Annotated in this window: 164 protein-coding genes and 2 tRNA genes (1 of these 166 running past the window's edge); 79 read left to right on the top strand and 87 right to left on the bottom strand. The window is 64.0% G+C overall.

Annotated elements, in window-relative coordinates:
• Window positions 1-196 (bottom strand): PAS domain S-box protein (locus C7G41_RS19395; protein ID WP_146159778.1); only part of this gene is annotated, 196 nt, incomplete at its 3' end.
• Between the two features lie 491 nt (window positions 197-687).
• Here C7G41_RS19395 and C7G41_RS19390 point away from each other — a divergent pair.
• Entirely contained in the window at window positions 688-1,659 is a 972-nt protein-coding gene (locus C7G41_RS19390; protein ID WP_106944044.1) for an AraC family transcriptional regulator, read from the top strand.
• Between the two features lie 89 nt (window positions 1,660-1,748).
• Here the strand turns inward: C7G41_RS19390 and C7G41_RS19385 are convergent, their stop codons facing one another.
• Window positions 1,749-2,630 carry a CoA ester lyase gene (locus tag C7G41_RS19385; RefSeq protein ID WP_106944043.1) on the bottom strand — a complete coding sequence of 294 codons (882 nt, stop codon included), beginning with the start codon at window positions 2,628-2,630 and terminating at the stop codon, window positions 1,749-1,751.
• Between the two features lie 110 nt (window positions 2,631-2,740).
• On the opposite strand from C7G41_RS19385, the gene C7G41_RS19380 reads away from it, so the two are divergent.
• The 5 genes from C7G41_RS19380 (at window position 2,741) to C7G41_RS19360 (ending at window position 11,763) form a co-directional block, all read left to right on the top strand.
• Complete coding sequence (locus C7G41_RS19380) at window positions 2,741-3,379, top strand: carbonic anhydrase (protein ID WP_106944042.1); 639 nt, start codon at window positions 2,741-2,743, stop codon at window positions 3,377-3,379.
• A 200-nt stretch (window positions 3,380-3,579) separates the two neighbouring features.
• Window positions 3,580-6,726 carry a double-strand break repair protein AddB gene (gene addB, locus C7G41_RS19375; protein WP_106944041.1) on the top strand — a complete coding sequence of 1,049 codons (3,147 nt, stop codon included), beginning with the start codon at window positions 3,580-3,582 and terminating at the stop codon, window positions 6,724-6,726.
• Window positions 6,720-10,229 carry a double-strand break repair helicase AddA gene (addA, locus tag C7G41_RS19370; RefSeq protein WP_199198475.1) on the top strand — a complete coding sequence of 1,170 codons (3,510 nt, stop codon included), beginning with the start codon at window positions 6,720-6,722 and terminating at the stop codon, window positions 10,227-10,229. The genes addB and addA overlap by 7 nt, the downstream gene beginning before the upstream one ends.
• 63 nt (window positions 10,230-10,292) lie before the next feature.
• Window positions 10,293-10,613, top strand: coding sequence for a thioredoxin (gene trxA, locus C7G41_RS19365; RefSeq protein ID WP_106944039.1), 321 nt, complete (start codon window positions 10,293-10,295; stop codon window positions 10,611-10,613).
• A 142-nt stretch (window positions 10,614-10,755) separates the two neighbouring features.
• Window positions 10,756-11,763 carry an ATP-dependent DNA ligase gene (locus C7G41_RS19360; protein WP_106944038.1) on the top strand — a complete coding sequence of 336 codons (1,008 nt, stop codon included), beginning with the start codon at window positions 10,756-10,758 and terminating at the stop codon, window positions 11,761-11,763.
• Window positions 11,764-11,898: 135 nt separating this feature from the next.
• Here the strand turns inward: C7G41_RS19360 and C7G41_RS19355 are convergent, their stop codons facing one another.
• The 12 genes from C7G41_RS19355 to aroA form a co-directional block, all read right to left on the bottom strand.
• A complete protein-coding gene (locus C7G41_RS19355) occupies window positions 11,899-12,639 on the bottom strand; it encodes a metallophosphoesterase (RefSeq protein WP_199198481.1) in 741 nt (246 codons plus the stop codon).
• Between the two features lie 149 nt (window positions 12,640-12,788).
• On the bottom strand, window positions 12,789-14,132 hold the full coding sequence (locus C7G41_RS19350) for a folylpolyglutamate synthase/dihydrofolate synthase family protein (protein ID WP_106944036.1): 1,344 nt from the start codon (window positions 14,130-14,132) through the stop codon (window positions 12,789-12,791).
• On the bottom strand, window positions 14,129-15,070 hold the full coding sequence (gene accD / locus C7G41_RS19345) for an acetyl-CoA carboxylase, carboxyltransferase subunit beta (protein WP_106944035.1): 942 nt from the start codon (window positions 15,068-15,070) through the stop codon (window positions 14,129-14,131). Before accD ends, C7G41_RS19350 begins: the two co-directional genes overlap by 4 nt.
• Before the next feature lie 137 nt (window positions 15,071-15,207).
• Window positions 15,208-16,044 carry a tryptophan synthase subunit alpha gene (trpA, locus tag C7G41_RS19340; protein WP_106944034.1) on the bottom strand — a complete coding sequence of 279 codons (837 nt, stop codon included), beginning with the start codon at window positions 16,042-16,044 and terminating at the stop codon, window positions 15,208-15,210.
• A complete protein-coding gene (gene trpB / locus C7G41_RS19335; RefSeq protein ID WP_106944033.1) occupies window positions 16,041-17,258 on the bottom strand; it encodes a tryptophan synthase subunit beta in 1,218 nt (405 codons plus the stop codon). Before trpB ends, trpA begins: the two co-directional genes overlap by 4 nt.
• Window positions 17,255-17,926, bottom strand: coding sequence for a phosphoribosylanthranilate isomerase (locus C7G41_RS19330; RefSeq protein ID WP_106944032.1), 672 nt, complete (start codon window positions 17,924-17,926; stop codon window positions 17,255-17,257). The genes trpB and C7G41_RS19330 overlap by 4 nt, the downstream gene beginning before the upstream one ends.
• Window positions 17,927-18,007: 81 nt before the next feature.
• Window positions 18,008-18,400: a lipopolysaccharide assembly protein LapA domain-containing protein gene (locus C7G41_RS19325; RefSeq protein ID WP_106944080.1), complete on the bottom strand. Its 393-nt coding sequence runs from the start codon at window positions 18,398-18,400 to the stop codon at window positions 18,008-18,010.
• Window positions 18,401-18,470: 70 nt separating this feature from the next.
• On the bottom strand, window positions 18,471-18,776 hold the full coding sequence (locus C7G41_RS19320; protein WP_007598410.1) for an integration host factor subunit beta: 306 nt from the start codon (window positions 18,774-18,776) through the stop codon (window positions 18,471-18,473).
• A 172-nt stretch (window positions 18,777-18,948) separates the two neighbouring features.
• Window positions 18,949-19,929 carry a signal peptide peptidase SppA gene (gene sppA, locus C7G41_RS19315; RefSeq protein WP_106944079.1) on the bottom strand — a complete coding sequence of 327 codons (981 nt, stop codon included), beginning with the start codon at window positions 19,927-19,929 and terminating at the stop codon, window positions 18,949-18,951.
• 331 nt (window positions 19,930-20,260) lie between these two features.
• A complete protein-coding gene (rpsA, locus tag C7G41_RS19310) occupies window positions 20,261-21,967 on the bottom strand; it encodes a 30S ribosomal protein S1 (RefSeq protein ID WP_106944031.1) in 1,707 nt (568 codons plus the stop codon).
• Between the two features lie 266 nt (window positions 21,968-22,233).
• Window positions 22,234-22,872 carry a (d)CMP kinase gene (gene cmk / locus C7G41_RS19305; protein ID WP_027514724.1) on the bottom strand — a complete coding sequence of 213 codons (639 nt, stop codon included), beginning with the start codon at window positions 22,870-22,872 and terminating at the stop codon, window positions 22,234-22,236.
• The gene (aroA, locus tag C7G41_RS19300; RefSeq protein ID WP_373681132.1) at window positions 22,869-24,266 is read right to left on the bottom strand and encodes a 3-phosphoshikimate 1-carboxyvinyltransferase; all 1,398 of its coding nucleotides are present in this window, start codon (window positions 24,264-24,266) and stop codon (window positions 22,869-22,871) included. The genes cmk and aroA overlap by 4 nt, the downstream gene beginning before the upstream one ends.
• A 112-nt stretch (window positions 24,267-24,378) precedes the next feature.
• On the opposite strand from aroA, the gene C7G41_RS19295 reads away from it, so the two are divergent.
• From C7G41_RS19295 to C7G41_RS19285, 3 genes are all read left to right on the top strand, one after another.
• Window positions 24,379-24,789 (top strand): TIGR02300 family protein, encoded by a 411-nt coding sequence (locus C7G41_RS19295; RefSeq protein WP_106944029.1) that lies wholly within the window; start codon window positions 24,379-24,381, stop codon window positions 24,787-24,789.
• A 66-nt stretch (window positions 24,790-24,855) separates the two neighbouring features.
• Window positions 24,856-24,931 (top strand) — tRNA-Ala (locus C7G41_RS19290).
• A 160-nt stretch (window positions 24,932-25,091) separates the two neighbouring features.
• Window positions 25,092-25,328, top strand: coding sequence for a GIY-YIG nuclease family protein (locus C7G41_RS19285; RefSeq protein ID WP_106944028.1), 237 nt, complete (start codon window positions 25,092-25,094; stop codon window positions 25,326-25,328).
• 2 nt (window positions 25,329-25,330) lie between these two features.
• Here C7G41_RS19285 and C7G41_RS19280 read toward each other — a convergent pair whose 3' ends face one another.
• The gene (locus tag C7G41_RS19280) at window positions 25,331-25,792 is read right to left on the bottom strand and encodes a MarR family winged helix-turn-helix transcriptional regulator (RefSeq protein WP_106944027.1); all 462 of its coding nucleotides are present in this window, start codon (window positions 25,790-25,792) and stop codon (window positions 25,331-25,333) included.
• Window positions 25,793-25,945: 153 nt separating this feature from the next.
• On the opposite strand from C7G41_RS19280, the gene C7G41_RS19275 reads away from it, so the two are divergent.
• The 8 genes from C7G41_RS19275 to C7G41_RS19235 all read left to right on the top strand — a co-directional run bounded on the left by C7G41_RS19275 (window position 25,946) and on the right by C7G41_RS19235 (window position 33,406).
• Window positions 25,946-26,371 carry an organic hydroperoxide resistance protein gene (locus tag C7G41_RS19275; protein ID WP_007598424.1) on the top strand — a complete coding sequence of 142 codons (426 nt, stop codon included), beginning with the start codon at window positions 25,946-25,948 and terminating at the stop codon, window positions 26,369-26,371.
• A gap of 175 nt (window positions 26,372-26,546) precedes the next feature.
• Window positions 26,547-27,764 carry a CaiB/BaiF CoA-transferase family protein gene (locus tag C7G41_RS19270; RefSeq protein WP_106944026.1) on the top strand — a complete coding sequence of 406 codons (1,218 nt, stop codon included), beginning with the start codon at window positions 26,547-26,549 and terminating at the stop codon, window positions 27,762-27,764.
• A 409-nt stretch (window positions 27,765-28,173) separates the two neighbouring features.
• Window positions 28,174-29,490, top strand: a complete 1,317-nt coding sequence (gene ugpB / locus C7G41_RS19260; protein ID WP_106944025.1) for a sn-glycerol-3-phosphate ABC transporter substrate-binding protein UgpB — start codon at window positions 28,174-28,176, stop codon at window positions 29,488-29,490.
• 47 nt (window positions 29,491-29,537) lie between these two features.
• Entirely contained in the window at window positions 29,538-30,419 is an 882-nt protein-coding gene (gene ugpA, locus C7G41_RS19255; protein WP_106944024.1) for a sn-glycerol-3-phosphate ABC transporter permease UgpA, read from the top strand.
• The gene (ugpE, locus tag C7G41_RS19250; RefSeq protein WP_063992189.1) at window positions 30,419-31,267 is read left to right on the top strand and encodes a sn-glycerol-3-phosphate ABC transporter permease UgpE; all 849 of its coding nucleotides are present in this window, start codon (window positions 30,419-30,421) and stop codon (window positions 31,265-31,267) included. Before ugpA ends, ugpE begins: the two co-directional genes overlap by 1 nt.
• A 5-nt stretch (window positions 31,268-31,272) precedes the next feature.
• Window positions 31,273-32,361, top strand: coding sequence for a sn-glycerol-3-phosphate import ATP-binding protein UgpC (locus tag C7G41_RS19245; protein WP_106944023.1), 1,089 nt, complete (start codon window positions 31,273-31,275; stop codon window positions 32,359-32,361).
• Between the two features lie 295 nt (window positions 32,362-32,656).
• Complete coding sequence (locus C7G41_RS19240) at window positions 32,657-33,082, top strand: Hsp20 family protein (RefSeq protein ID WP_007598583.1); 426 nt, start codon at window positions 32,657-32,659, stop codon at window positions 33,080-33,082.
• Window positions 33,083-33,133: 51 nt separating this feature from the next.
• A complete protein-coding gene (locus C7G41_RS19235) occupies window positions 33,134-33,406 on the top strand; it encodes a DUF1150 domain-containing protein (RefSeq protein WP_007598581.1) in 273 nt (90 codons plus the stop codon).
• A 236-nt stretch (window positions 33,407-33,642) separates the two neighbouring features.
• On the opposite strand, the gene C7G41_RS19225 is transcribed toward C7G41_RS19235, so the two are convergent.
• The 10 genes from C7G41_RS19225 to C7G41_RS19180 form a co-directional block, all read right to left on the bottom strand.
• Window positions 33,643-34,755 carry a tetratricopeptide repeat protein gene (locus C7G41_RS19225; RefSeq protein ID WP_106944021.1) on the bottom strand — a complete coding sequence of 371 codons (1,113 nt, stop codon included), beginning with the start codon at window positions 34,753-34,755 and terminating at the stop codon, window positions 33,643-33,645.
• 103 nt (window positions 34,756-34,858) lie between these two features.
• Window positions 34,859-35,320 (bottom strand): PTS IIA-like nitrogen regulatory protein PtsN, encoded by a 462-nt coding sequence (gene ptsN, locus C7G41_RS19220; RefSeq protein WP_007598573.1) that lies wholly within the window; start codon window positions 35,318-35,320, stop codon window positions 34,859-34,861.
• 237 nt (window positions 35,321-35,557) lie between these two features.
• Window positions 35,558-36,175 (bottom strand): ribosome hibernation-promoting factor, HPF/YfiA family, encoded by a 618-nt coding sequence (gene hpf / locus C7G41_RS19215; RefSeq protein WP_106944020.1) that lies wholly within the window; start codon window positions 36,173-36,175, stop codon window positions 35,558-35,560.
• Between the two features lie 80 nt (window positions 36,176-36,255).
• Window positions 36,256-37,869, bottom strand: a complete 1,614-nt coding sequence (gene rpoN / locus C7G41_RS19210; protein WP_106944019.1) for an RNA polymerase factor sigma-54 — start codon at window positions 37,867-37,869, stop codon at window positions 36,256-36,258.
• A 91-nt stretch (window positions 37,870-37,960) separates the two neighbouring features.
• The gene (gene lptB, locus C7G41_RS19205; protein ID WP_106944018.1) at window positions 37,961-38,971 is read right to left on the bottom strand and encodes an LPS export ABC transporter ATP-binding protein; all 1,011 of its coding nucleotides are present in this window, start codon (window positions 38,969-38,971) and stop codon (window positions 37,961-37,963) included.
• Between the two features lie 236 nt (window positions 38,972-39,207).
• The gene (locus C7G41_RS19200) at window positions 39,208-39,918 is read right to left on the bottom strand and encodes an LptA/OstA family protein (protein WP_199198474.1); all 711 of its coding nucleotides are present in this window, start codon (window positions 39,916-39,918) and stop codon (window positions 39,208-39,210) included.
• A 5-nt stretch (window positions 39,919-39,923) separates the two neighbouring features.
• Window positions 39,924-40,652 (bottom strand): LPS export ABC transporter periplasmic protein LptC, encoded by a 729-nt coding sequence (gene lptC, locus C7G41_RS19195; protein ID WP_106944016.1) that lies wholly within the window; start codon window positions 40,650-40,652, stop codon window positions 39,924-39,926.
• A gap of 144 nt (window positions 40,653-40,796) precedes the next feature.
• Window positions 40,797-41,411: a ribonuclease D gene (locus C7G41_RS19190; protein ID WP_007598566.1), complete on the bottom strand. Its 615-nt coding sequence runs from the start codon at window positions 41,409-41,411 to the stop codon at window positions 40,797-40,799.
• Between the two features lie 119 nt (window positions 41,412-41,530).
• Window positions 41,531-43,051, bottom strand: coding sequence for a 4-amino-4-deoxy-L-arabinose transferase (locus C7G41_RS19185; RefSeq protein ID WP_106944015.1), 1,521 nt, complete (start codon window positions 43,049-43,051; stop codon window positions 41,531-41,533).
• Window positions 43,048-44,571, bottom strand: a complete 1,524-nt coding sequence (locus C7G41_RS19180) for a hypothetical protein (protein WP_106944014.1) — start codon at window positions 44,569-44,571, stop codon at window positions 43,048-43,050. The genes C7G41_RS19185 and C7G41_RS19180 overlap by 4 nt, the downstream gene beginning before the upstream one ends.
• A gap of 684 nt (window positions 44,572-45,255) precedes the next feature.
• Here C7G41_RS19180 and C7G41_RS19170 point away from each other — a divergent pair.
• The 6 genes from C7G41_RS19170 to C7G41_RS19145 all read left to right on the top strand — a co-directional run bounded on the left by C7G41_RS19170 (window position 45,256) and on the right by C7G41_RS19145 (window position 52,216).
• Complete coding sequence (locus C7G41_RS19170) at window positions 45,256-45,741, top strand: lysozyme inhibitor LprI family protein (protein WP_106944013.1); 486 nt, start codon at window positions 45,256-45,258, stop codon at window positions 45,739-45,741.
• A gap of 1,169 nt (window positions 45,742-46,910) precedes the next feature.
• Window positions 46,911-48,107, top strand: a complete 1,197-nt coding sequence (locus C7G41_RS19165) for a DUF3644 domain-containing protein (RefSeq protein ID WP_106944012.1) — start codon at window positions 46,911-46,913, stop codon at window positions 48,105-48,107.
• Window positions 48,108-48,451: 344 nt separating this feature from the next.
• Window positions 48,452-49,144: a recombinase family protein gene (locus tag C7G41_RS19160; RefSeq protein ID WP_106944011.1), complete on the top strand. Its 693-nt coding sequence runs from the start codon at window positions 48,452-48,454 to the stop codon at window positions 49,142-49,144.
• Window positions 49,145-49,300: 156 nt separating this feature from the next.
• Window positions 49,301-50,056 (top strand): hypothetical protein, encoded by a 756-nt coding sequence (locus tag C7G41_RS19155; protein WP_106944010.1) that lies wholly within the window; start codon window positions 49,301-49,303, stop codon window positions 50,054-50,056.
• A gap of 208 nt (window positions 50,057-50,264) precedes the next feature.
• Window positions 50,265-50,795 carry a hypothetical protein gene (locus C7G41_RS19150; RefSeq protein ID WP_245446580.1) on the top strand — a complete coding sequence of 177 codons (531 nt, stop codon included), beginning with the start codon at window positions 50,265-50,267 and terminating at the stop codon, window positions 50,793-50,795.
• Window positions 50,796-50,935: 140 nt separating this feature from the next.
• The gene (locus C7G41_RS19145) at window positions 50,936-52,216 is read left to right on the top strand and encodes a hypothetical protein (protein WP_106944009.1); all 1,281 of its coding nucleotides are present in this window, start codon (window positions 50,936-50,938) and stop codon (window positions 52,214-52,216) included.
• A 561-nt stretch (window positions 52,217-52,777) separates the two neighbouring features.
• Here C7G41_RS19145 and C7G41_RS19140 read toward each other — a convergent pair.
• The gene (locus tag C7G41_RS19140; protein ID WP_106944008.1) at window positions 52,778-53,020 is read right to left on the bottom strand and encodes a helix-turn-helix domain-containing protein; all 243 of its coding nucleotides are present in this window, start codon (window positions 53,018-53,020) and stop codon (window positions 52,778-52,780) included.
• A gap of 117 nt (window positions 53,021-53,137) precedes the next feature.
• On the opposite strand from C7G41_RS19140, the gene C7G41_RS19135 reads away from it, so the two are divergent.
• Window positions 53,138-53,563, top strand: a complete 426-nt coding sequence (locus C7G41_RS19135; RefSeq protein WP_106944007.1) for a hypothetical protein — start codon at window positions 53,138-53,140, stop codon at window positions 53,561-53,563.
• 144 nt (window positions 53,564-53,707) lie between these two features.
• Here the strand turns inward: C7G41_RS19135 and C7G41_RS19130 are convergent, their stop codons facing one another.
• The gene (locus C7G41_RS19130) at window positions 53,708-54,475 is read right to left on the bottom strand and encodes a Crp/Fnr family transcriptional regulator (RefSeq protein ID WP_106944006.1); all 768 of its coding nucleotides are present in this window, start codon (window positions 54,473-54,475) and stop codon (window positions 53,708-53,710) included.
• A 214-nt stretch (window positions 54,476-54,689) separates the two neighbouring features.
• On the opposite strand from C7G41_RS19130, the gene C7G41_RS19125 reads away from it, so the two are divergent.
• Window positions 54,690-54,929, top strand: coding sequence for a hypothetical protein (locus C7G41_RS19125; protein ID WP_106944005.1), 240 nt, complete (start codon window positions 54,690-54,692; stop codon window positions 54,927-54,929).
• Between the two features lie 127 nt (window positions 54,930-55,056).
• Here C7G41_RS19125 and C7G41_RS19120 read toward each other — a convergent pair whose 3' ends face one another.
• From C7G41_RS19120 to C7G41_RS19100, 5 genes are all read right to left on the bottom strand, one after another.
• The gene (locus tag C7G41_RS19120; protein ID WP_245446578.1) at window positions 55,057-56,715 is read right to left on the bottom strand and encodes a tyrosine-type recombinase/integrase; all 1,659 of its coding nucleotides are present in this window, start codon (window positions 56,713-56,715) and stop codon (window positions 55,057-55,059) included.
• Between the two features lie 225 nt (window positions 56,716-56,940).
• Window positions 56,941-57,588 (bottom strand): Eco29kI family restriction endonuclease, encoded by a 648-nt coding sequence (locus tag C7G41_RS19115; RefSeq protein WP_106944003.1) that lies wholly within the window; start codon window positions 57,586-57,588, stop codon window positions 56,941-56,943.
• Window positions 57,585-58,799: a DNA cytosine methyltransferase gene (locus C7G41_RS19110; protein ID WP_106944002.1), complete on the bottom strand. Its 1,215-nt coding sequence runs from the start codon at window positions 58,797-58,799 to the stop codon at window positions 57,585-57,587. The genes C7G41_RS19115 and C7G41_RS19110 overlap by 4 nt, the downstream gene beginning before the upstream one ends.
• Window positions 58,800-58,814: 15 nt before the next feature.
• Window positions 58,815-59,219, bottom strand: coding sequence for a very short patch repair endonuclease (locus C7G41_RS19105; RefSeq protein ID WP_106944001.1), 405 nt, complete (start codon window positions 59,217-59,219; stop codon window positions 58,815-58,817).
• An 80-nt stretch (window positions 59,220-59,299) separates the two neighbouring features.
• Entirely contained in the window at window positions 59,300-59,887 is a 588-nt protein-coding gene (locus C7G41_RS19100) for a GIY-YIG nuclease family protein (RefSeq protein WP_106944077.1), read from the bottom strand.
• A 305-nt stretch (window positions 59,888-60,192) separates the two neighbouring features.
• On the opposite strand from C7G41_RS19100, the gene C7G41_RS19095 reads away from it, so the two are divergent.
• From C7G41_RS19095 to C7G41_RS19085, 3 genes are all read left to right on the top strand, one after another.
• The gene (locus C7G41_RS19095; RefSeq protein WP_158268018.1) at window positions 60,193-60,945 is read left to right on the top strand and encodes a ParB/RepB/Spo0J family partition protein; all 753 of its coding nucleotides are present in this window, start codon (window positions 60,193-60,195) and stop codon (window positions 60,943-60,945) included.
• A 485-nt stretch (window positions 60,946-61,430) separates the two neighbouring features.
• A complete protein-coding gene (locus tag C7G41_RS19090) occupies window positions 61,431-62,072 on the top strand; it encodes a recombinase family protein (RefSeq protein WP_106943999.1) in 642 nt (213 codons plus the stop codon).
• A 126-nt stretch (window positions 62,073-62,198) separates the two neighbouring features.
• Entirely contained in the window at window positions 62,199-63,290 is a 1,092-nt protein-coding gene (locus C7G41_RS19085) for a hypothetical protein (RefSeq protein ID WP_106943998.1), read from the top strand.
• A gap of 71 nt (window positions 63,291-63,361) precedes the next feature.
• On the opposite strand, the gene C7G41_RS19080 is transcribed toward C7G41_RS19085, so the two are convergent.
• Together C7G41_RS19080 and C7G41_RS19075 are read right to left on the bottom strand one after the other, a co-directional pair.
• Entirely contained in the window at window positions 63,362-64,909 is a 1,548-nt protein-coding gene (locus tag C7G41_RS19080; RefSeq protein ID WP_306768042.1) for a DUF6538 domain-containing protein, read from the bottom strand.
• Window positions 64,910-65,009: 100 nt separating this feature from the next.
• Window positions 65,010-65,096: transfer RNA gene (locus tag C7G41_RS19075), tRNA-Leu, on the bottom strand.
• 161 nt (window positions 65,097-65,257) lie between these two features.
• On the opposite strand from C7G41_RS19075, the gene C7G41_RS19070 reads away from it, so the two are divergent.
• Complete coding sequence (locus tag C7G41_RS19070; protein ID WP_106944076.1) at window positions 65,258-66,223, top strand: complex I NDUFA9 subunit family protein; 966 nt, start codon at window positions 65,258-65,260, stop codon at window positions 66,221-66,223.
• A 196-nt stretch (window positions 66,224-66,419) separates the two neighbouring features.
• On the opposite strand, the gene C7G41_RS19065 is transcribed toward C7G41_RS19070, so the two are convergent.
• Window positions 66,420-67,226 (bottom strand): undecaprenyl-diphosphate phosphatase, encoded by an 807-nt coding sequence (locus tag C7G41_RS19065; protein WP_027566187.1) that lies wholly within the window; start codon window positions 67,224-67,226, stop codon window positions 66,420-66,422.
• Window positions 67,227-67,395: 169 nt separating this feature from the next.
• Between C7G41_RS19065 and C7G41_RS19060 the strand changes: the two genes are divergently transcribed.
• Entirely contained in the window at window positions 67,396-68,088 is a 693-nt protein-coding gene (locus tag C7G41_RS19060; RefSeq protein WP_007598553.1) for a glutathione S-transferase family protein, read from the top strand.
• Window positions 68,037-69,212 carry a tRNA epoxyqueuosine(34) reductase QueG gene (gene queG, locus C7G41_RS19055; protein WP_106943996.1) on the top strand — a complete coding sequence of 392 codons (1,176 nt, stop codon included), beginning with the start codon at window positions 68,037-68,039 and terminating at the stop codon, window positions 69,210-69,212. Before C7G41_RS19060 ends, queG begins: the two co-directional genes overlap by 52 nt.
• On the opposite strand, the gene C7G41_RS37400 is transcribed toward queG, so the two are convergent.
• Entirely contained in the window at window positions 69,209-69,406 is a 198-nt protein-coding gene (locus tag C7G41_RS37400; RefSeq protein WP_158268016.1) for a hypothetical protein, read from the bottom strand. The two genes, queG and C7G41_RS37400, sit on opposite strands and share 4 nt — an antisense overlap.
• Between C7G41_RS37400 and C7G41_RS19045 the strand changes: the two genes are divergently transcribed.
• The gene (locus C7G41_RS19045) at window positions 69,396-70,193 is read left to right on the top strand and encodes an acyl-CoA thioesterase domain-containing protein (protein WP_106943994.1); all 798 of its coding nucleotides are present in this window, start codon (window positions 69,396-69,398) and stop codon (window positions 70,191-70,193) included. The genes C7G41_RS37400 and C7G41_RS19045 overlap by 11 nt on opposite strands.
• Window positions 70,194-70,211: 18 nt before the next feature.
• Here the strand turns inward: C7G41_RS19045 and C7G41_RS19040 are convergent, their stop codons facing one another.
• Together C7G41_RS19040 and C7G41_RS19035 are read right to left on the bottom strand one after the other, a co-directional pair.
• Entirely contained in the window at window positions 70,212-70,679 is a 468-nt protein-coding gene (locus C7G41_RS19040; protein ID WP_106943993.1) for a nuclear transport factor 2 family protein, read from the bottom strand.
• A 149-nt stretch (window positions 70,680-70,828) separates the two neighbouring features.
• Window positions 70,829-71,665, bottom strand: coding sequence for a carboxylesterase (locus C7G41_RS19035; RefSeq protein WP_106943992.1), 837 nt, complete (start codon window positions 71,663-71,665; stop codon window positions 70,829-70,831).
• Between the two features lie 247 nt (window positions 71,666-71,912).
• Between C7G41_RS19035 and infC the strand changes: the two genes are divergently transcribed.
• A complete protein-coding gene (gene infC, locus C7G41_RS19030; RefSeq protein ID WP_085349942.1) occupies window positions 71,913-72,452 on the top strand; it encodes a translation initiation factor IF-3 in 540 nt (179 codons plus the stop codon).
• Between the two features lie 115 nt (window positions 72,453-72,567).
• Here the strand turns inward: infC and C7G41_RS19025 are convergent, their stop codons facing one another.
• Window positions 72,568-72,972 (bottom strand): hypothetical protein, encoded by a 405-nt coding sequence (locus tag C7G41_RS19025; protein ID WP_199198472.1) that lies wholly within the window; start codon window positions 72,970-72,972, stop codon window positions 72,568-72,570.
• 270 nt (window positions 72,973-73,242) lie between these two features.
• Between C7G41_RS19025 and rpmI the strand changes: the two genes are divergently transcribed.
• Window positions 73,243-73,443 (top strand): 50S ribosomal protein L35, encoded by a 201-nt coding sequence (gene rpmI, locus C7G41_RS19020; protein WP_007598540.1) that lies wholly within the window; start codon window positions 73,243-73,245, stop codon window positions 73,441-73,443.
• An 81-nt stretch (window positions 73,444-73,524) separates the two neighbouring features.
• On the top strand, window positions 73,525-73,884 hold the full coding sequence (rplT, locus tag C7G41_RS19015) for a 50S ribosomal protein L20 (RefSeq protein ID WP_007598538.1): 360 nt from the start codon (window positions 73,525-73,527) through the stop codon (window positions 73,882-73,884).
• A gap of 1 nt (window position 73,885) precedes the next feature.
• On the opposite strand, the gene C7G41_RS19010 is transcribed toward rplT, so the two are convergent.
• Window positions 73,886-74,206 carry a hypothetical protein gene (locus C7G41_RS19010; protein ID WP_373681130.1) on the bottom strand — a complete coding sequence of 107 codons (321 nt, stop codon included), beginning with the start codon at window positions 74,204-74,206 and terminating at the stop codon, window positions 73,886-73,888.
• Window positions 74,207-74,447: 241 nt separating this feature from the next.
• Here C7G41_RS19010 and pheS point away from each other — a divergent pair, with 241 nt between their 5' ends.
• The 4 genes from pheS (at window position 74,448) to C7G41_RS18990 (ending at window position 79,312) form a co-directional block, all read left to right on the top strand.
• Window positions 74,448-75,530 (top strand): phenylalanine--tRNA ligase subunit alpha, encoded by a 1,083-nt coding sequence (gene pheS / locus C7G41_RS19005; RefSeq protein ID WP_106944075.1) that lies wholly within the window; start codon window positions 74,448-74,450, stop codon window positions 75,528-75,530.
• Between the two features lie 104 nt (window positions 75,531-75,634).
• Window positions 75,635-76,081, top strand: a complete 447-nt coding sequence (locus tag C7G41_RS19000) for an endonuclease domain-containing protein (protein ID WP_106944074.1) — start codon at window positions 75,635-75,637, stop codon at window positions 76,079-76,081.
• Complete coding sequence (gene pheT / locus C7G41_RS18995; RefSeq protein ID WP_106943989.1) at window positions 76,078-78,486, top strand: phenylalanine--tRNA ligase subunit beta; 2,409 nt, start codon at window positions 76,078-76,080, stop codon at window positions 78,484-78,486. Before C7G41_RS19000 ends, pheT begins: the two co-directional genes overlap by 4 nt.
• 55 nt (window positions 78,487-78,541) lie before the next feature.
• Window positions 78,542-79,312, top strand: coding sequence for a sulfite exporter TauE/SafE family protein (locus C7G41_RS18990; RefSeq protein WP_106943988.1), 771 nt, complete (start codon window positions 78,542-78,544; stop codon window positions 79,310-79,312).
• A gap of 163 nt (window positions 79,313-79,475) precedes the next feature.
• Here C7G41_RS18990 and C7G41_RS18985 read toward each other — a convergent pair whose 3' ends face one another.
• A complete protein-coding gene (locus C7G41_RS18985) occupies window positions 79,476-80,861 on the bottom strand; it encodes an FAD-dependent oxidoreductase (protein ID WP_106943987.1) in 1,386 nt (461 codons plus the stop codon).
• Between the two features lie 192 nt (window positions 80,862-81,053).
• Between C7G41_RS18985 and C7G41_RS18980 the strand changes: the two genes are divergently transcribed.
• On the top strand, window positions 81,054-82,022 hold the full coding sequence (locus tag C7G41_RS18980; RefSeq protein ID WP_106943986.1) for a YiiX/YebB-like N1pC/P60 family cysteine hydrolase: 969 nt from the start codon (window positions 81,054-81,056) through the stop codon (window positions 82,020-82,022).
• A 205-nt stretch (window positions 82,023-82,227) separates the two neighbouring features.
• Here C7G41_RS18980 and C7G41_RS18970 read toward each other — a convergent pair whose 3' ends face one another.
• Window positions 82,228-82,503: a metal-sensitive transcriptional regulator gene (locus C7G41_RS18970; RefSeq protein WP_007598521.1), complete on the bottom strand. Its 276-nt coding sequence runs from the start codon at window positions 82,501-82,503 to the stop codon at window positions 82,228-82,230.
• Between the two features lie 50 nt (window positions 82,504-82,553).
• Between C7G41_RS18970 and C7G41_RS18965 the strand changes: the two genes are divergently transcribed.
• Window positions 82,554-84,983 carry a heavy metal translocating P-type ATPase gene (locus C7G41_RS18965; protein ID WP_199198471.1) on the top strand — a complete coding sequence of 810 codons (2,430 nt, stop codon included), beginning with the start codon at window positions 82,554-82,556 and terminating at the stop codon, window positions 84,981-84,983.
• 170 nt (window positions 84,984-85,153) lie between these two features.
• Complete coding sequence (nikR, locus tag C7G41_RS18960; RefSeq protein ID WP_106943984.1) at window positions 85,154-85,600, top strand: nickel-responsive transcriptional regulator NikR; 447 nt, start codon at window positions 85,154-85,156, stop codon at window positions 85,598-85,600.
• A 194-nt stretch (window positions 85,601-85,794) separates the two neighbouring features.
• On the opposite strand, the gene C7G41_RS18955 is transcribed toward nikR, so the two are convergent.
• The gene (locus C7G41_RS18955; protein WP_106943983.1) at window positions 85,795-86,742 is read right to left on the bottom strand and encodes a hydroxymethylglutaryl-CoA lyase; all 948 of its coding nucleotides are present in this window, start codon (window positions 86,740-86,742) and stop codon (window positions 85,795-85,797) included.
• Complete coding sequence (locus C7G41_RS18950) at window positions 86,739-87,932, bottom strand: CoA transferase (protein WP_199198480.1); 1,194 nt, start codon at window positions 87,930-87,932, stop codon at window positions 86,739-86,741. The genes C7G41_RS18955 and C7G41_RS18950 overlap by 4 nt, the downstream gene beginning before the upstream one ends.
• A gap of 291 nt (window positions 87,933-88,223) precedes the next feature.
• On the opposite strand from C7G41_RS18950, the gene C7G41_RS18945 reads away from it, so the two are divergent.
• The gene (locus tag C7G41_RS18945) at window positions 88,224-88,964 is read left to right on the top strand and encodes a sulfate transporter family protein (protein WP_106943982.1); all 741 of its coding nucleotides are present in this window, start codon (window positions 88,224-88,226) and stop codon (window positions 88,962-88,964) included.
• Between the two features lie 172 nt (window positions 88,965-89,136).
• Here C7G41_RS18945 and C7G41_RS18940 read toward each other — a convergent pair whose 3' ends face one another.
• The 3 genes from C7G41_RS18940 to nth all read right to left on the bottom strand — a co-directional run bounded on the left by C7G41_RS18940 (window position 89,137) and on the right by nth (window position 92,765).
• Window positions 89,137-90,765 carry an MFS transporter gene (locus C7G41_RS18940; RefSeq protein ID WP_106943981.1) on the bottom strand — a complete coding sequence of 543 codons (1,629 nt, stop codon included), beginning with the start codon at window positions 90,763-90,765 and terminating at the stop codon, window positions 89,137-89,139.
• Window positions 90,752-91,888 (bottom strand): HlyD family secretion protein, encoded by a 1,137-nt coding sequence (locus C7G41_RS18935; protein ID WP_106943980.1) that lies wholly within the window; start codon window positions 91,886-91,888, stop codon window positions 90,752-90,754. Before C7G41_RS18935 ends, C7G41_RS18940 begins: the two co-directional genes overlap by 14 nt.
• 124 nt (window positions 91,889-92,012) lie before the next feature.
• Entirely contained in the window at window positions 92,013-92,765 is a 753-nt protein-coding gene (nth, locus tag C7G41_RS18930; protein WP_199198470.1) for an endonuclease III, read from the bottom strand.
• A gap of 22 nt (window positions 92,766-92,787) precedes the next feature.
• Here nth and C7G41_RS18925 point away from each other — a divergent pair, with 22 nt between their 5' ends.
• Window positions 92,788-93,321 (top strand): DUF2244 domain-containing protein, encoded by a 534-nt coding sequence (locus C7G41_RS18925; RefSeq protein ID WP_007598508.1) that lies wholly within the window; start codon window positions 92,788-92,790, stop codon window positions 93,319-93,321.
• A 56-nt stretch (window positions 93,322-93,377) separates the two neighbouring features.
• Window positions 93,378-94,274: a bifunctional helix-turn-helix domain-containing protein/methylated-DNA--[protein]-cysteine S-methyltransferase gene (locus C7G41_RS18920; protein WP_106944072.1), complete on the top strand. Its 897-nt coding sequence runs from the start codon at window positions 93,378-93,380 to the stop codon at window positions 94,272-94,274.
• 209 nt (window positions 94,275-94,483) lie between these two features.
• On the opposite strand, the gene C7G41_RS18915 is transcribed toward C7G41_RS18920, so the two are convergent.
• The 8 genes from C7G41_RS18915 to dnaK all read right to left on the bottom strand — a co-directional run bounded on the left by C7G41_RS18915 (window position 94,484) and on the right by dnaK (window position 102,003).
• Complete coding sequence (locus C7G41_RS18915; protein ID WP_106943978.1) at window positions 94,484-95,107, bottom strand: 2,3-bisphosphoglycerate-dependent phosphoglycerate mutase; 624 nt, start codon at window positions 95,105-95,107, stop codon at window positions 94,484-94,486.
• Between the two features lie 80 nt (window positions 95,108-95,187).
• A complete protein-coding gene (gene dapB, locus C7G41_RS18910) occupies window positions 95,188-96,003 on the bottom strand; it encodes a 4-hydroxy-tetrahydrodipicolinate reductase (RefSeq protein ID WP_106943977.1) in 816 nt (271 codons plus the stop codon).
• Window positions 96,004-96,268: 265 nt separating this feature from the next.
• A complete protein-coding gene (locus tag C7G41_RS18905; RefSeq protein WP_027566211.1) occupies window positions 96,269-96,580 on the bottom strand; it encodes a DUF1330 domain-containing protein in 312 nt (103 codons plus the stop codon).
• A 74-nt stretch (window positions 96,581-96,654) separates the two neighbouring features.
• A complete protein-coding gene (gene pyrF, locus C7G41_RS18900) occupies window positions 96,655-97,368 on the bottom strand; it encodes an orotidine-5'-phosphate decarboxylase (protein WP_106943976.1) in 714 nt (237 codons plus the stop codon).
• Between the two features lie 6 nt (window positions 97,369-97,374).
• Window positions 97,375-97,953 (bottom strand): NADPH-dependent FMN reductase, encoded by a 579-nt coding sequence (locus tag C7G41_RS18895; protein ID WP_106944071.1) that lies wholly within the window; start codon window positions 97,951-97,953, stop codon window positions 97,375-97,377.
• Between the two features lie 57 nt (window positions 97,954-98,010).
• Window positions 98,011-98,610, bottom strand: a complete 600-nt coding sequence (locus tag C7G41_RS18890; RefSeq protein ID WP_007598495.1) for a class I SAM-dependent methyltransferase — start codon at window positions 98,608-98,610, stop codon at window positions 98,011-98,013.
• Between the two features lie 88 nt (window positions 98,611-98,698).
• On the bottom strand, window positions 98,699-99,829 hold the full coding sequence (gene dnaJ / locus C7G41_RS18885; RefSeq protein ID WP_106943975.1) for a molecular chaperone DnaJ: 1,131 nt from the start codon (window positions 99,827-99,829) through the stop codon (window positions 98,699-98,701).
• A gap of 272 nt (window positions 99,830-100,101) precedes the next feature.
• A complete protein-coding gene (gene dnaK, locus C7G41_RS18875; RefSeq protein WP_106943974.1) occupies window positions 100,102-102,003 on the bottom strand; it encodes a molecular chaperone DnaK in 1,902 nt (633 codons plus the stop codon).
• Between the two features lie 396 nt (window positions 102,004-102,399).
• Here dnaK and C7G41_RS18870 point away from each other — a divergent pair, with 396 nt between their 5' ends.
• Both C7G41_RS18870 and pncA read left to right on the top strand, forming a co-directional pair.
• Complete coding sequence (locus C7G41_RS18870; RefSeq protein WP_199198469.1) at window positions 102,400-103,341, top strand: hypothetical protein; 942 nt, start codon at window positions 102,400-102,402, stop codon at window positions 103,339-103,341.
• 259 nt (window positions 103,342-103,600) lie between these two features.
• Window positions 103,601-104,323 (top strand): bifunctional nicotinamidase/pyrazinamidase, encoded by a 723-nt coding sequence (gene pncA, locus C7G41_RS18865; protein WP_106944069.1) that lies wholly within the window; start codon window positions 103,601-103,603, stop codon window positions 104,321-104,323.
• A gap of 74 nt (window positions 104,324-104,397) precedes the next feature.
• Here pncA and grpE read toward each other — a convergent pair whose 3' ends face one another.
• Window positions 104,398-105,012 (bottom strand): nucleotide exchange factor GrpE, encoded by a 615-nt coding sequence (gene grpE / locus C7G41_RS18860; protein WP_106943972.1) that lies wholly within the window; start codon window positions 105,010-105,012, stop codon window positions 104,398-104,400.
• 96 nt (window positions 105,013-105,108) lie between these two features.
• Entirely contained in the window at window positions 105,109-106,197 is a 1,089-nt protein-coding gene (hrcA, locus tag C7G41_RS18855) for a heat-inducible transcriptional repressor HrcA (RefSeq protein WP_007598483.1), read from the bottom strand.
• Between the two features lie 180 nt (window positions 106,198-106,377).
• On the opposite strand from hrcA, the gene rph reads away from it, so the two are divergent.
• Genes rph through hemW form a run of 3 tightly spaced genes read left to right on the top strand, consistent with a single transcriptional unit; the run spans window position 106,378 to window position 108,879 of the window.
• Window positions 106,378-107,091, top strand: coding sequence for a ribonuclease PH (rph, locus tag C7G41_RS18850; RefSeq protein ID WP_007598482.1), 714 nt, complete (start codon window positions 106,378-106,380; stop codon window positions 107,089-107,091).
• A gap of 11 nt (window positions 107,092-107,102) precedes the next feature.
• Complete coding sequence (gene rdgB, locus C7G41_RS18845; protein WP_106943971.1) at window positions 107,103-107,738, top strand: RdgB/HAM1 family non-canonical purine NTP pyrophosphatase; 636 nt, start codon at window positions 107,103-107,105, stop codon at window positions 107,736-107,738.
• Window positions 107,725-108,879 (top strand): radical SAM family heme chaperone HemW, encoded by a 1,155-nt coding sequence (gene hemW, locus C7G41_RS18840; RefSeq protein ID WP_106943970.1) that lies wholly within the window; start codon window positions 107,725-107,727, stop codon window positions 108,877-108,879. Before rdgB ends, hemW begins: the two co-directional genes overlap by 14 nt.
• 101 nt (window positions 108,880-108,980) lie before the next feature.
• On the opposite strand, the gene C7G41_RS18835 is transcribed toward hemW, so the two are convergent.
• Window positions 108,981-110,234, bottom strand: a complete 1,254-nt coding sequence (locus C7G41_RS18835; RefSeq protein ID WP_199198468.1) for a penicillin-binding protein activator — start codon at window positions 110,232-110,234, stop codon at window positions 108,981-108,983.
• Between the two features lie 353 nt (window positions 110,235-110,587).
• Here C7G41_RS18835 and rsmI point away from each other — a divergent pair, with 353 nt between their 5' ends.
• From rsmI to C7G41_RS18800, 7 genes are all read left to right on the top strand, one after another.
• Complete coding sequence (gene rsmI, locus C7G41_RS18830; protein ID WP_106943969.1) at window positions 110,588-111,538, top strand: 16S rRNA (cytidine(1402)-2'-O)-methyltransferase; 951 nt, start codon at window positions 110,588-110,590, stop codon at window positions 111,536-111,538.
• Window positions 111,525-111,926, top strand: a complete 402-nt coding sequence (locus C7G41_RS18825) for a YraN family protein (protein ID WP_106943968.1) — start codon at window positions 111,525-111,527, stop codon at window positions 111,924-111,926. Before rsmI ends, C7G41_RS18825 begins: the two co-directional genes overlap by 14 nt.
• Before the next feature lie 10 nt (window positions 111,927-111,936).
• On the top strand, window positions 111,937-112,881 hold the full coding sequence (gshB, locus tag C7G41_RS18820) for a glutathione synthase (protein WP_106943967.1): 945 nt from the start codon (window positions 111,937-111,939) through the stop codon (window positions 112,879-112,881).
• A gap of 378 nt (window positions 112,882-113,259) precedes the next feature.
• Window positions 113,260-114,063: a Flp pilus assembly protein CpaB gene (cpaB, locus tag C7G41_RS18815; protein ID WP_106943966.1), complete on the top strand. Its 804-nt coding sequence runs from the start codon at window positions 113,260-113,262 to the stop codon at window positions 114,061-114,063.
• A gap of 10 nt (window positions 114,064-114,073) precedes the next feature.
• Window positions 114,074-115,591 (top strand): type II and III secretion system protein family protein, encoded by a 1,518-nt coding sequence (locus tag C7G41_RS18810; RefSeq protein WP_106944067.1) that lies wholly within the window; start codon window positions 114,074-114,076, stop codon window positions 115,589-115,591.
• A 53-nt stretch (window positions 115,592-115,644) separates the two neighbouring features.
• Window positions 115,645-116,379 carry a CpaD family pilus assembly protein gene (locus tag C7G41_RS18805; RefSeq protein ID WP_106943965.1) on the top strand — a complete coding sequence of 245 codons (735 nt, stop codon included), beginning with the start codon at window positions 115,645-115,647 and terminating at the stop codon, window positions 116,377-116,379.
• Window positions 116,376-117,665 (top strand): AAA family ATPase, encoded by a 1,290-nt coding sequence (locus C7G41_RS18800; RefSeq protein ID WP_106943964.1) that lies wholly within the window; start codon window positions 116,376-116,378, stop codon window positions 117,663-117,665. The genes C7G41_RS18805 and C7G41_RS18800 overlap by 4 nt, the downstream gene beginning before the upstream one ends.
• A gap of 223 nt (window positions 117,666-117,888) precedes the next feature.
• Here the strand turns inward: C7G41_RS18800 and C7G41_RS18795 are convergent, their stop codons facing one another.
• Both C7G41_RS18795 and C7G41_RS18790 read right to left on the bottom strand, forming a co-directional pair.
• Window positions 117,889-118,674: a tetratricopeptide repeat protein gene (locus C7G41_RS18795; RefSeq protein ID WP_106943963.1), complete on the bottom strand. Its 786-nt coding sequence runs from the start codon at window positions 118,672-118,674 to the stop codon at window positions 117,889-117,891.
• A gap of 79 nt (window positions 118,675-118,753) precedes the next feature.
• Window positions 118,754-118,999 carry a PilZ domain-containing protein gene (locus C7G41_RS18790; protein ID WP_007598461.1) on the bottom strand — a complete coding sequence of 82 codons (246 nt, stop codon included), beginning with the start codon at window positions 118,997-118,999 and terminating at the stop codon, window positions 118,754-118,756.
• Window positions 119,000-119,227: 228 nt separating this feature from the next.
• Between C7G41_RS18790 and C7G41_RS18785 the strand changes: the two genes are divergently transcribed.
• The 5 genes from C7G41_RS18785 to C7G41_RS18765 all read left to right on the top strand — a co-directional run bounded on the left by C7G41_RS18785 (window position 119,228) and on the right by C7G41_RS18765 (window position 125,528).
• Window positions 119,228-120,766 carry a YifB family Mg chelatase-like AAA ATPase gene (locus C7G41_RS18785; protein WP_106943962.1) on the top strand — a complete coding sequence of 513 codons (1,539 nt, stop codon included), beginning with the start codon at window positions 119,228-119,230 and terminating at the stop codon, window positions 120,764-120,766.
• 98 nt (window positions 120,767-120,864) lie between these two features.
• Entirely contained in the window at window positions 120,865-121,332 is a 468-nt protein-coding gene (locus tag C7G41_RS18780; protein WP_106943961.1) for a hypothetical protein, read from the top strand.
• Window positions 121,333-121,457: 125 nt separating this feature from the next.
• Window positions 121,458-123,683 carry an ATP-binding protein gene (locus tag C7G41_RS18775; protein WP_199198479.1) on the top strand — a complete coding sequence of 742 codons (2,226 nt, stop codon included), beginning with the start codon at window positions 121,458-121,460 and terminating at the stop codon, window positions 123,681-123,683.
• Window positions 123,684-123,784: 101 nt separating this feature from the next.
• The gene (locus tag C7G41_RS18770) at window positions 123,785-124,414 is read left to right on the top strand and encodes a histidine phosphatase family protein (protein ID WP_106943959.1); all 630 of its coding nucleotides are present in this window, start codon (window positions 123,785-123,787) and stop codon (window positions 124,412-124,414) included.
• 55 nt (window positions 124,415-124,469) lie between these two features.
• The gene (locus tag C7G41_RS18765; RefSeq protein ID WP_106943958.1) at window positions 124,470-125,528 is read left to right on the top strand and encodes an AI-2E family transporter; all 1,059 of its coding nucleotides are present in this window, start codon (window positions 124,470-124,472) and stop codon (window positions 125,526-125,528) included.
• 13 nt (window positions 125,529-125,541) lie between these two features.
• Here the strand turns inward: C7G41_RS18765 and C7G41_RS18760 are convergent, their stop codons facing one another.
• The 8 genes from C7G41_RS18760 to hisB all read right to left on the bottom strand — a co-directional run bounded on the left by C7G41_RS18760 (window position 125,542) and on the right by hisB (window position 130,690).
• The gene (locus C7G41_RS18760; RefSeq protein ID WP_106943957.1) at window positions 125,542-125,829 is read right to left on the bottom strand and encodes a hypothetical protein; all 288 of its coding nucleotides are present in this window, start codon (window positions 125,827-125,829) and stop codon (window positions 125,542-125,544) included.
• A gap of 99 nt (window positions 125,830-125,928) precedes the next feature.
• Complete coding sequence (gene coaA / locus C7G41_RS18755; RefSeq protein ID WP_007598451.1) at window positions 125,929-126,885, bottom strand: type I pantothenate kinase; 957 nt, start codon at window positions 126,883-126,885, stop codon at window positions 125,929-125,931.
• 20 nt (window positions 126,886-126,905) lie between these two features.
• Window positions 126,906-127,232 (bottom strand): phosphoribosyl-ATP diphosphatase, encoded by a 327-nt coding sequence (locus tag C7G41_RS18750; RefSeq protein ID WP_007598445.1) that lies wholly within the window; start codon window positions 127,230-127,232, stop codon window positions 126,906-126,908.
• 101 nt (window positions 127,233-127,333) lie between these two features.
• The gene (gene hisF / locus C7G41_RS18745) at window positions 127,334-128,110 is read right to left on the bottom strand and encodes an imidazole glycerol phosphate synthase subunit HisF (protein ID WP_106943956.1); all 777 of its coding nucleotides are present in this window, start codon (window positions 128,108-128,110) and stop codon (window positions 127,334-127,336) included.
• A 10-nt stretch (window positions 128,111-128,120) separates the two neighbouring features.
• Window positions 128,121-128,867 carry a 1-(5-phosphoribosyl)-5-[(5-phosphoribosylamino)methylideneamino]imidazole-4-carboxamide isomerase gene (gene hisA, locus C7G41_RS18740; RefSeq protein ID WP_199198467.1) on the bottom strand — a complete coding sequence of 249 codons (747 nt, stop codon included), beginning with the start codon at window positions 128,865-128,867 and terminating at the stop codon, window positions 128,121-128,123.
• The gene (gene hisH, locus C7G41_RS18735) at window positions 128,855-129,505 is read right to left on the bottom strand and encodes an imidazole glycerol phosphate synthase subunit HisH (protein ID WP_106943955.1); all 651 of its coding nucleotides are present in this window, start codon (window positions 129,503-129,505) and stop codon (window positions 128,855-128,857) included. The genes hisA and hisH overlap by 13 nt, the downstream gene beginning before the upstream one ends.
• The gene (locus C7G41_RS18730; RefSeq protein WP_106943954.1) at window positions 129,502-130,032 is read right to left on the bottom strand and encodes a DUF2628 domain-containing protein; all 531 of its coding nucleotides are present in this window, start codon (window positions 130,030-130,032) and stop codon (window positions 129,502-129,504) included. Before C7G41_RS18730 ends, hisH begins: the two co-directional genes overlap by 4 nt.
• Before the next feature lie 64 nt (window positions 130,033-130,096).
• Entirely contained in the window at window positions 130,097-130,690 is a 594-nt protein-coding gene (gene hisB / locus C7G41_RS18725; RefSeq protein WP_106943953.1) for an imidazoleglycerol-phosphate dehydratase HisB, read from the bottom strand.
• Between the two features lie 191 nt (window positions 130,691-130,881).
• On the opposite strand from hisB, the gene hslV reads away from it, so the two are divergent.
• The 5 genes from hslV to C7G41_RS18700 all read left to right on the top strand — a co-directional run bounded on the left by hslV (window position 130,882) and on the right by C7G41_RS18700 (window position 135,386).
• A complete protein-coding gene (gene hslV / locus C7G41_RS18720; protein ID WP_106943952.1) occupies window positions 130,882-131,442 on the top strand; it encodes an ATP-dependent protease subunit HslV in 561 nt (186 codons plus the stop codon).
• A 182-nt stretch (window positions 131,443-131,624) separates the two neighbouring features.
• On the top strand, window positions 131,625-132,110 hold the full coding sequence (locus C7G41_RS18715; protein WP_106943951.1) for a GNAT family N-acetyltransferase: 486 nt from the start codon (window positions 131,625-131,627) through the stop codon (window positions 132,108-132,110).
• Complete coding sequence (locus C7G41_RS18710) at window positions 132,107-132,724, top strand: DUF2585 domain-containing protein (RefSeq protein WP_106943950.1); 618 nt, start codon at window positions 132,107-132,109, stop codon at window positions 132,722-132,724. Before C7G41_RS18715 ends, C7G41_RS18710 begins: the two co-directional genes overlap by 4 nt.
• Window positions 132,725-132,777: 53 nt before the next feature.
• Complete coding sequence (hslU, locus tag C7G41_RS18705; RefSeq protein WP_106943949.1) at window positions 132,778-134,082, top strand: ATP-dependent protease ATPase subunit HslU; 1,305 nt, start codon at window positions 132,778-132,780, stop codon at window positions 134,080-134,082.
• 179 nt (window positions 134,083-134,261) lie between these two features.
• Window positions 134,262-135,386 carry a hypothetical protein gene (locus tag C7G41_RS18700; protein WP_106944065.1) on the top strand — a complete coding sequence of 375 codons (1,125 nt, stop codon included), beginning with the start codon at window positions 134,262-134,264 and terminating at the stop codon, window positions 135,384-135,386.
• A gap of 94 nt (window positions 135,387-135,480) precedes the next feature.
• Here the strand turns inward: C7G41_RS18700 and C7G41_RS18695 are convergent, their stop codons facing one another.
• From C7G41_RS18695 to C7G41_RS18685, 3 genes are read right to left on the bottom strand one after another with little or no spacing between them, the layout of a single operon-like run.
• Window positions 135,481-136,071 carry a Smr/MutS family protein gene (locus C7G41_RS18695; protein WP_106943948.1) on the bottom strand — a complete coding sequence of 197 codons (591 nt, stop codon included), beginning with the start codon at window positions 136,069-136,071 and terminating at the stop codon, window positions 135,481-135,483.
• On the bottom strand, window positions 136,068-137,615 hold the full coding sequence (locus C7G41_RS18690) for a murein transglycosylase A (RefSeq protein ID WP_199198466.1): 1,548 nt from the start codon (window positions 137,613-137,615) through the stop codon (window positions 136,068-136,070). The genes C7G41_RS18695 and C7G41_RS18690 overlap by 4 nt, the downstream gene beginning before the upstream one ends.
• Entirely contained in the window at window positions 137,593-138,288 is a 696-nt protein-coding gene (locus C7G41_RS18685) for a Tim44/TimA family putative adaptor protein (protein ID WP_106943947.1), read from the bottom strand. Before C7G41_RS18685 ends, C7G41_RS18690 begins: the two co-directional genes overlap by 23 nt.
• A gap of 415 nt (window positions 138,289-138,703) precedes the next feature.
• Here C7G41_RS18685 and secB point away from each other — a divergent pair, with 415 nt between their 5' ends.
• Window positions 138,704-139,186 carry a protein-export chaperone SecB gene (gene secB / locus C7G41_RS18680; RefSeq protein ID WP_007598595.1) on the top strand — a complete coding sequence of 161 codons (483 nt, stop codon included), beginning with the start codon at window positions 138,704-138,706 and terminating at the stop codon, window positions 139,184-139,186.
• Here the strand turns inward: secB and dnaQ are convergent.
• Genes dnaQ through C7G41_RS18660 form a run of 4 tightly spaced genes read right to left on the bottom strand, consistent with a single transcriptional unit; the run spans window position 139,183 to window position 142,030 of the window.
• On the bottom strand, window positions 139,183-139,899 hold the full coding sequence (gene dnaQ, locus C7G41_RS18675) for a DNA polymerase III subunit epsilon (protein WP_106943946.1): 717 nt from the start codon (window positions 139,897-139,899) through the stop codon (window positions 139,183-139,185). The two genes, secB and dnaQ, sit on opposite strands and share 4 nt — an antisense overlap.
• Window positions 139,900-139,927: 28 nt before the next feature.
• Entirely contained in the window at window positions 139,928-140,527 is a 600-nt protein-coding gene (gene coaE / locus C7G41_RS18670) for a dephospho-CoA kinase (protein ID WP_106943945.1), read from the bottom strand.
• Between the two features lie 23 nt (window positions 140,528-140,550).
• On the bottom strand, window positions 140,551-141,159 hold the full coding sequence (locus tag C7G41_RS18665; RefSeq protein ID WP_106943944.1) for a Maf family nucleotide pyrophosphatase: 609 nt from the start codon (window positions 141,157-141,159) through the stop codon (window positions 140,551-140,553).
• A 31-nt stretch (window positions 141,160-141,190) separates the two neighbouring features.
• On the bottom strand, window positions 141,191-142,030 hold the full coding sequence (locus tag C7G41_RS18660; RefSeq protein WP_106943943.1) for a pyruvate, water dikinase regulatory protein: 840 nt from the start codon (window positions 142,028-142,030) through the stop codon (window positions 141,191-141,193).
• A 459-nt stretch (window positions 142,031-142,489) separates the two neighbouring features.
• Between C7G41_RS18660 and hemJ the strand changes: the two genes are divergently transcribed.
• The 7 genes from hemJ (at window position 142,490) to C7G41_RS18620 (ending at window position 151,179) form a co-directional block, all read left to right on the top strand.
• Window positions 142,490-142,924 carry a protoporphyrinogen oxidase HemJ gene (gene hemJ / locus C7G41_RS18650; protein WP_106943942.1) on the top strand — a complete coding sequence of 145 codons (435 nt, stop codon included), beginning with the start codon at window positions 142,490-142,492 and terminating at the stop codon, window positions 142,922-142,924.
• Window positions 142,925-143,171: 247 nt separating this feature from the next.
• A complete protein-coding gene (gene rho, locus C7G41_RS18645) occupies window positions 143,172-144,437 on the top strand; it encodes a transcription termination factor Rho (protein ID WP_007598612.1) in 1,266 nt (421 codons plus the stop codon).
• Window positions 144,438-144,745: 308 nt separating this feature from the next.
• Complete coding sequence (gene mnmE / locus C7G41_RS18640; protein ID WP_106943941.1) at window positions 144,746-146,104, top strand: tRNA uridine-5-carboxymethylaminomethyl(34) synthesis GTPase MnmE; 1,359 nt, start codon at window positions 144,746-144,748, stop codon at window positions 146,102-146,104.
• 469 nt (window positions 146,105-146,573) lie between these two features.
• Window positions 146,574-148,454, top strand: a complete 1,881-nt coding sequence (mnmG, locus tag C7G41_RS18635; protein ID WP_106943940.1) for a tRNA uridine-5-carboxymethylaminomethyl(34) synthesis enzyme MnmG — start codon at window positions 146,574-146,576, stop codon at window positions 148,452-148,454.
• A 9-nt stretch (window positions 148,455-148,463) separates the two neighbouring features.
• Entirely contained in the window at window positions 148,464-149,237 is a 774-nt protein-coding gene (gene rsmG, locus C7G41_RS18630; protein WP_106943939.1) for a 16S rRNA (guanine(527)-N(7))-methyltransferase RsmG, read from the top strand.
• Between the two features lie 29 nt (window positions 149,238-149,266).
• A complete protein-coding gene (locus tag C7G41_RS18625; protein ID WP_106943938.1) occupies window positions 149,267-150,121 on the top strand; it encodes a ParA family protein in 855 nt (284 codons plus the stop codon).
• A gap of 173 nt (window positions 150,122-150,294) precedes the next feature.
• Window positions 150,295-151,179: a ParB/RepB/Spo0J family partition protein gene (locus tag C7G41_RS18620; RefSeq protein ID WP_199198465.1), complete on the top strand. Its 885-nt coding sequence runs from the start codon at window positions 150,295-150,297 to the stop codon at window positions 151,177-151,179.
• A 119-nt stretch (window positions 151,180-151,298) separates the two neighbouring features.
• Here C7G41_RS18620 and holA read toward each other — a convergent pair whose 3' ends face one another.
• Genes holA through leuS form a run of 3 tightly spaced genes read right to left on the bottom strand, consistent with a single transcriptional unit; the run spans window position 151,299 to window position 155,538 of the window.
• Window positions 151,299-152,327 (bottom strand): DNA polymerase III subunit delta, encoded by a 1,029-nt coding sequence (holA, locus tag C7G41_RS18615; RefSeq protein WP_106943936.1) that lies wholly within the window; start codon window positions 152,325-152,327, stop codon window positions 151,299-151,301.
• A 48-nt stretch (window positions 152,328-152,375) separates the two neighbouring features.
• Window positions 152,376-152,927 (bottom strand): LPS assembly lipoprotein LptE, encoded by a 552-nt coding sequence (lptE, locus tag C7G41_RS18610; protein WP_106943935.1) that lies wholly within the window; start codon window positions 152,925-152,927, stop codon window positions 152,376-152,378.
• On the bottom strand, window positions 152,914-155,538 hold the full coding sequence (gene leuS / locus C7G41_RS18605) for a leucine--tRNA ligase (protein ID WP_106943934.1): 2,625 nt from the start codon (window positions 155,536-155,538) through the stop codon (window positions 152,914-152,916). The genes lptE and leuS overlap by 14 nt, the downstream gene beginning before the upstream one ends.
• Before the next feature lie 192 nt (window positions 155,539-155,730).
• On the opposite strand from leuS, the gene C7G41_RS18600 reads away from it, so the two are divergent.
• Window positions 155,731-156,777, top strand: a complete 1,047-nt coding sequence (locus C7G41_RS18600; RefSeq protein ID WP_199198464.1) for a GGDEF domain-containing protein — start codon at window positions 155,731-155,733, stop codon at window positions 156,775-156,777.
• 3 nt (window positions 156,778-156,780) lie between these two features.
• On the opposite strand, the gene C7G41_RS18595 is transcribed toward C7G41_RS18600, so the two are convergent.
• Complete coding sequence (locus C7G41_RS18595) at window positions 156,781-158,478, bottom strand: diguanylate cyclase domain-containing protein (protein ID WP_106943933.1); 1,698 nt, start codon at window positions 158,476-158,478, stop codon at window positions 156,781-156,783.
• A gap of 107 nt (window positions 158,479-158,585) precedes the next feature.
• Between C7G41_RS18595 and C7G41_RS18590 the strand changes: the two genes are divergently transcribed.
• The gene (locus C7G41_RS18590) at window positions 158,586-159,275 is read left to right on the top strand and encodes a YggS family pyridoxal phosphate-dependent enzyme (RefSeq protein ID WP_106943932.1); all 690 of its coding nucleotides are present in this window, start codon (window positions 158,586-158,588) and stop codon (window positions 159,273-159,275) included.
• A gap of 139 nt (window positions 159,276-159,414) precedes the next feature.
• On the opposite strand, the gene C7G41_RS18585 is transcribed toward C7G41_RS18590, so the two are convergent.
• Both C7G41_RS18585 and C7G41_RS18580 read right to left on the bottom strand, forming a co-directional pair.
• Complete coding sequence (locus tag C7G41_RS18585; RefSeq protein ID WP_106943931.1) at window positions 159,415-160,188, bottom strand: 2-keto-4-pentenoate hydratase; 774 nt, start codon at window positions 160,186-160,188, stop codon at window positions 159,415-159,417.
• A 6-nt stretch (window positions 160,189-160,194) separates the two neighbouring features.
• Window positions 160,195-160,764 carry a L,D-transpeptidase gene (locus tag C7G41_RS18580; RefSeq protein WP_199198463.1) on the bottom strand — a complete coding sequence of 190 codons (570 nt, stop codon included), beginning with the start codon at window positions 160,762-160,764 and terminating at the stop codon, window positions 160,195-160,197.
• Window positions 160,765-160,966: 202 nt separating this feature from the next.
• Here C7G41_RS18580 and C7G41_RS18575 point away from each other — a divergent pair, with 202 nt between their 5' ends.
• Window positions 160,967-161,653, top strand: coding sequence for a response regulator transcription factor (locus C7G41_RS18575; protein ID WP_007598630.1), 687 nt, complete (start codon window positions 160,967-160,969; stop codon window positions 161,651-161,653).
• Between the two features lie 58 nt (window positions 161,654-161,711).
• Window positions 161,712-162,155, top strand: coding sequence for a cyclic nucleotide-binding domain-containing protein (locus tag C7G41_RS18570; RefSeq protein ID WP_007598631.1), 444 nt, complete (start codon window positions 161,712-161,714; stop codon window positions 162,153-162,155).
• A 106-nt stretch (window positions 162,156-162,261) separates the two neighbouring features.
• Here C7G41_RS18570 and xth read toward each other — a convergent pair whose 3' ends face one another.
• The 6 genes from xth to C7G41_RS18540 form a co-directional block, all read right to left on the bottom strand.
• The gene (xth, locus tag C7G41_RS18565; protein ID WP_106943929.1) at window positions 162,262-163,077 is read right to left on the bottom strand and encodes an exodeoxyribonuclease III; all 816 of its coding nucleotides are present in this window, start codon (window positions 163,075-163,077) and stop codon (window positions 162,262-162,264) included.
• Between the two features lie 205 nt (window positions 163,078-163,282).
• Window positions 163,283-164,038, bottom strand: coding sequence for an outer membrane lipoprotein carrier protein LolA (locus C7G41_RS18560; RefSeq protein ID WP_027566264.1), 756 nt, complete (start codon window positions 164,036-164,038; stop codon window positions 163,283-163,285).
• Window positions 164,039-164,190: 152 nt separating this feature from the next.
• The gene (locus C7G41_RS18555; RefSeq protein ID WP_106943928.1) at window positions 164,191-166,665 is read right to left on the bottom strand and encodes a DNA translocase FtsK; all 2,475 of its coding nucleotides are present in this window, start codon (window positions 166,663-166,665) and stop codon (window positions 164,191-164,193) included.
• A gap of 9 nt (window positions 166,666-166,674) precedes the next feature.
• The gene (locus C7G41_RS18550) at window positions 166,675-167,889 is read right to left on the bottom strand and encodes an aminotransferase class I/II-fold pyridoxal phosphate-dependent enzyme (RefSeq protein ID WP_199198462.1); all 1,215 of its coding nucleotides are present in this window, start codon (window positions 167,887-167,889) and stop codon (window positions 166,675-166,677) included.
• Window positions 167,890-168,212: 323 nt separating this feature from the next.
• On the bottom strand, window positions 168,213-168,617 hold the full coding sequence (locus tag C7G41_RS18545; protein ID WP_106943927.1) for a GFA family protein: 405 nt from the start codon (window positions 168,615-168,617) through the stop codon (window positions 168,213-168,215).
• A 207-nt stretch (window positions 168,618-168,824) separates the two neighbouring features.
• Window positions 168,825-169,660, bottom strand: partial view of an ammonium transporter gene (locus C7G41_RS18540; RefSeq protein WP_106943926.1) — the 3' portion only. It continues 613 nt past the right edge of the window; the window shows 836 of its 1,449 coding nt (coding positions 614-1,449); its start codon lies beyond the right edge, outside the window; it ends in the stop codon at window positions 168,825-168,827.

Here is a 169,660-nt window from a genome sequence, read left to right as displayed (position 1 = left end):
TGTCGCACTGGTCGGCCGGAACGAACATGGAATGATGCTTGCCCTGGATTTCATCGAGCCGATAGCCGAGGGCGTCGAGAAAATTCTTGTTAGCCGCGATGATCGTCCCGTCAAGATTGAATTCGATCATGGCCTGCGAGCGGCCGATTGCCTCAATCTTAGCTTGTGCATCGACGCGGGATTTACGACCGAACATTTCATCGCTCCAAAATTGATGGCTCGTTTGCGGCGCGTGGGCTTGCAAGCGATTGCAGCATTCATGGTCTCGTGAGGACCGACCGTTCGTCGGCTCCGCGAGCCCAGCACATGAAGGAGCTAAACGAATCGAATTATCAGAGTATTTGTCCGATCGAAGACACAATGGCCGGATTTCGCCAACGCGATTAGCCGAACAGAAACTTCCCGACCTTTGCTGACCAGCCGAGGAGGCCATCGGCTTTGAATTGCGAAGAAAGGCCTAAGATCGTTATCGCTATTCGGCAAATCGGCCGGCAACGATCGATCACGAGTCCGTGGATCCGAGGATCAGGTATGCATATGGGGCATCGGGCAATTCGTCGCAGCCGCCATGAGCGCGTTCATGCCTCCCTTGAGTGATCCAGTCACGTCCGACAGCCGTTGCATTCAATCTCGGATTGGTAGCGCCGGGGAGGCGATACGCTAATCTGTGCGGTGAGGAATTCTGATTTGGGCGCCGTTTCTTATCTCGACCAGTATCCTTTGCTTCAGTCCCGCGATAGCGAGTTCGCGCGGGACCGCCTGTTCGCTGAATATGGCGCCGACCGCTTCGACAAGCACGACCGTGAGTTCGGTATCCAGGCCAATTTTGCGCGCTTGCAATCGATCGGCCTCGCCTTCTGCGGCTACGAAGGTGCGGCGTCGCTCTCCTTTCCCGAATCGCAAGTTCTCCGACAGTTCTTCTCCATCCAGGGAGCTGCGAGCTTCAGGACCAATGGGAGCAGCGAGCCAATTGGGGCCTGCAGTCCGATCATCTCCGGAGACGCCAGGTTGGATCTCGAGTTTGCGCCGGGCTATCGCCAATTGGTGCTGAGGATCGATACCGGCGCAATCGAGCGGTTGCTAAAGACAATCCTGGGCGATGACAGCGACATGGAGCTGCGTTTCGTCCCGGGCGAAGCTGATCCGGCGGTGATGACTTATATTCGTCAGGACGTCTTCAGATTTGCGGAGGAGTTGGACAGGTTCGGACAGGATTACTCACCCATAGCCATCGGCGAACTTGAGCGGGCGTTGATGGTTCGAATCCTTCTGGCGCACCAGCACAATTTCACCGATCGGCTTCAGGGCCCGGCGCCGGGCGCCAACCGGTCCGTCATCGACATCGTCGAATCCTACATCGAGGCTCATTGGGACGAACCAATCGATCTGGAGAAAATTGCGGCAATCGCCAACGTAAGTGTGCGGACGATTTATCGGGAATTCTCCGTGGCGGGGCGGGGATCACCGGGCCAGTGCGCGCGGCGCTTCCGGCTCCAGCGGGCGACGGAGCTCTTACGACATCCCGATGAGCAGACCAGCGTCGTTGCCGTCGCGTTCAAATGCGGCTTTCAAAATCTCGGCCGCTTTGCATCGGAATATCGGCGAGCGGTCGGTGAGCTGCCATCCGAAACCTTGAAGAATGCGAGACGGAGGCAGTGACGCGACGACGCAGGTCCTGAATTCACAGCAAGGCGCTGTCGTAGGCCGCGAGCGTCTTGTCGAGGTCAGCAGCGGACAGGTGAAACCCCTCAGCCCCTGCCCATCGCCGCAATCGCATCCGCGATTTCGATCGTGCGCCGGGCCATGTCGGCGTGCAGGCGCTCCACCATCGCACCATCCAGCCGGATCGCGCCGCGCGAGACGTTCTCCGGCAGCTCGAACGCAGCGATGATCTTTCGCGCGCGCGCGACTTCCACTTCGGGCGGGGTGAAGATCGCATTGCAGGCTTCGATCTGCGAGGGGTGAATCAGCGTCTTGCCGTCAAAACCGAGATCGCGGCCTTGCGCGCATTCGGTCGCGAAACCGTCGGAGTTGGCGATGTCGCTGTAGGGACCGTCGAGGATTTCGAGGCCGTGGGCGCGCGTTGCCAGGATGCAATGGGTGATCATCGGGATCATCGCAGCGCGGCCCGGCAGCATCTTGATGCGCGTCTCGCGCGAAATGTCGTTCGGGCCGAACACGAAGCCTGACAGGCGCCGCGCTGGATCGCGCCCGGCGGCAGCGAGTTCCTCTGCATGCAGCACCGCGCGTGCGGTCTCGATCATGGCCCAGACTTTCACGGTCGGCGCCGCGCCGAGCTCGGCGAGACGACGACCGATCGTGTCGAGGTCCTCCACACTTGAAACCTTTGGAACCAGGATGCCGTCCGGCGAGGCCTTGGCGGCCATCGCGACGTCGTCGGCCCACCAGGGCGTGTCGAGGCCGTTGGTCCGGATCAGGATCTCGCGCTTGCCGAACCCTTTGGCCGCGATCGCGGCGGCGATGCCGTCGCGCGCCAGCGCCTTGGCATCGGGCGCGACGGAGTCCTCCAGATCGAGGATCAGACCGTCGGCGGCAAGATTGCGCGCCTTTTCCAGCGCGCGGGGGTTGGAGCCGGGCATGAACAGATGGCTGCGGCGCGGGCGGGTCATGCAAGCGTTCCTTCCGTTTCCTCGTCTCACTTCCGACCGCAGCCGATAGCATCTGGCCTGCCTATTCGAAAGGCTTGTTCGTCCCAGCGGTATATGATTAGGCATAGGCCATGAACACATTCCCAGAGCATTTGCTGGAAGGCTACAAGGCCTTCGCCACCCAGCGGCTGCCGACCGAGCAGACCCGTTACCGCGAGCTGTCGGTGAAGGGGCAGTTCCCTGAAGTGATGGTGATCGGCTGTTGCGATAGCCGCGTCTCACCCGAAGTGATCTTCGACGTCGGGCCGGGCGAACTCTTCGTCGTCCGCAACATCGCCAATCTGGTGCCGGTGTATCAGCCCGACGGCAACGCGCATGGCGTCTCGGCGGCGCTGGAATATGCCGTGACGGTGCTGAAGGTGAAGCACATCGTGGTGCTCGGGCACGCGCAGTGCGGCGGTATCCGCGCCTTCGTCGACAAGATCGAGCCGCTCACGCCGGGCGACTTCATCGGCAAATGGATGCAGATGTTCATCAAGCCGGGCGAGGTGGTCGAGCAGCGCGACCACGAGACCATGGCGCAATTCGTCGAGCGGATCGAGAAGGCCGCGGTGTTCCGCAGCCTGGAAAACCTGATGACCTTCCCGTTCGTGCGGAAGGCGGTCGACGCCGGCCAGATGCAGACCCACGGCGCCTATTTCGGCGTCGCGGAGGGATCGCTGTTCGTGCTGGACAAGGGCGCCAAGGAATTCAGGAACGCGCGCGAATAGCGAGCTCTTTTAGAGTGGGCAAAGCGTAGGCGTGCCCGCCAATCAAGCTGATACCCGGATGCGAGATGGCGGGCACGGCGCAAGTGCGTCCTTGCCCGCCTTACGGCGTTCGGCGAACAGCGGGGACTATCCCACCTCCGCCCATGACCATTTGAGTGCGCCTCCCTATATTGGCGCCTGATTCCCGAATCAGGCAGCTCATGCGCGTTTTCAGCGTTCCAGTCTCAGTTCCGTTCCTGCGCACCGTCGTCGCGAGCCTGCTCGACGGCCGGCTGGTCGACGGCTTTGAGGCGCGCAAGGAGCCTGCACGGCTGGCGGACGCCACGCTGTACCTGCCGACACGGCGCGCCATGCGCGTCGTCCGCGAGATCTTCCTCGACGAGATGAAGGCGGATGCTGTCGTGCTGCCGCGCATCGTCGCGCTCGGCGACATCGACGAGGATGAGCTCGCATTCGCCGATGAAGGCGAACAGTTTTCCGGCGCAACGCCGCTCGACATTCCGCCGCGGCTCGGCGAGCTCGAACGGCGGCTGACGCTGGCGCAACTCGTCGCGGCCTGGGCGAAGGGCCCGGTGCTGTCTCCGCTGGTCGTCGGCGGACCCGCATCGACGCTGGCGCTGGCGTCCGACCTCGCGCGCCTGATCGACGACATGGTCACGCGCGGCGTCGACTGGAGCGCGCTCGATGGCCTGGTGCCTGATCTGCTCGACCGGTACTGGCAGCACTCGCTCGAATTCCTGCGCATCGCGCGCATCGCCTGGCCCGGTCATCTCGCCGAAATCAAACGCATCGAGCCCGCTGCCCGCCGCGATCTCCTGATCGATGCCGAAGCCAGGCGGCTGACCGCGCATCCCCATGGCCCCGTGATCGCGGCCGGTTCGACCGGCTCGATGCCGGCCACGGCAAGATTTCTCCACGCAGTCGCCTCGCTGCCGCATGGCGCCGTGGTGCTGCCCGGGCTCGACACTGATCTCGACGACGACGCCTGGCGCAGCATCGGCGGCGTACGCGACTCGCTCGGCAAGTTCGCGGAGCATCCGGTCTCGAACCATCCGCAATATGCCATGCACGCGCTGCTGGATCGCTTTGGCATCAAGCGCAGCGACGTCGACATTCTCCAGCCACCGGCGGAAGGCGGTCGCGATCTCCTGGCGTCGGAATCGATGCGGCCCTCGGCCAAGACCGAGATCTGGCACGACCGGCTGAAGCAGCCGGATGTGGCCGTAAAGATCACCGGCGGCATGAAGAACCTCGCGGTGGTCGAAGCTCCCAACCCTGAAATGGAAGCGCTCGCCATCGCGATTGCGATGCGCGAGGCCCGGCATCTCGACAAATCAGCGGCGCTTGTCACGCCCGATCGCGCACTGGCGCGGCGGGTGATGGCTGCGCTGACACGGTGGGATCTCGCTTACGACGATTCCGGCGGCGACGTCCTGATGGAAACGTCCGCCGGCGTCTTTGCGCGACTCACCGCGGAGGCCGCGACCAGGGGATTGGAGCCGCCGACGCTGCTCGCAATGCTGAAGCATCCGCTCTGCCGGCTCGGCCGGGCGTCTGGCGGATGGAAAGCTGCGATCGAAGGCCTGGAGCTCGCTTTGTTACGCGGCACGCGCCCGCCTGCGGGCACCGCCGGCCTGTTGCGTGAGTTCAATCGCTTTCGCGAGGAGCTGGCAAAGCTGTGGCGCAGCGAAGTCTCCGCGCTCCATAAGGCGGAACCGCGCGCACGTCTCAAGGCGGAAGACCTCGATCGCATTCAGGCGCTGATCGATGGCTTGCGACAAGCCATGGCGCCGATCGAGAGTCTTGTATCACCAAAACCGTATGACTTCGCCGAGCTCGCGCATCGGCATCGCGAGATCATGATCGAGCTGTCGCGCGACGAGCACGGCATTCCGCTGGCGTTCGAGGAGCGCGAAGGCCTCGCGCTTGCGAGCGCCTTCGACGATCTCCTGCGCGGCGGCACCACCAGCGGATTGATGGTCACGCTGCCCGACTACGCAGACGTGTTCCAGACCGCATTCAGCGACCGCGCGGTGCGGCGGCGGGACAGGCCGGGCGCGCAGCTCCAGATCTACGGCCCGCTGGAATCACGCCTGATGCAGGCCGACCGCATCATCGTCGGCGGGCTGATCGAGGGGGTCTGGCCACCGGCGCCGCGCATCGATCCGTGGCTGAGCCGGCCGATGCGGCACCAGCTGGGCCTCGATCTGCCGGAACGCCGTATCGGCCTCTCCGCGCATGATTTTGCGCAACTGCTCGGTGGCGACGAGGTCATCCTCACCCACTCCGCCAAGGCTGGCGGTGCGCCGGCGGTCGCCTCGCGCTTCCTCCACCGGTTGGAGGCCGTCGCAGGCGATGCGCACTGGAAGGCCGCCATTCGCGCGGGCGAGAAATACGTGCAGTTCGCAGCCGCGCTGGACCAGCCCGACCAGGTCAGACCGATCAAGCAGCCCGAGCCGCGACCGCCACGCGCGACCCGGCCGCTCTGGATGTCGGTGACTGGGATCGAGGACTGGCTGCGCGATCCCTATACGATCTACGCCAAACACATTTTGCGGCTCGACGCGCTCGATCCCGTCGACATGCCACTGTCGGCCGCCGACCGCGGCTCGGCGATCCACGATGCACTCGGCGAGTTCACGGAACGCTACGCCACCGACCTGCCCGATGATCCCGCGCGCGTGCTGCGCGCGATCGGCGAAAAACACTTTGCGCCGTTGATGGAGCGGCCCGAGGCGCGGGCGCTGTGGTGGCCGCGCTTCCAGCGCATCGCGCGCTGGTTCGGCGAATGGGAGACGGCGCGGCGCGGCGTGATCGAGACAATCGCCGCGGAAACCCGCGGCGAGATCTCGATCCCGCTCGACCATGGGCGCAGCTTCCGTCTTTCCGCCCGCGCCGACCGCATCGAGCGGCGGCAGGGCGGCGGCTACGCCATCCTCGACTACAAGACCGGCCAGCCACCGACCGGCAAGCAGGTCCGCATGGGCCTGTCACCGCAGCTCACGCTGGAAGCCGCGATCCTGCGCGAGGGCGGTTTTCCCGACATCGATGCGGGTGCATCCGTGAGCCAGCTCGTCTATGTCCGCCTGAGCGGCAACAATCCGCCGGGCGAGGAGCGCATTCTCGAACTCAAGTTCAAGCAGAGCGACGAGCCGCAGCCGCCTGATAGGGCCGCTGCCGAAGCACGGGCCAAGCTGGAGGCGCTGATCCGCGCCTTTGAGGACGAAAACCAGCCCTACACCTCGTTGAACCTGCCGATGTGGACCAACCGCTACGGCGCCTATGACGATCTCGCCCGGATCAAGGAATGGTCCGCGGCCGGTGGATTGGGGATCGAGGAATGGTGAAGGCACCGCGCCCCATCCCGGACGAGGTGCGCGCCAGGCAAGCGCGCGCATCGGACCCGACCGCGTCGGCCTTCGTGTCGGCCAATGCCGGCTCGGGCAAGACCCACGTGCTGGTCCAGCGGGTGATCCGCCTGCTGCTCTCGGGCGTGCCGCCGGAAAAGATCCTCTGCATCACCTTCACCAAGGCGGCTGCGGCCAACATGGCCGAACGCGTATTCACCACGCTCGGGCATTGGGTGACGCTCGACGACACCGCACTCGATGCGGCGATCCGCGCGGTCGGCATCCCGCACCCCACTGCAAAATTGCGGCGCGACGCACGGAAGCTGTTCGCCTGTGCGCTGGAGACGCCGGGCGGGCTGAAGGTGCAGACCATCCACGCGCTGTGCACCCGCCTGCTCCAGCAGTTTCCGTTCGAGGCCAACGTTCCCGCGCGCTTCGCCGTCATCGACGAGCGCGACCAGACCGACATGATGGAACGCGCCAATCTGAAGGTACTGCTGGAGGCCGCGCGCGACCCCGACAGCGTCACCGGCCGCGCGCTGCTGACCGCGATGGCGAGCGCCGCCGACGTTACCTTCAAGGAGGTGGTGCGCGAGGCCTGCCTGAGCCGCGATCACTTCATGGCCTGGACCGATGAAGCCGGCAGCGCGGAGCTGGCTGCCGTCCAGATGGCAGCCGCCCTGGGCGTGGACGCGAGCGACCGGATCGAGGACGTCGAGACCGAGATTGTCGACGGTCCGTTCCTGCCGCGATCGCGCTGGGACGACATCGCCTTTGCGCTGGAGGACGGCAGCAAGTCCGACAACGACCAGGCCAGCCGGCTTCGCGAAGCAAAGGTCTTTTCCGGCAGCGCGCAGGTCGACGCCTATCTCAGCGTTTTCCTCACCGACGACAAGCTGCCGCGCAAGGCGGTGCTGACCAAGAAGTTTTGCGATCACAACCCATCCGTCGCCCGCCTGTTCGAGAACGAGGCCCAGCGCGTCGGCGGATTGGTCGAGACGCGCCGGGCGGTGACCATGCGCGACCGCACCGCGGCCCTGCTGCATATCGCGACCGCGGCTGCCGCCAACTACCGTCGCGAGAAGCAGGAGCGCGGGCTGCTCGACTATGACGACCTCATCGACAAGACGCTGGCGATGCTGGATCGCGTTTCCTCGGGCTGGGTGCATTACAAGCTCGACCGCGGCGTCGATCACGTGCTGATCGACGAAGCCCAGGACACCAGTCCGCGGCAATGGGACATCGTCGCGCACATCATCTCGGAGTTCACCGCCGGCGAGGGCGCACGCGAAGGGCTGAACCGCACGGTCTTCGCTGTCGGCGACGAGAAGCAGTCGATTTTCTCCTTTCAGGGTGCTCAGCCCCGAGAATTCGACGCACGCCGGCGCGAACTCCACAGCAAGTTCACGGCGGCCGGACTGAAATTCGATCCGGTCGCCTTCACCTATTCGTTCCGCTCCGGCGCCGCGATCCTGCACTCGGTGGACCACGTCTTCCGCGAGCCCGCGATCTACAAGAGCATCCATTCGATCGAGACCGGTCATCCCCTGCACAATGCACTCGGCGATGCAGGTCCCAGCGTGATCGAGCTGTGGGACCTTGCGGAAGCCGACGACAGGCAGGAGATCGAGGGCTGGCGCGCGCCGTTCGACGGCGTCGCCGCCACCAGCCCCGAGGTGAAGCTCGCGCGCCGAATCCAGACCGAGATCAAGCGGCTGGTCGAGAGCGGCACGCTGACCGGGCACGAGGGCGAACGGCGTCCCCTACGCTATGGCGACATGCTGATCCTGGTGCGCCGGCGCGGCAATGCGTTCGACGCGGTGATCCAGGCGCTGAAGCACGCCAACGTTCCGGTCGCCGGCGCCGATCGGCTCAAGCTCACCGAGCACATCGGAATCATCGACCTGATGAACCTTGCGGACGCGCTGCTGCTGCCGCAGGACGATCTCGCGCTCGCGGTGGCGCTGAAGAGCCCGCTGTTCGGGCTCGACGATGACGATCTGTTCCAGTTGGCCTGGGATCGCAAGGGATCGCTGCGCCGCGCGCTTGGCGAGCATGCAGGCACAAGCGAGAAATTCACTGCGGCGTTGCGACGCCTCGAAGCCTGCGAAACGCGCGCCCGCGAGGAGACGCCGTTTGCCTTTTACGCCTGGCTGCTCGGGGGCGACGGCGGACGCGCACGCATGCTGCGTCGGCTCGGTCATGAGGCCAATGACGCGCTCGATGAGTTCCTGGAGCTGGCGCTGAATTACGAGCGCAAGGTGCCGGCCTCGCTGCAGGGTTTCATGGCCTGGCTGCGCTCGGCCGATACCGAGGTAAAGCGCGACATGGAGATCTCGCGCGACGAGGTACGGGTAATGACCGTGCACGGCGCCAAGGGCCTGGAGGCCTCGGTCGTGTTCATGGTCGACACCACTTCGTCGCCTGCGGATTCGCAGCGGTTGCGGCTGATCCACGTCCCGCGCGGCAATGGCGGCGAGGTGGTGGTCTGGGCCGGACGCAAGGCGGATGATCCCAAACCCGTCGCCGACGCCCGCAAGGCGATGCTCGAGGAGACCGAGGACGAATATCGCCGCCTGCTCTACGTCGCGATGACGCGCGCCGCCGATCGGCTCATCGTCGGCGGCTGCATGCCCGGCAACATGAAGACGGTCCGCAAGCTGAGCTGGTACGATCTGGTCGACACCGGGCTCGCCGGCTCGGGCCTGACGAAAGAGACAATCGAGACACCGCTGGGAAAGGCGACGCGCTTCTCCCGACCGGAGGATGTCGTGGCGCTAGGCACGCCCGCGGCCTCGTTGGATCAGGCGACCGCGCTCCCGGACTGGCTGCGGACGCCCGCACCTCGCGAGACCATCGACGACGATCCGGTACGGCCCTCCGTCCAGTCGTCCGGGGACGGCCGCGCGGTGCTGTCAGGCGAATCAGTGCAGTCCCGCGCGCTGGCGCTGCAACGCGGCACGCTGGTGCACCGGCTGCTGCAATCGCTCCCCGACATCGCCACTGAGCGCCGGCGGGAGGCCGCGCTCGGCTTCATGAGGCGCAATGCCGCGGACTGGGCGGAGGCCGACCGGGTCACGCTGGCGGACAAGGTGCTCGCCTTGATCGCCGAACCACGGTTTGCGCCGGTCTTCGCCGCCGGCAGCCGGGCAGAGGTCGCGATCGTCGGCCGGCTGGAGCGGCCGGGCCGCACCCCGGCGCTGGTGTCGGGCCAGATCGACCGGCTGGTCGTTCGTCCGGATGAGATTTTGATCATCGATTTCAAGACCAACCAGGCGGCTCCCAGGAGCGCCGCTGAAGCGCCCGCGGTCTATGTCCGGCAGCTTGCGCTGTACCGGGCGGTGCTATCGAGGCTTTATCCCCAAAAGCCTGTCCGCGCCGTCCTGCTCTGGACCGAGGCCCTTGAATATATGGAGATTTCGGCTCCCGCGCTGGACGCGGCGCTGGCATCCCTTCATCTCGGTGTGAGCGTCCTTGACCCGGCAAGGAGCCGTTCATAGGTTGACGCCATGATCTCGGGCGCGATTCCCGTCGCGCCCTTCTCTCAGGTACGAGGTACTCCCATGGCCGTTGGTAAGGTTTCTGACACCGATTTCGAAGCCGAAGTGCTCAAGGCAACCGGCCCCGTGGTCGTTGATTTCTGGGCCGAGTGGTGCGGCCCCTGCCGCATGATCGCACCTGCGCTCGACGAGATCGCCGGTGCGATGGGCGACAAGGTCAAGATCGTGAAGCTCAACGTCGACGAGAGCCCGAAGACCGCGTCGAAATATGGCGTGATGTCGATCCCGACCCTGATGATCTTCAAGGGTGGCGAGATGGCCTCCCGCCAGGTCGGCGCGGCGCCGAAGGCAAAGCTGCAGCAGTGGATCACATCCGCGGTCTGATCCGCCTTGCGGAAGAATATTTTTGGAAACGGCCGGCGAAAGCCGGCCGTTTTGCGTTGATGGGACAGTTCCAGCGTAAGACGAGTCCCAGCCTTTGCCTCCTCCCGCAAGACGCGTGCGAAAATCGACTTCTCTCGTGGCGATGGAGGCGCGCTCGGTCGACGCGATCCCGCGCGGCAAGGAGTGGCAATACGAGCCGAAATGGGATGGCTTCCGCTGCCTGCTGTCGCGCAACGGCGACAGCATCGATCTGCGCTCGAAATCCGGCGAAGACCTCGCGCGCTATTTCCCCGAAATCGTCGCCGCAGCACTGAGGCTGAAGGCGGATCGCTTCACGCTCGACGGCGAGATCGTCGTGCCACACGGCAAGGGGTTTTCTTTCGACGCGCTGCTGCAACGTATTCACCCGGCGGCGAGCCGCGTGAACAAGCTCTCGGAGGAGACGCCGGCGCTCTATCTCGCCTTCGATCTGCTTGCGACGGCCAAGGAGAGGCAGCTTGCCGGGCAGCCGCTGAGTGAGCGACGACCGGCGCTGGAAGGGTTTGCCAAAGCCAATCTGAAAAGCAGTCTCTTCCGCCTCTCCCCGGCGACGACGAGCTACGCCATTGCGAAGAAATGGCTGGCGCAATCCGGCGGCGGCTCGGACGGCGTCATCGCCAAGCGCATCGACCTGCCCTACCAGGCGAGAAATCGCGACGGCATGCAGAAGATCAAGAAATTCCGCAGCGCCGATTGCGTGGTCGGCGGCTTCCGCTATGCCACCAACAAGCTCGCCGGCCGGAAGGTGGTGGGGTCGCTGCTGCTCGGACTCTACGATGACGAAGGTCGCCTGCATCATGTCGGCTTCACCTCGGCGATCAAGGCGACGGAAAAGCCTGACCTGACCGATCGGCTGGAGGCACTGATCGGCGAGCCCGGCTTCACCGGCAACGCGCCGGGCGGGCCGAGCCGCTGGTCCACCGAGCGGTCGGCCAAATGGTGTCCGCTCAAGCCGAAGCTCGTGATCGAGGTCTGCTACGACCATTTCAGCGGCGAGCGCTTTCGCCACGGCACCTCGATCCTGCGCTGGCGTCCCGACAAGGCCCCGCGGCAATGCAGCTTCGAGCAGCTGAAGCAGAAGGCGGTGGATCCGATGAAGCTGCTTGGATGACATTCGCTTTCGTGCCCCGGACGCAGCGCAGCGCTTCTTCAGCGGTGCGCTGCAGAGCCGGGGCCCAAAGCCCGCTGGGTCCCGGCTCTGCGTCGCGTCATTTCATGCCGCGCCGCGTCCGGGACATGAGCGGGGCTATCCAATCCATCCCGTCGCCAGCGCGTTCGCCAACTCCGGCTGGCCATTGCGGCGAGCGAGCGCCGCCATCGCCTCGTGATCGTAGACGACATGGCGGAACGTGACCTGCCAGGCACCATCGGCCAGCTCGAGGATCGCATAGCGCGCGTGCGGCGTTCCAGCTTCCACCACATGCGGGAACGGATGCTTGTCCCGATAGCCCGGGCCGCCGACGCTGCCGGGATTGACGATCAGCCTTCCGTCGCGAGTTCGCACGGCACGCGCGAGATGGGTGTGGGCGCACAGGATCAGCGATTGCGCGATGCCTTGCGCAAACTGCTCGATGCGATCGAGCGGCGACAGCGCCACCGCGCCGTCGGGATGCACGGTATCGAGCCAGTAGACTTCGTCATTCTCGGGCGTCGCGTGACACATGAAAACCTGCTCGCGAAACACGCGCGTCATCGGCTGCGCGCGCAGCCAGTCGAGTTGCGCGGCATTGAGCGCTGCATGGGCCGGGCGATCCCACGAGCCCATCTTCTCCGGCGGACGATCGAGCAGATAGCGGTCGTGATTGCCGAGCACGTGCACGGCGTCGAGCTTCATCAGGATCTCGATGGTGCGGCGCGCATCGAGCGGGCCGCTGAGCATGTCGCCGAGATTGACGATGTCAGAGACGCCTTGCGCGCGGATATCGGCGAGCACAGCTTCCAGCGCGAGGTAATTTCCGTGAACGTCGGCAATCGCGGCAAAACGCATGGGCATTTCTCACTCTATCATGCCCCCGGACGCAGCGCAGCGCTTCTTCAGCGGTGCGCTGCAGAGCCGGGGCCCATGTTGCGGCATTCTGGGTCCCGGCTCTGCGTGGCGTCATTTCATGCCGCGCCGCGTCCGGGACATGAGACCCTCTATGCAGGTGGCGTGCCGTTGATGGCAAGCACGTGGCCGGCGAGATAGAGCGAGCCGGTGATCAGGATGCGCGGCGGCACTTCGTAGGCGAGCTTCGCCAAGGTGCGCAGTGCGGCCTCGATGCCGGGCGCGGGCTCGACGCGCATGCCGAGGCTGCGGGCGGCATCCGTGAGGCGGTCGACCGGCATCGCGTTGTCGGTGTCGGGAATCGGTACCGCGACGATGTGACGGGTCAAACCGGCGAAATTGGCGAGAAAAGCCTGCGCGTCCTTGTTGGCCATCATGCCGACGATCACGACCAGCGGCCGCGACACCCGCTCTTCCAGATCGCCGAGCGCGGCCGCCGCAACGCGGCCGCCTTCCGCATTATGGCCGCCGTCGAGCCAGATCTCCGAGCCCTGCGGGCCGAGAGCGAGCAGCTCGCCCGAAGCGATGCGCTGCATCCGCGCCGGCCATTCCGCACCGACGATCCCGGCCTCGAACGCCGCCTGGTTGATCTTGAAAGCGTTGGTGGCTCGCAACGTCGCGATCGCGAGACCGGCATTGTCAAACTGGTGGCGGCCGAACAGACGCGGCGCCGTGAGATCCATCAGGCCGCGCTCGTCGGAATAGACCAGCCGCCCGTGCTCGACATTGACATGCCAGCTCTCGCCCGCGGCAAACAACGGGGCGCGCATGCGCTTGGCCTGCGCCTCGATCACGGCCATCGCCTCAGCCGACTGCTCGGCGCAAACCACGGGCACGCCGCGCTTGATGATCGCGGCCTTTTCGCCCGCGATCGACGTCAAGGTGTCGCCGAGGAAATCCATGTGGTCCATGCTGACAGGCGTGATCACGCAGGCCGCCGGCGCATCGACGACGTTGGTTGAATCGAGCCGGCCGCCAAGGCCCACCTCCAGCAGAACCACATCGGCCGGGTTCTGCGCGAACAGATGAAATGCAGCCGCCGTCTTGAGCTCGAACACGGTGGCCGGCTCGCCGGCATTGACGCGCTCGACCTCTTCCAGCGCCGCGCGCAACTCGTCGTCACCGACCAGCACGCCGCCCCCGACGCGGCCGAGCCGGAAGCATTCGTTGATGCGAACGAGATAGGGCGACGTGTAGGCGTGGACGCGCAGGTTAGCTGCCTCCAGCGTCGCGCGCAGATAAGCGAGCGTCGAGCCCTTGCCGTTGGTACCGGCGATGTGGATCACCGGCGGCAGCTTGCGCTCGGGATGACCGAGCCGCTCGAGCAGGCGGTGCATCCGCTCCAGCCCGAGATCGATGCGTTTCTGATGCAGGGCCGACAGCCGCCCGATCAATTCGTCGAGCGGCGGCTTTGCGCGGTCAGAGGAAGCGTTCACGCGTGCGGCGCGGCCGGCGCCGTTTCGGGAGCCGATACGATCTGCGCCGGGCTCACGACCGGCTGCACCGGCTTTGACGCTGTCTCAAGCGCCGGCGCCCTGGTCAACAGTCGGCAGAGCCGCGCCAGGGTCGGGCGTAGTTCGTGGCGATGCACGACCATGTCGACCATGCCGTGCTCCTTGAGGTATTCGGCGCGCTGAAAACCCTCGGGGAGTTTTTCGCGAATGGTCTGCTCGATCACGCGCGCGCCGGCAAAACCGATCAGCGCACCGGGCTCGGCGATCTGCACGTCGCCGAGCATCGCATAGGACGCGGTGACGCCACCGGTGGTCGGGTTGGTCAGCACGACGATGTAGGGCTGTTTTGCTTCACGCAGCATCTGCACCGCGACCGTGGTGCGCGGCATCTGCATCAGCGACAAGATGCCTTCCTGCATGCGCGCGCCGCCTGAGGCGGCGAACACGATGAAGGGTGACTTCTTCTCGACCGCGAGCTCGAGGCCGCGCACGATGGCTTCGCCCGCGGCCATGCCGAGCGAGCCGCCCATGAAGTCGAAATCCTGCACGGCGACGACGACAGCGGCGCCTTCGAGCTTGCCGTAGCCGACCTTGATCGCGTCGTTCAGATTGGTGCGCGCGCGGGCATCCTTGATGCGGTCGACGTATTTCTTCTCGTCGCGGAACTTGAGCGGATCGGGCGTGACGTCGGGCAGCGCGACGTCGTACCAGGTCTCGTTGTCGAAGATCGACTTCAAACGCGCCACCGCGCTCATGCGCATGTGGTAGTTCGAGCCGGGGATGACGAACTGGTTGGCCTCGACGTCCTTGTAGAACACGAGCTGTCCGGAATCCGGGCACTTGATCCAAAGATTCTCCGGCGTCTCCCGCCGCAGCATGTTGCGGATCTTCGGCCGGACCACATTGGTAAGCCAGTTCATGGTTTGCTCCGATGTGCGATCCCGCCTGGGGACCGCCTGAAGGGATATATGGCGGCCGGGACCCGGCCCGGCAAGCCGCCGTATTGTCCGCCTTGCTCGTCGGACTTGCTCGTCCGACTTGGCAGCGGAATTAAGGCCTATTCCGCCGCCTGTTGCGCGCCTTTGACGCCTTGGGCCAGTGCCGCCGTCAGCTCAGTGACGGCGTTGACGGTTTTCCCGGTGGCGTGCCCGTCCGCGTCGAGGCTGTTCTTGAGAGCATCGACCAGCGCGGTGCCGACCACGGCGCCGTTCGCATGCGAGGCGATGGAGCGGGCGGTCTCCGGTGTACGGATGCCAAAGCCGACGCAGACCGGCAGTTTTGTGTGCCGCTTGATGCGGGCAACCGCCTCGCCGACGGCCGTGGAGTCCGCGGCCGCAGCGCCGGTGATGCCGGTGATCGAAACGTAGTAGACGAAGCCTGAGGTGTTGGCGAGCACCGCCGGCAGACGCTTGTCATCGGTGGTCGGCGTTGCAAGCCGAATGAAGTTGAGGCCGGCCTTCATCGCAGGCAGGCAAAGCTCGTCGTCCTCTTCCGGCGGCAGGTCGACGATGATGAGGCCGTCGATGCCAGCACTCTTCGCATCGACTAGGAATTTGTCGACGCCATAGATGTAGATCGGGTTGTAGTAGCCCATCAGCACGATCGGCGTCGTGTTGTCGTCCTTGCGGAAGCCGCGCACGAGCTCGAGCGTCTTCTTCAGCGTCATGCCGGCCTTGAGCGCGCGCAGGCCTGCCGCCTGGATCGACGGACCGTCGGCCATCGGATCGGTGAAGGGCATGCCGAGCTCGATCACGTCGGCGCCCGCTTTCGGCAGCGCCTTGATGATCTCGAGCGAGGTCGCCGGATCGGGATCGCCGGCCATCACGAAGGTGACGAAGGCCGCGCGGCCGGCTTTCTTCAGCTCGGCGAAACGGGTGTCGATACGCGTGGTCACTTGCTCTTGCCCCTCAGGATGTCGCCGACCTGCGGGACGTCCTTGTCGCCGCGGCCGGAGAGGTTGACGACCATCAGGTGATCTTTGGTCCGCTTCGGCGCGAGCTCCATCACTTTGGCGATGGCATGTGCCGGTTCGAGCGCGGGGATGATGCCTTCCAGCTTTGACAGCAACTGGAACGCTGCGAGCGCCTCGTCGTCGGTCGCGGAGAGATAGTTCACGCGGCCGATCTCGTGCAGCCAGGAGTGCTCGGGGCCGATGCCGGGATAGTCGAGGCCGGCGGAGATCGAATGCGCGTCCGTGATCTGCCCGTCCGCGTCCATCAGCAGATAAGTGCGGTTGCCGTGCAGCACGCCGGGACGGCCGCCCGCGATCGATGCCGCATGCAGTTGTGTGAGCCCGTGGCCGGCGGCTTCGACGCCGAAGATCTCGACGGTGGAATCATCGAGGAACGGATGAAACAGGCCCATCGCGTTGGAGCCGCCGCCGATGCAGGCGACCAGCGAATCCGGGAGGCGGCCTTCGATCTCCTGCATCTGCGCCTTGGTCTCGTTGCCGATGATCGACTGGAAGTCGCGCACCAGCGTCGGATAGGGATGCGGACCCGCGACCGTGCCGATGCAGTAGAACGTGTTGTGCACGTTGGTGACCCAGTCGCGCAGCGCCTCGTTCATGGCGTCCTTCAGCGTGCGCGTGCCCGACTGCACCGGGACCACCGTTGCGCCCAGCATTTCCATGCGGATGACGTTGGGCTGCTGCCGCTCGACGTCGACGGCGCCCATGTAGACGATGCATTCCAGGCCAAAGCGCGCGCACAGCGTCGCGGTGGCGACACCGTGCTGGCCGGCGCCGGTCTCCGCGATGATGCGCTTCTTGCCCATGCGCCGCGCCAGCATGATCTGGCCGAGCACGTTGTTCACCTTGTGCGAACCGGTGTGATTGAGCTCTTCGCGCTTCAGGTAAATCTTGGCGCCGCCGAGATGCTCGGTGAGGCGCTCGGCGAAATAGAGCGGCGAGGGCCGGCCGACATAATTCTTGAGATAGCCGTTCATCTCGATCTGGAAGGCTGGATCGGCCTTGGCCTCGGTGTAGGCTTTCTCCAGGTCGAGGATCAGCGGCATCAGGGTTTCGGCGACGAAGCGTCCGCCGAAAATGCCGAAATGGCCGCGCTCGTCGGGGCCGCTGCGATAGGAATTGGGTTTTACAACATTCATCGGACGCTCAACTCTTGATTTGCATCTTGGCTTGCGCGCGCGGCGCGAATGAAGGCCTTGATCATCTCGGGGTCCTTCACGCCCGGGGCGTTCTCGACACCGGAGGAAACATCGACGCCGCCGGCGCGGGTCACGCGAACGGCTTCGGCGACGTTGTCTGCATTCAGACCGCCCGAAACCATATACGGCACGTTCAGCTCCAGGTTTCCGAGCAGATGCCAATCGAACGGTGCACCGAGGCCGCCTGGCCGCGTCGCGTCCTTCGGAGCGCGCGCGTCGAACAGGATGCGTTCGGCCACCTCTGCGTAACCGGGCAGCCCGGCGAGATCGGCTGACGTTGCGACCGGCACGACCTTCATCACCGGGCGACCGAACCGTTGCCTGATGTCGCGCAGCCGGGCCACGCTCTCCGTGCCATGAAGCTGGAAAATGTCCGGCGACAGCGCGTCCATGATGTTGTCGAGCGTGGCATCGTCGGCATCGACGGTGAGCGCGACCTTGAGTGCGCGCCGCTTCACCTGCCGGCCGAGCTCCCGTCCGGCTTCCAGCGACAAATGCCGCGGCGACGGCGGGAAGAACACGAACCCCACCATGTCGGCACCCGCCTCGAGCGCCGTTTCGAGCGTCTCGGGCGTGGACAGGCCGCAGATTTTGACGAGCAGGGACATGTTCTCGACGGATAAGGGCTCAAAGCACAGGGAGGCCACGGGTCCGCGGCCAGAAAACGGGCTTTTCGGTTGCGGCCGCTTCTACAACGTCGCGCGCTGCTTGTCTCGCCCGACGGGCCCGTAAAGCCCCACCCCGGAGGGAACGGGGAGGCGCTGGGCCTCGGGCCTTGCTGCGGCCGCCTGGGCCCGCAGATCGGCCAGTTCGCCGCGCGCGGCCCTGGCATCGGCGTCGTGCCGGCGCGCCGCACGCCGCCAGTGCCGCTGGCCGAACCAGACGGCACAACCGCCCGCGAGGACCCCGAGCGCAGCCACCACGATCAGGAGCAGAAACAGCGGCAGCGTGACCGAGAATGACGGGTCGTTGGAAACGAACGGATCGAACGAGACCGTGACGAAATGCCGGTTGGCGACGGCAAAGACCATCAGGATCAGGCCCAGCGGAATCACGACCAGCGCGGTCAGGAATTTTCGCATCTCGGCTCGCTCGCCTTGAATCAAGGTTGCGGCCGCATCGCTCGCGACCGCGGGAAACCTGAGGTGGACCTCAGTCTGGCGCGCCTGGATCCGGGTGGTCGCGATTCAACCGTTCGCGCATTTCCTTGCCGGTCTTGAAGAACGGAACGCTCTTCTGATCGACAGGTACATGGGCGCCGGTGCGCGGATTGCGCCCTGCGCGCGCAGGGCGATGCTTGACCGAGAAGGCACCGAAGCCGCGCAACTCGACGCGATCACCGCGCGCGAGAGCCGCTACGATCTCTTCGAGAATCGCATTCACAATGTTCTCGACATCCCGCTGGTACAGATGCGGGTTGTGCTCGGCGATACGCTGAACAAGTTCGGATTTGATCATCGAGAGATAGGACCCGGGAGCGTGCGGACAACCATTTCCGTGAAAATACCGTGATCTGTCAAGACGCTAAATGAAGGTTGAGCGTCGTGAAAATACGTGACAAATGCCAAAAAAGCGGGCTGGCCCTGCACGCGCCGAACGGGAAAAACCTCTGGGGCTCGCCCGGCGCCGGTCAGTTCGATGCCGCCGGCTGCCACAAAGCCAGCATTCCATCCATTCCGAGCCGATCGACCGCCTGCACGACGCCGGTTTGCCCGATTTGATGCGCAATCGAGCCTAAACCCAGTGCTTCCAGCGTCACTGCGGCCGCCGTCTTGAGGAACGGCAGATCGCTGAAGCGCGGTTGCAGCTTGTAATCGCGCACGGAGAGTCCCTTCTTGACGCCCTTCTGCTCGACCAGCCAAGTCACGGCGGTCTTCTCGTCGCCGATCTGGTCGATCAGCTTGAGATCGATTGCCTGGCGTCCGGTGAAGACACGGCCATCAACCACTTTCTCGAGCTGCGTGTCATCCATGCCACGCCGTTCCTTCACCAATCCCTTGAACCAGGCATAGGAATCCTTCACCAGCGCATCGAGCGCTGCCCGTGCCTCGGGGCTGGTCGGCTCGAAACCGTTGGGCGCGGCCTTCAGCGGCGTGGACTTCACCTCTTCGACCTTGACGCCGACGGTCTTCAACAGCTCCGAGACGTTCGGAAACTGGAACAGCACGCCGATCGAGCCGACCAGTGAGCTCTGCTGGGCGATGATGTGATCGCTGGCGATCGCGGTGATGTAGCCGCCGGAGGCGGCGAGGCCTTCGACGACCACGACGAGCGGCTTCTTTGCTTTCAGCCGTACAAGCGAATCATAGAGCTGCTCGGAGCCGGCGGTGGTGCCGCCCGGCGAGTTGACGTGAACGATGACGGCGGCAGCCTGCGAATTCTCCAGCCGCTCCAGCGCCTGCGTGCGATCGGAGTCGCTGCGGATCAGGCCGTCGATCTGGACCCGCGCGATCGAGCCGGCGGACGCGAACGTGCCACGTGCACCCGGTGTCGCGACCAGCGCGAAGCCTGCGATCGCCGCGATCGCGATCAGCGCGGCCAATACGCGCCAGAACGTCAGCTTGCGGCGGATCCTGCGGCGATCGACGATGATGTCCGAATCGAGCGACATCTCAATATCTCCAAATGAAAGGCCAAGCGCGTTGTGCCGTCGCAGCGTCACCATTGGCTTATCTGGATACATCAATTGCGGCGCAATTAGAAGAAAACAAGGCCGGTAGCGGCATGGGCCACGACGTAGCGACACACTCATTGTCGTCCCGGCGAAGGCCGGGACCCATAACCACAGGGAGTAGTTTGGCGAAGACCCGCGGCCTAGTACTCCCACCGCCCATCATCGATGGATTCCGCGGTATGGGTCCCGGCCTTCGCCGGGACGACCAAGCCAACAAAAAAGCCCCGGCTCGCGCCGGGGCTTTGATGCAGTGAAACCTGCGTTTCGCTTACTTGGTGTCGCGGTTCTTGAGCGCGGTGCCGAGGATGTCGCCGAGCGTCGCCCCCGAATCGGAGGAGCCATACTGCGCGATGGCTTCCTTCTCTTCGGCGACTTCGAGCGCCTTGATCGACACCTGGACCTTGCGGGCCTTCTTGTCGAACTGGATCACGCGGGCATCGACCTTCTCGCCGACGGCGAAGCGTTCGGCGCGCTGATCGTTGCGGTCACGGGCGAGCTCCGAGCGCTTCACGAACGTGGTGAAGTCGGTACCGGTGATCTTCACCTCGATGCCGCTCTCCTTCACTTCGATCACTTCGCAGGTCACGACCGCGCCCTTCTTGACATCGCCCGGCTCGGCGAAGGGGTCGCCTTCAAGCTGTTTGATTCCAAGAGAAATGCGCTCTTTCTCGACGTCCACATCGAGCACCACGGCCTTCACCATGTCGCCCTTCTTGTAGTTGTCGATCACCTGCTCGCCCGGCTGCTTCCAGTCGAGGTCGGAGAGATGGACCATGCCGTCGACGTCGCCCTCGAGGCCCAGGAACAGACCGAACTCGGTCTTGTTCTTGACTTCGCCCTCGACGGTCGAACCGGTCGGGTGACCTTCGACGAAGACCTCCCACGGGTTGCGCATGGTCTGCTTGAGACCGAGCGAGATGCGGCGCTTGACGGAATCGACTTCGAGCACCTGCACTTCGACTTCCTGCGAGGTCGAAACGATCTTGCCGGGGTGCATGTTCTTCTTGGTCCACGACATCTCGGAGACGTGGATCAGGCCTTCGATGCCCGGCTCGAGCTCGACGAACGCGCCGTAGTCGGTGATGTTGGTGACGCGACCGGTGAAGCGGGCACCCAGCGGGTACTTGGCTTCGATGCCCTGCCACGGATCGTCCAACAGCTGCTTCATGCCCAGCGAGATGCGGTGCGTCTCGTGGTTGATCTTGATGATCTTGACCTTCACGGTCTGGCCGATCGAGAGCACCTCGGTCGGATGGTTGACGCGGCGCCACGCGATATCGGTGACGTGCAGCAGACCGTCGATGCCGCCGAGATCAACGAACGCACCGTAATCGGTGATGTTCTTGACGACGCCGTCGATGACCTGACCCTCTTCGAGATTCTGCACCAGCTCCTGACGCTGCTCGGCGCGGGTCTCTTCGAGGACCGTGCGGCGGGACACGACGATGTTGCCGCGGCGGCGGTCCATCTTGAGGATCTGGAACGGCTGCGAGTTGTTCATCAGCGGCGCAACGTCGCGGATCGGACGGATGTCGACCTGCGAACGCGGCAGGAAGGCCACGGCACCGTCGAGGTCGACGGTGAAGCCGCCCTTGACCTGGTTGAAGATGACGCCGTTGACCTTCTCGTTGTTCTGGAAGGCCTTCTCGAGCTTGCCCCAGCTCTCTTCGCGGCGCGCCTTGTCGCGCGACAGCACGGCTTCGCCGAGGGCGTTCTCGATCCGATCGAGGAACACTTCCACCTCGTCGCCGACCTTGAGCTCGCTCTCGCGGCCGGGGCCGGAAAATTCGCGGAGGGCAACGCGGCCCTCGGTCTTCAGGCCGACGTCGATGACGGCCATGTCCTTTTCGATTGCAACAACCTTGCCCTTGATGACTGAGCTTTCCTGCAGGTTGCCGCCTGCGAAGGACTCGTCGAGCATCGCGGCGAAATCGTCGCGCGACGGGCTATAGGTATCAGCAGAAGTCGAAGCCATTTGTTCTCCAGTTGCGGATGTCGTGCCGGCCGTTGGGTTCTTGGGCGCATCGTACGCGCAGTGTCGGAAGGTCCGCAGAACCTTCGAGCGACCGCTCGCTGCTCCGACCTGGAGGCGGAACAGCGGAAGCGGGCCGGCTGAGGCCCGCGCGTTCAATACGTGGAAATCTTTTGTCCGGAGCCTGGATCGCGTCGGCCCCGAGCAGGGACCGAGAGTATCGACCTCAAAGAGCGGGAGCGGGCGCTTCCTCCAATGACGGCAGCGGCTTAACCCCGCGACCGGCCCGCTCGGACGGCCTCGATAATGTCGATGGCGGCCCGGACGCCGCCTTCTATATCCAGTTGGGAGTTATCTAGCAAGTAAGCATCCGCGGCCGGCTTCAGGGGGGCGATCGCCCGGTTCTTGTCGCGTTCGTCGCGCTGGATGATGTCGGCGAGCACGGCCGCCTCGTCGGCCTCCTCGCCCCGCGCCTTGGCCTCCATGGTCCGGCGGCGGGCGCGCACCTTGGGGTCGGCGACGACGAAGATCTTCACGTCGGCATGGGGGCAGATCACGGTTCCAATATCCCGCCCATCGAGCACGGCGCCCGGTGGATCGGCGGCGAATTGCCGCTGAAAACTGACCAGGGCCTCTCGCACCCGGGGGATCGCCGAGACGATGGAGGCGCCCTCGCCGGCCTTCTGGGTCTTCAGGGCCGGATTGCCGAACTTTTCGGGATCGAGTTCCAGCGCCGCAGCCACCGCCGCCGCCTCGTCCCGGAGATCATGACCAGACTGCATCAGGGAATAGGCCACCGCGCGATAGATCACGCCGGTATCAAGATGACGGTAGCCGTAATGGTGGGCAAGGCGCTTGCCGAGCGTGCCCTTGCCCGACGCCGCGGGCCCGTCGATGGCGATGATCATGAAAACTCGGCCCCAAGCGAACGCATCATCGGGATGAAATCCGGAAAACTGGTGGCGATGAAGGCGGTGTCATCGACGGTCACCGGCTGGTCCGACGCGCAGCCCATCACCAGCGCGGACATCGCGATGCGATGATCCATGTGGGTGGCCACGACGCCGCCGCCGGGAACGTGGCCGCGGCCTTCGACGATCAAATCGTCGCCGGAGACCTCGACCTTGACGCCGTTGACGCGGAGCATGGCGGCGGTGGCTTCGAGACGGTCGGATTCCTTGACGCGCAGCTCCTGGAGCCCGCGCATGATGGTCGTGCCCTCGGCGAAGGCCGCCGCCACCGCCAGCACCAGATATTCGTCGATCATCGACGGTGCGCGCTCCGGCGGCACTTCGACACCGCGCAATTTCGAGGCGCGTACACGCAGCTTTGCCATCGGCTCGCCGGCGTCGCCGCGAAGTTCGCTTTCCTCGATCGAGGCGCCCATCTCGCGCAGCGTGGTGAAAAGACCGGTCCGCAGCGGATTGGTCATGACATCGGACAGGACGATTTCGGAGCCTTCGACGATCAGCGCAGCAACGATGGGGAAGGCCGCCGACGAGGGATCGGCGGGCACGATGACATTGGCGCCATGCAGCTCAGGCTGCCCCACGAGCGTGATACGGCGGCCGTGCTGACCTTCCTGCACCGAGGTGATCTCGGCGCCGAAATGCTTGAGCATCAGCTCGGTGTGGTCGCGACTGGCCTCGGTCTCGATGACCGTGGTGATGCCCGGCGCGGCCAGGCCCGCGAGCAGGACGGCGGATTTGATCTGGGCCGAAGCGACCGGCGTCTTGTAGGTGATCGGCAGCGGATCGCGCGCACCCTGGATGGTGAGCGGCAGACGGCCGCCTTCGCCGCTGGTGACGACCTTCGCGCCCATCTTTTCCAGCGGGTCCAGAATCCGGCGCATCGGCCGGCTGCGCAGTGAGGCATCGCCGTCGAAAATCGCAGAGATCGGGCAGCCCGCGACGGCACCCATGACGAGCCGGCAGCCGGTGCCGGAGTTGCCGAAATCCAGCGGTGCTTTGGGCTCCGCGAAGCCCGCGACACCCACGCCGTTCACCTTCCAGGCGAAATCTCCGGTGCGCTCGACCCTGGCGCCAAGCGCCTGCATGGATTTGGCGGTGTTAAGGACGTCCTCGCCCTCCAGGAGGCCAGAAATCCGCGTCTCTCCAACCGCGAGCGCACCAAGGATGAGGGCGCGGTGGGAGATCGACTTGTCTCCGGGCACCCGTACTTTCCCGGTCAGGGGACCGCTGGCGCGCGACTGGAGCGGCGTCGGCTTGTCGGAATCGGTCAAGTTTGTGTCCTTGGATAGGCCCGAAACGTCCCTGCGGGACTCGCGGGGCAGGTACCACATGGCCTCCCCGCCGTCACGGGCATGTCGTTCTCCCGTAATGCGCTATTGACAGCGGGCCGCCAACTAGCCAAGTGAAGCACCGCTTTTCAGACATTCCCAGGATTCCTCTGCCGTGGCCAAGTCCGAACTCGGAACTAAACGTATTTGCCCGACCACGGGCAAAAAGTTCTATGACCTCAACAAGAATCCGGTGATCTCGCCTTATACCGGAGAAGTCGTGCCGATCGCGCCCATCGCGCCGGCTCGCGCCCCCCGCGGCGCCGAAGCCCGGCACGCAGCCGCTGCCGCCGACACCACGCCGGAGCCGGCGGAGGTCGAGGAGGTCTCGCTCGAGGAGGCCGATGCCGAGGAGAACACCGGCAAGGTCAAGGCTGTCGTGCCCGAATCCGAGGACGACATCGAAGTCGATGAGACCATCGAGGACGATGACGACGACGATTCGACCTTTATCGCCGACGACGAAGAAGGCGATGAGGACGTCACCGACATCATTGGTGATGTCGGCGGTGACGAAGAGACTTGAGATAATCCCAGAACTGTGGTTCTGGGTCTTTCCCGACGCGTCGCCCAAGGCGCGTCGGACGGTTAAGGGGCCATAGCTCAGCTGGGAGAGCGCTTGCATGGCATGCAAGAGGTCGGCGGTTCGATCCCGCCTGGCTCCACCAGCCTTCGCTCGCTTCGCGAGCTTCGGCTCGGCAAGCCAGCTCCGCTCCATCGTAGCGAAGCTAGCGAAGGCTGCCGCGGCGTAGCCCGCAGGGCGAAGCCGGGCTTCAGCAATCGAAAGCGGATATATTAAGCTCTCCCTCGACAGCCGGGGAGCGTGCCGTGAAGTACGTCTACATCCTTGAGAGCCTCGATTCCCTCCACTTTTATGTCGGGATTACCGACGATCTGCGCGCCCGACTGACAAAGCACAATGCTGGCGAGGTGCCCCACACCTCGAAATACGGGCCTTGGCGTCTCAAGACTTACGTTGCGTTCAGCAACGAGAAGCAAGCTGTGGCATTCGAGAGGTATCTGAAGTCAGCGTCCGGTCGCGCCTTCGCCAAGAAACGGCTCTAACCCTACTCCCCGATCACCGCATTCAACCGGTCGCGTAGCGCCACAATCTCATCCTTCATCGCGACCAGTTCCGAGACCGAGCAGTCCGACGCCGCCAGGATCGATTGCGGCACGGCGCGCGCCTTGTCCTTCAAGGCGTGGCCCTGCGGGGTCAACGCGATCAGCACCTGACGTTCGTCCTCGCGCGAGCGCGTGCGCTTGACGAGGTGGGCCGCCTCGAGCCGCTTGAGCAGAGGCGTCAGCGTGCCCGAATCCAGGAACAGCTTTTCCCCGATGTCCCTGACCGGCACGTCGTCACGCTCCCACAGCACCAACATCACCAGATATTGCGGATAGGTCAGGCCGAGCCGGTCCAGCAGCGGCTTGTAGACGCGGTTGAAGGCATGCGCGGCCGAATAGACCGCGAAGCAGATCTGGTTGTCGAGACGAAGCGGCGCGTCCGCTGCCGAATGTTTCCGGGGCATCGAGAATCTCACAGGACTTGCTCCATTCTGGGGCCGGGCGGCTGCACATTCAATTGCGAACAATTAAATGTGAGACGCCATGATTTCAATTGCGCGCAATCTAATTGTTTGCGATAAAGATCGTACCCCACCCGAAAGCACAGGGAGACGAAAATGTCCGTGAACGTCCTCTACAAGACCAGCGCAAAAGCCACCGGCGGCCGCGACGGCCATGCCGCGACCCTCGACGGCGCGCTCGACGTCAAGCTCACCACGCCGAAGGAGCTCGGCGGCGGTGGCGGCGCCGGCAACAATCCCGAGCAGCTGTTTGCGGCGGGCTATGCCGCCTGCTTCATCGGCGCGATGAAGTTCGTGTCCTCACAGGGCGGCCCGAAGGTTCCGGCCGACGCCTCCGTGACCTCGACCGTCGGCATCGGTCCGCGCGCGGCCGGCGGCTTCGGTCTCGACATCGACCTTGCCGTCTCGCTGCCGGGCCTCGCCCGCGCGGAAGCCGAGGCGCTGGTCGAGAAGGCGCACCAGGTGTGCCCGTATTCCAACGCGACGCGCGGCAATGTCGACGTTCGCCTGACGGTCGTCTGATCGGTTACGTGAAGCGGCTGGCCCGGGATCCCCCTCGGGCCGGCCGCTTTCGCTTGATTTGCCATCCCGCGGGATTGCGGCGAGCGGCCTGCATGAGGCCCTACGGGAAGCCATTGCCGGTTCGAACGAACCTCGTTAGGCCTGTGATCCATATCGACACAGGGGACGCGAAGGGATGACTGAAGCCGCCAGTTCTGGAGCCGCCACGGGTGCAATGAGCGGCCTGCGCGTCATCGATCTCACGCGCGTGCTCGGCGGTCCCTATTGCACCCAGATCCTCGCCGACCACGGCGCCGACGTGATCAAGGTCGAGCCGCCCGCAGGCGACGAGGTGCGCGACTGGGGCCCTCCCTTCCACGAGGAGGACGCGGCCTATTTCATCGGCATCAACCGCAACAAGCGCTCGATCGGCCTCGACCTCGCCTCCGAGGGCGGCCGGACCGTGCTGCTCAAGATGCTGGAGAGCGCCGACGTCCTGATCGAGAACTTCAAGCCAGGCACGCTGGAGAAATGGGGCATCGGCAACGAGGTGTTGCGCGAAAAATTTCCGCGCCTCGTGCATTGCCGGATCTGCGGCTTCGGCGCCGACGGACCGCGCGGCGGCAATCCCGGCTATGACGCCATCATCCAGGCCATGACCGGCATGATCGCGGCGACCGGCTCGCCCGAGAGCGGGCCGATGCGGATCGGCGTGCCGCTGGTGGACATCGGCACCGGCCTCTATGCGGCGATCGGCATCTTGATGGCGTTGTCGGAGCGGCAGCGCTCGGGCCAGGGCCAGTTCCTGGAGACCACGCTGTACGAGACCGGTCTCGCCATCATGCATCCGCACACCGCGAATTATTTCATGCATGGTAAGCCGCCGTCGCTGACCGGCAACGAGCATCCCAACCTCGTGCCCTATGCGATCTTCCCGACCAAGACCGACGACATCTTCATCGGCGTCGGCAATGACGGCACCTTCCGCAAGCTCGCCAAGGAGATCGGCAAGCCCGAGCTCGGCACCGATCCGCGCTTTGCCCGCAACAAGGATCGCATCGCCAATCGCGAAGCGCTGCGGGCCGAGCTCGCCGCCGTGTTCAGCCAGCACGAGGCCGAGCCGCTGTGCAATCGCCTGCTCGCCGCGGGCCTGCCCGCAGGGCCCGTGCAGAAGATCGACCAGGCGTTGACCAACCCGCACACGATCGCCCGCGGCGATATTATCGAGAAGGACTGGTACAAGGGCGTGGCATCGCCGATCCGACTCGACCGCAGCAAGCCGAGCCTGCGTCGCCTGCCGCCGAAATTCAGCCAACATGCAGCCGAGGTGCTGGGCGAATTCGGCTACTCCAGGTCCGAGATCGACGCGATGGTGGAGCAGGGCACGGTCTGCGGACCCGAGCGCAAGCGTTGAGATAAGACGAACATCGAGCCTCACCGTAGGTGCGCTCCCTCGCCCGCTTGCGGGAGAGGGTTGGGGAGAGGGTATCTCCGCAACGGGACAATCCCCAAGCGGAAAGAGCCCTCACCCGCGCCTTCGGCGCGACCTCTCCCGCAAGCGGGAGAGGTTTGGGAGCCCGCGGGCCGATCGTCTGCCTCACTATTCTGCTGAAGACGTAGCGACCAACCCATCACTCCCGAATGCTGCACCGCGAACGGAGAACGCTGCGCGCGCGGCATTCGCCTATTTGACAGCTTCCCTTTTGCAGCGCTTGCCGCTTTCGTTTCGGCCGCTTACACAGTCATGTGAACGTCATATGGCGCTGCTAGCGCAAGCGATCATTTTTGACGGCCTAAGAGAACGGCCAAGGGAGGTTTACTTGATGGCTCTTCGACACTTTGGAGCGGCTGCCGCTATTGCATTCACGGTTGGATTATCGGCCTCGCCGGCCTCGGCCGCGACCGAAATCCAGTGGTGGCACGCGATGACAGGCGCCAACAACGACGTCATCGTCAAGCTCGCCACCGACTTCAACGCGTCGCAGAGCGACTACAAGGTGATCCCGACCTACAAGGGCAACTATCCCGATACGATGAACGCGGGCATCGCGGCGTTCCGCGCCGGCAACGCCCCGCACATCATGCAGGTGTTCGAAGTCGGCACCGCGACCATGATGGCCGCGACCGGCGCCGTGAAGCCCGTCTACAAGCTGATGACTGAGGCCGGCGAGAAGTTCGACCCCAAGATCTACCTGCCCGCCATCACCGGCTACTATTCGACGTCGAAGGGCGAAATGCTGTCCTTCCCCTTCAACTCGTCCTCGACCGTGATGTGGGTGAACCTCGACGAGCTGAAGAAGGCGAATGTCGAGATCCCGAAGACCTGGCCCGAAACGTTCGAGGCCGCCAAGAAGCTAAAGGCTGCCGGTCACGACACTTGCGGCTTCTCCGGTTCCTGGGTCACCTGGGTCAATCTCGAGCAGCTCTCGGCCTGGCACAACGTGCCGCTCGCCAGCAAGGCCAACGGCCTCGACGGCTTCGACACCGTGCTGGAGTTCAACGGACCGCTTCAGGTCAAGCATCTCGAAACCCTGGTCGAGCTGCAGAAGACAAAGACCTATGACTACGCCGGCCGCACCAACACCGGCGAAGGCCGCTTCACCTCCGGCGAATGCCCGATCTACCTGACCTCGTCGGCGTTCTTCGGCAACGTCAAGGCGCAGGCCAAGTTCGCCTTCACCGCCGTGCCGATGCCGTATTATCCGGACGTCAAGGGCGCACCGCAGAACTCGATCATCGGCGGCGCTTCGCTGTGGGTGATGGGCGGCAAGTCGGCCGAGGAATACAAGGGGGTCGCGAAGTTCCTGACCTTCCTCTCGGACACCGATCGCCAGGTCTATATCCACAAGGCCTCGGGCTATCTGCCGATCACCAAGGCGGCCTACGCCAAGGCGAAGGAAGAGGGCTTCTACAAGGATCAGCCCTATCTCGAGACGCCGCTGCTCGAGCTGACCAACAAGGAGCCGACCGAGAATTCGCGCGGTCTGCGCCTCGGCAACATGGTTCAGCTGCGTGACGTGTGGTCGGAAGAGATCGAGCAGGCGCTGGCCGGCAAGAAGACCGCCAAGCAGGCGCTGGATGCCGCCGTCGAGCGCGGCAACACGATGCTGCGGCAGTTCGAAAAGACCGCCGTCAAGTGAGGCAATGAGCGGCAGGCCGCGACCCGGCCTGCCGCTCTGCTGGCATCATGCAAAAGCAAGCGATTTTCCAGTCAAGGCTGTTACCGTACGCGCTGGTTGCGCCGCAGCTCGCGATCGTCCTGATTTTCTTCTATTGGCCGGCCCTGCAGGCGGTGGTCCAGTCCTTCCTGCTCCAGGATGCGTTCGGTCTGTCGACCACGTTTGTCTGGTTCGAGAATTACATCGACCTGTTCAAGGACGCAGCCTATTTCGAGGCGATCGTCCGAACCTTCTTGTTCTCGTTCGCCATCGCCGTCTCGTCGCTGTCCTTCGCGCTGCTGCTCGCCGTGATGGCGGACAAGCCGCTGCGTGGCTCGATGCTCTACCGCACGCTGCTGATCTGGCCCTATGCGGTGGCGCCGCCCGTGGTCGGCGTGCTCTGGATCTTCATGCTGCATCCCTCGCTCGGCGTGCTCTCGCGTTATCTGCGCAACATGGGCATCGACTGGAATCCGCTGCTCGACGGCGACCAGGCCGCCGCGCTGATCATCCTCGCCGCCGCGTGGAAGCAGATCTCCTATAATTTCCTGTTCTTTCTCGCCGGCCTGCAAGCGATCCCGAAGAGCGTGTTCGAGGCCGCCGCGATCGACGGCGCCCGTCCGATGCGGCGGTTCTGGACCGTGACGTTCCCGCTGCTGTCGCCGACCATCTTCTTCCTGCTGGTGGTCAACATCGTCTACGCCTTCTTCGACACGTTCGGCATCATCGACACGATGACCCGCGGCGGTCCGGGAACGTCGACGGTGACGCTGGTCTACAAGGTCTATTCCGACGGACTGCTCGGCGGCAATCTCGGCAGCTCGGCCGCGCAGTCGGTCATCCTGATGGTCATGGTCATCGTGCTGACGGGAATCCAGTTCCGCTTCGTCGAACGCAAGGTGACCTACTGATGGTCGAGGAAGAGGGCTTCCGGCGCTACATCGCCCACATCATCCTCTGGATCGGGATCGCGATCGTCGCGTTCCCCGTCTACATCGCGTTCGTCGCCTCGACCCAGGACAACGCGCTGATCGCCAACGGGCAGATGTCGCTGCTGCCGGGCGGTCATTTCTTCGAGGTCTACTACCAGACCATTTTCGTCGGCACGAGCGGCTCGACCCGCGAGCCCGTCGGCAACATGATGCTGAACTCGCTGGTGATGGCGCTGCTGATCGCGGTCGGCAAGATCGCGATCTCGATCATCTCCGCCTATGCGATCGTCTATTTCCGCTTTCCGTTCCGGATGCCGATCTTCTGGATCATCTTCATCACCCTGATGCTGCCGGTCGAGGTGCGCATCTATCCGACCTACAAGATCGTCGCAGATCTGCACATGCTGGACAGCTATGCGGGCCTGGCGCTGCCGCTGATCGCCTCGGCCACCGCGACGCTGCTGTTCCGCCAGTTCTTCATGACCGTGCCGGACGAGCTGCTGGAGGCCTCGCGCATCGACGGCGCCGGTCCCCTGCGCTTCTTCTGGGACACGCTGCTGCCGCTGTCGCGCACCAACATGGCGGCGCTGTTCGTGATCCTTTTCATCCTCGGCTGGAATCAATATCTCTGGCCGCTGCTGATCACCACCCGCGACGACATGCAGACCATCCAGGTCGGCATCCGCAAGATGATCACCACCACCGACGCGCTGACCGAATGGCCGATCGTGATGGCGACCGCCGTGCTCGCGATGCTGCCACCGGTGTTCGTCGTCGTCGTGATGCAGAAACTGTTCGTGCGCGGACTCGTGGAGACGGAAAAGTAGATCCCATGGCTAACGTCACCCTGCGCAACGTCCGCAAGACCTATCCCGGCGGCTTCGAGGCCATCAAGGGCGTCAACGTCGATGTGGGCGACGGCCAGTTCTGCGTGCTGGTCGGCCCATCCGGCTGCGGCAAGTCGACATTGCTGCGCATGGTCGCAGGGCTCGAAACCGTCACCGGCGGCGAGATCGACATCGGCGGCCGCATCGTCAACCAGATCGAGCCCGCCGATCGCGACATCGCGATGGTGTTCCAGAACTACGCGCTCTATCCGCATATGAGCGTCTTCAACAACATGGCCTACGGCCTGCGCAACCGCGGCATGAAGGAGGCCGAGGTCAAGACCCGCGTCGACGAAGCCGCGCGCGTGCTCGAGCTCACCTCGATGCTGGAGCGCAAGCCGCGCCAGCTCTCAGGCGGCCAGCGCCAGCGCGTCGCCATGGGCCGCGCCATCGTGCGCCAGCCGAAAGTGTTCCTGTTCGACGAGCCGCTGTCCAACCTCGACGCCAAGCTCCGCATCGCGATGCGGGTCGAGATCCGCAAATTGCAGCGCCGGCTCAACACCACGTCGATCTACGTCACCCACGACCAGCTGGAGGCGATGACGCTCGCCGACATTCTCGTGGTCATGAATGGCGGCCAGGTCGAACAGGTCGGCAATCCGCTCGCGATCTACGAGAAGCCGGCCACGACCTTCGTCGCCTCCTTCATCGGCGCGCCGCCGATGAATCTGATGTCGACGCGGCCCGAGGAGATCCGGTCGCAGCTCGCCGGCAGCGGCGCGGCTGACGCCGGAATCCTCGGCATCCGTCCGGAGGATTTCGTCATCACCGACCAGACCCCCGCCGACGGCGTCGTATTGCCGCTCACCGTGGAAGCGATCGAGCGTGTCGGCGCCGAAACCTTCATCTACGGCACGCGGGCTCAGGACGAGCAGCGCATCGCGGCCAATCCCGGCGAGCTGCCGCCCGGCGAGGTCATCGTCCGCATCCCCGGCTCGGAGGCGCCGCCGATCGGCGAGAGGATTCGCGTCGCGGCGGTGCGGGCGAAGCTGCATCTGTTCAGCGGCGACGGCCGGACGCGGATCGAGGCCTGACCGGTTCCGCAGGTCGATCGGTCAAAACCGCGAAAACAACCCCATGCACAGTAGAAGGGTGTTTGTTTTCGTTGAGAAAAATCGACCCGCAAATTCGTCGGACGCAGGGCTAGTCGCAGGCGTTTCGCGCCATGACGACAAGTCAGCCTTTGTGCATGGCAGAGTGGGTGAGCTGCCAATCCACAGCCCCCGCTACGTCCTTGAACCGACACGCGGATATGCCCATATTGCTGATCAAGGGGTGCCTGTACGGGCCCTGATGCACCAAAGTCGCTTCGAGAGGACTTTGTAAACTATGTCTCGTGTTCCCACGCTTTCCAGTCCGTTCCTTCTGGGCTTCGACGAGATCGAGCGCGTGCTCGATCGGGTCGTCAAAGGTGCCGACGGTTACCCTCCCTACAATATCGAGAGGTGCGACCGATCGGAGGGCCAGCCCGAGCGGCTGCGGATCACGCTGGCGGTCGCCGGATTTACCCGCGACCAACTCGATGTAACCATTGAGGAAAACCAGCTCGTCATTCGCGGGCGGCAGCAGGACGACAAGACCCGGCAATACATCCATCGCGGCATCGCCGCGCGCCACTTCCAGCGCACCTTCGTGCTGGCGGAGGGGATGCTGGTGCTGGGTGCGGATCTGAAGAACGGATTGCTGGCGATCGATCTTGCCCGGCCGGAACCGGAGAGGATCGTTAAGACAATCGCTATCAATGAGCACGAATAATGGAACGAGTAGCGGACTCGACCGCTTAGTTTCTGTGAAGGAGTCGAGACCATGAGTGAAGGTCACGTTGCGTTCGAATACGAAGCCAAGAACGTCTCGCCGGAGACGCTGGCAACCCTCGGCGAAGGCCATATCGCCTATGTGAAGCAGATCCGCTCCGAGGATGTGCCGGGCCTGTTTCCCGAAGCGCCGAAGATCGCGCCGGGCCTCAAGCTCTTCGCGCTCCACGCCGCCGACGGCACGCCGATCATGCTGACCGACAGCCGCGAAGCCGCGATCGCCAACGCCTGGAGCAACGAGCTGCAAGCGGTGAGCGTGCACTGAGCACGCGCACGTCGCACGAATAGGGTTTCAAGCGGGCATGCCTTCGAAGGAAGGCGTGCCCGTTTCTATTTCGGCTGATGAAGTTTCCACGTCGTCTCTGCGAGCGCAGCGAAGCAATCCAGAATCTTTCCGCGGAGGCAGCCTGGATTGCTTCGTCGCAAGGGCTCCTCGCAATGACGGTGTCGAGAGACCCGCGCTCGCGATGACGGAGCGTAAGGCTGCGCTCTATCCGCGCATCACTTCACAAAGCCAAGTCCTTCGCGCGCCGTGTCCACGGCCCATTTGTCGCTCAGTGGCAGCGCGAGCACACTGTTGAAATCCGCGCGCGCATGTTTGGCGTCGGACATCATCATGTAGAGGAGAGCGCGGTTGACCAGGGCGAGCTGGCTTTTCGGATCGAGCCGGATCGCCTCGTTGTAGTCGGCGAGCGCGCGATCGTGCTGTCCGATGTCCCGAAACAGACCGGCGCGACTGTTGTAGGCCTCCCAATTCCCCGGCTGCAGTCGGATCAGTTCGTCGAAATCGGCAAGGGCGCGTTTGTCGTCGCCCTTCCCGTGCAGGACGACGCCGCGAACGAGATAGGCCTTCTCGAAAGACGGCGTAATCCTAGTAACGTCATCCAGCTCCCGGATAGTGCTGTCGGCATCGTCCTTCTTCAGGAACACCATGGCCCGGCAATAGTGGCCGCCGGCCCTTCCGGGCTCCAGGCGGACGGCGCTGTCGCAGTCGTCCAGAGCCGCATCGATCTCGCCCTTGTGGAGACGAATGGTGCTGCGCAGCTCGTAGGGCCAGGCGGCGGCCGGATTGCGCTGCATCGCCTCGCTGTAATCGGCGACGGCGTGATCGGTGTCGTCCTTCGCCGCATACACCTCCCCTCGCATGACGAGCGCACGGTAAGCCTGCTTGGGGCTGCGTTCGATGGCCTCGGTGAAGCCGGCGATCGCGCCGTCGAAATCGCCCCTGTTGAAATACGCCTCCGCGCGCGAGGTGTAGGCCGGCCCATAATTTGGGTCGAGGCGAATGGCCTCGTTGTAGTCGATCATGGCGTGATCGCGATCGCCTTTGGCAGAATAGGCGCGACCGCGGCAGTTATAGGCCCGCCCGAAATTCGGATCGATCCGGATCGCGGCGCTGCAATCCTCGAAGGCGCGATTCCAGTCGTGCTTGATGTAGTAGGCTTCGCCGCGCAGCTCGTAAGCGACTGCATTGGTTGCATCGGCTGCAATGATCTCGGTCTTCTCCGCGATGACGCGGTCGTTGGACGCCTCGTCGGCGCGGGCCACGGTGGTGGCGACAATGGTGACGGAGCAAAGCAGACCGAAAGCCCGCCCGATCGAACCGCAAATCATCTTGCAAAATCCCCGCGCCGAAACCGTGCCGGAGACGAAATATCGCAGCGCCCGGCTGCACAATATGTCGCAGACGACGCTGTGTCGGTTCGAGGGAGGAGGGTTACGCCGCAGTCGCCGGCGGCAGTGCCAGCACCGAATAGATCGCTTGCGCATCGCGCGAGGCGCGGAGCTTTTTGGCGATGTCCTGGTCGCGGAGGAGACGGGCGATGCGGGCCAGCGCCTTGAGGTGATCGGCGCCGGCGCCTTCGGGGGCGAGCAGCAGGAAGACGAGATCGACCGGCTGGCCGTCCATCGATTCGAAATCGATCGGACGATCGAGACGCGCGAACAGGCCGAAGATCTTTTCCAGCTTGGGCAGCTTGCCGTGGGGAATGGCGACGCCGTAGCCGACCGCGGTGGTGCCGAGCTTCTCGCGCTGCAGGAGCACCTCGAACACGGAACGCTCGTTCTGCCCGGTCAGCTCGGCGGCCCTGGCCGCGAGTTCCTGAAGCGCCTGCTTCTTGCTGTTGACCTTCAATGCCGGGAGAATCGCCTCGGGCGCGACCAGATCGGTAATCGGCATGGAAGTCTTCCGAGGTGAATGAAAATGTCGGGTTCCGAATTGGCCAGCCTGGACAAAGAACCTGGGCGGGCCGACGTCGAGAAGTTGAAGCAGGAAGCGGACTTAGCTCGCCCCTGATGTGGGGGGCTTCTACTCCAACGCAATCCCGGTGCCAACTCCCGCGTGCAGCTTTGCCCCGGTCATTGTTAAGGCGGAAAGGGGCCCCCGGCGCGGGTTCCCGGAGGTCGCGCGGCGGCCTCAGGCCTTGCCGTCCGCCTTGACCTCAGCCTTGGCCCCAGGGGGGTCGATCCAGCCGACATTGCCGTCGGCCCGGCGGTAAATGATGTTCACCCGGCCCGAGGAACCGTGCTGAAAGACCAGGCAGGGCGCTCCGCTGAGGTCGAGTTCCATGACCGCTTCGCTGACGGAGAGCGGCTTCAGCGCGGTGGTGGCCTCGGCGATGATCACGGGGCTGTAGCCGGTGACCTCGTCCTCGTCCTCACCCTCGCCCGGCGCCTCCAGCACGTAGCTCGTGGCATCCATGGCGGCCAGCGCCGCGGAGGCGACATGGGCCTTGCGGGCGGAGCGGTCCTTGAGCCGGCTCTTGTAGCGCTTGAGCCGCTTCTCGATCATCACCAGCGCCTGGTCGGCACTCGCATAGGCATCCGGTGCGTTCGAATCGGCCTCGAGCGTGATTCCCGAATCAAGATGCAGCGCACAGTCGGTGCGGAAGCCGAAGCCATCCTTGCTCAGCGTGATGTGGCCCGAATAATTGCCATCGAAGTATTTGCGCAGGACCTCTTCAGTCCGGTCGGTGACGCGGCCGCGCAGGGCCTCGCCGACGTTGACGCTCTTTCCCGAGATGCGGAGAGTCATGTGAACCTCGCTTGGTTCGTGCCTGGCCAGGATCGGGCCCGATAGCAGATTGACAGTAGCGCGATTTGGCGCCGGTGCAATCAGGCCGGTTCGGGATTGCGGGAGCGATCGGCCATGGCGGTGGAGAGGACGTTACCAAGAGCGCTCTGCTTGTCGCGACGGCGTTGCACCGAGGACGGAATGCGCATGGCTTCGCGGTATTTCGCGACCGTGCGGCGGGCAATATCAATGCCCGAGCCGCGCAAGCGTTCCACGATGGTGTCGTCGGACAGGATAGCGGACGGCGCCTCCGCATCGATCAGCAGCTTGATGTGGTGACGCACGGCTTCGGCCGAATGCGCCTCGCCGCCATCGGCCGAGGCGATCGAGGCCGTGAAGAAATATTTCAGCTCGAACGTGCCGCGATTGGTCGCCATGTATTTGTTGGCGGTGACGCGCGACACCGTGGATTCATGCATCTGGATGGCGTCGGCGACGGCCTTCAGATTCAGCGGTCGCAGATGCGCCACGCCATGGGTGAAGAAGCCGTCCTGCTGGCGCACGATCTCGGTTGCGACTTTGAGGATGGTGCGGGCGCGCTGGTCGAGCGCGCGCACCAGCCAGGTCGCGTTCTGAAGCGCGTCGGTGAAATAGGATTTGTCGCCGTCCTTGCCGATCTTCTTCGAGAGCTGCGAATAGTAGGTCTGGTTGACCAGCACGCGCGGCAAGGTGTCGCTGTTGAGTTCGACGTGCCAGCCGCCATCGGGACCAGGGCGGACATAGACATCAGGCACCATGGTCTGGAGCCGGGCCGTGCCGAACTTTATGCCGGGCTTGGGATTGAGCCGGCGGATCTCGCCGATCATGTCGGCGATGTCCTCGTCGTCGACGCCGCAGACCTTGCGCAAGGCTCCGATGTCGCGCTTGGCGAGGAGATCGAGATGCTCGACCAGGGCCTGCATCGCGGGATCGTAGCGGTCGAGCTCGCGGAGCTGGATCGCCAGGCATTCGCTCAAATTGCGCGCGCAGACGCCGGGCGGATCGAATTTCTGCAGCACGGCAAGAACGTTCTCGACGTCCTGTTGCGATGCGCCCAGCCGTTCGGCGGCCTGGCCGAGATCCGGTGGCAGATAGCCGGCCTCGTCGACGAGGTCGATCAAATACTGGCCGATCATGCGCTGCGCGGCCCCGGCGAAGGCAACCGAGAGCTGCTCGGCGAGATGGTCGCCGAGCGTGGTCTCCGCGGCGACGAAGGCTTCGAGATTGTAGTCCTCGTCGCCGGAGGCGCCGCCGCCCCATTCGGTGTAGGTGGTCGGCGCCGCATCCTGGGCGTTGCGGGCGGCCGCCTCGGCCGGTTCCTCGGAGAAGACGTTGTCCAGCCCGGTGTCCATGGTCTGCTCGATCTCGGCGCGGGTGCCGAGATCCTTGCTCATCCACTCTTCCTGGCCGGGCTCGAAGGCTTCGCCCGGGCCGCCACCCGGCTCGTCGTTGTGGCCGCCGTCGCTATCGTTGAACTGGCCGGTCTCGGCCGGGCCCTCGCCCGCAGGGGGCTCGTCGTTGGCCCGCTCCAGCAGCGGGTTACGCTCGAGTTCCTCTTCCACGAACGTCGTGAGATCGAGATTGGACAATTGCAGCAGCTTGATCGCCTGCATCAACTGCGGCGTCATGACCAGCGACTGCGATTGCCGGAACTCTAATCTCTGCGAAAGCGCCATGGAGCAAGAACCGATCCCAAAAAGTTGGTCCGATTTTTGCTTATCCTAGTCCAAGCCCGATGTACACGTCTTGACGAATTGGAAAAACGGGCTAGAGGCGGAATTCCTCGCCAAGGTAAAGGCGGCGCACGTCCGGATCGGCGACGATCTCATCCGGGCTCCCCTCGGTCAGGATTTCACCGGCATAGACGATGTAGGCGCGATCGGTGAGGCCGAGCGTCTCGCGCACATTGTGGTCGGTGATCAGCACGCCGATGCCGCGGTTGGTGAGATGGCGGACGAGGTCCTGGATGTCGCCGACCGCGATCGGATCGATGCCGGCAAAGGGCTCGTCGAGCAGCATGTAGTTCGGACGCGTCGCCAGCGCGCGCGCGATCTCGACGCGGCGCCGCTCACCGCCGGACAGCGCGATCGACGGCGATTTCCGCAGGCGCGTAATGTTGAATTCGTCGAGCAGCGAGTCGAGCTGCTGCTCGCGCTTCTTGCGCGAGGGCTCGACCACTTCGAGCACGGCACGGATGTTCTGCTCGACGGTGAGACCGCGGAAGATCGAGGCTTCCTGCGGCAAATAGCCGATGCCGAGCCGCGCACGCTGATACATCGGCAGCTTGGTGACGTCGTGGCCGTCGAGCTCGATCGCGCCGCGATCGGCCTTGATCAGGCCGGTGATCATGTAGAACACGGTGGTCTTGCCGGCGCCGTTGGGGCCGAGCAGGCCGACCGCTTCGCCGCGGCGCACATAGATGCTGACGCCGCGCACGACCTGGCGGCTGCCAAAGCTCTTTTCCACGCTATGCACAGCCAGGAAGCCCGGCCGCTTCAAGAGCTGAGGTGCGCCGGACCCGTTGGGCCTGCCGGCAGCCCTGACGGGGTGAACCGCCTGGGCCCGGGGCGGCTCGGCCTGATAGTCGCCTTGATAGTCCCCTTGGAACTGATCGGGTGCATGCACCGGCTGGTTACGGGCGATCGGCGGCGCGTCCCTGACCGGGCTGGCCACGAGACCGCCGACGCTGTCACCGAGCGCGGTGATGTCCTGGCGCGCAAATCCTGGCCGGCCGCGTTTGGCGGGGCGCCGACGGAACATGCTGAAGAGATCGACCATCCCCGCCTTCTAGCCTTTCGCGACGATCCTGCGCGATATTCGCGCGATCTGCAGCGCCGGCCTCAGGATTCGCCGACGCAGCATGAATGAAGGGATGTCTCATGCCCAGTGAAACACGCCCGAAAAGCGGCGAACCCCGCTTCGAAAGCCCTTCGCGCTAGATACAGTCTCGGCGGGCAAGCTTCAACCTCGGATCGGCAGCGCTCGACCCAAGCGTCTGAAATCATTCTTCAAATTTACTTTGGCTTAGTTGCGCCAGGCAATTGCAAAGGTCCCGCGCCGGGCTTGGCCGGGCCGCCGGATCCGCAATCATTGCCGCCGCCCTGCGGCAGCAGCGCCTGCACCCGGCCGCTGTCGGATTCCACACGCGACACGCCCGTGGTCATGTCGACCGCCAGCCGGTCGCCGCGCAGCACGTTCTTGCACTGCGTCAAGACGACGCCGCCAAGCATGGTGATGAGGTTGGTGCGGGTGTCGAACACGGCGGTCTCGCCCGTCACCACCTGGTCCTTCTGGGTGACGACGACGTTGCCGCGCGCCTCCAGCCGCTTGATCGAGGAGTTCCCCCCCGGCCCCGGCGTCGCCGACTGCATCGGCGCCCCCTTTGCCGCCTTCGCCGCAGGCTGTGGCGCGGCCGGCTTGTCGCCGCCCGAATCGTAAAACACCACCAACGTCTTTGAGGTCATGGTGGTGTCGCCTTGGATGACCTTCACATTGCCGGAGAAAGTCGCTTCCTTCTTCTTGTCGCGCATTTCGAGCGAGGCGGCTTCGATCTGGATCGGCTGATCGCGGTTCTGCGAGAAGCCCTGCATCGCGTTGGGCACGCCTTGCATCGTGCTCTGCGCGCTTGCCGCACCCGTTGCGATCAGCGCGATGCCGACGGCGAGCGAGGCCGCACCGAGGATGACGCACCGCTTGTCTTCGTTGCGCGGGAAAAACCTGATCATGAAAATCACTTTGAATTGGCGGACTTGTTCTGGGGCGTACGTGTCTTCGCCGCCGGCGCAGGCTCGGATGGCGCAGGCTGAGCGGCGGCAGGGTCGTCCAGCTTGTCGAGGTGCATCACCACATTGCCTTCGAAGCGGATGACATCGCCGCCCTCCGTGATCCGCAGCCGATCGGCGGTCAGCGTTCCGTTGGTCAGCTTGACGTCGACATGCTCATCCGAGGAGACCGTGCCCTTGCCCATGTCGACGAAGGCCGAATTCAGCCGCGCCTCGTAGCCGGTCGAGGTGCGCAGGAAGATGTCCTTGTGCAGGTCGAGCTGCTGCTGCTTGTTGTCGAACCTTCCGGTGCGGGCATCGAGGAACAGAGTCGATTGGTCTTCCATCAGAACTTTCGCGCGCAGATCATGAAGATCGACATGATCGGGATCGGTGATGTCCTGGGTCGCGGTCTTGGCCCAGAGCTCATAGGGCCGCTGGTCCGGGGTGAAGCCGGACATATGCGGCGATTCCATCGTGATCTTGGTGCCTGTCACCACGAGATTTCCGGAGTCGAGCTTCACGGGGATCTGGAATGGGTTGAAGATGGTCGAGATGAGGACGAGCAGACCCATTGCCGCAGCCACTGTCGCCGGCACCGCGATGCGCAGAATCCGCACCAGGCGGCTGTGGCGCGCCGCGCTGGCGAACTTCGCCGCAAGCGCGGCGTCGTAGGTGACATTATGGGCCGAATTCACCTGGGCTCCTGAGGTGTCGCTCGCCTTGTCCGGTTGGCGGGCGCCCCATTGTAGCCGGCAACGCCAGAATATGCAGCCTGCGACAGGCCGTTACGAAAGTGTCTGAAACGGGGCGACCGCCCCACCCGCCCGTCCAGCGAACCGCTAGGAATGCGCGAAAATGTCCTCTTCGGCCCAGCCCTGGAGATCGAGCAAAGCGCGGGTCGGCAGGAAGTCGAAACAGGCTTTGGCCAGCGCGGTGCGGCCTTCCCGCGCCAGCATGGCATCGAGCCGCTCGCGCAAGCCGTGCAGATGCAGCACGTCGGAGGCGGCGTAGGCGAGCTGCGGCTCGGTCAGGCTGTCGGAACCCCAATCGCTCGATTGCTGCTGCTTGGAGAGATCGACATTGAGCACCTCGCGCACGAGGTCCTTGAGGCCATGGCGGTCGGTATAGGTGCGGATCAGACGGGAGGCGATCTTGGTGCAGTAGATCGGCCCGGTCATGACACCAAACGTCTGGTACAGCACCGCGACGTCGAACCGCGCAAAGTGGAAGATTTTCGTGTTCGCGGGATTGGCCAGCAGGGCCTTCAGGTTCGGCGCGTCGGTATGCCCCTTGGGGATCTGCACCACGTCCGCGCTGCCGTCGCCGGGCGAGAGCTGCACCACGCAGAGGCGGTCGCGATGCGGGTTCAGGCCCATGGTCTCGGTGTCGATCGCCACCGCTCCGGTGTAGCGGGACAGATCGGGCAGGTCGCCGCGGTGCAGGCGTACGGTCATGGCGTTTCAAACCTCAATCGAATCGGTGCGCCTTGGCAGGCTAATCCCCGGGACAGACGCTGGCGAGGGCCGGCCGCGATGTATCCGCTGGCAGCCGCCGGCGCAAGCATCGGGCGCGGCTAGTAATTCAGGCGCATGAGCACGTCGTTGACGCCGAAGGGGCTTAAGGGCGCATCACAAGCGCCGCGCCGCGCGAAGACGCAGGCCGGCTTGTCATCGCTCATCATCGCGCAACTTCGTCGCGAGAAATCCGCCGGCAATTCGCTGGCCAGGCTCGCCGGGCCGATGATGCGGTTGAACGCGGCCTGGTGCGTCTTCACCAGAGCCGGAAGTCGTCCCTTGGCTAGGGGGTCGTCCCGATAAAAGGAATAGATCGGCTTGCGGGCCGCGAGCTGCCCACGTCCGGGCACAAAGGGATAGTTGATCGCGTACAGGGCCAGACCGCAGGCTTCGGGATCGGCCTCGAGCTCCGCCATCAACTGGGCGACGCCGATGCCGCGCATCCAGTTGTCACGCATGATGAGCGTTGCGCCCGACAGACCGAGCGAGAGCAGCAGCCAGCCGCCACATACGACGGCAAGTGCCCGGGAGCGCCACGCGCTTCGCCGGCGCATCATCCGGACCCAATCGGCGGAGCCAAGTGCCGCAGCGATGATCAGCAGGACGATCGACAGGAAAATGAAACGGTATTCCTTGTGCACGATCATGCTGTGAAACGCGACGTTCACGACGGCCGCGACGATCAGCAGGGGGGCATGTCGCCAGCCGCGCCAGAGCGCCAGCAGCATCAGCAGCGTCGTGCCCGACCACAGAATTGAAGCCTGGAGAACGTAAGCGGCCGCCGGCGCGTCACCGAATTCCGATGCGCGGTCATGCAGGAGGTTTTGCTGAATATTCTGGACGAGCCACGCAAACGGCGCTGAGCCGTGGGCCAGGTCGAGGGCGCCGGACAGCACCAGGACAACGCATCCGCCCGCGACAAGGGCGATCGCGTTTCGCACGTCGCGCCAGCACGCCGCCAACGCAAACACCGCGCAAGCCGGCACATATTGAAAGCGCCAGACACAGCCGAGAGCAAGCAGTGCGCCTGCAGTGAAGAGCCGGTTTCGCGCCAGTTCGCCCGTCAGCAGATAGGCCGCCGGCAGGATCGCGGCCGTCGCCAGCGGTTCGCTCAACGTGTGGGGCGCGTAGTAGACCAGCTCGAACCAGACCGCGGCGGCGAAGGCCGCGACGACGGCATGCGACCTGGAGATGCGTTCGCCGAAATGCCAGGCCGTCACGACGATCGACAGCGAGGCGAGCCCGACCACAAGGCGAGGCACGACGAAGGCGCCCCACCCGCCCGGCGCAAGCCAGTCTCCGAGAGCGACCGGCCCTGCGAACAAGGTCGGCAGAAACCAGCTCCGGATGCCGTCGCGCCATTCCCAGGTGACGACCCCGTGGTGGCCAAGCAGGCGCCAGGCCGGCTCCAGATATTGATACAGCTCGTCGACGTGAACGATGTTCGGCCAGAAGGCGAGCGGCAGCCGGACTGCCGCAGCCAGCAGCAGCAATGCGCACAAGGCGCCGTACCGCGTCGCAAAGCTTTCGGCTTTGCCGGCGGGTGCGATGGCGGGCAGGGCTGCGGCGCTGGTCGTCATTGTCTTTTGGCTTCGCCGGCCAAACCGGATTGGGGCCTGACGTAAACGGTCTCGTAAGCGCCGGTGTATTGCTCGCGCCAGCCTCGCCGCTCCACCAGAAACTGACGCAGCTGTTCGTGCGCCTTGACCCACAGCACGGCGTCGATCCGGTATTTGTCGAGCACCATGTCCCACGCGGCTTCGTCGATCTCCCAGCTCACCAGCTTGAAATAGTCGCGTAGCAAATCGTCGGGATAGGCGGTCGCGGCGCGGCCGTCGACGAACAGGGGGACGGTGCCGTGCGTCCCGAAAATCAGGTAGCCGCCGACATTCCAATTGTTCAGGACCCGCTTGCCTTCAAGATGCTTTTGCAGATAGCCCGCATCTTCGCTCGACAGCATCGGCGGAAGCGCGAGCGCCGGCGCAACGCGCAAATAGGCCATCGGCAGGGTGCACAGACCGACGAGGCCCGCGGCCAGCAACGGTCCGCGCACGTCGAGAGCGGTGAGGCGCCGAGGCAGCAAGCGGCTGAGGTGAAGCGCCATCGGCGCGGTCGAGAAGATGAAGAAGAAAGCGATGTACCTGAACTGATACAGCCCCAGGATCAGGAACAGCCAGGACATCAATCTCGGCTCGAGCGGGATGGGTCTGGAGTTTCTGTAGCGAAGCTCGAGCGCGACAAAGGCCAGCATATACAGGATGCCGGGAATGCTGCCCGGCATTTCCATGTTGTGATAGTAGGACAGCCATTCGCCGATATTGCCCTGGACGAAGTGCCCCATCGTCGCGGCGGCACCGGCATAGATATTCCAACCGAGCGGATTGACAAAGGTCGCGGCAAGGCACGCGATCCCCGCGAGAGCAAGAATCCTGAGCTCGGCCCAGGCGCCTCTGAGCACGGCGGCGCCGCAGAAGACGCCAATCACGAAAAAGCCGAGCAGAAAGCCGCCGTGCAGATTGGCCCAGAGCGCCATCAACACGGGAAGCACGAACCATCGGGTTCGTCGCAGGCATTCGCGATAGAAGACGACGCTAAACAACATCGTGCATGTATTCGGCGAGACCGCGAGATACATGTTCGGCGAAGCTTCGTAAGCGGGATAGAGCAGGCAGGCCAAGAAGACCGAAACGCAAACCGCGATCGCCGACGCGCCGTAGCCGAGAGAGATCGCAGTCAGGATGCCGACGATCGCTGCACCACAGGCCACCGTCGACAGGACGAGGCCGCCGAAGCCTGCGTATTGAAACGTCGCACTGGCAAGCACGTCCCAGAGCCAGGACAGATTGAGCCATGGCTTGTCGCCGTGGGTGAACGACCAGGGATCGTGGAGCGGGATGGCGTTGCGTTCCCGGATGAGATCTCCGGCTGCCAGATGCCAGCCCAGATCGTAATGACCGAGCAAAAGCGGCGCGTTCAAAACGTAGAACAGGCAGATGAACGAGATCAGGAACAGGTAGATTCCCGATCTCAGGAAGAACGGGCTGATCGCGTTCGCAACCCTGTCGAATGCCGGCTCGTGCCAGACCTGGTGCTGATCCACCGCTTCCCTCACGACAAAGCGAGCCCGATGGCTCCGCGCTCGCCGACGGCCGGATGCGAGCCTGCCCGCTGACTTAGGGCCAAGTTGTCTAAAGTGGGGTAAATTCGGACGGTGCAATCAGGGGGATTGGCGGAATGAAATTTGGCTCGAAGGCGGGCTTCCGAGGCCTCCAAGCAGCTGGTTAGACTTGGAAATTTCAGCGCCCAGAGAGGCTAGGCTGGCCTCCTTGGACGCTTTGATTGCACGCGGACTCGCCGACGCAGGCCGGACTAGGCCAGGCTCAGACGTGTTCGATCGGCTCGAAGCCAGACTGGCGGTCCAGACGGACGGCAAGTGATCCTCACCGTCACCGCTGAGGCAGAGCCCGTGCGTGCCTTAAACGTCCCGCCGTCATTATTCGTTAGCGTAGCTCTTATTCCACATTCAGGTGAACCAACGCTGGGCCTTCGATCACCAAAGTTGCATGTATCACCTATTGGTCGAAAATCTCGTAAGTCAGGTCAAGGCGCATTCAAAGGCATTGACTGAAGAGGGCGTAGCCGAAGCCGCATACCCCCTCGTTTTCCCTTCCCGCTCGCCGTCCGGCCCTTCCGCCGCACCCGCCGGTCTACCGTCTCGCTGAGCTTCGCGCGCTCGCAGTGGTATTGTGTTCCAGATTTTCGATACGCCGAACGGAGACCTCCAATGAAGCTCAAACTTGCCGCCGCGATGCTCGCCGCAAGCCTCCCGCTCGCATCGATGGCTTTCGCCGAAGGCACCGCGCCAGCCGACCTTGCAGTGATCGATACCTGCCTGAAGACCGCGGAGAAAACCGGCGGTTTCGGCGGCGCGTGCGTCGGGCTCGTCGCCGACCCCTGCATCAAAGCGGCAAAGGGCGCGAATGACGACGTCGCCAAATGGAAAGCCTGCGCGGCGCGCGAACTCGCCATTTGGACGCAGAAAACCAGTGAGGCGCTAAAGAAGGTTCAGGCCGGCGGGTTCGCCGACGTGATCCAAGCGGTCAATGACTCGCAGAAAACTTTCGCCGCGTCGCGTGATCGCTTCTGCGCGGTCTTCGACAAAGTCGAGCCCGGCATGTACCCGGGCGACGCGAGCTACTGCCGCCTGCGCGAGACCGCGAACCGCTCGCTGAGCCTGATCAAGCTCGGCGCTGCGGTCAACGAGCACTGAGACCTCTTAGGCGCTTGGGGTCATCAGCTTTACCGACCTTTTCCCACATCGCGACGACGGCTTCGGCCGCGAGCGCGGTGGACGTCGTTCATAGCTCACCTAGCATCCGGGCAACGGCTGTCGGCGCGTAGCGCTTGCCTGAGCGACTGAAGCCAGCCGCCTCCAGATCGCCTGCGATCCGGCCCGACCCGACGAGCGATGTAGGCCATTCGGTACGCCACGAGCGCCGTGCCTCGGTTTTGTGTACCGGTCAGCAGCTCAAATTCCCTGCAAAAGCGATTTCAATCGCTTGAGTAGGAGGTGGTGCCCAGGAAAGGATTCGCTGGCCTAGCTTACACCCTATTGATTTTGCTAATATTTTTCAAGCCCTCGATTGGCTTGTTACACAGTGCTGTATTGCACTCGATGATCCCTCCGGTTGGGTCTCGACTTGGAAAGAACTTTTTCCAAAGTTGTCCAACGATCATTCGATGGTTGATGCGGTTGCGATACAAACCGTATTGTAGGCTTCTGCGTTGTTGCATACGCTGCAACTCGCGGGATGCGGATGAATCTCGATTCGAAAAACAAACGGCCCGAAGAGATTTCTCCCAACGAGCCGTTTGAATGGTCCAGTAGCTCCTGTTCGAGGCACTTGGATCGCCAGTGGGGCGGGGCCACATCAACCTTGGCAGAGAGATTGGCCCTGCCGCCACATACGAATCAGCTAGCCGACTCGCAGGAGCATGGTGGTGCCTCGTGTTCCGAGAGTCCACGCCGGCTGGCCGGATTCCTGTGGCCATCCCGCTTTTCCCCAATGCATGCGGATAGATAGACTGCCAGCCAATCTATCGAGCCCAAGCGAAATACTGATCCGCGCGGCTCCCCATTTGAGTGAGGTGGCGGACATTCGCCTGCAATTACCCGCGCCGTAAACCCTCCCCGCACCTTCGCCCAAAAATCCCATCCAGAGTGTAGGCCGCGAAGGCGGTTTCCAGCGCTACCGGCGACTTTAGCTTAGCCACCGCTCAGTCGCCCTTGACGCTACCTAGTCATCACAGGGGTTCGCTCGCGCTTTAGCTCGTGCCGCCTCTAGTAAGACCCCGGTGTCTTCCGGAAGACTACAATCCTACGGCGAACGTATACTGGCTGGCCGTCGCGAATCTGCTTACTGAAGCTGGGGGGAAGATATGGCCATCCGCAAGCGGGGCAATCGGCTGGAGAGGTGGGAAGTCGCTTTGATTAAGGCGATGCTCGTAAAAGCCGGCTCGAACGATCAAGACATACTGGCATACTTCACCCGCCCGACGCGTTCGATCAACCATCGCGCAATTGGCGAGATCAGAACGGAGAAAAAGCACAAGCTGGTAAAAGCAGCGAGCGAGGCGGAGCTAGAGGAATTTATAGCGACATGGCCTGACATCGACCCGCAGACGGGATTGAGTTTGAGAGGCGACGAGTTGCTGATCAAAGCTCGCGAGGCGATGATTGCTGCGGTTCATATCTTCAACAGCGCCGGGCTTACTTTTCGCGCCGAGCTCTTCATCGTAACCAGCATCATTGCATGGACCTATCTTTTGCATGCGTGGTTTCGCCGGGAGAGAATTGACTATCGCTATATTGAGGCGGACGGCACGGTAAAGAAGACCAAGCAGGGAGAAGATTGCTATTGGGAGCTGGGGAAGTGTCTGCGTCACGCGCGATGTCCCGTGCCCAAGGGAGCGATTGCTAATCTAGAGTTTCTGCTATCGCTTCGTCACGAGATCGAACATCGATCCACCAACCGAATAGACGACGCCGTCAGCGCGAAGCTTCAGGCTTGCTGCATCAACTTTAACGAATCTATGAAATCGCTGTTTGGAGCTCAATTTGGATTAGAGCGGCGGCTACCTATAGCACTCCAATTTGTCACCTTCAGTGCCGACCAGCGCTCAATCCTCAAGAAGGCGAGCGATCTGCCCCAGCACATTGAGACCATGATGGATGCGTTTCATCAGACCCTAACGGAAGAACAGCAGGCTGACCCGCGATTTGCATATCGCGTTGCCTTCATCCCGAAGACAGGCAATCGTGCATCTAAAGCTGATGTGGCAGTCGAATTCGTTAGGCCTGACTCCGCAGAGGGCCGAAAGATCAATAGCGTGCTGCTTAAAGAAGTGGACAAGCGCCGCTTTACCGCGTCGCAGATCGTCAAAATGATGCGCGACGAAGGTTTTCAGAAATTTGGACAGCACGCCCATACGGTTCTTTGGCAGGAGTTAGACGCCAAGAATCCCGCAAAGGGATTTGGAAGAACGGGTGATTACCCCAATACATGGGTTTGGTTTGACTCTTGGCTCACCCGCGTTAGGGCTCATTGCCAAGAGCACAAAGACCGCTACGTATGATGATCACGGCCCCGATCCGTTGGCCGTTCGGTCCCCGGTCGCTTTCGGTTTGGGGTCCCAAATTTAAGACTTGACCTCGTGGCGACGGCTGCGAACTTTCCCCCCCATGGTCCCCTTCAATTTCTGAAGTATCGTTCAGCCCTGTGTCCACGGTCCGACGGTTCTGCGCCTCGTGCGGCCAGCATCACGCTCCCCGCCTGCAAAACCGCGCGCCATCCCTCCCGAATCGCCTGAGTCCATTTGACTCATGCGCCCCCTCTTGCGGGACGATTCCTCCGAAAAATATGGTGACAACGCTCGTTGACTAAGTTTTTCGCGGGCCACCATTGAGAGGGAAAAAAACCGTGAAGCGCAAGTTCGTAGCCTATTATCGCGTATCGACCCCGAAGCAGGGCCGCTCCGGCTTGGGTCTCGATGCACAGAGAGCCGCCGTGGCGAAGGCAGTAGGTGATGGGCCCACCAGCATCATCGCTGAGTTCACCGAGGTGGAGAGCGGTAAGCGCAACAATAGGCCGGCCCTAGACGAGGCGCTCACCTCAGCACGACTGCACCGGGCAACCCTTGTGGTCGCAAAGGTTGACCGCCTGACACGCTCGGTGGGCTTCTTGGAGCGGTTGCTAGATGCAGGGGTTGACGTGCGCTTCGCTGACCTCCCGGCTATTGAGGGGCCCACCGGGCGCTTCATGCTTCAACAGATGGCCGCAGTGGCGGAGCTAGAGGCAGGGCTGATCTCTGCACGCACGAAGGCAGCCCTTGCGGCAGCGAAGGCACGGGGGCAACGGCTTGGGGGACACCGAGGGGGGAGCCTGTCCAGTGACGCACAGGCGAGAGGAAGAGAGGAGCAATCCCGGCTTGCTGACAGACGAGCAGCGGACATCGCCCCATTGCTGATGAAGCTCCGGTCTAAGGGCATCACGTCACCCACCGAGATTGCACGAACACTGACCGAGCACAGCATCCCCACGGCAAGGGGTGGAGCCAAGTGGTCAGCACCACAGGTCACGCTGATCGAAGCACGGCTCGCAAGGAGGCCATAGTCGCGAACGAAAACGAGTCTGCCTCTCGAATAATTTTCGTGCTCGATTTGGAGTTTTCCATGGGCGAATTCTCGCAAACTAGGCCGCGAATTCCTACATGAAGCGGGGCGTATTCTCATGAGAGGAACGCCGCATCATGACTTGTGGAATGAGGAAATGACCAACCAACACGTAGCACCGGACAAGCACGACGAACGAATTGCGGAAGCTCTTAGCGTTTGTCTGACCTATCTCGATCAAGAGGAGGCATTTGTGCAAGGCAACCGAGAAACCTTGCCCGATGTCACTCCCCTGCTCGCCGCCCGTTTTCCATCCAGCACCCTTCTCGAGGCAGCATATGCGCACGGCGTAGATGGCATCGAGTCGCCGACAGTATCAGTCCTTATCGAGGATTCGAAGGCAGAGAATCCTCGTCACTTTGACCCTTGGTATTTCGTTGTGTTGCTGTTGCTGGAGTTGTCGGGCGGGCGCATCGTCCTAGACCGCTCGAATATGGGCGAGTGGTTTTACGCAGCCTTCGCAGGCTCCAACAAGCGGCAGAACATCAATCTGCATCGCATGATTGCCAACACGCCGATCTGGGGGGATACGAAGCACTATGACAATGCTCACCATGATTGCCGCCGCATCCGGCTCTACTGGGTGGGCAAGAACCTTATCCGCAAGCGCGGCCAAAAAACGCGAGATGTCTCCAAGGGCCGCGAGGATATCATTCAGTTCGCGCTAGGCATCTTCAGGCGAGAATTGGAGAGGCAATACGGCTCCCAGCTTCAGGACGATTCCGTACTGCCATCGACCGACCTGACGTTGGTGGATTACGAGATGCTCTTGCGAGTCGCGCTCCAACTGGCAGATTCGGTGCATGAGAAGTACCGGGTGCAAAGCCAAGGTGCGTCCAGTGCTGCAGCCTAGCGGCAAGCGGGCGAAACGGCGGGCGGCCCTGAAGGAGAACATCCGGTTGGGGCCGCTCGCAGCATCAGCCAAATGCGCTATTCCCGGCTGCGGGCGTCAGACCATGAAGGCAGCCCGTCAAGGCCTCGCCCCTCACCACTGTAGGCGCCACGTTGAGCACCGGCAGCGTCATGGGTCCTATTGGCGGCCGAGCTTCAAGGCATCCGAGTTGCGGCCATTCATCACGGCAGCAACCGCGTACGTAGGCCTTCGGGCAGCCAACGATAAGTTCATCGCCGCCGCGATTGCGGACATGGGGCGGGCCCTAGAGGATGCCGGCCCGGTGGAGCTCGCGACGCGTCTCAAAGGGATGTCCGCCACGAAGCGAGCCAAGATCGGACTGGCGCGGCTCCGCGTTGAAGGCGTGCCTCCGCAGCGCATCGTCTCCATCGTCCTCGCTGTCTCTGCCCTGACTAGGACCGACACGACGGCCCCCCGGACGAGGGAGTTTCGGACCGTTCAGATCGCAAAGGCTATTCAGAGACTGGCCTCAGGAACACACCGTATCTGGGAGGTCGAAGATCATCAGGGCCGAAAGCGGCGGACGGAAATGCACGTCTATCCAAAGAGCACCGGGCGTGTCTTGCGGGAGATGGGCCGAATGTTGGAGCCCCCAAGCCTTGAACTGGTCGTGGAGAAGCATGTCGCGGGCGTCCTGGCCCATCGGCAGCGCTACGGGCGGCCCCGCGCGGCGAGCTGATACATGCCCGGAGGAAATCGCAAGGCGCAGCATTCGCACGAGCTATCTGATCGGAATGAAGCAGTGCGTGCATGTCGAGGGTTCGGGGAGGTCATTTTCAACACGCGCCTCACGCCCCCATGACGAAAAGACCCAACATAATGTGGTTCGATCCACTGCTCCGGGCCAAGACGACCGAGCTTTCCGGTGCGGTTCAACGTTTGCGCGATGCGCTGTTGCTGCACGAGGCCAATACCGGGCCGAGGAAGCGAGCGCGAAAAGAGGCGGACATGGAGAAGTTCGGCCTCGCCGTCGAAGCGCTGGCCTGCAACCTAATCCTACTCAGCGCGATCGAGTCCGGCCCCAAACTCGCGGTGCCCCGGTCGCACGGCTTTCTTTGGCGGGGCGATGGTGGCGCCGACCCGGTATACGGCCAACACTTCCTATCCGCATTAGATGGGCTCGCATCGCTTGGCCTGATCACAGAGGAGCAAAGGGGATATAAGCTGTCCGCTAGAATGCGGGTGCCGTCGCTCATTCGACCAAGCGCAACGCTCGCTCAGCATCTTCCGCTGGCACCACCCGAGTGGCGAAGCGTTGAGCAAATCGACGCCCGCGCTCTGATCATATTGAAGGAAGGCAAGGACGATGACGGGCGAGCGGCCACGATTGCCTTCGCGGAGACAGCCAAGACCCGCCAGCTTGCGGTGCAGATGCGGCGCATCAATGAGTTTTTGCGCAGCGCGGATATCGAGGTGACCGGTCAAAACACCGGCCTTTCTTTAGGGAGGGATGGCCAAGTCATCGCGCCCTATCGCCGCTCTCTTCGGCGTATCTTCAATAACGACAATTGGCAGCACGGAGGCAGGCTCGCTGGCGGTTTCTGGATGGGCATGGAACGAGCCGAGCGGTTTGAGCGCATTCGGATTAATGGCGAGCGAATTGCCGATGTCGATTACAGGCAGCTCTTTCCGCGCCTCGCATACGTAAGGGCGGGACAGCCGCAGCCGGAAGGTGACATATATGATGTAGCCGGTGACGGCTCCGGGCGTGATGGCTGGAAACGGCTGATGAACGCGATGTTGTTTTCGGACGGTCCGTTGCGGAACTGGCCGGAGGACACGCTTCAGCACTTTCCCTCGGGCACGAAGCTCCGGCACGCAATCAAGATGTTAGCCGCGCGCCATGCGTCTATCGCTCATTTGTTCGGCACCGGGCTGGGCTTTCAGTTGATGCGCATCGAAAGCGACATGCTGATCGGGATCATCACGCATCTCGCGAGCATTGGGGTCACCGCTCTTCCGCTCCATGACGCGGTGCTGGTCGCGGAATCGAAGGCCTACGTTGCGGAGGACGCGATGCAGGCTGCTTTCACCACGGCTACGGGATCTTCCTGCGCGATTGTCTCCATAGATTTTTTGCCCGCGATACCAGATACTTAGAGCAAAATTAACCCTTATGCCTCCGCTAATGGAGGAGGAAGCTATGGGGGGGAAACTCGGAGGGTTAGAGCTTAGAGGGTCCGTCTCAGGGGGCCTGTAAGGGCTGCCTTCAAGTTGGGGGAGTGATACCACCCCTCCTCCATTGTCACCCCTAGTGCGGCCTCTAAGGGTCACCCTTCACCAACCCTGAAGGGTCACCTCCAAGCTCGGGTGAGTGACCACCACCCCTCCTACATGGCCCCCTCAAAGGACAGCCCCTAAGACTAACCGTTTGGTCTCCTCCATAGGGCCGAACCATGTGCGCGGACCAAGGCGGTCTCAGTTTAACCCCTGACGCAGCTTCCTGATGATCGCGCGGAGGTCATCGATATACTCCTCGATGATGCGTCGAGCCTCCTCCATGCGCGTCGGCTTGGGCGTCGAACGTTTCTCGGGCTCAGGCTCACTCATGCCAAAGGCTTGGCAAGAGGACGACAGCGGTCATTGAGCTAAATCAACGGTCCTGTTCGGACTAACCTGAGGTCCGGTGCTAAAAGTGACCTGCCTGTCACCGGACGAGATTCAGGCCTGACCCCGGGTCCTCTTGTGGGGGACAAGCAACCGGTCAGGGGTCGTCTTCAAGGCACGAGCCAGGCGGGCCAGGACGATGATGGTGCAGTTACGGGTGCCCCGCTCCACCTGACTGACGTAGGTCCGATCAAGCCCCGCCTCTAGGGCCAAATCCTCTTGGGACAGCCCCAGTCCCTTACGAGCCTTCCGCACGGCCGCCGCCACCACGTCAACGATGCCTGTCTCGTCGTCCATCCGTGGGAGAAGGCCGTCATGATGACTCCCGGTCTACGGACTATGAGTCCCATTTTTCCGTTGAGACGTGATGACTATCGTCTACTATTGCGACCGCCTTTCAGGAGGGAATGCAGTATGGCCAACACAGAAGCCGCCGCATCTCGCACCCGCGAGTCCGAGCCCATCAGGGACCTATTTGACATCCTTAGCATCGGTGCGACGCTATGGGGCTTTGTCGCGCTGAGCGTCTGGGCCGAATACGAGGGGATGACAGCGCTGGGTGTCCCGGAGACGCCTCGGATATCCCTCGCGGGCGTCAGCGCCATCGCCCTATTCATCTACGCGGGGGAGCGCCTCAAGAAGGACCCGCGAGTGCAGCGATTCGTTGAGCGAATTCGTTATGTTGTGATCTTAGCTGCCGCCGCCCTGCTCGGGGCCTATCTTCACGCGAACCACAAAGACGAATCATATGAGAGTGCCCTGCGTGATGGCGCTGTGCTAGCTTGCTCAAAGATGGCGGCTTGCAAGGCGGCAGCAACCGAATATGCGAACACTCGCTAGCTAAATTGTCTGGTTGCGCAAGGCGGGACGTCTCGGGAGATCGCCTGTGGACCCGGGCCATGCAGACGAGAGAAGATCAGTTTGCGGGACAATCGGGGCAAGCGCCGCGTCAACGGATAAAACCGAAACCGACGTGCCTATCGCCTACGCCATGGCTGACTGGTCGGAGATGCCTTTCGAGCGCCCGTGTAATGGACCTGCGACTTTAAACGCATGGAGATAATCCGGGCTGAAGTCGGCCACCGTTTCGAGCTCCTTTCGTCGAAGCAGCGACACCGTGTGGCCCCGCCATTCAATGAGGTTCATCCGCCTCAACTCTTGGATTGTCCGATTGATGTGAACGGTCGAGAGACCACAGGCCTCAGCGAAGTCCTGTTGCGTGAACGGGAGACGAAAGCTGCCATCTTCCAGTAAACCCACCACCTCGAGACGGGTGGCAAGCTCGCATAAAAGATGGGCGACTCTCGGAAGTGCTCTCCTCGAGCCGAGATTTTCGACCCATTCGCGGTGGATCGCTGCATGGACAAGAGTCTCGCGCCACAAGGCATTGGTTAGGCCCGGAAAGTCGATGAGCATCGGCCGGAGGTGCGAATGCGGTATGAATGCCAGGGTGGAGGTGCCCACGCTGCAAAGCTCGTGATCCATAACAGGCAGATGCAAGGTGTGAAGATCAGGCATATCGCCGGGAAGGTAGAAGGACGATATCTGGTTGCGCTCGCGCACAACCCTTTGACGTATCAGGCAGCCGCTCATCACCACGGCGCATTGAACAGGCGTGTCCCCTTGCCGAAGGACGATATCCCGGTTTTTGAACGTCCGACTCGTATGAGGCATGCTTCGGAGCCTCGCCTGATCCTGCTCGGTCAAGCCGGCACCGGCCAGCAAACGCGCAATTAGCACTTGGTGCGGCATCGACCGCTCCCTTCCTTTGCAGGCGGGAGCGCAACGGGTCTCTCTGCCACCGGCGCCTACGGGCTAAGCCTCGGCCGGTGATGTGGTATCAACGCAGAAAGCGGCACTAGTTTCAACGTAAAACACCGCTGGAAGGTTCATCGCCTTTCCCCGAGCGGATTTAGGAACTTGGTCGTAACGACATTGGTTGCCTCCGCTGCCCGGAGGTTCTGTCATGGCCCGCTACTACTTCGATACCCGCGACAATGACGACTTCATCCCTGACGTTGAGGGGGTGGAAATCGCCACCTTTGAACAGGTCAAGATTGCGGCGTCCGAAGCCATGGCAGATTTCGCCAAGGACGTGTTACCGGGTTCGGTGGTCCGTATCTTGATGATTGAAGTCCGAGACGACTTGCGCTCTATTCTCCGCGTAGTGCTTCGCTTCGAGATTGAACACGTTGCCGCGCATTGAGGCGTCCTCGCTGGCAGTCTCCGCACTCCTTCTTATGAAGTGGCGTCGGTCCGAATTTCCGATTTGGGGCGGGGTTGCGGTCCCACTCGTGTTCGCAGGCCCTTATGGCTTGTCAGACAGCGATGACTTATGAGACATCGATGGACGGGAACTTTGCGATGGCGTTCGCCTTTGCCTTAATGGTGACGTCCCCATAGCCCTCCGAGACATTACGCGGAGCATGCCCCTGAATGGCATCCAGAACGCGCATCTCGACGCCCTGATCAATGCCCACAGTCTTGAAGCGATGGCGCCAGCCGTGGCTTGGATCAACGTTCTTGTCCTTCACCACCTCACGCACGAACTCATTGACCTTGTTACGCGCCGTCTTCACCGCGTTGCGCACGCCTAACTCGCCGGCCTTGGGGTCAATGAACAGATAGCCGCCCTTCACCTTCTCAAAGAACGCCAAGAAGCCTTCCTCGATGACTTGCCGATGGAGCACGACATCACGCGCTTCGTCCGTTTTCACCGGCCCGGCCTCGGGCGTCACATGCAGCACCCAGAGCTTCCCCTCGCGCCGAACGTCCTCCTTGCGAAGCTGGATCATCTCGCCCACGCGGGCGCCCGTGAAGGCGCATAGCCACGGCACCCACCGCTTGGCCGCTGCCAGCTTAGGGGCTTCCCGGCCGGGCACGAACTCGCGGGCATGCTTCAGGATTGCAATAGCCTCGGAATCATAGAACCCTTTTGGCCTGAGCTTGCGCGACTTGCCGACCTTGATGGTGATCCCTTCGGCCGGATTGCTGGACAGCCGGCGATTGACCACGGCCCAGCCAAACACGGTCTTCATCCCCGCAAGGTCACTGTCCTTCACGGTCTTGGGGCTCACGCCGCTCTGCACGCGGTAGTCCTTGAAGCGAACGATGTCCTCGGGCGTCACCCGGCTCGCCGTGTCGTGCTTCAGGAATGTCACCAGTCGCGCCATCGAGTTGCGATAGCTTTCATAGGTGCTCTGCTTGCGACCGGCCCGCTTGGCTTCCTTCCACCAGTCCTCGACCAGCCCGGTGAGGGAATGCTTGGGGGTTCCGCGCTTCAGCTTCTCTTTTGGCGCACCTTCAGGCGGCTGCCAGTCCGGGAAGCGGGCGGCCTTGGGGTCCGACGAATAATCCCCTCCCGCATTGCGCTGACGGCTCATGAAGGCGTCTCGCAGAGCCATCCAAAAAGCGACAAGCAACATGGCGCGCGATTCGCTGTCCACGCGGCGAATGCCCTTGGTCAGCAAGAGGCGGTCCACAATAGGGCCAAGCGGCTTCTCCAAGTGCTTGGGGTCGCCATCCTTGCCGACCTTCTCCCACATCGCGACAACGGCCGCCCATTGCACTTCCTGCTCGTCCTGGCTGTCGGTATCCGGCGCCCAGCCAACTCCGGGCGTGTGCACCATGGCGACACTCCGGGCGCGGCTCTCGCTGTCCGCCCAAACGCGATAGAGTTCGCCCGCCAAGGCCGTCGCCTGTCGGTGGCTCAGATGCACGGGGGCATCATTGCGGAGAGCTTGCCAGACGCCCTCCAGATAGGCCGCCGCAATGGCGTTAAGCGTCTTGGCCTCACTGGGATCGGCAGTGCGGAGGGAGAAACGAATGGCTTGGGTGCTCTCGCTGGGCGTCACGAAAACGAAGCTATCGCCCAGCGGGATTGCGAGTTCGACACCGATTACTTTGCGGCGGACATCAGCGGGGATGCGCTGAGCGAACCACTTGTTTTGAGACCCGTCCCGGCGCATCGGCCGAACAACCCTGAACAGCAATGTTACACCCCATTGTTACACAGTCGGGGCCAACGCAACACTCTGATCGGGCTTATCTATCTGGATTTGTTTGGCATGCAGAAAAGTATGGTGCCCAGGAAAGGATTGGACCTGGACACAGGTTGATCGTTGAAATCGCTTGGGATTTCTCGCCGTCAATGAGCGGTTGTGTACCAGTCGTGTGTCCGACCCGCAATGGCGGTTGTGGTACGAAGACTGGGGAGTTCAATCGTCTCCGGCGAGCAGTTTTGGAGGTGTCGGAGGGACGACCGAACGCAGGTACGCCTCCACCTCGTCTGCGATCTGCTGGGCGTTTTCGGCCCTCGGCTGTAACTGGTCGAAGCCCGGCCGCCCGGGGTGCAGCACGTCCCAACGCGGCTTCATGCCAGCATGTCGCCCCTTGCCCGGCGGATGGTTGCCAAACCCGTCAACCAGCGTGTTCCAGACAGGCGAGAACTTGGCGATAAGCAGCGCCTCCGCGAGCCCGATCCACTGTTCTTCAACTACCAACAAGCGACAGGCGAAGTGCTCGATGTTCAAGTTGTCTACGCCTCGGACGCTCCTCGCATGTTCGCGCACCCTTTTGCAGAGTGCTTCGCCAGGCTCGCTGTCCAGCCCGCCACCCCCCTTCCGGCCGCCAGCAGGATCGGCCTTCCCGATGTAGATCGGCACCGTCAACTCACCCTTTGAATTGGCGGCGGCAATCGCTGCGTAGGCTAGGAAATCGCCGAAATAGTAGATCGCGTAGATGCCAGCCCCATCGAACCTCGGAACATCGCCGAGTGGACGAGGCTTGCGCTCTAAAAGCGCCTCCGCGACGCTTGCGGCGAGATTTCGCTTGTCCAGTGGATTGTAAGGGGTGAACTCGCTCACGCCCGGCCCGCCGCTCTGACCTGTCTGAGCATGTCGGCCTGCAACAGCTTTTCAGCGACGCTAGCGGCCACTATTCGAGCCAGAGCCACTGGGACCGCGTTACCCAGTTGCCGCATGATCTCGCTCCACGCACCATGAAACACGTAACCATCGGGAAACGTTTGCAGTCGTGCGGCCTCTCGGGCGGTGAAGTAGCGCACCGTCCCGTCGTCCCTTACCATCATGTTCTCGCCGCCCGGCACACCGTGAACGCCGGACTTCAGAGTTTTCGCAGGCAAATCGAGAGGGCTGCCTGTGTGACCGGGATACGAGCGTGCTCCCGACTGGTAGCGATGGTTGTGGTAGCGCGCTTCTCCTCGAAGACGCTCCGGGTCGGGCAAGCCCTGAATGGCATCGCGCACGGTGACCCAAGGAGCGCGTACCACATTGGCGCGTAGGTTTAGCTGTCGCTGCTCCTCGATCCGTCCAGCAAGCGACGGCGGCATGGGGGGCCGGGCTTTGCGGCCAATGCGATGACGCTCCCAGTAGTCCTGGGTCACCCATTGATCGACCATCAGCGCATCAGCCGAGTGCGTTTCTTTGGGAAAGGACCATTTGACATCTTGGTCCTCGCGAAATCCGACGATGAACACGCGCTCTCGTCGCTGGGGCACTCCGAAGTTCGCGGCGTTCGCGAGCGTCGCAACGACGTTGTAGCTCAGTCCGGTCCGCCGGCCCGAGGTCTTCTGTCGCTGCAGGCGCTTCAGGTGATCGGCCCACTCTTCGTCGCGCTTCCGGGCGACCTCGGGGAACTCGAACTGAAGAAGGATGTACTGAAAATAATTGGCGAATGTGGGCCGGGTCAGGCCCTTCACATTCTCGACTATGAACGCTCGGGGCTGCAGTCTCCGAACAACATCCACCATCGTGGGGAACATGTCCCGATCGTCATCGTGTGCGCGATGCTTGCCGCCCATTGAGAACGGCTGACAGGGAGGTCCGCCAGCAACCAGATCAATGCCGACCGGGAGAGTGCCGAGATCAAATGACCGCACATCGCCAGCGAAGAGCGGCCAACCCTTCACAAGGGGGTAGCCGCGTTGACCGTTCTCCCTAATCGTGTCGCAAGCCCAGCGGTCCCATTCCACCACGGCCAGCGCCTCGAACCCCGCCAACGCGATGCCCATTCCGAGCCCGCCTGCGCCAGCGAACAGTTCAACCGCCTTGAGCATGCTTCCCCCCACCCCTCAAGCAAGGAAGGCATGGATACGTCCGGCGAGCTTTTCTTCGTCACGAAGTTCGCACTCCCAGATCACCATCGCCTCCCAATTCAACTTCTTCAAATCACACTGCACTTGCCGGTCTCTCTCCCGGTTCCTCTCCAGCTTGGGTTGCCAGAACTCCAGCCGAGACTTCGGCATCCGGGCCAGCTTGCAGGCCGAATGCATGTGCCAAAAACAACCATGCACGAAGATCACCTTCCGGCGCGACGCGAAGACCAAATCGGGCTTACCTGGCAAGTTCGTCCGATGAAGCCGGTAGCGATACCCGAGCCCGTGAATGAGCCGCCTGACGCGCCACTCCACGGCGGTATTCTTGTTCTTGACGCGCGACATGCGCTCGCTGCGCCCTGCCGGTGTCAGTGTGTCCATGCCTCACCAACCGCAAATCACCCTACGAGGATACAGGAGCACCATCGGGCTGCAAAGCCTTGTGGACTGCTGTACCCAGCTCAACGGACCTGAGCGACGTGGCGGCCCTTGCCGAGCTTGTCCATTCGCTTCAGTCGGCCCTCCTGCATCAGCAAGCCGAGTACGCTCCAGCTCAGATAGTCCTTGCTTCCTCCCCCGTAGTTACTGTGCAAACCCAGCGCGTGGCATGCTTCGGAATTGGTGATCCCCTTGGAGTTTGCTTGAGCAAGTTCCAGAACTGCACCCTTGAGGAGCGTCAGTCCAAGCTGAGCCTTTTCAGGCGCTCCCATTGGCACCGTAAGGTTTGGCCTGCTCTTTCCGTTCCGCCCCGAAGGCAGAACAGAATTGGTTAGCAGCCCGCCAGAGGCTTCCGTTCCGAGCGCCGCAATCAGCTCCGCTTCGATCCGAAGCGCCTGCGTCTCTGACAAATCCTCGCTGATCAACGTCACCAAGACATCTTGATCGGCCCCCTTGATCTCCGCGACGCGCCTCCCTTTGAGCGTGTCATCTGGATACAGCAGATGGTCCCAGGCACGGGTGCCAACGCCCTTGCCGACGTAGAACGGCTTGGCCGGTGACGTTCGCGGGTCCTTCAACATGTACACGTAGTACGCCCCCGAAATCGACATCGCGGTATTCCCCCTGTCACTGGCGCTCTGACATTTACCGAATGACGACGCGCCCCGGGCAACCTGGAGTACCCGGCAGCAAGTCGCAATCGCCATCACGCCGGATGCTGACCCACAAGATGTTGACGTCTCCGATTAGGTTGCACTTCTCCCCCTAGAACGCCTCGTCGCACCACTATTAGTGCCACGGGTGGGCTGGTGGGTCCCCCCTCAGAGGTCTTCGTTGGCTGCTCTCACAGGCCGCCGTTCGGGACGGGGTCTCTGGGTGGGGCTCTGCATCCCCGAACATGCGAGAACAGAACGACATGAACATCATCATTCGCGAGCCTGTCGCGTCTCCGCAGGCAAATCGAGTTCGCACCCTGGCGATCCGGGACATCCTGGCGCGTAAGCACTGGCAGGTGCGCACCAAGTTAGATCAGGCGACGGTGAGCCGGTACGTGACCATCTTCCGCTCCGGTGGCCAAATGCCCCCGATCACGGTCGCGAACGTCGGAGGCACTCTTCTGCTTGTAGATGGCTGGCACAGGCTGCAAGCCTTGAAGGGCATCGGCGCTGCGACGGTCGAAGCCGAAGTCTTCGAGGCAACCGAGGACGAAGCGCAATGGGCGGCGGCGCGAGCGAACCTAATGCACGGGCTTCCCCTCAAAAAATCGGAGTTACTGAACGTCTTCCGTGCCTACATCAGCTCTAACCTTCACAGGAAACGCCGAGGCTACAAGTCGTATCGCGAGATTGCAGAGGACCTTGAGAACTCAGTGGCACACACGACCATTAGAAACTGGATGCGCGTACACTACCCCGCAATCTACCGAGCTATGGGCGATGGCCCCGACCCAGCTAACTGCAAGAACAACAACGGCCCTCATTGGGGATACGGTCAAACGCCTCTGGAACACGCAAAGGAAAGCCTGGATACGGCCCTCAACGAAGCGCGATCAATGCGGCCAGAGGACCGGTCACGACTGCTCGTCCATGCACGAGCGGTGCTGGCGAAGATGGAACAGACAGGCCCATGGAGCGCCCTTGAGCAAGAACAAGAAAACACTGACTTCTGAAGGAGTTAGCGTGAGTTCTGTTCAGATTGAACACTCCATTGAACAATCTACACGCCATCCCCTTTGCAGCGCAGCGTTTTTGGGTGCGGACCCCTGGTCTCGGGGAGCCGGAGCCGTCGATTGGGAGGTGGTTCGGGCTGCGTTCCGACCCTGGCGTCCGGTTGCGGTCTTCAGAACAGCACGCTCGAAAGCCCCGGATTTTTAGCAGAAAACTGTGAAGGCCACATCGAGCGGCTTTCTGTGGCCCAGTTCCCCCGTGCCGGGCTCGACTTGACGCTCACCCGTGCTGGAAGGAACTGGACGGGTCGCTCGAATGGGCGACGCCCGCGCTCGTTTCAGCAGATAGAAGGGGCACGTTGGTGTCCGCATGGGTATGCCCGTGCGGACAATTCCAGAGCACCTAAAAATGTGTCCGCTAGGGTTGACTTCGGTCAACGGACATGAGAGGCAACGGACGACACCCTAGCGGACAACAGAGGCGATCCATGGCTACGATCTTCTACGCGCGAGTTTCCACCACCGACCAGACCGTCGAGCATCAGCGGATCGGAGCGGAGGCGGCGGGCTTCAAGATCGACCGCGTCGTCGCGGACCATGGCGTCTCGGGGGTCAGCACTCGCCTCGCAGAACGTCCTGAGGGCAAGCGCCTTTTCGACATTCTCCGCAGCGGAGACACTCTCGTCGTGCGCTGGATCGACCGCCTCGGGCGCAACTACGGTGACGTTTGCGACGCCATCAGGGAGTTCATGCGGCGCGGCGTTGTGATCCGCACGGTGATCAACGGGCTCACCTTCGACGGCGCAACCAAGGACCCGATGCAGCAAGCCGTCCGAGACGCGCTCATTGCGTTCATGGCTGCCACCGCACAGGCCAATGCCGAAGCCATCAAAGAAGCGCAGCGCGGGGGCATCGCACTCGCCAAGGCAACGGCGGGCGAGATGAAGTATCGAGGGCGGAAGCCAACCTTCGACAAGGATCAGCTCGAAGTGGTCCGCAACATGTTGGAGCAGTCGGCAGGCGTCGGGCAGATCGCCGCAGCGACAGGATTGAGCCGACAGACGATCTACCGCATCAAGGAAGACCCGGCCGGAGCCGAGGGGGCATTGGCAAGCTGGGCCCGGACCTGAGCCGGCTGTAACGGTCACTATGATCGCGTTCTTCCGGCACAATCAGTGTTTTTCGGTGCATCCCGAACTCCCTCGGATAGCCCCCACCCGGAGGCAGAGGTATGGTTGCACAATCGGGGGCACCGAATGACGGATGAATTGGTTGGCCAGTGGGTTGGCGACCTGCGAGGCACGGACATCGGCAACGTCTACGTAGTCGTGCTCGATGACGCAGGAAGCAAACAGATCGACGCCACGGTCAACGTGGCTGGGCAGATCACCAAACTGACGGGACACATCAAGACCGAGAACGGGATCGTTCAAGCGGAACTCAAGCAGCAGCCAACAAGGCAAGATGAAGACCAGGAACTCGGGACAGGCAAGATCATCTTCGACACCATTAGCTCGAACTCGTTGACTGGCCGTTGGTCCACCTCGAATGGCCATGCTGGACCGATCAGGCTTGGACGCTGGGACGCAGGGCAGTCCGCCGCGTCACCAGAACCCCCGGCAGCAACACCGCCAGAGGTGCAAGCAATCAAGCCGATCGAGATCGTGGCGCGAGAGGGACGCCTTCCTAACCTTTCGATCTACCGTTCCGAGCTGGAGATCATTGTCACCAAGATGAAGGCACTCGTTGGAGGGCCTAATGACGTGGTGGTGGCGGCGATGGTGGATGGTCGACAGATACGTCAATTCTCGAAGGACTTCTTCGCGAGAAGCGACCTTCCCCAGTTCATTACGAACATCAACCTGAGCCTCAACGACGGTCGGCAGCCCATCACGAGCGTCATGATCGTGAACCTCACAGACAAGATCGACAGCACCTTTTTCGTCCAGTCGGACAACGCGATTTGGGTGAGTGGCAGCTTTTCGGAGCTGGAGGACCTGTTTCGCCGTTACACCAATCCCGCCTTCGTAGCAGTGCAGCGCCATGGATTGAATGCCAACAACATCGTTCTGTTGGCCGCAATCGCACTACTTCCGGACTTGCCCTTGATCTCGCGCTTTGTTGTCCTTGGCGTCACCTTCTTGTTGGTGAGCGGCATCGCCTATCTTCACCGATGGCTTACATCCACTAAAATCTACCTTGATACGGAACTGGCACGGGGGTTTCTGTCGAAGGTCGCGCCATCCCTGGCCTCCGCCCTCTCTGCAGCAACCATTCTTGGGCTCATTGCTTGGGTGTACAACACCGCTACGCTACCCAACCTGCAACGCCTTCTCGGCCTCCATTGACGCAAGTGCCGCTCTGGCGCGAGCCAACTGACCGCATCATCCCAGCAACGATTTCACGCCGCCTTCGGTCGTCAAGCGGACAGTTCGTAACACGGCAGCTTGCAGATCTCGGCGTACAGGCCGGCCGGATCGCCATACACACGTTCGTCAACGCCCTCGCCAGCGTGGCCCGTGATCATCCGCCGCTTCTCGGGGTCCAGTCGATAGCTCCGACACTGCGTAATGAAACGGTGCCGCCAGCCATGGTTTGGCGCGACGCGCTCGTCAGGGACAATGGCCCGCGCGAACTCCGCAAGCCGGTTCTTCAATGCCCGCAGCTTGCCCCGTACTTCCGTCTCCTTGGTTACAGTCAGGAACAGATAGCCCTTGGCAGAGGACGTGACGAACTCGATGAAGCCCAGCTCGATGAGATGGGGATGCAGCGGCACCTCGCGCGTTTCCTTGTTCTTCACCGGGCCAGCCTCAGGCGTGATCATTGCCACGTAGTGTTCGCCCTCGCGGCGAATGTCGTCGCGCCGGAGCTGCGCCATCTCGCCGATCCGGGCCCCACTGTAAGCGCACAGCCAAGGGAGCCATCGCTTCGCCGAGACCGTCTTTGCGTGCTCTTGTGCGGCCCCGCTGTAGCCTAGAGCGGCCTTCAGGATTGCCCTGGCCTCATCGTCCGTGAACCCTTTGCCTCGCTCGCGGACCTTCTTCCCGATCTTCAGGGTGACGCCATGAGCCGGATTGCTTGGCAGCTTGTGGTTTCGGACGCCCCAGCCAAACACCGACTTCATGGCCGAAAGGTCTACGTCCTTCACAGTCTTCGGGGAGCGACCATCCACAAGCCGCTTATCCTTCCAAGCGACGACATCGTGAGGGGTAATCCGGGCGGCGTCATCGTGCCCCACGAAGGCGGCGAAGCGCGTGAGCACGGACTTGTACTCGCTAATGGTCTTCTCGGTGACGCCAGCCGCCCGGCTCTCCAACTCCCAACCAGCAAACAGCGTGGCCACCGCCAACCGTCCCTGACCACTCGGAGCGGCGTTGGCTTTCCATTCAGGAAACCTCGCTTCGACGAGGTCCGGCCCGTAGTCGCCTCTGCCTCTGCGCTCCAACAGCGCAGTAGCGTCCTTGAACGCCCCATGCAGGGCAGTAGACAACCGGGCCCAACTGTCATCGTCGATGTGCAGGGCCTTCCGCTGGAGCAGCTCGGCAACGTAGGGGGCCATCTCACGTTTCGCCGTGTCAGCGTCCCACTTGAGGGCTGCTCGGTGGAGCATGTTCCAGAGCGTTGCCCGGCCGGGATCGTTCTCCCAAGTCTTCTTGGCGTGGCGGTAGGCCTCGCCCGCCAGTGCAACGACCTCTCGATGAGTAAGGCGGCGAGGGGCCTCGCGCATCGAGCGCCAGACATCATCAAGGTAGGCAAGTGCCTTGGCCTGCCGTGCCTTGGCCTCCCGAGGGTCGTGGGTGCGCAGCGACACCTTGACCTTGCAGTCCGGGCCAACCCGAACTGTAGCGGTCTTGTCTCCAACGGGGATGCGCAGCACCAAGCCCATCGCCTTATCAGTCAGATCGGCGGGGACGCGCTTTCGGAGGTAATGAACGGAGGAGCCGTCGCGGCGGATAGGAGAGGCCATTCGCAGAAGCATGTGTGTACCGTCTCTGTGTACCAGTAGAGACGGTCGATCACCCTTGAGTATCAGGGACTTCAGCGAAATCAACCACATCGCGGAGCGATGGTGCCCAGGAAAGGACTCGAACCTTCACGGCCGTTAAGCCACTGGCACCTGAAGCCAGCGCGTCTACCAATTCCACCACCTGGGCATGCCGGTTAGGCACGGAGGTGGTTACTACGGTTCGGTGACGCGGTTGTCAATTCATGCTTGAACCCTGCTTCGGGATGCGGATTGCGCATCGCAAACCGGCTCGATACAAGCCTGATAACACGCACTCTCCCGCAGGAATGGACCCCAGGAATGGATCCCATGGCATCGAATCTGGAAACGCTCGTCACGGTTTTCGGCGGATCGGGGTTTTTGGGCCGGAATGTGGTCCGCGCGCTGTGCCGGCGGGATTACCGGGTCCGCGTCGCGGTGCGGCGGCCGGAGTTGGCCGGATACCTCCAGCCCTCCGGCAAGGTCGGGCAGGTCCACATTGTGCAGGCCAATCTGCGCTATCCGGCCTCGGTCGAGGCGGCACTGCGTGATTCGGATGTCGTGATCAATCTGGTCGGTATCCTCACCGAGGGCGGCGCCCAGAGCTTCGACGCCGTCCAGGCCAAAGGCGCCGAGATCGTCGCCAAGGCGGCCGCGGCCGCGGGGGCACGCCTGATCCATGTCTCGGCGATCGGCGCCGACGCGGAATCGCCCTCGCGCTACGCCCGGGCCAAAGCGGCCGGCGAAGCCGCGGTCCTAGCCGCGGTGCCGTCGGCGACGATCTTCCGCCCCTCCGTGATGTTCGGCCCCGAGGACCAGTTCACCAACCGCTTTGCCGCGCTGGCGCGGATGTCGCCGGTGCTGCCGCTGATCGGCGCCGAAACGAAGATGCAGCCGGTCTATGTCGGCGACGTCGCCACCGCGATCGCGGATGCCGTCGACGGCAAGGCCAAGGCGGGCGCGACCTACGAGCTGGGCGGGCCGGAAGTGCTGACCATGCGCGAGATCATCGAGGCCATCGTCGAGATCGCCGACCGCAAGCCGATGCTGGTGCCGCTGCCGTTCGGCCTTGCCCGCTTCCAGGCCAATTTCCTGCAATTCGCGCCGGGCGCGCTGAAGCTGACGCCGGACCAGGTGACGCTGCTCGCGCGCGACAATGTCGTGTCGGATGCGGCGAAGGCTGCCGGCCTGACGCTGGAAGGCCTCGGCATCACGCCCGACTCGCTTGAAGCGATCGCTCCGCAATATCTCTGGCGTTTCCGTGCCGCCGGGCAGTTCCAGCGCAAGAGCGTGTAAGCGTTTCGAGCCCCGCTTAAGCCGCGGGCTCGGTCAACCTCGCCCGCTTGCGGGAGAGGTCGGCGCGTAGCGCCGGGTGAGGGCTTTCTCCTCTTGGGGAGTCTCTCTGCGGAGACACCCCCACCCCAACCCTCCCCCGCAAGCGGGAGAGGGGGCGCAGCATTGCCGGAGTAGGCTTCAAAACTTCAGCAGCGCACTACCGCCCCAGCGCCAGCGCGATCAGGCCGAGCGTGCCGACGATTACGCGCCACCAGGCGAACACCACGAAGCCGTGGCGGGTGACGTATTCCAGGAACGTCTTCACCACGATGATCGCGGTGACGAACGACACCACGAAGCCGATCGCGACGATGCCCATGTGGTCCATCGTCATCTCGGAGCGGTTCTTGTAGAAATCGTAGGCGAACGCGCCGATCATGGTGGGGATGGCGAGGAAGAACGAGAACTCCGCCGCCGCGCGCTTGTCGGCCCCCAGGAACATCGCCGCGACGATGCTGGCACCGGAGCGCGACACGCCCGGGATCATCGCGATGCACTGCGCGATGCCGATATAAAGATACATCAGTAGCGGAAACCGGGTGGCGTCGTGCTCGCGCGCCTTGAGATCGAGCTTGTCGACCCAGAGCAGGATGGCGCCGCCGACGATCAGCGAGAAGCACACCACCCACGGATTGAACAGCATGCTCTTGATGTACTTGCCGGCGACGAGACCGACGACGACAGCGGGCAGGAACGCCACCAGCACGCCGATCACGAAGCGTCGCGCATAGGCGTCGCCCGTGAACATGCCGATCGCGACATCCCACAATTTCTTGAAGTACAACACGACGATCGCGAGGATCGCGCCGAGCTGGATCAGGACCGTAAACGAATCCCAGAACGCGCCCTCGCCGAGATGGAAGAAGCGCTCCGCAAGCAGCAAATGGCCGGTCGAGGACACGGGAAGGAACTCGGTCACACCCTCGATGATGCCGAGGATCACTGCCCGGATTGCATCTGACATATTTACGGTCCATTTCGGCTGGAAAAGCGGGGCTCTTCTCGCCCATCCGCTCCCGTGCTGCAATCGCAAAATGCGGCCTCGCGCCCTTGCTTCGCGGTTTTGAATGACTAGTGTGGCGCCGCACAAACATTGATGGATTCTTAAGCACCATCACATAGTCAAAGGCTTCATGTTTACGCTGTTTCATCATCCGTTCTGCCCGCATTCGCGGTTCATCCGCCTGATCGCGGGAGAATACGGGCTTGAGCTGAAGCTGATCGAAGAGCGCAGCTGGGAGCGGCGCGAAGCATTTCTGCTGCTCAATGCGGCGGGCACGACGCCCGTCCTGGTGGACGACGAGCAGCCGCCGATCCCGGGCGCGGCGATCGTCGCCGAATATGTCGACGAAGCCTATGGCTCCGAGATGGGACTGAAGCGCCTGATGCCGGACACGATCGGCGAGCGCGTCGAGGTCCGCCGGCTGATGGCCTGGTTCAACGAAAAGTTCTTCGAGGAAGTCTCCCACCCGCTCGTCACCGAGCGCATCTACAAGCGCTTCATGAGCGAGGACAACGGCGGCGGCCCGCCGTCGGCCGACGTGATGCGCGCCGCCAAGGCCAACGTGCGCTATCATCTGGCCTATATCGGCTGGCTGGCGCAGACGCGTAATTTCCTCGCGGGCGACCGGCTCAGCTACGCGGATCTCGCCGCCGCGGCGCACCTCTCGGCGATCGACTATCTGGGCGACGTGCCATGGAGCGAGGACGACGCGGCAAAGGCGTGGTACGCGCGGGTGAAATCCCGCCCGTCGTTCCGTCCGCTCTTGAGCGAATGGCTGGCGGGCGTGCCGGCGTCGCGGACCTACGTGGACCTCGACTTCTGAACTCCGATCCGACCGAACTGAAGACGGCGCTGGCAAACGAGGCACGCGCGCTCGGCTTCGACTGCATCGGCATCACAGAGCCCGGCACGATCGAAAGCGCCGGAAAGCATTTTCTCGAATTCATCGCATCCGGCGGTCATGGCGACATGGACTGGCTCGCCGCGCAGCCGGAGCGCCGGGTCGATCCGCGCGGGCTGTGGCAGGACGTGCGCAGCGTCATCATGCTCGGCGTCAATTACGGCCCCGACCAGGATCCGCTCGCGATCCTCGAGCAGCGCACGCGCGCGGCGATCTCGGTCTATGCGCAGGGCGACGACTATCACGACCTCATCAAGAAGCGCCTGAAGACGCTGGCGCGATGGCTGGTCGCGACCGTGCCGTCCGAGGTGAAAGTGTTCGTCGACACGGCGGCGGTGATGGAAAAGCCCCTGGCGCAAGCCGCGCATCTGGGCTGGCAGGGCAAGCACACCAATCTGGTCTCGCGCGAATTCGGCTCATGGCTGTTTCTCGGCGCGATCTACACCACGCTGGAGCTGCCGCGCGACGATTCCGAGATCGATCATTGCGGCTCGTGCCGGGCGTGTCTCGACATCTGTCCGACCGGGGCCTTCCCCGCGCCCTACAAGCTCGATGCGCGGCGCTGCATCTCGTACCTCACCATCGAGAACAAGGGACCGATCCCGCGCGAATTCCGCAAAAGCATCGGCAACCGCATCTATGGCTGCGATGATTGCCTCGCCGTCTGTCCCTGGAACAAGTTCGCGCAGGAGGGCCGCGAGGCCAAGCTCGCCGCACGTGACGCTTTGCGCGCGCCAGGTCTCGCCGAGCTAGCACGGCTCGACGACGCTTCGTTTCGCGCGCTGTTCACGAAATCGCCGGTCAAGCGCATCGGTCGCGAACGCTTTTTGCGCAACGTGCTGATCGCGATCGGCAACTCCGGTGATATCGCACTGGCGGACGAGGCGCGGCGATTGCTGGAGGATGAGAACGCGCTGGTGCGCGGGGCTGCGGTGTGGGCACTGAGGCAGTTGCTGTCGCGGGATGAGTTCGAGGCGATCAAGATGGATGCGATTGCTGGCGAGCGCGACGAAAGCGTGCGTCAGGAGTGGCGCACCGCCTCCTAATCCTCCGCTGTCATGCTCCGCGAAAGCGGGGCATCCAGTACGCCGCGGCCCATCGATTCAATCACTGCTGTCACGGCGTACTGGATCGCCCGGTCAAGCCGGGCGATGACACCGTTGTTGTGGCGACCGCGCACGCTTTCACCACCCTTGATTTCCCCACACGTTCCTTCAATCTCGCGCGTCATGACAAACATGCCTTTCTTCACCCGCGACGGCGATAGATTCCATCCGACGGAAGTCGCCAACGGCCCATGGGATCCGAAATCGCTGCACGGACGCGTCATCATCGGCCTGCTCGGCTTCGCCATCGAGGAGCGGCATTCCGGCCCTGAATTCGTGCCGGCGCGGCTGACCGTCGACATGTTTCGGTTGCCCACCATCGACAAGCCGATCGAGGTGACGACACGGCTGGTGCGCGACGGGATGCGCATCCGCGTCGTGGAAGCGGAGTTTGTCTCCGGCGGCGTCGGCATGGCGCGCGCCTCGTGCCAGCTGTTGCGGCGGACGCAGAATCCGGACGGCAACGTCTGGTCGCCGCCGAACTGGGACGTGCCGAAACCGGCCGACATTCCCAAGCCGACCGATCCCAGGCTCGGCATGAACGGCAAATGGACCACGCGACCGATCGTCGGCCATATGGGCTCGCTCGGGCCACGAAAACTCTGGATGAGCGAGGTGCGCGAGCTGGTCGCGGGCGTGCCGATGACGCCGTTCGTCCATGTCGCCACCGGCGCGGACTTCGCCAGTCCGTTCGCGAACGCCGGCGACAAGGGGCTCGGCTACATCAACAGTGACGTCACGATCTATCTGCACCGCCTGCCGGTGACGAACTGGATCGGCTTCGACGTGGTGAACCACCAGGCCACCGATGGTGTAGCGATCGGCGAATGCTGGCTCTACGACGAGCAGGGTCCGATCGGCACCGCCACGGTCGCGGCGCTGGCGCAGCGCAAGCCGATGATAAATCCGTCGAAGCGGTAATGGACGCAAGAATGACGGCTAACCCAAGTGCCGCTTCATTTCCGGCCGCGCCTTGAGCTCCGCGCCCTGCCTGGCGACGATCTTCGTGATCCGTTCCGGCGCAAACTGCAAATCGACAAACGCCGGCGCGGTGTTCGCGACCTCGTGATAGCTGACGATCCTGCCGTCGCGAAGTGTCATGATCGCCACGCCCTCGAACATCGCCCGCGCGCCATTCGCCTCCGGCAAGGTCGAGCGATAGCTGAACGTGTAGCGCGCATAGAGCGTGGTGCCGTTCGACACCGGTTCGTGCATGTCCCAGCGGAAGTCGGTCGCCGTACGATAGAACCAGTCGTCGATCATCGCTGCGATCTTCTCGCGGCCGGCGAAGGCGCCGTAGAACACGTCGTGATAGACGCCGTCCTCGGTGAAGAGATCAGCGAAGGCTTTTCCGTTGCGTTGTTCGACGGCATCGCAGAAGGCGCGCAGCATGGCGGTGGTGGTCATCGGCGTTTCTCCTTCCCCGTTTTCTGTCATGCCCCGGCTCGACCGGGGCATCCAGTACGCCGCGGCTTCTCGGCTTGAGCACGACCGCCTCTGGAATACTGGATCGCCCGATCAAGTCGGGCGATGACACCGAGTGCCGGGTGGCGATTTCACCCGATCTCGGCCACGGCGGCAAGAATGCGGGCGATGTCCTGCGGGCGCGAGAGGCGGTGATCGCCGTCCTGGATCATGGTCAGCACGACGTCGTCGGCTGGCAGGCGATGGGTCAGCGCGAACGCATGCTGCCAGGGCACGTCAGGATCCTGCGCGCCTTGCAGGATGCGAACGGGACAGCCGAGATCGATGGCGCTGCCGAGCACGAGATGGTTGCGCCCCTCCTCGATCAGATTCCGCGTGATCGGATAGGGCGAGCCGTCGCCATAGTCTGATGGTCTCAGCCAGACGCCTTTGGTCTCGATCTCTTTCTTCACCGCGGCCGGAAAATTCTTCCACATCAGCTCCTCGGTGAAGTCGGGCGCCGGCGCGATCAGCACCACGCCCGCCAGTGAGGCTTTGGCTTGCGGTTTCTCTTGCCGCTTTTTGATTTCGCGCGCGAGCAGGAGCGCCATCCAGCCGCCCATCGACGAGCCGATCAGGACTTGCGGGCCGTCGCAGAATCGCTCGAACACCGCGACGCTTTCCTCAAGCCAGCGCCCGATGGTTCCGTCGGCGAAGTCGCCGCCGGATTCGCCGTGGCCGGAATAATCGAACCGCACCGCGGCGCGGCCGTGATCCCGGGCCCAGTCGTCCAGTGCGACAGCCTTGCTGCCCTGCATGTCCGATTTGAACCCGCCGAGCCAGACCAGTCCCGGCCCTCGACCAGATTGTTGAGTAGATTCTTGACCAAATTCATGGGCCGCGCGGCGGCGCACCGCGATCCGGCGTGCGGACGGGCCCTCGCCCACATCGATGAAGTCGAGCAGGGCATCGGGAATTGCAGGGGTCATGGAACGTTTACTCTGGCTGTGCAGTTTGAGCTGTCCGGACGTGCTCCGCAGCAGCCGGACGTCGGCATTTGCCCTTTGGGACGCTTGCGGAACAGAAGCAAGGTGTCTATGTCGGTCTGCGTGCCCCGCCGTGGCCAAAATGCCTCGCATTTGAGGCTTTTTCGACCACCGCACGAGCGATTGCTTGCCGGCAACCGTATCTTCCTGCAAAATAGCCGCCTCTTTTCATAACTTTGGAGAACCACCCATTCGCCGTCCCAATAAAGCCCCGCCCACTGCCGCCAAAGACGGGCCGCGCATCAATGACGATATTCGCAATGCGCAGATCCAGCTGATCGATCAGACCGGTGACAACAAGGGCACCATCGAGACCGTCGCGGCTATCCGCCTGGCCCAGGAAGCCGGCATGGATCTGGTCGAGATCTCGCCGAACGTCAGCCCTCCCGTCTGCAAGATCATGGACTACGGGAAGTATAAGTATTCCGCGCAGAAAAAAGCCGCCGAAGCCCGCAAGCGGCAGAAGATCGTCGAGATCAAGGAGATCAAGCTCCGCCCGATGATCGACGACCACGATTACGAAGTGAAGATGCGCGCCATGCAGCGGTTCTTCGAAGAGGGCGACAAGGTCAAGATCACCCTGCGCTATCGCGGCCGCGAAATGGCGCACCAGGAGATCGGCACCAAACTGCTCGACAAGATCAAGACCGACGTCGCCGAGCTCGCCAAGGTGGAGCAGGACGCGCGGTTCGAGGGCCGTCAGGTCGTCATGGTTCTGGCGCCGCGCTGACGCCGGTTCTTTAGGCTGAAGAATTCAACGGCCCGTCCGGATCTCCGGCGGGCCGTTTTGTTTTCTTGCCTCTCCGGCTTGCGGGAGAGGCAGCGCAGCGTTCTCTTGGCGACAGTTACGTCCTTGTCGCCTGCCAGCTGCCGCTGCAGCGGTCGCCGGAGATGATGCCGTGCCAGGAGCCGGTCCCGTTCACGCCAGCGAGCCGGCCGCCGCCGCTGGCATGGGACGCCCCGACCGAAACCTGGACCGCGACGGCACCGCTGCGATTGACCTTGCCGGAGACCCGGCCACCGCCCGCGGACGACACCCGACTGCCGGCGACGGTGAAGGGAACGCTGTAGCCGGAGCTGCAATTGCCGCGGGTCGTGGCGAAGGTGACGTTCCAGACGCCGTCATAGCCGCGGATGCGGGCATCGGCAGTCGACGGACACGCGGCAACGGCAAGCACGGCCAACAGCGCCAGGCGGCGCGGACGAGCGAAATCCGTCAAAGACGAAAGCAATTGCGAAAATTGGGGCATTTTGGTCCTGTTCCGGGCGACACGGCTCGGACGCGAGGTTAGCAATTCCGGATAGTCGCCGGCTAGGTTCCACCGGTTCATCGTTGCCAATTCGCCCGTCCTCTGTCATAAGCCCAGCCTTCATTGCCCGGCTGATTAAGGGCTGCCGTGGCGGTGTCCGTGCGGGTTTCGCGCTAGTTCGTAAAACCTGAGCACAATCAACGCTCTAACGAGCATTTTGACGGCCAGCCGCCTTCGCGGGCGGATTTCTATGGCCATTAGGAGAGCCAAATGCCCAAGCTGAAGACCAAATCGGGCGCTAAAAAGCGCTTCAAGGTGACTGCCACCGGCAAAGTGATGTTCGCGCATCGTAGCAAGCGTCACGGCATGATCAAGCGGACGAAGAAGCAGATCCGCCAGCTGCGCGGCACCGCCGTGCTGTTCAAGACCGACGGCGACAACGTCAAGAAGTACTTCTTGCCGAACGCCTGATCGCGTCCACGATCATTGCCACCCGCGCCGCAGCTTTCGCGGCGATCCGAACATCAAGTCATCTTTCGAAGGATTTTTGTCATGGCTCGCGTCAAACGCGGTGTGACCGCCCACGCCAAGCACAAGAAAGTCTACAAGGCCGCCAAGGGTTTCCGTGGCCGCCGCAAGAACACGATCCGCACCGCCAAGCCGGCGGTCGAGAAGGCTCTCGTGTATGCCTTCCGTGATCGCAAGCGCAAGAAGCGGACATTCCGCGCACTCTGGATCCAGCGCATCAACGCTGCCGTGCGTCCGTTCGGCCTGACTTACAGCCGCTTTATCGACGGCATGGCCAAGTCCGGGATCACCGTGGACCGCAAGGTGTTGTCGGATCTCGCGATCAACGAGCCGGCGTCGTTCCAGGCGATCGCCGAGAAGGCCAAGGCCGCTCTGGCGGCCTGAGCTAACGGCCGGCTCCGCCGGCCTTCAGCGCGCGTTGCGAGTAGCGCTGGGCGATCTCCGCCCGGCAGAATGCCGTGAACGACAGATACATGGTGCCGGATTTATTCCGGTACTTCCGGTCGCACACGCGCATCTCGCGTTGGTAAGCCTGTTTCCGCGCCGTGCTGAGGCCGGGCATGAAGTCAGCCTCGCATTTCTTCTCGACGGCGGCGCCGAGCTGAACATCGCCGCTCGCGGTCAATTGGCAATCCTGAAACACCTTCATCGCGCTTTCGCAGCCCTTCTGGGCACCGATGGTGTCGACGACCTCGTCCAGCGTCATGGATTTCTCCATGCAGACCATGGCGCGCGCCGGGGTGCTCGCGATCAAGAGAACGATGGCGAGAGCAGCCAGACCGGATCTTGAGAGCATTGCGAAAGCCTCCTCGTATCCCCCTTGGTGCCAGGCCCCCGCGCGAGGTTCAACCCAGCCGTTCGTCAGCCCAAACTGACCGGCTTTTCGCTTGACGTTACGGCCTTCGGGCGGCGACAACCCAGCCGAATTTGGCAGCAGGGATTTGACCGTGTCCGACCTCGCAACGCTCGAAACATCCATCCTCGACCAGATCGCCGCCGCCGGCGACGAGGCCGCCCTCGAAGCGGTGCGCGTCGCAGCCCTCGGCAAGAAGGGTTCGATCTCGGCGCTTCTTGCCACGCTCGGAAAAATGTCGCCGGACGAACGCAAGACCCAAGGCGCTGCGATCAACCAGGCCAAGGACAAGGTCACCGAGGCGCTGGCCGCGCGGCGCGACGTCTTGAAATCGGCGGCGCTCGACGCGCGGCTTGCGTCGGAAACCATCGACGTCACCCTGCCGCTGCGCGATGCGCCGGCTGAGGCCGGCCGCATCCATCCGCTGAGCCAGGTCTGGGACGAGCTGACCACGATCTTCGCCGACATGGGATTCTCGGTCGCCGAAGGCCCCGATATCGAGACCGACGACTACAACTTCACCAAGCTGAATTTCCCCGAGGGCCATCCCGCGCGCGAGATGCACGACACCTTCTTCTTCCATCCGAAGGAGGACGGCTCCCGCATGCTGTTGCGCACCCACACCTCGCCGGTGCAGGTGCGCACCATGCTGAGCCAGAAGCCGCCGATCCGCGTGATCTGCCCGGGCCGCACCTATCGCATCGATTCGGATGCGACCCACACGCCGCAATTCCACCAGGTCGAAGGCCTCGTCATCGACAAGCACTCCCATCTCGGCCACCTCAAATGGATCCTGCATGAGTTCTGCAAGGCGTTCTTCGAGGTCGATCACATTAACATGCGCTTCCGGCCCTCGTTCTTCCCGTTCACCGAACCGTCGCTGGAAGTCGACATCCAGTGCCGCCGCGACAAGGGCGAGATCCGCTTCGGCGAGGGCGAGGACTGGCTCGAGATTCTCGGCTGCGGCATGGTGCATCCGAACGTGCTGCGTGCTTGCGGCATCGATCCCGACGAGTACCAGGGTTTTGCCTGGGGCATGGGCATCGACCGCATCGCCATGCTGAAATACGGCATCGCCGATCTACGCCAGCTGTTCGACAGCGACGTCCGCTGGCTATCCCATTACGGCTTCAAGCCGCTCGAAGTACCGACCCTCGCGGGAGGGCTGAGCTCGTGATCGCTTGCTGGGAACCGATTGCTCCAGCGACGAAGACGCTCGGACTCCCTCCCCCGCTTGCGGGGGAGGGTTGGGGTGAGGGTTTCTCCGCAATGGGGCTGCCGATGGTCGATCCCAAGCATCCGGACTGGAAAGTACCGGCCAAGCTACGAACCAACGCTCGCGCACTCAGACGCAACTCGACCGACGCGGAGCGCATTCTTTGGTCGGAGCTACGCGGCGGCCACTTGAATGGCGCGGTTTTTCGTCGCCAAGCACCTGTCGATAACTACGTCGCCGATTTCATCTGCCACGCGACTAAGCTCGTCATCGAGCTCGATGGCGGCCAACACTTCTCGGATGAAGGCGAGCGCGCCGACGCGCGGCGATCTGCCGTGATCGAAGCGAAGGGCTTCAAGGTGCTCCGCTTCAGCAATCTCGACGTCATGACCAATCGTGCCGGCGTTCTCGAAACAATTGCCACCACCATTGCGGAGAGAGCCCCCACCCCAACCCTCCCCCGCAAGCGGGAGAGGGAGCAGACCGTTCCCGTGGAGAAAAAGCAGCCATGAAATTCACTCTCTCCTGGCTGAAGGAACATCTCGACACCGACGAGCCGCTGGACAAGCTCGCCGAGAAGCTCACCATGATCGGGCTCGAGGTCGAGAATATCGAGGACAAGGCGAAGGCGCTGAAGCCTTTCACCATCGCGAAGGTGATATCCGCCGAGCAGCATCCGAATGCGGATCGGCTGCGCGTGTGCATGGTCGACACCGGCGACGGTGGCGCGCCGGTGCAGGTGGTGTGCGGCGCGCCGAATGCGCGGGCGGGTCTCGTCAGCGTGTTCTCGCCGCCCGGCACCTACATTCCCGGCAAGGACATCACGCTGGGTGTCGGCACCATCCGCGGCGTCGAGAGCCGCGGCATGCTGTGCTCGGCGGCCGAACTGCAGATTTCCAACGACCACGACGGCATCATGGAATTGCCCGCGGATGCGCCGATCGGCGCTGCTTACGCCGCATGGGCCGGCCTCGGCGATCCCGTGGTCGAGATCAACCTGACACCGAACCGGCAGGACTGCACCGGCGTGCACGGCATCGCGCGCGATCTTGCCGCCGCCGACATGGGCAAGTTCAAAGACCCCACCATCAAGCCGATCAAGGGCGAATTCCCGTGCCCGGTGAAGGTCACGGTCGAGGACGCCGCGCTGTGCCCGGGCTTCGCGCTCCGCCTCGTGCGCGGCGTCAAGAACGGCCCGTCGCCGGAATGGCTGCAGAAGCGGCTGACCGCGATCGGGCTGCGTCCGATCAACGCGCTGGTCGACATCACCAACTTCATGACATACGACCGCGCGCGGCCGCTGCACGTGTTCGACGCCAAGAAGGTGAAGGGTAATCTCGTGGTGCGCCGCGCCCGTGACGGCGAGACGCTGCTCGCGCTCGATGGCCGCAGCTACAATCTCGATCCCGCGATTTGCGTGATCGCGGACGAGCACGGCGTCGAATCGCTCGCCGGCATCATGGGCGGCGAGGCCTCGGGCTGCGACGAGAACACCACCGACGTGCTGATCGAATCGGCGCTGTGGAACGAGATCAACATCGCCCAGACCGGCCGCAAGCTCGGCATCAATTCGGATGCGCGTTATCGTTTCGAGCGCGGCGTCGATCCCGCCTTCATGGTGCCCGGGCTAGAGCTCGCGACGAAACTCGTGCTGGAGATGTGCGGCGGTACGCCGTCCGAGAACGTCGTGGTCGGCAAGACCTTCGGCGACGACCGCGTGATCGATTTTCCGATCACCGAGGTCAAGCGACTCTCGGGCATCGAGGTGCCGATGCCGGAGGTGAAGCGCATCCTGACCCATCTCGGCTTCATGATGGCGGGCCCGGGACCCGTCGTGAAGGTCGCGGTGCCGTCGTGGCGTACCGATGTGCACGGCAAGGCCGACATCGTCGAGGAAGTCATCCGCATCTACGGCGTCGACAAGGTGCCGATGACGCCGTTCGAGCGCGGCGAGGGCGCTCGCAAATCCGTGCTGACCCCGCTCCAGCTCCGCACCCGCCGCGCCAGGCGCGCGCTGGCGAGCCGCGGCGTCATCGAAGCGGTGACCTGGTCCTTCATCACCAAGTCTGCGGCAAAGCTGTTCGGCGGCGGCCAGCGCGAGCTCGAGGTCGCCAACCCGATCGCGTCGGATTTGTCCGACATGCGCCCGACCTTGTTGGCCGGCCTGATCGCGGCGGCGCAGGCCAATGCCGATCGTGGCTTTGGCGATGTCGCGCTGTTCGAGGTCGGGCAGGTGTTCAAGGGCGACCGTCCGCAGGATCAGTTCATGGCGGCAAGCGGCGTCCGCCGCGGCTTTGCGTCGTCGCAAGGTCTCGGCCGCCACTGGTCGGGTTCGGCGCAGGCTGACTTGTTCGACGCCAAGGCCGATGCGTTCGCCGTGCTCGCCGCTGCCGGCGCGCCGATGCAGGCACTTCAGATCGTCGCGGGCGGCCCGTCCTGGCTGCATCCCGGGCGCTCCGGCACGATCCAGATCGGGCCGCAGAACGTGCTCGGCTATTTCGGCGAGATGCATCCGCGCGCGCTCGAGGCGCTCGGCGCCGGCGGCCCGCTGATGGTGTTCGAGGTGATTCTCGACCGCATCCCCGAGGCGAAGAAGAGGCCGACCCGTGCCAAGCCCGTGATCGAGCTGTCGGCCTTCCAGCCTGTGTCGCGTGACTTTGCCTTCATCGTCGACCGCAGCGTGAAGGGTGGCGACATCGTGCGCGCCGCTCAGAGCGTAGACAAGAAGCTGATCACCGCCGTGAACGTGTTCGACGTCTACGAAGGCAAGGGCATCGACGACGGCAAGAAATCGATCGCAATCGCGGTTACGATCCAGCCACGCGAAAAGACCCTGACCGACCAGGAGATCGAGGCCGTTGCCGCGAAGATCGTGGCGGAGGTGACGAAGAAAACCGGCGGCACTTTGCGGGCATGATGCCGAAAAATGTGACGCGGTTTCGGACACCATCATGCTCGAGAAATCATAGAGCATGAGTCTCACTGACTTTCTTCCGAAGGACGTCAGCCTCACTGTTGCGATGGCGCTCTGCGCCGTCGCTTTCGTTTCGGGCACCGCGCGCGGCTTTTCCGGCTTCGGTTCGGCGCTGATCTTCATGCCGCTGGCGAGCAGCATCGCGGCGCCGCGTCTGGTTGCCGCGCTGCTTCTCGTGATCGATTTCGTCGCGGCCGCGCCGCTGCTGCCCGACGCCTGGCGCAAGGCCGACCGCAAGGCCACCGCCGTGATCGTGCTGGGCGCGCTGGTCGGCGTCCCCGTCGGCACCTATTTCCTCAGCGTGCTCGATCCCGTTACGACGCGATGGATCATCTCCTGCTTCGTCGCCGCGCTCTTGCTTCTATTGCTGTCGGGCTGGCGCTATCGCGGCAAGGACCACGCCTGGCTCTCGGTCGGCATCGGCAGCCTCTCCGGCTTCTGCAGCGGCCTCGCGCAGACCGGCGGCCCGCCGATCGTCGGCTACTGGCTCGGCCGCCCCATCGCCCCGATCGTGGCGCGCGCCAACATCCTGCTCTTCTTCGGTGCGTCGGATTTCTTCTCGATGGTCAGCTACGCGGCCACCGGCCTGATCTCGCGCGAATCGCTGGTGCTCTCGCTCATCGTCGGCCCGGTCTATGCGATCGGCGTCGCCTTCGGCGCGTCGCTGTTCGGCCGAGCCAGCGAGAAAGTGTTTCGCGCGATCTGCTACGGGCTGATCGCGCTGGCCGTGATCGCGGGGCTGCCGGTGCTGGATGGGGTTTTGCGGTAACTTGCCTCCGCGAGTCGTCCCGGCGAAGGCCGGGACCCATAGCCCCAGGGAGTAGTTGGCGCGCAACCATGTAACACCGAGCCTTCGCCAAACCAGGTCCTGTGGTTATGGGTCCCGGCCTTCGCCGGGACGACAAGAAAAATACTGTCTCTTAATTCTCCGTCTACGGCCTTGCCCGCCGCTTCTTCGTCGACTGCGTCGGCACGTCGGCCGGCTCGTCCTTCAGCGCACCGATCTTGCGTAGCGCCGCATCGGCGGCGCGCTCGCCGCTTTCCCAGGCGCCGTCGACGGTGCCCCAGAGCGTCTCGTGCGTGGCTTCGCCGGCGAGGAACATGTTGCCGATCGGCTCGGTCAGGATTTTTCGCGAGAGCTGACCGCCCGGGGAGGCCGCCGACATCGCACCCATCACGAAAGGCGAGGCGTTCCAGCGGGTCGCGCTGGCTTTCTGTACGGCGGCAGCCACCTCGCTGCCGAACAGCTTGGTGATCCATTCTCTGGCGAAGGCTGTCATCGCCTTCTCGCCCTGCCCGGACAGATCGCGGCCGAACGAGCCACCGACATCGATCGAGCACAGCGAGGAGCCGCCGATATTGGCAAACATCAGCGCCGTGCGGGTCGAGTTGCTCTGCTCGATCAGGATGTCATCGCGCGAGAGACCCAGCGGATTGCCCGGCAGTTGCAGCACGATGTGATCGTAGCTTCCAAGCGTGAGCTTTGACGCGGCATCGAGCGTGCGCTTGGGAATGTCAGGCCCGAACTTGATCGCGCCCGAAATCAGCACATTGGTCGAGACCGTGATGATGGCGGCGCGGGCAGCGATCCTGCCGGCCTGTGTCTCCACGCTGACGTCGCGATTGCTCCAGACGATCCGGCTCGCCGGCGTCGACAGCGCGACCGGCGCCTGCTCACCGAGTTTGGTGATCAGGGTCCCCAGGCCCTGGCGGCAGGCGATCGCGGCGTTGCGATCCTGAGCACGTGCCTTGTCGATCGCAGACAGCTCCTTCAGGTCCTTGCCGGCGAAGCTCGCGCCCAGCATGAACTCGGCCGCGCCGGCCCAGTCGCCGAGATCCTTCGGCAGCACCGAGGCGCAGGCGGTATCGAGCTTGCCGCGCGCGGCCTCGTCGATGGCGCGGTTGGCGCGCACCAGCGCTGCCAGGAATTCCTCGGTCTCGCCGGCCCGTGCATTGCGGCGACCGATGCGCATCTTCTGGCCTGACGGCGCCGGCAGAACGTCGAGCCCGGCGCTGCGCGCCAGCCGGATCATCGGATTGGTGTCGGGATTGTGCATCCAGCGTGCACCGCGATCGAACGGCGTGTCGAAGGTCGTCCTGTCCGTGATGCAGCGCCCGCCGATCTCGCCCGCAGCTTCCACCACCACGACCTTGCGATTGGCCGCCATGATACGCCGCGCCGCGGCAATTCCGGCCGCGCCCGCACCGATCACGACGATGTCAGCCTCGCGCGGCAGGGTCGCGGCGGTTGCGCGCAGGACCGGCATCGCGGCAAGGCCCGCCGACGCCGATAGGAAGCTGCGGCGCGTGATTGTCATGGCATGGTTTCCGGGGACTTGCAGCAAACGGGAACAGCTAGCGAACCTTGCCGTATCTGATGTTGCGCGGCAACCATCATGGTGAATCAATCGTGCTTGATCTCACAGAACGATGAACCGAATTGCAACACGTTCAGACCATGATAGAGAAGAGAAAAAGACGGCCGGAAAAGGCCGTGGGGGAGTTTTGAAATGGGGACGGTCCTGGATTCAGTCGGCAAGCTGATTGCCGCGTACCTCTCGAAGGAGGTGCCGGGCTATGAGCCGTTCACGCCGAGCGACCCGGAGCATCTGCGCGGCGTCATCGAGCCCGGCGACGTGCTGCTCGTCGAGGGCAACAACCGCATCTCCGGCATCATCAAATATCTGACGCAGTCGACCTGGTCCCACGGCGCACTCTATGTCGGCCCGATCGAGGGTGCGGAAGAGCCCGACGGCGAGCCCCACGTGCTGATCGAGGCCAATATCGGCGAAGGCGTCACCTCCGCGCCGCTGTCGAAATATTTCCCCTATCACACCCGCCTCTGTCGCCCGGTCGGGTTGTCCTATGAGGACCGCACCACGGTCTGCCGCTATGCGATCAACCGCATCGGCTTCGGCTACGACACCAAGAACATCGTCGACCTGATGCGATTTCTGTTTCCGCTGCCGATCCCGCAGCGCTGGCGGCGCCGCATGATCTCGATCGGCTCTGGCGACCCAACCAAGATCATCTGCTCGGCCCTGATCGCGCAGGCGTTCGACGCCGTGCGCTATCCGATCCTGCCAAAGATCACCAAGGCCGGCAGCCGCGCCGCCCGCCGCGAGATCCTTCACATCCGCGATTCCTCGCTCTACATGCCCCGCGACTTCGACATCTCGCCCTATTTCGAAGTCGTCAAACCCACCATCGTGCACGGCTTCGACTACACCGCCTTGCATTGGGCCGACAAGCAGAAGCCGCTCGAGGAGGTAGCCGGCACCTTCGGTGTGTTTCCAGAAACGTTCCGTGCGCCGCCGCTCGTTCCTGAAGCGATTGACGAAGAGGCGGCGGTTCCGGCTGAAGAAGTGATGCGTGAGGCGGCTGCGGAGATGAGCGTCGCCTTCTCCGAGCATTTTGTGCTGCTGAACGATCTCGCAAAGTACCGCGCGCAGGGACACGCGCTGGAGATGGCGGCGTAACTCCGCCGTCGTCCTGGCGAAAGCCAGGACCCATTATCCCAGGCAGAAGTTTGGCGAAGATTCGTCGTTCGGTACAGCTACCGGGCACATTCGATGGACTCCGCGGTATGGGTCCTGGCTTTCGCCAGGACGACGCCAGAGGAAATATCGCGCATCCCTCTCCACCATCGTGCGAGCGTCGCAAGGAAGCGACGAAAGTACGAATCTACCGCTCCGCGCGCCCAATCACCGCCATCAGCTCCGCGATCTTCTCGCGCTGGTCGGCCTTGTCGCCGCTCGCGATCGCATGCTCGACGCAATGGGCGACGTGATCTTTCAGAACCTCTTCCTCGACCCGGCGCAGCGCGGCACGCACCGCCGAGATCTGCGTGACGATGTCGATGCAATAGCGGTCTTCCTCGACCATTTTCGAGAGGCCGCGAACCTGACCCTCGATCCGGCCAAGACGTTTTCCGACCGATGCCTTGATGTCCTTGCGCATGGGGTCTATATACCCCCCTAGGGTATAATTTGCAAGGCCGGAGCGTGGCAATGAACGAGCCCGAACATGGACATCATCACGAGGCGGAGACGCATTCCGGATGCGGCTGTGCCAGCAAAGCTCCGCCGGTCGCGAAGCCGGTAGCCTCCTCCTGCTGCGGCAATCATGCCCACGACCACAGCGCCGTCGCGACAAAGGTCCACGATCCCGTCTGCGGCATGACGGTTGATCCCGCGACCTCAAAACACCGATTCGACCACGACGGCGAGACCTTCCATTTCTGCTCGGCCGGCTGCCGCGCCAAATTCACCGCCGACCCCGCAAAGTATCTCGCAAAGGGCAAGACGCCCGAGCCCGAGATGCCCGCGGGCACGATCTACACCTGCCCGATGCATCCGCAGATCCGCCAGGTCGGGCCCGGCACCTGCCCGATCTGCGGCATGGCGCTGGAGCCGGAAGTGGCGAGCCTGGAGACCGGGCCCAACCCTGAGCTCGCCGACATGACGCGGCGGTTCTGGATCGGCGGCGCGCTGGCCTTGCCGGCCGTCGTGCTGGAGATGGGCGGCCATCTCGCAGGCCCGCACAACTGGATCGATGCGACGCTGTCGAACTGGATCCAGCTCGTCTTCGCCACACCGGTGGTGCTGTGGGCCGGCTGGCCGTTCTTCGTTCGCGGCTGGCAGTCGCTGCTGACGCGCAACCTCAACATGTTCACGCTGATCGCGATGGGCACGGGCGTCGCCTATGTCTACAGCCTGATCGGCACCATCGCGCCGCAGATCTTTCCGGCCACCTTCCGCGGCCACGAAGGTGCGGTCGCGGTCTATTTCGAGGCGGCGGCCGTCATCACCGTGCTGGTGCTGCTCGGTCAGGTGCTGGAGCTGCGCGCCCGCGATGCGACGTCGGGTGCGATCAAGGCGTTGCTGCAGCTCGCCCCCAAGACCGCGCGGCGTATCGATGGCGATGGCAACGAGCACGAGGTCGAGATCGACGCACTTCATGCCGGCGACCGCTTGCGCGTGCGTCCCGGTGAAAAGGTGCCGGTCGACGGCGTCATTCTGGAAGGCCGCTCGTCGCTCGACGAATCCCTCGTGACGGGCGAATCCATGCCGGTCACCAAGGAGACGGACGCGAAGGTGATCGCGGGCACGCTCAACCAGTCCGGCAGCTTTATCATGCGAGCCGACAAGGTCGGGCGCGAGACGCTGCTGTCGCAGATCGTGCAGATGGTCGCGGACGCGCAGCGCTCGCGTGCGCCGATCCAGCGTCTCGCCGACCAGGTCGCGGGCTGGTTCGTGCCGACCGTGATCGCCGTTGCGGTCGTTGCCTTCGCGGCCTGGGCCTGGTTCGGGCCGGAGCCGCGGCTGGCCTTCGGGCTCGTCGCCGCCGTCAGCGTGCTGATCATCGCCTGCCCCTGTGCGCTTGGCCTGGCGACCCCGATGTCGATCATGGTCGGCGTCGGCCGCGGCGCGCAGGCGGGAGTCCTGATCAAGAACGCCGAGGCGCTGGAGCGGATGGAGAAGATCGACACACTGGTGGTCGACAAGACCGGCACGCTGACGGAGGGCAAGCCGAAGGTGGTCGCGATCGTGCCGGCGGCCGGTTTTGCGGAAGATGACATCCTCCGCATGGCCGCCAGCGTCGAGCGCGCCAGCGAGCATCCTCTGGCCGATGCGATCATGCGCGCGGCGGAGGAGAAGCAGCTCGCGCTGGGCCAGGTCGAACAATTCGATTCGCCGACCGGCAAGGGCGCGACCGGCAAGGTCGACGGCAAGACCATCGTGCTCGGCAATGCCAAATATCTGACCTCGATCGGCATCGACACCAAAGCGCTCGATACGGAGGCCGAACGCCTGCGCGGCGACGGCGCGACCGTGATCAACATGGCTGTCGACGGCCGGCTTGCCGGCCTGTTCGCGATCGCCGATCCGGTCAAGGCCTCGACCCCGGAGGCCCTGAAGGCACTCGCGGCCGAAGGCATCAAGGTCATCATGCTGACCGGCGACAACCGCACCACGGCGGAGGCCGTGGCGCGCAGGCTCGGCATCGCCGATGTCGAGGCCGAGGTGCTGCCGGATCAGAAGAGCGCGGTGGTGACAAAGCTGCAGAAGGCAGGCCGCAGCGTCGCGATGGCCGGTGACGGCGTCAACGACGCGCCGGCGCTGGCCGCTGCCGAAGTCGGCATCGCCATGGGCACCGGCACGGACGTGGCGATGGAGAGCGCCGGCGTCACCCTGCTCAAGGGCGATCTCACCGGCATCGTCCGTGCGCGAAAACTGTCGCAGGCGACGATGAGCAACATCCGGCAGAACCTGTTCTTCGCCTTCATCTACAACGCCGCAGGCATTCCGATCGCGGCCGGCATCCTCTATCCGACCTTCGGCGTGCTGCTGTCGCCGATCATCGCCGCGGCCGCGATGGCGCTATCCTCGGTCAGCGTGGTCGGGAATGCGCTGCGGCTGCGGGCGACGCGGCTGTGAGCGAGCGCCTTCTCTCTCGCACCGTTCACGAAACGCGGTAAGATGCGCGTAGCCCGGATGAAGCAGAGCGAAATCCGGGGTCTGTCCACGCATCGAAACTGTCCCGGATTGCGCTTCGCTCCATCCGGGCTACGGAGTACGCACCAAGCGGTACGCACGGAGAGGACTTGATGCAGCGAATTACGATCACGATCGAGGACGATCTCCTGGCGGAGATCGACGCGGCAGCGGAAGCCCGCGGCTACCAGAATCGCTCCGAGATCATCCGCGACCTCGCCCGTGCCGGGTTGCAACAGAGCAGCGAGGACACCGCGCAGACCGGCTCTTGCGTCGCCGGCCTCGTCTATGTCTACGACCACGCCGCCCGCGATCTCTCAAAACGCCTGGTGCAGGAATTCCATGGCCACCACGACCTCGCGCTGGCGACGCTGCATGTCCATCTCGACGACAACAATTGCATGGAGATGACGGCACTGCGCGGCGATGCCGCCGAGGTCAGACATTTCGCCGACCACATCATCGCCGAACGCGGCGTCCGCTACGGCCGCGTGGTGATGATCCCGACGGGTGAAGCGAAGCCGACGAAAGCGCGGAAGCACGCGCACCGGCATGAGTAGCGCGACTTTTGTCACGGCATAGTCGCTGTGTGTCCCTCTCCCCTTGTGGGAAAGGGTGGCTCGCCGCGAAGCGGCGAGACGAGTGAGGGGTCTCTCTCCGCCCAGAAGAATCTCACGATCTGAGTGCGCGGACAGAGACCCCTCATCCGGCGCTTCGCGCCACCTTCTCCCGCAAGGGGAGAAGGGAGGAAGGATCACGCCGCCTTCGCCGCGGTCCCACCCGGCAATCCCGCCCGCGCGAGGCCGCCATAGAGCTGCTCGTTCGGCATTTCCTCCAGCAAGATCTTCCGGACGGCGATCAGTCTGTCGAGATCGATCCCGGTCGTAAAGCCCTTGCTCTCGCACAGGAACACGAGATCCTCGAACACGACATTGCCGGTCGCGCCGGGTGCGAAGGGGCAGCCACCGAGGCCGCCGAGCGAGCCATCGAGAATACGCGCGCCTTCGTCGAGCGCGGCGGCCGCGTTCGCGATGCCCATGCCGCGGGTGTCGTGGAGATGGATGCAGATCGGCTTTGACCCCGCGAGCTTCACCGCGGCGCGCGTCAGCTCCGCCACCTGCTTCGGCCCGGCATAGCCGACGGTGTCGGCGATGCCGACGAAATCGACTCCAGCCTCGAGGCACTTGTCGACCAGCCGCAGCACCTCTGCAGGGTCAACCGCCCCGGTGATCGAGCAGCCCAGCGCCATCGAGATCGCAGCGTTGACGAGCGGCTTGTGGCGGGTGGCATCGCGCAGCTCGCACAGACGCTTCACATTGGCGATCGCGGATTCGCGCGAGCGGTGCGCGTTGGCCTGGCTGTGCTCTTCAGTTGCCGAGACCACCGAGGCGATCTCGCCGACGCCGGATTCCAGCGCCTCGTTCACGCCGCGCTCGTTGAGCGCAAGCGCGATGCCATGCGCGCCGGGCAATGAAGCGACGGTCGCGACGACGTCACGAACATCGACGAATTGCGGAAAAGTCTTTGCCGGCAGGAACGAGCCAACCTCGAAATGCCGCACGCCGGCGGCATATTCCTCGCGCACCCAGCGCTGCTTCGCGTCGGTCGACGGAATTTTCTTCACGAGCTGGAGCCCGTCGCGCAGGCCGACTTCGCGCAGGCTGACGCGCTCTGCGGGGTAAATCTCCTGAATCCGGCTCATGCGCGCCTCCCTGTTGTTTTTGACGTGACGTCTTCATTTTCATTGTCGATCTCGGCACGAACGGCCGCGGTGTCGGCGCCGAGCGGCGCGACCTTCAGGCCTTCACCGATATGGCTGCCGTTCCATTCGATCGGCAGCGCCGGCACCCGGAACGGCTTGCCGTCGGCAGTGATATTGTTGACGAGCCCGCCCGGCCGCAGCACATGCGGATCGGTGAAGAGATCCTCGGGCCGGTTGATCGGCGAGAAGCAGATGTTGAGCGCATCGAGCCTCTGCGACAGCTTTGCCACGTCCCACTGCCTGATGATATCAGCGGCGCGCGGAATGATCCGTCCACGCGCCAGGATGCGATCGGTCGTGGTGCGCAAGGCGGGATCATCGAGGAATTCAGTCAGGCCGAATTCGCGGCAAAAGCTCTGCCAATGGCCTTCGGTGACGACGCCGATGAAGATGCGCTCGCCGCCGGCGGTTTCGAAGATGTCGTAGATCGGCCAGGCATGCTCGCGCTCCGGCATCGAGCGCGGCTTGTTGCCGGTCATCTCGTATTCGACCATGTGCTGGGCGACCAGGAACAGGCAGTTCTCGAACAGGCCGATGCGAATGTCGGCGCCGTCGCGCTTTCCCCCGCGCTTCTGATAGAGCGCCGCGAGGATTGCGATCACGCCGAACATGCCGCCCATGATGTCGTTGGCGGACGAGCCGACGCGCTGGGGCTTTTCGCTGGTGCCGGTCATGGCGGCAAGGCCCGCCATCATCTGCACGACCTCGTCGAGCGCGGGGCGGTGCTCGTAAGGACCGGAAAGGAAACCCTTGTGGCCGGCGATGATCAGCTCCGGATGCCGTCGGCGCAATTCGTCCGCGCCAAGCCCCTGCTTCGCGAGCTGGCCGTCGCGAAAATTCTCCAGGAATACGTCGGCCGACGCCAGCAGCCGGTGCATGGTGTCGCGATCCTCGGGCTTCTCGAAGTCCAGCACGACGCTGCGCTTGCCGCGGTTGAACAACGGGAAGAAGGCGGTGCCCATTCCTCCGAGGCTCCGGGTCTTGTCGCCCGCAGGCGGCTCGACCTTGATCACGTCGGCGCCGAGCTGCGCCAGGATCATGCCGCAGGTCGGGCCCATGACCATGTGGGTCATCTCGACGACGCGCACGCCTGCAAGCGGCAATCCGGCCGCCGATTCTTCCATCTCCATATGCGCCTGTTCCTTTGCCCGGCTGGTTCCGCTTGCCCGCCAGCCTAGGCCTTCACAGACCTTCTGAAAATATATCTCGCCGAACATGATGTGACCCTCCCCCCGTCGGAACGGGAAGAGGGGGAGCGCCACCTGCATCACGCCGCCGGAAAATTCTGCAACGCCGCACCATCGGGAACGCCGAGTCAATCCGGCCATCAGCGATGCCGCCGCGCCGGTGCCGCCGATCTCCCTTGCCGAACGGGCCTCCTGTGTCTACCTCTCGCGGGTGATTTCGTGAGAGGAACTCCCATGCTGGATGCCGCCGTCAAGGCGTTGTCGCAAATGATCTCGCCGCCGATGCGCTCGATCCTGTGGCGGTCGATCGGCGTCGCACTGGTGCTGATCATCGTACTGGCGATCGGCTTGCAGCGGCTCCTGAGCTGGTTTGCGACCTATGGCGAGGCCTGGCTGGAGGGCCTGCTCGGTCCGGGCTGGCACTCGTCGCTCGAGGTGTTGTCCTGGATCATTTCGATCGCCGCGGGCCTCGGCGTCGTGTTCGGGGCTGTGTTCCTGATGCCCGCGATCACCTCGCTGGTGGCGAGCCTGTTCGTCGACGACGTCGCCGACATGGTCGAGCGCGAGCACTATCCGGCCGAGCGGCCCGGCGTCGCGCTGCCGCTCACCCAGGCGATCTACGAGGGCGTCAAGACCGCGCTGCTGACGATCCTGGTCTATCTGGTCGCGTTGCCGCTGGTGCTGTTCGCCGGCGCCGGTTTCCTGGTCTTCTTCCTCGCCACGGCATGGCTGCTCGGCCGCGAATATTTCGAGCTCGCGGCGATGCGGTTTCGCTCGCCGGAGGAAGCCAAGGCGATGCGGCGCGACAATGCCGCCACCGTCTTCACCGCGGGCCTCTTCATCGCAGCCTTCGTCTCGATCCCGATCGTCAATCTGGCGACGCCGATCTTCGCCATGGCCTTCATGGTCCACATGCATAAGCGGCTCTCAGGCCCGCGGCCCGAGCTGATCGAGCCGGCGCGGCAGATGCGGTGACGGGACGCACCCTCTCCCGCTTGCGGGAGAGGGTCGGGGAGAGGGTGTCTCCGCAATGGGACAATCCCCCAGAGGAGAGAACCCTCACCCGGCACTTCGTGCCGACCTCTCCCGCAAGCGGGAGAGGTGACCAATCCCGTCGCGCGATTGGACGAACCAACCATCATCGCATTCAGGCGACCTTCACTCCGCACTTGCGCAACAGCATCCTGGCGAAGCCGAACGGCGCCGGCGTGAACGGGCCCGGCGGGGCGCGGGTGACCAGGGCGACGACGCCGAGTGCGGCCATCGCGACCCAGAAGCACAGCCAGAAGCCGTCGATATAGGCGAGCACATTGGCCTCGCGCTGGACCAAGTCCGCGAGCGTACCGACCGCGCGGGCCTGGGCCGAGCCCGCACCATGGGCCGCAAAATGGTCGGCGAGCTGTTTCAGCATGCGGACCACGTCGACGTCGCCGACGCCGAGATTCTGGCCGAGATAGAAGGAATGGATCTGCTCGCGGACGCGCAGCCACGTCCCCATCACCGCCACGCCGATCTCCGCGCCGCCGAGCCGCATGATCTGGATATAGGCGGCAAACGAGGTGGCGCGGCTCGGATCGGAGTTGGACAGCAGCGTGATGATCAGCGGCAGCAAGGTCAGCGACTGCCCGATCGCCTGGAGCAGCACGATGCCGGCGAAATCCTCGCGCGCCCAATCATGGCTGAGCTGCGTGCCCCAGAGATTGGCGGCGGCGAAGCAGGCAAATCCCACGACCACCACCGTCCGCGTATCGAAATGCCGCAGCAGCCAGATCGAGAGCGGCACCAGCACGAACATCGGCAACGCGCCATAGATGAGCAGCAGGAGGCCACTCTGCTCCGGCCTGAGCAGGGCGATGGTGGCGAGGAAATTCGGCACCAGCGACGCATTGGAGAGACTGGTCAGCGTGTAGAGCAGGATCAGGACCAGCCCCAGGCCGATATTGCGCGAGAACAGCACGTTGATATGTGCCCATGGCTGTCGCACCAGGGCCTCGTTGACGAGGAAGCCCGCGCACAGCACTGCGCCGGCAATGATCAACGCCATCACCGTCCCCGACCCCAGCCAGTCCAGCCGATTGCCCTGGTCGAGCCCGGCATAGATCATCGAGACGCCGGCGCCGAGCAGCAGCATGCCGCCCCAATCGGCCTCGCGCAGCAAAGCGCGATTGACCGGCTCGTTCGGCGTGCCCCAATAAACCATCAGGCCCATCAGGGGCGCGATCACGACGCTCTGCCAGTACAGCCATTGCCAGCCGAGATGGTCGACATAGAAGCCGACCAGCGAGCTCGAGGTATCAAGCGCGAAGCCGACCCGGATCGAATAGATCGAGATCGCCGGGAGCCACCAGCGGATCGGCAGATTGCGGAATATGATCATCAGCGTCGCCGGCACGAAGGTGCCGAGCAAGAGGCCATGCACGACGCTGAGCGCGAGCAATGTCGGATAGTCGTGCACGAACGGGATGATCAGCGAGATCGCGGCATAGACGAGGCTGGGGATGCCGAGCACGCGGCGCAGGCCGAACACGGTGGCAAGCCAGGCCACCGCGGGCGCGATGAATATCTGCGAGCCGATGCCTGCGGTAGAGAGCCACGCGCCCTCGTCGAACGAGAGCGAGAACGCGCCGCGCAGATCCGGCAGGCCAATCGTGGTCAGGCGGCTGTCGAAATTGGCGAGGAACGAGCCGAGCAGCACCGCCGCCACCGCAAACAAGGGCTGCGGGGCGACGCCGCCGCGCGAGAGCGGCCCGCGACTGGAATCGTCATTTTCCGCCATTGCCGGCCCTGGTGTCGATGCTGGTGACGACCGACATGCCCGGCACCAGCCGCGCCAGCAGTGGCTGGTTGTCTTCGAACTTGATGCGCACGGGAATGCGCTGCACGACCTTGGTGAAGTTGCCGGTTGCGTTGTCCGGCGGCAGCAGCGCGACCTGCGCGCCGGTCGCGGGCGCAATGCGCTCGACCCGGCCGCGCAGCTTCTCACGCGGGAATCCGTCGACGGTGATCTCGACCGGCTGACCCGGTGCGACGTGCGTAAGCTGGGTCTCCTTGTAGTTCGCGATCACATAAACCTTCGGCAACGGCACGACGTTGATGAGGTTGGTGCCGATGTTGACGTAGTCGCCGGGCTGGACCTGCCGCTCGCCGACGACGCCGTCGAACGGCGCCGATATCTTGGTGTAGCCGAGCTTGAGCTTCGCACTCGCCAGCGTCGCCTTGGTCGCTTCGAGATCGGCGGCGCGCTGCTTCCTGGTGCCTTGCAGGACTTCGAGCTGGTGCTGCTGGGCCGCGATCACGGCACGGCTCGCGCGCACATCGGCCTGCGCCTTGGCGTAGCCTGCGACCGCCTGCTCGAACCGCTGCCGCGTGCCGGATTCGGTCTGCGTCAGCGACTGCTGACGCTCCTGCTCCTGCCGAGCCTCGACCTCCATGGCTTCGGCCGAGAGCCGCGCGGCTTGCGCCTGCGCGATCGTCGCATATTGCAGCTCGATCTGGTTGGCCAGATTGTCGAGCACGGCTTGCGCGGCGGCGACCGCCGCTTCGGACTGCGCAACTTGCGCCTGATAATCGGCAGGATCGATCTGGATCAGGAGATCGCCGGCCTTGACGCGCTGGAAGTCGGTGACCCCGACGGTCAACACTTCGCCGGAGACCCGACTGGCAAGCCGCGTCAGTTCGGCGCGCACATAGGCGTCGTTGGTGGTCTGGACCACCGCGTTGCCGACCCATTCGTCGAAGCGCTGCGTGGCCAGCACGACGAAGCCGAGCGCGACGATCACCGCGAACAGCGGAATCGCGAGCCGGCTCCAGAGTGGGGTCGCCGGTGGCTGGGTGGGCTTGGGTTGCGGAGCAGGCGCTGCGGTGGGAGGCGATGACGGAACTTGTTCTTGTGGACTCACGACATCACTCCAAAAGCGCGCTCTCTCATCCTCGCCATTCCGGGGCGATGCGCTGCATCGAACCCGGAATCTCGAGATTCCGGGCCCGGTCCTACGGACCGTCCCGGAATGACGGACATTGCCATCAGACCGTCTTTTCCGGCCACCTACAGAGATCGTTGATCAGGCATACCTCGCAGCGCGGCTTGCGCGCGAGGCAAGTATAGCGGCCGTGCAGGATCAGCCAATGATGGGCGTGCAGCATGAATTCGGCCGGGATCACCTTTTCGAGACCGAGCTCGACCTCCAGCGGCGTCTTGCCGGGCGCAAGTCCGGTCCGGTTGCCGACGCGGAAGACATGCGTGTCGACCGCCATGGTGTGCTCGCCGAAGGCCATGTTGAGCACGACGTTGGCGGTCTTGCGCCCGGCGCCGGGCAGCGACTCGATCCCGGCGCGCGTGCGCGGGACCTCGCCGCCGAACTCGCTGAGCACCTTTGCAGACAGCGCAATGACATTCTTGGCCTTGGTGCGGTAGAGGCCGATGGTCTTGATGTACTCGCGCAGGCGTTCCTCGCCGAGGTCGAGCATCTTCTGCGGTGTGTCGGCGATCGCAAACAGCGCGCGCGTCGCCTTGTTGACGCCGGCGTCGGTCGCCTGCGCCGACAGCACCACGGCGACCAGCAGCGTGAACGGATTGACGTGCTCGAGCTCGCCTTTCGGCTCCGGATTGGCCTTGCGGAAACGGCTGAAGACCTCGTGGACCTCGGCCGGCGTCCAGGGTTTCATGGCCTTAAGTGATTTCTTCGCGGGCGCCTTTGGCTTTGCCGCGACCGGCTTTGCCTTTTTCTTCGGCACGGGCGCTTTGCGCGGGGCCGTCTTGCGGGTGATTTTCGCCATGATCGGGATATACTGAGGGACGATGAGCACAGGCAACGAAATTGCGCGCGAACGATCTGGGAGCGAGGCCGAGCCTCAGATCTTTTCCGCGCGGCTGACGCCGCACCGCTCGCTGAACCGCACCGGCTTCCTCGCCGTGATGCTGTTCCTGAGCGCCGTCAGCTTCGTCACCGGCCTCGTCTTCCTGATGATGGGAGCGTGGCCGGTGTTCGGCTTCTTCGGCCTCGACGTGCTGGTGATCTGGTGGGCCTTCAAGGCCAATTTCCGCGCGGCGCGAGCCAGCGAGGAGATCGTGGTCACGCCATCTGAATTGCGCGTGCGGCGCGTCAGCCAGCACGGCCAGATCGTCGAGTGGACCTTCAATCCGCTCTGGGTCCGGCTCGACATGGAAATCGACGAGGATTTTGGCATCGAGCACCTCTATCTGATTTCGCGAGGTCACCAGATCCAGATCGCCCGCTTTCTGGGACCGGACGAAAAGGCAAGTTTTTACAAAGGTTTGGTTGAGGCCTTGAATGCCGCCAGGCGCGGTCCAACCTACAATCCGGTCACCTGATTGGCGGATCGGAAATCGGGTGGTTTCGCACCCTGCCCTCTCCTACATTTGTGGTCATGATGACACTCGCGATACATGACCAGCGCCTGGCCGGGCCGGGCTCCCAGAACGCCGCGTTGCGCGACTATGATTCCGTGCGCCGGGCGATCGCCTTCATTTCGGAAAAATGGCGGACACAGCCGACCATCGAGGCGATGGCGGATGCGGCCGGCGTCACGCCGGACGAGCTGCACCATCTGTTCCGCCGCTGGGCTTCGATCACGCCGAAGGCTTTCATGCAGGCGCTGACGCTCGATCACGCCAAGGGCTTGCTGCGGGACTCCGCAAGCATCCTCGACGCCGCGCTGGACTCCGGTCTGTCGGGTCCGGGCCGGCTGCATGATCTGTTCGTCACGCACGAAGCGATGTCGCCGGGCGAATGGAAGAACGGCGGCGCGGGTCTCATTTTGCGTTACGGCTTCCATCACTCGCCGTTCGGCACCGCGATCGTGATCGCGACCGATCGCGGACTGTCGGGGCTCGCTTTCGCCGATCACGGTGAGGAACAGGTGGCGCTTGCCGACATGACACGGCGGTGGCGGAACGCAACTTACGTCGAGGATCACGAAGGCACCGCACCGCTGGCGCAACGCATCTTCGACACGAAACTGTGGCGGCCGGATCAGCCGCTGCGCGTGGTGATGATCGGCACCGATTTCGAGGTGCGAGTGTGGGAGACGTTGCTGAAGATCCCGATGGGCCGCGCGGTGTCCTATTCGGACATCGCCTGCAACATCAACAGCCCGAAAGCTTCACGCGCCGTCGGCGCTGCCGTCGGCAAGAACCCGGTCTCGTTCGTCGTGCCCTGCCACCGCGCGCTCGGCAAGAGCGGCACGCTCACCGGCTACCACTGGGGCATCACCCGCAAGCAGGCGATGCTGGGCTGGGAGGCCGGGCAGTTGGGGATGCAGTAAAATTGTCGTCCCGGCCTAGTGCGCAATTGCGCACGGGGGGCCGGGACCCATACCGCGTGATCTATCGAGGGCAAGTGGTGTCAGTCCCACGCGAAGACACGACAACGACAAGCCTTCGCCAAACCACTCCCTGTGGTTATGGGTCCCGGCCTTCGCCGGGACGACACTGAATATTTGGCGCGGCCGCGCCGCATCTCACGCAATCCGGCTCAGCCCGCCAGATCCAGCTTCGACGCCACTGTCGAATCCGCATTGAGGCGGTAGATGATCGGCACACCCGTCGCGAGCTCGCGCTTCAGGATGCCTTCGGGCGAGAGCTTTTCCAGCACCATGATCAATGCACGAAGCGAATTGCCGTGGGCGGCGACCAGCGTGCGCTTGCCGTTGAGCACGCCGGGCAGGATCTCCTGAACGTAATACGGCAGTGCTCGCGCGAGGGTGTCCTTCAGGCTTTCACCGCCGGGCGGCGGCACGTCGTAGGAGCGGCGCCAGGTCAGCACCTGGTCCTCGCCCCATTTCTTGCGGGCGTCATCCTTGTTGAGGCCGGAGAGATCGCCATAGTCACGCTCGTTCAGCGCGAGGTTCTTCGTCGTCGGCAGGCCCTTCTGGTCGAGCTCGCCGAGAATAAGATCGAGCGTGTGCTGTGCGCGCGTCAACACCGAGGTGTAGGCGACGTCGAACACGAGGCCCTGCGCCTTCAGCTTGCGGCCGGCTTCCGAGGCTTCCTTCACGCCGAGCTCGGTGAGGTCAGGATCCTTCCAGCCCGTGAACAGGTTCTTCAGATTCCATTCGCTCTGGCCGTGCCGCACTAGCACGAGAAGACGTTCGCTCATTGACTGCTTTCCGTTTCGTTCGTTGTTTAAGAATGATCTTGTCGGAAAACCGCTTCATACTTTTCCCGATCACGCTTCGTTCAGATGTCAGACAGGCCGAGCACGTCGGCCATGGAGTAGTGCCCCGGCTTCTTGCCATGCGCCCAGAGCGCGGCCTTCAGCGCGCCGTGGGCGAACAGCATGCGATCCTCCGCGTGATGCGACAGCGTCAGGCGCTCGAACGGGCCGAGGAAGCTCACGCTGTGATCGCCGGCCGCGGTGCCGCCGCGCAACGACGCAAAGCCGATATCGCCGGGCTTGCGCGCGCCGGTGATGCCATCGCGGCCGCGATCTGCATGCTCGTCGAGCGCGATGCCGCGGCCGCTAGCGGCCGCCTGGCCCAGCATCAGCGCCGTGCCCGAGGGCGCGTCGATCTTCATGCGATGATGGGTCTCGACGATCTCGATGTCGAAGCTCGCATCGAGCGCCTTGGCGACGCGGTTGACCACGGCGGCGAGCAGATTGACACCCAGGCTCATATTGCCGGACTGCACCACCACCGCGCGGTTGGTGACGCTCTTGATCACGGCGTTGTCGGAGCCCGACAGCCCGGTCGTTCCGATGACGTGCACGAGGCCGCGCTCGGCGGCAATCGCGACATTGGCGAGTGTCGCCGCTGGCACGGTGAAATCCAGAATGCCGTCGGCGTCCTTCGACAACGCCCAGAGATCTCCGGAGAGTTTGATGCCGTTGGCCGGCAGGCCTGCGAGCACGCCGGCATCCTTGCCGAGCAGCTCCGAGCCCGGCGCCTCCAGCGCTCCGGCCAGCACCGCGCCTTTGGTCTCGGCAATCGCCCGCGTCAGCGCCCGGCCCATCCGGCCGCCGGCTCCAGCAACAATCAAGCGCATGTCGGACATGGTGTGATCCTCTCACGGCCGTTGTAGCGGGGGGAGGCAGTTCCGGCAACCAAGGGGGGGATCGGGCAGGCGGGCTTCCACCCTCCCCTGGAGCGCCGGTCGCTTGCGGCCATCCTTCGAGACGCCCGCCTATGGCGGGCCCTCAGGATGAGGTCGGAATCCGTGGCAACAAATTCGACGGGCGGCGCCGATACTGCTTAGCCTCATCCTGAGGAGACCGCGGAGCGGTCGTCTCGAAGGACGAGGCGTGCGCGCAGACCCAGCCTCAGCCGTCGGACGGCTGCGGGCCGTCATAGCCCTCGATGATGATGAGGTCGGCGACGGAGTGCGGCTGGCGGACCTTGATGTTTGCCTGGTATTCCGGCGAGTTGTAGCAGGCGATCGCGGTCTCGTAGTCCGGGAATTCGATCACGACGTTGCGGGTGCGGCTGGCGCCTTCGACCGTGGTGAACTTGCCGGCGCGGACGACGAAGCGGCCACCCCATTTCTTGAAGATCGGACCATTGGCGACGGCATAGGGCTTGTAGCCCTCGTCACTGCTCACATCGACGCGTCCGATCCAGTAGCCTTTTGCCATTGTTCTTCTCCCTGTGTTGTTGGGTTTCTATTTGAGCATGATCCGATCGGAAAACCGCTGCACACGTTTCCGGATCATGCTCCGAGTGCCTCCGCGATCTCAGCCTGAATAGCTTCAGCGATCGCCTTGGGGTCAGCGGCTTCCACCACCGGCCGCCCGACGACGAGATAGTCCGCGCCAGCCGCAATCGCGCGGCCCGGCGTCATGATGCGCTTCTGGTCGCCGCTCGCCGCGCCGGCCGGCCGGATGCCGGGGGTGACGAGGCTCATCTGGTGGCCGACGATCTTGCGCAAGGCTCCGACTTCCTCGGGCGACGATACCAGCCCGTCGATGCCGAGCACCTGCGCCTGCTGCGCGCGCGCTTCGACGAGCTCGGAGACGCCGAGCCGGAAGCCTGCCGCGTGCAGATCGTCCTCGTTGTAGGAGGTCAGAACAGTGACGGCGAGGATCTTGAGGTTCGAGCTGCCGCGACCTTCGACGGCACCCTTCATGGTCTGCGGATAGGCGTGCACGGTGAGGAAGGTCGCACCGAGCCTGGTGATGCTGTCGACGCCTTGCGCCACGGTATTGCCGATGTCGTGCAGCTTGAGATCGAGAAAGACCTTCTTGCCCTGGTCGGCGAGCTTGGCGACGAGCGGCAAGCCACCGGCATAAGCGAGCCGATAACCGATCTTGTAGAAGGTGACGCTGTCGCCGAGCCGGTTAACCATCGCTTCCGCGGCATCAACGCTGGGCAGATCGAGCGCGACGATCAGGCGGTCTTTCGGGGCAATCTCGGCTGGCGTCATGTCACCTCACATCATGCGTTGGGAAATGTCGATCAACTGCCGCACCAGTTCCTGCAACGCGGCGATATCGCCCTCGTGCTTCAGCCTGTCCATATCGTCATAGGCCTGGTCGGCAAAGGCGAGCGTCAGCTGGCTGGCAATCACATTGGCGTGGCAGGAGGTCAGGATCAGCCGCAACGCCTGCAGCGCGCGAGCCGCGCCGAGCCGGCTCTGCGAGGCGCCGGCGAGCGCGAAGACGCGGTTGCGGAACACCTCGCCGCGCGGCTCGTGCAGCTCATGCACGCGGCTGACCCAGTCGATCGCGTTCTTCAGCAACGGCGGCACCGAGGCATTGTATTCGGGCGACACGATCAGCACGCCATGATGCGCGCCGATCATGCGCTTGAGATTGATGGCGTGCTTGGGCACACCGGACTTGGCCTGCAGGTCGCCGTCATAGATCGGCAGCGGAAAATCGGCGAGTGAGATGCGGGTGACGTCGACACCGGCCTGGTCGAATGCATAAGCGGCGACCGCTGCCAGCTTCGCATTGTGCGAGCCGGTGCGCAGAGAGCCGGGAATGATCAGGATTTTCGGTGCGGACATCCGCTTCCATGCGTTCGGCGAAACGAGCCCGCCACGCAAACAGGAATGCCGGCGGAATTAGTCCTTGCGATACACCCAGACGCGGGCCGGCGGAAGGTTCATCCAGATCCGTTCCGAAGCCTCTGTGGACACGCCGGGCAGCGATTTCGGAATCGGCGGCACCACCGCATAGGTGAACTGGACGAAGGGCGCTCCGGGCGCCAGCGCCGTGAAGGCGTCGCGGATGAGCCGCAGCCGCGTCAGCATCGGTTTTGTGACCAGCGGCAGGCCGGAGACGACTGCGGAGGCCGGCGCGCTCAAGACGTTCCACAGCGTATCACGCAGGCGATAGGCATCGCCCTGCACCACCTTGGCCTGCGGATAGCGGTCGCGCAGCAGGGCGCAGAAGCCTGGATTGTATTCGACAAGGACGAGACGCTTCTGGTCGACGCCGCGCTCGACCAGGGCCGAGGTGATGGCGCCGGTACCGGGTCCGAGCTCGACCACCGGTGCGTCCGAATTGACGTCGACGTAATGGGCCATGGTCCGGGCCAGCAGCTTGCCCGACGGCATCACCGCGCCCATGTGGAGGGGCTTTTCAATCCATGACCGGAGAAAACGCACCTCGTCATCGAGACGGGGCTTCTTCAACGCACGCGCGGACGATGGCAATGGCATGTCGGGACCGGCCGGGACCGCGTGACCGCGGCGTGTCAGAAAATGGTCATAAAGACGTATAGGCCGAAGGCGGCACGGTCAAGACGCGTCAACTCGCGCGATTACCGAAGAAATCCTTGACCTTGGTGAAGAAACCCTCGGATTCCGGCTGGGTGTTGCCGGAGGAGAGTTTTTCGAACTCGGCCAGCAACTCCTGCTGCTTCTTGGTGAGATTTTGCGGGGTTTCGACCACGACCTGAACGTACATGTCGCCCATCTGGCGCGAGCGCAGCACCGGCATGCCTTTTGATGCAATGCGGAATCGGCGGCTGGACTGGGTCCCCGCGGGGACCTTCACCTTGGTCTTGCCCTTCTCGATGGTCGGCACCTCGAATTCGCCGCCAAGCGCGGCCGTCACCATCGAGATCGGCACACGACAATGCAGATCGGCGCCGTCGCGCTGGAAGAACTGGTGCTGGGCCAGCGACAGGAAGATGTAGAGGTCGCCGGGCGGGCCGCCGCGGACCCCGGCCTCGCCCTCGCCGGCGAGCCTGATCCTGGTGCCGTCCTCGACGCCCGGGGGAATGTTGACCGACAGCGTCCGCTCGCGGGTGACGCGCCCCTGACCCGAGCAGGACGGGCAGGCGTCCTCGATCATCTGGCCGCGCCCCTGGCAGCCCGGACAGGTGCGCTCCAGCGTGAAGAAGCCCTGCGACTGACGTACGCGTCCAGCGCCGCCGCAGGTCGAGCAGGTCTTCGGCTTGGTGCCGGCCTTGGCCCCGATGCCCGAACAGGCCTCGCAGGTGACCGAGACCGGAATCTCGATCTGCGCGGTCTTGCCGCCAAAAGCTTCCTCGAGCGTGATTTCCATATTGTAGCGCAGGTCGGCGCCGCGCTCGCGACCGCCACGGCCGCCGCGCTGTCCGGCCATGCCGAACAAATCTTCGAAAATGTCGGAAAAGGAGGAGGCGAAGCCCGCGCCGAAACCGGCACCGCCGCCGCCCTGCTCGAAGGCGGCATGGCCGTAACGGTCGTAGGCGGCGCGCTTGTCCTTGTCTTTCAGGACCTCGTAGGCCTCGTTAATTTCCTTGAACTTGACTTCGCTGGTGTCGTCCCCGGGATTGCGGTCGGGGTGAAACTTCATCGCCAGCTTGCGGAACGACGATTTCAGGACGGAATCGTCGGCATCGCGTTCGACTTCGAGGGTTTCGTAATAGCAGCGCTTGGTGGACGTGGACATGATGAGCTCAGTCTATCCGATCGCGATTCAAGTCGGAGCGAAGCAACGTCGCCATGCAACGATATAGGCAGCCTTCCGCCTCGCGGCAGAGGATTGCACGGCAGCATTCAGAATAACGGCTGGGAATTGATCGATCGTAACGAGGCCGATCTCAACAGAGCCTTCTTGAGAATCCTGGCCCGTCGAGCCCGACACGATGGCCTCCCCCGCGAGGGAGGAGGCCGTTGGCGCGTGTGGGGTCCAAGCCGTCCGCATCATCACCCTCGCGGGGTTCAGGCGGACTTCTTGTTGTTCTTGTCGTCGTCGACTTCGGTGAATTCCGCATCGACGACGTCGTCCTTGGCCGCATCCTTCTTGGCGTCGGCCTCGGCCTGCTGCTTGTACATGGCCTCGCCGAGCTTCATCGATGCCTGGGCCAGCGTCTGGGTCTTGGCCTTGATTGCCTCGGCATCGTCGCCCTTCAGCGCTTCCTTGAGGTCGCTGACGGCATCCTCGATGGCGCGTCGCTCGGTCTCGGCGACCTTCGAACCGTGCTCGGCCAATGCCTTCTCGGTCGAATGCACCAGTCCGTCCGCGTCGTTCTTGGCCGTCACGGCCTCGCGGCGCTTCTTGTCCGCCTCGGCATTGGCCTCGGCGTCCTTGACCATCTTCTCGATGTCGGCTTCCGACAGACCGCCGGAGGCCTGGATGCGGATCTGCTGCTCCTTGGCCGTGGCCTTGTCCTTGGCCGAGACGTTGACGATGCCGTTGGCGTCGATGTCGAAGGTCACCTCGATCTGCGGCATGCCGCGCGGGGCCGGCGGAATGCCCATCAGATCGAACTGGCCGAGCATCTTGTTGTCGGCCGCCATTTCACGCTCGCCCTGGAAGACGCGGATGGTAACCGCGTTCTGGCTGTCCTCGGCGGTCGAGAACACCTGGCTCTTCTTGGTCGGGATCGTGGTGTTGCGGTCGATGATGCGGGTGAACACGCCGCCCAGCGTCTCGATGCCCAGCGACAGCGGGGTCACGTCGAGCAGCAGCACATCCTTGACGTCGCCCTGAAGCACGCCGGCCTGGATCGCGGCACCGATCGCCACGACTTCGTCCGGGTTGACGCCCTTGTGCGGCTCCTTGCCGAACAGCTGCTTCACCACTTCCTGGACCTTCGGCATGCGCGACATGCCGCCGACCAGCACCACTTCGCCGATCTCGGCGGCGGTGAGGCCTGCATCCTTCAGCGCCTTGCGGCAGGGCTCGACGGTCTTCTGGACGAGGTCATCGACCAGCGCCTCGAACTTGGCGCGGGTGAGCTTCATCGTCAGATGCTTCGGGCCGGTCTGGTCCGCAGTGATGAAGGGCAGGTTGATCTCGGTCTGCGTCGTCGACGACAGCTCGATCTTGGCCTTTTCGGCGGCTTCCTTCAGGCGCTGCAACGCGAGCTTGTCGTTGCGCAGGTTGATGCCCTGCTCCTTCTGGAATTCGTCGGCCAGATAGCCGACCAGGCGCATGTCGAAGTCTTCGCCGCCGAGGAAAGTGTCGCCGTTGGTCGACTTCACCTCGAACACGCCGTCGCCGATTTCGAGAATAGAGATATCGAACGTGCCGCCGCCGAGATCGTACACGGCGATCGTGCCGGTCTTGGTCTTGTCGAGGCCGTAAGCGAGCGCGGCCGCAGTCGGCTCGTTGATGATGCGCAACACTTCAAGGCCCGCGATCTTGCCGGCGTCCTTGGTCGCCTGGCGCTGGGCGTCGTTGAAGTAGGCGGGCACGGTGATGACGGCCTGGTCGACCTTCTGGCCCAGATGGGCTTCCGCGGTCTCCTTCATCTTCTGCAAGATGAACGCCGAGACCTGCGAGGGCGAGTAGGTCTGGCCGTCGGCTTCGACCCAGGCGTCGCCGTTGGAAGCCTTCACGATCTTGTACGGAACGAGCTTCTTGTCCTTCTCGACCATCGGGTCGTCGTAGCGGCGGCCGATCAGGCGCTTCACTGCGAAGAACGTACGCTCTGGATTGGTGACGGCCTGGCGCTTGGCAGGCTGGCCGACGAGGCGCTCACCGTCGTCCGTCACGGCGACGATCGAAGGCGTCGTGCGCATGCCTTCGGAATTCTCGATGACTTTGGCGTTCTTGCCATCCATTACGGCGACGCACGAATTCGTGGTGCCGAGGTCGATCCCGATGACCTTTCCCATGGTCCTGTATCCTTGTTTTTGCGGCAGGTTGGCTGGGCCCAGAAGGCACCCGAACCGAAACCCCCTAAGATCAAACATTCGCGATATTGCGATGGTTGACGCTCATATAGGAGGGGGGGAGGGGCCCGCAAGGACCGAACGCAAGTTTCGGCCGTGAAAACATTGGGTTTTGGAAGAACATATCCGGGCTGAACCCGCCTTGCGGGTGAGGAATTATTAACAGGTCCCGCGATCGGCCCGCATCCGCTACCGCGTTCCGCCCCGCCCTGTTGCGGCAAGACCAAACCCGCTAAAAGGCGGGCGGCCGAGCGGGCTCGTCATCGGGCTGCGTCGCGCGACAAAGCGGCCCGGTGGCCGACCATCGAACGGCCTCAATGTGAACCAATCAGAGTGCCCATGAAGCTGATCCGCCCCCTTGCTGCGCTCGCCCTCCTCGTCGCCTCTGCGCTTCCGGCTCCGGCTGCCGACGCCGTTTTCCCACCTGGCTTGCGCCTCGGCATGGTGCCATTGGTCGGTCTCAACACGGCCAAGACCTTTCCCGGCTTCGAGAGCGAGGACGGCAGCGTCAAGGTACTGATCACAGAGCTGCCGCCGGCGGCCTATGGCGAGGTCGTGAGCGCGTTCAATTCCAATCCGGCCGGGACCAACGGCGTCAAGCAGGACAAGGTCGAGACGCCCGCGGGCCTCGCCTATTTTACCACCGAGAGCGGCAAGGCCGGCGAGACCCCGGTGCGGCGCTATTCGATGATCGTGCCGGGCGCCGGCTTCTCCGGTTATGTCGCGGTGCAGATTCCGGAGAATGCGGTCAAGATCTACACCGACGAGGCTGTGCGGCAGATGTTCGCGAGCGTCGTCACCCGCAAGCAGGTCTCGGCCGACGAGCAGATCGCGCTGATGCCGTTCAAGATCACCGATCTTGCCGACTTCAAGGACGTTCGCACGCTGGCGCCGGGCTCGAGCATCATCCTGGCCGACGGCGACGAGAGCTCCGGCTATGAATCGAAGCCGTTCATCATCCTCGGCGTGATTGGCGCTACCCCGCAAGCCGCCGACGACCGCGCCCGCTTCGCCCAGGAGGCGGCGCTCCAGATTCCCGGCGTGCGCGAGTCGCGCGTCACCATGTCCGAGCCGATCCGCATCAGCGGTCAGCAGGGTTTCGAGACCCGGATCGACGGCGTCAGCGGCAAGGACAAGACGCCGGTGACCGTGGTGCAGTGGATCCGCTTCAGCAGCGGCGGCGCCTCGCTGCGCATCATCGCCAGCGCCCCGCGCGAGCAATGGCCGGCCGCCTTCACCCGCTTCCGCGCGGTCCGCGACGGCATCCAGCCGAAGGGCTAGCCCGACACTCAGCGTCGTCCCGGCGAAGGCCGGGACCCATACCGGGTGATCTCGCGATTATATTCGGTCGCAGTACCAACGAAGAGTCTTCGTCAAACTGCTCCCTGTGGTTATAGGTCCCGGCCTACGCCGGGACGACGATGATATCCGGTCAGCAGCCCGACCCCTCGCCAGAACCGGCTGCATTTTCGGGCTTCTGTTCGTGCACGAGCGGAACTAGGCTTGACCTCCGTTGGATCATCCTGAGGGGAGGCGAATGATGCTGGATCGGCGACACATCTTGGCGGCGCTTGGGACGACTACACTCGCGACCCTCGCACCGACCGCGCTCTTGGCAGCGGCATCGATCAAGCCGGACGATGCATCCGCCCTGCTCGTGATCGACGTGCAGAACTGCTTCCTGCCCGGCGGCAGCCTTGCGGTGAAGGAAGGCGAGCAGGTGGTGCCCGTCATCAACAAGATCTCGAAAGCGTTTTCGAACGTGGTGATGACGCAGGACTGGCACACGCAGGGCCATATTTCCTTCGCGTCAGTCCACTCCGGCAAGAAGCCGTTCGAGACCGTCGATCTTCCCTACGGCAAGCAGGTGCTGTGGCCCGACCATTGCGTGCAGGGCACCGACGGCGCCGCGCTGTCGAAAGACCTGGCGATCCCGCACGCCGAGCTCATCATCCGCAAGGGTTTTCACAAGGACGTCGACAGCTATTCGGCCTTCCTCGAAGCCGACGGCAAGACCTCGACCGGCCTTGCCGGCTATCTGAAGGCGCGCAAGATCAAGCGCGTCTTCGTCGCGGGGCTGGCGACGGATTTCTGCGTCGCCTGGACCGCGCTCGACGCGCGCAAGGCGGGCTTCGAGGTCTATGTGGTGGAAGACGCCTGCCGCGGCATCGACAATCAGGGTTCGCTCGCAAAAGCCTGGGCCGATATGGCCAAGGCCGGCGTGAAGCGGATCCAGTCTGCGGATATCGCGGCGAGCGCGTAGGCAACGCCGAGAGCTGCCAATCCCTCATCCTGAGGAGCGCGCATTTTCGCGCGTCTCCCCGCCGTGAGGATCAACTAGTTGGCAGCGCCGTTCGGCTCGTTGCTGTTGGCGGGCGCGGCCTTGGCGCCGCCCTTGGCGACACCGACCAAGGCGGGACGCAGCACGCGCTCGCCGATGGTGTAGCCGGCCTGCATGACCTGGACGACGGTGCCGGCGGGCACCGACGCATCAGGCACCTCGAACATCGCCTGCTGGAAGTTCGGGTCGAACTTCTGGCCCAAGGGGTCGAACTTCTTCACGCCGTGTTTTTCCAGCGCGCTGAGCAGCGAGCGCTCGGTCAGCTCGACGCCCTCGATCAGCGAGGCGAGGCCCGCATCGGCCGTCGCACGGGCTTCGGCCGGAACGGCATCGAGCGCGCGCTGGAGGTTGTCGGCGATGTCGAGCACGTCGCGGGCAAAGCCCGTGACGCCGTAGAGCTTGGCGTCAGCGACCTCCTTGGCGGTGCGCTTGCGCAAATTCTCCATCTCGGCCAGCGTCCGCAGCATGCGGTCGCGCGCCTCGGCGACTTCCTTCTGCAGAAGCTCGACCGAGCCGGGCTCCGGATCGTCGGGCATGATGTAGGGTTTTGACACCACGGGCTCGCCGGCCGCAGCACTCGTGTCTTCGGGTTGCCGGTCTCGATCGGTCATCGGCTCTCTTTTCGCATTCGTCTCAGGGGTTTTCTGGCCCGGATATCGTGCTTCGGGCGCCGAAAATCAAGCGCCCGTGAACGGGGGAGACCCCAGTCAGCCGCCCAGGAGCCGGCTGACGATGCGGGCAGCATAGTCCACGGTCGGGATCACGCGGGCATAATTCAGCCGCGTCGGCCCGATCACGCCCAAAACGCCGACGATATGGCCGGCGGCATCCCGATAGGGCGAGATGATGGTGGACGAGCCCGACAGCGAGAACAGCTTGTTCTCACTGCCGATGAAAATCCGCACGCCTTCCGCGGTCTCGGCCCGGCCGAGCAGGTCGATCACGCCGCGCTTGGTCTCGAGATCGTCGAACAGCAGGCGAACGCGCTCGAGATCCTCCAGCGCATGCAAATCCTCGAGCAGATTGGCGTGGCCGCGGACGATCAGCTGGCGGTCCTCGTTCTCGCCGCCGGACCAGCTGGCGATGCCGGCCGAGATCACCTTGTGGGTCAGCTGATCGAGCTCGGTGCGCGCCTCTCCGAGCGCGGTCTCGAGCTCCAGCCGCGCCTCGGCCAGGGTCCGGCCCCGGATTCGCGCATTGAGGAAGTTGCCGGCTTCGGTCAACGCCGAGGACGGAACCCCCGGCGGCAGCGTCAGCACGCGGTTTTCGACCTGCCCGTCCTCGCCAACCAGGATCACCAATGCCTTTTCCGGTTCCAACCGGACGAATTCGATATGTTTCAGCCGCGCATTGGATTTCGGCGTCAGCACGACGGCGGCCGCACGGGTCAGGCCGGAAAGCCGCGTCAATGCCTCCTCGAGGGCGGCCTCGACCGATTGCGCGTGGCCCACGGAGGTCAACTGGCTCTGGATCGCCTGCCGTTCACTGTCATTGAGGTCGCCGACCTGCATCAGGGCATCGACGAAGAAGCGCAGGCCGAGTTCCGTCGGCAGCCGGCCGGCGGAGGTGTGCGGGGCGTAGATCAGGCCGAGCTGTTCCAAATCGGCCATGACGTTGCGGACCGAGGCGGGCGACAGCGGCATGGCGATCAGGCGCGAAATATTGCGCGAGCCCACCGGCTCCCCGGTCGCGAGATAGCTTTCGACGATTTGACGAAAGATGTCGCGGGAACGCTCGTTGAGCTGGGCGAGGCCCGCGCGCGGCGCGATCAGATGGATCGGATCGTGATGGGCCACAGACGGTAACTCCTCTCGGCTGCATGTAATTTGTCTATCCGGGAGGCTTCTGACAAGCGTTGCGTTCGCGGATTGAAAATCGGGGGTCAATAAGGCCTCGATCTTCCCCCTTGCCGCCCACCCTCGCCCCACCTACAAGCACCGCCAACAGCCCTTTTCCGAGAGTTTTGGAGGATTCCCATGCGGCCAAGCCGCCGTGCGCCCGACGAATTGCGCCCCGTGACGCTGGAGCGCGGCGTGGTCAAATATGCGGAAGGCTCGTGCCTGGTGAAATTCGGCGACACCCATGTGCTGGTCACCGCCACGCTGGAAGACCGCCTGCCGCCATGGCTGAAGGGCCAGGGCCGCGGCTGGGTCACCGCCGAATACGGCATGCTGCCGCGCGCGACCTCGGAACGCACCCGCCGCGAGGCCTCCGCTGGAAAGCAGAGCGGCCGCACCGTTGAAATTCAGCGCCTGATCGGCCGCTCGCTTCGCACCATCATCAATCTCGAAGCGCTCGGTGAGCGCCAGATCACGGTCGATTGCGACGTGCTCCAGGCCGACGGCGGCACCCGCACGGCCTCGATCACCGGTGCCTGGGTCGCGCTCGCCGATTGCGTCAGCTGGATGAAGGCGCGCAACATGGTCAAGGCCAACGTGTTGCGCGACAACGTCGCCGCGATCTCCTGCGGCATCTACAAGGGCACGCCCGTGCTCGACCTCGACTATGCCGAGGACTCCGAAGCCGATACCGACGCCAATTTCGTCATGACGGGCGATGGCCGCATCATCGAAGTCCAGGGCACCGCGGAACGCGAGCCGTTCACGGAAGCCGAGTTCCTGGCGCTGATGGCGCTGGCGCGCAAGGGCGTCGCGCGTCTCGTGGACTTGCAGAAACTGGCGGTAGCGTAGTCAATAAGCCGATGCATCGCCGAATCACCGGAAAGCTGGTCATTGCGACCCATAATCCCGGCAAGCTCGCCGAGATGAAGGAGCTGCTCGCGCCTTACGGCATCGATGCGGTGTCGGCCGGCGAGCTCGGCCTTCCCGAGCCGGAAGAGACCGGCAACGATTTCCGCAGCAATGCCGCGATCAAGGCGATTGCGGCAGCGCAGGCGACCAAGCTGCCGTCTTTCGCCGATGATTCCGGCATCGTGGTCGACGCACTCGACGGCGCGCCCGGCATCTACTCGGCGCGCTGGGCCGGTCCGAACAAGGATTTTGCCGCGGCGATGGCGCAGATCGAACGGCTGTTGCAGGAGCGCGGCGCGACCACGCCCGCCAAGCGCAAGGCGCACTTCGTGTCCGCGCTCTGCGTTGCATGGCCCGACGATCACCTCGAAGAGGTCGAGGCGCGCGTCGACGGCACGCTGGTGTGGCCGCCGCGCGGCACCGCCGGCTTCGGCTACGACCCGATGTTTTTGCCCGACGGCCATAGCCGCACCTTCGGCGAGATGGAGAGCATCGAGAAGCACGGCCTGCCGCCGCTCGGTCTCGGCCTGTCGCACCGTGCCCGCGCCTTCGTGAAACTGGCGGAGATCTGCCTTGAGCCGCGCTAAGGAAGCATTCGGCGTCTACGTGCACTGGCCGTTCTGCCTGTCGAAGTGCCCCTATTGCGACTTCAACAGCCATGTCCGCCACACCGCGATCGACGAGCCGCGCTTCGCGTCGGCTTTCGCGCGCGAGATCGCTGCGACCGCCGAGCGCGCGCCCGGCCGCGAAGTCACCGCGATCTTTCTCGGCGGCGGTACGCCCTCGCTGATGCAGCCTGCAACCGTCGGCGCTGTGCTCGACGCCATCGGCAAGCACTGGACGGTGGCGAAAGACGTCGAAGTCACGCTGGAGGCTAACCCGACCAGCGTCGAAGCCACGCGCTTTGCCGGTTATCGCACCGCCGGCGTCAACCGCGTCTCGCTCGGCGTGCAGGCGCTCGACGACGCCTCGCTGAAAGCGCTGGGCCGCATGCACAGCGCGCGCGAGGCGCTCGACGCGGTCGCCATCGCGCGCCGCTCGTTCGATCGTTATTCGTTCGACCTGATCTACGCCCGTCCCGACCAGACGCCGGCGATGTGGGCAGATGAATTGCATCTCGCGATCGAGGAGGCGGCCGAGCATCTGTCGCTCTATCAATTGACGATAGAAGAGGGCACGCCGTTCTTCGGCCTGCATCAGGCCGGCAAGCTGAAGACGCCGGATGAAGCGATCGCACGCGCGCTCTACGACGTCACGCAGGAGACCTGCGACAAGCTCGGCCTGCCCGCCTACGAGATTTCAAATCACGCGCGGCGCGGCGCCGAGTGCCGGCACAATCTGGTCTACTGGCGCGGCGAGGAATATGCCGGCATCGGCCCCGGTGCCCATGGCCGGCTCGACATCGACGGTATCAGGCACGCGACCGCCACCGAGAAGCGTCCCGAAGCCTGGCTGATGCGGGTCGAGACCAACGGGCACGGCGTCGTCACCGACGATCTCCTCAACAGCGAGGAGCGCGCCGACGAATTCTTGCTGATGGGGTTGCGCCTCGTCGAGGGCATCGACCCCGAGCGCTACCGTGCGTTGTCAGGCCGCTCGCTCGATCCCAAGCGCATCACGCTGCTGCGCGAAGAGGGCGCGATCACGGTGGATGCAACGGGACGGCTGCGCGTGACCAGCAGCGGTTTTCCGGTGCTGGACGCGGTGGTTGCGGATCTGGCGGCGTAGCGAGATCTCGTAGCCCGGATGGAGCAGAGCGCAATCCGGGTTCTGTCCGCGTGGTGAGACCGTCCCGGATTGCGCTGCGCTCCATCCGGGCTACGAAGCGATCAAGCCCCAAAACTCTTCGGCGAGCCCGCCACGGCCACGCCGCCGCCGGTCGTCACCTTCATCACCGCCAAGCCCCGCTCGTTCGTGCCGTCGGCGCGGAAGCGGAACAGGCCGTCGATGCCGGCGAAGCCGGAAGGATTGGTGAGCACGTCCGGCGAGAAGCGCGTGGTGCCTTGCGTACGCGCCAGCGCCGCGACCAGAGCAACCGCATCATAGGCGAGCGTGGCCGTGCGGATCGGCTCGGCGCCGTATTTGGTGCGATAGCGGCCGGAAAAGGCGCGGAAGCCGGCCGGATCCGGCGCGGCGTAGAGACCGCCTTGCAAGCTTGAGCTGGCATAGACGCGCGGACTGTCCCACAGGCCGGTGCCGAGCAGCTGGATATTGCGCAGGTTCGCACCCGCCGCGCTCATCGCATCGGCGACCGCGACGACGGCATCGCCATCGTCGGCGATGAACAGCGCATCGGCGCTGCCGAGCTGCTGCGCCACGGTCCGGGCCGGCGTGGCGCGATCAGAGCCGTATTTCTCGAACGCGACGATGCGCCCGCCGCGGCGCGGCACCGCCGCCTTCACCGCAGCCTCGACCACGTTGCCATAGGCATTGTCGGGCACGAGCACGGCGACGGAACGCTTTCCGATGCTGGCGGAATATTCGACGATGCGGTTGACGTCGGACTCCGGCAGGAAGCTCAGCAGATAGACACCGCGCCCGGCGATGCTGGAATCGGTCGAGAATGCCATCACCGGGATGCCGCGCGTGCGCGCGATCTGCGCCACCGCCGGCACTGATTGCGCGAACAGCGGCCCCAGGATGATCTCGGCGCCCTCGTCGACCGCCTGCTGCGCACTCGCCTGCGCGCCCTGCGGGCTGCCATTGTCGTCCTTGATCAGAAGCTGGATGTTGGGATTCTGGAACTCGGCCAGCGCCATCTCGGCGGCGTTGCGCATCGACTGCGCGGCGAGGCCGGCATTGCCCGATGCCGAGAGCGGCAGGATCACGGCAACCTTCACCCCGCCGGTGCCGGCGGTCGTCGCCTGTTGCGGCGGGCCGGCCGGCTGGGCCGGGGGCGGAGAGGAACTGCTGAACGGATTGGAGAACTGGCTCAGGCTCTGCTGCACGCCGGCGCAGGCCGACAGCAGCGGCGCGCCGAGCAACAGGCCGAGCGCGCTTCGCCGGGTCGCCCCTGAGTACCGGGGCCCCTGAACGGGAGACTCCTCCGAAACGGAAGATCTGGGATCACGCGGGCCGAGCATGGCAGCTTCTCTTCTGACCGACCGTCGCCAGCCGCTCACGATATTCTTTCCACGACACCAGCCGTGGATTCAGGCATATTGTCGGCAAATAGTTAACTCAAACAAAAGGATAATGCCCGCTTAACGCGGCTTCCCCTCAAGTTCTGGTTAGCTGTCCGCCGTCCGTCACCCAACATCAAGGCGGCGTTTCCGCCGCGAATATGGCGCTGACGCTACATTCCCTCGGGAAATGTGATGCCGCATGGATCACATTCCAGTCCTCTTCGCCTCTTGCCTCGCCCCTTACCCCAGGCACGATCTTTTTCCGGGGACCGGTTCCCAGTCCCGGGGATCATGCCTAAGTTCGTTTGATTATGCGCGCAAAGCCCTCCCCGATAAATACACCTGAGACGACGGAGCCCGCCTCGCGCGGCTTCTCCATCGACGCCCATCGGCTTGCGGCGCCGAAGGCCGCACCGGGCCTGCACCTGGTCGCGACCCCCATCGGCAATCTCGGCGACATCACGCTGCGGGCGCTGCAGACCCTCGCCGGGGTCGATGTCATCGCCTGCGAGGACACCCGCATTACGCGGCGCCTGACCGAGCGCTACGACATCTCCGCGCAGCTCAAGCAATACCACGAGCACAACGCGGAAGCGGCCCGTCCAAAGATCCTGGAGCGGCTATCGCAGGGCGGCTCGATCGCGCTGGTGTCGGACGCCGGCACGCCGCTGATCTCCGATCCCGGCTACAAGCTGGTGCGCGAGGTCTGCGCCGCCGGCCACGCGGTCTACGCGCTGCCTGGCCCGTCCTCCGTGCTGGCAGCGCTGTCGGTCGCAGCACTCCCGACCGACCGCTTCTTCTTCGAAGGCTTCCTGCCGGCCAAATCGGCGGCGCGGCGATCGCGCCTGACCGAGCTTGCGCGCATCGATGCGACGCTGGTGATGTTCGATTCCGGCAACCGCGTGCAGGACACGCTGGCCGAGCTCGCCGAGATCATGGGGACTCGCGAAGCCGCGATCTGTCGCGAGTTGACGAAACTGCACGAGCAAATTTCGCGCGCGACGCTGCGTGAGCTGGCGCGCGATGCCGACACGCTGGAGACGCGCGGCGAATTCGTGCTGGTGATCGCTCCGCCTGCGGCGGATGCCGAGATGCTGACATCGGATGCGCTCGACGACGTCCTGCGCGAGCAGCTCGCCGCGCACAGCGTCAAGGATGCGGTGGCGCATGCGGTCGCGCTGTCGGGGCGGCCGCGCCGCGAGGTCTATGCCCGCGCGCTCGAGCTTGCCAAAGATCTGCGGGGCGGCGATGGCGAAAACTGAGGCTCCGGCGGAACCGAAAATCGCCTCTCCAGAGCGCGTCGCCGCGTTTCGCACCGGCATCTCCGCGGAAAGCCGCGCCGCGGCCTATCTCATGGCCAAGGGCTACCGCATCCTCGCCAAACGCTTCCGCACGCCGCATGGCGAGATCGACATCGTGGCGCGCCGCCGCAATCTGATCGCCTTCGTCGAGGTCAAGGCGCGCGCGACGCTGGACGACGCCGCCTTCGCCGTGACGCCGCGCCAGCAGCAGCGCATCATCGACGCCGCGCAAGGCTGGCTGGTCGCGCATCCCGAGCATGCCGAATTCGAATTGCGATTCGACGCCATGCTGATTGCGCCGAAACGACTTCCACGCCATGTGTTGGCGGCATTCGACGCCTCGACCTGAAAGGCAGACCATGAAACTGAACGTCGCCGTCCAGATGGACCCCATCGCCCGCATCAACATCAAGGGCGATTCCACCTTTGCGCTGCTCCTGGAGGCGCAGAAGCGCGGCCACGGCCTGTCCTATTACACGCCCGACAAGCTCTCGATGGTCGGCGAGGAGATCGTCGCTCCCGTTCAGCTGCTCACCGTGCGCGACGAGCCCGGCGATCATTTCACCCTGGGCGAACCCAGGCGCGAGGCGCTCAACGGCTTCGACGTGGTGCTGCTGCGCCAGGATCCGCCGTTCGACCTCGCCTACATCACCTCGACGCACCTTCTCGAGCGCATCCATCCGAAGACGCTCGTCGTCAACGATCCCGCCTCCGTGCGCAACGCGCCGGAGAAGCTGTTCGTGATGAACTTTCCGCAGCTGATGCCGCCGACGCTGATCTCGCGCGACCTCGACGAGATCAACGCGTTTCGCGACAGGCATGGCGCCGTCGTCATGAAGCCGCTGCACGGCCACGGCGGCGCGGCCGTGTTCCGCGTGATGCCGCAGGACATGAATTTCGGCTCGCTGTTCGACATGTTCTCGGTGACCTTCAGGGAGCCCTGGGTGATCCAGCAGTTCATCCCCGAGGTAAAGCACGGCGACAAGCGCATCATCCTGATCAACGGCGAGTTCGCCGGCGCAGTGAATCGCGTGCCCGCCGCCGACGACCTCCGCTCCAACATGGTGCGTGGCGGCGCAGCGCAGGAGACCGAGCTCACGCCGCGCGAGCGCGAGATCTGCGCCACCGTCGGCCCGGCGCTGCGCGAGCGCGGGCTGTTGTTCGTCGGCATCGACGTCATCAACGGCAACCTCACCGAGATCAACGTGACCTCGCCGACCGGCATCCGCGCCATCGCACGACTCGGCGGACCGGACGTTGCCGCAAAGCTCTGGGACGTGATCGAGCAGAAGCGGGCGAAGTAATCGCCGGCTGTAGCCCGTAGCCCGTAGCCCGGATGGAGCGCAGCGAAATCCGGGATGCCACACCACATTCAGCAGTCCCGGATTGCGCTTCGCTCCATCCGGGCTACGCGATGCATGCGCGGCATCACCTCACACATCACTAACCACACATTCACCATGACGCGGCGCGCATCGTTCGAACGCACGGGCCGCGACTGCGTGAAACTACGGGGCCAGTGGCCGACCGGCTAACGCGACGTTCACCATCTGCCGAAAGACCACAGCGCGGCCGGCGATCACATTCGGCCTCGCAACACCCCTTATACTTTTACTGCCTACTCATCGACGTTGGGGAACCCGCCAGGTGCGGTTCGAGTGCCCCGCGTAGAGTAGAAGCGTATGAACACCGCACGCATTGTCGTTCTCGTCATCGCGCTGGGCGCCGGCGGCGTCGCCGCGTATCTGGCGAGCGGCTATGACAACAAGCCCGCGCCCGTTCTCCCCGTCGCCGAAAAGCTGCCGACGGTCGAGGTCCTGGTCGCCAAGAACGATATCCAGCTCGGTCAAGCCGTGAAGCCCGAGGACCTGCAATGGCAGGTCTGGCCGTCAGCGACCGCGAGCAGCGCCTTCATCCGCCGCGACAACAGGCCCGAGGCCCAGACCCAGATCGCAGGCTCGATCGCGCGCGTGCCGTTGATGCAGGGCGAACCGATTCGCGAGCAGAAGCTCGTCAAGGCCGACGGCTCCGGCTTCATGGCCGCGATCCTGCCGTCGGGCATGCGCGCCGTCTCCACCGAGATTTCAGCCGAGACTGCCGCCGGCGGCTTCATCCTGCCGAACGACCGCGTCGACATCGTGCTGACCCGCCGCCTGAAGAATCCTGACGGGGCCGGCGGTAACGACCTCATCCTGTCCGAGGCGATCCTGACCAATATCCGCGTGCTCGCGATCGACCAGGCGCCGAAGGAAAAGGACGGCCAGAACGCCGTCGTCGGCAGGACCGTCACGCTCGAGCTCAAGCCCGACCAGGTCGGCACGCTATCGGCGGCGCGCCAGGGCGGCACGCTGACACTCGCGCTGCGCAGCATCGTCGATGCCAACTCGGTCGACAGCGCGCCCGAGGACCAGGCGAGCAAGCGGAGCGGCGGGGTCAACGTGATCCGCTACGGCGTACAGGCGCGGCAACTGACGTCACAGAAGTGATGGGGACATGATGAACTTTGGGGATGATCGGACGGGCATGCGCATTCGGGGGAACCGCGCGCGCTCGGTCTGGACGGGGACGATGCTGATACTGGGGCTCCTCGCAGTCCCCGCTGTCGTCAGCGCCGCGGATGCGCCGGTCGGCGACCAGGCGCCGATGCAGGCAGCGGATCTCGATGTATCGCCGGTCGGGACGATCGCGCCGGCGAAGACGCGCTTCCTGTCGCTCGGCGTCGGCAAGTCCGCCGTGATCGACCTGCCGCGCGACGTCAAGGACGTGCTGGTCGCCGATCCCAAGATCGCCAATGCCGTGATCCGCTCGGCCCAACGCGCCTATATCATCGGCGGACAGGTCGGCCAGACCAACGTCGTGTTCTTCGCCGCCGACGGCCAGCAGGTCGCCGCCTACGACATCGCGGTGAAGCGCGATCTCAACGGCATGCGCACGGCGCTGCGCCAGTCGCTGCCGGGCGTGCAGATCGAAGGCGTCGGCGACAGCGTGATGCTGACCGGCTCGGTGTCGAGCCCGGTCGAGGCCCAGCAGGCCGGCGACGTCGCCGCCAAACTGGTCGGCGGCTCCGAGAAGGTGGTCAACAACATCGTCGTGCGCGGCCGCGACCAGGTGATGCTCAAGGTCGTGGTCGGCGAAGTGCGCCGCGATATCGTCAAGCAGTTGGGCGTCGATCTCAGCGCCAGCCTGAACGCCGGCACCGCGGTGGTGAACTTCAACAATTCGAACCCGTTCTCGGTGAGCGGCGGACCGATCGTCAGCAACAACGGATTAGGTGTGGCCGGCCTCACCAAGGGCTTCGCGACCGTCAGCGCCACGATGCGCGCGATGGAAAGTGCCGGTGTCATGCGCACGCTCGCCGAGCCGAGCCTGACCGCGATCTCCGGCGAATCCGCGACCTTCATCGCCGGCGGCGAATTCCCCATTCCGTCGGGCTATGCCTGCGATCCCGTCACCCACGTTTGCACCACCCAGATCACCTACAAGAAGTTCGGCATCTCCCTGAACTTCACTCCGGTCGTGCTGAGCGAGGGTCGGATCAGCCTGCGCGTGATGACCGAGGTGTCCGAGCTGTCGAACCAGAGCGCCATCACGGTTACCCAGGCGCTGTCCTCGAATTCGACCAACTCGATCACCATCCCCTCGATCCAGACCCGCCGCGCCGAAACGACGCTGGAAATTCCCTCGGGCGGCTCGATGGCGATGGCCGGCCTGATCCAGCAGCAGACCAAACAAGCGATCAACGGCCTGCCCGGCGTCGACCAGGTGCCGATCATCGGCGCGCTGTTCCGCAGCCAGGACTTCGTCAACAACGAGACCGAGCTGATGGTGATCGTGACCCCCTATGTGGTGCGCGCGGTGGCTCAGAAGGAACTGTCCCGGCCCGACGACGGCTTCGCGCCGGCGTCTGACGCCCAGACGGCGCTGCTCGGCCGCATGAACCGCCTCTATGGCATCGCGCGCCGCGTCGACCCGATCGCGGGCACGCCCGGTGATTTCGGCTTCATCATCGACTGATGACGAACGGACGGCTTGGGAAGGCGAGAGACGGGGCACGAGGGGATGAAGCGATGACGAAGACCATGGCCGATCGACGTCGCAAGTTGAGCGTCGCGCTGGCACTGACGGGGCTCTCCGTCGTGCTGGGCGCCTGCAACACCACCGGCGAGATCGTCACCCAGACGGTCCCGACCGACTATCGCCAACGTCACCCGATCGCGGTCGAGGAAGCCAAGAAGTCGATCGTGATCTTCGTCGGCAAGGCTCGCGGCGGCCTCTCGGCCGCGCAGCACGCGGACGTCGCCGGCATTGCCCGGGACTGGGTGCGCGAAGGCACCGGCTCGGTCGTCGTCGACGTCCCCGTCAACGCCGCGAATTCGCGCGCGGCGGCAGCGACCTATCACGAAATCCGTTCATTGCTCGCATCCGGCGGCGTGCCCTCCCGTGCCATCGTCCAGCACCCCTATCGGCCCGAGGATCCCGGACTGCTGCCCACCATCCGCCTGAGCTATTCCCGGATCGCCGCGGTCGCGGGCCCCTGCGGGCTGTGGCCGGAAGATATCGGCCCCTCCATCCTCGACCCCGGCTACAACGAGAACCGGCCCTATTTCAATCTGGGCTGCGCCACCCAGCGCAACCTCGCGGCAATGATCGACAATCCGGCCGACCTCGAGCAGCCGCGGTCCGAGACGCCGGCCTACAACGCACGGCGTGACATGGCGTTCGAGCGCTATCGCAAGGGCACGCCGATCGCGACCATGAATCCAGACGCCGACAAGGCCAAACTCAGCGACACAGGCAGATGACACGCGTCCACGACGAAGAAGCGGACGATCCGCAACACCCCGAGGAACACATTGCGCCGGTTCCTCGCATCTCCGTGCAGGCCTTTTGCGAGACCGAGCAGACGCTCGCCGCGGTGACCGCGGCCGGGCAGGATCGCCGTCTCGCCAAGGCGCATCTTACCGCCAAGGACGGTGGCTTAGCTGCGGCAATCGAAGTCTATGAAACGATGCCGACGCCGAACGTCATCGTGATCGAATCCGACGGCACGCGCGACATCCTTGAGGGCCTCGACGACCTCGCCGGCGTCTGCGATCCCGGCACCCGTGTGGTCGTGATCGGCAATCCCAACGACACCGCGCCCTATCGCGAGCTGGTCCGCCGCGGCGTCAACGACTATGTGGTGGGACCGGTCGAGACGCTCGACGTCGTTCGCTCGATCTGCAGCCTGTTCTCGGCGTCGGAAACCATCATCACCGGCCGCGTCATCGCGGTGGTCGGCGCCAAGGGCGGTGTCGGCGCCTCCACCGTCGCGCACAATGTGGCCTGGACCATCGCCCGCGACCTCGCGCTCGATTCCGTCGTGATCGATCTCGACCTCGCCTTCGGCACCGCGGGTCTCGACTACAACCAGGACCCGGTGCAGGGCATCGCCAATGCGGTGCTGTCGCAGGATCGGCCGGACACGGCCCTGATGGAGCGTCTGCTCTCGAAATGCACCGAGCGGCTCAGCCTCCTTGCTGCGCCAGCTACCCTTGACCGCGTCTACGATTTTGGCGCGGAGGCCTTCGACGCGGTGTTCGACACGCTGCGCATGACCACGCCCTGCATCGTGCTCGACGTCCCCCATCAATGGTCGGGCTGGACGCGGCGTGCGCTGGTCAACGCGGACGACATCGTGATCGTGGCCGAGCCCGATCTTGCGAACCTGCGCAACACCAAGAACATGCTGAACGTGTTGAAGGCGGCGCGGCCGAACGACCGGCCACCGCTCTACTGCATCAACCAGGTCGGCATGCCCAAGCGGGCAGAGATCGAGGTCAAGGCCTTCGCCAAGACCATGGAGAGCCAGCCGATCGCGGTGATCCCGTTCGATTCGAAGCTGTTCTCGACCGCGGCCAACAACGGCCAGATGATCGCGGAGGTCTCGAAGAGCCACCGCACCACCGAGCTGTTCCAGAACATGGCGAACCGCCTCGCCGGGCGCGGCGAGGTGAAGAAGCCGAAGCGCTCGCTGCTCGGGCCGCTGCTGAAGAAGCTGAAGGGCCGGTCGGGGCGCGGGTCAGCCCCGCATCGCAAGGCGTCGTAGGGACGAGAGCTGAACTCTCTCCGTTCCCTCCCCCCTTGTGGGGCAGGGAGGGGGGTGCCACACGGGGACTCTTTCCCTCGCGCACCCACTCGATGCATCGTCACCAATTAGCACGTTTTCCTGGGCTACCCCTCTCCCTAGCCCTCCCCCACAAGGGGGGAGGGAACGCACCTCCTCGGTGCGTTCGGCGAGGCTCAATCTATCGAGCTAAGGAACGAGCCGGTTACTTCTCCGCCCGCTGCTGCTTCTTCACCAGCAACTGCCGCAGCGCCGTGACCTTTGCCGCCGCCTGATCCGGCGGCAGGTCGGCCTTCACGATGGTTTCGGCCTCGGCCTGCTTTCCTTCCAGTCCCAGCACGAGCGCGAGATTGGCGCGCACGCGGAGATCGGCGGGATTGCGCGCGTGCGCCCGGCGCATCGTTTCCTCCGCCCGCGGCAGGTTGTTCTGCAGCATGTAGGACAGTCCGAGATTGGACAGCACCGACGGCTCGTCCGGCACGATCTTCAGCGCGGCGGCGTAGTATTGCTGCGCCTCCTCGTTGCGGCCGAGTTGATCGAGCGCGGCGCCCTGCGCCGACAGGATATGCCAGTCGGGATCCTCGGGCGAATGCGCGCGGCCGAGGACGTCGAACGCCTGCTGGAAACTGCCGCTGTCGGCGAGCGCGCGGCCATAGCCGGCGAGCAGCGCCTTGTTGTTGGAATGGGCGAGCACGGCCTGCTCAAGCACCGCGAGCGCCTGCGCGCGCTGGCCGGTCTGGCGCAACGCCTTGCCGTATTCGAGCGCGATGTTGGGATCGCCAGGCTTGGCGCGATAGCGCTCGCGCAGCGCGTCCATGTCCGGCCTCACGTCGGGCTTGGTATCGGACTTGCCAGCCGTTTCCGACTTTCCGCCGAGCGCGCCGGTGATGTCCTCGATTCCGGTGGTCTGACAGCCGCCGAGGGCCAGGATCAGAAGCGCGGAAAACAGATATCTCGCCGGAAGAGAGGCGACGGACAAACGCTTGGACATACTCTGATCACTCGGCGACTGATCAGAGATGCTTACCGATTAACGCTAAAGTCCCGTTAAGGCGGTGGCTTCCGGTAGCTCAGTCGGTGAATTCAGCGCCGAACTCGCAGCCGATGCGCCAGCGCAGGCGGCACTGGCGGGAATAGTCGGGCGCGAAGATGATGGTGAATTGCGGCGGCACTTCCAGAAATTCCGCCACCACTTTCACGCCGCCATCGGAAATATCCGTGATCGTGCAGTCCCGCGGCAGCGAACCCGCGCCAAAATGAATCTTGGCGAGCCGCGTGCACATCCGTCGTTCGCTTCTCCGGCGATTTGCAAGCATTTGAATTGTTCACCCGTTAGACCACGGCCCATCCCGCACCCTAGGAGTAGCGGACATTCGTTGGGATGTGCTGAGCGGAGCAGCTGGCATTCGAGGCGTAGTGTCTTCGTCGTGTTTACAATCGGTTAGGGCCTTGCAGGCCCTCTCAACATGTTCCCGTATTGTTCTTGCCAGGGCTGGCCCGCTCTGCTACCCCTAATTGTGCAAGAGGGGCAGGCTGGTTCGGGCATGGTTCAGCGGGTTTCTACCGTCGCCTTTGAGGGGATCGAGGCCCGCGCGGTCGACGTGCAGGTGCAGGTCGCGCCCGGTCTGCCGGCCTTCGCGATCGTAGGTCTCCCGGACAAGGCGGTGTCGGAGGCGCGCGAGCGGGTCCGCTCGGCGCTGATCGCCTCGGGGCTGGCGCTGCCGGCGCGGCGGATCACCGTCAATCTCGCGCCCGCCGATCTGCCCAAGGAGGGCAGCCATTACGACCTGCCGATCGCGCTCGGGCTGATGGGGGCGATCGGCGCGATTCCCCCGGATGCGCTGACCGGCTTCACCGTTCTGGGCGAGCTTGGCCTCGACGGATCGATCGCGCCGGTGGCCGGTGTTCTGCCCGCCGCGATCGGCGCCAATGTCCGCGAGGAGGGGCTGATCTGTCCGGCGGCTTGCGGCTCGGAAGCGGCATGGGCGAGCCCGGACATCCAGATCATCGCCGCAAGTTCGCTCATCCAAATCGCCAACCATTTCAAGGGAACGCAGGTGCTGTCGCGGCCCGTGCCGAAGGTGCATGAAGCAGCAAGCTCGCCGCTCGACCTGCGCGACATCAAGGGCCAGGAGAGCGCCAAGCGGGCGCTGGAGATCGCGGCCGCCGGCGGCCATCACCTGCTCATGATCGGCGCGCCGGGCGCGGGCAAATCGATGCTGGCGGCACGCCTGCCCTCGATCCTGCCACCGCTGTCACCGGGCGAGTTGCTCGAGGTCTCGATGATCGCCTCCGTCGCCGGCGAGATCGAGGGCGGCGCGCTGACGGCGCGGCGGCCGTTTCGCTCCCCGCATCATTCCGCCAGCATGGCCGCGCTCACCGGCGGCGGCATGCGCGCACGGCCCGGCGAGATCTCTCTCGCGCATCAGGGCGTGCTGTTCCTCGACGAGCTCCCGGAATTCGATCCGCGCGTGCTGGATTCGCTGCGCCAGCCGCTGGAGAACGGCGAGGTCTCGGTGTCCCGCGCCAATCACCGCGTCACCTATCCCGCACGCTTCATGCTGGTCGCGGCGATGAATCCCTGCCGCTGCGGCAACGCGTTCGAGCCTGGCTATGCCTGCAAGCGCGGCCGCATCGATCGCTGCACCGGCGAATATCAGGCCCGCATCTCGGGACCGCTGATGGACCGCATCGATTTGCGCATCGAGGTTCCCGCAGTGACCGCGGCCGATCTGATCCTGCCGCCGCCGGCAGAGGGCTCGGCCGAGGTTGCGGCGCGCGTGGCCGCCGCGCGCGACATCCAGCTCGCGCGCTACGCGGCTGCCGGCCTGCCGAAGGTTCGCACCAATGCGGAAGCACCCGCCTCGGTGCTGGAGGAGATCGCGAAGCCCGATGCGCAAGGCCAGAAGCTGCTGCGCGATGCCGCCGAGACCATGCGGCTGTCGGCGCGCGGCTATCACCGCGTGCTGCGGGTGGCGCGCACGCTCGCCGATCTCGACGGCGCCGACAGGATCGGCCGGCTGCATCTGGCCGAGGCGCTGTCCTACCGCGCACTCGCGGAGGATGTGCGCCAGCTGGCGTGATCATCCCGCGCATCAACCCGGCGGTAACGAGTTTCCTTTACGCTCTGCAAACCATAAGGCCCATCAGTTCCCGTACAGGGCCCGGCGAGTAGCGTGTCATGTTGCGTTTCAAGATCCTGGCCTCGGTTATTCCCGTGTTGGCGGCCGCGGTGTTTGCCCGCAGTGAGATCGGATCGGTCTCGCATCCCTGCATCGCCCTCGGCGACACCTCGGTCGAGCTGACGTCGCTGTTCTGGACCGCCGGCGTGCATGTCGCCTTCACCGATGATCCCGCGCGCGCCACGGTGCGGGTCCAGATCACCGAGGATGCGGACGCCGCCGACTTCGCCGTCGTCGACGACGGCCTCGGTTCGGAATCGGAATCCTGCCAGGCCACCCCTTCGACTCGCCTGATCTCGATTGCTGCGCAGCCCGTCGACGGCGGTCAGGTGATCTATCTCTCCACCGAGGGGCCGGCGGATTACCGCGTCTATGTGCGCTCGAAGACCTTCTCGCAGCGCGAGGCGGCGGCGCTGATCGTCGGCGCCCGCGGCGGCCACCGTCATCTCCAGGCCGCCTCGCTCTGAGTCGTTAACGTCCCGTCAACCCTGTTAGGAGGCGGTCGCAGCGCTTCAAACTGTTCGCAAGGTCGACGGCACATCGTCGTTTACAGCGAGCACAGCGTTTTAAGAAAAGAGTCGGGTCGGTGGCGATGGATCGGACGTTCCGGATCAAGGTGCGCATGCGCCGCTTCAGGCGACAGTACCCCAGAATCGCCTTCGCGATCCGCTCCATCATGATCTTCTCGGCGACCTTCGGCGGCGCCTACGGGTTTGTCTCCGGCAGTCGATCCGAGACGTCCGGCTACGATCCCAATGCGTTTGCGATCGGCGTCAGTTTCCTGTTCGCGCTCGCCTGCCTCGGCCTCGCCACGCTCAGCATGCGCCTGCGCTTCGTCAACAAGCGGATGCGTGCGCTGGCGGCCCACAACGAAACGCTGATCGACCGCAATTGGGAGCTGAAGGAGGCCGAGGAGCGCGCGCGCAGCCTGTTCGAACAGCAGGGCGATCTGATCGTGCTGCGCGACACAAGCGGCCGCATCACCTTCGCCAACGACGCCTATTGCGCGCTCGCCGGACAGGCGCGCGGCGCACTGGTCGGCACGCGCTTTGATTTCGCGGTGCTGGAGCAGGGCGACAGCGCCCGCGAGAGCAACGGTACGCGCATTCACGACCAGAAGATCGCATCCCCGCTCGGCGCGCGTTGGATCGCCTGGCGCGAAGGTTATGTCCGCCTCGACGCCGGCCAGCCTGCCGAATTGCAGAGTGTCGGACGCGATGTCACCGACCGCACCGAGACCGAGCGTGCGCTGTCCGACGCCCGCGATCAGGCCGATGCCGCCAACCGGGCCAAATCGCGCTTCCTGGCCATGGCCTCGCACGAGATCCGCACGCCGCTCAACGGCATCATCGGCATGGGCGGGCTGCTGCTCGACACCACGCTGACGCCGGAGCAGTCGACCTACGCCAAGGCCGTGAAGACCTCCGGCGAAGCGCTGATGGCGCTGATCGAGGAGTTGCTCGACTATTCCAAGATCGAAGCCGGCAAGCTCGATCTCGAGCAGCGTCCCTTCGCGCTCTCGGCCCTGATCGAGGACATCACCGAACTGCTCGCGCCTCGCGCGCAGGCAAAGAAGCTCGAGATCGCCGCCTATGTCGACGAGCGGCTGCCGCTCGAGGTGGTCGGCGATGCCGCGCGGCTGCGCCAGGTGCTGCTCAACCTCGCCGGCAACGCCATCAAGTTCACCGCGAGCGGCGGCGTTGCGCTGATCGTCGAGCCCAGCATCTGGCCGAACGAGATCAGTTTTCTGGTGCGCGACACCGGCATCGGCATCGCAGCCGACGCGCAACAGCGCATCTTCCGCGAATTCGAGCAGGCCGACGAACGCGTCGCCCGCACCTATGGCGGCACGGGGCTGGGCCTCGCGATCAGCGAGCGCATCGTCAAGCGCATGGGCGGCCGCATCACGCTCACGAGCGAGCCGGGCAAGGGTTCGACCTTCGAGGTCGCAGTCCCGCTGGCGCCATCTCCCGCCGGCGCGGAACAGACGGCATTCCCGAGTCCCGATCTCGCGGGCAAGTCGATCCTGCTGATCGCCGACGGCATCGAGGCCTCGCTGATCGCGCGGCGGCTGGAGCGCTGGGGCGGCCAGACCTGCATGGTGACGGACGCGGCGGTGGCGGAAGCACTGCTGCCGGAACGTTCATGGCATTCGGTGCTGATCGATCGCGCACTCGGCGCTGCCCTCGCCGACCGCCTCGGCGAAGCCGCACGCAGCCATGCGACGCAACGCCTCGTGCTGCTGACATCAGGCTCGCGCCACGAGAAACTCTCGCCGGCCTTCACCGGCTTCCTGGTGAAGCCGCTGCGCGCCGCCTCACTCGCCGCACGCCTCGCGCTGCCCCCTGAGGTCGCCTCGCCCGATCTCGCGCCGGAGCCATCGATCCCATCCGCCGGCGCGGTACCGGTGAAAGGCCTGTCGATTCTCGTCGCCGAGGACAACGAGATCAACGCGCTGTTGATGCGCTCGCTGCTGACGAAACTCGGCCACCGCGTCGTCATCGCCGTCCATGGCGAGGCCGCGCTGGAATCCTGGCTCGGCGCGACATCGGCCGGCACGCCCTATGATCTCGTGCTGATGGATATCCAGATGCCGCAGCTCGACGGCATCGAGACGACAAAACGAATCCGTGCGCATGAGGCCGCCAAAGGCGGCCATCACACGCCGATCCTCGCGCTCACCGCCAATACGCTGGTGGAAGATCGCTACGCCTGCTTTGAAGCGGGCATGAACGGGTTTCTGATCAAGCCGCTCGATCGCGAGAAGCTGGAAGAGGCGCTGGCCGGACTGGCGGCGGCGCGGCAGCTCGCGGTTTGACCCGGATTTCATAGGAACCCGATCTCGGCCGGCAATCGACAATTGAAATCGACCGCGGCGCGCGTCACCATCCTCTGGGGCATTTAAGCAGAGGATTTCGCATGAACATGCTTTGCCGCCTCGCCTTCGTGATCCTTCTCTGGGGTTCCACTCAAGCCACCGCGGCAGATAGCCCGCACCTGATCGCCTCGCTGAAGCAAGGCGGCTACGTGCTGGTGTTTCGCCACACCGCCACCGACGACAGCCAAAAGGATGTCTACCCTTTCAAGTTCGACGACATGAGCGCCCAGCGTCAGCTCAGTGAGAAGGGCCGCGACATGGCGCGCCAGATCGGGACGGCCATCAAGGAACGCGCGATCCCGATCGGCGATATCTACACCAGCCGGCTGAACCGCGCGATCGAGGCAGGCAGACTGATCTCCGGCCGCGAGGTGAAGCCAGTCGATGCATTGACGGACAGCAGCAACGCGAGTGCGTCGGGCATGGCAAATCCGACCGGTGCAAATGCAAAGGCAGGCCAGGCCGTGCGGCAGCTCGTCGATGCACCGCCCAAGGCCGGCACCAACACCTTCCTGGTCACCCACAAGACCAACATCGCGGATGCCTTCGGCAAGGACGCCGGGGACGTGCAGGAAGGCGAAGCTTTCGTCTACAAGGCCAGCAGCTCGGGTCCCGCAACCTTTGCAGGACGCATCAAGCTCGCCGACTGGACCGCGAAAGCGGACAAGTGACGGCCCGGACTTCAGGTCCGGATCATACTCTGGCAACAGAAGGGCTGGCGAACACGTGAGAACCTCGGAAGACCGCTCATTCCTCATCCTGCTTGCCGCGATCACCCTTGCGTTCGGGTGGGTGCTTTGGCCGTTCTCCGGCGCGTTGTTGTGGGCCACGCTTCTGGCGATCATCTTCGCGCCACTCTATCGACGCGCCCTGGAAACGCTTCCGGGGCGGCGCAACCTTGCCGCATCGTTCACCGTCGTCGCCGTGATCGTCATGGTCCTCATCCCCGTGGCGATCGTGATCGCCTCGCTCATCGACCAGGGTGGGGAGCTGTATCAGCGCGCTCAGAGTGGGGAGATCAGTTTCGCTCATCCCCTGGAGCAGGTGAAATCCGCGTTGCCCGCTTGGGCTGCATCGCTGTCGGATCGCTTGGCCAGCATTGATTTTTCGGCCCTGAAAGAACGTCTCTCGGGTCTGGTCGTCCCTGCCGGCCAACAGCTGGCGGGCCACGCCATCAACATCGGTCAGTTGACGCTGGAGTTCGTCGCAAGCCTGCTCGTGATGTTGTACCTGCTGTTCTTTCTGCTCCGCGATGGTGACGAGCTCAACGCACGGATTCGCGACGCGCTTCCGCTGCGGCCGAGCCACACCACCGAGATTCTGAAGGCGTTCACCCTGGCGGTTCGCGGGACGATCAAAGGGATCGTTCTCGTTGCCCTGATTCAGGGGGCGCTTGGCGGGCTGATTTTCTGGCTGCTCGGCTTGACGGCGCCGCTGCTCGCGGGCGCCCTCATGGCGTTGCTCTCGCTCCTGCCCGTGCTCGGCTCCGCCCTGGTTTGGGTTCCGGTCGCACTCTATTTGCTGGTGGCAGGCTCAGTCACGAAAGGGATCATCCTGCTCGCTTTCGGGACCTTCGTGATCGGTCTTGCGGACAATTTTCTCCGCCCGATTCTGGTCGGCCAGTCGATCCAAATGCCGAGCTATGTCGTGCTGCTCGCCACCCTGGGCGGCCTTGCGGCTTTCGGAGCGAACGGGTTCGTCATAGGCCCACTCGTCGCCGCGATGTTTCTCACGGCGTGGCACATCTTCATCGGCTCGAAAGCGCGACAGGAGGTCCGGAAATGATCGTCATGTCGAGTCACGACCCGGCGGTCAGCCGAGTGCCGAATCCGGCCGGCCCCGAACGGTATGCGGCATAAGCCATAAACCGCGGCGCGGACAGCTTGTCACGCGCCGCCTGGCCTCCCGTGAACATGGTGTCTGCCTTGGCCGCGCGCTTGCAATGCGGGCATACGAAAAGATGCGCGATGATCGGGGTCGGCTCATCCGCCAGCAGCTCGGAACGGAACCACTTCATCTCGATATGGCAGTCCGGGCAGATCGGAGCTTCCAGCTGCTCGGCAGCGCTTCTGAGACGATCAACCATGGTGCCCTCGCGTTTACGAAGGTCATAGCCGAATACCCTTTGTCGGTCTGCAACAAAAGACACTCTGCGCGCGCGGGCTAGGCCCGTCGACCGCCGCGATTACAGCCGCCTGAGCGCCACGCTCGCCACCGTGTGGTCTGCGCCCTTCTTCAGGATCAGGGTCGCGCGGGGGCGGGTCGGCAGGATGTTATCCTCGAGATTGGCGAGGTTGGTGCGTTCCCAGATCGCGATCGCGGTGGCGGTGGCCTCCTCGTCCGACAACAGCGCATAGCGATTGAAGTAGGATTTCGGATTGGTGAACGCGGTGTCGCGCAACGACAGGAAGCGCCTGATGTACCACTGCCGCAGCGCGGCCTCGTCGGCGTCGATATAGACCGAGAAATCGAAGAAGTCGGACACCACGGGCACGGCCTTGCCGTCACGCGGCAGCTTGCCGGTCTGCAGCACGTTGACGCCCTCGACGATCAGGATGTCGGGCTGGTCGATCTCGGCCCACTGGTTCGGCACGATGTCGTAAGTCAAATGCGAATAGACCGGCGCGCGCACATGGCGGCGGCCGGCCTTGATGTCGGAGAGGAAGCTGAGCAGCAGCGGCAGGTCGTAGCTCTCCGGAAATCCCTTCTTCTGCATGATGCCCTGCCGTTCCAGCACGGCGTTGGGATACAGAAATCCGTCGGTGGTGATCAGCTCGACCTTGGGACGCGGCGACCAGCGCGCCAGCAGCGCCTGAAGCACGCGGGCCGTGGTGGATTTTCCAACCGCGACCGAACCGGCGACGCCGATGATGTAGGGCATCTTGCGGTCGCGGATATTGAGAAACTGGCGCTCCGCGTAATAGAGCCGCTGCATCGCATCGACATAGATCGACAGCAGGCGCGACAGTGGCAGGTAGATGTCCTCAACCTCCTGCAAGTCGAGGCGGTCGTGCAGCGAGCGCAGCCGGTCGAACTCGCCCGGCTCCAGCGTCATCGGCGTGTCGTCGCGGAGTCGCGACCACTCCTCGCGCGTATAGACGCGGTACGGATTATACTGCTGCTCGGGTGCGCGGATATCCATGACGCGACTCTCCACCTCGGCTAGCTGCCGCCCTTGCGCGACGCCTTTTCTTCCAACCCTGACATATTGGTCCGCTTGTCCAATGCGGCCTCGACCTCTTCCAGCTTTACGCCGCGGGCCTTGAGCAGCACAAGGAAATGATAGAGCAGGTCGGCGCCTTCCGCGATCAGATGCGCGCGATCGTTTTCGACTGCTGCGATTACGGTTTCGACTGCTTCCTCACCGAACTTCTTGGCGCAATGTTCGGCGCCCTTGTCGAGGAGCTTGCGGGTATAGGACGCCTCGCCACCCGCTGCCGCGCGGGCGTCGATTGTCTCGGCCAGATCGTGGATCGTGAAACGCGGCATACAGATACCCGGAAAACGCGCCTTGGCCGATGATTGGCCGGTTACCTGGCGGGATAAGCCGGTCCCCGCCGATCATGTAGCATTTTTATGGACGGGAGTCGTCAGGCATCGAGGCGCATGGGCAGCCCGCGCCGGGACATATGCTCCTTGGCTTCGCGGATGGTGAATTCCCCGAAGTGGAAGATCGAGGCGGCCAGCACGGCGGTGGCGTGGCCGTCGCGGATGCCGTCGACGAGGTGGTCGAGATTGCCGACGCCGCCGGAGGCGATCACGGGAACGGGAATGCTGTCGGCGACCGCCCGGGTCAGCGGGATGTCGAAACCCTGCCGCGTGCCGTCGCGGTCCATCGAGGTGAGCAGGATTTCACCGGCGCCGAGCGAGACCACTTCCTGGGCATATTCGATGGCGTCGATGCCGGTCGAGTTGCGGCCGCCATGGGTGAATATCTCCCAGCGCTCTCCGCCACCGGCGCGCTTGACCCGCTTCGCGTCGATCGCGACCACCACGCATTGCCCGCCGAATTTCTCGGCGGCTTCCTTGACGAACTCACGTCGCGACACCGCGGCGCTGTTGATCGAGACCTTGTCGGCGCCCGCGCGCAGCAGCGTCTTGATGTCGTCGACCTCACGCACGCCGCCGCCGACGGTGAGGGGCATGAAGCAGGCCTCCGCGGTGCGCCGGACCACGTCCAGCATGGTGCCGCGGTTCTCATGGGTCGCGGTGATGTCGAGAAACGTAAGTTCGTCGGCGCCGGCAGCGTCATAGGCAATCGCCGCTTCGACGGGATCGCCGGCATCGCGCAGATCAACGAAGTTGACGCCCTTGACGACGCGGCCGTCCTTGACGTCGAGGCATGGGATCACGCGCACCTTGAACATCGGAGGTCTCCTAGGCAGCGCGTGCGTTGCGGATCAGGGCAAGGGCGGCGGCCGGCTCGAGACGGCCGTCATAGAGTGCGCGGCCGGCGATCGCGCCGGCGAGCTTTTTCGCGCGCGGCGTCAGCATCGCCTTGACGTCCTCGATCGAGGCGAGGCCGCCGGAGGCGATCACCGGAATCGAGATGGCATCCGCCAGCGCAATGGTCGCGTCGAGGTTCAGGCCCTTGAGCAGGCCGTCGCGCGCAATGTCGGTGAAAATGATGGCGGCGACGCCGGCATCCTCGAAACGCCGTGCAATCTCCAGCACCGTCACCTGCGAGGTCTCGGCCCAGCCTTCGACCGCGACCTTGCCGTCACGGGCATCAAGCCCGACCGCGACGCGGCCGGGGAATTTCCTGGCGGCAGCCTTCACCAGTTCGGGGTCGCGCACCGCGGCGGTGCCGATGATGACACGGGTGATGCCCTTGTCGAGCCAGGCCTCGACAGTCGCGAGATCGCGAATGCCGCCACCGAGCTGCACCGGAATCGTGATCGTCTTCAGCATCGCCTCGACGGCCTGCGCATTCACCGGCTTGCCGGCAAACGCGCCATCGAGATCGACGACGTGGAGATATTCAAAGCCCTGCGCGACGAAGCTCGCCGCCTGGGCGGCGGGATTGAGGTTGAACACGGTCGCGCGCGCCATGTCGCCCTGTTCGAGGCGCACGCATTGGCCGTTCTTGAGGTCGATCGCGGGAAAGAGAATCACGGTTTCCATCGCAAAAAGTTCGAGATCAGGGCCAAACCAAAGCGCTGGCTCTTCTCGGGGTGAAACTGCGTCCCGATGGCGGTGTCCTTGCCGACGATCGCTGTCACCGGCCCGCCGTAATCGGCGCGCGCGAGCACGTCCGCCTCGTTGGCGGCATTGAGGTGATAGGAGTGCACGAAATAAGCGTGCTGGCCCTTGGGGCCGAGCGGCAGCCCGTCCAGCACCGGATGCTCGCGCAGCACATCGAGCGTATTCCAGCCCATGTGCGGGATCTTGAGGCTCTCGTCGCGCGGCGTGATCTTCTCGACGTCGCCGCCGATCCAGTTCAGGCCTTGCGTGATGACATGCTCCTTGCCGCGGGTGGCGAACAGCTGCATGCCGACACAGATGCCGAACATCGGCCGCGCCTTGACGCGCACCGCCTCGGTGATCGCCTCGACCATGCCGTTGACGGCATCGAGCCCGCGCCGGCAATCGGCAAAGGCGCCGACGCCCGGCAGCACCAGACGGTCGGCGCTGTAGGCCTGGTCCGGATCGCTGGTGACGAACACCTTTTGCGGGTTGTCCATGCTGCGCGCGGCGCGCTCGAACGCCTTGGCGGCCGAATGCAGATTGCCGGAACCGTAATCGATGATGGCGACGCTCATCTTGACCCTCCCGGTTCTGGAAACAAACCAATGATGCCACCCGCCGGCATCGGCGGCGGGTTGGAGAATTGCTGACCCGGGACGTTGCGGGTCGGCGGCGGGCCGCCGCGATCGACGGCCCATTGATCGTTGACGATGCCGCGCTGCTTCTGGCTCCAGCGCTCGAAGAAGCGTCGCTCGGCAGTGTCCTCGTCGTCGGAGATCACCACGTCGAGCTGTCGCCATTTCCCGCGCGACAGCGTCCAGCGGCGCAGGCTGGAGGCCTCGAATCCCATCAGCAGCGCGACGATGACGTCGGCGAAGAAGATCGACGAACGGCCGACGCCGAGGCTGGACAGCCCGACATTGAACGCGGCAACGAAGATCACCCAGCCGATCAGCGCCAGCCACAGCCGATTCCACAGCAGCCAGAGCGGGCCGAAGATCATCGCCCAGAAATGGAAGCCGTCGCGCACGAAGACGAATTTGTCAGTCGCGCGCAGATCGGCTCCTGCAGGGGAGGGAGCATGAACTGTGTAGACGGACATGGCGATGCCCTGTTCCTAGGAATTCAGTGATACCGCAAACGGCGCGCGCCGCCGGCCCGAGATGTCAGCCGCCGAGCGAGCCCTTGGTGGACGGGATCTCGCCCACCGCCTTCGGATCGATCGCGACGGCGGTGCGCAGCGCCCGTGCCAGACCCTTGAAGCAGGACTCGGCGATATGGTGGCTGTTATCGCCATATAGGGTCTCGACGTGAAGAGTCACGCCCGCGTTCATGGCGAAGGCCTGGAACCACTCGCGCACCAGCTCGGTGTCGAACTCGCCGATCTTGTCGCGGGGGAAGTCGACCTTGAACACCAGGACCGGGCGGCCCGAGATGTCGATGACCACGCGCGACAGAGTCTCGTCCATGGGCATGTGCACCCCGGCATAGCGGGTGATGCCCGCCATGTTGCCGAGCGCCTGCTTGAGGGCCTGGCCGAGCGCGATGCCGGTGTCTTCGGTGGTATGGTGATGATCGATGTGCAAATCGCCGACCGCCTTGACCGTGAGGTCGATGCGGGAATGGCGGGCGAGGAGATCGAGCATATGGTCGAAAAAGCCGATGCCGGTCGCGATATTGGACACGCCGGTGCCATCGAGGTTCACGGTGACCTCGATGTCGGTTTCCTTGGTCTTGCGCTTGATCGTCGCGGTGCGCATCAAAACTAGCTTTCATCCTCGTTCGGGGCCGAAAACGCCGGTCTTTTAACAGCCAAATGACGCCTTCGCTACTGCGGCAACGGCTGGCCGGGCCTCTACTTCTGCCTATGGTGAGCGAAATTGGGCCCGGAGCGGCCCGTTGTGCCCCCGCTCCCGACCGCCTAAATCAGCCCGGACAACGAGGATCATTCATGCAGGACTCCCCAAACAGCTCCCCGGGTTGGCACGGCACCACGATTCTGACGGTCCGCAAGGGCGGCACGGTGGTGGTCGGCGGCGACGGCCAGGTCTCGATCGGCCAGACCGTGATCAAGCACAACGCCAAGAAGGTCCGGAAACTCGGCAAGGGCGACGTCATCGGCGGCTTTGCCGGCGCCACGGCCGACGCCTTCACGCTGTTCGAGCGTCTGGAAGCCAAACTCGAGCAATATCCGGGGCAATTGACCCGGGCCGCCGTCGAGCTCGCCAAGGACTGGCGCACCGACCGTTATTTGCGGCGGCTGGAGGCCATGATGATCGTGGCGGACAAGGACGTTTCCCTGGTGCTGACAGGTACCGGCGACGTGCTGGAGCCCGAAGCCGGCGTCATGGCGATCGGCTCGGGCGGGAATTACGCGCTGGCGGCCGCCCGCGCTTTGCTCGACACCGACAAGGACGCCGAGACCATCGTCCGCCGCTCCCTCGACATCGCCGCCGACATCTGCGTCTACACCAACCGCAATGTCACCGTCGAAGCGCTGTCGGCCGGGTAGGACTTGTGGCTGGACAGCGGACCTCCGGACCAGCTGTAACCTCTCCCGCTTGCGGGAGAGGTCGCGCCGAAGGCGCGGGTGAGGGTTCTGTCCTCTTGGGCGCTGTCCCATTGCCGACGCACCCTCTCCCCAACCCTCTCCCGCAGGCGGGAGAGGGAGTGCACCACCGCCGTAGCCGCTAGATGACCCTCGCCTACACTTTCCGCCCGATGACCGTGACCGACCTGCCGCTGATCCGGCGATGGCTGGGCGAAGCACATGTGCGGGAATGGTGGGGCGATCCGGACGAGCAGTTCGCGCTCGTCAGTGGCGATCTCGATGACCCCGCTATGGATCAGTTCATCGTGTTGGCCGGCGACAAGCCGTTCGGCTATCTTCAATGCTACCGCCTGACCGCCTGGAATACGGGTCTTGGGCCGCAACCGGAGGCCACCCGTGGCATCGATCAGTTCATTGGCGAAAGCGACATGATCGCGCGCGGGCACGGTTCGGCCTTCATCCGCCAATTCGCCGACGCGCAGTTGCGAGACGGTCTGCCGCGCATCGTCACTGATCCTGATCCGCTCAACGCGCGGGCCGTGCGTGCCTATGAGAAGGCCGGCTTTGTCCGGGAACGTATGGTCGAGACACCGGACGGGCCGGCACTTCTGATGGTGCGCGAGCGATGACGCTGACAACCGCGCACGAGAGCAAGGCTGCGTTTCCACCGCTCGCCTGGGTCGGCATCGCGCTGCTTCTGCTGGCGATGCAGGCCTCGATCCTGTTCGCGATGGGCCGGGTGCCGATCTGCACCTGCGGCTATGTCAAGCTGTGGCATGGCGTGGTGAACAGCTCGGAGAATTCGCAGCACATCGCCGACTGGTACACCTTCTCGCACATCCTGCACGGCTTCCTGTTCTACGGACTGACCTGGCTGCTGTTCGCGCGGCTGCCGTTCGTGTCCCTGTCCTGGCCCGCGCGCCTGATCATCGCCATGCTGATCGAGGGCGCCTGGGAGATCGTCGAGAACTCGCCGTTCATCATCGAACGCTACCGCGCCGGCACGATCTCGCTGGATTATTTCGGCGACAGCATCGTCAATTCGGTCTCTGACAATCTGTCCATGATGCTGGGCTTCCTCGCTGCGCGCCTGCTGCCTGTATCAGTGACCGTTCTGCTCGGGCTCGCCTTCGAAATCATGCTGGCGCTCCATATTCGCGACAATCTGACCCTCAATATCCTGATGCTAATCCATCCGATCGAGGCCGTGAAACAATGGCAATCGGGTCCGCCGATCATCTGACGGCCAAAAAAAGCGGCTTGTCCCGCCCCGCATCTGATCCTAGCTAAGGTCCCATGACAGACTTCTCCCCCCGCGAAATCGTTTCCGAACTCGACCGTTTCATCGTCGGCCAGGCCGATGCCAAGCGCGCCGTCTCGATCGCGCTACGCAACCGCTGGCGGCGGCAGCAGCTCACCGGCTCCTTGCGCGAAGAGGTGCTGCCGAAGAACATCCTGATGATCGGCCCCACCGGCGTCGGCAAGACCGAGATCGCGCGGCGGCTCGCCAAGCTTGCCAACGCGCCGTTCCTGAAGGTGGAGGCGACGAAATTCACCGAGGTCGGCTATGTCGGCCGCGACGTCGAGCAGATCGTGCGCGATCTCGTCGAGGTCGCGATCGCCCAGGTCCGCGAGCGCAAGCGCAAAGACGTGCATGCACGCGCGCAGCTCGCCGCCGAAGAGCGCGTGCTCGACGCCCTGGTCGGCGCCAATTCCAGCGCGGCGACGCGGGACTCCTTCCGCAAGAAGCTGCGCGCGGGCGAGCTCAACGACAAGGAAATCGAGATCGAGACGCAAGGCGGCGGCAGCGGCTTTCCGATGTTCGAGATCCCGGGCATGCCTGGCGCGCAGATGGGCGCGGTGTCGATCGGCGACATCTTCGGCAAGCTGGGCGGACGCAGCAAGACGCGACGGCTGACGGTGGAGAGCTCACACGAGATCCTCGTCAACGAGGAATCCGACAAGCTGCTCGACAGCGATCAGTTGACAATGGAAGCGATCAGCGCAGTCGAGAACAACGGCATCGTGTTCCTGGACGAGATCGACAAGATCTGCGCCCGCGAAGGCCGCGCCGGCGGCGACGTCTCGCGCGAGGGCGTGCAGCGCGACCTGCTGCCGCTGATCGAGGGCACCACGGTCTCGACCAAGCATGGCGCGGTGAAGACCGACCACATCCTGTTCATTGCCTCAGGTGCCTTCCACGTCGCCAAGCCGTCCGATTTGTTGCCGGAACTGCAGGGCCGCCTGCCGATCCGCGTCGAGCTGCAGGCGCTGACCCGCGACGACATGCGCCGTATCCTGACCGAGCCCGAAGCCTCGCTGATCAAGCAATATGTCGCCTTGATGCAGACCGAGGGCGTCACGCTCGACATCACCGACAACGCCATCGACGCGCTTGCCGACGTCGCGGTGGCCGTGAATTCCACCGTCGAGAACATCGGCGCGCGGCGGCTGCAGACCGTGATGGAGCGGGTGCTGGACGAGATCTCCTTCACCGCCCCCGACCGCAGCGGCGAGACCGTCAGGGTCGACGCCGATTTCGTGCAGAAGCACGTCGGCGACCTCGCCAAGAACGCGGATCTGAGCCGGTTCATTTTGTAATTCCGGGCGGCCACGCTATCAACTGGCCGTCGTCCCGGCGAAAGCCGGGACTCATAACCACCGGCAGTGATCGTTGGAAAAGATAGCGGCCCCAGTATTGGATCAAAACGAACATTCGTGGCTATGGGTCCCGGCTTTCGCCGGGACGACAGCGGAGGGTGCCGCGCGTCGAGTGCCATATGCTCGCTGACCTTCAAAAAAATCCCTGGCGTCTCCTGCTCGCGATCAACGCGGTGGTCATCGTCGGCGTCTTCGTTCACAAGATCCAGCTGCCGCCTTACGTCCCCTATATCCACCTCCTCGTCGACTACCATTTCGGCTTCATCAAGCGCGCGCTGATCGGGGCAATCGTCGCGCTGTTCACCGACAAGGTGCCGCTATGGCTAGTGTTCGCGCTCGGCGGCGCGACATGGCTGGTGACGCTCGGGCTTTACGCAAGACTGTTCCAGAAGACGTTCGGCTTCACCGCCAAGACATTGCCGACGTTCGTCTTCATCGCGGGCTCGCCGTTCTTCCTCAAGAACTTCATGCACACGCTCGGCCATTTCGACATCTATGGCTGCGCGCTGGCGATCATCCTGCTGCTGGTGCCGGCCGGCTCGCTGCTGTTCGTGGCGCTGGCTGCGCTGTTCTCGATCGTTCTCGTCCTGATCCACCACATCCATCTCCTGATGTATGTGCCGACCATCATCACCATCGTCGTGATCAGGCACTATCTGACGCAGGGCTGCGATCGCACCAATGTCGCGTTCGGCGTCGTTGCCCTGCTGGCCGTCTCCACGCTGTTCTTCGCCGCGCAGTTTTGGGGAACGATGCCGATCCCGGAGGCGGATTTCGTTGCCTACCTGAAGAGCCGGATGGCCGATCCATCGCGGACCGACCTGCTGCAGTTTGCCTACATCTGGTATCAGCCGCTCACGCAGGAGGTTTCCGACACCTGGGGCCGCCTGCCCCACAACATCCTCGGCGTGCCCGTATTCGTGCTGCTGATCTGGCTGCACACACCGCTGTGGCGCTATTTTGCCAACCTGATCGGCGCGCTCGCAAGCGACACGCATCGCCGTCTCGTAATCGCGGCGCTCGCCGGCGTCAGCCTCGCCTGTCTCGTGATGTTCGCGATGGTGTTCGACTATTCGCGCTGGATCTCGAACTGGGCGGTCTGCATGTTCCTGATCCTGCACGCCGTGAAGATGCTGCCCGCCGCACGCGAGACACCGCTGATTCCGGCAGAAGATCAGAAGACGAATATCTTCGCCCTGATCCTCACACTGATCCCGCGCGTCGGAATCGTGCGGCCGTTTTAGGCGGTGTGCCCCCTCTCCCGCCTGCGGGAGAGGGTTGGGGAGAGGGCTTTCTCCGCAAAGGGATTCCCCAAGAGGAGAGATCCCTCACCTGCGGTTAAAACCTCGCTCGCCTGATCCGCACGTAAAGCGCGCCCTCGCCGCCATGGCCGATAGCGGCCTCTTCAAACCCCACGACGAAGGCGCGGAATTCCGGCAGGCTCAGCCATTCCGGCACCTGGCGGCGGAGCACGCCGCTTTCGCCGCCGCTTCGGCCCTTGCCGGTGATGACGAGCACGAAGGTCAGGCCGTCATGATGGGCGCGGTGCAGGAAGCCGGTCAACGCGCGATGGGCGCGCATCTGGGTCATGCCGTGCAGATCGAGCCGCGCCTCGATCTCGCTGCGCCCGCGCGACAGTTTTGTACGCTCACGCTTGCCGAGCGGCGCCAGCGGCGGGACCGCCGGCTTCGCTGCACGCGGTGCCGGGGCAGCGGCAATCGGACGTGGCGAGGGCGCAGGCCGCGTGGCGGGCGCTGCAGGTGAAGGCTCGGTGCGCGGTGTGGCCTGCACCTTGGCGCCCCGATGCTTCCTCAGCGGCTTGACGTGCTTTGCGATGGTATCCCACAGCGCGCGCTCTTCCTCGCTCAGCGCGCGACGGCGCGGCGAGGGACGAGGCTCCAGCACGGGCGGACGGGACGATCGCTTCATTGCTGTCGATGGGAACGATTCTTGACCGGCCGTCGGGGCTCTTGAACGGGCTCGATCACAGGACGCGGTACTGGCAACGGGATTGGGTCGGCGACAGCGACAGTCTCGCCTTTACCTTGCGCGACCGCAGCCGGAGCCGGCTTGGCAGTATCCTTGGCCGGATCCTTCGCGGGCTCCGTTTGCGGAAACAGCTTTGCGATCTTCTCCGAGGGCCTGGGGTCGGGCACCGGGAGCCGCGCGGCGCGCGGCGTGGGATCGAGGCCTTTCGGCACCAGCATCACAAAATGCATGGCATGGCGCAGCCGCCCGGAGACCCGGCCGGCATCCGCGCCCGCGCCGAAATAGAGATCTGCGCGCGCAGGACCGATGATGGCCGAGCCGGTGTCCTGCGCGATCATCAGCCGATGGAACGGCGTCTTCGCGCGTTCGGAATCGATCGGCAGCTCGCCTTCGATGAAAAACGGCGTGCCGTAGACATGAAGCGATTTGTCCACCGCGATCGAGCGGCCGGCTGTCAGAGGGATACCTTGCGCGCCGACCGCCTCCTCCTTGTCGGACAGATTGACCTCGCGGAAGAAGATGTAGGAGCGGTTCTGGCGCCGCAGCTCCCTGGCACCGTCCGGGGTCTGCGCCATCCACTCCCTGATCTTTTGCATCGACATCTCTTCCTTCGGAATGATGCCGCGCTCGATCAGGATGCGACCGACCGCCGTATAAGGGTAGCCGTTATAGGCGTCGTAATTGAGCCGGACCGTGCCGCCGTCGTCGAACTTGATCCGCGCCGAACCCTGGATCTGGGCGAACAGCAGATCGGTCGGGTCCTTCAGCCAGGCGATCTCGAGTCCGCGGCCGGCGATCTTGCCGTCCTCGATCTCGGCGCGATCGTAATAGGGCACGAGCTTGCGGCGGCCGATCTTGCGATAGACCGGGCCCTTGTTGGGCAGGCTGACCGAATCCTGCTTGTAGCCGCGCACGAAAAGATTCGAGGGGCGGCGATAGACCGGGACGTTGTAGACGTCGGTCTGGGTGCGCGATCCCTCCAGCACCGGCTCGTAATAGCCGGTGACGAAACCATCGGGCTCGCCGAGGCGCGAGATCCGCAACGGCGCAAAATTCTCCTCGAAGAAGGTTTTGGCGCTGGCGTCGTCGGTGAGCTCGAGCGATTTGGCGACTCGGCAGGGCTCGCCCAGCGAGGCGCCCAATGCCTTCGGTTCGGCAGTGCCGGTGTGTGCGCTGATCGGACGGCAGCTCGCGCGAAAGGTCTTGTAGGCGGCAAGATGATTGTCGTCGCTCCAGCCCGTCACGTCGGCCCAGGCCAGCGGCAGATATTGCGCACCGGGAATCTCGAACGGCAGGGGAAGCTGCGGATACGGCAAGGCGCGCGCCGGCGCGGCAGGCAATTCCGGAAGATGATGGTGATGGCTGCGATAGTGGCGCCGCGCCGCCTCGGCGCCGAGTGAAAACGACGACAGCGCGACGGCACCTGCGCAAAGCGCCGTCGCGCTGGTCTTCAGGAAAACCCTAATTCGCGCTTCCGGTGCCAACCAGCTTCCAGTTCGGATCGCGAGAGGTGATGTCGCGGGCGAAAGTCCAGATGTCGGTGATGTCGGCGACGGTGTCGGCGCTGCCGTCGACGATGTTGCCGGCCTTGTCTCGCGTGGCCGAGATCATCTGCGAGACGAAGCGGATCGTGAGCTGGGCGGTGCGGTCGCGCAGCTCGGCGCCGACGAGCTCGGCCTTGTCGATCGAGACAAAGCGCGTCTCAGTCTTCTGCTCGTTCTTCTCGCGCTCCTTGATGGCGGCATCGAAGCTGTCATAGACCTCCGACGACAACAGGTCTTTTAGCGAACGGCGGTCGCCATTGGCAAAGGCCAGCACGATCATCTCATAGGCGCCGCGAGCGCCGGAGATGAAATGGCGCGGATCGAAGGTGGAATCCTTTTCGACGATGGAGTCGAGACCCTGGGCGAGCACGGTGCCCGGCTCTGTCAGGCCCTTCCAGCGGTCGGAGGGCGGGGTCGGCTCGGCCGTCGGCGCCAAGGGGGCCTGGTCGATGACCTTGCCTGGCATGGTGACGACGTTCTTTTCCTGGGCACCCTGGAGCGCGTTGCGGTCGAACGGCGGTCGCTCGTTACCGGTGCGCTGCCCCAGCACGCTGCGCAGCCTCAGAAAGATGAAGACCGCCAGCGCCAGGAAGATGATGGTGTAGATGTCCACGTCGTATTCGCTTTCTGGTCGTCTGTAGAAGGGGCCGTCTCGAAGGGGTCGTGCCGGGAAAATCGATCCGGCCAGTAGACCGTTCCATACCGGAACGGCAAGTCTACATCACCATTTCGGGTCCGCGCGTCAGGTCCGTGGGATGTAGGCACGAAATCTTGCCCGGCCAATGGCGCCTTTTGGCACAGCAGCGAGTGTAGCGCGTTTTATGCTTAAGGGGAAACCCGATCCTGCCCGGAAATCGCGCATCTTCAATCGTTTAAGGCGCGGTTTCGCTGGATCGGCGGGATGAACGCCACAGTTGCGGGCGTGGCCGGAATTCCCCATCCGGGACCGTTCGTCCTTGTGGAACGAGGTAGCCCTATGTTAGCCAACCGCCGCGAAATTCAGCCCAATCGGGTAAGGAGACACTCTTATGACCAACGGTAACGGCACCCCTCCCGAGGCGGCCCAGGCTCCCCAGCTCAACGTCTTGGCGCAATATACCAAGGACCTCTCGTTCGAAAATCCGAATGCGCCCAGCTCGCTCCAGCAGCAGAGCCAGCCGCCCCAGATCAACATCCAGATCAATGTCAGCGCCAACAACCTGAGCGAACAGGAGTTCGAGGTGACGCTGTCGGTCGAGGGCAAGGCCGAGACCGCCGGCAAGATCATGTTCTCGTTCGAGCTCGCTTATGCCGGCGTGTTCCGCATCTCCAACGTGCCGAAGGACAATTTGCATCCGCTGGTCATGATCGAATGCCCGCGCCTGCTGTTCCCGTTCGCCCGTGAGATCATCGCCACTGCCGTGCGCGACGGCGGTTTCCCGCCTTTGATGCTGGATCCGGTCGATTTCGTCGGCCTCTATCGTCAGAACATGGAGCGGCAAATGGCCGCTCAGCCGAGCGGCCAGGCTTAACCAGCCAAAGGGGCAGCTGGAGCGGGCAAGAACTCGTTCCAGATCGCCTTGTCGCCGAGCGTTGCGATGAAGGCCCGGTGGGCTTCGCGCTCGGCGTCTGAAATCCGCGGTGTGAGCGGCGCCGGCCGCTGCCGCCGCGGCGCATCGGCAGCCCCATTGGCGCGAGTCTCCTCGGATTCCGAAGCCAGCAGCAGCTGCGATTGCCGCGCCCCGACCAGATCCACATAGACTTCCGCAAGCAACTCGGCGTCGAGCAACGCGCCGTGTTTGGTCCGGCGTGAATTGTCGATCGCATAGCGCGAGCAGAGATCGTCGAGCCGGTTCGACACGCCGGGATGCTTGCGCCGTGCCAGCAGCAGCGTATCGACCAGCCGCTCGCGCGGGATCGCCGTGCGCTTGATCCGGTCGAGCTCGGCATTGATGAAGCTGATGTCGAACGAGGCGTTGTGGATCACCAGCGGCGCGTCGCCGATGAACTCCAGAAAATCGTCAACGACCTCGTGAAACAGCTGCTTCGTCGCCAGAAACTCGGCCGACAGCCCGTGCACCGCAAAGGCTTCTGCCGGCATGTCCCTTTCGGGATTGATGTAGACGTGGAAACTCTGCCCCGTCGGCATGCGATTGAGCATCTCGACGCAGCCGATTTCGACCAGGCGGTCCCCCCGCAGCGGGTCGAGGCCGGTGGTTTCGGTGTCGAGAACGATTTCGCGCATGATCCAAGAAGCCGTGTCAGGCGGCGAATCAGGCTCGCCGCTGCGGCATCTTAACAACCTCGGCCAGGATGTGCGCGATTTGGGCGCGCACTGGGTCGAGTCCGTGCGACGTATCCACCACGAAATCGGCACGCTTGCGCTTTTCCGCGTCGGGTGTCTGCTTGGCGATGATGGCGTCGAGCTTGGCCTCGTCCATCGTACCGCGCGCCAGCACCCGCTCGCGCTGCAGTTCCGGAGACGTCGTCACGACGACCACGGCATCGACCCGCGTCTCGCCACCCGTCTCGAACAGCAGCGGAATGTCCAGCACCACGACCGGCGCGTTGGCGGCTTCGGCGTCGGCGAAGAATTTTTTCCGGGAAGCGCCGAGCATCGGATGAACGACCTGCTCAAGCTGCTTGATGGCGGCAGCATCGTGCACCACGCGCGCCGACAGTTTTGGCCGATCGACCTTGCCGTTCGCGGTGGTGCCGGGGAAGGCGGCCTCGATCGCGGGCGCAGCCTCGCCCTCATAGAGCTGATGGACGGCCGCATCGGCGTCGTAGACGGGCACGCCAGCCTCCGCGAATAATTTCGCGGTGGTGGATTTGCCCATCCCGATCGAGCCGGTCAGTCCCAGGATCCGCATCAGCACCCAGCCCTATCTGCCAATCACACCGCAACTAGCCGCTCGCGCCGCAGGAACGCAAGCAGCGGCAGCAGCGGCAAGCCGAGAATGGTGAAGTGATCACCCTCGATGCGCTCGAACAAATGGATACCCAGGCTTTCGAGCTGATAGCCGCCGACGCTGCTGGTGACGGCATCGCCGGCGGCGTCGAGATAGACCGAAAGCTCGGCCTCGGTCATCTGCCGCATGGTGAGGCGGGCGATCGAGACGTCCTCGAAGATGATCTCGCCATCGCGTGCGATCGCCACGGCGGAATTCAGCTCATGGCTATGGCCGGAGAGATCGCGCAGTTGCGCCAACGCCTGGGCGCGGCCTGCAGGCTTGTTGAAGAGGCGATCGCCAAGCGCCAGCGTTTGATCCGCACCGATGACGGTGCTTCCGGCGTGATGGGCCGAGACTGCTCTGGCTTTTTCGCGCGCCAGCAGCAAGGCAATCTCGCGCGGACCAGAAAGCCCGGAGGCGGCTTGGATACCGCGCTCGTCGATATCAGCCGTGATCGCCTTGAACTCGAGCCCGGCATTGGCCAGCAGCATCTTTCGCGCGCTGCTCTGCGAGGCCAGGATCAACGAAGATTTGCCGAGCCACAGACTCATCGCAAAATCATTCCCAAGACTTTTCCCAAGACTATTGAGAAGGCCGGTTACGCTGACGATCGCTGTAGAGTTTCATGATCGCCGCGGCGGTTTCCTCGATCGAGCGCCGCGTGACGTCGAGCAGCGGCCAATCGTGCTTGGCGCTCAGCTTGCGGGCAAATGCGACCTCCTCGGCGACCGACTGCTTGTCGGTATAGGTGTCGCTGCTGGAATCGGCGCCCATGGAAAGCAGGCGGTTCTGGCGCACCTGGATCAAGCGTTCCGGCGTCGCATGCAAGCTCACCACCAGCGGTCGCGTCAACGTCTCCAACTGCGAGGGAACCGGAATGCCCGGAACCAGCGGCACGTTGGCAGTGCGGATGCCACGGTTGGCAAGATAGATCGACGTCGGGGTCTTGGAAGTGCGGGAGACACCGACGAGCACCACGTCCGCGTCGTCGAGCCCTTCGACATGCTGACCGTCATCGTGGATCATCGTGTAGTTCAACGCGTCAATGCGCTTGAAGTATTCGGCATTGAGGACGTGCTGGGCGCCGACCCGGCCGGTCGTGGCAGCGCCGAGATAGGCCTCGAACAATTGCATCACCGGGCCAATGATCGACAGGCTCGGAACATTGATCCCCTTGCACTTGTCCTCGAGCCTGGAGACCAGATCCTTCTCAAGCAGCGTGAACAGCACGATTCCCGGCGCTTCCTCGATCTCGTCGAGCACCCGATCGAGCTGTTTCTGGCTGCGCACCAGCGGATAGACGTGCTCGACCGGGGTCACGTTGGCGTATTGGGCAGCAACGGCGCGCGCGACCGTGATCAGCGTCTCTCCGGTGGAATCGGAGACGAGGTGCAGATGAAAATAATTGTTCGAGGTCGGCACAAAAGCCCTTTGTATGAAGACGGTGTGGTTTGTGGATTTCTGTGGAGCTTAACCCCTCGGAAAGGGATGTGCGACACCGGGGGCGGGACAAGTGCCAATTTTCTTCACACCACTGCCCCTGAGAACAACTTCGACGCCCTGCCGAAGGCGAAACGGGATTATGCCGACAACCCTCTTGATAAGCTGTCGACAGAAACGCGCAAGCCTTTGAAGGCGACCGACTTATCGAAAGCGGCCGGAGCTCTCAGAGGATATGTTGATGGATGTGAACAAGCGCGTGTGAACGGGCGGACGGAAATGTGTGAGTCCAATTCACCGTCACATAGACTCAAACCTTAAGAATCTAAGATTCTTATTGGAGAAGGGCGCTACGGACGGATATGTGTGCAGGCAAGACCTTAACGACTTCTTACTATCCCCAGCGTTCCCCTCGGCTGGTCAGGAATCCGGACCCCAGACATGTTCGAAGACGTCTACCTCTGGATCAAGGCGCTGCATGTGATCGCGGTCATCTCCTGGATGGCGGGCATGCTCTATTTGCCGCGGCTGTTCGTTTATCATTGCGAGGCCGAAATCGGCTCGAAGCAGTCGGAAACGTTCAAGGTCATGGAACGGCGGCTGTTCAAGGCGATCATCAACCCCGCCATGATCGTGACCTGGCTCGCCGGGCTCTATCTCGCCTGGGCTGGACACTGGTTCACTTTCGGCTGGCTGCACGTAAAACTGGCACTGGTCCTGGCGATGTCGGCGGTCCACGGCTTTTTTTCGCGCTGGTTGAAGGATTTCGCAGCAGACCGGCGCCCCCGAAGTCAGAAATTCTACCGTATTATCAACGAGGTGCCGACTGTCCTGATGATTCTGATCGTCATCATGGTGATCGTGAAGCCGTTCTAGGCAAGGATCGCGAACAATCGCTCAGCGCTTCGGCTTGCGGAGTGTGAGGCGATTTTCTATATTAGCGATATCCCACCCAACGCAGGCGGATGTGGTTGTGTCTGAGCTTTCCAGAGGCCGGACACCCCATCAGGTTTGAAGCCTCACCGGCACTCTCCTTGCCAGACCTGCGGACCTTGCCTTTTCGCGTCCGCATTTCAGAGCCTCCTCGCACCCCCTCCCCAGGTTACCCCACAGGACCACCCCAATGCGGGAAATCAAACTCCAGGACCTCAAGTCGAAGACGCCGGCCGAGCTCGTCTCGTTCGCGGAAGAGAACGGGGTCGAGAATGCCAGCACGATGCGCAAGCAGGAACTGCTGTTCGCCATCCTCAAGCAGCTTGCGCTTGCCGAGACCGACATCGTCGGCGAAGGCGTCGTCGAGGTTCTCTCCGACGGCTTCGGCTTCCTCCGCTCGCCCGATGCGAATTATCTGCCGGGCCCGGACGACATCTACGTTTCGCCCTCGCAGATCCGCCGTTTTGGCCTGCGCACCGGCGACACCATCGAAGGCCACATCCGCAGCCCGAAAGAGGGCGAACGCTATTTTGCGCTGCTCAAGGTCAACACGCTCAATTTCGAGGATCCGGAAAAGGCCAAGCACAAGGTCAATTTCGACAACCTCACGCCGCTGTTTCCGAATCAGCGCTTCCGCATGGAAATCGACGATCCGACGCGGAAAGACCTGTCTGCAAGGGTGATCGACATCGTTGCGCCGATCGGCAAGGGCCAGCGCGCTCTGATCGTCGCGCCGCCGCGCACGGGCAAGACCGTGCTGATGCAGAACATCGCGCACTCGATCGCGCATAATCATCCCGAGTGCTATCTAATCGTGCTCCTGATCGACGAACGTCCGGAAGAAGTCACGGACATGCAGCGCTCGGTGAAGGGCGAGGTCGTCTCCTCGACCTTCGACGAGCCGGCGGTGCGCCACGTCCAGGTCGCCGAGATGGTGATCGAGAAGGCCAAGCGTCTGGTCGAACATGGCCGTGACGTCGTGATCCTGCTGGATTCAATCACGCGCCTCGGCCGCGCCTACAACACCGTTGTGCCGTCATCGGGCAAGGTGCTGACCGGCGGTGTCGATGCCAACGCGCTGCAGCGGCCGAAGCGCTTCTTCGGCGCCGCCCGCAACATCGAGGAGGGCGGCTCGCTGACGATCATCGCGACCGCGCTGGTCGATACCGGCAGCCGCATGGACGAAGTCATCTTCGAAGAGTTCAAGGGCACCGGTAACTCCGAGCTGATCCTCGACCGCAAGGTTTCGGACAAGCGGACCTTCCCGGCGATCGACATTTCGCGTTCCGGCACCCGCAAGGAGGAGCTGATTACCGATCCGGTGGTCCTGAAGAAGATGTATGTGCTTCGCCGTATCCTGAACCCGATGGGGACGATGGACGGAATCGACTTCCTGCTCGACAAGCTGCGCTCGACCAAGAGCAATTCCGAGTTCTTCGACTCGATGAACACCTGATTGCAGTGCAGCATGATCAAAGGGCGCCTTCGGGCGCCCTTTTTCTTTGTGCGGCTTTGTTGCAGCGAAGGTGCAGCATGGCGGAGCACCTGCCCCTACGCTTAGATTCTTATAAGCTATTGATATCGCTTATATTATAGTCATTTTAGAACACCAATCGTTCTGCGGCGAGTAATTGTTGCAGCAAACGACAGCGGATATATTGCATCGCAATATGGATTTTGCTGCGGGATTTGACGCGCGAAAACTCGCCCTTCGTCGGCCGAAACGGATGTTTGCCTTTTCGCTTTCAGCCGGACAAATAGGCCATGCATCCGCGAGACCAGACCATCTTTGCGCTGTCGTCCGGCCGTCCGCCGAGCGCGCTCGCGGTGGTGCGCGTCTCCGGGCCATGCGCCAGCCTGGTGCTGACGACGCTGGCGGGCAAGCTGCCGGCGCCGAGACAGGCCAGCCGCCGGCTCCTTCATGACGGCGCGGGCCAGCCGATCGACGATTCGGTGGTGCTGTGGTTTCCGGGGCCGGGCAGCGCGACCGGCGAGGACGTCGCCGAATTTCACGTCCATGGCGGCCGCGCGGTGCTGGCTGCACTCCTCGCCGCCATTTCCGGTATTCCGAACATGCGCGCCGCCGAGCCCGGTGAATTCACGCGTCGCGCCTTCGAGAACGGCAAGCTCGATCTGACCGAGGCGGAGGGCCTCGACGATCTCATTCATGCCGACACCGACCGCCAGCGCCGCCAGGCGTTACGGCAGTTGCAGGGCCTCCTCGGCAATCGCGCGCGCGACTGGCGCGAGCGAATCATCGAGGCCTCCGCCTTGATCGAAGCCGGCATCGATTTCTCCGACGAGGGCGATGTGCCCGCCGAGTTGATGGCGCCTGCGGTCAAGGCGATCGGTGCGCTGCATGACGAAATCGCAGAAGTCCTTGCGGCACAGGGACAAGCTGAACGCTTGCGCGACGGCCTCGTGGTCGCAATCGCGGGCGAGCCGAATGTCGGCAAGTCGACGCTGATCAACCAGCTCGCGCGCCGCGACGTCGCAATCGTCTCGCCGCACGCGGGCACGACGCGCGATGTGATCGAGGTGCAGCTCGATCTCGATGGCTATCCCGTCACGGTGATCGACACCGCCGGCATTCGCGAGACCGATGATCCGGTCGAGCAGGAGGGTGTACGCCGGGCGCGAGCCCGCGCCGACGATGCTGATCTCGTGTTGTGGCTGGTGGAGGCGGGACGCGCTGTCGACCCTGACGCGATGTCGCTACTGGGGAAGTCCGGCAACGCAAGCAGTCCCTCCGGCGGCGCGATCTGGGTCGTGCGCAACAAGATCGATCTCGGCGGGGTCGAGGGCGTGAGGCCGCGCGGTGAGTTCGGAATCGCGGCGAGCCGGGGGGACGGCATCCCCGAGCTGGTCGATGCCCTGGTGAAATTCGCCGCCGACTTCTTCGGAACGACGGAGGGCGCATTGGTGACCCGGGCGCGCCAGCGGGATCTGCTGCGCCGGGCGTCGGACAGCTTGCGCCGGAGTCTGGAGCTCATAGAAGAGGGTGAGGAGCTTGCCGCCGAAGAGCTGCGCGCTGCCGCCTATGCCTTGGGCCGGCTGCTGGGTCGGGTGGACGTCGAGGATGTCCTGGGGGCCATATTCCAAAGATTCTGTGTTGGTAAGTAGCAATAGTTCTTCATTGTAGAACTAGCCTTTGTTCCATTTCTTGCTGTTTCACGTGAAACAGGGCCGGCGCAGTTCCTTGACGTTTCACGTGAAACACCGGCACCTTGGGTTTCGCCGGTATGCGCAGGGTCCCGCTTCGGGCGCTGGCGACTTAAGAAGCGGGTGCGCGGAGATGCCTTGCATTGCTCCTGTTCGCCAGCAACGCCGGGGTGCCGGGCTCCTGCCGGTGCGCTTCCCAATCACCGACCCGTCACTGCTGTACGACCTCCGGACCACGCCTTTTCCCTTCGCGAGCCCCGTTTTCTTGCATGAAAAAATGGTAATGTTTCCAAGGGCCCTTCTACTGTGCATGGGGTTGTTTTCGCGAAAAACATTTTGCCCCCCGTGTCCTTTGCCCCGTTTCACGTGAAACAACCGGCCCTCCAGTTTCCACTTCCGGCTTCCCCGTCTCTGAGCTAAAAGTCCGCCCATGCGAACAGAGCGAGAGAGCTTCGACGTCATCGTGATTGGCGGCGGCCATGCCGGCTGTGAGGCCGCGGCCGCCTCTGCCCGGATGGGCGCGGCGACCGCTCTGGTGACGCACCATTTCTCCACCGTCGGCGCGATGTCCTGCAATCCCGCGATTGGGGGTCTGGGCAAGGGTCATCTGGTTCGTGAGGTCGATGCGCTCGATGGTCTGATGGGGCGGGTCGGCGATGCCGGCGGCATCCAGTTTCGCGTCCTCAATCGCCGTAAGGGCCCGGCGGTCCGCGGTCCGCGCGCGCAGGCCGACCGGAAGCTCTATGCCGCCGCGATGCAGTCGGCGATCCGGGAGACCGAGGGTCTTTCCGTCGTCGAAGGCGAGGCGGACGAGCTGATCGTGGTCGAGGGACGGGTGATCGGCCTGCGCCTGGCCGATGGCCGCGAACTTCGGGCAGGGGCTGTGGTCGTCACCACCGGCACCTTCCTCCGCGGTCTGATCCATCTTGGCGAGAAGAACTGGCCGGCCGGTCGGGTTGGCGAGGCGCCTGCGATGGGGCTTTCGACCTCTTTCGAGCGCGCCGGGTTCACCCTTGGACGACTCAAGACGGGGACTCCGCCGCGTCTGGACGGCACGACGATCGACTGGTCGGCGGTCGAAATGCAGCCGGGGGACGAGCCTCCGGAGCCGTTTTCCGTGATGACCGAGCGGATCACGACGCCGCAGATCCAGTGCGGGATCACCCGGACCAATTCCGCGACCCACGAGGTGATCCGGGCCAATGTCCATCGCTCCCCGATGTACTCCGGCCAGATCAAGAGCTCCGGACCGCGCTATTGCCCCTCCATCGAGGACAAGATCGTTCGCTTCGGCGATCGCGACGGTCACCAGATCTTCCTGGAGCCGGAAGGGCTCGACGACAGCACGGTCTATCCCAACGGCATCTCGACGTCGCTGCCGGAGGAGGTCCAGCTCGCCATCCTCGCAACCATTCCCGGCCTGGAGCGGGTGAAGATGGTCCGGCCCGGCTATGCCATCGAATACGACCACATCGATCCACGTGAGCTCGATCCGACCCTTCAGACCAAGCGTTTGCGCGGCCTGTTCCTGGCCGGGCAGATCAACGGCACGACCGGGTACGAGGAAGCCGCCGGCCAGGGCATCGTGGCCGGCCTGAACGCGGCATTGGCTGCGAGCGGCGCCGCGCTGACGGTGTTCGACCGGGCCGATGGCTATCTCGGCGTGATGATCGACGACCTCGTTACCCGCGGCATCAGCGAACCCTATCGGATGTTTACCTCAAGGGCTGAGTACCGGCTGACCTTGCGGGCGGATAATGCCGATCAGCGTTTAACCGAGAAGGGCATCGCCCTGGGATGCGTTGGGAGCGCCCGCACCCAGCATCATCGCGCCAAGATGGACGCCCTGAATGCGGCTCGAACGCTATCGAAGTCGCTGACGATCACCCCGAACGAGGCCATAAAGCACGGTCTGACCCTGAACCGGGACGGCCAACGGCGGTCGGCTTTCGAGCTGATGGCGTATCCCGACATCGGCTGGAGCCAGGTTCGTGCGATCTGGCCGGACCTCGCCGGCATTGATCCCGTCATTGCCACCCATCTCGAGATCGACGCGAAGTACGATGTCTATCTGGAGCGCCAGAGCGCCGACGTCGAAGCCTTCAGGCGGGACGAGGGTCTGGTGCTGTCGGACGTCGATTACCAGCAGGTCCCTGGTCTCTCCAATGAGGTGCGGGCCAAGTTGGAGAAGGCGCGGCCGTTCACCATTGGCCAGGCCGGCCGAATCGACGGCATGACGCCGGCGGCGCTCGGCATCCTTGCGGCCTATCTCCGCCGCGAAGCGCGGAAGACTTCCAAAGCAATCGCATAGGCGTTTCACGTGAAACAGCGCGGGCCGGGCGGCGGCAGATCGTCATCAGGAAAACCCTCGGCGGGTGAGGGCGCCGGTCGTCGCCCCGAACCGGCGCCGACCAGGCCGAAGATCGACAAGGCCAGCGCCAACGATCGGTCCTTGGACTCGGTCATCGCCGCCGACAAGGTTGCGGCGCTCAAGCTCGCGTCCGTTTCACATGAAACCGAAGCCCGGCTCGATCGCTACATCGCACTGCTGCGGGAGTGGCAGGCCAAGACCAACCTCGTCGCGCCCTCGACGTTGCCGCATCTCTGGACCCGGCACATCGCCGATTCGCTTCAGCTCGTCGCTCTCGCCCCGTCGGCCAAACGCTGGGCCGACCTCGGCAGCGGCGGTGGCTTTCCCGGAATCGTCCTAGCCTGCGCCATGGCTGGGACGGTCGGGGCCAGCGTCCATCTGGTCGAGCGAATCGCCAAGAAGGCGGCCTTTCTGCGCGAAGCGGTCCGAGTAACTACATCACCGGGAGTCGTACATCTCGCTGAGATCGGGGATAATGTGGATAGAATCACCGGCCCGGTCGATTGCGTCACCGCGCGTGCCCTGGCTCCGCTACATCAACTCATCGGCTTTGCGGAGCCGCTGATGCGCCAGGGCGCAAAGGCGTTGTTTCTCAAGGGTCAAGATGTAGAGTCTGAATTGACCGAAGCCACTAAATATTGGAATGTTCAGCCGCAGCTCCACCAAAGCCGTACAGGCGACGGTTGGATCGTCGAGCTGGCTTCCGTCGAACGGCGCGGGTGAGGCGTCAGGGGCCGAGTGGGGAATTTGCGATGAGCGTGATCGACGAACCGCAGCAAGAACAGACCGCCGCCGTCCCGCATGGGCATCCGCGCATCCTGGCGCTGGCGAATCAGAAGGGCGGCGTGGGAAAAACAACCACGGCGATCAATCTCGGCACGGCGCTCGCTGCGATCGGCGAACGCGTCCTGATCGTCGATCTCGATCCGCAGGGCAACGCCTCGACCGGCCTTGGCATCGATCGCCGCAACCGCTCCTGCTCGACCTATGACGTTCTTGTCGGCGAGGCGAGCCTGCGGGAAGCGGTGGTGTCGACGGCAGTGCCGCGGCTGCATATCGCGCCCTCGACCATGGATCTCTCCGGCCTCGAGCTCGAGCTCGGCACCACGCCCGGTCGGGCGTACAAGCTGCGTGACGCGATCAGCGCGCTCAACAACAACGTCTCGCCCGACGCCGATTACACCTACGTGCTGATCGACTGTCCGCCCTCGCTCAACTTGATCACCGTGAACGCGATGGCGGCTTCCGACGCGATCCTGGTGCCGCTCCAGTGCGAGTTCTTCGCGCTCGAAGGTCTGTCGCAATTGCTGCAGACGGTGGAGCAGGTTCGCTCGACGCTCAATCCGAACCTGTCGATCCACGGCATCGTGCTGACCATGTTCGACTCGCGCAACAATCTCTCGAACCAGGTCGTTGCCGACGTCCGGCAGTTCATGGGCGAGAAGGTCTACAAGACCATGATCCCGCGCAACGTGCGCATCTCGGAGGCGCCGTCCTACGGCAAGCCGGTGCTGGTCTACGATCTCAAATGCGTCGGCAGCGAAGCCTACTTGCGGCTCGCCACCGAAGTGATCCAGCGCGAGCGCGAACTGCGGACGACGCATTGAAGTTGCCGTAGGGTGGGTTAGCCGATGGCTAACCCACCACTGTCGATCTCCGCGGAAACAGAAGAGGTGGGTTACGGCGAGCAGATACGCTTCGCGCATCTGCAGGGCTAACCCACCCTACGATTCGAAATTCAGTTCTGGAGTGCTGCAGCGTGAATCCAAGGGAGCTGGCGATGGCCGACGAAGCGCGTTCGCGATTGGGCCGGGGTCTTGCGAGTCTGATCGGTGATGTCGGCGGCGAGGCTCAACATGTCGATCGGCCGCGTGCGCAACGCAAGGTGCCGATCGAGTTCATCAAGCCCAATCCGCGCAACCCGCGCCGCACCTTTTCGGAAACTGAGCTCCGGGAGCTCAGCGATTCGATCAGGCAGCATGGCGTGATCCAGCCGATCGTGGTGCGCCCCGTGAAGGGTGCGCAGGACCGCTTCGAGATCATCGCCGGCGAGCGGCGCTGGCGCGCCTCGCAAATGGCCGGCCTGCACGAAGTGCCGATCGTCCCCGTCGACATCAGCGACAGCGATGCGCTGGAGTTCGCGATCGTCGAGAACGTGCAGCGCGAAGACCTCAACCCGATGGAAGAGGCGCTCGGCTATCACGCGCTCGCCAACGAGTTCAAACGCAGCCAGGACGACATCGCCAAAGTCGTCGGCAAGAGCCGCAGCCACATCGCCAACATGATGCGGCTGACGAAGCTTCCCGCCGAGGTGCAGGCCTTGATCACGAGCGGCGAGCTGACCGCAGGCCATGCCCGCGCCCTGATCGGCGTGCCTGATCCGCTCGCGGCCGCCAAGCGCATCGTCGACGAAGGCCTCAACGTCCGCCAGACCGAGGCGCTGGCGCATGAAGAGGGCGTGCCGGAACGCAAGCCGCAGAAGGCGCGCACGGGAGCGAAGGAAAAGGACCCTGACACGGTCGACCTGGAGAAGCGCGTCAGCGACGCGCTCGGGCTCAAGGTCACGGTGAGCCACCGCGATCCCGGCGGCTCGGTGCAGATCAACTACCGCAACCTCGATCAGCTCGACGAGGTGATGCGGCGGCTGGCGAAGGGCGCGCTGTAGGCCCCCGCACTCTCCTCGTCATTGCGAGCGCAGCGAAGCAATCCAGAATCTTTCCGCGGAAGGACTCTGGATTGCTTCGTCGCTTGCGCTCCTCGCAATGACGGGATGAGAGCGGGGGCTCAGCCTCGCCGCTTCGCGTTCGCGGCGATCGCCATCAGCGTACGCTGGGCGATGGCGGCGGCTAGCGTCGATTGCTTGCGGGTGTCGAGCGCGGCGGTCGCGAGCTGCTCGATGATGGCGGTAAGCCGCGCCACGCTGAAATTGCGCAGTGCGGTTTCGACCGCGGGCTTCCGCGAAAAATGCAGGCGCGGATAGCCGCTGTCGAGCACGGCGGAAGCGGGCGTGCCGTCGGCGATTGCGAGCGCCGATTTGTGCAGCCACGCCGCCTGACGCTGCGCCGCGGAGATGATCACGCCGGGGTAGGTGCCGGCGATCATGGCTTTGGCAAACTCGTTCTCGACGATCTCGGGACGGCCGGCGAAGGCGCCATCGACGATCGGATCGAGTTTCAGCTCCGACGCATCGGCGACGACAGCCATCACGTCATCCAGTGTGATCTCGCCCTTGCCATGGGCATAGAGCGTGAGCTTGCGCAGCTCGTTGCGGGAGGCCTGGCGGTCGCCACCGAGGAACGACATCAGCGCCGCGCGGGCATCCTGCGCGATGCGCAAATTAGCGATGCGGAGCTCGTCTTCCATCAGCTTGGCGAGGTCGCGCTCGGTATCGGGATAGCAGGCGATCGCGACGGCCGCCTTGGCGCGTTCGCAGGCCTTGCGCAGTGGCGATTCCGGGCGCAGCTCGCCGGCCTCGATCACGATGCGGCAATCCCTGACGCCCATCTCCGCCAGCGTGTCGATAGCACTGGCGAAGCTGCGCGAGCCGGCGCGTACGCGGATGGCGCGGCGGCCGCCGAACAGGGGCACCGTCATGGCTTCGTCGACGAGACGCGACGGCTCGGCGGAGAGCTCGTCGCCATCGATCTTGACCAGCGAGAAGGGGTCGTTGGGATCGTCGACAGCCGATGCGATCAGCGCATCCGCGCGTTCGCGGACCAGGCCGGCGTCAGGACCATAGAGCAGGATGATCGGACGGCCCGCATCGGGGCGGGCGAGATAGGCGTCGATCTCTTTTCCGCGCAGCGCGACCATGGTGCCTGGGATTCGTCAGTCCGGGACGAACCGGGGTGACGGGATGAATTAAGTGCCTGCGGTGAAGAACGAGGCGAGGCGGGTCGTGATGTTCTCGGCGATCTCGTTGGCGGCGCGATCCTCGGCATCACGTACCGCGCGGTTGCGGCTGAAACGCTGATAGGAGCCGGGCATGTCGTAGGACACGCGGGAGAACGTCGTGCCTGTCATCACCGACTTGCCGCTGACCACCTCGATGAGATTGTACTGGGCATCGAGGCCGTAGTTTTCGCTGCTCGGCAGGCCGGTATTGGGATCGACGATCAGCGACGTCTTGCTGCTCGCGAAGCGGATCTCCAGGCGGTGGGTCGGTGGCATGCCGGTGGCGGTGCCATAGAGCCTGAAGGCCAGCGCGTTGCGGACCTCGACGCCGACGCGGGCCTCGCGCGAGGCATTGGCCTTGGCGATCGGGGGCAGATCGACCCCCATCAGCTTCTCGCGCAGGCCGGGGGTGCCGTCGCTGTGCTCGGCATACATCGGATGGAAGCAGCCGGCCGTCATGGCCGCCAGTGCGGCGACCGCCAGCAAGCGGGCTGCGATGCGGATCCTAGCCGACAACATTCACGATCCTCTTGGGGACGATAATCACCTTGCGGACGGGCTTGCCGTCCAAGGCCAGTTTTACCGCATCGAGGGCCAAAACGGCAGCCTCGATTTCCGGATTCTCGGCCGCTGTTGCAACTGTGACCTCGCCCCGCTTCTTGCCGTTGACCTGGACCACCAGGGTCACACTGTCTTCAACCAGCAAATCGCGTTCGATTTGGGGCCAATTGGCCTCGGAAACCAGCCCGCTGTGGCCGAGAACCTGCCAACACTCCTCGGCCAGATGCGGCATCATCGGGGAGAACAGCTGGACCAGGATCTGGCTGGCCTCCCGGATCGCCCAGGCCAAATCCGGAGCCGGCTGGCCGGGACGCTGCAAGACCTCCGCAAACGCATTGGTGAATTCGCGGATATGGGCAAGGCAGACGTTGAAGTGCAGCCGCTCGATCCCGGTGGTGACCTTGTCCAGCGCGCCATGGGCGGCCTTGCGCAAGGCGGTGGCGTCCGGACCGAAGCTGGCCGGCCGGGCCGCCGGCGCGGTCTTGCCGGGCTCGATCGAGTCGTTCACCAGCCGCCACAGCCGCTGCACGAAGCGCGAGGCGCCCTGGACGCGCTCGTCGCTCCAGATCACGTCGCGCTCGGGCGGGGAGTCCGACAGCATGAACCAGCGCGCGACGTCGGCGCCGTAGGTCTCGATGATGTCGTCGGGATCGACCGTGTTCTTCTTCGACTTCGACATCTTCTCGATCGGGCCGATCTGGATGTCTTCGCCTGACGTCAGCAGCGTGGCGCGGCGGCCGTTGGCGCCGGTCTCGACCTTCACCTCGACCGGCTGGACATAGGTGCCGTCAGCCTTCTGGTAGGTCTCGTGCACCACCATGCCTTGCGTGAACATGCCGGCGAACGGCTCGTCCAGTGCGATATGCCCCGTCGCCTTCATCGCGCGCGTGAAGAAGCGGCTGTAGAGGAGATGCAGGATCGCGTGCTCGACGCCGCCGATATACTGGTCGACCGGCAGCATCCGGTTGGCGACCGCGGGCGTCGTCGGCGCGTTCTCGTTCCAGGGATCGGTGAAGCGCGCGAAGTACCAGGACGAATCCACGAAGGTGTCCATGGTGTCGGTTTCGCGCTGAGCCTTGCCGCCGCATCGCGGACAGGTCACGTGCTTCCAGGTCGGGTGATGATCGAGCGCGTTGCCTGGCTTGTCGAAGGTCGCATCGTCCGGCAGCTTCACCGGCAGGTCGGCGTCAGGCACCGGCACCACATCGCATTTCGGGCAATGGATGATGGGGATCGGACAGCCCCAATAGCGCTGGCGCGAAATGCCCCAATCGCGCAGGCGGAAGTTCACCTGGCGCTCGCCGACCGGCGCGTTGCCGCGCAGTTCGGTCTCGAGACGCTTCGCCACGTCGTCCTTGGCCTGATCGATCGTCATGCCGTCGAGGAAGCGCGAATTGATCATGCGGCCGTCACCGTCATAGGCGGTATCGGTGATGACAAAGGTCTTGGGATCCTGGCCCTCGGGGCACACCACCGGCGTATTGCCGAGAGCGTACTTGTTGACGAAATCGAGGTCGCGCTGGTCGTGTGCGGGGCAGCCAAAAATGGCGCCGGTGCCGTATTCCATCAGCACGAAGTTGGCGACATAGACCGGCAGCTTCCAGCTCGGATCGAACGGGTGAACCGCGCGAATGCCGGTATCGAATCCCTGCTTCTCGGCGGTGTCGATGATTTCCTGCGCCGTGCCCATCCGCTTGATCTCGCCGATGAAGTCGGCGAGATCAGGGTTTTTGGCGGCGGCGGCCTGCGCCAGCGGATGATCGGCCGAGATCGCCATGAACTTCGCACCGAACAACGTGTCGGGGCGCGTCGTAAAAATCTTCAGCTCGCTCTCGCCGGCCGGCGTCGTCGCCGCGTCGAGCGCGAAGCGGATCAGCAGACCCTCGGACCGGCCGATCCAGTTGCGCTGCATCAGCCGCACCTTGTCCGGCCAGCGATCCAGCGTATCCAGTGCCGACAGCAGCTCCTGCGAGTACTTCGTGATCTTGAAGACCCACTGGTTCATTTCCCGTTGTTCGACAACGGCACCCGAACGCCAGCCTTTCCCGTCGATCACCTGCTCGTTGGCGAGCACGGTCATGTCGACGGGGTCCCAGTTCACCTTGCGCTTCTCGCGCTCGGCGAGGCCCTCGCGCAGGAAGTCCAGAAACATCTTCTGCTGGTGCTTGTAATAGGAGGGATCGCAGGTCGCGATCTCACGGCTCCAGTCCAGCGACAGCCCGATCGAACGGAGCTGCTTCTTCATCGCGGCGATGTTGTCGTAGGTCCAGGCCTTTGGCGCCACTTTGCGCTCGATCGCGGCGTTCTCGGCCGGCAGGCCGAAAGCGTCCCAGCCCATCGGGTGCAGCACGTTGAAACCCTTGGCGCGCATGAAGCGGGCCAGCACGTCGCCGAGCGTGTAATTGCGGACATGGCCGATATGGATGCGCCCCGACGGGTAGGGGAACATCTCCAGCACATAGTATTTCGGCCGCGGATCGTCGTTCTTGGAGACGAAGATCGCCTGTTGGTCCCAGGCGGCTTGCCAGCGCGGTTCGGCGTCGCGGGCGTTGTAGCGTTCGGAGGTCATGGAATCGTTGGGTTTTCGTGGATCTGGCCGTCTAAAGACGGCGGACTAGGCCATAGAAGTCCTCAAGGGGTCAATGGGTTGCCGCAATTTGGGAACCTTCGGCGCTGCACCGCATAACTACTGAGGCCGCGTTGGGGCGTGATTAAGGGGTCGATGCGAGTTTGCGACTGACCAGAACTCTCAAGACTCGTGATGGACACCAGCTTCGACGACCCCGATTACGACTATGCCGCGTCCATTGCCGGACGGGCGATGCGGAGCATGGCCGAACAGCGGATTCCCGCCACGCCGACCAATTTTGCCGTCTGGTTCCAATATTTCGCGGGAAGCCATGATGATCTGCGCAATGCGATCGATCTCCTGATCGATCACAATCGGCCCTTCGACCTCAGGACCAATCGGGATCTGTTCGAAACCTACGTCGCGCCCCAGGTGAGTGCCATCGTCGTCGACACGTCCGAGCGGCTCCACACCCTTATGGGCGTGGCGAAGGATTTTCTTGCGACTGCGATTGCCGACAATCACTCCCAGATGCAGGCGATCAACGAGGTCGCGGACCAGGGCAAGGCCGGTGTCGATCCCAAGGCGCTGGTTGCCCAGCTCATGAACGAGCTGGGCCACGCGGCCACCCGCGCGACGCGGCTCGAGGCGGGCTTTGCGGAAAAGACCCGCGAGCTCGACGTGATCCGCGCCTCTCTCTCCAAATCCGAGGAGCGTGCCCGGACCGATACGCTCACAGGCCTTGCCAATCGGCGGGCGCTCGATGAATTCCTGCGCAAGGCGCAGACGACTGCGGACTGGGGCGAGCCGCTCAGCGTGCTGATGCTCGACATCGACCACTTCAAGACCTTCAACGACAGTTTCGGCCACGGCGTCGGCGACCAGGTGCTGCGTCTGATGGCCAAGGTGCTGCGCGAAAAAGTCCGCGAGCAGGACCTGTCGGCCCGCTATGGCGGCGAGGAGCTGATCGCGGTGCTGCCGGGTGCCGATCTCGCTGTCTGCGCCCAGATTGCCGAGCGCATCAGGCACGCGATCGCGGAAAGCAGGATCACGCGTCGCTCGACCGGCGAGGTCCTGCCCCATATCAGCGTGTCGATCGGCGTTGCGCAGTACCGGACCGGCGAAGGGATCACCGATCTCATCGAGCGCTGCGATCGCGCGCTCTATCTCGCCAAGAACGGTGGCCGCAATCGCGTGGTCACCGAGAGCGAGCTCGATGGCGCCGGGGCTGCGGGTTAGCCCTCAACCCGCCATCATCATTTCCGCCGCGCCGTTGTCGATCACCGTGATGCCGTGCTCGACGACGGTGTTGCGGCCGCGGTGCTTGGCCGCGTAGAGCGCGGCGTCGGCGGCTTCGATCAAATCGCCGGGACGCAAGCTCTCGTTTGGCTTCGTCGCGGCAACGCCGATCGAGACGGTGACGATCATGTGGTCGGAGGTGATGTGCGGCAGGCACAGCTTCAGCACGGCCGCGCGCGCCTGTTCGCCGATTTCGACGGCGCGTGCGACGTCGGTGTTCGGCAGCAACAGGCAGAATTCCTCGCCGCCGTAGCGGGCAGCGAAGCCCATCGTGTCGGCGGCGATGTCGGACAGCGACTCGCCAAGTCTGGTCAGGCAGGAATCGCCTTCGAGATGGCCATAGGTGTCGTTGAACAGCTTGAAATGGTCGACGTCGATCATCAGGAGCGCGAGGTCGCTGCCATATTGCTGCGCGCGCATCCATTCGAAGTCGAGGCGGCTCTGGAAGCCGCGGCGGTTGGCGAGCCCCGACAACATGTCGATCGAGGCCATCACCGTGAGCCGGTCGTTGCTCGCCATCAGCTCGCGTTCGCGCTGGCTGAGTTGCGCGGCCATCGCGTTGAACGCGCGGGCCAGTGGCACGAATTCGGCTGGCAGGCGATTGCGCGCGGCACGGGCCGAGAGGTCGCCCTCGCCCAGGCGCTTGGCCATGTCGGCGAGCATCCTGATCGGCTTGATCACCAGTTTCTCGGCTGCGATCAGCGCGCCGAGCAGCACGAATAGCACGACGAAAGCGAGCTGGAGATAGGCGGTGCGGATGTCGCGGCTCACGGCCGCGGATACCTTGTCCTCGTCGATGCTGGCGATCAGGCGGGCATTGGTCCCGGCGATGCGGATATAGCTGACCGCGCGGCGGGAGCCGTCGGCTGCAAGGAAAGAGAGTGAGCCTTCGTCCTGGTCAGACCTCAGCGCTTTGTCGGCGATCGCGGACATCAGCGGCAAGTTGTCGAGCGGACGGCCGATCGCGCTGTGCTGGTCGGCGGGTGCCGCCAGCACGGTGCCGGCGCTGTCGACCAGCACGGCCGTGATGCCGGCGCGACCACCCAGATTGCTCATGACCTTCGACATCCAGTCGAGGTTGACGGTGGCGAGCACGACGGCATCCGCTACGCCGCTGAAGGCGGACACCGGGTAAACAGCCATGACGGTCGGTGTCGGCACCGGGCGCGACAGGATGAAGTCGCTCAGCACGAAGCGGCCGGTTTCCTGCGCCTGCTGGAAGTATGGCCGGTCACTGAGGTCGAGGCCGACATACATGTTGTTCGTGGCGCACTGGATGCGGCCGTCCTGGCCGGCGATCAGAAGCGTGCGGATCCAGGGGAGATTCGACGGCAGGCTCGCGCGCAGCACGTCACAGCTCTTGCTGATGCCGCCGGCGGAGGCGCGGATGAATGCTTCCGATTTCAGGATGGTCTCGACCGACGAGATCACCTCGCGCTGCGCATCGGCGCTGTGTCTTGCGACGGTGGTGAATTCGGTCGTGGCCTGCGCGATCTGCCGCGTGCGCGTGTCTTCGAGCGATCGGATGCGTTCGAACATCAAAGGCGTCACCAGAATCACCGCGAGCAACGCAAGCCGCGCCCGGATTCCGAGAACCTGCTTGAGTTTCGCTCGTTTGCGGTTGAAACTGACGTTTGCCATCTGCGCTGCCCACCCCGCGGCTAAGGTAAAGCAAAGGGTTCAAAAACTCTTTCTTGAACTCGGTAAAATTAGAACTAGCTCCGCAACAACAGATCCAATGCGACATCATGACTGAAGCAAACGCCGCGCCGCTAACCGGACATTCACCAAACGCGCTCGCCGCGGTCGAAGCCGAAATCGCGCGCGCCTGCAAGGATGCGCGGCGCGAACGTGCCTCCGTGACGCTGATCGCGGTGTCGAAAACTTTCGCCGCGGATGCAATTACCCCGGTCATCGACGCCGGACAGCGCGTATTCGGCGAGAATCGCGTGCAGGAGGCCAAAGGCAAGTGGCCCGCGTTAACGTCTGTTTACTCCGATATCGCGTTGCACCTGATCGGGCCGCTGCAATCCAACAAGGCGAAAGAGGCGGTCGCGCTGTTCGATGCCATCCATTCGGTCGACCGCCCGAGCATTTGCCAGGCGTTAGCCAAGGAAATCGAATCCCAGAACAAGCACCCGGAATTGTTCGTCCAGATCAATATCGGCGAGGAGCCGCAGAAGGCCGGCATCGCCCCCGGCGAGGCCGATGCGTTCATCGCGAGCTGCCGCAACACCTACGGGCTGACGATCTCGGGGTTGATGTGCATCCCGCCGGTGGATGAGCCGCCGGCCGCGCATTTCGCGCTGACCGCCAAGATCGCCGCGCGCAATGGATTGAAGAAGCTCTCGATGGGCATGAGCGCGGATTATGCGACCGCGATCATGCTCGGCGCCACCCATGTGCGCGTGGGAAGCGCGATCTTCGGGCACCGGTGAGAGCAGTTAGCGACGGCCGCGCCCGGCAACGGCTCTTGATTTCGTCATTGCGAGCGTAGCGAAGCAATCCAGAATCTTTCCGCGGAGGGACTCTGGATTGCTTCGCTTCGCTCGCAATGACGGCGGAGTGTGGGGCTGGCTACGCGAACCCCACCGACACCGTCCCCAGCACGCCGAAATCCACCGCGAAACGATCACCCGCCTCGATCGGCAGCGGCGGATGGCACGTGCCCGTGGTCACCACCTCCCCTGCCCGCAAGGTGATGCCGAGGCCACGCAGCTCGTTGGCCAGCCAGACCAGGGCAATGCGGGGATCGCCGAGCACGTTCTTGCCGTGGCCGAGATAGCGCTGGCCGCGCAGCGTGATCTGCGGCCGCTCCTCGACAAGATCCATGGCACGCCAGTTCGCATGCGTCGCTGCGCCCAGCACGAACAGATGCGCACAGGCATTGTCGGCGATCAGCTGCGCCTCGCCGGCGCTGGCGAAATCGGCAAAGCGCGAATCGGGAATCTCGATCGCGGGATGGAAGGTGTCGACGGCGGCGAGGACCTCGTCCGCGCTGTAAGGCGCGGACCGGGGCGGCAGATCGCGCCCCATGCGGAAAGCGAACTCGGGTTCGCCGACGCGCATCGCGTTGCCCTTCATCGAGGCGGTGCCGCCATCGGCGATCACGGTGTCGCTCATGATCCGACCGGCCAGCGGCCCCGCGACATTGATGTGCTTCTGTCCGGCCTCGCTCGTCGCCGCGATCTTCCAGCCGAACAATTCCCCGCTGAGCGCACCCTGGACGGCGTAGCCCTCGGTGCGGTTCTGTGGCCGCAACCCTGTCTCCAGCGCGTCAAGCTTGGTGCCGTCGCGCCAATGTCGGATGAGGACGCGCGATGCGGCGGCGATCTGATCCCTGTCGAGCATGTGTCCTCACCCGATGATGATTTTTGTTTTTGGTCCCAGCCGCCGCAGCAATTGTCGCATCGCCGCTTGGGTCATCGAGACGCAGCCTGCGGTCGGGCCGAAATTGTCGCGGGCCAGATGCAAAAACACCGCGCTGCCCCGGCCGGCGATACGCGGCTTGGTATTGTGGTCAATTTCGATGATGAAGTCATAGAGATGGTCGGCCCGCTTGAGCCGGTCACCGCCCTGCCCCTCGCCTAGCCGGATTCCCTGATTGTAGTGACGGTCATTGGGATCCTCGCACCAGGCGTCCTCGCCGGTGATGATCCGGGCCGGCAGGAAGGTCTGCGGGCGGCTGTGCCGGTCGCCCCGCCACCACAATCGCCTGGGACGGAAGCTGCCCCTCGGGGTACCGCCGTCGCCCTCGCGCTTGTTTGCCAGAATGCCGCCGCGTCCGAGCGCCACCGGAATCGTCAGCGCTCCAGCGGTCAGCCAGCCCCGGCGCGGATTCCCGGCGGCAGACTTAACGCGGATCGCCGACAGCGGCCCGGCGCCTCGGTTCGAGGTGTAACTAACTGAAGCAGCTTTCTTTTTCATATGAACGTGCGATGTCGAATTCATTACAGGACATTCATCAAAACGGCCTGCTATTCTGGGTTAGAGTGGTTCTGGCTTGTGAATCGGTAACAGCCCACTACTTCAAGACGAACAACAATAATAATTGCGACCCCTAAACTTCCCTCTCGGCTGGGTGCAGCATGGATGCGCGCCGCGCCGGACCCCAAAAGGATGACCCCCTATGGCCAATGCCCGCAAGATCCTGATCGTGGATGACGATACCGATCTGCGCGATACGTTGGTGGAGCAATTGTCGCTGCACGAAGAATTTGAAGCCTCCGCGGTCGATACCGGCGCCAAGGGCGCGAGCGCCGCGAAGGCCAATGCCCCCGATCTCGTCCTGATGGATGTTGGCCTGCCCGACACGGATGGCCGCGAAGTGGTCCGTTCCTTACGCAAGGGCGGGTTCAAGGCTCCGATCATCATGCTCACCGGGCATGACACCGATTCCGACACGATTTTGGGGCTGGAATCCGGCGCCAACGACTACGTCGCAAAACCCTTCCGCTTCGCCGTGCTGCTGGCGCGCATCCGCGCCCAGCTGCGGCAGCACGAAGCCAGCGAGGACGCGGTGTTCTCGGTCGGCCCCTACTCCTTCCGGCCCGGCTCCAAGATGCTGACCGCCGCCAATGCGCGCAAGGTCCGGCTGACGGAGAAGGAAACCGCGATCCTCCGCTTCCTTTACCGGGCCGGCCAGATGCCGGTTTCGCGCGAGACCCTGCTCCAGGAGGTCTGGGGCTACAATTCCGGCGTCACCACCCACACGCTGGAAACCCACATCTACCGCCTTCGCCAGAAGATCGAGAAGGACGCCGCCAACCCGGAAATCCTGGTCACGGAAGCCGGTGGATACAAGCTGGTGCCGTGATACGCTTCAGGGGCGTGCGAATCGTTTTAGATTGCGTGCCCTTGAGCCCCGGACCTGAATGTCAATCGACGACGATGTAGCGCTTCTCGAGCGTGTCCCGACACTGCGCCTGTTGGGAGACGCTTCGTTGCGCATGCTGGCGATCGGCTCCGAGCAGCGTGACTTCGTCCGAGGTGACGTCCTGTTCAATCTCGGCGACGATGCCGATGCCGGCTTCGTGGTCCAGCGCGGCGCCTTCCGGGTCGACGACGGCGCCGGCGCGGAGATGATCGCAAGTCCCGGTGCGCTGATCGGCGAGCTCGCGCTGATCGTGCCGATGAAGCGGCCCTCGAGCGCGATCGCGATCGAGCACGCCTCCGTCATCCGCGTCGCGCGCAGCCTGTTTCAGCGCGTGCTCGAAAGCGACCCCGCCGCCGCCGTTCGCCTGCGCGATGAATTCGCGGTGCGCTCCAGCCAGATCGCCAGCGATATATTGATGGCGGGCGCGAAGCTGACGTCTTAGGTCTGAGAAGCATCTCGTAGCCCGGATGGAGCGAAGCGCAATCCGGGGCAGTCTTTTCCGTAGGCGAGAATCCCGGATTACGCTGCGCTCCATCCGGGCTACAAGATCACACCTCGAGCGTCACCGTCACGGGCACATGGTCCGACGGACGCTCCCAGCTGCGCGCCTCGCGCAAAATCTTGAAATCACTGACCGCGTCTTTCAGCGCGCGCGAGACCCAGATGTGGTCGAGCCTGCGGCCGCGGTCGCCGACGGTCCAATCGGCCGAGCGGTAGCTCCACCATGTGTAGACCTTTTCCGACATCGGAATGCGCTCACGCGCGACGTCGACCCACTCGCCGGCGGCGAGCGCGGCTTGCAGCTTCTCGGTTTCGATGGGCGTGTGCGATACCACCTTCAAAAGCTGCTTGTGCGACCAGACGTCGTTCTCATGCGGAGCGACGTTGAGATCGCCGACCAGGATGTGGCGATCCTCGCCGCGCGGATGCAACGGCTCGCACGCCTTCATCTCGTCGAGGAAGCGGAGCTTGTGATCGAATTTCTCGTTCAGCGCGGGATCGGGAATGTCGCCGCCGGCCGGCACGTAGAAATTATGCACCACCAGGGGCTTCGCGATCCCAGCCTTCTCACCGAACGATACTGAGATGTGGCGTGAATCCACTTTGTCGCAGAAGGTGCGGATGTCCTTCGACTCGAAGGGAATCTTCGAGACGATGGCGACGCCGTGATAACCCTTCTGGCCGTTCAACGCGACATGCTCGTAGCCGAGCCGCTTGAAGCGCTTTAGTGGAAAGGCGTCGTCGATGCACTTGGTCTCCTGGAGACACAGCACGTCCGGCCGCGCGCTCTTGAGAAATTTTGCGACCAGATCGATGCGCAGCCGCACCGAATTGATGTTCCAGGTTGTCAGGGAAAAACGCATGAGGGATGCGTCTTAGCATGGATTGGCGCGAGGAAAGCACCCGTGCACGATAGGCCGACTCTGGCCATCCACGACAATCTCTCGTGCCCCGGACGCTGCGCGGCACGAAGTGACGCGCTGCAGAGCCGGGGCCCATCTTGCGGCACTCTGGATCCCGGCTCTGCGCCGCACCGCTACGCGCTGCGTCGCGTCCGGACACGAAAGCTCAGCCCGGCGACGGGCCGTAATTGGTAAAATCGATCTTGAACATGCCGGGATCGAGCTTCTTGCTCGTATCCAGATTATAGACCGCGATCGTGGTGTCGTAGCCCTGCGGGTCGGTAACGGTCCACTGCTTCAACTGGCCGTCCTTGGCGCCGAACATCAGCAAGAGGCGGCTGGTGCCGACCAGCGCCTGCTTCTCCTCGATGGTGACGCTGACGAAGACGTCGTCGGCCGAGACGTTGACGACGTTGGTGTCCTTCATCAGGTCGATGCGGTCGGACAGCAGGAAACGCAGCGGTGTCTGCGACAGCGGATAGACGTCCTGCGTCGCGAGCTTGCGGTCGCGCACCACCAGCGACGATCCGTCGGCGACGATGTCGATCGGGCTCGGCGCGTCATATTCGAAGCGCACCTTGCCCGGCTTCTGGATGTAGAAGTCGCCTTGCGTCTTGCTGCCGTCGGGGCCGACCTGGACGAAATTTCCGACCAGCGTCGACAATGACGACAGATAGGCGCTGACCTTGGCGGCCTGGGCCTTCTGGTTGGCATCGAAGGTCTGGAAGATGCTGCTCGGCACGTTGCGACGCGGATCCGGGATCACCGGATTCGGCGGCGTCTGGGTCGCGCCGGTGACCGCGGGCCCTCCACCGGCCGGACCGCCATCGCGGCCCTTCGGTGCGGGCTTCGGCACGGGAACGGTCTGGGCGAACGACGCCGTGATCACCATCGCGGCGGTGACGAGAATCACGCCGGCCATGCGCGCGCTCCGCGCGGCGACGATGGCAGCGAATCGAATGTCCGGATGTCTGATCAACGCGTCGTCCTGTGTGGCTGGGCGCCCTTTTAGCGTGATTTCGGCCGAAAGCAGATAACGTTTTTGCGTGAAATGATGGTTTGAGGCGGTTTGCCTCACATATGGCTGTCTTCTTCCTCGACCAGAATCTCGCGCTTGCCGGCGTGGTTGGCGGGTCCGACGATGCCCTCCAGTTCCATGCGCTCCATCAACGATGCGGCGCGGTTATAGCCGATCTGCAGGCGGCGCTGGATGTAGCTGGTCGAGGCCTTGCGGTCGCGTTTGACGATCGCAACAGCCTGCGAGAACAAATCGCCGCCGCCATCCGCGCCCATGGCGGACGCGTCGAACACCGCGCCGTCCTCGTCCTCGCTGGGTTCTTCGGCCGTGACGGCTTCGAGATATTCCGGCTGTCCCTGCGTCTTGAGGTGGCGCACCACCTTTTCGACTTCCTCGTCCGACGCGAACGGTCCGTGCACGCGACTGATGCGACCGCCGCCGGCCATGTAGAGCATGTCGCCCTGGCCGAGCAGCTGCTCGGCGCCCATCTCGCCCAAAATCGTGCGGCTGTCGATCTTGGACGTCACCTGGAAGGCGATGCGGGTCGGGAAGTTCGCCTTGATGGTGCCGGTGATGACGTCGACCGATGGACGCTGCGTTGCGAGGATCACGTGCAGGCCGGCGGCGCGCGCCATCTGCGCGAGGCGCTGCACCGCGCCTTCGATGTCCTTGCCGGCGACCATCATCAGGTCGGCCATTTCGTCGACGATGATGACGATGTAGGGCAGCGGGTCGAGCGAGAGCTTCTCTTCCTCGTAGATCGCCTTGCCGGTTTCCTTGTCGAAGCCGGTGTGCACCGTACGCGTCGGCTCTTCGCCCTTGGCCTTCAATTCGAGCAAGCGCGTGTTGTAACCGTCGATGTTGCGCACACCGAGCTTGGCCATGTTCTTGTAGCGCTCTTCCATCTCGCGCACGGCCCATTTCAGCGCGACCACCGCCTTCTTCGGGTCGGTCACGACGGGCGTGAGCAGATGGGGAATGCCGTCATAGACGGAGAGTTCGAGCATCTTCGGATCGACCATGATCAGGCGGCACTGGTCCGGGCGCAGCCGGTAGACCAGGCTGAGGATCATGGTGTTGATGGCGACCGACTTGCCGGAGCCGGTGGTACCGGCGATCAGCATGTGCGGCGTGCGCGCGAGGTCGATGATGACGGGATCACCGCCGATGGTCTTGCCGAGGCAGAGCGGCAGTTTCGCCACCGAATCGACGGTCTCCTTGGCGACCAGCAGCTCGCGCAGATAGACCTTTTCGCGATGCGCGTTCGGCAGCTCGATGCCGATGGCATTGCGGCCGGGCACGACGGCGACGCGCGCCGACAGCGCGCTCATCGAACGCGCGATGTCGTCGGACAATCCGATCACGCGCGACGACTTGATACCCGGCGCCGGCTCCAGCTCGTACAGCGTGACCACGGGACCCGGATGCGCCTTCACGATCTCGCCGCGAACGCCGAAATCCTGCAGCACGCCTTCGAGCGCGCGCGAATTGGTTTCCAGCTCGGCCTTGCTGAGCGGCTGCCGATCGCCGGCCTTGGGCGCGGCCAGCACGGATACTGACGGAAGCTCGAATTTGTCGGAAGATTTTTTGGAAGCGGGCTTGGGCGCAGCCTTCTTGCGCGGCGCGCGCGCGGCAGGCTCCTCCTCTTCCTCCTCCTCATCCTCTTCTTCGTGATCGCCCTCGTCGTGCTCGTCTTCGGACTGCGGCGAGATCGACGGCGCGGCGCGGCCGCCACCGAGCTTCGGCTCCTGGCGGCTGAATGCAACGGCCTTGGTCTTCGGTCCGCTCGAGACCAGCGAGCGGTAGGCAGCGCCAAGCAACCAGATCAGCCGCGCCTTCGTGCTCATCAAGGCGTGGAACAGCCAGCCCAGCGATACGGAGCCACGATCGCTCTCCTCGTCCTGGTCGAGCGGCTTGTCGTCGTCCTCGATCTCCGCGAGTTCGTCGTCATGCTCGCGTGCGCCAAGGCCGCAGGCGATCAGGAAGGTCGCCGCCATCGCAGCGAACAGGATCGTGCCGAGCACGATGCGATAGATCATGCCCGCCGGTCCGAAAATCACCGCGGGCGCGCGGACCAGGGCATCGCCAACCACGCCGCCGAGGCCGGTCGGCAGCGGCCAGGCGCCGCCATGCGGCCAGCAGCTGACGAACCCCGCCGCGATCACCGTGCAGAGAATCCAGGAGCCGAGCCGCAGTGCCTCGCGGTCGAACGGGCGATGGGTCAGCATGCGCCAGCCCCAGACCGCGACCGTCAGGACCAGCATGATCGCGCCGAGTCCGAGGATCTGCATCGCAAGGTCGGCGCCGATCGCGCCGGCATAGCCGAGAATGTTGCGGATCGGCCGCGACGTTGCGTGGCTGAGGCTGGGATCCTGCACCGACCAGGTCATCAGCGCCGCCGAGGCAGCACCCGACAATACGATCAGGCCGAGACCGCTGAGCTCGCGCACGCGCCGCGCCAGCCCCTCGCGGATCGAGGGCGGCAGATGGCTGACCAAGGGAATGACACGTTCGATCGTCGACATGCTCACGGGCCCCGCCTAACCCAGAGTCTCGACCAGGCGGTGCAGCGCCTGCGCCGTGGTCTCGCCATCCTGCACCAACGCAAGGCGAATGTAGCCTGCGCCGGGATTGAAGCCGTCGGGCTGGAGCCGCGCCAGATAGCTGCCGGGCACCACGCGCACGCCTGCTTCCGTGAAGAGCTTCAGGCACACAGACACGTCGTCGCCGATTGCGGACGCGTTGAGCCAGACGCAAAAACCGGCGTCGGGCCGGCGATAGCCGTAGCGATCGCCGATGATCTGGTCGGCAAGATCGAACTTGATCCGGTAGAGCCTGCGATTCTCCTCGACATGCGCCTCGTCGCCGTAAGCGACGGTCGCGACGTGCTGGAGCGGGACCGGTACCTGCGGCGCCGCGATGTTGCGCAGCTCGAGGAACATGCCGATGAATCTCTTGTCGCCGGCGGCGAACCCGACGCGCATGCCCGGCAGGTTGGAGCGCTTCGACAGCGACTGAAACGCAACCACGCGGGTGAAATCAGGGCCGGCACATTCGAGCGCGCTGCCGGGCGCTTCGCGGGTGTAGATCTCCGAATAGCATTCGTCGCTCAAGATCACGAAGCCGTAGCGGTCGGCGAGCTGCTTCAGGCGCGTGAAATAATCGCGCGAGGCGACCGAGCCCTGCGGGTTGGCGGGCGAAGCCAGATAGAATGCCACCGTGCGCGCCAGCGTCGCCTCGTCGATGGCGTCGAGATCGGGCAGGAAGCCGTTTTCGGCGGTGGTCGGCAGATAGACCGGCTCGCAAGCGGCGGCGCGGGCGCCGGCGCCATAGACCGGATAGAACGGGTTCGGCATCAGGATGGCCGGCTTGCCGGGACGCGGGCCGACATAGCGCGCGGCCGCGATCGCAGCGAGGAACAGCCCTTCGCGGCTGCCATTGAGGACGAGAATCTCGCTCTCGGGATCGAGGGCGCGCGGCAGTTTGAAGCGCGACGACAGCCAGGCGCCCGCAGCCTTGCGGAACGGGTCGGTGCCCTTATTCGCGGGGTAACGGCCGAAATCGGCGATGTGTTTGGCCAGCACCGGGCCGACGAAGTCGGGCACGGGATGCTGCGGCTCGCCGACGGCAAGCGAAATCAAGGGCTTGCCGGGCTGATGCGGGGCCAGCAGCTCGTTCAGCCGGACGAAGGGAGAGCGTTCGCTATCGGAGCTTCCACTGTCCTGCGGCGCACGGGATGAAGCGGTCATAGCCATTCTGGACGCCAGCACTCTTGGAACAGCCGGTCGCAGCACGGCGCCGGCGGGAAGCGGTTCAGTTCACCATAGATAGGGCGAGGTTAAGACGCGATTAACCATCGGTCGCCGCCTCCGTCCAGAGCAGGAATAATGAGGCCGGATGACAACGGGATGCATGGCCATGGGGCGGGGCTGGTTCTTGCACCTCTCCCGCTTGCGGGAGACGTCGGCGCGCAGCGCCGGGTGAGGGTTCTCTCCATCCAGGGACTGTCCCGATGTTGGGACGCCCTCTCCCCAGCCCTCCCCCGCATGCAGGGGAGGGAGCGCGCCGTCATCGGGACCTAGTGCGCCGGCAGCTTCTCGAATGTCGCCATGCCCGCCGGGATCGCGTGGAAGTCCTTCTTGTCGCAGGTGTAGATCGCCATCTGCGGATGGAACTGCGCAGGCTCGTCCAGCGTGCCGACCTTCAGGATCGCGGCCGGCAGTCCCGGAACCTTGGTCACCAGATGGGTGCCGCATTCGCCGCAGAATTCGCGCGTGACGGCGCGTTCGAGGTCCTTGCGTGTGAACTGCTTGGGTTGCCCGGTGATGTAGCTGAAGCCGGCCGCCGGCATCGCCATGAAAGTGTTGGGCGCGCCGCCCGAGATGTACTGGCACTCGCGGCAATGACACTGCGCCTGCATCATCGGGTCGCCCTCGGCGACATAGCGCACTTCGCCGCAATAGCATCCGCCTTCCAAACGCATGACGACCTCCCGATTGTTATCTGTTGTGGTCGATATTTCTGCGCGGGCCGCCTGGAATGGCAATCTTTTTCTTCAGCTCCGGCCGGACAAAAAGAAAGGGGCTCCAACTTGCGCTGGAGCCCCTCAACGGTCGGGACATTGCCGGGTATGTGCCCCAAACCGTAGTTGTGAGCGCGACCTCCGAGGAGGCCGCGCCCGGGAGGAGACTTACATGTTGTAGGCGCGCTCGGTGTGCTCGGTGATGTCGAGGCCTTCACGCTCGCTCTCGACATTGGCGCGGAGGCCAACGATCACATCGACGACCTTGTAGAGGATCGCCGAACCGATACCCGACCACACCAGCGTGGTGCCGACGCCCCAGACCTGGGAGATCATCTGCGCCGCGAAGTCGTAATCGGCAACCTTCGGCGGGATCGCGGTGTAGTCGATGATGCCCGCACCACCCAGCGCCGGATTGACGAGGATGCCGGTGCCGAGGGCGCCGACGATGCCGCCGACGCAGTGCACGCCGAACACATCGAGGGAGTCATCGTAGCCGAGCGCGTTCTTCACGACGGTGCAGAAGAACAGGCAGACCACGCCGACCACGAGGCCGAGGACGATCGCACCCATCACGCCGGCGAAGCCGGCGGCAGGCGTGACGGCCACGAGGCCCGCGACAGCGCCGGAGATGACGCCGAGCACCGACGGGTGACCCTTGATGATCCACTCCGCGAACATCCACGACAGCGCGGCGGCTGCGGTGGCGACGAAGGAGTTGGTCATGGCGAGGGCCGCGCCGCCGTTGGCTTCGAGGTTGGAGCCGGCGTTGAAGCCGAACCAGCCGACCCAGAGCAGCGAGGCGCCGATCATCGACATCGTCAGCGAGTGCGGAGCCATCAGCTCCTTGCCGTAGCCGACACGCTTGCCGATCAGCAGAGCGCCGACGAGGCCTGCGATGCCGGCGTTGATGTGCACCACGGTGCCACCCGCGAAGTCGATCGCGCCCTTCTTGAAGATCCAGCCTGCGTCGGCGTTGATCTCGTCGAGCTTGGCCTGCGCCG

Origin of the sequence: Bradyrhizobium sp. MOS002 (genome assembly GCF_003020115.1) — a bacterium.
Lineage (GTDB): Bacteria > Pseudomonadota > Alphaproteobacteria > Rhizobiales > Xanthobacteraceae > Bradyrhizobium.
The sequence above is the reverse complement of the archived record's forward strand: the minus strand, read 5'-3'. Positions and strand labels throughout refer to the sequence as shown.

What these genes read in the sequence shown, in the direction of transcription:
- queG (WP_106943996.1), top strand. Translation starts at nt 68,037, where the DNA reads ATGGCTGGCGGGCGTGCCGGCGTCGCGGACCTACGTGGACCTCGACTT.
- C7G41_RS18890 (WP_007598495.1), bottom strand. Translation starts at nt 98,610, where the DNA reads ATGCCATTGCCATCGTCCGCGCGTGCGTTGAAGAAGCCCCGTCTCGAT.
- dnaK (WP_106943974.1), bottom strand. Translation starts at nt 102,003, where the DNA reads ATGGGAAAGGTCATCGGGATCGACCTCGGCACCACGAATTCGTGCGTC.
- ugpB (WP_106944025.1), top strand. Translation starts at nt 28,174, where the DNA reads ATGGCTCTTCGACACTTTGGAGCGGCTGCCGCTATTGCATTCACGGTT.
- C7G41_RS18625 (WP_106943938.1), top strand. Translation starts at nt 149,267, where the DNA reads ATGAGCGTGATCGACGAACCGCAGCAAGAACAGACCGCCGCCGTCCCG.
- holA (WP_106943936.1), bottom strand. Translation starts at nt 152,327, where the DNA reads ATGGTCGCGCTGCGCGGAAAAGAGATCGACGCCTATCTCGCCCGCCCC.
- C7G41_RS18965 (WP_199198471.1), top strand. Translation starts at nt 82,554, where the DNA reads ATGAACGAGCCCGAACATGGACATCATCACGAGGCGGAGACGCATTCC.
- C7G41_RS18700 (WP_106944065.1), top strand. Translation starts at nt 134,262, where the DNA reads ATGCTCGCTGACCTTCAAAAAAATCCCTGGCGTCTCCTGCTCGCGATC.
- C7G41_RS19170 (WP_106944013.1), top strand. Translation starts at nt 45,256, where the DNA reads ATGAAGCTCAAACTTGCCGCCGCGATGCTCGCCGCAAGCCTCCCGCTC.
- C7G41_RS18790 (WP_007598461.1), bottom strand. Translation starts at nt 118,999, where the DNA reads ATGCTTGCAAATCGCCGGAGAAGCGAACGACGGATGTGCACGCGGCTC.
- C7G41_RS18770 (WP_106943959.1), top strand. Translation starts at nt 123,785, where the DNA reads ATGAACATGCTTTGCCGCCTCGCCTTCGTGATCCTTCTCTGGGGTTCC.
- C7G41_RS19355 (WP_199198481.1), bottom strand. Translation starts at nt 12,639, where the DNA reads ATGCGTTTTGCCGCGATTGCCGACGTTCACGGAAATTACCTCGCGCTG.
- C7G41_RS18785 (WP_106943962.1), top strand. Translation starts at nt 119,228, where the DNA reads ATGGTTCAGCGGGTTTCTACCGTCGCCTTTGAGGGGATCGAGGCCCGC.
- C7G41_RS19165 (WP_106944012.1), top strand. Translation starts at nt 46,911, where the DNA reads ATGGCCATCCGCAAGCGGGGCAATCGGCTGGAGAGGTGGGAAGTCGCT.
- C7G41_RS18795 (WP_106943963.1), bottom strand. Translation starts at nt 118,674, where the DNA reads ATGTCCAAGCGTTTGTCCGTCGCCTCTCTTCCGGCGAGATATCTGTTT.
- C7G41_RS18985 (WP_106943987.1), bottom strand. Translation starts at nt 80,861, where the DNA reads ATGACAATCACGCGCCGCAGCTTCCTATCGGCGTCGGCGGGCCTTGCC.
- C7G41_RS18895 (WP_106944071.1), bottom strand. Translation starts at nt 97,953, where the DNA reads ATGTCCGCACCGAAAATCCTGATCATTCCCGGCTCTCTGCGCACCGGC.
- accD (WP_106944035.1), bottom strand. Translation starts at nt 15,070, where the DNA reads ATGAACTGGCTTACCAATGTGGTCCGGCCGAAGATCCGCAACATGCTG.
- C7G41_RS18620 (WP_199198465.1), top strand. Translation starts at nt 150,295, where the DNA reads ATGGCCGACGAAGCGCGTTCGCGATTGGGCCGGGGTCTTGCGAGTCTG.
- C7G41_RS18835 (WP_199198468.1), bottom strand. Translation starts at nt 110,234, where the DNA reads ATGCTCGGCCCGCGTGATCCCAGATCTTCCGTTTCGGAGGAGTCTCCC.
- C7G41_RS37400 (WP_158268016.1), bottom strand. Translation starts at nt 69,406, where the DNA reads ATGTTTGTCATGACGCGCGAGATTGAAGGAACGTGTGGGGAAATCAAG.
- C7G41_RS18715 (WP_106943951.1), top strand. Translation starts at nt 131,625, where the DNA reads ATGACCCTCGCCTACACTTTCCGCCCGATGACCGTGACCGACCTGCCG.
- C7G41_RS19090 (WP_106943999.1), top strand. Translation starts at nt 61,431, where the DNA reads ATGGCTACGATCTTCTACGCGCGAGTTTCCACCACCGACCAGACCGTC.
- C7G41_RS18600 (WP_199198464.1), top strand. Translation starts at nt 155,731, where the DNA reads ATGGACACCAGCTTCGACGACCCCGATTACGACTATGCCGCGTCCATT.
- C7G41_RS18750 (WP_007598445.1), bottom strand. Translation starts at nt 127,232, where the DNA reads ATGCCGCGTTTCACGATCCACGATCTGGCCGAGACAATCGACGCCCGC.
- C7G41_RS18825 (WP_106943968.1), top strand. Translation starts at nt 111,525, where the DNA reads ATGGCGAAAACTGAGGCTCCGGCGGAACCGAAAATCGCCTCTCCAGAG.
- C7G41_RS19035 (WP_106943992.1), bottom strand. Translation starts at nt 71,665, where the DNA reads ATGACCCCTGCAATTCCCGATGCCCTGCTCGACTTCATCGATGTGGGC.
- rsmI (WP_106943969.1), top strand. Translation starts at nt 110,588, where the DNA reads ATGCGCGCAAAGCCCTCCCCGATAAATACACCTGAGACGACGGAGCCC.
- hslU (WP_106943949.1), top strand. Translation starts at nt 132,778, where the DNA reads ATGACAGACTTCTCCCCCCGCGAAATCGTTTCCGAACTCGACCGTTTC.
- cmk (WP_027514724.1), bottom strand. Translation starts at nt 22,872, where the DNA reads ATGATCATCGCCATCGACGGGCCCGCGGCGTCGGGCAAGGGCACGCTC.
- C7G41_RS18945 (WP_106943982.1), top strand. Translation starts at nt 88,224, where the DNA reads ATGCTGGATGCCGCCGTCAAGGCGTTGTCGCAAATGATCTCGCCGCCG.
- C7G41_RS18730 (WP_106943954.1), bottom strand. Translation starts at nt 130,032, where the DNA reads ATGTCCGTCTACACAGTTCATGCTCCCTCCCCTGCAGGAGCCGATCTG.
- rho (WP_007598612.1), top strand. Translation starts at nt 143,172, where the DNA reads ATGCGGGAAATCAAACTCCAGGACCTCAAGTCGAAGACGCCGGCCGAG.
- C7G41_RS19325 (WP_106944080.1), bottom strand. Translation starts at nt 18,400, where the DNA reads ATGCGAAAATTCCTGACCGCGCTGGTCGTGATTCCGCTGGGCCTGATC.
- gshB (WP_106943967.1), top strand. Translation starts at nt 111,937, where the DNA reads ATGAAACTGAACGTCGCCGTCCAGATGGACCCCATCGCCCGCATCAAC.
- C7G41_RS19245 (WP_106944023.1), top strand. Translation starts at nt 31,273, where the DNA reads ATGGCTAACGTCACCCTGCGCAACGTCCGCAAGACCTATCCCGGCGGC.
- C7G41_RS18955 (WP_106943983.1), bottom strand. Translation starts at nt 86,742, where the DNA reads ATGAGCCGGATTCAGGAGATTTACCCCGCAGAGCGCGTCAGCCTGCGC.
- C7G41_RS18760 (WP_106943957.1), bottom strand. Translation starts at nt 125,829, where the DNA reads ATGGTTGATCGTCTCAGAAGCGCTGCCGAGCAGCTGGAAGCTCCGATC.
- C7G41_RS18580 (WP_199198463.1), bottom strand. Translation starts at nt 160,764, where the DNA reads ATGAAAAAGAAAGCTGCTTCAGTTAGTTACACCTCGAACCGAGGCGCC.
- C7G41_RS19095 (WP_158268018.1), top strand. Translation starts at nt 60,193, where the DNA reads ATGAACATCATCATTCGCGAGCCTGTCGCGTCTCCGCAGGCAAATCGA.
- dnaJ (WP_106943975.1), bottom strand. Translation starts at nt 99,829, where the DNA reads ATGTCCACGTCCACCAAGCGCTGCTATTACGAAACCCTCGAAGTCGAA.
- C7G41_RS19190 (WP_007598566.1), bottom strand. Translation starts at nt 41,411, where the DNA reads ATGACCGTACGCCTGCACCGCGGCGACCTGCCCGATCTGTCCCGCTAC.
- C7G41_RS19085 (WP_106943998.1), top strand. Translation starts at nt 62,199, where the DNA reads ATGACGGATGAATTGGTTGGCCAGTGGGTTGGCGACCTGCGAGGCACG.
- secB (WP_007598595.1), top strand. Translation starts at nt 138,704, where the DNA reads ATGACCAACGGTAACGGCACCCCTCCCGAGGCGGCCCAGGCTCCCCAG.
- C7G41_RS18925 (WP_007598508.1), top strand. Translation starts at nt 92,788, where the DNA reads ATGAGCACAGGCAACGAAATTGCGCGCGAACGATCTGGGAGCGAGGCC.
- C7G41_RS18915 (WP_106943978.1), bottom strand. Translation starts at nt 95,107, where the DNA reads ATGAGCGAACGTCTTCTCGTGCTAGTGCGGCACGGCCAGAGCGAATGG.
- C7G41_RS18970 (WP_007598521.1), bottom strand. Translation starts at nt 82,503, where the DNA reads ATGCGCAAGGACATCAAGGCATCGGTCGGAAAACGTCTTGGCCGGATC.
- C7G41_RS19130 (WP_106944006.1), bottom strand. Translation starts at nt 54,475, where the DNA reads ATGCCGCACCAAGTGCTAATTGCGCGTTTGCTGGCCGGTGCCGGCTTG.
- C7G41_RS19240 (WP_007598583.1), top strand. Translation starts at nt 32,657, where the DNA reads ATGTCTCGTGTTCCCACGCTTTCCAGTCCGTTCCTTCTGGGCTTCGAC.
- grpE (WP_106943972.1), bottom strand. Translation starts at nt 105,012, where the DNA reads ATGACCGATCGAGACCGGCAACCCGAAGACACGAGTGCTGCGGCCGGC.
- hisH (WP_106943955.1), bottom strand. Translation starts at nt 129,505, where the DNA reads ATGAGCGTCGCCATCATCGATTACGGTTCCGGCAATCTGCATTCGGCC.
- rph (WP_007598482.1), top strand. Translation starts at nt 106,378, where the DNA reads ATGCGGCCAAGCCGCCGTGCGCCCGACGAATTGCGCCCCGTGACGCTG.
- C7G41_RS19360 (WP_106944038.1), top strand. Translation starts at nt 10,756, where the DNA reads ATGGAGGCGCGCTCGGTCGACGCGATCCCGCGCGGCAAGGAGTGGCAA.
- C7G41_RS19065 (WP_027566187.1), bottom strand. Translation starts at nt 67,226, where the DNA reads ATGTCAGATGCAATCCGGGCAGTGATCCTCGGCATCATCGAGGGTGTG.
- pheT (WP_106943989.1), top strand. Translation starts at nt 76,078, where the DNA reads ATGAAATTCACTCTCTCCTGGCTGAAGGAACATCTCGACACCGACGAG.
- rpmI (WP_007598540.1), top strand. Translation starts at nt 73,243, where the DNA reads ATGCCCAAGCTGAAGACCAAATCGGGCGCTAAAAAGCGCTTCAAGGTG.
- hpf (WP_106944020.1), bottom strand. Translation starts at nt 36,175, where the DNA reads ATGACTCTCCGCATCTCGGGAAAGAGCGTCAACGTCGGCGAGGCCCTG.
- hisA (WP_199198467.1), bottom strand. Translation starts at nt 128,867, where the DNA reads ATGGAAACCGTGATTCTCTTTCCCGCGATCGACCTCAAGAACGGCCAA.
- trpB (WP_106944033.1), bottom strand. Translation starts at nt 17,258, where the DNA reads ATGAATGTTGTAAAACCCAATTCCTATCGCAGCGGCCCCGACGAGCGC.
- C7G41_RS18590 (WP_106943932.1), top strand. Translation starts at nt 158,586, where the DNA reads ATGACTGAAGCAAACGCCGCGCCGCTAACCGGACATTCACCAAACGCG.
- C7G41_RS19010 (WP_373681130.1), bottom strand. Translation starts at nt 74,206, where the DNA reads ATGACGCTGGACGAGGTCGTCGACACCATCGGTGCCCAGAAGGGCTGC.
- mnmG (WP_106943940.1), top strand. Translation starts at nt 146,574, where the DNA reads ATGCGAACAGAGCGAGAGAGCTTCGACGTCATCGTGATTGGCGGCGGC.
- lptB (WP_106944018.1), bottom strand. Translation starts at nt 38,971, where the DNA reads ATGGTCGATCTCTTCAGCATGTTCCGTCGGCGCCCCGCCAAACGCGGC.
- ugpA (WP_106944024.1), top strand. Translation starts at nt 29,538, where the DNA reads ATGCAAAAGCAAGCGATTTTCCAGTCAAGGCTGTTACCGTACGCGCTG.
- C7G41_RS18950 (WP_199198480.1), bottom strand. Translation starts at nt 87,932, where the DNA reads ATGGAGATGGAAGAATCGGCGGCCGGATTGCCGCTTGCAGGCGTGCGC.
- C7G41_RS19235 (WP_007598581.1), top strand. Translation starts at nt 33,134, where the DNA reads ATGAGTGAAGGTCACGTTGCGTTCGAATACGAAGCCAAGAACGTCTCG.
- coaA (WP_007598451.1), bottom strand. Translation starts at nt 126,885, where the DNA reads ATGGATATCCGCGCACCCGAGCAGCAGTATAATCCGTACCGCGTCTAT.
- C7G41_RS18585 (WP_106943931.1), bottom strand. Translation starts at nt 160,188, where the DNA reads ATGCTCGACAGGGATCAGATCGCCGCCGCATCGCGCGTCCTCATCCGA.
- hisF (WP_106943956.1), bottom strand. Translation starts at nt 128,110, where the DNA reads ATGTTCAAGGTGCGCGTGATCCCATGCCTCGACGTCAAGGACGGCCGC.
- C7G41_RS19380 (WP_106944042.1), top strand. Translation starts at nt 2,741, where the DNA reads ATGAACACATTCCCAGAGCATTTGCTGGAAGGCTACAAGGCCTTCGCC.
- C7G41_RS19040 (WP_106943993.1), bottom strand. Translation starts at nt 70,679, where the DNA reads ATGACCACCACCGCCATGCTGCGCGCCTTCTGCGATGCCGTCGAACAA.
- C7G41_RS19135 (WP_106944007.1), top strand. Translation starts at nt 53,138, where the DNA reads ATGGCCAACACAGAAGCCGCCGCATCTCGCACCCGCGAGTCCGAGCCC.
- trxA (WP_106944039.1), top strand. Translation starts at nt 10,293, where the DNA reads ATGGCCGTTGGTAAGGTTTCTGACACCGATTTCGAAGCCGAAGTGCTC.
- C7G41_RS18940 (WP_106943981.1), bottom strand. Translation starts at nt 90,765, where the DNA reads ATGGCGGAAAATGACGATTCCAGTCGCGGGCCGCTCTCGCGCGGCGGC.
- C7G41_RS19330 (WP_106944032.1), bottom strand. Translation starts at nt 17,926, where the DNA reads ATGTCCCTGCTCGTCAAAATCTGCGGCCTGTCCACGCCCGAGACGCTC.
- C7G41_RS18805 (WP_106943965.1), top strand. Translation starts at nt 115,645, where the DNA reads ATGACGAAGACCATGGCCGATCGACGTCGCAAGTTGAGCGTCGCGCTG.
- C7G41_RS18810 (WP_106944067.1), top strand. Translation starts at nt 114,074, where the DNA reads ATGAACTTTGGGGATGATCGGACGGGCATGCGCATTCGGGGGAACCGC.
- C7G41_RS19140 (WP_106944008.1), bottom strand. Translation starts at nt 53,020, where the DNA reads ATGGACGACGAGACAGGCATCGTTGACGTGGTGGCGGCGGCCGTGCGG.
- C7G41_RS18665 (WP_106943944.1), bottom strand. Translation starts at nt 141,159, where the DNA reads ATGAGTCTGTGGCTCGGCAAATCTTCGTTGATCCTGGCCTCGCAGAGC.
- mnmE (WP_106943941.1), top strand. Translation starts at nt 144,746, where the DNA reads ATGCATCCGCGAGACCAGACCATCTTTGCGCTGTCGTCCGGCCGTCCG.
- nikR (WP_106943984.1), top strand. Translation starts at nt 85,154, where the DNA reads ATGCAGCGAATTACGATCACGATCGAGGACGATCTCCTGGCGGAGATC.
- C7G41_RS19385 (WP_106944043.1), bottom strand. Translation starts at nt 2,630, where the DNA reads ATGACCCGCCCGCGCCGCAGCCATCTGTTCATGCCCGGCTCCAACCCC.
- rdgB (WP_106943971.1), top strand. Translation starts at nt 107,103, where the DNA reads ATGCATCGCCGAATCACCGGAAAGCTGGTCATTGCGACCCATAATCCC.
- C7G41_RS19155 (WP_106944010.1), top strand. Translation starts at nt 49,301, where the DNA reads ATGACCAACCAACACGTAGCACCGGACAAGCACGACGAACGAATTGCG.
- ptsN (WP_007598573.1), bottom strand. Translation starts at nt 35,320, where the DNA reads ATGCCGATTACCGATCTGGTCGCGCCCGAGGCGATTCTCCCGGCATTG.
- nth (WP_199198470.1), bottom strand. Translation starts at nt 92,765, where the DNA reads ATGGCGAAAATCACCCGCAAGACGGCCCCGCGCAAAGCGCCCGTGCCG.
- C7G41_RS18990 (WP_106943988.1), top strand. Translation starts at nt 78,542, where the DNA reads ATGAGTCTCACTGACTTTCTTCCGAAGGACGTCAGCCTCACTGTTGCG.
- hslV (WP_106943952.1), top strand. Translation starts at nt 130,882, where the DNA reads ATGCAGGACTCCCCAAACAGCTCCCCGGGTTGGCACGGCACCACGATT.
- C7G41_RS19080 (WP_306768042.1), bottom strand. Translation starts at nt 64,909, where the DNA reads ATGGCCTCTCCTATCCGCCGCGACGGCTCCTCCGTTCATTACCTCCGA.
- C7G41_RS18775 (WP_199198479.1), top strand. Translation starts at nt 121,458, where the DNA reads ATGGATCGGACGTTCCGGATCAAGGTGCGCATGCGCCGCTTCAGGCGA.
- C7G41_RS18710 (WP_106943950.1), top strand. Translation starts at nt 132,107, where the DNA reads ATGACGCTGACAACCGCGCACGAGAGCAAGGCTGCGTTTCCACCGCTC.
- C7G41_RS19105 (WP_106944001.1), bottom strand. Translation starts at nt 59,219, where the DNA reads ATGGACACACTGACACCGGCAGGGCGCAGCGAGCGCATGTCGCGCGTC.
- C7G41_RS19060 (WP_007598553.1), top strand. Translation starts at nt 67,396, where the DNA reads ATGTTTACGCTGTTTCATCATCCGTTCTGCCCGCATTCGCGGTTCATC.
- C7G41_RS19270 (WP_106944026.1), top strand. Translation starts at nt 26,547, where the DNA reads ATGACTGAAGCCGCCAGTTCTGGAGCCGCCACGGGTGCAATGAGCGGC.
- hemJ (WP_106943942.1), top strand. Translation starts at nt 142,490, where the DNA reads ATGTTCGAAGACGTCTACCTCTGGATCAAGGCGCTGCATGTGATCGCG.
- pncA (WP_106944069.1), top strand. Translation starts at nt 103,601, where the DNA reads ATGCTGGATCGGCGACACATCTTGGCGGCGCTTGGGACGACTACACTC.
- dnaQ (WP_106943946.1), bottom strand. Translation starts at nt 139,899, where the DNA reads ATGCGCGAAATCGTTCTCGACACCGAAACCACCGGCCTCGACCCGCTG.
- aroA (WP_373681132.1), bottom strand. Translation starts at nt 24,266, where the DNA reads ATGTGGTACCTGCCCCGCGAGTCCCGCAGGGACGTTTCGGGCCTATCC.
- C7G41_RS18695 (WP_106943948.1), bottom strand. Translation starts at nt 136,071, where the DNA reads ATGAAGCGATCGTCCCGTCCGCCCGTGCTGGAGCCTCGTCCCTCGCCG.
- C7G41_RS19185 (WP_106944015.1), bottom strand. Translation starts at nt 43,051, where the DNA reads ATGACGACCAGCGCCGCAGCCCTGCCCGCCATCGCACCCGCCGGCAAA.
- rplT (WP_007598538.1), top strand. Translation starts at nt 73,525, where the DNA reads ATGGCTCGCGTCAAACGCGGTGTGACCGCCCACGCCAAGCACAAGAAA.
- C7G41_RS18570 (WP_007598631.1), top strand. Translation starts at nt 161,712, where the DNA reads ATGTCAATCGACGACGATGTAGCGCTTCTCGAGCGTGTCCCGACACTG.
- C7G41_RS18575 (WP_007598630.1), top strand. Translation starts at nt 160,967, where the DNA reads ATGGCCAATGCCCGCAAGATCCTGATCGTGGATGACGATACCGATCTG.
- coaE (WP_106943945.1), bottom strand. Translation starts at nt 140,527, where the DNA reads ATGCGGATCCTGGGACTGACCGGCTCGATCGGGATGGGCAAATCCACC.
- C7G41_RS19125 (WP_106944005.1), top strand. Translation starts at nt 54,690, where the DNA reads ATGGCCCGCTACTACTTCGATACCCGCGACAATGACGACTTCATCCCT.
- C7G41_RS19100 (WP_106944077.1), bottom strand. Translation starts at nt 59,887, where the DNA reads ATGTCGATTTCGGGGGCGTACTACGTGTACATGTTGAAGGACCCGCGA.
- C7G41_RS19225 (WP_106944021.1), bottom strand. Translation starts at nt 34,755, where the DNA reads ATGATTTGCGGTTCGATCGGGCGGGCTTTCGGTCTGCTTTGCTCCGTC.
- C7G41_RS19045 (WP_106943994.1), top strand. Translation starts at nt 69,396, where the DNA reads ATGACAAACATGCCTTTCTTCACCCGCGACGGCGATAGATTCCATCCG.
- C7G41_RS19110 (WP_106944002.1), bottom strand. Translation starts at nt 58,799, where the DNA reads ATGCTCAAGGCGGTTGAACTGTTCGCTGGCGCAGGCGGGCTCGGAATG.
- C7G41_RS19000 (WP_106944074.1), top strand. Translation starts at nt 75,635, where the DNA reads ATGGTCGATCCCAAGCATCCGGACTGGAAAGTACCGGCCAAGCTACGA.
- C7G41_RS18905 (WP_027566211.1), bottom strand. Translation starts at nt 96,580, where the DNA reads ATGGCAAAAGGCTACTGGATCGGACGCGTCGATGTGAGCAGTGACGAG.
- hisB (WP_106943953.1), bottom strand. Translation starts at nt 130,690, where the DNA reads ATGCGCACCGCGACGATCAAGCGCAAGACCAAGGAAACCGACATCGAG.
- xth (WP_106943929.1), bottom strand. Translation starts at nt 163,077, where the DNA reads ATGCGTTTTTCCCTGACAACCTGGAACATCAATTCGGTGCGGCTGCGC.
- dapB (WP_106943977.1), bottom strand. Translation starts at nt 96,003, where the DNA reads ATGTCCGACATGCGCTTGATTGTTGCTGGAGCCGGCGGCCGGATGGGC.
- addB (WP_106944041.1), top strand. Translation starts at nt 3,580, where the DNA reads ATGCGCGTTTTCAGCGTTCCAGTCTCAGTTCCGTTCCTGCGCACCGTC.
- addA (WP_199198475.1), top strand. Translation starts at nt 6,720, where the DNA reads ATGGTGAAGGCACCGCGCCCCATCCCGGACGAGGTGCGCGCCAGGCAA.
- C7G41_RS18870 (WP_199198469.1), top strand. Translation starts at nt 102,400, where the DNA reads ATGAAGCTGATCCGCCCCCTTGCTGCGCTCGCCCTCCTCGTCGCCTCT.
- C7G41_RS19145 (WP_106944009.1), top strand. Translation starts at nt 50,936, where the DNA reads ATGTGGTTCGATCCACTGCTCCGGGCCAAGACGACCGAGCTTTCCGGT.
- C7G41_RS19320 (WP_007598410.1), bottom strand. Translation starts at nt 18,776, where the DNA reads ATGATCAAATCCGAACTTGTTCAGCGTATCGCCGAGCACAACCCGCAT.
- rpsA (WP_106944031.1), bottom strand. Translation starts at nt 21,967, where the DNA reads ATGGCTTCGACTTCTGCTGATACCTATAGCCCGTCGCGCGACGATTTC.
- C7G41_RS19280 (WP_106944027.1), bottom strand. Translation starts at nt 25,792, where the DNA reads ATGCCCCGGAAACATTCGGCAGCGGACGCGCCGCTTCGTCTCGACAAC.
- C7G41_RS18560 (WP_027566264.1), bottom strand. Translation starts at nt 164,038, where the DNA reads ATGGCCGGCGTGATTCTCGTCACCGCCGCGATGGTGATCACGGCGTCG.
- leuS (WP_106943934.1), bottom strand. Translation starts at nt 155,538, where the DNA reads ATGACCTCCGAACGCTACAACGCCCGCGACGCCGAACCGCGCTGGCAA.
- C7G41_RS19025 (WP_199198472.1), bottom strand. Translation starts at nt 72,972, where the DNA reads ATGCCCCAATTTTCGCAATTGCTTTCGTCTTTGACGGATTTCGCTCGT.
- C7G41_RS19200 (WP_199198474.1), bottom strand. Translation starts at nt 39,918, where the DNA reads ATGATCAGGTTTTTCCCGCGCAACGAAGACAAGCGGTGCGTCATCCTC.
- sppA (WP_106944079.1), bottom strand. Translation starts at nt 19,929, where the DNA reads ATGTCGCTCGATTCGGACATCATCGTCGATCGCCGCAGGATCCGCCGC.
- C7G41_RS18980 (WP_106943986.1), top strand. Translation starts at nt 81,054, where the DNA reads ATGGGGACGGTCCTGGATTCAGTCGGCAAGCTGATTGCCGCGTACCTC.
- rpoN (WP_106944019.1), bottom strand. Translation starts at nt 37,869, where the DNA reads ATGGCGCTTTCGCAGAGATTAGAGTTCCGGCAATCGCAGTCGCTGGTC.
- C7G41_RS18550 (WP_199198462.1), bottom strand. Translation starts at nt 167,889, where the DNA reads ATGGCTATGACCGCTTCATCCCGTGCGCCGCAGGACAGTGGAAGCTCC.
- C7G41_RS19275 (WP_007598424.1), top strand. Translation starts at nt 25,946, where the DNA reads ATGTCCGTGAACGTCCTCTACAAGACCAGCGCAAAAGCCACCGGCGGC.
- C7G41_RS18920 (WP_106944072.1), top strand. Translation starts at nt 93,378, where the DNA reads ATGATGACACTCGCGATACATGACCAGCGCCTGGCCGGGCCGGGCTCC.
- cpaB (WP_106943966.1), top strand. Translation starts at nt 113,260, where the DNA reads ATGAACACCGCACGCATTGTCGTTCTCGTCATCGCGCTGGGCGCCGGC.
- C7G41_RS18545 (WP_106943927.1), bottom strand. Translation starts at nt 168,617, where the DNA reads ATGCGTTTGGAAGGCGGATGCTATTGCGGCGAAGTGCGCTATGTCGCC.
- pyrF (WP_106943976.1), bottom strand. Translation starts at nt 97,368, where the DNA reads ATGACGCCAGCCGAGATTGCCCCGAAAGACCGCCTGATCGTCGCGCTC.
- C7G41_RS18595 (WP_106943933.1), bottom strand. Translation starts at nt 158,478, where the DNA reads ATGGCAAACGTCAGTTTCAACCGCAAACGAGCGAAACTCAAGCAGGTT.
- lptE (WP_106943935.1), bottom strand. Translation starts at nt 152,927, where the DNA reads ATGTTGTCGGCTAGGATCCGCATCGCAGCCCGCTTGCTGGCGGTCGCC.
- ugpE (WP_063992189.1), top strand. Translation starts at nt 30,419, where the DNA reads ATGGTCGAGGAAGAGGGCTTCCGGCGCTACATCGCCCACATCATCCTC.
- C7G41_RS19070 (WP_106944076.1), top strand. Translation starts at nt 65,258, where the DNA reads ATGGCATCGAATCTGGAAACGCTCGTCACGGTTTTCGGCGGATCGGGG.
- C7G41_RS18800 (WP_106943964.1), top strand. Translation starts at nt 116,376, where the DNA reads ATGACACGCGTCCACGACGAAGAAGCGGACGATCCGCAACACCCCGAG.
- C7G41_RS18780 (WP_106943961.1), top strand. Translation starts at nt 120,865, where the DNA reads ATGTTGCGTTTCAAGATCCTGGCCTCGGTTATTCCCGTGTTGGCGGCC.